Source organism: Dictyobacter alpinus, assembly GCF_003967575.1.
GTDB classification, from domain to species: domain Bacteria; phylum Chloroflexota; class Ktedonobacteria; order Ktedonobacterales; family Ktedonobacteraceae; genus Dictyobacter; species Dictyobacter alpinus.
The window spans coordinates 115,343-346,028 of record NZ_BIFT01000002.1 but is presented as its reverse complement, the minus strand read 5'-3'; the positions used below and the strand labels follow the sequence as shown (position 1 = coordinate 346,028).

The following is a 230,686-nucleotide window of genomic DNA, read 5'->3' as shown; positions in this document are numbered from 1 at the left end:
TCCGTAAGCAAGGAGGTAAAATAATTGGTAGCTTGCTGCAACGAGCCAGGAGCATTGATCGAGAGATGATGCGTTACAAAAGATGCGGGGAATACGTAGCGGCTTGTTACCAGGAGTGTAGAGGGTAATGACCAAAACATTTCGGCGTCCTGAGCTTGATTGTCCAGGTGGTTCGTATCTGGAGTGAGAAGCTCTGCTATCTGTCGGAGCGGAAACGTTGCCTCAACATCATCTAAAACGATCAGTAGAGACGACCTGCTCAGTTTCTGGCGCAACTGGTTTATGAGATGGGCAAGAGACGATGGGAGATCTAATGAGGGGGAGCCATCGTGTGAAAAAGCTGAGGTGGAAACAGACTGTCGGTTTGGGAGATGCGACTCAAAAAGAAACAAAAGGTGCCGGCAAAGAGCCGCCAGTCCTGCCTGGCCGTGATAGCCACGGCAGGAGAAGAAAAGAATCCCATGTGAGAAGGTTCGCTTTAGTTTCTCTTGCGCAATGTGATAAACAAGGGCGGAAACCAGGGTGCTTTTCCCACTACCAGGCAATCCCGTGATGAGATAGAGCCCTCCATGCTGCTCCTGCAAGAGGGCAAGAAGCTGTTCAAGTTTTTCCTCATGTCCTGGTAATAACGTCCTTCGGGGAGGGAGTACCAGCATCTTTTGTCCTGGCTGAGCTATGAGTTGCTGGCGCAAACGCGTTATCTGAACAGTTTCTGATTCTGTCAGATCTGTAAGTTCCGCAACGCGTAGATAGTGGGTGAGCTCCCGAGGAGTATGACAAAGGTAGCGAGCCATTCCCAACACACGTTGACGTACCGCGCCACGAAATGGATGGGCCAGTTGTCCACTTTCCAGTCGAGCCAGAAAGGCTTCTGAAATGCCAGTCAGGCTAGCGTCATGGTACACTTTGGCCGCCAATGCCCGCTGACTGGCGAAGCCACAGGCCCGGCGCCGTTCATGAAACCATTGCCCAAACTGTATGCCATCCATCTTTAAATTCGCGTGATGCGGGGACCCCTCGGTTCACCCATGGGGAGGAGCATCACGCACTCCTTTCGTCTCATATGTATACTCATAGCCGTCTGCCCGATGCAAACGGCGCATATATTTGGGGTGAACGTCGGTTTTACCCAGACGAAACGATGGACGATGGCGGATGGCAATTCGCCCCCAATAGGTGCCCTTCGGGGTAATCGCCTTGACCATATCGCCTGTCCTGTACCCCATGTATGATGACTTGCGCTCTTTATGGTGCTTTGGAAACCCGTCAGCGTCCGTCACACACATTTTTCGCCTACCATGCCCTGTCGCTTTGATCTTCAATGGTTTGATCCCCTTGGTTATCAAAACTACAGGGGTACTCGTTCCGACGTTTGCTGCATCAAGCCAGTGCGTCTTTGGGAGGTTGCGCGTCGTTCGGTTGTACCTGGTCAGACCGCCAGAACCGCATTCTACTGGCAATCCTGTCGCCTTGAGTCGTTCAAAGAGTTTCCATCGTGTACTGTTTACCGCCGTCGCATCCTTGAGCGGCTTTTTTGCCTGGGCCTGGATCTTTTTCAACACCTCTGGTTTCTTCTTGAGGAAAACCGCAATATCCTGCGTTCCTTTCGCTGTGTTGCACTTCTCACAAGCCAGACACAGGTTGCTCACGCGATTGGTTCCTCCTTTTGCTCGTGGATGGATGTGCTCTATTTGTAAGGGAACATCTTTTGCTTCGCAATAGGCACAAGCCCGTTGCCACTTTTCGAGCACGTATTCTCTGATCTCGTAGCCAGCCAGGGAGCCTTGCTGATACTCCACCCCTGACACTTCGGGATTCTCCATCAGTTGCATGTCAAATCGTACCAATTCCATACTGATCGCTGAGATAGGCGCATACCATGAGAGACGGTTGACCCACGTGAGCACATTCGCAAGGCGACTCTCAAGTGACGGTGGGAACCATCCCTGAGCGCGTGTTCGGTTCTGCCATCGAGCTTTGCGATACCGCGTTTTTCGTTGCCGCCTTGATCTGCGAACGGCACGGCGATCATCGAGAGATGCTTTTACCGTCTGTCCACGGTGATCAAGTTCAGCAGCGAAGACCACCTCTGCTGAAGCATCATTGACAAGAGCAATGCCTGTGGTTCGACTACCGGGATCCAGTTTGATGCGCAACGGTTGTACTTCTGGTTCAAGAACTTCGGTCTTCAAGATAATCGTAAACGGATACATACGAAAGACTGACGCTTTTCCCCCATGGAGAAGGATGCGTGCTCTTGCAGGATGGACGGGATCAAGTGGTTGGGAGTTCGTATCAACAACAAAAACCTTGCTCATAAAGAGCCTCTACTTTCGTAGGTAATGTGTTCCTCGTCAATGTTCGTGCGTGGTTTAACGCCAATGATACTGGATTCACCCTGTACTCCTGTTTAATCAGTGGCCGTAGAGGTCGGGGCTGGAAAGCACCCCGACGTACCTATTTCACTCCGAACGGAGTTTCTGTTTCAAAACTGAGACTGGTCAGGTCTGGGCTTACCGGAGCAAGCCCCCGCATTTATGCGTGGGGTTCCTGACATTGCCCTCATTTCTCTGATTCTATTTCCTCCTATAGGATTATACAGAACACTATGCGCATATTCAACGGAAATTCATCGCTACCGGCCCTATTTTCTGCGGCAGCTTTTTTTGTTTTCGGATATCTTCAAGCCAGGTTGTTATTGTGATGTATTTGATGCCTGATGAGAAGGAGCCGTCATGAAAATCTATCCACGTCGTTCCACCCTTTTACGTTTGGGTGGACTGTTTTGTGTTGTGAGTGTACTTTGTTTGAGTGTCTGGATGCTCTTTCAGACAACCCAGGCAAAGGCTAGTGTATCCCAGAAGGAGAAACCTGTGTGTGTTTCTGGTTTTGCCAGCGACCATGACCTGGCACATCAATTTGACTATGACACAAAGGCCCCTATGCAGATGAAAGAAGTGCGTGTTACCCGGCAGGGAAGCGTTAGCATCCACGATATTACGTATGTTTCCCAGGGTGAGGTCGTTTCAGCTTACCTGGTGATGCCTGCTGGTAAGGGACCCTTTGCAGGCGTGCTTTTTTTGCATTGGCTTGATAGTTCCGCGACGGCAAATCGTAGCGAGTTCCTTGAGGAAGCTGTGACGCTGGCGCAGAAAGGAACTGTCTCGCTCTTGCCTCAGGGAAAGTACCCATGGATAGAAGCACCAAAGGATAGTACGCATGATTGCGCAGCAACTATTCGGCAAACGATTGTATTTCGGCGTGGCCTTGATCTTTTGCGCTCCCAGCCGCTGGTGGACCAGCAACGCATTGCGCTCGTTGGCCACGATTATGGAGCTATGTATGCATCAATTATTGCTGGTATTGATCCCCATCTCAAAGCAGTCGTACTGATGGCCCTGACCTATCGCTTTAGTAACTGGAACGTACCATATTTTCTGGATACGCTCTCGCCACGAGAGCGCCTTGCCTATCTGGAGAAGACGGCTTCCCTTGATCCACTGAATTTCGTGGGGCATATAGCGCCAACCCCTCTTCTTTTTCAATGTGCCCGGCAGGATGCTTATATCTCTCTTGCAGATGTAAACAATCTGGTCGAAGTAACGAATCAGCCTTATACGCTTCATCTCTACACGGCTGATCATTCGCTCACCGATGGAACGAGCCAGAAGGATCGCCTCGCCTGGCTAAGTACACAGCTCGGCCTTCAGTAAAATGCGTTGAGCGCATCTGGAGGAAGTGTCAGCTACCCGATGCAATTGTCCTATGTGTGGGGTGGGAACTTTGTGATACGGCAGATTGTTGACTTTGTGTCTATCCAGTTTGGCCGAAGGCGACATCCGCAAACATGCATGTTTGCGGTGTCGCGAGATGCTCTATTCGATGTCGTAGTCGAGGGTGAACGTCGCCTCGTGCTCATCGTGGTGCCACCCACAGTGCCCGCGCAATCCTTGCAATTCGCCTGTGCCGGAACCCGGGACAACGTATCCGAAGGAATCTGTCACGTTGCCAGCCTCTACTGCCCCACCATGTTGAATGACGAAACTCCCTGAGCGGCTTCCGATGCGCCCGACGACTCTCTCTGTGGCAACGTACCCAGCTGAGCCGTTGGCTGCCAGGCACATGAGGAGGACGGCTGTACTCTCAGCTTTGATGTCACCCTGGAAACTTCTCTTCACGTCTGTTTTCAAGAGCTTAGAATCTTCCTTCGGTTCATCGTAAGGGTGTTGATCCCAGGAGATAATCTTGAAATCGGATTTCGTGTGGATACTCATAATGATTTTTTCTTCCCTTTTTCAATAGTGGCTCTTTGTCAGAACTGTTCAGTGTGAACATCTTTGAGTCTACGACCAATGTAGGAAAATTTCGGTCCTCAATTTTGAGGTTCCGCCCAAAACCCAGGATCAGTCAACCCATAGCTTATGGATACATGCGTGCATTGGTGAGGCGTATCCAGTCATCGTTGAGCCAGGCGACGCGCAATGCGGTGACGGAGGTAGCATTGCGGCGTAGCCAACTCATGCCACGCCGCTTCATCCGTCGATTGATGACCACGGCCACCGCCCGTTCAATGATGTTGCTGCCCACCGGATACTCTTGCCGTCTCCACTCCTCGTCATCGCCGATCCAGTCCCGTTGGTTCTTCAGATACATGATGGCTGCTTGCAGGGCTTTTACTTTGGGAGGTCCTCGGCCCTCTTCCAGCCAGCGTTGCAAGAGTTCTTGCAACGCTGGCTAGATCTGCCCTTTCCACAGCCAGATGCGCAGGCGCTCTGACTGGGCTGTAACCCACTTCGCGTCCTCCTCACGTTGCAAACCAACGGCCCATCCCGCTTTTCGGAGAACGGATCGGGGACGATATATTCTGCATCACAATCACTCGTTCCTTTCTTTTAGAAAAGACGACTTCTTGTCCATTTTACGAGGCCGCTTCATCCACTCTAGGAGGTACCCTCCTCAAACGGAGGTGCGCCTGGAAGGCAGGCGCCTGCGCTTTACGTGTGGTGATCCGCGTCACTCGTCCAACGAGCCAGAGAAACCCCAACAATGCGACCCAATTGAGCACTCCCAGGCCGAGCAAGAACGGAAAGGTGGAGAGCCGGAACGCGTTTGCCAGCAAGGAAAGGAAACCCGTGGCTAGAATATTGCCGAGCGTGATTGGAAGCAGCAGGAGCCAGGCAAATTGCATCAGCTGATCAGAACGTAATCGTGGAAGGGTCGCCCGAATCCAGATAAAGACAACGCTCAGAAGATAAACCTTCGTGACAAAGTAGCCCAGGCCAAGAAGATTTCCCAGGACCTGCCAGCCCCAAGCCATATCCGAAGCGGTAAGGTAGCCCACACCTGGTCCTGCCCACCCACCCAAAAAAAGGGAGGTTGCAATAGCTGAGACAACCGTCATATTCCCATATTCGCCCAGAAAAAACATGGCCCAGCGCAAGCCGCTGTATTCCGTCAGGTAGCCCGCAACCAGTTCTGACTCGGCTTCTGGTAAATCGAAAGGCGCACGGTTCGTTTCGGCCAGGCCGCAGATGTAGTAGATGAGTAGCATTAATGGCTGCACCCACAGGAACCAGGTCCAGGGGGTATTGCCCTTGAAGACAAAATCCCAGAAAGCGAGGCCTTTTCCTGGCCAATCGGCTACACTTTGAAAGGAGATGATCTCTTTCACAGAAATGGTCCCAAGTCCGCTTTGCCCCGGATATCCAGGAGTCCCCGCCAGCATACTGGTGAGCATGATCACTCCGATCAGCGAGAGCATGAGCGGAAGCTCATAGGAGATCATTTGCGCGGCAGAACGTAACCCACCAATGAGTGCATATTTATTATTCGAGCCCCAGCCGGCCATCACGACCCCAACAACATCGAGCGAACTCATTGCAACATAGTAGAGAATACCCACCTCGAGAGCGGTTCCGGGCAAACCCAGAAAAGGCGAGAAAGGCAGGACTGCAAAGGTCGCAATCATCGGAGCAACAAACACAGCGGGAGCGAGCAAAAAGACGAGTCTATCACTGGCAGCCGGATGCACATCCTCTTTGAGCAGCATTTTGCCAATATCTGCTAGGAGCTGTAGACTCCCCTTTGGACCAGTGTGAATGGGGCCGACTCGATCCTGCATCCAGGCCATTACTTTGCGCTCAGCGAAATTGAGTACGGCCGCACTGGTCACTGGGAACAGGATCGCAAAGACGAGTGCGACAAGAAACTGGGCAAATTGAAGTGAAAACACCCCACGAAGAAGCTGTGCCCCTCCTGCTTCAGCAAAAACAGATCCAAAAATCATGAACGGTTCCTCCAACCTGAAAGGGATTCGTGATGTTTCCGGCATGAAACCAGAACCACACCATCTACTATAGTCTGTCTGTGCTTTTTGCGCCCCCTCCACTGGGAGGGTTTTTGGGACAAGAAGCATCGAGGGATCACTATGGCTAGAGCAAGTGGATGTCTCGTGCGCGTGCGATCATCTGGATGCGGTTGTGAACCGCAAGTTTGGTTGAGATTTGCTTCAGGTGCCATTTTACGGTACTTACCGCAACCACCAGTTCGTGCGCGATGTGTTGATTGGAAAGTCCAAGGGCTACCAGATGGAGCACCTCGCGTTCACGTGTGGTTAAAAACACTGGCGAGGTGGTGCTTTTCGGATGAGGAGCAGAGGGTTGTGGGGAGAAACGATCTGGCCGTTCTCGCTCGATGAGCGTCAGGAGCGTGTTGACAAACGGGCTTACCTGTGGGAAAACCGAGGGATCGTTGGCATGCTGAGCACGTATAGTACAGAGGAGTGTCCGTATCGGCTCTCCCTGATCGATGAACACACGCAGCCAGCCCTCGGGGGCAGCGAGCACGACTGCACGGAGAAGTGCCTGCTGAGCGTGGATGTCCTCACCCTGGCTCTGGAAGACGCTAGCTTGGCACACGAGAATATCAATGACACTGCGCATCCGTCCCTCTGCTTCTGCGTGGGTAAGCAGTCGCGCGAGCAGCAGAGTTGCATCATCAGGTCGACCAGTGCGTGCCAAAACCTGTGCCAGGATGAGATAGGGGAATTCGTAAAGAAGGTTTAATTCATCATCCACTTGTAAGTGCGATTCCTGCGCCCAACGGGCCGCTTGCTCCATTTTCTCTTCTGCCAGGAAAATCACGGCACGGATCGCCCCGAGATAGGGAAGGAAGCGCGGGAGGTGCTGGTGGAAAATCTGCTTTTCAAGGACGTGAAGGTCATTGAACGCTTCGGTAGTCTTTCCGTGCGCCACGTATATCCTGGTAAGAAATAGTGACCCACGTACCAGAGTCGTCATGGGTTCCCAATGCTGCGCTCCGTGTAACCCACGACGCAGTGAATGCTCGGCGAGATCCAGCTCGTTCCAGTCATAGTGCAGTTCTCCCAACCCCAGATACGCACTACTCAACGCTGCAGGCTGCTGTCCTTCCTCCGTTGCAAGGCGCAAAAGCTGTCGGTAATGTTCTGCTGCCTGGTGCAAGTGTCCCTGTTCCATCAGCAGGTAGGCCTGGGTGCTGGCGCTGGCCAGCGAGAGATGGAAGTGATGAGCGGTATCCCCCATCACTTCAGCGGCTCGAAAGGCTTCGGCGGCCCTGGCCAGGTCGCCAGTGCGCAGATAGGCCATACCGAGGCTCACCGACAGGACGCTTTCCAGATACGCATCGGTTTTTCTGAAGTGGGAACGGGCCTGGTGCGAGAGTTCTATAGCCTGAGCGACATCTCCGCGAAAACCAGCCAGACTCGCGCGGGTGACGGCCAGCGCATCCAGCAGATGCTGAGTCTGAGCAGAAAATTGGCGAGCACGATGCGTGGTGGAGATGGCTGTCTCTTGCTGCTTTACAGCCTCAATAGCCCTTTCGGCATCTCGAAGGTGCCGTTCAGCCTCGTCAAATTGTTCTGTACTCACAAGCGCGCCTGTATAATACAAACTCAGATAGGGTCGTGATTGAATATATTCCTCTGGAAGAGCCTGGAGCCAGCGCAAAAGCGTGGCAGTCTTGCCACTTTTCATTAATTGTTCGCAGAAATGTTCCAGAAGTTGAGCCGCTTCTGGGAAATGGTGCGCGGCAAGGAGGTGATGCAAGGCATCATCAAAAAAGCCGTACTGCTCAGACCAGTGAGCCGCTTTGAGATGCCATGCGGCAACCTGTTTATCACTCCCTCCTTGAGAGAGCAGTGTTATAAATGTTTCTAAGAAATGACGTCAAACGTTGACAAATGGATATTTTTCTGCTACGGTTCTTGCATGAAATTAAGTCAGTATGCAAGACAACAAGGAATTAGCTATCGGGCGGCGTTACGTTGGTTTCGAGCTGGAACGATCCAAGGCTATCAGGCTCCCTCCGGAACGATCATTGTCACTGAGCAAGATCCAGCGCCAGCGGTTCAAAAAACGGCTATTTATACACGCGTCTCTTCCTCCGAGCACCGCGAGCACCTCGAGCGGCAAGCTGAACGCTTGAGTCAGTATTGTACTGTTCGTGGCTATCAGGTGGCTGTGGTCGTCAAAGAGATCGCTTCCGGCGTCAATGATAGCCGCCCGAAATTGCTGAGTCTCTTGAAAGATACCACTATCACACGGGTTGTCGTTGAACATCGTGATCGACTCACCCGCTTTGGCTTCCATTACATTGAGGCCCTTTTCTCTGTTCAGGGGCGTGTCATTGAAGTGGTGAATCCCACACACAACGATACCGAAGAATTGCTGGCTGATCTTACGAGCATCATGTATTCGTTCTGTGCTAGATTGTACGGACAACGGCGTGCCAGGCACAAAACAGAGCGACTCGTGCAAGAGCTACAGACAAAGGAAGACGCTGATGCAGGTCGTGGAACGACATCTTATTCGCAAAGCTGATTCGCGTTTTGCCGCGATTGATCGGGCGGCGTTCGCGTCCAAAAACCTGTACAATCAGGCCAATTATCAGATCAGGCAAGCCTTTATCCACGAGGGGATCTATGTACCGTATGCCGCCATCTTTCACCGTTTGAAGCAGCATGACGCCTATTGTGCGCTCCCTCGCAAGGTGAGTAATTCCATCTTGATTCAGCTTCACAAAAATTGGCTCAGTTTTTTTGAAGCGATGCAAGCCTATCGGGAGGATCCAACCCCGTTCACGGGACGACCAAAATTGCCAGGCTACAAAGACAAGGAAAAAGGCCGTTTTTTGCTCATGTATGACAAGCAGGCGTTGGGCAAACGTGCTTTCAAGAAAACGGGGAAGCTGGTGCCATCGGGATTACCCATCGCAATTGCGACCAAAATCACCGATTGGGAGAAGATTGCTCAGGTGAGGATTGTTCCCCGGTTAGATGGGTATATGGCCGAGGTTGTGTATGAGCAACAAGAGCAACACGCAGATGTTGACCACAGCTTGGTGGCGGCTCTTGACCTAGGGGTCAATGTCCTGGCGGCGCTCACCAGCAACAAATCCGGCTTTGTACCTCGTTTGATAAGTGGGAAGCCACTCAAAAGTGTCAACCAGTATTACAACAAACAACGCGCCCAACATCAGGGCCGCCTCAGCCATGAGAACCGCTTTAGCTCGCGCCAGCTGGATCGAGTGACGACGAAGCGCAATCGCCGTGTTGACAGTTATCTGCACACGGCCAGCCGTCGCATCATTGATCTATTGGTAAGCGAGAGGATCGGTACACTGGTCATTGGCAAAAATCCACTCTGGAAGCAGGAAGCGAATATGGGCCGTAAAAACAATCAGCAGTTTGTGCACATTCCCCACGCTCGTTTTATTGACCAGTTGACGTACAAAGCCAGGCTGGTTGGCATCCAGATCATCATTCAGGAAGAGAGCTATACCAGCAAAGCGAGCTTCCTTGACGGCGACCCCATCCCAACGTATCACGCAAACACTTCTGAGAAGCCTGTGTTCTCAGGCAAGCGCATTGCTCGCAGTTGGTATCGTGCAAAGGATGGAACCATCCTTCACGCTGATATCAACGGTAGTTGGAACATTTTGCGTAAAAGTAGCTCCGACCCTTTGCAAATGGGGCGAGGAGTAGCGGGAGTCGCAGTTCTCCCAAGACGGCTGGCCGTCTGAACGGATGACCGATAGGCATATTTGTCATCACTTTAAGATACTGTGGAAGCATCATCGTGTGTGTGTGTGCGTTCCTCTGGCGCTCTCCCATCGCTTTTTGATGGTGAAAGGCGCTCCAGACGGCTCTTTCGCTTGGAAACCACGGAATGTTGGGGTGGTGGCTTGGGCGGATGTGCTTCACTTGAAGGCAAGTCGCGCAAGGCCGAACAACGCTCAGTGATGGTTTGCGCGACGCTCTCCAGGCGTTGTTCGGTCAGTTCCTCTGATTTGCCGAGATAGGCCTTGACCAGTGAGCCACAAGCTTTACGATATGCATACCAATACCACTTCCCGTGCCGGTTTTCGCGGCGAGCAGTAAAGTGTCCCTGAAACCCAGTAAAGCGAAAAATGCTGGTTTCTTCTCGCTCAAGCTACTCCCACCATTCCGGATCTTCAAGAAAAAGAACCAACTCGTGTGATGACTCTTGGTACGTCAGATGCCGACGAAAAACATGTGGTGTCGTAGTTGCGATAAAAGTCTCACCAAGAATGGGAATGTATCACACGTACCAGATACACCCCGGAAAGTTAGCCATAAACATATGGATGGGTAACTTTCCAGGAGATACCTGTCTTCCCCAGCAAAAGCAAAAGGTGTTTGCACAGAGACCTCCAAGAGCGCAGGGTGAGAGCAGTATTCGGGAAACTGCTTGTCTGATTCTGCTTTTATCTATGGAGGAGTAGACACGACATATGGAGGAGTAGAGAAGGTTGTGTGAAAAGAATGAAAGGAATGCATGGCCAATGTTTGGCGCGTTCTGCGATAGAAGTTTTCGCGGGCAACGGAGAAGTGATCATTACGGACCTGATCTTTCCCTCTCCCTCTCCCGACAGCCAGGAAGTTCTCCTCTATACGGTTGATCATGTCGTAGAGATCCAGCAACTCGAAGTATTTGCATTCTCTTCAATTCGTGAATAAGGACTAGATTAGACACCGATGGGATGCGAAAGCATCCCATCGCAAAGGATGAGTTGGTGGGTTCCCATCTTTCAAAAAGCGTGAGGAGAGGACAGAAGCACTCTCTCCTCCTTGCCCTAGAACTATGTTACCGCAACGACCCTGCAGTATTGCCGATCTTCATAGATGATTCGTCTATCCTCCCTGAGGATAGCGACACCAGATGGGCATGCTCCGGCCATATACGCTTATTGAATGCTCAAGCCGTGGTTTCATGCGGCGTAAATTCAGCGGCATGAAGCTTCACAAAATCGTATACCCGTGTTGGTCTCTCACCAGTGAGCTTGAAGAAGTCATCTGTCATGCGATCGTAACGGCCCTGAGCGTGGAGGTCGGCCACTACCCCCAGATGGTTGACAACATGTGGAGGCATGCCAGCCCCCCGAAGCATATCAATCCATTGAGGGAGCGGTACATCACGCGGGCGGATCGTCCGGCCGAGTGCCTCGGAAAAGATGCGTGCGTACTGGTCAAGATTGGCCGACTCATATCCAGTCAGATTGTACGCCTGGCCGATGTGTGGGATCGGGTCATCAAGGATGACGGATATGGCACGCGCCACATCAAGAGTCGAGATAGGCGAGGTTTTGCCGCTGCCAATCGGCAAAGCTAATTCGTCAGTTTCCCGTACTCTGGTCGCGGCGAAAAGCAGGAAGAAATTTTCGAGGAAGACTGTTGGCCGGACCGTGACGACCGGCAGTCCCGACCATGAGAGTGCTTGTTCCGCCAGCCAGTGCAGCTTTTGTTGTGAGCTATCTGTGGTTTCGGTGATGCTCATTTGCGAGACCGTCATCTGTGATATATTCACGAAAGCCTCAACCCCGTGCTGGCGCGCCACTGCGGCGGTATTAACCGTGGCTTCCAGATATGCCGCAGAGACGGACATGCCGAAGTAGATGCGTGTGCACCCTTCGATCGCGCGGTGCATCGAGGCGAGATCTGTCAGGTCGCCCTGCACAACCTCCGCACCAAGCTGGCGTAACGCTTCGGCGCGCTCATCTTCCTGCCGGACCAGGGCGCGTACCTTCTGCCCCTTAGCGAGCAGCAATGCGGTGAGGTTGCGACCGATAGCACCGAAATTGCCAGCCGCCCCGGTCACAAGGATCGGGTTGTCATGTGTCGATTTCATCGTCAAACTCCTTACTTGATAGTTCACTGATTTTTCCCCGACCATGCTGGATCGGGCGTGGCTGATGGCTAGCTGACTAGAGTATCTCGATGGCCCTTGCCTCCTCGACCGTCGTGCGCCAGTCCTCAGCCTGCGCGTGCGTGCCGCGCTCATGGATGGGTGCGGTAGGTGTCCGATTGATGAGCAGGCTGAGCAGTTCGGGGCGGCTATAGTGACCGCGTGCGTCCATGAGTCTTTTGCGAGAGTCGATCTGAGCGAAGTTAAGATCTGCTATCACTTCACCTTCTCCGACTTTAAGAGGCCCACCAATGATCCGGCCTTCCGGGTTGACAATGGTTGTGAAGCAGCCGCCGGAAATCGGTCCGATAGAGGACCCCGTATCCTTCATGATCTGAGCCTGTTGATCGGCATCGAGCCACGCCGTTGCATTGACGACAAAGCAAGCGGATTCGAGGGCATGCTGGCGGATGTTCACTTCCGTCTGCTCTGCGAACCCCGGGCCGAAGATTGATCCGGGATACATTGCCGAGTGGATCTGCTCACCATCGGCAATGAGCGCGTAACGCGCGAGCGGCTGGTAGTGCTCCCAGCAGGCGAGCTGCCCAATACGCCCAATGGTGCTCTCGACGGCGCGCAGGCCCGAGCCATCACCCTGGCCCCAGACCATCCGTTCATGGTAGGTGGGTAAGATTTTGCGGCGGCGCTGGATCAGCGTCCCGTCAGCATCGAAGAGCAACTGCGTATTATAGATCGAGCCGCCATCGCGCTCATTGACGCCGATCGAAACGACCATGCTCGCCTCCTTTGCGGCCTCGCTGATCGCCTGCGTCTCGGCAGACGGGACCGTGACCGACTCTTCAAGGAGACGCTGATGCTCCTTCCCCACCATCATGTCGTACGGGGATTGTACGAAGGCGAAGTAGGGATAGTAGGGAACGACAGTTTCGGGAAAGGTTGCGAATTGAACTCCCTGCTTGCCCAGCTCATGAATCTTCTTCACGACCTTTTCAACGGTCCCCTGTCGGCTATACAGCACGGGGCTGATCTGCACGGCAGCGGCTTTTACGATAGTGCTCATTGTTTGTTCCTTTCAAAGTTGACATGACAACATTCATTGAGCTGTATGTCGTCCACACAACATTATGAGATGTTTCTATAAAGTAGATGTTACAGAATTCGCTACAGTGTTATGGGTTATCCTAAATTTTTAAAGAGTTCCCAAAGAGGCTCATTGTCTCACCAAGCGTACTGTTTTGTGATGGAAGCGGCGTCGTACGTGCGCCTCTGCCGCCGAACCTTCATGCACATACACCGGCTCTACTTTGTCCTGTAAAGGTTTCACGACTGTCTGTACATGTTTTTTGCGGTCGGTCAGGTATGGCCCGATAACATCTTCTCCTGCCGGGCAGACCGCCATACAATATGCAGCCTTATAGTTTGGTTTGAAGGCTAGGCTTTGCCACAGAGAGAGTGTTTCTGCCGGGGTTACCTGTTCCTGATACGCATCTGCGGATGGGCTATCGGCCACTGTGTCTACCCATTCCTTGAAACCGCCAAGAAATTCGCGATAATTATGCGTAGAACAGGCTTGAAAATCAAACTTCCCTTCCGGGCTGATCGCTCCGACCGGGCACGCGGCAACGCACAATTTGCATTCCAGGCAAGGATTGTAGGCGATGGGATGGTCTTCCGCGCTCACCTCTGCTCCTATGACGATTGTATCCAGCAGGATAAAGTTGCCAAAACGAGGATGAATGACATTACGATGGATGCCCATATGCCCTAGTCCAGCGGCAACCGCTATGGGTTTATGTGAGATGACATAGGGTTTCCGCCCTTCCGCCAGTCTGGTCACTTCCATCGGGAAGCCTACGACTTCATTCATCGCACGTATGCCTTGTTGTTCGAGTTGCGCAGCAATCCTATGGCTGATGGCCGTGAGGTGCTCGTTGACATGATGAAATTCAGCGTTGGCGATAGAGCGCGCTGGTGAACGCACTGGTTCGCGGTTCATACGGCAGACAATACTGATCAAGGTCTGCCCAAAAGGAGCATTCGCCAGTATCTCTGCTCGCTGATCAGCTACTTCTGCTCGGTGCAAAGCAACGAAGCCCACATCGTCTGCTCCAGCTTGTAGACACAGTTCCCGTAGCCAGGTTGCGTCAAGTGACTGCTCGAGATGAGATTGAGAATGATTTTCCGCCTGTCGTTGATACATCTGTATGACGGTTGGATGTGTACGCATCTTCGAAGGCAATTCCTCTGGTTGAGGAAGGCTCTGTATATCCATAGTGTAACCCTTTCTCGCATGGGATATCCCACGGCAAGTACTGTTTCACGTGCGCAGCGTCTTAATCGAGCGCAGTTATCGTTGACTCAAAACTCTCTATCAAGCCATCTTCAGCATCATGCTGAACAGGCGCTACTTTTTGTCCTCGTCCGAGTAGGAGCGCGGACAATATGCCCGTACAGAGCAGAGCAACGCCCGAGACAAGGAATGCTTCGTGTATAGCGTTTGTAAATGCCTGATTCAATAGCGCATGGACCGCTCGCATTGGAATGGGGAATGTCGCAGGAAAATGCAGTTTGTTCGCCTGGGAGCCTGCATTGGCCACAGCAGTAGCGATATTCTGGCTAACCGGCTCGGGCACTCCTCTCGTTGTCAGGCTGCTGGTAATATTTGCAGTGAACTGGTTATTCACCAACGTGCCAAGCAAGGCTATACCCAGGACACTGCCAATCTGCCGACTTGTGGTGACTATCGATGATGCCAGACCTGCGCGCGCAGGCGGTGTTACGGCAAGTACTGCAGTCGTGAGCGGACTCAGCATCAAGCCAAAGCCTCCTCCCAGCATGGCCAATTTCCACCAAATGTCAACATATGCAGTTGTCGGACTAATGCTGGTGAGCAGGAGGAGCGCGATCCCTGCCGAGAAAGCACCAATGGTGACAGGAAGCCGTGGCCCGAAACGAGCGGTAAGTTGACCTGCCAGCGGAGCGGCGAGGAAGATACCAATGGTGTTGGGTAACGTGCGTAAGCCCGAACCAAGGGCGTTATAGCCCTGTATGCCCTGAAAGTATTGGGTCAGAAAAAAGACTGTACCCAACAGGGCGAAACCAACGACTGCAGCTGCACCGTTTGCGGTCGAGAACGTTCTATTGTGAAACAGTGACAGTGGCAGTAATGGCTCACTTGCTTTTGCCTCCACGGCCAGGAAGGCGACAATGAATACGGCTGCGAGTATGAAGAGCGTGAGGATGAGCGTTGACGTCCATCCCTGAGTTTTGCCTTCAATAAAAGCATAGGTTAAAGCCGTCAAGCCGGCGATAATCAGGATTTGGCCCGCGATGTCTGCACGTTGAGCCAGAGGATTCCTCGACTCCGCCAGCACGCGCCACCCCAATACGAAGGCGATAATGCCAATGGGCAGGTTGACAAAAAAGATCGCCGGCCAGCTTGAGAGTTGAATGAGTGATCCCCCGATCAATGGACCAGCGGCCAGCGCGATACCGGATACACCTGACCAGATACCAATCGCTTGAGCACGTTCGCGCTCATCGGGAAACGTGAATGCAAGCACTGAAAGACTGCCAGGAGCGAGGGCTGCGCCACCGATACCCTGTAATATTCTTCCCGCGATCAGCAACCCGAGCGTTGGTGCAAAGCCGCACAGAGCTGAACCAATCGTAAAGATGGCAAGTCCAACGAGAAAGAGACGCTTGCGTCCAAAGCGATCCCCTAGCGTACCGGCAGTGAGTAAAAGAACGGCGAAAGGCAATGTATAGGCATCGACGATCCACTGCAGGTCCGAGATGCCGACATGCAGATCAGCCTGCATGGTTGGCAGTGCGACGGTCACAATTGATACATCGAGTAAGACCATAAAGAAACCAAGGCACGTAATCACGAGCGTCAAAACTTTTTTTGCCCGGTCTATCGCAAACATAACGCAACCTCCAGTTATTTATATTAGTTAGTACTAACTAATATAGAAAGCCATGAGAGAACATAGTGGATGATCATCCTTTCCTCACCCTAAGGTTGAGGCGTAGACATACTGATTTTATTTTTTTGTCCTTCTTTCACCCGACCTCTCCCAACCTTATATTTGTTAGCGGTAACTAACTTAGCATCAATAGCTTACTTCGAAGGCCGGGAGTTGTCAAGTGAGTACATGCCTCTCAAAAAGGGAAACCGCTCATTCAAATGAATGACGATTTTTCCTGATGAATTCCTCGAGGCCCATAGGTTCGTGCCCAGTGATTTGCTCGACCATTTCATTGGTGCCCGAGAAACCACCTGTAGCATAAAATTGTGCGATGGCATAGAAATGCTGTGCCATGAAAGGTGAGCGCATCTTTGACCACTGCTCGCGAAACGCTTCAGCTGAAATTCTTTCGTAGGTGATGTTGCGTCCTAAGAGCTCCGCAATCTCTGCAATTGCCGCAGGAAAGGTGTACTCTTTGGGACCAAACAGAGGATAGGTTTTCCCTGCATGTCCTGCTGGCTGCTCAAGAATGCTCACAATAACACGCGCTATATCCTCTGCCGCGATGGGGGCATGCGTGCCCTCGCCAAACGGCATTTGTACCAGACCTTTTCTGATGCCTTGTGCATAGTAGAGAAACCATTCAGCAAAAAGTGTGGGTTGCAGATGGGTGACGGCAAGACCAGACCAATCAAACACACGTTCCGCTGTCCAATGATCGAACGCGGCATGGCTCTTTGCGTCACGTCTGGCGAAGATTTGCGACATATTTACGATCGTCGTAACACCTGCTTCTTTCGCGGCTTGCGCGAAGTAGGCGGTAGCGTCGATGATACCTGGAGCAATAGTATACACAAAGTAGGCTCCTGACACGCCCTCGAGTGCGGGCCGAAGCGTCGTGAAATCGAGTAGATCCCCGACTACGATCTCCACGCCGCGTTTTTCTAATGCCGCACTCTGCTCATTGGCATGATGCACCAATGCCCGCACCTGATGGCCTCGCTCGAGCAGCATTGTGATGACATTTTTGCCAGTATCGCCTGTTGCTCCTGTAATGAAAAATGGTTTTGAACGCATCATAATCCCTTCTGGTTTGATTTCTGTTTTTGTTACATGCTGTACTACTGGAGTGGATCGGGTGCCACGACGACTTCAATCAGTCCCGTTGTCACGTCATAGACAAGCCCGGATACCGCCCACTCACCTGGTAGCGGGTTTGTCTTGAAGGCAGCGACATCAATGGCAACCGCCGTTCGAGGATCAGTGACCGCTTTCGCTCCTAGTTCTGCTTTGTCAATGTCAAAGTAGTCGGCCAACAGATCGGGTTTTCCGGCGAGGCGGGTGATCCCGCAGTCGGTGTGATGAATAATAATAAGGTTTCCTTTGCCAGGAGTCGCGCCTTGTACCTGGGCGACGTTTTGGAGCAGCGTGATCGCCTGTCGTGTCTCTGGCGTGAACCGACCGCCAATGTTGCGGATCACAAGCGCATCCCCAAACTCGAGGCCCAAAATGTGAGCCGGGTCGGCACGCGGATCGACACAGCTGACGATAATCGGCTTGAATGCAGGAAAAAGGGACATGCTCGCGGTAAACTGATGCGCGGCAAAATCGTGGTTGCGTTGCTTGAGGGTATCAAGCGTAATCATGAAGTTCCTCCTGATAATAGTGATAGTGGCTTGTAGACTCGAGTACATCCGTGTCCCTGTGACTGCTTCAACAACCACAGGGACACGGATGTACAAGGTAACATGAGGCATTCATCCTCTACTCACATGGAACCATTGTGCCAGGAGTAAGCGAAGAATGACTCATTTCATCGCTAACTACTTGCGGATCCCGTCAGATGCCGCCACAATGAGGTCGAACACATCCTTTGGATGGGAAACCGGGGAGGCGTGGCTGGAGGCAGCCTCATGAGTTGTAGCGCCCATACGTTTTGCCATAAAACGCTCGGCATCTGGATTAATTACCCGATCATGTTGGGAGACCAGATACCAGGACGGCACAGTTTTCCAGGTAGGTGTTCCTGATGGGGTCCCGAAACAGACAGGCGCAAGAGGCTTCTCAGCCGCTACAAGCGCGCGGGCCTCTCTATTTTCCACGTCCTGAACAAAATCCTGTGGAAATGCCTGTGGATCGATCCAAATGAATCCACTGCGATACGACGAGGTGAGATCTTTGCCAACAGGTGTTGCTGGAAATTTGTCATTGATACTTTGTACCGTTTCCCCTGCATCCGGTGCATACGCCGAGGCATAGACCAGACCGACAACATTGGAAGCCGCTACATTGCTAATTACAAATCCACCATAGGAATGGCCAACCAGGATGGTGGGTCCGGAGAGTGAGGCAAGTGCCTGGCTTGTTGTCGCGATATCATCTTGCAACGACGTATTTGGATTTTGGACCGCGAGCACATGATATCCCTGACCTTGCAGCAAGGGGATGACCTTGCTCCAACTGGAGGCATCCACAAATGCTCCATGGACAAGCAAAACATTGATCCCTGCTCCAGAGAGATGGTTGTGTCCCTCCTGCGAACTTGCCGCATAAGCAGAGAGCGAACTTTGGCCCAGGATGGCTGTGGTAGCCGCCGCCGCTGCGACACTTTTCACAAATGTACGGCGTGTGCTTATCGTATTCTGTTCAAACATCATTTTTCTCCATGTAACTGTTATGCATATAAGATAATAATGGTAAAAGCGCTGCTTGTTTCTGCTCAGGCATTGACTGTGGCTTGTGCCGCTGTCAGGATCAGTTCAGTGACCACATCGGGATGTGAGATCATTGAGACATGGCTTGAAGCGACCTCTCGTGTGGTTGCCCCGGCACGCTGGGCCATGAACCGTTGGGTTACAGGTGGAACAACCTGATCTTGTTCGGTGACCAGGTACCACGAAGGCAACACTTTCCATGCTGGTTCCCCGAACGGTTCCCCGTCCATAAACTCGCTTGCGGCAATCGGTTTTTGCACAGTGGCTAGCACACGCGCCTGAGTAGGGTTCACATCAGGAGCGAAATACTCGACGAACCCCGCTCGGTCGAGCCAGAGAAAGCCCTCTGTATCAGGACGGATAGCAGCCCCGACGGCTGGTTGTGGTTCTGCCGTAACCAATGCCTTCATTGTTTCCCCTTGATCGGGAGCGAACGCCGAGAGGTAGACCAGACCGACAACATTGGGGGCATCTTTTCCTAGCGCGGTGATAATTGCGCCACCAAAGGAATGGGCAACCAGAACCGTGGGGCCAGTCTGGGCGCTCAACGTCTGCCGAACCCTTGCAACATCACTGCTGAGTGATGCTAAATCAAGCTGGACGGCAGTGACGGTTGAACCTGCTTTCTGGAGACGCTCAATCACTCCGCTCCAACTGGAGCCGTCTGCCCAGACTCCATGTACCAGCACAATATTCTCTACCTGTGGTATATGTCTGTGCTTGAATATACCCATTATGCTTTTTCCTTTCACGTATACAATGAGTTTTGCCTCTGCAAAAAGGAAGCATACTCACTATGGGGTGCCTCAGCTTTATCCCTTTTGTCGCATCTCTGCCAGCCGGATACGTGAAACATATCATTGTACATATGATGTCTGGTCATTCGGCTGGGTATCTGCTATCATAGAGGAAAAAGTCAGAAGAAGGGTCCGGCGTCACTTGATCGTCACCAAGATCCTCCTTCATTCTCGTGGACGCGCATGAAACGTATCCAACAAAAAGAAGTATACAGGGAGAGAACGGGGCAAAGCAGTACCCGCAAGGTTACAGCGCGTGTCCCTTTACGCCTCACTCTGCACACTCCAGCTGGATGCTGAAAGGAACCTGTGTATGAGCCGATCCTTCTACAAGGAGCGTGATTATGCCTTTGGTCAGGCGATGTTGACCCTACGTATGCAGATAGGGGTAACGCAAACAAGCCTGGCAGAACGGTTAAGCATCACACGCAAAGCCATCAACAGATGGGAGGCAGGTGACGCGTATCCCAAGGTTTCTCACCTGAAAGCACTGCTCACGTTTGCGATTGAGCAACAAGCGTTCCCTGCTGGGCACGAAGAAGAGGAGATCCGAGCGTTCTGGCGAGCGGCCCACCAGAAAGTACTGCTGGATGAGCGGTGGCTTCAGGAGGTGTTGTATCAACAGTCCTCTCCACTTTCTTCCCAACACATTGAAGAGACGAGCATGACACGGCAGATTGTGGCCCAGGTTCCGCCGCCCCGGCGGGTGGATTGGAGTGATGCGCTCGTTGTTCCACGTTTCTATGGGCGCACGGAGGAGGTTGCTATGGTGACCCGGTGGATGATCGAGGAGCGCTGTCGCATGGTCAGCATACTGGGGTTGGGTGGGATCGGCAAGTCGGCCCTGGCGGTAAAAGTGATGCATCAGGTGGCGGAGCACTTCGAGGTCGTGATCTGGCGTTCTCTACGCAATGCTCCTGAATTTTCTGTGCTGCTGGATGAGTGCCTGCAGGTAATCGCGCCCCAGGCGCTTCGTGATGTTCTAGCCAGCCCCGAACGGCGCCTGGATATTCTGCTGAAGTATCTGCGAAGTATGCGTGTCCTGCTGGTTTTCGACAACATGGAAACGTTGTTAGAGGAAGGGCAAAACATGGGTCATATGCGTCCCGGCTATGAGGGCTACTCCCATCTGCTACGGCAGATGGCAGAGATGGAACATCAAAGTTGCCTGCTGATTACTTCCCGTGAGAAGTCGATAGATGTGGTGCCACTGGAAGGTGATGGGGCACCTGTACGCACGTTACGCCTGTCTTCGTTGGATATTGATGCATGTAAACAATTGTTAGTAGAAAAAGAGGTTACAGGTGACCCATCTGAACAGATACGGCTGATTGAGGCGTATACGGGCAATCCTCTGGCATTGAAAATCGTCGCACAGACCATCGTGGAACTCTTTGGGGGCACTATCGCTCCCTTCCTTGTGCAAGGTGAGAATGTCTTTGGCGGGGTGCGTGAGTTGTTGAAGGCGCAATTTACCCGTATCTCTACTGCCGAACAGCGTGTTCTCCTCTGGCTGGCAACCCTGCGTGAGTCAGTTACGCTAGAGCAACTGCTGGTCGTGCAGGGAACGCCTCTGCCACGTAGCACAGTACTGGAAGCAGTGGAGGCACTCTACCGCCGCTCGCTCGTCGAGCAAGGGAAAGATCCGGGAAGCTTTACTCTGCAATCTGTAGTGTTAGAGTTTGCGACCGCACAGCTGATCACTGAAACAGGCCACTCAATCCAGCAAGGGCAACTTTCTTCCCTGATCGAGCAAGGTCTGACATTGGCCAGATCTTCCGCTTATGTACGACAAACCCAGGTACGGCTCATTGTGATGCCACTGCTTCTCCAATTACAGAGCGCGTACCCGGAGCGAACGGATCTCGAGGAGCATCTGCTTACTCTCCTGAAACGCTTTAGGGCGCGGGCTAACTACGCGCAGGGCTACGGTCCAGCCAACGTGATTACGCTGTTACGTGAGCAGCGCGGCCATCTGCGTGGCCTGAATCTATCGCAGCTCTCCATTCGAGGTGCTTATCTCCAGGGGGTTGAGATGCAGGATACGACTCTGTCTGGGGCCATTCTGCAGGATTGCGTCTGGACGTCGACCTTTGGCTCCATCTGGGCTGTTGAGATCAGTCACGATGGACGATATTGGGCAGCGGGTAGTAGACAAGGGAAAATAGTGGTATGGGATCAGCAGACACTGTACCGAATCTGGCAAGCCCACTCCGATGTGACCCGGGTGCTCTCTTTTAGTCCGGATGGCCGCCGTCTGGCCAGTGGGAGCTATGATGGGATGGTCAAAGTATGGGACGTGGAGCATGGTGTGCTGCTCTGGTCTGGTTCCCATACAAGTAATATCTCTGGCCTCGCCTATTCCCCTGATGGTACCCTGCTGGCCAGTGGGGGGACGGATGCAACCGTCCGGCTCTGGGATGCAAAGACGGGCAAGCTGCTTGAGACGCTCCCGCATCCTCAAGCGATCTTCACTCTTGCCTGGAGTCCCAATGGGCAGCTCCTCGCCAGTAGTGGACTTGATGGACAGATCAGAATCTGGAAGCGACAGCAGAACAGGCCCACCACCTGTGTCACAATCCTTGCGGGGCACGCCAACTGGGGGATGGGACTGGCCTTTTCACCTGATGGCAGCTTGCTCGCCAGCGCGAACTGGGACAAAACCATCAAAATATGGGATGTCGCCAATGAACATATCCTCCACACGCTGGTCGGACATACCGATCGGGTGCAAACGGTGGTTTGGAGTCCAGACGGGCAGACCCTGGCGAGTGCAGCATTCGATCACACCATCTGGCTCTGGGATGTGAAGAGAAACAGCTATCGAACAGCATTCCATGGGCATACAGACGTGATATTCTCTCTCGCTTTTCTGCCTGACAGCCGGAAGCTGATCAGTGGTAGTGTCGATGGTACTATCCGGGTGTGGGGAACAGAAAATGGGCAGTGTGAGCAGATCATACAAGGCTATGCGGTCTTACTCTATGATATCGCCTGGAATCCTGGTGGCACCCAGCTTGCAAGCAGCGGTAGCGACGGCCTGGTGAGCATTTGGGACGAAAAGGGACACACGCCTCCCATGCTCCTCCAGAGCCATAATTATCTGGCCTTTGGAGTCGGATGGAGTCCTGATGGGAGGTGGTTGGCGAGTAGTGGATGGGACAATACTATCCAGATATGGGACGCAGCCACAAGAACCCGTGTGCGAAGCATGAGAGATCCTGAGTACCCCTACACGTGCTTCTATGGCGTAGAATGGAGTCCCAACGGACAACATCTGGCCTGTGGAAACAACAGGCAGGAGGTGCAAGTGTGGGAAGTGTCCACGGGCATCCGTCGATGGGTTGTTCGTGAGCCGCCAGCTTCTGCGCGCCGGGTGTCCTGGAGTCCAGACGGGATGTTGTTGGCCAGTGGCGGTGATGATGGTATCGTCTCTATGTGGAATGCCTCAGATGGTCTCTTACTCAAACAACTCTCAGGACATCAAGGCAAAGTGAATGATGTCGCCTGGAGTCGTGATGGGAAGTGGCTTGCCTCAGGTGGTGGTAACCAGGGGCAGGAAGAGTTATTCGTGTGGGATATTCACCGCAGGGAGCGCGTTCGAGTCCTCTCGGGGCACCCTGGGATTGTGTATGCAGTGGCCTGGAGTCAGAACGGAGCGATGCTAATTAGCGGTGGTAGCGGCGGGATGCTGTGCTGGTGGGACAGGCAAAACGGAGAATGTGTACGGATATGCCAGGCCCATCAAGGGACAATACAACGACTCCAGATGAGTCCTGATGGCAGCCGGATTGCGAGCTGTGGTGATGATGGAGCCATCCACATCTGGGATTTTGCAAGTGGTGATCGAGTACGCACGCTACGGCGTGATCGCCCCTACGAGCGTCTGAATATCAGTGGGGTGAGGGGGCTTTCCGATGAACAGAAGTCATCATTAAAATTGTTGGGGGCGATTGAAGATGTTTCTGTGTCTGGTATATAGATGGTACGTGGGTTTCGATGCATCTCGTGGGCGTAGGCGAGGATCCTGAAGATGCGCTGCGTAAACTGGCCGTTGTAGAGGGTGAGGCTATCCTCCAACTGGCCAACGAGGCGATGCAGTTGGGCCTCGATGTCCTAGTAGACGGTTTCGTTGCCATGCCACTTCAGGTGAGCCAGCTTGATGTTGGTTTCCGCTGGCTCTAAGATGGCCTGAATGAGCGCATCTTGTCCGGGATTGGTGGTTTGAGAGGACGAGGTGGCATAGGTCTTTTTGCCTGACAAGATCAGAAGATGTTCGGGGGATCCCCAGAATGTCGGCCAGCCGCGCACCCTGGTCCGCTTTTTCCAGCTTGCGAACGCCGCGCTCAATTTTTGCAACATATTCTCGTGTAAATCTCCAGCGTTCTGCCAGTTCGGCCTGTGTCCAGCCGCGTTGGCGCCGATAGGCTCGGACCAGATTGCCAAATGCATTGGCATCAAGCCCATTGGTGTTCGTGCTCATATCGCGTCACTCCTGCTTCATGTTTTCTTCTGACCGAGTGAGTGGGAAAATTTCTGGATGCAGCCAAGTTATTCCGTGAGTGACATATGGATGAGTGTGTGTGGAATGCCGCTGTGTAAGGGGCGGCTCCCGAGACCCAGTGTGTGGAGGGCTGCAGTACAAGCGTCTCTCTGCTCTTCTTTTGTGCTGAAGGTAGGGCGCCTCAGCTTCTAGCTGGCAGTATGGAGTATGGTGTGGATGAGCTCATAGACATGCTGATGGGTCGATGGAGCAGTGATAGACCAGAGCCCTACAAAGATCAGCAGATTGTGCCAGGTACGCAGGTGAGGTTTTTGGGTCTCGTGTGTCTCTTTGCCGTGTGTGTGCGATATGATGGTATTCTCCTTTCGATGTCGGTTAATGTCTGCTTCCAGGAGAGCGTATCTCGTTTTTTGTGCAACGATGCTGTCCGCTCTCTTTTTGCTGCGCCAGCGCGTCACCGAAGTCTGGGAGGGAGATGGTTTCTCCCGTTCCTGTGGATGATTTACTCAAGGGGGAGGAAGGTTTGCAGATGCTCAAGTTACGCTGGAGGGCAGCAAGTGTTGCGTCGGGGAGTGTAGCAAGGTATACGATAAAAATGTCGTTTAGGACGACGATTTTATCGTATACCTTCCTGTTTTGCCATTTTTGTTTCATTCGGAGATATAGTAGAATTCTCAAGAATATCATCATTTTGCACTTTTGCCAGAGCACGGACTTGTTCCTTCCATTAATTTTATGGTGTTGAGCGGCAGCGTACCGGGGGAATAATGCGGTATGAGAGGAGGTGTGCAATGGAGCGGATGAGCAGAGGAAAAAGATCTACCTACCATTGCCTGGAATTTCCTATAGCTGTGAGAACCTACCCCTACCTCTCCCTGCCCTCCCCCCGGGCTACCCCCCTCGTTCCGCTATACTCACTGGTGTTGATTGTCCTTTGTCGGGTATGGTACCGGGAATCAGTTGGCAGGAAGAGGAGGCAGCAGAAGTCGCGATGGCACTTCGGCATCTTGTGATCGTACGACCCTCATCGCAGGGAATGCAGGTAGGAAAAAGCATTCAGGTATGTGTCGACGATGGAGCAGCGATTGGCCCGTGGGTCTCGACCCTGGCGGCCCGACTTGGGTATCCGCTGGTCGATTCCTTTGGTGCCCCGCTCGCCTATCGGTTGCGTTCCGTATCTGGAGAGCAGACGTTGCCCCTCACCGGCCGTTTTGCGGATGTACGCTTTCCTTCTGGAAGCGCCTTTCTGCTTGAGCCAGTGCCGCCGGAGGCGTTGCTCCTCCAAGAACACCGTGAGCAAACGCGGAGCGTCACGCAGGTGCCATCTGCGGCGACGCGATTTTCCCGACGATCTCTGATCAGCATGCTGACAGCCTTCAGTTTGCTTGGCCTGGGATCTGGTATGACAACGGCCTTTGCCCACCGTCTCTTCGCCTCCCATCGTTCTCCTGCTCCATTACCAATGGGAAGCACACCGATTTCCCTGCGCATCCTGTTTGATCACCATCCACAAGCAGTCAGGGCCCTTTCCTGGTCTCCGGATGGACGGTTGCTAGCATCAGGGGACCATGGTGGCCTGTTGTTGGTGTGGAATCTGGATGGAACGGTGCTCTACCAGCATCAGTTTCTGCTCCCGATCCATGCTCTGGCCTGGTCACCCGATGGTGCCCACCTTCTGGCTGCGACGGGTCAGACGGTGTCTTTTTTCCAGGCGCACACAGGCGTTCTGCTGGCTGCAGACGGAGCACACCATACGGCGTCGATTACGTCCCTTGGGTGGACGCAGGAACCTATACCGCGAGCCCTCTCGGCTGGCATCGATACAACCGCTGTTGTGTGGAGCGCTCAGTCGTATCAGCCACTGGCTGTCTTTCGTGGGCACACGTCGTCTATTGAGACCCTGGCGGTCCTGACAACGACGGTGGCGACTGCCTCTGATGGTGGGGTGACGCGTGTGTGGAGTGCGATCAGCGGCCAGGAGATCCATGGATATTATTTCCAGAATGCTCGTCCGTTGCGGGCAGCCGCATTCTCTTCACTGGGCACGCTTGCTGTGGGAGGAGATGATGGGGCGATCTCGCTGTGGGATGATGGCCGAACCTGTCACCGTCAGCGTCACGAGGACTTTGGTCTACAGTGTCTGGATGAAGCAATACATGTGCAGGGACACAGGCACCCGGTCCGAGCGCTCGCTTTTTCGCCCGATGGCTTGTATCTGGCATCGGGCGGGGACGATCAACAGCTCATCATCTGGTCCATGCAGACCAGGCAATCGTTGCTGGTACAACGGCAACAGGAGACACCTGCAGCGCTTTCCTGGTCACCTTCTGGCCACCTCCTTGCGGGAGCCATCGGCAAGCACGTGGCTCTTTGGCAGGTTCGGAAGGACGCAATGACGACATAGGCTGCCCGCAACTTCTGTTGTACTGTGCTCTCTGCCAGAGAGAAAGAAAGAAAGGGAAGAGGTATGACGATGGATTCTCCATACATGCTGCCGGAGTCTGAAGTGACGGATGTTGATGTTGTCTCCCATCAACCGATCCATGACGCCCACAGTGATGCTGGTTTTCAAGAACATCAACCGATCATTGGCATTCCCATCCCGGTCACGCAGGGAAGTCAGGGACCGGTGTTGGTCGCGGATGCGGTGAGTGCCTGGGCTGTTGAGCGGATGCGGGCGAGGATCTTTTTGATTCCATTGTGGCCTTTTCCAACGCATCCGCATCTCTATCAATCGCTCTGGCCATTGATGCAGTCGATGGATGGGTTACTGTTGCCTGCAGGTCTTCAGGGGACTGACTGGTATACCGTGTGGCAAGCCTGTGAGCAGCATCCTGGTCCAGAAAATTGGCCTCTCGCATGGGAGGTGGCCCTTGCACAACTGGCTACCTACATCGGTATGCCTGTGCTTGCCATTGCCGATGGGGCAGAAAAGTGGAATAGCGCCCTGGGAGGGAAGCGAGGGGATGCACCGAGAGCGTTGGAACATACCGCCTCCATGACGCCAGAGACCTGGGACCGGCACACGATCCGTGTCCGCGCTCCAAGCGCTCTTGCCGCCACCCTGCAGCCAGCCCTGCGCCGGCAAGAGGGTGAGGTGAAACCCTGGGAGCTGGCGTTTATGCCCACAGCAAGGGATCGAGCACGTCGCGCCAGGACTACGCTCCTGTGCACAATCCGACGAAGGGGCGGTGGTTGCGTTTGAGCGCAGAGATGGAGCCTTTGGTCTGGGCATCGTGGGAAGACTGGATTGGGGCCTGGATCAGGTCTATGGAACCATCCTCTTTGAGGCGTTTCTGCATGCCTGCCAATCCTTTGATCGCGCCCGGCAACAGCATCATGGCTGGAATGCGGTGCGAGATACGCTGTGTGGGAAGGTAGCTGACCTGGTGAAGCATCAACAACCACTCATTACGGTTCCACACGCATCTCGTCCGGAAAAGCGGAGCTCTTTTTCTGTTTCCGATACCCCTCCCGTCTCCAATAGTGCACCTGGATTCGCTGGACCGCAGGAACGATTGCGCCAACGGTCATCGCATCCGACGAAAGAAGCGCTCAACCGCATGAGAAGGCAGCGATTGAAGGTGGGCATGCGTTAGCCAGTTGCTGATCAGATGACCTGTGCATGGAAAGACATATCCAGGCTTCTATCGTTTTGACTGTCTTTATGAAAACCCGAAAGGCCTCTGGTGAAGAAAATGAGTCCAGACATGAAATGGGTGAGAGGAGTATGTGTCATGATCTTTCTTCTTGGGACGTTTGTCTTGTCAGATTGGCAAGGAATACAGCAGTTGATGGGAAAGGGGGCCCAAATGGTCTCTGTGGCGGTTCAGTTCGATGGTGATGGCCCTCTGGGAATTCGTGTGGTGATTGGATGCCTGGTGATAAGTGTGATCAGTCTGGTGATAGCTGCTGGTACCGCCTGGTATAGCGTCAAGACGTTAGCATCCCTGAAGAAACAAGATCAATCTCCAGGCCGCGGAAAGTGGTGGTTCTCAGGAAGGCGGGAGAAGAAGTCACTGCAAGAGAGCAGTCCAGACGTGTTTGGGCCGTGCAGGCGGCCTGATGGCACCATTCGAGTCACCAGAACCGCCGCTTTGCGTGACGATGCGCGGCCGCTGATGCAGAGCACAAGGGAGAGGAGAGGGCGCAGGCGAACAGGCTGGCATGTGTTGAAACGTACACAGCCAACGGATCGCCTATCGGTGGTTGAAGGGCCATGGCATGGTTTCTCGGACACGCCTTTTTTCTACACCTCCTATCAGGATCGCCTGTATTCCCAGCCGTTTTTTCAAGGAGAAGCGCCGACGAGCGCGAACGATGGCGATGGACCACGGTGGTAAGAAAGCACGCGGCGTGATGAGTATGGATAGGTTGTATTTTTTGCCTTTTTGTCATGAGCATTCTTTTTTTAAAACAAGGTCTCTCGACGTTCAAGACCACAAGGAGGTACCGCAATGATGATCACTGATCTGGTTCTGACACAGAGAACGGAACCATGGCGCCAGCGTGAGCATAGCGCTCTTCGAAGGATCTGGCCGCGCTTTTCTCTCGTACTTCTTCAGAAGAAGGGCATGGTGCGGCTGGGGAGCTATGGCGCATTTCTGCTCATGAGCGTCCTTTCAGCCTCCTTTTATCCGGTCGCCAGCCCGCTTCTTGATCACGTTGATACGGCCACCTTCCTGGCTGCCCAGATGGTTTGGCTCGTGCCGCCTGCCCTCTTGCTTCTCATCTGGTCCCATTGGAACATCAGCGGTCGTGTGCTCCTCTGGGGAGGTGGATTAGGAAGCTGTATGGCTCTTGCATTGCTGTGCCTGACCCTGGCCATGACCTCCACCAGCATCACCGAAACCGCTATGTTTTCTGGGATGAATGGTATTCTTGTTGTCCTCATCTTATGGTTCCTCTTTCGGCAGCGTATTTCTCCGCTGACCTGGTTGGCCTGTGTCTGTTCTATGATTGGTATTGTGATGCTCGTATCCGTGTCAGACATGCATTGGGAGGGGGATGTGCTCGCCTTTCTGGGTGGGCTGCTCCTCACTGGCTATTCTTTTCTCATTGAGAAGATCTCTCCACCGCAACCGACGTTTTCACGGTGTGCCGTCTTTGGCCTGACGTGGCTCACGATGGCGGGAGAGCTGTTTCTCTATGCGTTCCTGTGTGGGGATTGGCATGCCACCCCCATTGTGTTGCAGCAGCATCTGCCAGCCTGTGCCTATGTTGGTCTTGTCACCACACTTGTGCCCATGGCAACCATGATGGTTATGTGCCGGTACGTCAATGGCGTCCTCTTAACCTTTCTTGGTATCCTGGAGCCCGTTGCCGGAGCCGCCTTCGCCTTTTTCTTTGTCCATGAATCCTTCTCTCCGCTTGTTTATATCGGAGGAGCCATCATGCTGGGAAGCCTGGTGCTTCAGGCCATGGCTGACTGGAAACATTCCCCTCGCCCTGAGCCAGTCGTGTCGTTCTTCTATACTGAAGATGGCGATCGCATCCAGGAACCAGCATTACCGCCACATGGGCTTCAGCGTAAACAGATGCAGGCCCTTTTTATGCAGCTCAGGGAAGCATCAGACGGCGTTGATCTCCCAACGCTTCGGTGTCTGACAGGTCTTCCCGCAGCCTCCGTGTGCCGCTCATTACGGTGCTTACAACAGCAAGGCTCTGTCATTTCCTATCGCCATCCTCAGCAGAAAAGGCGGTATCTCTTGCACCCGGCATGCTCTGTTTCTATCACTGGAAACAGAGGAGCTTCCGGAAATGAAAAACATATTTTTGCCTCGCGCATCGCAGCATAATAAAACACTATTTTTCCCTTTTATCCTGTTATGCAATACATATTGATGTGACACGAATGACCTTTGTTTGCGTCTGAGGCAGAACCCCAATCCCTTTTAAGCCCTTTGCAGAAACTCAGCCAGAGCTTCTCTTGTTGTTGGGAAGGTATACACGCTAAAAGATTCGTTTTCTGTCGCCAGAAGTCCTCGCAATGGAGAAGGCAGAGGAGCGCTTGATACTGAACGCCAGTAAGATCGGTCAGTGCGAACGGCTCAGAACGCGCACCGTGTCTTGCACGGTATTGCATTTCACAGGTTATAGGAGTGATCCAACGAGATGTGTATGGAAAAACTTCCTGTGGGAATTCGGCCAACTGAAAGAGGTGTTCAATGATCGTTATAAGGTGCAGAAGTGCCATTCGACTGGTAATCTGATAGCGTTCGATGGCTGTTATCAGAAGGTGAATATGCCTCTGTTGACTGAAGGAGGCGGTCACGTCGAGAATAGCGCAAAGAGCACATGTTGGGTAAGGAGCACCATTGTAAGCGAGGTCTAAGGCTTCGGTGTTCAGCAATCCCTCAAGTAATACCATTGCAACTGCCGAGGGAGTTTCGTCACCCTCGACTTGAGCGATGGCTAAAGAGAGTGCATGGCGGATCACAAAGCTTATTGTTGTACGAAACACCTCCGCTCGTTCTGCATTGGTGAGGGTTTGCAAGAGAGTCAGGGCTTTTATGAGCGCAAATTGGACATATTCATCGGACTCTTGCTTGTACTGTGCTTTCAGACAACCTGGGATATCAACCGTTTCACTCCTACAATATCCAAGGAGAAAGGCGCAGAGCATACGAAGCTCTCTGTTCTTGCTCCCTAAAAGCTCTCTATAGATGGGAATGCCTTCACAGAGCATGCGGTAGAGTGGATTCTTCCGATAGCTCTCTTCGGGGGTAGGGAATTGCTTCCAGCTTTCTCTGATGAGGACACCAAGAAGACCCAGGACATGAATTTTGTCTTTGGTGAGTGCCTGGGGCAAGAACGCAAAAAAATAGGGTACAACAAAGCGAGCCTCTGCATCATAAATATCCCCCTGATGACAGATAGCATCCCCAAGTTCTTCAAGAAGATCACTTTGTGGTCTTCCCGGCTCTTCTACGAGTGTTGCCACAAGTTGAGATACGTCCATTGTACTCCTCAAAATATTTTCTATCGTTTTATTCTTCTCTCCTTATGAATATCTGGTAATGTCATATATCAGATGACGAGAATCGTTTCGAGATAACTTGCAATTTTTGTATGCCTGGCAATCAATGAGAAATATGTAAATTTTGATCTCTTTTTGGTGTATTATGACGGTTATGAAGTATCGGATTGATGGTTGTGCGGGAATGAATAACGAGTGAAATGATGTAAGGATACTCCTATCATTTCACTCGTTTTGCTCCCTCATGTGCTTCCGTTTGCAGATGACCTTCTCTAGAGAGAAGGATCAATTTCAATAGTAGGCATCGTTTTGGGATCGAGCGCATATGTGTTGACGAGCCAACCGGTGCCTCCCATTGGCGCATTGGCTCCCTGGTTTTGTGGCGCTACCCGTACTAATACGACCGCCATATGATGCTGAAGAGGTTTGCCTGTAGCAGGATCACGTTGTATCGTTTCCGTCCGCTTCCCGTTGGCGAGATTGAGCTTGGATTGAAGGAGTTCGAATGGAACATTCACCCAGACAAAGGTGTGTGATTGTCCCTGCACCTGTATCATCTGAAGCTGGGCGAGAGAGGGTTGCACATTGACGACTTGTTGAATGATCTTCTGGTCGTGTATGGTGGTATAGAGCATATTATTGATCATGCGCACGTCGTTGTGCAGGAACCGCTCCTTTCCACCAGGAGTGAGCAGGAACGTTGAGCCGGTGAGCGTGCCACTATGATTGGTTGGCGTCCCAATGTTGCGATAATCATAGCTCATCTCCCGATCGGTAAAGGTGTTGCCTGTTCTCAACGCTTCAAGTGCATCGCCCAGCGTGAGTCCAGCCTGGGTCCATCCGAGTGTGTTCAGTTGTTGGGTCGAAGGTATCATTTCTGATGGCGAGGCGCTGGGTCCTTGTGTGCCTTGTGCTGAATGAGATGGAGCGGTTGATGGTTGTGATGGGGGTTGCTTTGTTGGTGCCTGTTTTTTTGCTGGTGGGTTTGGGGTTGGTTTCGACGCCTTTGCAGGCGTTGTTCCTCTTGCATCGGTTTTATTGGTCGTGTTGACATGCGTTGTATTCGCTGACGGGGTTGATTGAGCAAACACGAATAAGCTGGCACCGATGATTGTGACGAAGACAATGCTCCCAATGAGAAGCAATCTGAGCACGTGAAATGTCCCCCAGCCTTTTTTTGCTGGTGGAGTGGTTGCTGGCGATGGCGATCCTATGGTGCCTTGATGCTGAGCGGCTGTCGCAGGCATCACTGGCATGGCAGCAGAATTTTGAAATGGTACCACAAATGGATCACTCTGATCCACGTGCTCATCTTGTTTACCTCCTGGTGGAACCTGGAAATCAAGGTCGTCTTCCTGGGTATAAAACAATGATGGATTCTGTGCCGGTGCCGCTTTCTGTTCAGGTGGCGGTTGTGGCACATCAAGTAGCGGTGGGAGCGATGTGAATAGCGGGTGATTCTGTACATCTTCTGGTGGTATGTTTGCCATAATCTTCTTTTCCTCCTGGTATGAAGTATCCCAATGAACATTTTTACAAAGAATATGGAGTGCTACACGAATGGATATCTGGCCTCGTGTGTCCTCACTCAAGAGAACAGTTTACTCATTACTAGGGGGAGCCGAGCGGTAGCTATCGTGGAGAGGAGAGGGAGGGTAGAGTAGGGGAGGCAGAGGCAGGTCTGTTGCATGGAAGCGTATCAGCATCTCTGCCTTGTGCAGGCTCAGATCTGTGAATTCTTCTTGCTTTTGGTGGCATGGCGGCAATTGAACATTATATTTTACGCTGGTATCTTTGGCGATCTGGAGTGCTCCCTCTGAACGTTGTTCACTTTCTTGATGATGTCGCTGCCCATATCTTGCTTCGAAAAATCGGGGGCGGATATATATTCATGTATTGATTGTTCCTTGAGCATTTTAATACTCTTCATTATCATAGATTCTCAGAAAGCAGTCAGAAAGGAACGTGAGGCTGCATCAACGTATTGATTTCTTTTGGTAGTAAGAAAAGTTGTGAATATGTTATGATCACACATAGGCAGAACAAAGAGAAAAAAGGAATGTGATGGTGAAAAGGAAGCAACAAAGGGGTCATGCAATTGTTATTGGAGGAGGCATGGCTGGCTTGCTCGCTGCCCGTGTCCTGGCAGATACCTTTCGGCAAGTAACGGTGCTAGAACGCGATGTGTATCCACACGATAGGCCTGACTTTCGACCAGGAGTACCACAAAGTCGGCAACTTCATGTCTTACTCCTACGTGGCCAACATGTTTTGGAACAGCTCTTTCCGCAGTTGCGAAGCCATCTTTTGGAGTTGGGAGCACTGCCGCATGATTATGGTACCCAATCTTTGTATTATTATCGTGCTCGTTGCCATGTGTCCCATCGTCTTGATGGCTGGTTATGCTCTCGTTCACTTTTAGAATGGCAGATACGCCGCGAGCTTTTGGCCTCATATCCGCATATTCACTTTCTAGAAGGGAATGTAGTCACCCATCTTTTGTCTGAACCACATACGCCTGATGTTGTCACGGGCGTTCAGTTTCAAACGCGCAATCATAAGGACGATCTCTCTCTTCAAAGACTCGATGCCGATCTGGTGGTTGATGCGAGTGGTGGCTCTTCTCGAGCACCCCAATGGCTACAAATGCTTGGCAATGGCTATGAAGCGCCGCAAGAAACGGTGGTAGATGCTCAACTGGGATATGCGACTCGTTTCTATGCATCTTCAACGCACGCTCCCTATAAATTCATTTCGATCCAATCACCTGGTGGTCGGCGATCAGGTTCGCTTCTTGAATTAGAGGAAGGAAAATTGGTGGTTGTCTTGGCTGGCAAACATGGAGACTATCCGCCGCAGACAAACGATGGATATCTTGCTTTTGCCAAAGCACTTCCTGACCAGATTCTCTATGACCGAATTTGTGAGCTGGCACCGATTACACCAATCTATGGGTATCGTCGCACAGCTAATCGGTGGCGTCACTTTGAGCAATTGAAAACGGTGCCGCACAATTTTCTGGTCATGGGCGATGCGTTTTGCATGTTTAACCCCGTGTATGGACAAGGCATGACTGTAGCAGCACTGGAAGCACGTGCATTGCATGCTTGTTTGAAGCGTAGGCATGGGAGATCTTTGTCCCGTCGGTTTCATCGTATCAACGCTCGGATTATACGGATGCCCTGGCTTTTAGCGACGATGGTAGATCAAGGGATGCGTTCAGCAGATGCCAGTCCCATTGCTCACAATCATGGCAGCATCATGCGCCGATATATGGATCGGGTTACTATGTGCCTTTCTGCGGATGCGCATGTCCTCCTCTCGTTTGTGAAAGTTGTGCATATGCTGCAATCGCCATTCGCCCTTATGTCTCCCTCAATTCTGTTTCGTGTCCTGTTTTGTCATACGGCAGAGCGGCGCCCTTCTGGTTGAACCTGGTAATATCTCGCGCTATTTGGACGAGACAGGGGTGAAATTGGTTGGCATGTTCTATTACCTGGATGGGATCAATCCATTGAGAATCAGTATATTCTTCGTTGAGTTGAAGCGTTGCTTTTTCTTCAGCCGTTACGTGCACTGCTGTTGTGATGGAAAAGACATGACTTCCGTTTGCCGTTGGCTCCCACGCTCTTGTATCCCAGATCTGATTATAGTAGCCAATGATACTGCTAAGGCGGTCTTCTGGGATATCAAGATGTAATTCCCGCTTCAAATTTCGCCGTAAGGCTTGCTCAATCAGTTCACCTTTGCGCATACGCCCACCGATAACCCACCAGTCGGGGTGAGGTTCCCAGGCGCGTTTGGCAATCAACCACAAACCTTGATGTAAAATAGCAGCATCAGCGCAACAAATCACGAGCGCATCCAGCGCCTGAGCATAGATGGCATCCGTCAGGAACACACCTGGTTTTTGCTGCTCTCCCGTCGCGTATTGGTGGTTGCGATATTCTTTAACAGATTTGCGATCCACGATCTCTCCTTTACGAATTGAGCATTACACCTAAGCGAATGACCTCGATATGTTTCTTATCAAGTTGACTCAGTTGTCCTTGTAATCCAGCGATGCGTGTAATGTGGATACGTGACTTGATCTGTTTCATCCTGAGAAGCGCATCTTGTGCTGGGGTGGCTGCAGCGTCTATCAATCCCAGATCGGTGTATGCTTGCGACCAGAGATAGTCGGTATACGCATTTTGCCGTGTCATATCTCCTTCTTCTGGCACATCCATTCCATCGTTCAGTTCCTGGAGCGCCTCGCGCGGCCAACCTGCTGCGAGCATTGCAGCTGCTTTGGTATTATGGTAGGTCCGCTTGGTAATTCGAATGGCGAACTCTTCCTCAAGGACATCCCTTGTTGTTGCAATTATTTTGCCTCCATCTGTGAGACGAGCGAGCGCAGTTCGTTTCGCCTTCAAATCTCCTTGTGCCAGATGTGCCTGTGCGTATCCCTCATCGAATAGCACCACACCGTGTAACGCCTCGGGAAGCGGTTTGAGATGGCGTATTCTGGTATAGCAGTCAATGGATGCCAGATAGTCAGAGATTGCCTGTTTTCTTTTTTGATTCGCGCCTGTGCTATTTCCTTTTGCTGCCTCTATCTTTGCCTGCGCTTCTGTCACGGTTCCTCTATCGCGCAATACACTGCCAATTCGGAGCAGCGTCACCGTAAGCAAGGGAGCATTCTTTGCCCGTTCAGCTAAAATGGCTGCTTTCTCTAATTCTGCTATTGCTGTATCATATCGGCCTTGGTCGCGCAAGATGTGTGCATGAAGGTGATGATAGCGGCAGAGAACAGCGCGTAGGTCTTTCTCATCATTGCCATTGACGTAGGGCAAGGCCGCTGTGAGTTCTACCATAGTAGCAGCAATGTGCGTCAGACGATCCTGCGCTGTGCCAATATGGTTGCGGTTCCAGAGCGTTTTGAGACGATATTCGTAGACTGCTAGATCAAAGGTTGTTTCTTTTTCTCCTGATAATGTGGCGTGTGGCATGTTGGGTATCGTCTGTTGCCGGAGCAGGATTTCATCAAGGGTAAGAATTCCGAGTGTAGCTGGTGGAATATCAAGAAGCAGGGCTAACACACGACGGCGCGTCATGGAATCCAGCCCGATATTCCTCTTTTCCATGTCTCGTATTGCTTTCTCTGTCATGCTGAGCGCTCTTGCGAGTCCTTTTTGACTGCGTAATGGGTTGTTTTTTTGTTTCATCTTACGATGCTGCCTGATGGTTTGTCCAGGATCGGTTTCATCCGCCAGGGAGGCTAATCCGAGGAGAAGAGGGGGAATAGTGAGCAATCGTGCTAGCCTGCGACGAAGGGAAATCGAATCGAGGCCAACGTCATGACTCTCCAGGTAGCATATCGCCCTTTCCGTCAACCCGAGCTCCTGTGACAGATGCTTCTGAGTCCAGGTGGTATCAGTCAGTTTTTTTTGTTCTCGATACCAGTGTACTGTTTTGCCCGGACGAGGAAATCCATCCATTCCCATCTCGATTGGAGAGGGAAGTCTGAGGCGTACCCAATCAACGCTGTCCATGGCAGCAATCCCCCCTTTCTCTTGTGCGCTTTCTTGTCAAAAGTATACAGAAGATGTTGCATGCTATGCAACTCGAAAAGCACACCTCAAATTTCAGTACGTACCTCACCTGTATTGTGTGCTGATGCTCTTGTGATAGATTTGAACCTGTGACACCGCGCCAGACATGGTTGTCTGCATACAGGAAGTGGCTTAGCGTTTTTTGATGGATACCTTATCGAGGAATGGTATGAACGAAACAAATAATAGTGAAGTAGCACGACTGTTGGAGAACATACGCCTCTCCTATGAATCAGCCTATACGGCCATGCATGGTCCAGCGATCAGTGCCACGCACGAATTTATTTCGAAAAAGCTTGAAAACATACAGTCCTCTCATGTACAACTGCAAACCATTGTTGGAGAGCATGAGGCAATGAAACTTGTCGCAGAAACCTTAGATACGGCCAATGAAGCGAAGCAATAACAAAGGACGGTCACTATGAGGAGTAAGACACAATTTTATCCTTTGTATCCAATCTATCAAATGAGCCAATCGAGCCCAACTATTCCAATTGCACGCGTTCGAATGGAGACACCTCAGCAACGATTCGCGAGATTAAAACAGACGGCGGACGCGACAGGGAGGCGGTTGATCCATGTCTATCTTGAAGATGAAAGAAAGCGGAAGGGCGAACAACATTAACCTCTCTCTGTTGATTGCATGAGCCTACTACAAACCGCCCTTTGTAGGCACCTCTTATGTATTCCAGTTTTGATGATTGGGCTACTCTATTTCAGCCTTTTTATTATCGGTAGAGAGGTGGATACTTTTGAGCAAAAGAAAGAAACGGAAGAAAGGGACATCGCTGCCTCCACACATTTTATTTCCTCTTGAGGCAGTGAAGATGCTGAAAGATGCGCTCAGGTTAGTAGATGAAACCTTTGCGCGCAACACCGAATTGTTGCCTAACCTTGAGCTAGGCCGGGAGACGCTTGCCCACCTGAAAACAAAAGTTGATGCGATGCTTCAGGGGGAGGATTGGAACAAAGAGATGCCATTTGATTACAATGAACTGCATATCCTCTCTGCGGCAATACAGATGTATCTCGTTGAGCTATCACTGTCTGGCAACGCACAGCTCATGCCAACCTGTCTGCGGCTGTGTAAACAGTTCAGTGCTGTGATCGCGTCGTGCCATACCACTATGAGAGATTCTGTATAAAGTGAATCAGGGTTTCAATCCAACGACGACGATGGGCATTGTGAATAAGCTTCCCTCTTTTCTCTGGCAAGCTGGCTTCAAACAAGCGAATATCCATTCATCTGCGATCGATAGCAACTATAGCGGGATCAATCTTTGACTGAAGCAATTCAATGTCCACCTATATCCAGGTACATATGTGCTGTTGTCCTTGAATCAGTATAACCGAATAACGTGTTTTTGTGCAGAGTGAAGGAGGAGCGAAAGAGGAAACATAGATAGATGGTAGGAGTGATGTAGGAGAGCGTTTTGTTATTCTACGTGCAGAGAAATGTGACGAGCATGCTTATTGTGCATAGACCGTTCACCGTTTCTGCTTGTGACAATAGTGTTTTGTTCTTACCTGTTTAGAAAGACGGAGAAAATTTACACATGGAAAACATGACATGGATGGATGCATCTTCTCAAGTTGAGCAACAGGATGCTCACGAGCGCATTGATCTGGACATTCGTATTGTTGAGCATGCTCAGCCTCTCTCAGATGGATTGGTTCATCAAGGATCTGGCTACCTTACCTGCAAGACTGATTCGACGTGTGATGGCTCGGACGCGTGCTGATCACGCTCCTGATCTTTTGTCCCTCTATCAGCAGCGGCTCTTTCGGGTCGCTGCTGGTGCGCTGAGAGAAAAGGAGGAACATACGTGATCCCATATTCCTAGTCCGTATCAGTTGATCCGTCGCTCCGTGAGCGCGTTTTTCAAGTCATCTTGCCGATCGCCGATCAGTTAGCTGATCCCGAAGTTATTACCGAAATGACCCATGACATGGATCCGTTATATTGGACGGACACCTCTCTGATGGCTGGATTTCCAGGTCTGGCCTTGTTTTATCTCTTTCTTGCGCGTGGCACCCGGGAACAGCAGTGGTTGGATGTTGCTTATTGCTACCTTGACCGGGCCGTGAAAGCGACCCATACCCATCCTTTGGTTCTCCCTACTCTCGGGAAAGGGACGGCTGGAATGACATTGTTGCTGTCTCTTTTTGGTGAGCAGGATGAGCGTTTCATCTGGATTCGCCATGATGTGGATCAACGTCTGGCTCAGCAGACGCTTGACTATGATTGGTGGCTCCCGATCGATGGCAACCGGCTGTTCAACTATGATCTTCTTGTTGGTGTTTCAGGCGTCCTCGCCATATTGGTACGTACCGGCGTTCATATGGGGATTATTCAGGAGGCTATTGAGCGGTTACTTCATGTGCTCCTTCAATTTGTGATGGGAGAACAGACGTACCAAGATCACCCATGGGCTGTCCCTGCGACCCTTTTTCCAACCGCGCAACGGCGGTATCGAACCGCGCCAGTGATTAACTGTGGATTGGCCCATGGGATACCGGGTCCTTTAGTGGCTCTTTCTTTGGCCTGGCAGGCCGGGTACCGCATCGATGGACAATGGACTGCCATGCAGACGCTGGCTTCCTGGCTTGCCGAGCAGTATGTGCAGACGGCCTGGGGAATAGACTGGCCGGATGTTGTCCCGATCCAGTTTTCTCACCAGCCAGATCCGTTTCATCCCCCCGCACGATCTGGCTGGTGTTATGGAGCTCCGGGTGTGCTTCGAAGTTTATGGATTGCCGGACATACCTTGTCGGATAGCGCGCTTCAACAGCGTACTCTTCAGGGCCTAGATGCTCTCCTTCAACGTCCTACCGAAACGCGTCAGATTGATCCTGTGACCCTGTGCCATGGTCAGGCTGGACTGTTGCTCATCTTTACCCACTTTTTTCAGGAAACCGGTCGCAGTGATGCGCAAACACAAATCATTCACCTGGTTGAGCAGATCCTTGAGGATGCGCATGGCGATACTCCGCTTGGGTTCAGATATGCATTTCGGCGAGAACAGTCTGTAAATTCTCCTGGTCTTCTGTTGGGCGTCGCTGGCACTTTGCTGGCACTTCTGGCGGCGATCACAGACGTCCCACCAGTATGGGACCGTGCTCTGTTGCTTTCATAGCTGTGAAGGGAGAACAGTAATGTTCCATGATGGAAGAAAAAGGACGGGACAGAAGCAGCAGTGTCTATCAAAGCAGGATGCTTCTCTCTATCACGCTACCGGAACGTTTTTAGTACGCGTGCCAGCGTTTTCTCTTGCCGTGTTTCTTCAACTGACAACTCGGCATATCTTCTGTGAGACCAGTGAAGAAGGCAATGAGGATGAGGCATTTGCCGAGGGAGTGCAGCACGGCTATGAACAGGTGCGTCTGCTCATGATGACTTCCAGCTTTTTTCGTGTGGCGGTATCACTGGCAAGCCAGGATTTGGTGCAAGGGTTCTTTCGTCTCCATCAGGATCCTGTCTCGCCTGCACGAATGAAGCGTGTCTATTCACGACTGATGAGATATCTCGTACGCATGAGTACCCGTGCGACCCCCTTTGGGCTCTTTGCAGGCGTGGCGCTGGGAACAATTACTGATACCACCCAGCTGACCCTTGAGCAACACGCACTTGGTCATGTGCATGTGCGGCCTGATATCGGGTGGTTGTCTGCATTTTTGCGTGAGCGAGAGCAGCAACCACATGCACCGGCGCAGATGTGTTTGATGGTGAACTCGACGGCACAGGTGGTTGGGAATCGTGTGCTTCTTTCTTCTGTCGATGAGGGAGGAAATACTGCAAACGAGACACTTTCTCTGCGTGCCATTCCCCTTGTACGGCGTGTTTTTGAGATTGCTCGTTACCCTCTTTGCTATACTGATCTGGTTACTGCACTTTCACACGCGTTTCCTCGCCTGCCTGAGTCACAGATCCATCTCGTGCTGAAACAACTCTGGGATGCGCATGTCCTCATGAGTACGCTGCATCCACCATTAACCGGTGGCGAGCCACTTACATTTGTGCTACAGCAACTCCAGTCATGGCCACATTCACGCTGGGCGCAACATATGAGGGAAGAGCTTCTGTCATTAGAACCGTTGCTGAATGCGGTTCATCACGCGGATTTGTCCGAGTGCAATGCATTGGAGGACCATCTCTCTGCATTGTCTGCTCGCCAGAATGCCCTGGTGGCTCATTATCCGCATTCTTTGGTACAGGTTGATGCTGCCCTGACAATGAAACACCCATCGTTGCATACCAGTGTCGCTGCCGCTGTGGAGGAGGCGGCAGATGTTTTGCTTCGTCTGGGTATATATCCACGGGGTATTCAGACACTGGAGCGCTATCGTGCCGCATTTGTGCACAAATATGGGATGGCAGAGGTGCCACTGTTGCGCCTGTTAAGTACGGAAAGCGGGCTGGGTGCGCCTACAAACTACACACGACCTCCCCGATCGTATCCATTGCCGGCGCTGGAAATCCCATCGAAGCAAGATCAAACACGCGATCAACAATTGTGCGCTCTGTTGATGCATGCTCTTAAGAGGCAACACATGGAGATTGTCCTTACTGAGGAAATGATTCAGGAGCTCACGCAATGGGCGCCCTCACCGGAGCATCCTGCACCTCCAGAAATTGACGTTTTTTTTCAGGTTCAGGCAACGTCTATGAATGAAGTCGATCAGGGGAGCTGGGAGTCCCTGGTCATTCAAGGACTTGTTCCTGGTGGACGAACGATGGGTCGCTTTGCTCAGGTGCTCGGCGGGTCAGCGGTAACCTCTCTACAAGCTTCTGCGCGTGAGGTTGAGGCATTGTTTCCAAATGTGGTGTTTGCAGACCTCACCTATCTGCCATCTGATGCACGCGGTGCCAATGTTGCGTTGCGCCCACCATTGCATCCCTATGAGATCACAGTGAATACCATGCCATCACGTGCCGAGGAGTTTGTGTTGTCTCTTGATGATCTTGTGGTCGGCGTTCGAGACAATCGGTTGTATGTCCGGTCGCTTCGTTTGGGCAAAGAGGTGAAAGTGTATCAACGGACCATGCTCAATGTCCGTTATGCGCCCAATATTTGCCGATTTTTATTGGAGATTGCTGAGGATGGTTCGCCCCATCCTGAGCCGTTCGATTGGGGGATGATGCGTACGGCTCCTTTTTTACCACGGGTCGTCTATAAAAAAATCGTCTTGAGCCTGGCACAATGGCATGTGCGCTTGAGGGATATTCAGCCAGAGGGAAAAGGGAATGAAGAGGTCCGTTGGTTTATGGGACTTCAGCAGTGGAGGAAGCGTTGGCAGGTTCCTCGCTATGTATATCTGACAACCCTTGATCAGCGACTGCTGTTAGATCTTGAGCATCCTCTCCTGGTTCAGGAATTATGGTCGGAATTGAAGCATGCGCAGCCGGGAACGTCCATCTGTTTACAAGAGATGCTTCCTGATTTTGACCACCTCATCTGTCGGGATGTGCAACAAGCGCCCTATATAGCTGAGATGGTGATGCCTCTTGTGCTTCGGGCTTCTTGCTCTATGACGTCTGGAGCAGCTCAGGTTCAGCATGCTCTGTATCCCTCGGTTGTCTCGACGGAAGAACGAAGCTTTCTTCCTGGTGAGGATTGGATGTATCTGAAAATCTACATTGCTCCCCTTTTTCAAGATGAGTTGATTACAGGTCCATTGCGTGAGATTGTGAAGCATGTCCGTGACGCAAACCTGTGTGATGAATGGTTTTATCTCAGGTATGCTGATCCAGATCCTCACCTGCGCCTGCGTTTTCATGCCAGGATCCCTGATGCCAAGGAAACGGTGTTGAAGCTGGTTCTTTCCTGGGCTCATCAGCTTGTTCATGCTGGCACTGTGACCAATGTGCACGTTGTTCCCTATGAGCGTGAAATTGAGCGGTATGGTGGCCCAGCGTTGATTGGAGATATTGAGCGCTTCTTTTCATCAAATAGTGATATGGTGAGCGAACTTGTGGCATTACAGTACACCAAACATGTGACCTATCACCCTTTGGTGGTGGCAGTCATGACCCTGGATCAGCTTTTTTGTTCCTGGGGATATGATCTTTCTGCGAGACTCAGGCATGCCCAGGCACATACGCACAAGTATGCCTCGAAGGAGGTATTCGCTGCCCATCGTAAGCAACTGAGCACGCTTCTTTTTCCATGGCGTTATGAGGATGAACACAATGAGTCCCTTATGTCCCAGCGGCAGACTATCCTTTCGCTGTGTGCCTTGCAAGCGTCGATGGCTGTGCACCTCATGACACACATCCACATGCTCGCAGCACAGAACGCTCTCTGGAATGATCCTGAGCATATTCTTGGAAGTCTGGCCCATCTGCATCTGAATCGCTTGCTTGGGATTGATCGCAAACAGGAGCAAGTCGTGTATGATCTCTGGCGGCACGTGTTGGAAGCAACCACACGACGCCCGCCTGGGTGATCATCTGTTTGGCTCTTTTGTGCTCGGAGGAGCGCCACAAAGGATTTTTTGTTGTGTTATGATGAGAACATATATTCTAATTATAGCGGCTCTAGCTGACTCTACGGATAGTGTGTTTTGAAGAAGAGGAAAGAGAAAAATATGAGAAGTAGTGCCATTGAGTTTGCCCATTTGCATGTCCATACCGAGTATTCGTTGCTCGACGGTTTGAGTCGTGTCAAGAAGTTGGCAAAACGCTCGAAAGAATTGGGGATGTCCCATCTGGCGATCACTGATCATGGCACGATGTATGGCGTATTAGATTTTTATAAAGTGTGCCGGGCTGAAGGTGTGCATCCAGTGCTTGGGGTTGAAGGCTACCTGGTAGAACATATTCATGAGCATAAACGACTTCCAGCGGGACAACATGATTACTCTCACCTCCTCTTGCTAGCGAAAAATACCACGGGATATCAGAATCTGTTGCGCTTAGTGACTATTGCTAATACTGAGGGACTACGCTCCAATAAACCTCGCATGGATAAAACAGTGTTAGCTCGGTATAGCGAGGGTATTATTGCCACCTCGACTTGTCTCGGTGGTGAGGTGCCGCAGCTCTTATTGAAAGAACGGTATGAAGAGGCCTGTCAGGTTGTGCGGTGGTATCGCGATGTCCTGGGACCAGACAACTATTACTTAGAGCTTCAGGTCCATCAAGGGTATCCCGAGCAGGAACTGGTCAATAAACAACTCTATCGGATGCATAAAGAATTGGGTGTTCCACTCATAGCAACCAATGATTTGCATTACGTTGATGAGCAGGATGCCCATACGCATGAAATTTTGTTGTGTGTGCAGACGCAAAATACGCTCTCGAACCCCAAACATTTTCAGTTTGAAAGCGCCGAATTCTTTTTGCGTAGCCCCCAGCAGATGTTCGAGTTATTTGCAGAACTGCCAGAGGCTCTCTGTAATACGGTTCGTATTGCTGAGCAGTGTGTTGTGGATCCACTGTGTTCGAAAGCGCGCCTGCCGCATTTTTATCCCATTCCACCAGAGTACGCCTCTCCTGATGACTATCTGTATGCCTTATGTTTGCAAGGGGTGAAAGAACAGTTTGGAGAAATGACTGAGCCGGTACAGCGGCAACTCGACTATGAGTTTCGTGTCATTGCTCAGAAAGGCTTTGTCGATTATTTTTTAATTGAATGGGATTTTGTCAATTATGCGCGTTCGCGTGGAATTCGTTGTTCGGCCAGAGGTTCGGCTGCTGGCTGTTTACTTGCCTATGTGCTGAGAATTACCAATGTTGATCCGTTACGTTATCAATTGCCATTTGAACGCTTCTTTACGCCTGAACGCGAAGACATGCCCGATATTGATATGGATTTTCAGGACAATCGCCGCGAGGAGGTGATTGCCTATATGAGTGTGAAATATGGGCCTGAGTGTGTTGCTCAACTGGTAACCTTCAATACCATGGGGGCAAAGAATGCTGTGAAAGATGTCGCACGTGTGCTTGCATTGCAAGAAGTCGGAGATCGGATCAGCCGTTTGATTCCTACTGGACCCAATGTGACCTTGCAGGGAGCCATTGATGAGGTGCCAGAACTACAGCACCTCTCTCAACACCATGAGCAGGCTCAGGAGATCCTCAAGCAGGCGCTAAAATTGGAAGGAAGTGTTCGCTCGACAGGGGTGCATGCTGCTGGCGTCGTGGTTGGGCATGCACCGTTAGAAGCCTTTGTCCCACTTCGTTTGAAGGATACTAAAGATCCTACTCAGGGGCGCGTGGTCCAGTATGAACAGCTTCATTTGGAGGAATTGGGGCTGATCAAATTTGACTTTCTTGGCTTGGTCAACCTGACGATTCTGGACAATACCATTGCCTTTGTGCGAGCTGAACGTCAGGAAGAGGTCGTATTAGAACGCATTCCACTTGAAGAGGTCCCTGGTGACGAGGGGCAAAACACACGTCGAGCCAGGGCGTTTGCCCTGCTTGCGGCCGGGGAGACGACCGGGATCTTTCAACTTGAAGGTGCCAAGATGCGTGAGTATATTAAGCAACTGGTCCCCAACCGGATTGAAGATATTATGGCGATGGTGGCTCTCTATCGTCCCGGACCGATGGAGAGCATCCCGGATTTTATTGATGCGAAACATGGACGCAAGAAGGTCTCTTATCTCGACCCTCGTCTGGCCACCTGGCTTGACGAATCCTATGGCATTATTGTTTATCAGGATCAGGTTTTATTTATTGCCGTGAATATCGCTGGTTTTTCCTGGGGGAAAGCGCATAAGTTTCGCAAGGCCCTGAGCAAGAAGAAGATGGAAGAGGTGGCCGGTTATCGCAGTGATTTTATTTGTGGGTGTATCTCGAATGGGATTCCACCAGATAATGCTGAACGACTCTTTACGCTGATTGAGCCGTTTGGAGGATATGGTTTTAACAAGCCTCATGCAGCCAGTTATGCGGTTGTTGCTTTTTATTGTGCCTATCTCAAAGCCAACTACACAGCTGAATTTATGGCAGCGACCTTGACCGCCGTGTCCGACGACGCCAAAAAGATCGCCAATGCCGTGCTGGAGTGCAAACGGTTAGGGGTTGAGATTTTTGGGCCTGACGTCAATAAAAGTGAAATGGGATTTCGCATTGAGCAGGGGGCAGTACGCTTTGGGATGCTCGCTATCAAAGGCGTTGGGGAAGGCCCGATTCTCGAAATGGTGCGTGCTCGTACAGATGGCGGACCTTTCACCTCTCTTGGGGATTTCTGTACACGGGTTGATCCGCGCTGGGTTGGCAAAGGAGTCATTGAGACACTTATTAAAGCTGGGGCGATGGATGGTTTGGCAGCGAGTAATCGTCCGAAGCTCTTAGGATCGATAGAACGGGCGTTGCTCTTTGGGAAGCATGAACGTATGGCACGACTACAAGGATTAGTCAGCTTGTTTGATACTATCGAGACAGGTACTGAGACCTTTGATTTTCAACTGAGTGAACGTTATCCAGGCATCTCGCGGAAGCACCTGTTGAGCTGGGAGAAGGACGTGTTGGGTGTCTATCTATCTCATCATCCTCTCGCGTATCTGACAGAGATGTTGAACGATGTGGTCACGCATACCTCTGGAGAAATCAGCGCTGAATTAGATCGACACAAGGTTGTCCTGGGTGGCTTGATTAAAGAAGTACGCAAGATTACCACAAAAAAAGGCGATGCGATGTGTGTGGTCCAGTTAGAAGATATGACCGGCTCAATGGGTGTGACCGTCTTTCCACGTGTGTATGCGGAGAGCAGCGCGATATGGGAAGAAAATGCTGTGGTCATCATTCGTGGCGAAGTGCAGATTCGCCACGATGAGCCGAATATCCTTTGCAACACAGTTTCAGAACTCCAGGCAGTCGAAGAAGAGATGAACCGCAAACGTTATCACCTCTGGTTGCATATGCTTTTAAGTGGAGAAGATGAGCTTTCCGTTTCGAATGACCTGATCAAGGTACATAAACTGAAGCACTGTATCCAGCAGCATCCAGGGCGTGATCATTATGACATTATCGTCTCCGACCATGAATGGCAGGCGCTTTTGACGCCAGACAATAACACGCTCGGTTATAGCCAGACGCTCACCGCATCTTTAGAAACGATCCTCGGAAAAGGAATGGTTGAAGTACGAGCAACTGAATTCTAAGCACATCTCCCTCCTTTTTGCGGGATCTTCACAAGAGGCAGCTTCTGATTCAGAAGAGCTGTCTCTTGCTCATATACCCTGATATGGGGAGCAAGGGAGGAGGATGCCCCTTGTTTTCTTCGTCTAACAGGAGGTTGGGGGGAACAATACTGCGTAGTATTTCTGTAGAAAATGTATCTCTACAGAGCATTCAACTGCTATACTATGAGAGAAATGTTTTAGGAAAGAATATATGTTTGTGGGGGAGAATGAGCTATGGCTGAGGTACAGTATGAGATGCAGGAACGCGACAGAACAGGCTCTCCAATAGTACGTATCTGGCTCTATGGTATATGTACGATTGAGTGGATGGATCCTGTGACAGGCGAAGCCCTTTCCAGACCTGATCTATCTCGTGGAGGAAGAGATCATGCAGCAGCGTTCTCGTTGCTCAAATTACTCCTATGTCAGCCACAGCGACGAGCGCATCGAGACTGGATTATGGAGCAATTCTGGCCTGAGGGTGGACGTAATGCCGCAACCCATCGGTTGGAAAATATTTTTTCTGTATTGCGTAAAATGGTTTGCCATCCGGTCACTGGTGAAAGTCTGTTACGTTCTTTCCGTGGAGGGAAAGAGAATGGTATGATCTATCAACTTGCCGAGGCCTCCCAGTTGTGGCTCGATACCGATGCTCAGGCATGGAATGTGGAGCAGGCTGCTCGTATGGAACGGTTTGGAGATGATGCCCAGCCGTTCTGGGAACGTGCCTATGCGCTTGGCAAGCGTGGTTCATTCCTGCCTGATGATCGCTATGTTGATTGGGCTGTGCAGCGGCGGAAGGAGGTTGAGGGCTATTATCGTCAGACAATCCATGCTCTGGCCCGTTTGTATGTCGCTCGGTATGGGACAGCAGGAGCTTCTGAATCACTTCTTGTGCTGCGCACGTATTGGCAGCAATACCCAAAGGATGAAGATGCCTTACGCTTGTTGATGCAAGTACTCAGTCAACAAGAACGATATCAAGAGGCGGTTGAGTATTATGACCAGCTATGTGATTTCTTACAAGAAGATGATGATCAGCCTGACGAACGCACGAAAGATATTGCTGAGTATTGCAGGACCAAACAAATTCAGTATGGGTCAGTGGCCTTTTCAGAGCGGGGTAAACAGAGTCAGCAGCACATATTGGCTTTTCCTTTTCCTCTTGCTGTTCAAGATACCTTAGAGATATCTCATGTTTTAGATGGAGCATTTCCCTTGAATACATCTCGTCGCGCTATGCTTCAACAAATCGTTGGTTGGGTGGGTGCAACTGCTTTTTCTCCCCAGTCCTCCGTGAATATGAATGTATCGTGTAGCTTTTCTCCTTCAACATCTGCAACTGTCAAGCGACATTCTTTACAAAAAATTTCTACAGAGACCTTGAATGATTTTTCACAATTAACTGAGACATGTCGAAGTCTCAGCGAAGGGAATGAATTGAAGACGGCCGAACGTGTGCTGTGGTCGTATCTTCCTCAAGTTGAAACGCTTGCTCAAGTTCAGTCACCCTATCAGAAAATTGCAGCAGCGATTACTTCTCAAGTCTACGTATTAGCTGCGTCATTGGTAGGGCATCATAGTGATCTTCAATCTCGACAGAGTTGTAGTGAAAGAGCAATATGGTACGCAGAATGTGCTCAAGATGTGGAGTTACACGTTGCAGCTCTTCGGCAGCTTGCTGTGACGTTCGATTATTTAGCACTTCCCAAAAACGTTTTACAGACGTATCAACGAGCCCTTCCTCATCTGAAGCATGTTTCTCCGCGTTTGCAAGCATGTATTTATTCAGCATTATCAGGTGTTTATGCACAGTTACAACACGAAGAAGAAGCTCATCAATTTATGGGGCTAGCATATGAAAAATATCCCGAAGATAAACAAAATGAACCTGGATATCTTCGCACAATTAATGCTAGCTATCACACCCTGATTTTATGGGATGGTTTAAATCATCTTGAACTTGGCCAGCCACTGAAGGCACATAATATACTTCAGCAGATCCCAACAATGGGACCTACGGAGCAAATACCTGAGCGAATTCGGGTCGAATTCCTCAATTATCAGGCGAGGGCTTTGATGGCTGTAGGCGATTTAGAGCAAGCATGTGCCTATATTGAGACAGCTGTAGAAGCATCCACAGCAATTGGTAGTCGTAAACGCTTTCAAGAATCCTTTGCTGTTTTTCAGCAGATGAAAGATGTTTGGCCAACAGAGATGCGTATCCATGAGCTAAGAGATCTTTTTCTGCAGCGTATGATCAACCATATGGAGTAATGTTTCAATGGTTTGTCGATGTTCTGGCTGAATATGGGACGCCAAACTGGACACCGTTTCCTGATAGAGATGAATGGCCGCAATTCCTCGTTGTTCGATGGAAAGAGAGGAAGAGGATACGCCCGCTGCTTGCATATAGTACTGTGTCCAGGCTGATTCAAGTCCTATTGCTTCTTGAACTTGCTGAAGATAGTGATCCCCTCTCGCAAGAATTCCCTTTTGCACACCAACAGCTTCCATCACCGTTGGAAGAATATGAACACAGATGCGTTCGACAAGCATAGTTGTATCGCCTCTGTAAATAGCTCCCAATGTTCTGAGAATAACTTCAGATAACTCGGTGAGTAGTCTACTCGCATACACATCTGCATCTGCCTGAAGAGAGCTCCATGCCCAGTGAGAGATTTCTTGCTGGAAGGCATGAAAAACTCCCTCCCTATCAAGCAGAATGTGAGCATCTCGTATAGTTGATAATCGAAAGATAGCCTCCTGTGGAATACGGAGCCACTCTTTATAAATAGAAAGCGGACGACTGGAAAGGTTGAGGAGATAGCCATCATACCAGATGAATTGTTTCTGTTGGCGCCGTTCAGGAGTCTCTCTTGTAATTCTTACAATGTCAATATCACTATACGGAGGCCTCGCATCTCCACGTGCATAACTTCCATGAAGAATGATCGCTGTTACCGTTTCATCGTCGATATCGGCAACAAGTTTTTGCAAGAATGCATCGGATAACTGTGGGGATAAAGAAGTCATTGCTTGTACCCTTCATCGTGGTAATAAGGATTTTCTGTGAATTATTATACATTATGCGATGATGGAATATACCTCTGGATAGATCAGGATCTCCCTTCACCTTTAGTAAAGCATTTGTTATCAGCCCAACTGTACCAGATCTCACGTACGTAGTTGCGGGCATCCTCAATGTGCCACGAGAACAGGTGGATGTTCACCTGATTATGCTTGGGTATGTCAGTTGTTATACAAAGTACCCATGTTCCCGGTCCTAATGGGCTGCTGGGCGGGTATCCTTCCTGTGTAGATGCACAGGGAGTAGAAGTCGTTTTCCCATGAGATGATTCCATTACAAACCACCATCCACATCAACGAAGATGGAAATGTCCTCATAGGAGCAGCTAAGGAGTATGAAATCAGAAGCAGGCTTCTCGGATGGAGTTTAGTCGGAGCGCTGTCTGGTATTCTCAATAGTAATGTGCGTTGGTTGTAATGCACTTAAATTTGTAGTGCTATGAGTTGAGAAGGAAGATTAGTGAGTACGTTTCCTACACCTGAGAGCGAAGTGACACGGTTGCTCAATCAAATCAAAGCTGAATATGAAGCAGCTCAGAATGGTTTGTATGGCTTAGCCTCGGGGACCTCACAGCATGCATTTATTACTGCTCGCATGGAGCATATGAGCCTACTTCATACCGAGCTTCAATCACTGATTGGAGATGCTGCAACTGCCTTAGTGGTTGAGCAGTTGAATGCATCTCCAGAACAGCATTCAGTGGAACATCCGTAATAGATATTGGCAGGTGTGGTGACGTTTCCGCCCCAAGGAGACGTGGAGCTTAATTGGAGACTTTTTGTTCTTTATGAGATGTCACAGCGATCTCTTCTTCTACTTCAATGATCGAAGCATCTTGTAGCCACACCTGTCCTCTCCCTTGCAATAAGAGGCCAAAGGCAATATCCAGGCTCTCTTCTGGTACATCCAAAACGACCTGATACCGTTGCCAATCAACGGTCCCTTGAATCGGGCGATCTTGCATATTATCGTGATCAAGAGAATCGACCTGGGGACCATCAATCCGCATCCAGAGTCCAGACCATCCTTCAATCTCCTCCGCTTTTACTAACGCTGAGAACTGGATGCGTTTTCCTGCATACGGCTCCGCGTCAATTTTCAGCATCAAGGTAGCAAACCCTTCGCCACCTTGTTCATTTGAGCGCAGAAAGACGCTTTTTTTGAGTGGTTGAGTACTCTCCACGGTCACTCCATGGAGATAGTGTTGAGGATGAGATCCTACGAGAAATAATTTGCGCTCAAGCAATTCCAGCGGCGTTGATGTGACTGGGGCCGCGATTCCATCGAGGGAAGAGAAATCCCAGGATCCTCGCTGGAGTGCATCTCGTTCCAACTTTGTCCATCGTTCTTGGAGTGCTGGACTCTTCCCGATCTCATGCATCAAGGCGGTTGATAATATATTTGCTGCGTATGATGCAGCCGGACTGCCATCAAGCGCGACACAGAGATCAAGTGCCTTCCGAATCCGCGGACTCAGACTGAGATAAATACGTGTTGGTGCATTCATAGACCACTCCTCCGTCGAATTGATGCTAATTTGTTACTTATAAGTAACAAATTAGCATCAATTCGACGGTTTGTCAAGGAAGGTATCAGCTTCTTTTCCTGTTTTACGTCACCGTATTATTGCGGAGAGATGGAGATGCGGGCTGTCTTGTTCTCATCTGTTTCTTTTGCTCATTGTATGAGAAGGCTTTTAGAACATGAGAATGTCCTCGCCATATGAATGCAGCACCTGGAGCCATCCTCCTGTGAACAGCGGTGAAAGAATTTTGGCAATAAGAGCAGTTTGCCCCAGAAGTGAAAACTGGGCGAATTGACCATTCTTGGTCAATGTTGGTTGCCAGAGTCAAATCGTGACGCCGATAGCCATAAGGAAACCAGCAATTCCGGCAATAATCGGGGTTTGCCCACGGTTGGAATAGAAAGTTGGAATAGCAAAACAGTTTAAAAGGACTAAGCTTTTCCCAACAAAATATTAGTAAAGCTCCTCAGAAAAAGATGTTAGAGGGCGAAAGGGTCGGTGGTGACATTGAGCCACGCTCTCTAGAAGCACGAAATGATAGGTGCGGTGGACATTGATATGCTGGAAACGACGTGGAGCAAGCCGCTCTACATCCTCTGGCCGAACCTCTTGCCCACTGTTGCGCAGTCCCTCCAACGCATCTTGTACGTACCAGGCGTTCCACAAAACAATCATATTGACCATAAGACCTGGCACACCCAACTGATCCTCCTGACCCTGGTGATAACGTTGACGTAGCTCACCATGCTGACCATGAAAAATATGTTGTGATTCGACAATCTCTTTGTCCTCGCCAGCGGCATATATAATGTCCACCAACCGGCTCTAACCTTGCTCCACATCTCTGGCAAAATAGAGGCAGTTCTCGTTTTGACACATATCTGTGTTTGTGGCGCTTTCTTTGAACCATAAAATGTCTTGTGGTCCACTTCTCGAAAATTCTGCTCATTTTCATAGAAATTGACGGGCTACTGGTCGTAGATATGCGTCAAAACGGACAAGATCCATATCTTGTCCGAGGCGGCTAAAACGTTTGGCAAATCACAAAATATTTTCCACAATAATCACAAGTATTTTTATGAGTAACTTATAACAAGCTGTCCTATATATTATATGGATTTTAGATGTATCTGATTGCATACTTACCATAGGTTATTCAACAACCTATGAATGGCACTCACAAACACGTTCTATGTGTCATATTAGGTGGATGAGTTACCATAAGCATGGACATGTCATGAATGTTTTCACCTTCTCTTGTTTTGTGGGTTATTCTTAGCAAAGAACGTGTATTGTTACAAAGGAGCATTTCATGAAGAACGCGTTTGGTTTCAATTTTTTAGAAGAGATGTCACGTTTTGATGTCACTGGTGGTTATGATGAGGAGCAAGAAATATGGGTGAGCGCTGACGGTGTAAGCGCATTGGGAACTAGCTCTTTCACTGGTTCTGGCACTGGCACTTTCACTAGTTCTGGCACTGGCACTGGCACTAGCACTATGTGTTCTCAGAACGATAGTGATAGTGATAGTGATCCTGATACTGATAGTGATCCTGATACTGATACCGATTCTGATCCTGATTATGACTGATTCTAATGTTTTTTTAAGTATTGACGTTTAGATAAAACAGAAAAAAAGGCAGCCCTGGCTTCATTCAGCTCAAACGCAAGCAATTTGAGTGGTGGAGGTTGTCGGTGGCGGTGACGATGCATCAACTTCTAATGGCTCGTCACCTTGGGGAGTTACCCGATCGTCTCTGGGAAACTACTCGGCGTCCATTGACCTCTCGGCAGGTTCGTCGGAGTATGCCTGCAATTTTGAGGCAGGTAGGAACATAGATTCGGACGTGCCAATCGCAAGGAAATCCGCTTGGATGCACACAGGTATTTCACTCATGGCCTGCTCCACGCTATCCTGCGGTTCTAAAAGGCAAGTGCAAAGTCAAAACAGAGGCTGAGTGGTCAGCGAAAGTGAGCAATGGGAACCGGTTTTCCTTATTGGGTAACGGAGAACACACATGCTCGCAAGCTCTGCTTGTCTAAACTTCAATAAGTAGAAAAATTGGAATCATACGGAGTTTGAGAAGTAGAAACTTTTACTTCTCAAACTCCTTACCTCTACCCTTTAGAACGAGATATGATTTAGATGGTAAATACATTAGTTATATCTTTTTTAACTGGACTCACGTAGATTTGTTGATAGCAACGGGTTCGTCATAAACCAAGGTGTGTTTTTTATATCGAATATGAGTATATTCGGTTTTGAGGCTCGCCATCGTCTGTCAATAATTAGTGATCGTGTTTCCTGTTTAGATTAAAGAAGATATTCAAGATTAGGAGGCAAATAGAAAAAGAAGCTTTTCGTGAAGAAAGTCTTAGCCAGTATTTTTCCTCTTTATCTTTTGTAGAATAGCACAGATTCTTCATTCTTCCTACCTTTTAGGAGATACAAATGAAACAAAACATACTCATTGTGGCAGAAGAGTTCGAGCCTCATACTGATATTTTACTTGGGTATTTGCGCTCGCTTGGGCATAATCCAATACGTTTGCATACAGCTGATTTTCCACTGAATGCCAGTGTTGAAATTAATTTTGACGGACAGTATTGGCATGGATATCTTCAGACAAAGAAAAGGAGAATATTTTTAGAGGAAATTCGCTCGATCTGGTGGCGACGTCCAGGGGCATATGTAGTATCTTCGGAACTACCTCAAGACCAGAAGAGATTTGTACGAGAAGAACTTGATCATGCGCTTAAAGGAGTATGGTATTCACTCGACTGTTACTGGATGAGCTTCCCACCGTCTATTCGATTAGCATCTAATAAGCCCCGTCAACTGAAACAAGCTGCCGAATTAGGTTTGCGAGTGCCACAGACGTTAATTACAATGGACCCGGATCAAGCTCAAGCTTTTTTTGAGGCCTGTAACGAGAGCATCATTTATAAGACACTCGTGAATCCACAACCAAATAGTGACGTACCCAAGTCCATCTATGCAACACCAATTACAAAAGATCATATGACCTTTTTCGAACAAGTTCGGACAACGCCATGCCTTTTCCAAGAGTACATTCCTAAACAAGTTGAATTGCGTGTCACTGTGATTGGTGATGAGGTGTTTACTGCTGAAATTCATTCTCAAGAGAATGAACGAACCAAATATGACTGGCGTCATTACGAGGTACCAACCCGTATTCAAAAACATACACTTCCAGTGGATATTGCTGAAAAATGTATCCATTTAACCAAAAATTACGGGTTAAACTTTAGTACATCAGATCTTATCCTGACCCCAGAAGGTGAGTACGTATTCTTAGAGACAAATCCGAACGGTCAGTGGTTATGGGTTGAGGAAGCCGTTCCTGAACTTAAGATGAAAGAAGCTTTGGCTGAGTGTTTAATTCGTGGAGCTAATGGCTGAGCGTATAAAATCTCTTTCTTCCATTCCCAATGAGAGAGCCATACCTTCTCGACAAATTACTGTCTCAATACATGAGCAGCAGACGACATTGAAGTGGAGACAATTATGCATAGTTTTCAATCAGTAACACGCCATCTTTCTATTATTCGACAGCTCTTTCTCATCCTGTGGCAAGCAAACGCCCTACTTTTTGTCCTGCTGCTTGTTCTATCGCTGGTAACTGGAGCAATACCAGCACTCACGCTAATTGTAAATGCAAAGCTCATTGATGAAATTGTCTCTTTTGCTTTTCAGCAACGTTCCGCTTCCAGTACTTCATTCCCCTTTCCAATACTTATTCTGCTGTTCATTCTGGCTGGTTCTGGTGCCCTCAATCAAGTGATGGCAAGCACGCGTACAACAATCGAAACTTTATATCGTAAACAAGTGACTAACCTCATTTCTCTTAAAATTGCTGAGAAAGCCTCCTCGCTCGATCTATCCTTTTTTGAAAACCCGGTATTGAGCAATCGTCTTACCCTGGCCTTAAATGAGGCCTCATATAGACCAATTACTATTGTCACATTGTTGTTGACATTACTCACGACTAGTATCACTTTAATATCTGTGACCGTTATCATTGCACGCTGGCATTTTTGGATTCTGCTACTTGTCATAAGTATCTCATTCCTACACTATTGGATTATTGCACGAATGGGTCAAGATCGTGTCTCTCTTACTCTTCGCCAAACGCCAGCAATGAGAAAAACGCAATATATAAGCTCGCTTTTGACCACAGATTTCTATGCAAAAGAGATCCGTCTCTTTAATCTTCGTGATTATTTTCTCAAGAGATATCGACGGCTACAGAATGAAGTCTACCAACAAGATCGTCAATTACTGCGGAAGCACCTTTTCCTGACTATGATAGTAGAACCTCTTCTATCTCTGGTACGTCCAGCTCTTTTAGCTTTTGTTATATGGCAAGCAGTTCAGCGACTGGTTACGCTTGGTTCATTTACTTTGTATACACAAGCAATTGGTCAGTTAGATGGTGGGTTCTCTGCACTGATTTTGACCAGCGCACAGTTATATGAAAATACGCTCTTTTTAACAAATCTCTTTGATTTTCTGGCTCTTTCTCCAACAGTAGAGCCTGTTCAAGATGTTACGACCTCGAATCCGTCAACCCTTTCAGCTCCGAGTATTGAATTTCGTGATGTATCATTCGCTTATCCTGATAGTGCAACTCCAGTTTTAAATCATCTCAACTTTTTTATTAAACCTGGAGAAATCATAGCACTTGTAGGGGAGAATGGAGCGGGGAAGACTACAGTAGTGAAGCTTTTAGCTGGTTTATATAAGCCCACCCAAGGGCAAATTCTTCTGGATGGCAAAGATATCGAAACACTTAATCGTGCTGAGTTGCGCAGTTACTTAAGTGTCATTTTCCAGGATTATGCAGTTTATCATCTTGAAGTACTAGAGAATATTGGTGTAGGGAGTGTGTCTGAAATAGAAAATCAATATCAGATTGAACAGGCTGCATATAAAAGTGGTTTCGCTCCGATTGTAGAAGCACTTCCTGAGAAGTATCAAACGTTGCTAGGGCGTTGGATAGAACGCGGGCATGAATTCTCTGGGGGACAACGCCAGCTCTTAGCACTATCACGTGTTATGATGCGAAAAGCTCCTGTACTAGTGTTAGATGAACCAGGTGCTGCACTTGATATTCTGCGCGAGCAGCAATTCTTCAAAAATTTATTAGAAGAGCAGAAGGAAAAGAGACAAACAATCATTTTTATCTCGCATCACTTTTCCACTGTGCGACGAGCTGATCACATTGTGCTACTTGAGCAAGGAACCGTGATTGAGCAGGGATCCCATGAGCAATTAATGGCTCAGCAAGGGCAATATGCTAATCTTTTCCAACTTCAAAGTCAAGAATATGCTTCAATGGAAGAAATACGTAGAGATGAAGATGCCGTCTTTGAAGAAGAGAAGGAGCATACAAATAGAATGAAATCAACGAAGCACTTTACTGAGATTGATGTTTAATAACAGTTTCTTTGTTTTCATAAGGAAAGTTTGTGACACATATGTATAATAGTCAACAAAATACTTCTCCCGAACATCAACACTCTGTCCATTACATACCGACAAGCTTGCTCGATGCTCTAACCAAGATAGAGACGTTACGGGGCAACCAAGTGATTATTTACTTTGGAGAAGATCAGCCCCCTTTCCCCAAAGCATTGAATGATGAAGACGTTGTTATAATGTATGAGTGTCTTCGAAAGAGAGATCGAAATGATCCTCTTGATATTGTTCTCAACACTTATGGGGGAGATGTTGTTGCAAGTCGCAAAATGGTACATCTATTACGGTCATTGTCATCTCATCTATACATGCTTCTTCCATATAAAGCACGATCTGCTGGGACTCTTCTATGCTTAGGGGCCGATTCAATTGTTATGCATCCTCTTGCCGAGTTAAGTCCGATCGATCCTCAGATTATGAGTGCTACTATGTCCGTTTCTAATACCTCTGCTCGACTCTCCTCCGAAGATATTCGTGCATTTCGCCTTATGGCTGAGCAATGGTTCCAAATAGAGAGTAAAGCGGATGGGTTAGAGCTATTACAATTGCTCTGTCAACGCATCTTTCCTCCCTCGCTCGCTGGTTTTTTTCGAGCAGATCAGCTATTAGAACAGGTTGCGCAGGAACTATTGCAGATCCATTTGCCTGCTGCTTCGGAAGAAACGGTGCAACATATCATGCAAACTTTATTGAGGGGATACCATGACCATTCGTATGCGATTACCCGTCAAGATGCCTCTGAATTAGGCTTGAACATTGCTCATGCAACAATACAAGAGGAACAACTGTTGTGGACTATCTGGCAGCAATCTCGAAGCTATCTGGCAGCAGCGCAAACACAACATCTTGCTCCAGGTTCACGTATTGACGCCCTGATTGCAAGTTCTGATTTCTTTGCACACCATGTTGTCATGCCCCAATCAGTCATCGCAGTGAACAAAGGGTCAGAAGAGAACAGAGAGCATACTTCTGTACCTATGCTTCAGTTAGCTCACTGGGATATTCTACGTTCATAACGTTCTTCACCTATAATTCACGATTAGATATATGGAAGAATGTAACTAAAAAAACAGTAATTTCCTGAAAAGTAGTACAAATTAGTAGGTCAATAGTAACCTTTCTATAACGGCTATCTTAAAAATTATTTGGTTGAAAGACCTGCTTTCTATGAAAAATTGACACGGCAGTTGCAATGTAATACAAGTAACATCTGCTGTAAATTGCTAATCAAGCGTAACCTGGGCTCGGTTACGCTCTTTTTGTTGGGCCAGTATCTGTTACTGAACCTGTTCGGGTGTTGAAAGAAAGCGGTTTAACAATGGTAGCTCAAAGCTAATCGTTCAACATTCGTCATAGTCCTCCAATTACAGTCCTTCTATATGCAATAGATTCCCAGAAGATATAAACGCTTTGCTTTTTTAGGCACAAAGGATTTATCAAGAAGCTAGTCGTATGGGTATTTAAATTAATCATTACTAAATACACCTTTCTGCCTAAAGATGATTCTCAACAAGCCTGATTCATCTCTTTTAATCTGCTGAACACTTCTTCGCGCCTCCTCATCTGTTTATCAAGGGTTAACAAATCGGAAACAGGTTATGAACTCTCTCCGTATTCATGGGCATGCTATTCTCCAAACTTTAGCGGTTTCATAAATTGGTTGTTTACGACTAATTGCTTGCTCATTTCATCTAGATGCATTTAGGAAACTTGCTATAGTCGGGGTGCTAGGAGGCTCATTCTCTATACACTTCATAAATTTACCGCTTTGCCCGGTTCAATAAGCGCTCTTGCTCTTTCTACAGTCAAGATGCAAGAATGACTAATAATGTCACTTACTTTATTTTGCAATCGTATAAGCACTATAGCCTTGGACAAGGTGACCTTTAGAGAGATAAGAAAAAATGAGTTGCTTCTCTCGTGCTTAATTAAGAAGACTTTTTATTTTTATTACTCATTTACTTAAAATTGTTTTGTTCGATACTTAATTTATAAAAAATACACCAAAAATAGCAAAATATTTATATATATACTTGAAATTATTGTATATAATGTTTTTGAAATTATAGAGATCTATTCGTTGTATTTATATACTATTTGGATAGGAATTTTGGGACCAGGAAAGAAGCTGAAAGGAGAATTTTTTGTGGTTCACAACAATTCTTTACGCTTTGAAAGAGACCAACGCGGTTGGTCTCAATCTAAAGTTGCTGGGCTTATAGAAACAAGCCCTCTCTCGATTAGTCAATGGGAAAGGGGTATTTTCTTACCTTCACCGCATTTTCGGGAAAAGCTTTGTGCATTATTTGAGAAGGATGCTTATGCTCTTGGAATTCTTCTACAAACAGATTCAGAGCAATCGCATATTTCTGATCCATTTATTCCATCTCAAAGTTTTCCAGCTTTGGGGCTTGTTGGGCGTGACGCACTCCTTAATTTGCTAGCTGACCGTCTCAGTTCGGAAATTTTTTCGTCAACTGTAACTTTATATGGCTTACCTGGTGTGGGTAAGACAGCTCTCGCATTAGCCCTGACCGAGGTTTCATCGGTCCAAGAGATTTTCTCTGGAGGCGTGCTCTGGGCTGGAGTTGGTCTTAACCCTCACCTTTTTGAACAGCTCTTCCATTGGGGAAATCTTCTCCAAATTCCTGAGCAAGAGATGAAAGAGTGTGCCGATCTTCCATCTCTTGCCAAATGTCTACGAGCTCACATCGGTTCTCGTAAACTATTATTTGTCCTAGATGACATCTGGCATTTAGAGGATTTTCAGACTCTTCAAGTTGGCGGGGTCAATTGTACCTATCTTGTTACAACACGCTTGCCTCGCCTCGCCGCTCAACTAGGTGAGCAGAACACTTTCCACGTTCCTGAACTAGAGAAGATCGAGGGGACGACACTTTTGGCTCGTTTTCTTTCCCATCTGGCCGAGTGGAAACCTCAAGCAATTGAGTCTCTAGTGCAAGAGGTGGGTGGTTTACCTCTTGCACTTACTCTTATTGGTAAATCCCTCTTTGCTTCTGATCAATCTGAAGATTTAGAGAGAATACAAGCTTCTCTTCAACGTCTTCAAGACGTTTCAGCACGCTTGCAACTCAGCGAACCGCAGTCGCTTGTTGAACACCATCCAAGTTTGCCACCAGAACGCTTTATCTCTCTTGAAACTATCATTTCCATAAGTGTTCAGCAACTCTCTTCCCAAGCTCGAGAAGCACTGAAGTATCTCGCGATTATACCTGCTAAACCTAATAGCTTTTCACAGGAATTAGTTAACGTTCTGATATCCAATGGTGGGGAGGAATTCAATGAGTTGTTAGACATTGGCTTAATTGAAGTACATGAAAATGGACGATACACTCTTCATCCAGCTATTGCTGACTATGCTCGAAGCACCTTACATCAGGAAGAGCATGAGCAAAAAAACGTTAAGCAATGTTTTATAGATCGTGTTGTATCATGGTTACAAAATAATTCAGAAAACTATGCCCAGATTGAGCAAGAGTACAGCAATCTTTGTATGGCTTTGGAGCTTGCCATTGAACAAGGTCTACAGACAGACAAATATGTGCAGTTGATAACATTCCTAATGCCATTCTGACGAACGCGCGGGTGGTCTCATGAAGCAACACACTTTTTACAACAGGAGCTTTCTATGACCCAAAGTTTGCAGAGTCAAATAGAAGATATTGTAGAACGTCAAGCAGAAACACGGTATCAAAAAAGCCTTCACATAGTGCGGCAAGAAACATAGTATTGAACAAAGTGCCCTTCTTCCCCATAGTCCCAGTACTCCTGAGACTCAGAATATTATCACAGAGAGCAAGATCTTGCCTGCACAAAAGAGGGCCTAAGCACATCTAGCAATGCAACACAAAAAAAGGAAGCCCACCTATAAGGAAAAGGGAATGAAACTTTGCAGAAGAAGACTGCATACCAGAAAAAGGCTGATGTAATGAGGATAGAAAGAGACTATTTCAATGACTCAGATTTCTTCCTTGCGCTTTGAGCGAGAAAAACGTGGATGGTCTCAATCCAAACTTGCTGAACTTCTTGGCACTAGCTCAAAATCTGTCGGTCAGTGGGAGCGAGGCGTTTTTCTGCCTTCTCCCTACTTCCGTGAAAAGCTCTGTGCATTATTTGAGACAAATGCGCAGACCCTTGGATTCCTTGGAGAGACTGATTCTGAGCAACAGTACATTTATGATCCGTTTATTCCTGTTCAAGGACTGCCATCCTCTGGTTTAATCGGACGGGATGCACTGATCAACTCTTTAATCGAACAGTTGGGTATAGGGGAGCATCTTCCAACGTTGACAATCTATGGAATACCAGGTGTGGGTAAAACGGCTTTACTTCAAGCACTTACCCAGATGCCGCCAATCCAGCAATATTTCTCCGATGGCATTCTCTGGGCTGGTTTGGGTCCCCATCCTCACCTTTTTGGGCATCTTTCTCGTTGGGGACATCTCCTTCAAATCCCTGATCAGGAGATGAAAGAGTGTATCGATCTCGCTTCTCTCGCCAAATGTCTGCGTGCTCATATCGGTTCGAGAAAATTTCTAGTTATACTTGATGATGTTTGGGACCTTTCAGATGTTAAGGCAATCCTGGTGGGTGGCAATCAATGTGTGCATTTGGTGACGACCCGCTTTCCTGACCTGGCGAATAATCTCAGCCAATCACATACACTTCATGTACCTGAGTTAGAGATAAACGAAGGTAAAAAGCTCCTTGCTTACTTTCTTCCACATTACACTGAGCAGGAACCTGAGGAAACGAATTTACTTGTGCAAGAAATGGGAATGCTTCCTTTGGCCCTCACGCTTATTGGAAAGTATCTCTCTCCATATGATCTTCTAGGACAATTTCAGAGATTGAGGAACGCCTTCCAAGGCTTTCATGATTCTTCGGCTCGACTTTTCTTGGAACAGTCTCAATCTCCCATAGAATATCATCCAAGTATTCCACCAAAATATCCCCTCTCCCTTGAGAGAATTATTGCTGTCAGCTTTGAGCATCTCTCTCCTGAGGCTCAAAGATTACTTTGTGCTCTCGTACTTGTACCAGCAAAACCAAACACTTTTTCACTGGAATTGGCAACAGCTTTGATGCCTTTTTCACCTAATGGACTCTATGAGCTGGTAGATGCTGGTTTGGTCGAAACCTATGGAAAAGGACGTTACACCCTTCATCAAACAATTTCCGATTATGCTCAAAGTATGGAACAAGCAGCAGATGGTGAGCAGGAAAAAGCAAAGCAGCGCCTGATAGATTATGCGCTTTCCTGGCTAGGACAGCATTCAGAAGACTATGAGCGGATTGAGCAAGAATATACCAATTTGCTTGCGGTATTGGAACTGGTTTCAGCACAAGCGCGGAACACAGAATTGGTCCAACTTGTACTCGCCTGCTTTTCTTTCTGGCAAATTCGTGGATTGTATGAACAGGCGGAACGGTACTTACAACGTGCTTTGCATGCCGTACAAGAGCTTTCAGATAGCCGGAGACATATCATTGTTCTCAAACACTTGAAAACCATTGAAGAACATCAAGGGAGCTACGAGCAAGCAGAGAAGCACTGTCAAGAAGCATTAGTTCTCGCTCAGCAGGAGGGAGAGCAAGAGCAGAGAAGTCTGATCTTAAGCGATCTCGGCATGATAGAGCTGCGTCAAGGAAACTTTGGACAGGCGGAACGCTACTGTCAGGAAGCAGTAGCCCTGGCCCGTCAAACAAAAGATCGTGATCAGATGATTATCGTATTGAAAAACTTTGGTACTCTAATGCATTATCAAGCCAAATATGAGCAGGCTCAACGTTACTACCGAGAGGGATTAGAATTGGCTCGACAACAGGGTCAACAAGAGCAAAGCAATCAAATCCTTTTCCATTTAGGAGTTGTGGCAGAACATCAAGGAAACTATAAGCAAGCCGAGTTCTGGTATCAAGAAGGCTTAGAGCTAGCTCGGCAGCTAGCGCACCGGGAATATATCATCCGCAATTTAAATGGTTTGGGAGTTATTGCGTATCGTCAAGGCAATGATGAGCAGGCTCGTTTCTCTTTTCAAGAAGGGCTAGAACTGGCACGACGATTAGGTCATCGTTCGCTCATCTGCAACCTGCTCAGAAATCTCGCTGGGTCCAGTAGTAGGCGGGGAAACCATCGTCAAGCCGAAATCTATCTTCAAGATGGATTAGAACTGGCTAGGCAGATTGGAAATACTATAGTGGCTGCTGAAATTCTGGTGGATCTGGGAGAATGTCGGCTTTCAGAAAAGCAGATTGATCAAGCCAATGACGCTTTTAAGGAAGCCTTGCTTTGTCTCCCTAAAGAGAGTCAAGAAGTGTATGCATATGCTCATTATGGATTAGCACAAGTGGCAGCATCGCGCAAGCAGTTTGAAGAAGCTTTTAAACATAGTAAGGAGAGCCTCACAATATTTGAGCAGGCAGGACATCATAAGGTAAATGAAGTACGACATTGGGTAGAGCAAATGGAATGCGTACTTCACGAGCAGGACGCTTTAGACATGGAGGCATTATGACACCACACATCTCCTATGAGAAGGATTAAGAACTGGTCTTTCCAAAAGCCGTGGCTGGATTGATGAACGTTTTTAGTTTGCACCTTTACTGTCTAACAAACAGAATGGAGAACCTCCCATTTGTAGCGTATGGAGTATAGCCTTTCTTAAAAAAAGCCTCTTGCTCTAAAGCAAGAGGTCCAACCCAATTCTTGAATCTCTTGTGAGACACTCATTTCTGTTTGGATGATTTTAGTAGATAAGGTGGTTGCCATACCCCTACATACTCCCGATCTTGTGCTGAGCTCAATAGTAGGTATACCAATAGGGAAGGCCTTTTCCACCCGTTATGCATTTTAGGCATCTGGGTTGATGCAGCGTCTATACTGCTGCTGATAGGTGAGATGGACTCTCTGGTACTCCAGTTCTTGCCAACACTGGCATGATGAAAGGGCATAATACTCGATAAATTGGGAAGAGACGAAGAGGCACTGGTGTCTTAAGATGAAGCGCATGAAGGTTAGATTTGCCAGCAGCAGGTCATTCCTTACGAAATGAACAAAGAATATGAAATGAGAGATAGTGTTGTTTGGCTCATATATAAGCCAGATCGGCACATAAGGCTCTGGCAAGAAATGATCATTTAGGTTGGGTTGCCGTGCTCTGGCCTAACCTGCGGGTGAGATCGTCGAGTGTTAGCGCCGGGTGTATATTGAGGCGATGAAAATTGATACATATCCAGGCCACTTGGCCTGGATTGCCAATTTATCTGCCGCAGTGGCTAAGTTATGAGCCAAATGACAGATATACCTACTGCACCTGTACCAAGCCTCCAGCCAAGATTTTTGGATGATGAAGATATTTAGGGATGGTATATGCGTTACTGGGCCTGTAGCGCAATGAAGTAGCCAATTCCTCTATTCTCTCTGGTCGTAAAGAACCATTTCCATAAAAACTTGATGTGCAGTTCAGCCCCCTTTAGGCTACTTTCCTATTTCAACTTCATGTTCCAACTGTGGGCAAATCCCTAACCAGGAAGGGCTGAGCATGCTTTTTGTGTTGTGCCATTGGTATCATTTCTTCTCTTTGCGACCCCATACTGTCATTCCATAGTGTATGGCATGGAAGGTTGGACGAGCAAAATCCAAATGCATTTGATGCAAAAAAGGAGAAATGTACTCGTGTGTGATAATATGGCGCTGTGCCATAAATGGTAAGCGTTGTTGTGCTTGTAAAAGCAGATCCTGTGTCCATCCCTTGTGGATCGGTGTTCCGTAAGAGAAGTTAATGAGGTGAGGGATCAGGACCGTTTCCCAAAAATTCGCAGCCACAAGGGGTTCTAGTTCATAGAGCTGGCTCTGAAGGGCGTGTGAAAAATTCTGTGCTGCACCCTCCATTTGCCCCTCCAACTCATTCCATGTGTTTAAAGTAGGAGCATTTGAGCGAGCATACTCAAATGCTGTCAATCGAATCCACCCACCCTTTTTTAATAGGCGCTTACCTTCTTGGAGGAGATGGATCCATTGCTGATACGATAAGGGCAACTGAGCACAGTGTAGAGAAATAATATCAAAGGATGCATCCTGAAAGAGAGCAAAGTCTGTATAAGATGCGAGGTGAAAGACAGAAAGATGAGGAAGAACTTTACTCCTGATGGCTGCGCAGCGAACCATGGCCTCGCGTGTATCGACACCAACAATGCAAGCGTTCTTATAGGTCTGTGCACATTCTACCATCCATCCTCCCGGGCCACAAGAAACGTCGAGAATGTGCGTTTTACGTTTGTTGATAGCAGGATACACGCGAGATACTCCAGGGAGTACTTCTCCTAAGCACGTCGTGACCAATGGTTGTTTATTGGTTAACCTCGCAATTTCGATTGCATCACCATGTATGTGGATTTCAGATACCATAAGAAGCTCTTGATTCGTTTCTTTATATATCTGCACTACAAACAACTATGCATCTACATGAAATGATATACAAAGTGATTAAGAGCCAATTTAGAGTGGAATACTTCAACTCAAAGATAAAGATAACATTTTTTGTGTTCATTTGTCAACTTTGTACACAAAGATATTTCAGCTGTCTCTATTGCTGTTCTACTATTTCTCTCTATTGATAGATCAGAGCGTATTATTATCTGGATAAAGCATGATTTTCTTGAACAAAGTATTATACTTGTATACAAATTGAAGATACAAAGTTATTATTGTGATACGTTGTTATCTATAAAGGTTGTCAAGAGTTGTCGATGGTTGGCGGTAATGTGGCCGCTGACAGTCATTATCTCTTTCGATAAGGTGGCTATATGCGTGATAACTGGCGAGAGATGTTAAAAACTATAGTTGCTGATGATAAAAGGCACAAGATGTTAGAGGCAGAGCTTAATATAAGCTCAATCACCATTGACCGGTGGATCAGTGGTGAATCAAACCCTCGCATAAATAATATTCGAGCGCTACTCGCAGTTCCTTCCTTAGAGAAGGATTTCAAAAAATGCCTGGCTCAGGCCTATCATGTAGAGGCTACTCCTGAGGCTCAAGATCAATCCACCAGAGAAATCCCTGGCGTTCTGTATGACTCGATATTAAAAGATTTAGCAACGAGGGCTGATACATTAAGAACATGGGGCGTTATTGCTTTGTGCCTCAATGATATGGCCGTACGCCTGGAAGCCCAAACATACCGGGCGCACTATATCATATCTCAGTGTTACTATCAACAAAATAAGCTTATTCTTAAAGAACAATATATATTTTCTTACACGAGCAGAAACACACAACGCATACTTGTTGATAGTTATCTAGATTCTGACACTTTGCCGTTTATTGCAGTAGAGGTTGGACATGATATACTAGGACAGGATGGGCATGTAACGAACCAGATTGGAGCAGGGAATATTCGTTCTTCAGCGGCATTTCCATTCCTTCGTTTTGGAAATGTTGCTGGATGTTTTACGGTGTGTAGCGAAGAAAGCTCTTATGCTTCACTGTTTTATCGACATTTCGAAAAATACAGTGTGCTTTTGTCACTGGCATTTTCAGATAGAGAATTTCTCGCGATTGCTGATCTTTTAGCGCCAAATCCTACAAGGCAGTAAAGAAAGGGGATGTACCGATGGAACGGAACGACTACTTTATTGACCCTGAGTCAGCGGCTGAAATGGCTCGTCTTTTAGAGCAGGACAAACTGATTACCGGTGGAAAACCACTTCCAGAACAAAGCGCGGAAATGCTTGAACACATTATTGATGTGCTTGATATTGCGTGCGGTCCAGGAGGATGGGCGTTGGAATTAAGCCGCCTGGCACCACACATGCATATCACTGGCATTGATATTAGCGAACGCATGATCGCATTTGCCAATCAGTTGGCCAGAGCGGAGTCAGCAAATGCGCATTTTGTGAAGATGGATATCAAAGATCTCTCGTTTGAAGAGGAAACATTTGATCTGATTAACATGCGTTTTATTGGTGGTTTCATGCTCCGTGAATCCTGGATGCCCCTCATCGAAAAATGCAAATCGTTATTGCGGCCTGGAGGTATTTTACGCCTCACTGAGAGCGAGGCTGCCATCACAAACAATGCGGCGCAAACGGAAATGACCAACTATATTGTGCGCAGTATGTATTTGTCGAATCGAGGATTCAATCCAACGACGACGATGGGCATTGTGAACCAGCTTCCCTCTTTTCTCCGGCAAGCGGGATTCCAACAGGTGCATATCCACCCGTCTGCGATCGATATCAGTTATGGTCAGGAACAGGCGCAAGCAGTCCAACAAGATTTTTCGATTGCCTTACAGTTGCTTAAACCCTTTTTGCTTCGTGCCAATATCATCAGTTCCCCACAGGTATTTGATGATGTGCTTGCTCAGATGCGCGATGGATGGTCTCGTCCCGATTATACGGGGATCTGGTTTCTTTTGACTGCCTGGGGCATAAAGTAGGATCCTCTTTTTTGGTAGGCACGCTTTGATGAGGAGGAACGCTATTCTTCCTCATCCCTCGATGGTTTCCAGACGGTGGGCCAGCGGGGTTAGTTGCAGGAGTTCGCCTTCGATGGTCTGACGTACGTTGACTTCAACCTGAGCTAATTCCTGAAGTGATCCATGTTGGACGGACCGTTTATATTCCTCGTTCACACGCTGGCGAAATGTGTTGAAATAGGTATGCTGGATCTGCCATCCTGGGAGCGTGGCGAGGTCAAGATAGGACCTGTCGACAAAGTCCTGCTGAGAGAGGGCGAGGCATACCAGGTCTGCATATCTTTCCAGAAGTCTGAGTTTTTCCTCGGTAAAAAAATGAGGCTGGTTACTGGTTGCAAGGAGTGCACCAGCGATCTTGCCACTCCACATCAGAGGCGCAGCTGCGCAACTCAGCTCCTGTTCTTGACGAGAGAGTGGGAGCGCTATGCCCGGATCCCGTGTATCTGGAACGAGCAGGCTATGTCGTCGCATCACGACGTATCCTGCGAGTGATTCCACCCCAAAGAGCCTTTCTTGCATATGAAAATCCGTTCGCCAGGGCGCTGTCCCTCGCACTCCCAATGCCCTGAGTGATCTGATTTTTCCATGCTCCTTTGGTGGCATACAGCCAGCAATAATCATTTCAAGTCCTGCATCCTCGGTTGTTCTTAATTGGGTGAGCGCATGAAACAACAGCGTTCCACCCAACAACCAGAATGGATTGGGTGCATTACGGGCCAACTGGAGGATCTCTTCGTAGATCTGGAAGGGAATATGCTCAGATGGTCGTTCAGCGGGAAGTGGTGCTTCTAGCAGTTGGAGCGTCGGATCTTCCTGCATGAGGAGACGCAGTTGATTTCTTTCCTGCTCAGGAAGAGCCTTGAGAAGCCGATGGATGTGTGATGGATCGGCCGTATTCTCACCATTTCTCCAGCGCTGGACGGTGGTACGGGAAACGCCAATCTCTGTATACAGACGCTGTTTTTCTGCCGCAGATAGCCGGCGGATGAGATCGTCGAGATAGCGACGCCAGGCAGCTTGCTCTTGTGTCATACGTTCCTCACTGTGTATGATATTTTGTCATGTGTATAGAACATGCTCGTGTTCATCATCAACTTTTTCCTCTTCCTATTGTACCTGAAAATTGCCTGTTTTTTACCAGATGATACGTTTGATGAATGACCTGAAATATGCGCAGTTGCCCCCGATCATGAGCAGCAGCACCATTGATAGGCTAGGAACTGACTCCTGACGCGGATTGTCCCGTAGCGTTTTTGTAAATTCGAATGATCAGCACAAGAATGCGTTACAATATTCACCAGCATCATCCTACACAGAATAAGGACTGAATGTTCAAGAGGAAATGTCACAATCATCCTTTTACAAGGGTGTTATCGTATGCTTCTCTTTCGTTTCTTCTCACGGAGCATATGTAACTCTTGACTATATTCGTTTTTTAGTCTAGAATATATTGGTGAGGAGAAAAAGATGACACGAATGCTTCCAGAGCAGACACGCGAACATATCCTGGACAGAGCCGAACAACGTTTCTGGACCTTTGGCTTTAAGAAAACGACGATTGACGAAATTGCTGCCGATGTCCATGTTGGCAAGGGATCTATTTACCAGTTTTTTGAGAGCAAAGAGGCGATCGTCCTGGCAACTATTGCCCGCCATAAACGTGCGCTACTTCAAGAGCAGATGTGCCTTTGTCAAGATGCTACCCTTTCTCCTGTCGAGAAACTCTGTCGTTGTGTGAAATTGCCTATTCTGGATACGCATCGCCGCTTTGAAGAATATCCACATGGACGAGATATGGTGATCTCCGTTCATAGTTCTTTACCTGACCTTTTGCAGCCTCTAATCGAAGAGGAGATGACGCTACTAGCAAAAATTCTTGAAGAAGGGAGAACTCAGAGGGACTTTGCCTTTGATAATGCTCTCGAAACAGCCTGGGATATTCGCAATATGACCTATGGGTTTTGGCCGCCTTACTCATGCGTCCAAGGAACGGCAGCAGTGAATACCGCCCTCGACCATCTGCTTCATTTTGTCTTACGTGGACTACACACCTGATCCATGCCGTTTTTGATCTTACTGTTTGCTCTCCACATTGTGCGATTGTTTTTTGACTAAAATACGAATATAGTCATTTGTTTGCTTCATAAAGGAGATCGTTTGTATGACTCTGTGTTCATCTGATATTCTCATCATTGGTGCTGGTCCTGTTGGCCTCACCCTTGCCGGGGAACTCTTACGCTATGGCGTCAGTTGTCGTGTGATCGAGAAAAGGGTGGAACCTGCAACCAGCTCACGAGCACTAGGAACTCATGCTCGTACACAGGAAGTCTTTATGGCAATGGGGATCTTTGATGAAATTCGTTCTCATGCCCAGCCGGTACATCGCTTTGATATGTATGAACGGGGCGAGCGACTGGGGTCCTTTGATCTTCCCCTCGAAAGCTTTGGCACTCCTGCCACCTCCAGTTTATTCATCGGGCAAGCCACAACAGAGCGTATTTTGCGTGAGCATGTCCTCTCTCTGGGAGGATGCATTGAAGATGGAGTCGAGCTGGTCAGTTTCACACAACACCCTGATCATGTTTCGGTCACGTTGCGAGATGATCAGGAGCAGGAACAGCATCTCTCTGTTTCTTGGCTTGTTGGCTGTGATGGTGGTCATAGTGCTGTGCGCAAGCACCTTCAGCTTCCATTTGAAGGTGCGGCAGATGAAACATGGCTTGTGGTTGACGCACAGGTTGAGTGGAATCTTCCCAATGATGCCATTCAGATGTTTCGTTCACCCGATGGGGTCGTTATGGCCTTCCCTTTTCCAGAAGCAGGGAAGTGGAGATTGTTAGAAACCAACATTCCAGAGCCATTGAACGAGACGACCGTTGCGCGTGTACTTACCGACAAAATTGGGCGTACCCTGAACCGTCCGATCACTGTCCATGTGCCAAGTTGGATGTCTCGTTTTACTATTCAACAACGCAAAGTTTTGACAATGAGTGTGAGACGATGCTTTTTGGCAGGTGACGCAGCTCATGTGCACAGTCCGGCAAGCGGTCAGGGGCTCAACACTGGTATTCAGGATGCCTATAATCTGGCGTGGAAGCTTGCCCTGGTTGTTCAGGGGAAGGCGAGAGAGTCCCTTTTAGCCTCGTATACATTAGAACGCGAACCGATAGCGGCTCACCTTTTACGTTCGGCGTTACTGAGTACTCGACTGATTAGTCCACGCAATCCTCTGGTGAAATACGCAGGTAGCGTGATGAAACAGGTCTTAAGATTTGAACCGCTTCGTCATGCCATTTCACTGCGGATTACACGAGGAATGACGGCACTTACTATTAGCTATCCTCACAGCCCAATTGTGGGTGAAAACTGGATGAGCAGGTCAGGAAGACGCAGCTTTTTTCTAAATGCCAACCACTATTTCTCACCTGGATTCGCGCCCGGTTCACGTGTTCCAGATATGTTGATAGATAGGGGTGCGGGAACCCATCTTTTCGATTATCTCCAGCGCACGTACTTCACACTGTTGCTCTTCACAGGAAAGAACGCTTCTGATGAGGTGTATGAAGCGTTGAAGGAGATAATTGCAACTATCTCGGAGCGATATGGGGATACGATTGCTGTGCTGGTTGTCAGTTCATCCAAGCTTGTTGTACCGTCTATTTTGGAGCAACAGGCGGAAGTTATAAGAGACCTGGAAGTGACAATGCATCGTCGCTTTGGTATCATGGGCAATGGTGTGTATCTGATTCGTCCCGATGGATATGTTGGCTATCGCGGTCAGCCAGTGGCGTCAGATGCATTGTTCAATTATATAGAAGCATTCCTTGTTCCAGGGACAGCACCACATACAGAGCGATTTATCGAAAATTATTGAAAAAGGAGTATGTTTCCTCCGAAATTGTAAATAGAATGTACTTCAATGCCTCGCTTCTGAGAAAATGCGAATCTTTGGTCTGAATTTATCCCAAGATTGACTCAATCTTGGGTATCCTGCCCAGGAATTACAGGTGCAGTCAACGCAGGTCGATTCATTCAATTCTCCTGCTCACTTAGATAGCCAAATAGATGCGCTCAGGTTGGCTCAAGAGCGTAGACCAGTATCGCGCACGTTCTGCTGCATCTGGTATCTTGCTCCTGGGCCGCGCCTGTTTTTTGATAAGGAATTCCCAATTTTGTGAAGCTGCGAAGCACAGTCACTCCTCACTTACCGTATAAGCCATTCTGCCCTTTCTAAAGCATGGCAAGATACATGCGCTGGTGCTGCGCCGCTCAAGATGAAAATTGAGAGGCTTTTTTCTTTTCCACCGATAGTTCTCAGCTAGATTTACACGCTCGTGATGGAAGAACCAGATGTGGAGTTTTTATCATGCGGTGAAGTATTGTGCTGTTTATGATGTAATAGTTGCTTCCATAGTAATTCATTTACTCACGTCTTCACTTCATTTTTTGTGCTTTCCGGTCACCGGTTTGAGTGCATTTTACGCTACCTTTTGATGCATAGCGTATCAAATTACGTTGACAAATGCATCAATTTCATGGTATAGTGGCTATGGAGCTGAGTGCTTCCACCCGTGTTTGCCAGATATTCTCTGATTGTCGCGATAAACAGAGTGGGCAGGTGACCCTTCCAGAGATAAAGGTTCGTGTTTTGCGTCGATATTAGATCACCTCGTCTCGTATCTTCAAAAAGGAGAAAAATAGTCATGGCCAGTCTTACGCGCAGGGAACGTTATCCAGCAGGATCCAATGCAATGATGCCATTTCGGCTTACCTCTCTTCTCGAACCAGATCATGTCCTGTTTTTTAACCCGAAACTGGGAACGTTATCTCATGTGGCCCCAGGACCAGAGTTTCTTGAAGAACAGCAATTTACGGTCAGCGAATTGTGTTTATTGATTCCGCTCCTGGAAAGCTATCCGCACTACTGCCCCTATGAACAGTTGCTGGCATCCTTTGAAAGGGGGCGGCAGGCCTCCCAGGAGGATATTGAGCGCTCCCGTCTTCGTTTGCAAACAGCTGAATACGAAGGTCTCTGGGATGAGTATATTCGCCCTTTGCGAGGATCCCTCTCACGTGCGCGGCTGAAATTACGGCGTTTTGGCATCGACGTGGTTGCTGTCACGGTGACAGGATATATGCTGAAGCGTTTTCCATACGCGTCCTCACAGGAGGGTGTTGATCAGGGGCGTTTCCATGCTTTCGTATAGAAAAGAGGGAATATGCTGCAGGAAGCTCTCGAAGAAAAGCTGCATGTCATTCATGTTGACCCTCGGGATCAGCTCGCAGGGGTCTTGAAAAGGGTACAGGAGACCCCTTCCGACGTCCCGTTGCTTGTCCTGTCCGGAACCGCATCTCAGCGACATGCTTTTCGCCACATTCATGATTTTCGGATACTCACTACACAGAAGAAGCATATTGCTCTGGTTATTCCTGAGGCGGATAGATTGGCCAGGTACTTGGCAAAGGAACATGGATTTTCTCCTATCTTCTCCTCGCTTGAGGATGCCAGGGACCAGATCACGCTCTTGCAGTCAGAACGTGTTGATACACAACAACGTGATCTGTTTCCTACACGACCACCATCGACGCTACGTGACACAAAGCCACTCCAGCAAAAACGGCCATCGCAAAGGTCAATGAGGTTTCCGCTTGTCGCCTTGAGTATTCTCACTATCTTGACCGCCGTCTTTTTTGTTTTCGTACAGCAGCAGTTGACGCCTTATATGCTCAGCCAATCTCCGCCTCCTGCACCAGTGATTGTTGGTCAGGTCGCGTTTGAAAGTAGCCGCATCTATAACCAGGAAGGGACAAGTGGCGTGAGCGACCAGGTCCATCTTGCGTTGCAGCATGTTCTTCCCCCCAAAAGTGGGAATACGTACTATGCCTGGCTGCTCGGTGACAAAAACGTGAGCGATGGGCGTCCACGTTTGCTCGGAACGCTTTTTCCGCACAACGGGTTTGCAGAGCTCATCTATCGTGATCCAGAACACCACAACCTTCTAGCTACCTATAGTCAGTTTCTGCTGACCGAGGAAAGCCAGAGTAGTGCTCCGCCGATTGTTCCTTCGCCAAATAGTCATGCCAGGCGCTATTCAGGATCAATTGCCCAAATACCCTCCTCCAGTGATAGTCGTCATTTCAGCTTCCTTGACCACCTACGACATCTGCTTGTCCAGGACCCAACCCTGGAACCACTGGGGCTCCACTCAGGACTTGATTACTGGCAGTATAAAAATTGCGGGAAGCTCATCGAGTGGACCCAATCAGCGCGTGATGAATGGGGACACGCTGATGTATCATTGATGCGGCGGCAACTTATTCGTACTCTGGATTATATTGATGGAACGGCGTACGTCTATCAAGATGTGTCTGTAAAGACGCCCTTGCTCGTCGATCCAACCCTGTTACGTATGGGCCTGATCAATGTTTCTCCGACGCAAGCAGTCGAAGGATTCTTCCCCCATATCGCCAGTCACCTGACAAGTGTTGCCACCTCTCCCGGTGTCACAACTCGACAAACACAGATCGCTGCAAGAGCTGTCACTGCGATCAATGGCATCATTCATATGCTTGGGCAGGCCCGGTACGATGCCAAAGCATTGATTGCCATGTCGGACGCGCAGCTCCACCAACCGGCGGCCCAAACGCTGCTGAGCGAGTTAGCGAATGTGACCAATGATGTCTACACCGGGAACACACAGCAGCAAGGTTGTGTGTGGCTTCATCAACAGATCGAGCAGTTGGCGGCCTTTTCTATAGAGCGAGCTGAAGAGCAAAAGGACGGCCCTGGAAAGTAACGACTCACTTTTTTCTCGTATCAAATCGCACCCATAGGCATGCTAAAAGTGCAATATGTTTTTGCGATTTATTTTGTACAGAAAAAATGCATGGGACACGAATAATATCTATAATTGCAATAGACACATTTGTGTATGTCAGTATTCACTAAGGAAGAGATCCCTGTGATTCTTACATGTCCCCAGTTCGTTTTTGTGATCATTGCTTTGATCATATTTGTCTTCTGCTTGCTCGTTCTCGCGTCTTACCAGTTCCATACCTGGCAGGCAATAAGCGCCGTTCCTGCTATCGTTTATCCCGATAGTTAATTGATCGATCGGTGATGACATGTACGTGCCTGCTGCAGAAATTCTCAGCATCTCTCTTAGCAAGAAAGAGGAAATGACATGACCACACGTCCGCGTTTTCTCGTGCTTTTTGCCATAGGAGCTTTCACTATAGTGATGGCAGTGCTCTGCCTGGCTCCGCAGACGCATCTATCCACTGGTATCGCCTCTCCCCATGTCGCCATTCCCTGGTACGCTTTTGCTGATCCGCACATCATCATTTCCTGGTTTGGTTTTGTTTCCGTGCTCCCGCATGTTTCTTTTCCCTGGTATAGCTTGACTTTGCTCCTTGTCGCATCTCACGGGTTTATCATCACGCCAAATGCATTCGTCCCGTGGTTTACGATTCCTGGAAGCACTCCGGCGATATCAGTCCCCTGGTATACGCTTTCCTATATAATCTTCATAGGGTCAGCATGCTTCTACGTTTGTAAGGACAAAAGGAGCTCATGATGAGTTGTTTACGTGATAGGAATAGTATCCTATTTGTTTGTGTCATGATTGTAGCGATCGTCTTCCTGACCGCTTCTACTACGATTTTGGGAAGCCAATCCCAGTAGTTTTTACACTTCATCCATCCAAATGCCTTTTATTCCTACAATTAAGACATTGATATGGTGAGGAGATGCAACACAACGGTGAAACGCGTCACGTCGGATAATAAGGAGAACAGCATGTCCCACTTTGATTAGTGCAGATTTTTTCCCTTCTGTGACTTGCTTGAACCTTTGCACATCCAAGAACTGGGAGTAGGAGAAGCCATCTTTCTACTCGTCTTTAGTGTATAGAGAATAAGAATACTCTAGGGATGTCGTTTTTATGAGCAGGTCAGGAAGATAGGATATATACATGGGTACCAATGAGATTTTTCCCTTTGGAGACCTCCTGAAAAACTATCGGAAGCGGAAGCATATCACACAGCGAAACCTTGCCATACTCCTGGGAGTCCACTACAACACGATTTGGGCATGGGAGCAAGGAGACTATTTACCAGGAACCCGGGGGATCGTTCTAGAACTTGCGAGACTCTTGGACCTGGATACATCTGATACCGGCGCGTTGCTTGAAGCAAGTTTAACCGCTTTACCGCCTTACTGGAATATCCCCTATCAGCGTAATGCGTTCTTTACTGGGAGAGAGGTATATCTGAAAAAGCTCTATCACCTCCTTGGGGCAGAGCAGGAAGTCCATTCCACACAATCTTGTGTCCTGAGCGGCATGAGTGGTATTGGGAAAACGCAAATCGCTCTTGAATATGCCTATCGATACCATCACGAATTTTCAGCGGTGTTCTGGCTTGCTGCCGAAACGCAAGAAAGCCTTATCACGAGTTGTACCTCAATCGCAGCGATTTTAAAGTTAGACGAACAACACCAAAAAGAGCAATACAAGATTCTGTCGGCCGTTAAAGAGTGGCTCACTTTCCATCGCCAATGGCTGGTAATTGTGGATAATGTTGAGCATCTTGAGGTGATTCGTCCGGTGTTGCCCGCTGCTCGGCAGGGTTCACTGCTCTTTACGACGCGCTTGCAGACGCTTGGTTCGCTTGCACCTGTCATTCCAGTTGAACGCATGTCTCACGATGAAAGTAGAACTCTTTTTCTTATTCGTCGTGCGTTCTCTCAGGACCTGCACCCCAGCCCCTCGACGGTGGAAGAACACATGACGGATTCCATCGTTGCTTTGCTCGATGGTCTTCCACTTGCTTTAGATCAGGCAGGAGCCTATATCGCAAAAACTGGTTGTAGCCCCTCCGATTTTTCTACCCTCTTCAATGCCAATCCTTTTCAGTTGTTGGATGAACGGGAGCATCTTGCGACGTATCCCTTCTCTGTGGCGAAAACATTTACTCTCTCTTTCTCCCGAATCCAACAGACGAATCCAGCCGCAGCGGCCTTGTTAGGGATCTGCTCTTTTCTGGCTCCAGATGCTATTCCAGAAGCCTTGATAACAGAGAATATCGGTTGTCTGGATGCACATGTGCGGGAATGGATTTCTACTCCTTTTACCTGGCAAACCCTCTTTGAGGATTTGCTCTCTCATTCCCTTGTGAATCGTCATGCGCACACAAAAACGATCTCACTCCACCGTTTGGTGAAAACGATTCTGACGCAAGCACTCCCAGAAGATGACCGGCGAATTTTTCTGGATCAAGCCCTCTGCCTTGTGAATCAAGCCTTTCCTGCTCTATTTGAACAGATAGAATATTGGTCCTGGTGTGAGCAGGTTGTACCTCATGCCCTAACTGTGCTTCATCATTGTGAGCAAGAAACCCTTTCTTCACTCTATCGAAGTGAACTCTTGACCAAAACGGCAGCATATCTCACAGTGAGAGCGCGCTATAATGAAGCGGAAAAGCTCTATCAACACATGCTTGCACTCCAACAACAGACACTTGGTCGTATACATGCTGAAGTTGCAGGGACCCTCAATCAGCTTGGAAAACTTGCGTATTGGCAGGGGAAGTATGCAGAAGCAGAAACGAACTTTCGGCAATCCCTTGATATCCGAGAGAATGTGTTGGGATCCCTGCATCCTGATGTTGCCGCCTGTCTCAACAACCTGGGAGATCTCTCTCTCAAGCAAGGTCAATATGCAGAGGCAGAACGCCTGTTTCAACGTGCTCTCCTCATACGAGAAAAGGCGCAAGGACCTATGCATTCGGCTGTGGCCCTTCCTCTGAATAATTTGGCTCTTCTGTATTTTATGCAGGAGCGCTATACGGAGGCAGAGCCGTTGTATGATCGGGCATTACAGCTCCGCGAGCAGTCACAAAGCTCTATGCAGTTAGAATTGGCCTTTCCTCTCAACAACCTCGCCATGGTATATGCGGCGCTCAATCGCTATGAAGAGGCTGAAGCCCTCTATCGACGTGCGATACGTATTCGAGAACAAGCACAAGGTTCAGGTCATCCTGATCTGGCCTCGCCTCTGACTAACCTGGCTGATCTTTCTGTGAAACAGGGCAAATACCACGAAGCAGCAGCTCTCTATCAAAGAGCTCTCAAAAATCTGGAAGAAAGCCTTGGATCGGACCATCAAGAGGCATCTTACTGCATTCGTGGATTAGCAGAACTTGCTGCAAAGCAAGGAGAGGAGAAACAAGCTGAAGAAATGTTCCTACGTGCTCTTCAGATCCAGGAACGTGCTCTCGGTCAGCATCATCCCGAACTGCTGGAGTTGTTGTGTGAGCTTGCTCAATTGTATCGTTTTCAACAGCGATATGAGGAAGCGGAACCCCTCTATCAGCGCGCGCTTGCCATAGGAAAAGAGGCTTTTGGTCCTTCTCACAAACGGTTTCGTGTCGTCTTACAGCACTATACTGCTCTACTGTACACCACCCAACGAAACCGAGAGGCGGCCCAACTTGAACACCTGTATGCCAGTTTGTCTGAAGATGTACCTCACATGTGAAATCATAGTCAGGTTGTGATCGTGTGGCAGTATGCTTCTCTTAGAGTCTTTTAAGACTCCTTGAGAATGCAGCATCTTGCAATACACGAACTCCACAGGCCCTATGGTCGAGCATTTTTCGTGGGGAGAAGCACTGTGGAGTTCGTTTCTCAAAACACATAGTACTGCTACGAAGAGGAGAAATTGTCATGAATCTGGTACGATCAGGGAAGAGCGTTTCTAAAAAAGCACTCCTTCTCTGTGGCGTTTTTCTTGCCCTCTCCTGTGCTTTCTTGTCTATGGCTGTTGCAGCCACACCAGCACATGCAGAGACAGCATCAGCACTGACAACGCGTTGCATCTACCCAACGTTTACCTATTATCCAGGGTCAAGTGCTTCCCATCTCAGGTATGGACAAGCACAATTCCATTTTGAGATCTGTTCAGGCACATCCCCATCGTCCTGGGGAGCCACGGCGCGCGTCACGACAAACTCAACTGGGAAGAATCTTGGGATTACGTTTAGTGACGCTGTGATTCGAGGCACCAGTGGAGGAAGCTATTACAAATTCTATACTGGCCAGTTTCATACACAGACCTGTGTGCCACGTGTTGGTTGGCCGTGTTCTCACTCTGGAGAATTTTATGTAAAGTTTTATGCGTACGATGTTTCAGGAAAACCAGCGGTCACAGAAATGTCAACGTCATCACCAACGGGTCTCACTCTCTTCCGAACACCATAGGTGTTTCTCAGATGTCTCGCTGTAGGAGTTTCTTTGACTCGTCAAAAAAGCTTCCTGCTGGTACATAACGAGTACCAGCAGGAAGCTTTAGTCATGTGCACGTCATACGTTATAACCATCGAGTAAGGGAGATGGGATGAGTTGCTCATCGAACAAAGCGTCGTAGAACTGAGCAATTTCGGCGACGTGTAAATCCCAAAATTCTGCGGGAAATTTCTGTATAATTAAGTGGGAGAATCAGAGGGTTTCGATATCCCTTTGGCATCTCGGACATAACGATACAATGTTGAACGAGATATCTCCAGCGTCGAGCAAATCTCTGAAATGGATTGATTTGGATCAGCAAAGAGCTGACGAGCGAGGGCTACTTTCCCGTTGGTCATCAGTTTCTTCGGCCTTCCTCCGACACGTCCCCTCGCTCGCGCAGCGGCGAGCCCTGCATTCGTGCGCTCACGAATGAGGTCGCGTTATTGACTGCTCATATCAATCGTATGTTTTCTGTTTTTTATGATATGAATAATTGAGATACATATATCGTTTGCAATTAGCATGGTGGATTTCTTTGATCCATCTCAGTAAATTATAGCATGAAATTGCTCGGCTTGATTCGCCATTGTGATTGGAGCTTTGTTTGATACAGGAAGGAGGTGGAACAAACTGGGCTTGCGTAGAAATAGCTGTGAACGTGATCACTTTCTCAGCCATATCAATAGTTGTTAGCCCCTTTCCTTTGGGTGAGTCATTGTATGCTTTATTCCAACTTCACAATATCCTTTTACGAAATAGGTTTATTTGTCAAATGTTCCACACTATTCACAACAAAACTGTGGATAAAGGGTAGCTTCAACTAAGGGCATGAGCTACACTCGAAACAGACAAACACGTTCTCATACTCACTCTTGCCAGGTCTCTCATAACAGTTCTTAATATGAGTTTCGCCAGAAAATGGGAATGTGAAGATCTTGACAAATTCTCTCCTTCTTTGTATATTAAAGATGTCCGAACGTTTGGACTCGAATGAAAGAGAAGAAGAGTAACTATGGTTTTAACCGATAGCGAGAAGCATAGCTCCCACAGCCGCACCCTCATTTTGCAATCGGCCCTCCAACTCTTCAGCATACGCGGATATGATGGCACATCGATTGATGATATCCGTCAAATGGCGGGATTTAAGTCGAAGGCCAGCCTGTACACACACTTCAAAAACAAGGAGGAATTGGCATCAGCCCTCCTACGAGATATCCTGATAGAACGGGATCATGTCGTAATGTCGGCATATACTATGGCTGATCCAGAACCCTTACAGAAATTTGTTGCTATCGCCAGGGCTTTTATCATCTGGGGAGTAAGCCATCGACAGGAATATGCCTTTTGCTTTCTGCGCGTGCAGCAAGAGATATTAATTCAGGGAAAAGCGCCTTCTTATGTAGAGGAAGGCTTACAGCCTTCGGATCTTATTCTGCTCAGCCTTCTGCAAGAGTTGCGTAGAGAGTATCCGGTACGCCCGATTGCCGACTATGCTCTGTTCAGCATGATGATCGGTATGATCAGTCGGGTGATCATCGATCAGGCGGCGTTTGGCCCAGCAAATCAAGAAACGAAGGTAGAGCAAATGCTGGAAGCCTGCTTTGGCCTCCTCTTTAGCCAACCTGTACCTGTTCCGACGTAAATGTATGCTTTTTTTTAACTATACAAAAGTCCGAACGTTTGGACTTTAAAATAGAGAGGAATCCTACCATAATGCAACATACTGAAAGCAACGTAAAGTTCATCCCAGTTCCCGGTGGAACGCTGGCCTATGAGATTGCAGGTCAGGGGCCCCCTGTGCTTTGTCTGCCGAGTATGGGAGATACGCGACGCGAGTTTGAGCGCTCCGCTCCCCTGCTTATAGAGGCTGGATACCGTGTCATCACTACTGACCTGCGCGGGATGGGGCAATCTCGTGGAAATTTCGCAGCCTATACCATTCAGGCTCTCTCCGCCGATATAGAGGCTATTTTGGAAGCTGAGCATATTGAGCGTGTCTTTCTAGTGAGTTGTTCAATATCAGCAGCCTCGGCAGGCCTGTTTGCACTCGAACATCCTGATCGTGTACTGGGATTGGTCATGATCAGTCCGATGGTTTATACTGCGCCAAACATGCTGGTACCTATTCTGCTGGCTACTTCGCTCCGCGTTCCCGTTCTAGGCCGGGTGATCTGGGCGAGTTACTTTAAGAGCCTCTATCCCTTGCATCCAGTAGAACCAGACTACCTGGAAGGCTTGCGTACCAATCTCAAACAGCCAGGAAGCATGAAAAGTGTCGCGGGTATGCTCTTGGCCCCTCGCCTGGATGAGCGTCTCGCACAGATGAACGTTCCAACCCTGGCGTACTTTTGTACAAAGGATCCTGACTTTACAAATGAACAAGGAGTACGCGAGACTGCGACTAAGCTTCAGCACCAGATACCTGCTGCCGAGGTGGTTATCCTGGATGATCTGGGACATTATCCACATCGAGAGGCTCCAGAGCGCATAATGCCAAAAATGGTAAGTTGGCTAAGAGCATTGTCTGGTTCACCAGCCGTAAACGAGCCTACGATTTAACACGCGTTTCGTTCTCATCATCGAATCAAAGGAGTCAGACTGTAAAAAAGTTTGACTTCTAGAGATACATCTGGCATATCCTCTCTGCATTTAGCGTTTTTTTTAAGGGGTATCAATGGAACTATCAGAACAGCCGCAGTCTCAGGAGAACGTTAAGCCTAATCCATACAACCAACGTGAGCAGATTGAAACAACCAAGAAGCCATCTGAAGATCGTATTGTGTTGCTTACCGATGGCATTTTTGCGATTGCATTAACGCTCCTGGTCTTAGATATTAGAGTTCCCAAGACAAATAGTCTTGAAGTATTTAATAAGGCATTAAGCGAGGAATTCTTTACAAACACAATATATTACGTCATAACCTTCGCAGTCCTAATCAGTTACTGGCAAGGTCATCGTCGCTTGATGAATATGATCGAACGCATCGATAATACATTCGTTGGAATCAATATTCTTTTCCTGGCCTTCGTCGCATTTTTCCCTGTGACCAATAGTCTTTTAAATAATTCGCAGTTTCCAGTGGCAGTGATCATTTACACTATCGTTCTGGCAGGTTGTGGTTACTCTGCTTCGTTGCTCTGGGCCTATGCTTTAAAAAATCATCGACTTTTTGCGCCAGAGGTAGATATTAAGGAACACACACATCGCATCCTCCTTATTACGTCCTACCCCACTTTTTTCCTGCTTAGTTTAGTCATTTTACTCATTCCCAACTTCCCACCAGGTCGTATCTTTTATATATGGATACTCTTGCCAGTCATCTATGTTCTCGCTTCAAAAGTCATTCAGTCCTATGCCTGGAGGCCAACACAACAAAATTTATAGATGAGTAATGGTAGGTGGCATAGCTCATACACCCTTTTGAAAAAGGAAAGATGCTCAGACACGTAGCGTACTGTAAGAATTGGCTCTGTGTAGACACGCTGCAATTATTGCAACAAATCGGGGTGATTCCCTCCTGAAAGGGGCTCTCACCTCTCTCGGAGAACAGAAAGGCACAACTATGAATGACTATAGACCAACCGTACGCCAGGATCAGCCGCATCCGCGCACATCTGCTGGTACCTACCAGCGAGACCAGGGATTGAGCATCGCTACAGCCATTCTCTTGATCATTGCAGTATTCGAATATTTGGTGCTAGAGGTGATCACTGCCTCAGCGTGGAAGACACCCGTGTATAGCTACGCATCCAACTGGATTAGCGACCTTGGAGTACCCGATTGCAGCACCTTTCAAGGCCGACAAATTTGTTCACCACTCCACAACCTCATGAATACAGGGTTCATCGTCCAGGGAGTGCTGTTCCTCATCGCTAGCATCCTGCTGCTGTGGCTCTTTTCGAAGGCATCGCGAAAGGTCTATCTCCCTCTCGCGCTTATCTATAGCGTCGGCATCACTCTTGTTGGAATATTTCACGGGTCCACGGCCGCAACCGAAAACGGCACCGTCGCCTTCCATTTCCTCGGTGCTTTCATGGCAATTCCTGCAGGAAACACTATCGCAATCGTGACGGGTTTCCAATGGCGCCGCCTCAAGACTCCACGCTGGTTCGGCAGAATAAGCATCGTCCTCGGCTTTATCGGAGTCGTGGGTGTGATCGTTCTCTTTCCCACAATTGGTCGTATTCCGTCCGGCATTCCTGAACGCGCCTCGGTCTACACGATCCTTCTCTGGCAGCTTCTCACTGGCATAGTGCTTCTCGTCGCCTGCGTCAACGCACGCGGTCAAAGATCAAGGAAACACTAGGATGAACCCCTGAGCAGTTGCGCAACGCTGCCTCCTTGCTCAGGCTCACCGTCCTTCAGGGTGAAATGGGTTGTAGCACCGTGGCTAACACCTCGTCGCCCAGGAACGTTCCTATTTCTTTGGCGCCTGAAGGATCTCCATCCTCGTCATCCTGACGCCGCCATCGGCGAGTTCTGAAAGCTTCGCGAACCATGCCTGCACATAGGGCATGTTGTTGTGCGCCTCAAAATCGTCCTGCGTTGCAAATACCTCGTAGAAAATGAGGTGACCAGGATCGGCCCGATCCACCTGAAAGAAGTAGACGAGGTTCTTGGGATCGCTGCGAACAAGGTCTATCAGAGGTAGGGTTGCCGTGCGCAATTCGTCGGCCTTGCCGGGCTTTGCGTGCACCTCGGCGACAACCGAATAGGCTCCCATTGGAACGTGATCGTACCCTTTTCTTGGACCTGACTGCTCATGTGCCATCATTGATCTCCCTTACTCAGCAGTTTTCCGGAGCATCGACTGCTCCAGTCGTTACGAAGGACGAAGGCGTGCTAGGACCCCGCCATCTGTCGCCTCTTTTCCAGCGCACTGGCGAACACCTGCTTCACGGGATCCAGCGCTTGAACAAATTCCAACGCTTCACCCTCTGGCCCGCGTGCATAGATCAAGGCCCAGCCATTCGACCTGCCTTCAGAAATCTTGTTCGACATGGTGGCCAGCGGCGCGTTTCGTCGGCCCTCCTCAGTCGGCATCGCGACAATGCGATTTACGCGGACGTTCGTCATGCCACGCTGGGCGGACTCTGCTTCGAGATCGTGGATGAACTTGTTGAAATCGATGTCATCACGAAGGTAGAAGCACAGATGTAGTGAACGAGGGTAGGCCGGACTCCTGCTCTCGTGCGCTGGCGCCCACGCGGCACCGCTTCCTTCCGGCTCCCCGCTCTCTCGATAGTGCAACAATTCCAGAACCATGTTGTCGAACTGGATGAAGCGCACATCGAGACGCTGCTGGCCACCCCGCAAATCGGGCACTCCGATCGTGGCGGGGTTGATCCTCTTCTCGATGGCCTCGATCTCGTCATTCAGCAGTAGAGTATTATGAATCTTCTCTCCCTGAAAGTCGCCATCGCGCATGATCTCCGTACCCCCCAACACTTCCGTGTAGAACTCGTACGCGCGATTCATGTTCTGCACGGTCATTCCAAAATGCTGGAAGCCGCGAATTCTCTGGCCAAGTGGCCCATCATCACGTGGAGTATTCATTTGTGCTCCTTGTTGGTATATTGTTTGCCGCCATTCAGTTCGCATGTTGCGCCATAACTAGATGTGTCCATTCGTCGCCAGCCATTGCGGAGTGTCTATTCACGCTCCACGAAGCATGGCGAGGTCCTCAATCAATAAAAGAGTACGGACGCTTCCATTCTGCACTTGAGCTGCAATCTCAACACCACCTGTTTCACCTGACCTCTACCTCGCCGCCCCCATCATCCACCACAACCCATCTAACCTATTGTGCTTGTTAATCCTCATCCATTCAGGCGCAAGGTCATGCATCGATCTTGCGCCTGTTTGTTATTACTAGCCGAGGGTCGAAACACACTCGTTGTTTTCGTCAAAAAGCATAGAACTCGACCAGGCAGTGCAAATTTAATCACATTAAATAAAGCTCGAACTTTATGTAATTACTCCTTAACGAAAAAATTATTGCTACTTAATACATGTTGTATAGAATGAACCATAACAGTCTGAAGTACCTGTTCATCCTCATTCTTTCATGACTGTTTTTAGACAAAAATGAGTACATGCTGAAAGGAGTCGTATGTATTTTGCCAATGTAGCGCGTCGCACGCTGTGGCACAACATGGTGCGTTACGCCCTGATTATTTTGTTGGTATTGATAGCAACCATTGTCACCAATTTTGCTGTCCCTTCATCAAAAGCGCACGCTAATTATTATCCTCCTGCCTGTCAGGGTAAAGGGTTCACAGAAGTGGCTCTATCCCAGGACAATGGTTCATCTTTGGGATATCAGGATTCCACGACTGTCCAGCGTCTGAGTGAATGCGATACCATCAAGCTTGCCACTGACCTGCAGACAAAAGGAATCGTTGCTGGCGTGTGTGGGTTTGGGGGTGGTGCGGGTCGGGGATTTCTTGATAAAGAATTTCCCTCCACACGCTATCCTCTGGTTGGCCTTATCGCAGCCTGTGGAGCATATGGTATTGGGGCAACGCTTTTTGTGAATGCACTCAACAACGCAGATAAAGAAGGGGGAAATTGCGGAGTTGTGCTCTACTCTCGTGTCGTTGTCGCCAACAGTAGTACTGGGATAGCTCTTGGTATTCCCACTTCAGGTATCATTGGTGTTCCCTGTTATGTTGGCCAGGGCGAAGCACCTGGATACGCCGATGGCCCCTGTATTCAACAGGTTCATTTTGGGAATTGCAAAACCGCTGATGCCGGTGGTAGTGTTACTGATGTTCCGCCTTCTCCTCTCCCCAATGAGGAGGATCTGCCAGCCGTTGAGAATTGGGACTGGCCTACCCTCTCGGATCCCTACTATACGATAACGGATTGTTCGGCACACAGTATCTCTGTGCTTGATCCCAGTATGGTCGATCCGAGTGGCCTGTGGTATTGGAGTATTTTCGGCGTCGACACGCTGGGCCTGGGTTCGGCATCACTCAATGACGATGGGACCGGTGTCACTTACACACCGCTTGACAATGGCACAGATACACTCACCTTCACGGTTAGGGATGATGCCGGGACGTTTACCACTACTCAGATCAATGTCAGTGTGAGTGGATGTGCTCCTCTCCCACCCAATATCCCGCCACCTGGTAGCAATGGTAGCAATGGTAGCAGTACCACCAGCTACCACTATGGGGATGAGTGTGTGAATGCCACTGTTGTCGAGAATTGGGATTACACAACGAACACTGGCTATCAGGAGGTGTTGACCAATATCGAGTCTGAACCAGCCGCTTATGATCCGACTGTCACGGTGTATGTCTGGGATTATGACAATCAGTGGTGGGATACCAGCTCTCACACGTGGGTCACTCATAGTAGTCACCAGGTCGCCTGTGGCTTTGCCAATACTCCTTCGTGAAGCACCTCATGCCTGAAGGCGGAGGCTTCTCAGAGGTGCGTCTGTATTGTTTTCCAACTTTGACTCTTGCAAGAGTACTTCAGATTGTGAAAGCAAACAACTAGTGAATATATGTCTGTCTGCTTGTTAAAAGCAAGCAGACAGAGTATTTCGCTTTCTAGTCATCAGTCCAGGCCGTTTTTGAGATCAGCATAGAGGTCATGCAATTTCACACGAGTATCATGAGTTGTAAACTGCCAGACGTTTGAAAAAAGAGCAAACAACCTATCGGTTTGCTCTTAGTTTTGCTCTCCTTGCCTCCAGGGCATAAAAAATGAGTGTAATCTTCTACTATGTATATCTATATATATTAAGCAATTAATCACATTCAATGGATAAGGTCACGTCCTCGTTGTATCCAGGACAAATCTAAAAGAAAAACCTCAGGCTCTTGACCTCAAGTACTTGAGGTTTTTTATACTACAGATATGAAGAAGGATAGCCTCTCTTGATCATCAAGAAACCTATACCATTCACGAGGTCGCTCAAAGAAGTAGATTGAGCATTCCTGCTCTCAGATATTACGAAGAGATCGGGTTTGTGCCTGATATGAGCAGTGGGCATTGACGCTATAGTACTGACACGCTCCAGATTCTTGAGTCTCTGGCCAACTTGCCTGCTGCTGGCATGAGCAGAGCGTTATCGCTCAAGAGTACAAGCGTATAGTGAAAAATTGAAGATAATTATGAAAGATGGGAAGCAAATGGCAGAATTTATTACAACGCCGTTCGGTGCAACAACAACCGCGATGGAAGTCATCGAAGGGATCGATTTACATGGAAAACGAGCTATTGTCACCGGTGGCGCAAGTGGAATCGGTGTAGAAACAGCTCGCGCTCTGGCGCAGGCTGGTGCTGAAGTGATGCTCGCCGTCCGTAATATCGATGCAGGTGAACAGATCGCCGCAGACATCAGGCAGACGACAGGCAACCAGCATATTCATGTTGGGCAGCTCGACCTGTCAGACCTGCATTCGGTCCGTGCGTTTGTCAGAAGTTGGGAGGGTACACTTGATATCCTCGTTAATAACGCCGGTGTCATGGCTATTCCACAGCGGGAGGAAAGTCGGCAGGGGCACGAGATGCAATTTGCCACGAACCATCTCGGTCACTTTGCACTGTCGCTTGGTTTGCATGATGCGCTGGCCGCGACGGGTCATGCTCGTATTGTATCGGTCAGCTCAGTGGGCCATATCAATGGTGAGGTGGATTTTGCTGACATCGACTTTCGCACTCGCCCCTATGATACCTGGGTTGCTTACGGACAATCCAAGACGGCCAACATTCTGTTTGCAGTCGAAGCTGCCAAACGTTGGGCCAATGATGGTATCGTTGCCAATGCGCTCAACCCTGGCCGCATCGCCAACACCAATCTTGGACGCTACCTGGCAACTGCAGCAGTGAATCCTGCCCAATCAGGTGCGGCAAGCACAGGGGTGTCAGTGAAGACCATCGAGCAAGGCGCGGCGACCTCTGTTTTGCTGGCTGCCTCACCGCTTGTAGAGGGCGTCACCGGCCGCTACTTTGAAGACTGTAACGAAGCTGAGCCGCATCAGCCCGGTATTCGTCGCGGGGTAGCAGCATTTGCGATCGACCCTGAGAAAGCGGCACGATTGTGGAATCTCTCACAGAACATGCTCAACGAAGCCTGATGACACAGAGTGCCTTTCCTCCTACGACCGAGATGGTAGCGAAATCTCTACCACGCTCGGCATCCACGGCCTGCCAGTAGTCGAGTCGGATAAAGTATAGGAGCGTCTTCAGTTCCTGTATAATGCTCTCTCATGGGTAGAGAGGTTGCGCATGATGCGGTTGCTGAAGCTCCAGAGGTGTCCCTGGAGCTTCAGCAGCACTCTATTGACATGGATAGTCCTACAGTTATAGATAGTGATAGGCCACTTCTCCATTTGCTCAGGAAAGACACAGGGGGCAACCTCATTGCTTGCGAGGCGTTCTCTGGTTTTTTCTTCTCTGTTGATAGAGAACAACCTTTAACATCCATAGCCAGGCAAGCAATTTTGCTGCTATTGTTCTGTTTTTTCTGTTTTTTGTGGCATTGAAGGAATACTAAAAAGAGTCGAGTTGATAAAGCGAAATGCCAGACATTAGATACAGCTCCACCGATTGAGTCATAGTGGAGTGTTAATCTCCCCAAAGTGAACGATACCAATCTGGTCAAGGAAGCGGCCCAGAAGCACTAAGTTCCTGGGAAAAGGTAACAGATTTCCTTTTCCCATTTCCATCTAGATTACGTGACTGACTATCGAGTGAGCTTATAGCGTCTCATCATCTCCTTGTCTTCATGATCCAGTACGTGGCAGTGCCAGATATAGATAGGCTGGCACTGCTGATGGGATAGAAAGGATCATGGGTTCTTAGTAACAAGCTTCCAACGCCATATAGTAAATACCAAAAGTCATTGTCTTTTGATTGATTACTTTCCTTCCTTCAATTGTTATTTATGCCTCTTTTTTTGCTCAAAGCTACGCATCAGTATGCACACGAATAGTCTTTTTCATCTGGACGAGCTGTCCTAGAAGCAATATGTATCTACCCATCTATTCACGGTTCTGAACAGCTCATCGAAATAGCTTTCAGTGAATGCATTGGCTCCCCACTTACTGTCCACTGATAAAGCGATCCTTTCGGCACATATCCAAATATAGCGGGTTGCAACGAAATAAGGAAGGGCAGAGTATTCAGGAGTACTAAGAGGACGCATCTGGTCGTATCCACGAAGATATGCCTCATAAAGAGAAAGGCGGCGTTGTTTCTCTGGATCCTCCAGGCTGATCACTGGTTCGAGTGACCGTCGAAGCGCTGCTAGATCATACACGCGCCATCCATAGCTAACGTAATCCCAATCGATTAATGTTACCTGTTCTTGCTCATCAACCAGCAGGTTCTTCCAATGCAAGTCTCCGTGGCAGATCCCATAATACGGAGGAGTTGTGGGAAGATTCATCTTCTCCAGCTTCAGTTTGATATGCACAACCATCTCAGAAAGGGATCGATACAGCACTGGAAATGGCTCAAGCAAAGGAGCCATAAGCGCGAGCGGATCGTGAAGCAGAAACGCGAGGTTCATGTGATGGCGTTGGTAGGAGCCTGTTTGCCGATCCATACATAGATGCATCTGTGCCACGGTCTTTCCATACAGGTGAGCCTGACCTTCTGTGAGTGTTTCACCAGGAGCGCTCCCAGGAACGAAACGCATGAGCAACGCATAGTGTGATCCCGAAGGCGTATTGAATGCATGTGTATAGAAGCCATCCTTTCGTGAAACTGGCGCTGTTACCGCGATCCCATTGCTATCAAGCATCGCCATAAGCTGTGCTTGAGCTTCCCACTCCTCGCGAGACAAGGAACGAACAGGATAGATCCCTAACACAAATTGACCATTCCCAGTGGTGATCAAGTAAAGAGTATTTGCTCTTTGGGACAAGACCTGACAGGTTATCGGGGGTACCAAATCGTAGTTAACGAGCACATAAGCAGCCAGGAAATCAGTGTGTATCCTGAAAGGATCAGCAGAAAAACGGGAATCACTCATCAAAATCCATCCTAAGCGAACGTGTTTTGGCTTGCCCTGCTTTTCACAAAGCGTGATGAGCGGCCTTCATCTCTTGCTCATTGTACCATTTTACTGGCAGCTTAACTGCTCCTCTGCCTGCTCTGCTCGCAATCACACTGATATTGAGCCATTGCTCTTGAAACTTCTCACCTTTGCAGGCCACATAACAGTTCGTCAACGACCTCAGTGTCCTGTACCAACTCAGATAGTACCGGCCACGCCTCTACACGTGGCCTCATTGGACGAAGCCAGGACGACTCGCGTGCCTGGTTCAAGGTGAAGGTAGATCAGCATGTAATTCCCTGGGCTGTGCTGCGTCACACTCTTTCTCTTCTTTTTCATTTTCGTGGTTGAAGTGTTACCTGTATTCCATTACACGGGCGTAATGTGACAAGAATTTCTGGAATGACAGGATATTCAGGAACAATGCGCACCTCATAGGTTTGAGTTGCCGTAGCGAGAATCAGTTGTGCGTCTCCTGATTGACCCGGTAATACGTTTCTTGACCTCTCTTTTCCGCTTGGACCATCCCGAGTGGCACTACCCATTCATCCTTAGAGTCTGTCAGTCCTGTTGTCTCCGCGTAGCAGGCGCGTCCTTGCTGACTTCGGGGTAGGATGCATCTTTGCTTCAAACCCATTGCAGATTGTGCGCGGTGTCACCGCTCAGGAGACAGATAGCGCGATGAGCTTCTACCAGGTTCTTCGGTCGATCGGCTTTTCCGCAGGAAGCGCGTTGAGTGCAACAGTTCTGACTGCTTTTACCCCCGCCGTACAGGTATTGCCTACTGCTGAGGGGTATAGTGTCGCCGCCCTCGTCAATATTGGTATCCTGCTGGTCGCGCTCGCACTGAGCATAGCGCTTGCCCGGAGAGGAGAAAATTGATGAATTGCCCGCGCTCCCAGGGAACAATTTAGTTGTCCACTGCGTTGGGATTGAGAAGCGCAAATATCCGTTCATCAACAAACTGATTATCGACATATTGACGATCGCGAAGGCGTCCCTCTTCCTGAAAGCCGAGCTTTTCAAGCAAGCGTGCGGAAGCGAGATTGGGATACGCAACCTCAGCTTCAATACGATGTAAGTGAATGTGTTCGAAGCCGAACTGAATAATCGCCGTCAGAGCCTCGGTCATGATCCCTTTCTTCCAGAAGTGTTTTGAGAGAATATAGCTTAAAACTGCATAGTGGTTATCGGTATCCCATGAATATCCACAGTTGCCGATGATATTATTCTCTTCCTTCAATACAATGCCCCAGCGTAGCGCTTCCTGTTCAGCAAAGCGCCTTCGATGACGTTCAATACTCTTTTCCGCTTGTTCGAGTCGTGTCATCGGCGCTGGATCGTAGTAGCGCATATTCTCTTCATCGGACAGAACGAGGAAGGCATCCTGCGCATCCGCCGCTGCGAGTTGCCGTAAGATCAAACGTTCTGTTTCCAGGATCGGAAAAGTGTCCAGGTGGATAGATAAGCCCATGGTGGTTGTCTTCTCCTCAAATATATTTTTTTCTATCAAAACATGCGAATAGTATATATTATGTTAAAACAGCTGTATTGGAATGGTGCGCAGGCGTTCAAAGGCACCGAGGAGTCGCGCCGCATACTCAGGTTCGCCTGGCAGTCCTTGAGCTATTGCCATTTCGTGGTCACGCAATTCCTTGCGTAGTCGCCAACGGATAAAAGGAATGAAGTGTACATACTCTTCACGTGGACAGGGTCCTCCAGCTTCTTGGTAACTCTGAACAAACGCTTTGATGCGATCAGGATGCCAGTTGTCTCCAGCCGAGACCTTGCAGAATTCCCAACTTGACCAGGCGACCTCTTGCATCAGGAAGTTGCAATGAAGGGTATCCCAATCGAGCAATGCAATGAGACGCTCGCCCTGTGTCAGCAGGTTGCGCCGGTAATAATCGCCGTGGATGAGACCTTTGGTCAACGAAGGAGATATCTGCAAAAGGATCTCGTTCCACCTGTCCAGTTCATGATCAACGAGCGCCTGGGAGTCTGAGTGAGTTGGAAGAGGTGGGGGACCAATCAGGAGATCGCGCTCAAAAGGGAGCGTGTCAGGAGTATTACGGAGCAGAGCCAGATGGAGATGTGCAAGAAATGTCGCGGCTTGATGACGGAGCATGGGGTTTTCCCGATCAAATTGCGTTCCGGATATATAAGGAAAGAGAGCAACAGACTGATTTTCATAGCAGAAAAGGGTCCTTCCATCCTGCGCTTGAAGAGGGATAACGACCTGAGGGATGGTCTTATGGAGTCCATACATTATCTGATGTATCCATGTGAGCCGTTCAGGAGAACGCCATGCAGGGCCGAGCCTTACTATGATTGGACCGCGTTGCGTGAGAGCCTGCCAGATGACGTTCTCATCTCCATGCTCGATCCGACGAGGGTGCTTGAGGACGAGCCCATAGCGTTGGACAATAGTCGCCTGAAGCTCGTCTGGCATGGATACTTCTGACATTCGTTCTCATTTCTTTCTTGTATCGCCTCATTTTTCTGTCACAAGTATACCCAATGCCTACGAAAGATACCAGTTCTTGCCCTTCTTGGGGTGCCACTCATTCTCCTTGCCCTATGTCAAACAGCTGTTGTTGACTACTAATGGCTTCCCAATCTTGAATTTTTGAGCATTTGTCTCTCAAACCGTAAACTTAGAAGAGCAAATGCTGGCACCCTCCCTTATTCAAAAACAGCCTAAACAGCTTATACTGGAGAAGCATCTATGATTGTTTTATTGGAGCAGAAACCGTTCAAAAATAAAATAGAATGACGATGATACGTTCATTCTATCCTTCCCGCTCGAATATATATGAAAAACCTTGCTACTTACATTGTAGGAAAGTATACTCGAAGAGATAGACTCCCCTTCAATTGACCTGGAAGCGCGATTTTAACGAAAAAGAACGATACACCATCGCACTAGTACTCTGTCATTGTTCAATTGATGGGTAGAGGCGTTTGAGCTTGATGCGAGCATCCGCGGTGGTGAAACGCCAGTTGATCGTTACGTTTGCCTGGTTGCGTTCACGCTGCCAAGCATCCACCTGAGCGGCAAGCGCCTCTCTGGTTGGAAAGCGATCGGACAAGCATTGACGCGCTAAGATGGACAGTTCGATCTCGGCCATATTCAGCCAACTCCCATGCTTGGGCGTGTAGTGGATTTCCAGTTTCTCGGTCAATCGGCGGGCCTCGGCTGGTTCAAACGTCTCGTAAAACGAAGAGGGAGTATGGGTATTGAGATTGTCCATCACCAAGACGATCTTCTCCGCATGGGGATACTGGACGTCAATGATCTCGCGCAAAAAGAATGCCCAATCCTTTTTCGTGCGCCGCTGGCTCACGCGCACCTGACAAGCCCCGGTTTCCGGTTCCATTGCCACAAACACGCTGCACACTCCTTTCCGTTCGTACTCATAATCGATGCGTTCGGGTTCACCCGCTTCCATCGGGATCGGCTCCCGGGTATGGGCCAATACCTGTTTACTCCCCTCATCCATACAGATCTTTGGGCACTTGGGATCATATGGACGCTGGTACACCTCAAGCACATCTTCCATATGATACACAAACTCCGCATTGGCCTCGGGGGGAATACAATACTGGTTCTTTAGCCACGGTTTGAGTTCATTTTTTTTAAGGTCACCCACACCGTTTGATGACTGATGTGATCGACAAACCCCAGTTGTACCAATTTGTCCGCGAGCAGGCGCATCGTCCAGCGTTTTTGCCCTCCTTCCGTCTGACTACACGCCAGCGTGACCAACTGCGCTTCCAGTTCCCCATTCATTTTCCGTTTCTCGGGTCGTTCCGGTTGGGGACGACGCACGAGCGCATCCAGCAGCCCTCCCTCCACAAAACGTTGCCGAACTCGTCCTACGGTTGCCGTTCCCACTCCCAGGGCTTCGGCAATCTGTTGATCTTCCCAACCCGCTCCTTGCTCTCCCTGATCGGCTTTTAGTAAGATCCTCGCATGGGTCTGGATGCGCGCTGGCGCCTTGCCTCCTGTGAGCAAACTCTCTAACAGCTTGCGTTGTTCTGCGTCTAACTGAATGGTATACTTCTTCATGGATGCCTCCTTGAGCTTGGTTTTTTATTCGTAACTCAAGGATACTCCTTTGGTCTCCATTTATCAAATCAAGGATGACAGAGTACTAGTAAATTTCCCCTCATTTAGCTGTACTGTATCAACAGGAACAAGGAGGATATGAAGCCATGATGGATCGATCAAATGGATATGAAAGTGTCGCAGCAGAGTTTTTGGTCCGCCGTAGCAGTGGACGTTTGACGGGTATTGGCGTGAAAAATGTGCGAAAGTGGGCCCAAATGCTCCCATGCCGGGCTGCTGTTCTTGATCTGGGTTGCGGGCCCGGTTTCCCCATCACCGAGATTCTGGTTGCCGAAGGGCTGACCGTCTTTGGTGTGGATGCAGCCCCCTCTTTCGTCCAGGCTTTCCAACGCAATCTTCCAAACATCCCCGTGGTGTGCGAAGCCGTCCAGGATTCTCACTTTTTTCATCGAACGTTCGATGGTGTCCTCGCATGGGGGCTCATGTTCCTGCTTTCTCCCGAAGATCAACGGCACCTGATACGAAGGATCTCCGACATACTCGTGCCAGGTGGACACCTGCTGTTTACATCGCCTTCGGAACCACTCATGTGGAACGATGTGATGACGGGCCTGGAATCACGCTCCCTCGGAGCTGAAGAGTACCGGAAGCTGCTCTCAACCGTGGGCCTCTCGGTGACGAGCGAGTACGAGGATGAGGGACAAAATCACTATTTTGATGTTCTCAAGGGATAAAGGCAATCATAAATACTTTCAGATCCGACTGTCATATTTGAACAGAACATAGTATAAAAATAATGGATAATATGACGGAACATTTCCGAAAACAGACGGAGTATATGGCAAGAGAAAAAATTTTAGAGCGTACAAGACAACAGCAAGCTCAGAGCACATTGAGCCAAGATTTCCTCCCTGATAAATGGCAGCATTCCAGACAAGCATCTGTCCTGATTTCGCTTGCATTCATAATCATCCTTGGCAGTGTTTTTGCATATTACTACTTTTTCCATTAATAAATTTTTTTTCTATATAATATATATTTATCAACGATAAAAGAGGTGCAGAAGATTTCACATGTTATGTAAAGTGGAGCAGTGGACGCGGGTAGTTTGGATAGCTCAATCAGCCACGTGACTAAGAAGGGAATGGACACGTTTCAGAAGAGGCTTCTATACCTCGAGCTGTTTTCGAACCTCGTTTCTGCGGGGAAAGAAACGAGGTGATGGGAGCAGAGAGGAGAGGAAGACTGGAAGGCGCAGGGTTTGTGAAATTTTGGTAGAGGTAAACGTTCACATGTCCTGCCCAACATTCCAGCCAGGCGCCCCTCTGAAAGGATCAGGTCATGGCTTGTTCTGTCACTCCTCGCAAGAAGGGGATGAACATTAACCAGGTTAACACACCAAAGATGCTGAGAGTAGCCTGCAGGCCAAAGTACTGGCTGAGCAGACCGCCAAGCACTGGACCGAGCGCCGAGCAGCCAATGGCGAACGTACGGTACCCTGCGGTGACACGGCCCTGCAGCTCCGCAGGCACGCTTCGGCCCTGGAGTGCAGCCACTGCGATGGTCCACATAGGACCAACCAGGCCGCCGAAGAACATGCTTGCGCCAATTAACCAGAGATTTGTGGTGAGTCCTGGAGTGGCGAACATCAAGCCATTGCCCAGGATATTGAGACCAATGGCCCAGCGGCGTCCCAGCCAGCGCTGCACAGGGATAGTGAGCGCCGCCCCCAGAACGCTGCCCACGCTGATTACTGCCAGGAGCAGACCGTAGGCAGGAGCAGCCAGATCTAAGGGACCCGGCTTGACTGCATAGAGTGCCATCACAATCAGGTCGCCACTCCAGGCAGCATTAATTACCCCTGCCATGAGGCTAATCGTCAGGATCAGCCGTGTATGCCAGAGGTAGCATAGTCCTTCCAACATCTCTGTGCCAATATGTCGATTGGCAGAGCGCACATTGCGTAACGGTCCCCGTAGACAAAGCAGCGCCGCCAGTGCGATACCCGCGCAGATCCCTCCCCCACTCAACGAGAGCGCTACGCCCACACTCACCAGAAAACCGCCCAGAGGGTCCGCTACCAATCCAAGCACATTTTGCGCGCCCACCAGCAAGGTATTGGCTCGTTCCAGCTTGGCCCGAGGGACAACCATTGGCACTATCGAGGCCAATGCAGGCTCCTCCATTGTCTCTGTCATACCCAGGATCGCGGCCAGCACGTAGAGCAGTGGGAGGGAAATGTGCCAGAAGAGCACCGTTAGGAGCACCAGAGCAAAGGTGGAAACACGTACCGCGGTGGAGAGGAGCAAGATACTGCGTCGATCATAATGATCGCCCAGAGCTCCAGCGCAGAGACCCAGCAACAACGCAGGCAAAAGTTGAGCGAAACCTACTCCTGAAACCAGCAGGGGCAAGCGAGTCAGCCGAATCGCCAGCAGGGGCAAAACCACCTGCATCGCCGCATATCCAATGTAATTAGCACTTGAAACAACCCAGAGCACCAGAAATTGTGCTCGTTTGTCAGTCAGGCGTTGCGCCTCCTTGTACTCAGGGGTAGCATGTTTGGGGCCAGGCGTTTTGGAGGCACAGTAAACCTCCCCTGGCTCTTCAGGAGCAGGGGACTGGTGATAAGATCCTTGTGTAGACATCCAGAATATTCTCCGTTCACTACAAACACAGCACGGAGCCCAAAATCTCCTCAGCTGTGTGCTTCTCTCAGGCGCATATGTAGTGGCGGCACCTCAAACAAAGAGGTACCGCTGAACGAAGAACAAGATCAAGATTCACCGCATCGCCTATTGCTATCCTTTTTCTTGAGATGCAGAGAGTGTAGCACGATGCAGGGATACAGACAAGCCTTTCTACAATGGCAGGCTTTTGATATCCTCCGCGACAAAAGACAGATCATTGTTGAATTGATGATTGCCTTCATCTCGAAGACATACTTTTGCCTCTGGGAGAATATGAGCGTAGAGTGCTAGATGGTCAGACGGCACGATGGCATCGTTACGACAGTGGTATAGGAATAGCTGTCTGCCCATTGCAAGATGGGTAGCTGCATCTTTTGGAAGCATCAATGCCTCATAACCAGGGTAGCGCCAGCCATTCCCACCCCAAAATGGACATGCAAGAAGAAACATGGCTGCAATTGGTTTCTTTGCCCCTATCTCGCTCTTCCACTTGAGAAGAAACGATGCGCCGATTGAATGTCCGACAAGAACAACAGGTCCTTGCATCAAAGCCAGCTCTTGTTCAAGCACATGCTTCCACTCTTCATAAGGGGCATCATCTTCGTGCGGCATAGCTGGATAATGGACCTCGTATTGCGGGCCAAGCGCCTGCGAGAGACTTGGTGCAAGCTCTTTGTCCTCTTCATACGCACCAGCACCAGCGCCTTGCATCAAGAAGATGTGTTTCGCCATAGAAGGTATCCTTTCTATTCCGATTAATGTGGTCAAACGTATGCATGCATAGCGTAAGCACATTGTTTGTTGTGGCTGCTATATTCCCAATCGCCTCTATGCTGAAGCAATTTGGTCTTCCATCATGTTCGCAGCCATCCATCAATTACAGAGAAAACTCGTTATTCTCCCTTCTTCAGCTCGACAATTTGAATAAGGTTGCCATTGGTATCGTCAAAGACAGCTGTCGTTGGTCCGTCCTGGCTTAACGGCTGTTGGGTAAAGGTCACTCCCAATTTCTGCAGGCGCTCGTACTCAGTCTGCACATCATCGACCGCAAACGAGGTAATAGGAATGCCATCTTCCGTTAATGCTTCGCGCAAGGCTTTGATGCCAGGGTAGCTGGCATTTGGCTCCAGCAGGAGCTCTGCACCATCAGGCTCTTCAGGCGAGACCACGGTGATAAAGCGCGCGCCTGGACCCAGTTCGATGTCTCGCTTCTTTTGGAATCCCAGTATGTCCGTATAGAAGGTCAGGGCTTTGTCGTAGTCAGCTATTGGGATGCTCGTAATATAAATCCTCATGTTTCCTCCTTGTTGTTCTCCAGCCAACGCCGCATAATGGCGTGTAATGGCTCTCTATTGATATAGTGGAACTTATAGCGCCCCTGACGTTTGACCGTTACCAGATTGGCGGCCTCCAGGAGTGCCAGGTGTTGCGATATAGCCTGTCTCGTTGATGCGATGTGGTGCCGCATCAACAAGCGTGAACACAATTCGAACAGTGTCTGTCCATCGCGTTCAGTCAGCTCATCAAGAATCGTTCTTCTGGTAGAATCTGCAAGTGCTTTAAAAACGAGATCCATATTCATAGTAAGAGCATATGCAAGTATTTACTTGCATGTCAAGAGTATACCCCTGAGAAGAGAAAAAAACTTCTCGAATCTTGCTCTTTTGGTCATTGTTCAGGCAAACTGTTTGTAGACATCAGTGAGTCCTGAATTTTGTCAACGGTGGCCCCATCACGATGCCAGCAGTACGATACTGCTCATTTATTTTCTGTGAGGAATGAGAGCAACAATCATGTAAAACATTTAAGTTCTTTTAGAGGCTTCTCCAGATTTTTCTTCTACACTCTCTTCTGTGGTCCAGGAAGCAGAGCTTAAATAGGGCACTATCGCTATCCATCGCAAACACGACACGTTATCTGAGCCTCCAATTGGGCATGAGTGTTGTACAGTAGAGATGTGGTGCGATTAAAGCAATGAAACTAAGAAAGGACCAATACGTATGAATGAATCCGAGATCTGCCAGTACCTCACTGGGACATTTGAGGGTGTGGATGTGGTGACCGCTTCGGGCGACAGCTTCTTCTTCTATAATCCGGATAGGAATATACCGCCAGATCACCGCTTTCCGTTTGTGACACTTGTGACCAGCGATATCAATGACTCATTCTCTCACCTCAATCGTCCCTCGGTCTTTCGTTTGGACATAGGCATTGGCAAGCAGACGTTTCACTCACTCTTCGGCGATCCTGCAGCGCTCCCTTCCGTCAGCGCGGCTGACAGCGGCGAGATCTCTGGCGACTACGATTTCGCCGCCCTGAATCAGCTGATGCCCCACCCGGTGTATGGCCGAATGTTGTGGGTGTGTATCCTCAACCCTAGCGATGAGATGTTTGAAACGAACGTGCGACCACTGCTTACTGAGGCCTATGAAATGGCGGTGAACAGGCACAAGAGACGAGCCGCTCGCAATTAGGCTCCAACCAGAGAAGATAAAACTCTATGAGGGAAGTCCATGTATCCTGGACTTCCCTCGGCTATGTACGTTTCTTGGAAGTTACATTACGTGATTGTTCCTCAACAATCAATACGGGAGATCGATACTTTTCCCGCGTGGGATCCGCAATATGCGCATCTTGCCACATGTGAGCCCTGCAGGAGATTCGGGCGGAACTGGAGAGCCACTCCTCTTCGACACGCCAGTCCTGCTGGAAAAGCTCACGGAAGAAATGATATGTGTGCACGTAAGATTTGTGATACAAAGAAAATATCACCTGGTTTCAGCATAGAACTCTGAATGTATTGTAAACGCTTCGAAGAATAGAGCGTCTATTCGGTTCTATTGAGGCTATATCTATAGTAGAAGGAGTTTTGTTGTGACTCATTTGTATGAACAGTATCAACGTGGTTCGTATGTGGAAATTTATGAAGAGTTCGTAAGCATGGGAGCACACGTATATGACGAAGCCTTTTATCCAGAGTCATGGCTTGTTGCAAAAGCTATGATGGAGAGAGTTAAATATAACATTGGTGTATTGGTTTCAAATCTTCATGTATTAAATTATAAATTTAGAGATGGGCTATTTGGAGATATGCCTTCAGATGAAAAAAACTATTTTGATCAAGCTATGCCACTTTACGAATTTCCGACAGAGCAGGTGATGGAAAAAATTAAAGCATTAGAGGATATCGTTGGTTGTCTTCCCATATCATTAAAAGCTTTTTACACTCTAGTGGTAGTGTCAATCTTATAGGAACTTTTCCTGAAGAAGTTGTGCAAAATGTATCTCAAAAGTTTCTTTTGGATCCTCTCTGTATTTTGTCCATAGATATGGCATTAGAAATGGTTACTTTTTATAAAAACAAAGGCGTGTGGGAAAAAGATCCAAAACTCTCTCTTTCTCCAGATAAATTTCATAAGTATGGTTTCAGCGGATCTGGAGCATACTCTGTAGGGTTGCCTTGTAAAGGATTTGATGGTGAACTTCTTTTAGAAGAGCATCATGATAACTTTGTTCCTTATTTACGTCTGTGTTTTCGATGGGGAGGCTTTCCAGGTTTAGAACGATATGGAACGATCTCTAAAAGGAATTTAGCCCTTTTGACTGATAACTTGCTCCCTTTTTAATCATTCTATTCATATTCTGTTTCTCCATAGGCCTTTTGAATAGTTACCTGTGTTGCTGTGGCAGGCATGGTTGAAAGCGTGGGACGAACCACCACCGCTTTAGCGGCGCGGGGAGCTCCAGTAAAACGCGATCGCAAAGCAATTTGTTCTATGTTCGCTTAAGCAAGTTCTCTTCTAAGGTAGCGTGACCTGTTGCATGAGGCAGATGCTGCTGCGTATCGAATGAGCATTCTGGCTCAGTGGTCGGAGAATGTGAGGGCCTCTTCCCGTAGCCGTTGCACATCGCGCATCGGTGGGGTGCCGAAGAGACTTTTGTACTCTCGATTGAAGTGGGAGGCGTCCTGGTAGCCTACACGAGAGGCGGCACCCGCCGCGTCGAGGTCTTCGCTCAGCATCAAACGCCGGGCCTCCTGGAGTCGTAACCGCTTCTGGAATTGCAAGGGGCTCATCGCCGTGACTGCCTTGAAGTGGTGATGGAATCCCGAGAGGCTCATACCGAGTTCTTGTGCGAGTTGCTCAATGCGCAGTGGCTGGTCGAAATCTTGACGGAGTCTCTTGACCGCTGTGGCGATGTGAGGAGTGTAGCCTCTTTCCATGACCAGATGACGGAGTCGAGGGCCTTGCTTTCCCATCAGGAGCCGAGCGATAATTTCTCGTGTCAGCAGTGGCATCAAGGCTGGTACTTCGGCAGGAGCATCCAGGAGCCGGACGAGGCGAACGAAGGCATCGAGCAGATTGCCATCCACCGGGCTGACATCCATGGCTCTCACGTCAGTCCATGCTGTGGGTAAAGAGAGGGCGGCCTCCACCATGACCGAGCTGACCAGGGCAGGGGCAAGTTCCAGGCGAAGAGCGAGGTAGGGCCGAGCCAGCGATGCTTCGAGAACCTGACTCACGCGGGGGAGCTCGACGGTGGTGAGCAGATAGTGGAAAGGGTCGTAACGATAGCGATTCTCACCCAACCATACCTCTTTGCTGCCCTGGGCAATCACGGCCACTGATGACTCGACCACGCTGTGAACCCGCTTGAGAGGTATTGAGGTGCGGGAGAGATGAAGCCCTGGCAGCGGTTGAAGCGTCCCATCCTTGCGGATGATATCACAAATGCGCGCAGCCAGTTCCTCGCGGTTGTCGTACAGGCGTCGTGCCTCGCGTTGTATTTGCTGATCGTTGTTGCTCTCCATAGGAATCTCTTCTTTCGTCATCGCTCATTGGAAAAGTGTGCAGGATTTGCCAAGCATTTTCCACGATTATTCTATCACCCTGTGGGTGTAGGCGGCTATAATACTCTCCAGGCAGTATATCTACTTCTCTGCTTTTGTAAGAATGCTGGATGATTCTTCAAGAGAAATAGACACATACCGCTATTCAGGAGCGGCTGGATGGAGCATGTCAACGATGAACACACTCTTGCTTGAGCGTGTTGGAATAACATTCCGATCTGGACGCAAAGGTAGCAGACAAGACACAGAAAAAGAGGAGGTCCGCATATGCAGAAGCGCATACTTGGAAACAAGAACCTTGAGGTCTCGGCGCTGGGGCTCGGTTGTATGAGAATGAGCCATGATGAAAGCCCGCTCCCCGACAAGCAGGAGATGATTCGACTTCTCCGGTCGGCAGTCGAACGCGGCATTACCTTGTTCGACACCGCCCAGGTCTACGGCCCGTTCACCAATGAAGAACTGGTGGGCGAAGCGCTTGCTCCCGTGCGCGAGCAGGTGGTGATCGCCACCAAATTTGGGTACACATTTGGTCCCAATGGAGAGAACATGGGCCTCTCCAGTCGGCCTCAGCATATCAAACAGATGGTCGAGGGTTCACTTCAGCGGCTCAGGGTTGAGGCCATCGATCTGCTCTATCAACACCGTGTGGACCCGAACGTACCCATCGAGGATGTGGCGGGAGCGGTGAAGGAGCTAATTGAAGAAGGAAAGGTGAAACACTTCGGTCTTTCTGAAGCAGGAGCAGAAACCATCCGTCGCGCTCACGCGGTCCAACCAGTCACGGCAGTTCAGAGCGAATACTCGCTGTGGTGGAGAACTGTTGAGAAGGAAGTGCTGCCTGCATGCGAGCAACTCGGCATCGGCTTCGTTCCATATAGCCCTCTGGGTAGGGGCTATCTCACGGGAAAGATCGACGAACACACGACCTTTGCCAGTGTTGATATCCGCAGCCGCCTTCCTCGCTATACGCCGGAGGCGCGCAAAGCAAACCGGGTGGTCATTGATCTGCTTGCCAGGATCGGAGAACAGAAGAACGCAACACCAGCTCAGATCTCGCTCGCCTGGCTGTTAGCGCGGTCGCCGTGGATCGTTCCTATACCGGGTTCCCGCAAGATCGAGCGCCTGGATGAGAATATCGGCGCACTTGCCGTCAATCTCTCGCCTGACGATCTACAGGAGATCGAGCGTGCCACCTCACAGATTACGATACAAGGGGATCGCTACCCCGAACAACTCGAGCGCATGACCAATCTCTGAACAAAAAAGGAGGAGCATTCTGAAAACTGCAATCGCCTCTGCCGCTATGGATGAGCGCCGCGCAATTCAATTATTTGTTAAAGTAGGAACCATCTAAAAAATAAGAGAGAGAACGGTCGCATGGAATACACGAAGCTTGGAAACACTGGAATGGATGTGTCGCGCATCTGCCTTGGGTGCATGGGGTTTGGTGACGCGACACGGTGGATCCACCAATGGGTACTGGATGAAGAACACAGCAGGCCGATCATCAAGAAAGCGCTTGAGCTGGGGATCAATTTCTTCGATACCGCCAACGTCTACTCCATCGGCGCGAGTGAGGAAATCCTCGGGCGTGCGTTAAAGGACTTCGCCAATCGGGACGAGGTCGTCATTGCCACTAAAGTACATGGCAAAATGCATGAGGGACCCAATGGCTCCGGACTCTCGCGCAAGGCGATCCTCAGTGAGATTGACCACAGCCTCAAGCGGCTTGGGACGGATTATGTGGACCTCTATCAGATTCATCGCTGGGATTACGAAACCCCCATCGAGGAGACGATGGAAGCACTGCATGACGTGGTGAGGGCTGGCAAGGCCCGCTATATCGGAGCCTCCGCCATGTTTGCGTGGCAGTTCCAGAAGGCGCTGTACAGCGCCGAAAAGCATGGGTGGACTCGCTTTGTCTCGATGCAGGATCACCTGAACCTCCTCTACCGCGAAGAGGAGCGGGAGATGCTGCCTCTGTGCCGCGCGGAGAAAATTGGGGTGATTCCGTATAGTCCACTGGCATCTGGCAGATTGACGCGCGATTGGTCGAAGGATCGCACGCTTCGTTCCGAAACCGATCACATCGCGAAAAGCAAGTACGATGCGACAGCCGAAACTGATCAACAGGTGGTTGTGCGGGTCACGGAAATCGCGGAAAAGTATAACGTTCCGCGCGTGCATATCGCGCTTGCCTGGTTGCTACAGAAGAAGCCGGTGACGGCACCAATCATCGGGGCAACGAAGATCACGCACCTGGAAGATGCCATCGGCGCTCTAGGCGTGCACCTGACTCAGGAAGAGGTCGCATACCTGGAAGAGCCGTATGTACCGCATCTCATCGTCGGGCATCAATAAACTGGAAGGGCGAGAGAGCATGCAATCAAGGTTGGTCAATGGGTTGATGATATCGGCTCGGCACTCAATACTGATCTGTCTTTTCTCGCGGAGGATATCAAAAGCCTGTCATTATAGCTGCCAACGTTGCCTCCCCAGCCATGCCGGGGAGGCAACGGGAATATCAATGATTGTTGTTTGTCCGTGAATTAGTCGCCCCCGACAAATAACATGTCGCATCGCTCACGCTCATAATGAGGCAAAAAGCTTCCCTTTTGGGCATATCTCAGATATACTTGCCGATGAGGAAGAAGAGAAGACGCGTTTACCACGGGAACGCATAAGCATGCTGTTGTTTCATCAACAGGAGCGGCAACCAGGCCACAGAGCGCTGCGTAGAGGGATTGGATCAAATGAACAGATTCTCGATCACAGTAGAGTGGCCTACGGATGCGTAGGAGCCACGTAAAGAAGTGAAAGGAGATATCCATGTCTCAGATCGATCACCCTGCCGAAGGGACAGAAACAACAACTGAGGAGCAACTTCAGGCTGTCACCATCGGAGAGCTTGTTCCTCTGTCCGGGCCTATCCTCATCGCCGACTACGATCAAGAGTGGCCGAAGCTCTTTTCGCGTGAAGCTGAGCGAATCCAAGCCACGCTCGGCGACCGGGTTCTCTTGCTTGAACACGTTGGCTCAACCTCGGTGCCAGGGCTGGCTGCCAAACCAATCATTGATATATTACTTGTGATTACCAACTCGACAGACGAGCCAGCCTACGTTCCTGCCTTAGAGGCTGCTGGCTACGTGTTACGCATTCGAGAGCCGGATTGGTACGAGCACCGTCTCTTCAAGCGATTGGACCCTGTAGTCAACCTTCATGTCTTCTCGCCAGGTTGCCCAGAGATCGATCGTATGCTGCTCTTTCGTAACTGGTTACGCAGCAACGCCTCTGATTGTCAGCTCTATGAGTTCACCAAGCGGAAGCTTGCAGGCCAGAATTGGAAGTACACACAAAACTATGCTGATGCCAAGACGACAGTGGTTGAGGAGATCCTTGGGCGAGCAAAGCTGATCGCGCGCCCAGGCCGTAAATCGAGCTCGGCTTTCACAAGAAACCAACGTTCCAGCTCGGCTTGCTCGGTCAAGGCCTGAAAGACACGTTGTGGGGTGGCGTTGATGAAGCGTTCTTTCTCAATTGAGTGGCCTCCAGAATTGTTTTTCTCCATGGTCATTGTCCTATCCTTTCTCTATTGGTCGTGCCTGGTTAATGAACTTGCTGGTTCAGTGAAATGGCTCAAGCAAAGTGAGCGTTTCCTCGATCCGCGCGCGCAAATGCAGATTCCCTCCCATCATGCCCAGGCGCTCAAGAACGTATACCAGTGTTGCACGCGTGCTGCTGGACATGCAGTACTATTCCCAGGTAGAGTCTTTTTTCCGGTAAAAGATTTTCTCTTTTTTGAAGCTGTGTAGTCCATGCCGCTCCTCAATCACTGGACAAGCCGTTCTGCTCTTCTTAATGCATGGCAAGATACATGCGCCAGAGGTGCGCCACTTGACTCTTTGCTGCATCTCCAGGGTGAAGAGAACGCGTGTGTGAAGCCACCGACCGCTGACGATTCCCTGTTGCTTTTTGTGCAAAGATGGATGAAACGCCCATCGCTGTTCCTTGAAAGAACAACGGATACATTTTTGCATGGACCTATACGTATCGCCAGCCAACTTTTTGTTTCACACGTTTTCTGTTTCTTCCATGGGAGATACAAGCATCCAGGTCACCTTATCTGGTTTCTGCACGTCGTTCATGCCTGTGTTTCTTTCCTGATACCATGGTCGACATGATCATGGCGCCAGGAAGTGCAACGAAAAGCGTATATCCTGTATCTAGAGTTATAATTGCTTTAAGCGATGATTGCTATAAAATTTAAAGGAAAAAGGCATTCGTTGCCGTTTGTGCCTCCATCCTCTCAGGGAAAAAAAGAGCATAACACCCAAAAGTGAATTGATACTGGACGTGCTCATACGTAAATCAAGCGCCGCAGTAGCGCGGAGGCGCTTTAGGTCCGCAGAGACTTGGGCTGCTGCATATCTGGAGCATTCAACAAATTTAGTGAACGCAGGCTTCTCACGATGCTCCTGTGTTTTAGCCAGGGTATTTCTTGACGTTTAAACTAATCCGTCCTACCAGAACTTCAAGAGAAGTTCCGTTCAAAGAAAGATGATCGATGTTGGTGCGCACATCTGCATCAGGATGGAACAAGTTGAGGCACTTTCGGCGTCTTGCGAACTGGTGCATACCGCTTCGCCTTGCGTATCGTGGCTCCTTTGATCCGGCCTTTCGCTTTTCCGCGTGCTTGTGGCGATCTGGCAGGGGTACCCAAACATACCAACAATTTGGAAAACCCGCGTCGCACTTGTTGTGGCGTGGGTGGGCGCTGCTTGTTTTCCCATGGGTGCAGATGCGCTTGCACCAAATCTCGACCCACCACCACATGGTTATGCGCCATCGCGACCACCTGGCTCCAGCGTTCAAATTGCTCGGGAGTACGCAAACGCGGTTTCTCCCACAACAATGCCTGTTTGTCAAAGCGATAGCCGTGTTCCTGACCAAAGCGCCGTGCATAGCCCAACGCGATGTCGGCGAGATCTGCATTGGGATCGCCAATCCAGACAAACCAGCTGATGCGCGGATCGCGCTCCTGGTTGGTAGCATGTGGTCGCAGCACACGCATCACACTCAGTTCCAGCCACCGTGCCTCCTTGACATGCAGATGCTTCCACCAGCTGATCTCAACAGGACGACCTTTCAGATCGGTGCATTCCGCCTTTCCATCTGGCTCGCCATGGGTCGCTTCATCTTTGGGTTGCAAGATCGCCCCATCTTTGCACGGCGCTCCTCGCTTTCCCGTTGGTGGGGGCGCCGGTCGATAGAAGCGACGATTGCACTTCAGACGGCCCAGCACACCGACTGGCAAAGTGCTACAGCGGCACCACAGCCAAGTCGAATCATATCCACGATCCAGCGCCGCGATACTGTGAACTGGCAATTGCGGCGCCAATTCCGAAAGTTGCGTGAATGCCAGTTCAATGGCAGTGGTCGAGGAAGCGATGCGTTGCTGGTCCAGCAGGTAGGTCCAGCTGCTGGGTTGCTCAGGCAAGGCTACCACCGTCGAGAACTGCCAACCGTAGGTGATCGCTTGCTTGCTCTTGGGCAGATTGTGCACCGGTTGGGCCGTCCGATCCGCCGAGGTACGAGCCGCTGGTCGAGCGATACTGCTGGCATCAATCCCAATCCAGAGTCGACGGCCCTGCGGGGGCGCGGGCAGATAGCGCACAAAAACCTCTTGCAACCGCTTGCGATCAATGCGCCCATCTTCAAAGGCTTCGTAGACACTCGACCAATGCCGTTGGAAGCGAGGATCTTGCGACAATTCGGGCAACGAACGAGCCTGGGTTTGGGTGATCAGGGCATCCATGGTCGTAAAGAGCGCATCTTTGGCTCGCTCACAACAATCATAGATCTCGTGACGAAAGCGTCTCAATGTGTTAAGGTTCATACAAGTAAAGCTCCGTTTTTGTTTGATTTAGTATCGAAACTTTACTTGATCAGGCCGCCCTCCGCAAGGTTGGGGGCCTTTTGTCTAAATTAGTTTAAACGTCAATTTTTCAAAGGATGTGTATATTCGAAATAAAATAAAGAATAAAAGGTGCCTATTATGTATCTCTATCTTTATATTACTATAAAGATCTTTATTTCTGCAATACGAAGATAGCTACGGATAGAGCTTTTTAATAGGAGTTTTCAAGTGTATGTGTTAAAATGCAAACAAGATCTAACGCACTAAATTGTTCGACCTGCCCGCAGAGATTGAAGCACTTGCCTGGTCTGCAAATGGAGCCTATATATCTTTTGCAGATGACGATACAACCATACGCATCTGGCGTCCCAAACAAGCGCAGGAGATATATGTGTATCACGGTTACACTGGTCGCGTAAAAAATATTGCCTGGGCGCCAGATAATATTCATCTAGCGACAGCCAGTGAAGATCAAACGCTCCAAATACGGAAAATGCCTTAAGGTATTTTTGAGTATAAAAATATATCCTTGCAGTCGAAGCCGTTGCTAAAAGACCATAGAAATCAATCTGGTGTGAGCGCTATGAAGCTTTACTTGGTGAGAGAAATGACGGTATGTATAATGCGTATCAAAAAAAATGTCCTTGGCGTGGTTATCGCCGATGCTGAAAGGTAGGTCTTGTGGCCAATGGGGTATTAGATCGGTATTGGGCCTTTTTTGCGAGCCTGCAAGGCAAGTTAGATGGAGATCTCGCCTATGAGGATGCAGACGCGATCTATCTGCTGGTAGATGGCCTCGCGCTACGAGAGGAGGCGAAGAGCCTGGGACGCTTTTTGTTGGAGGACTTTGTGAACTATGTGCCAACACGCAAGCAAGCCGATACGATGACCCTGTTTCTCATTGATGAGATCTCAACGCTGGACTTGAACGCGACTGGGCTCGGAACGTTTGAGAAGGCTCGCAGCTATGGCGTGTCTGTGATTAGCAGTGCCCAAACCTATGAAGGACTGGGGAAGCACCGTAAACGTATCAGCAGCGCATCTCACCTGATCCTGCTTCATCGTTGCAATGATCCTGATGAAATTGTGCGCCGAGGTGGGGAGCAACACAATATTAGCGCGTCGTGGGGAGTTGATCCAGGAGGAGCAGCAACCGGCCGGGGTAATATGGCACTCCGGACTCAGCTCATTGTTGACCCTAACGAAGTCCGACGACTTCAGGCGGGAGAAGTGTTTGTGATTTGCTCAGGCAATGGGCAAAAGGCCCGCGTTGCTATGCAACCTATGCGGCCGGAGCAGGAAGCCAAGGCCGAGCGTTTTATCCGAGCAGAAGAGAGTCAACGGGCCACTAAAGCCCAGGCGCAGAAACAACCATCACAGCAGCAGGCACAGCGACCAGCCCCCGAAGATCCACAGCCAGGACACGCAGCGGGGCCAGTTTCCCAACCACCATCGGAGATAATATAGTCAAAGGAGAAAAAAGCTGTGTTGAATTATCAAGCGGGTATTATTATATATTGTATCCTGTTTTATGCTAGCGTTGTGCTGGTGGTGATATGGGCCTATCGCAGACGGAAAAGGCGACGGCAGACCGAGATGCACACGCATCTTATGGGAGTCTACCCCCCGCAGCGATCCCAGAGAAAGACGCCTCAGGTCATTTATCAGGAATACGAAGACTTGCACCAGGTCGCATTAGACCATTCGAGCGAGGCTGCTTTACTCTACATGCAAAGTGGCCCCATTCCGGACGCGCTCAATGGGCGTATTGTGTTGGGTGCTCCCATTTATCCTGCTGCATTTGAGCCGCCGGTTGCTCCCTTGCACGCCCAGGTGATGCGGCGCGAGAAAATTGTCCGGATACTTCAGGTTCTTAGCCGGCGTTGACGAGCAGGCCTGCGCTGTCTCGCTTTACGGCATCATGCCCGAAAAGGGACAAGCGCACGCGTCCGAGTTCAGCGAAGTGCATTCAGATTTTCGCGTGTGCCTGCTCATAGCGACTCAGATGGGAACGTTCCCACTCAGGAAGGTATGGACGACCTCCGCTGCCCGTTCGACCTGGTCAAGTTCGGGGAGGCACGGCCAGAGGAGCACTTCGTCCATTCCTACCTCCATGCGTGCTTCAAGGGCGCGTTGCAGCTCTTCCGGCGTCACCAGGATGGAGTGGAGCAGATTCTCCGATCCAAAATAATGCGTGATATAGGGTTGGGCACGCTCACGTGCGTTTGGACCCAGCGCGAAGCAGAGTCCGCCCACAAAGCGTGGTTTGCCCTCTCTCCCTGCCTCTTGCCAGGATGCCTCGACTGTCTGGTAGAGTTTCAACGCCTCCGCCGGGGTGGTAATCCCGGCCAGGTAGCCATCGCCCCACCTTCCAACTCGGCGCACCGCCTTGTGTGTATAGCCGCCAAGCAGGATCTCAGGGCCTGCAGAAGAGACGATTGGCGGACCGAGAGGCCCGATGGACTCGCTCATTGGCTGGCTGAACCAGTTGTGCTTTAACAGTGTGAGTTGCTCTTCAAGGATCTGGGCACGCTGCGTTAGCGGAACCCCTACGGCCTGAAAATCCTCCTCGCGGCCCCCAATGCCCAGCCCCAGGCTCAGGCGACTATTCGAGAGGGCATCAAGGGTAGTGACCATTTTGACCAGCAGGGCCGGGCTGCGCAGCGGTGCCAGCAGGACGCTACTCATCAGGCGAATGCGCTGCGTCGCGGCGGCAACCGCTGCCAGCGTCAGTAATGGCTCATAATTGGTATAGACTAGCCGATCAAACACGCTCAAACAGGAAAAAGGACCTGCCTCAGCTTTCCTGGCCCACTCCAGGATCGTCTGCCCTTCTACGCCAGGGATGGATTCTGGGAGCCCCAGACCAATCTTCATGATACCTCCAAAAGAAACTTCGCTTGCCTTTTCTAAAGAGGGATGCAGGCGCACCGGTGTTTGCCGCTCAACTGAGGCGTTCAAAATCCGTGGTCCAGTTGGTTTCCCACGTTCTGCCGCCATTCGTTGAGAATGCCTGCTCCCAGTGGCATGAGGTCGTCGTGATCTCTGACCAGATAATACGGCACAAAATGCTCCTGCCCTCAAAGAGTTCTTGCGAATAGAATTCGCCACGCCCATCTTTGAACTCACCAATGGCTGGATGGATGTCAAGGCCATTTATACCGTCGGCCAGATAAATGCTCCACTGTTGGGATGTGGGATTGAATAAGCGCAGCGATGTCCCGTACGACGGCCCGGACACACGTTCTAACGTAAACTCCTCGAAATTGCCCAACCCACCCAGGATCTTGTGAGCAACCGTCCTTCCACCAAACTCTTCCCAGGATGTGGACCCTTTTAAACGTTCACGGAGACGTCGATTCCGTACATTCCAGGTTCCCATAAAAAAATCAAAATCCGTGCGGCCATCCTGTTCATGGTTGTTTTGCTGGTTCATCTGTTCTTTTCCTCTTACGCCATATCATACTTATCACAATGGGTGTTATGCCTACAGGCGGAAAATTAATGTCACACCCTAAGCATAACGTCTTATGCGGACAGAATCATACCTAATTGAAGCTTTTCTTGCCAATCTTCAGGATAGTTGGTAGTTTCCCCAAAAGTGTGATAGCCTCTTCCTATTCATGTGAGTGTTAGTCAGGCTTAATATTCATGCTGTATTTTCACGCTCAAAACTTGCTCCCAATCGTGGATTACGATAGCTGCTAAGTACTGATGCTACTAAAGAAGGCAAAATTGTTGGCTTGCGCCAGATCAACGGCAGTTTGTGAGCACAAATGGCTGCTCGGGATCATGATCTGCATCGGCGGTTGGTGGAAGTTGCTTGAAGATCGTTGATGAGCCGACGCCTATGATGTGCCTATCTGGTGTGACAGAGATATCGGCAATGCTCACCGCACTATTAGCTTTTAATTGACCATCAGCCGTGGGCCAGATCGCCAGCTCCCATTCTTTCCCATTCCAGTGCTGCATATAGACATTATCGAGCTGTGTATAGGCGTTCGACAGGCTGCCAGCGGCCCAGATGTCTATTGGGGAGATGGCTGTAATAGACGTCAAGTCATTGGCATCACTTGTAGGTCCAACTAGCGACACATAGTTCCACTGGCGTCCGTCCCAGTGTTCAATCAAACCGGACGCGCCATTTGCTGTTTGCTTTCCGGTATACAGACCTGATCCGACCAAGTCGAACCGTCCCAATGCAGCAAGATCGGTTGATAGACTGCATCTGTATCCTTTCCAGTTTGGCTTGAACCAACAATCCAGGCGTTATCAGGCACGATAACTGCGATATCCGAGAGTGTGATAGCCCCCGATGAGGTTGTCTGTATGGTTGGCGCATTCCACTTTTTGCCATCCCAATGTAACGTCTTTGGGCCTTCCTTATCCTGGCCAATAACCCAGATATCGTCCGTCGCGTGTGCGGTGATAGCTGTCTGCCCAGACATCTTTTGATGATAGTGCCGCCACGCCTTGTAGGGTCAGTGCTGTAGTATGGGGGGTACTCATAGATAGTTGTTTCCAGCCACCAGTGCACGAGTTTGATGTTGTGGTTGTCGGGGTTGGCTGACGCTGACTGGCAGTGGACCTTCCTGGCCCTGCATGAATACTTTGCCATAAAATGGCGAGCGTCCCACCTAACAGGATAATCAGGAGCAGGCCACCACCTATGATAAGCAAGGTCCTTCTACACATGAATTCACCTTTACAACAAAAAGTATATGACTGTTTACTGCAATTATACTATTATTTCTGTTTTGACATATATACCATTTTGCTTAAAGCAAACAACGACATGTTTTAAAACGGATAAACAAAGGCCCGGCGCAGGTAGGCATTTCATTGTTGAGGTGATATACTACGCGTACGGTACGGGTTTTGATCAGTATCTCTCCATGTATGGTGGAGAAAGAGGCAGCCTGGCAGGTCGCAAAATCGCTAGAGCTGCATTTTCTTATGCGTATACGGTCAAAGCTTTGTCGTTTTGCAGATGACAGCTGTCAAAACGCCGAATTTTGAATAGATCAGGTTATTATCAATGACGAAGGTATTGCCAGATGTAACTGTTTATACTGGACCTATGGGTGCTGGTAAAACGACGCGACTCTATGGCAAGATGGGCGAACTGACTCACCTTGGCATTCCTTATGAAGCATATCGGCCGGGTGTGGATGTTCGGGATGTAGTGATAGCTCCTCGTGGCTATGTCGTGAGTGCAAACGCGGCCCTCACGCCAAACTGTACAGCTGTAGAAGCGCTTGGTGATATTCCAGTTGAGGAGCTGGTACGGCGCGGTATCAAGACTATTTTTCTGGAAGAGTGGTTCATGTTTGGCTTTGATCATCAGCGACGACCAATTTCCGGCCTCTATCGTGAAATCATGGGGCGGTGGGCTTTGGCTGGTATTGAGCGTGTGTATGCGGCAGGACTTGATCAAGGCGCGAGCGGTAATCAGTTTGGCCTGGTGGTAGATGCTCGTCGATATGGCGCAAAGGTTGTTGTTTGTACGGCCAAGTGTGCATATCCAGTGAATGGTGAACGTGATCCAAAATGCGGACGTATCGCCCGCAATAGTCAAATATATGATGTCCGTGATAACAAAGCATTTGATATGGAGACCTTACCTGACCTTCTGCCTGAAGGGTTGCGCCCCAATGATCGCTATCGTGCCGTGTGTACGGAGCATCTGCTCTTGCCCGCAAAACAAACAAAGCCATTTGACCCCATGCAGACCGAGTAGACTAGCTGGAGTCTGTTTACATCTCCTGCATATTTCATTTCCCCGCTCCCTCCTGGGGTTCGCGTCGGCACCTGGATGTTGAGCTTTTCTGCTATCCTCTTTCCCGATTGCCCAACCTGGCTATTGATAGGGGCATGGGAAGATATATTGAGTAATTCGCGTCTCCTCTTATGCTGGTCATATTGTATAGCCCTGGGAATACCAGGGCGCCGGGTGTTTGTTGATAGAAGTAAAGCCGGTACGCGAGCATTCTCTTGAGTTTTAAACAGGAGTACATCATCTTCTCAAGGATGGGAGGTTTATTAATGAAAGAGTGATTACGATATGTCCAATCAAACAAGGAGTAAACATCTGTATTCGACGTCTCATGAGACGCTCAGCCAACTTCTTGATACCCTTTCAGATGCCTTCATTATCATCGATGACAGCGGCACCATTATCTATACCAATACCAGCGCATGTATGATGGTAGGAACCACCCCAGAATCATTGATTGGAACCTCCTTTTGGTACAGTGCTTCCCATCTGATGAGCCCTACCCTCTACCAGGCTGTGTATGCAATGAAACAGAGCCAGAAACCGACCGAAGTGGAATATATTGTGCCCGTGACGCAAACCCGGCTTCACGTCCAACTCTCTCCGATTGCTGAAGGGCTCGTGTTGCAATTCCATGAGGTGAGAGAACCCGATCAACCTCCGCAAACAGTTCCCAAACTGGAGCATCTTTCCTTTGATGACCTGAATGGTTTGCATACCAGGATCGGGATTTTAACGCCTGAGGGGATTGTGCTGGACATCAATAATGACGCCTCGTTCGACGAGCCACATTTCCAACGTGAAAAGGTGATTGGCTGGCCACTGGCTGATATTTACTGGTGGGCCTTTTATCCTACCAGTCAACGCCAACTACGCGCTGCTATCACACGCGCCAGCCAGGGAGAAACGGTCCGCTTCGAGACGCTGATTCACCCCAGAAAGGGGCTCGACCTGTATATTGAGGTCATCATTATGCCTCATTGGGACATGCATCAGCATGTCGATTACCTCATCTACGCCGGGACGGATATTACCGCCCGTAAGCGCACCGACGAAGCCATACATACCCTGCTTGATGCGCTCCCTCAGCTGGTCTGGCTCACACACCCCGATGGATCGGTTATCTATAACAATCAACGCTTGATCAACTATTTAGCGCTTACCCTCGAACAGGTCCAGGAGAATGGATGGATGGCGTTCGTGCATCCGGAAGATCTGCAACGGGTGCGGGAGGTGTGGCAGACGGCTCTTCAGACTGGCATGCCCTTTGAAATAGAATATCGCATGCAAGATGGCAACAACGGAGTCTATCACTGGTTTCTGGTCCGAGGCGTGCCACAGCAGAATGAGCAGGGAGCGATCCTCCATTGGGTGGGGACATGTACCAACATCGACGAGCAGAAGCGCATCGAAGAAGCCTTGCGTCAGAGCCAGGAATGCGTAAGCGCCTTGATGAACTCCTGCATTATTGGTATCGTCATTACCGAAGGGGAACTGGTGGTAGACGCGAATGGCACTGCTTTGCGTATGACTGGCTATAGCCGCGAAGACCTGCATGCCAGACGCATAGACTGGATGCAGATGACACCTCCTGAGTATCACACTCGAACCGTACAAGCGCAGCAGGAATTGGCTGCCCAGCACGCGATCGTGCCCTATGAGAAAGAGGTTATCTGCAAGGATGGTAGTCGCCTTCCAGTCATCGTAGGACAAGTCGCATTAAGAACTCATCCGTCTCGGACCATTGGCTTTATCCTGGATAATTCGGCCCGCAAAGAACTCGATCAACGCAAGGATGAATTCATCAATATGGCCAGCCACGAATTGAGGAATCCGCTCATGGCCTTGAAGATGCGAGTTCAGCTGACGCGCAGACGGCAACAAAAGCAATCACATAACGAGGTAGTCACAGCGCTTTCCACCCTGGAGGAGCCCATTAAACAACTTGAGCGCCTGATTGAGGAGCTCCTCGATGTCTCCAAGATTCAGGCGGGCAAGCTGGAATACCGGAAGGAGCGAGTGGATCTTCATGCGCTCCTTCGAGAGGTCACCGACACTCTACAATACAGCTATCCATCCCATCGTATTGTAGTAGGTGCGCCAGCGAGGGCTTGCCTGATCGGGGATCGAGACCGACTGGGACAGGTCCTCACCAACCTGATCAGCAACGCCATCAAATATTCCCCTCAGGCACAGACGGTCGAGGTGAAGATGGACACCACTGAAGATGGGATCACCGTTCGTGTGCGTGATCATGGCCTTGGTATTCCACGAGAACAGTGCGAGAAAATCTTTGAACGCTTCTATCGGGTTGCTACTCCCCAGCAAAAAGGGATCACCGGCCTGGGCATGGGGCTCTATATCGTGGCCAGGATCGTTAAGGATCATGAGGGTATCATCACAGTGGAGAGCGAGGTTGGTAAAGGCTCCACTTTTACCGTCACCCTTCCCCATAGGAGGTGCGCTTGAACCACTTTCGTCAAAGAGTAAAATCTTTGTGCTCATCGGGCGACAAAAGCCCTGTTGTTTATGAATAGCGCGAAATGCTTTCGTATTTTTAGAGCCTCTACAAAAGTGGTTCGAGCGCATTTCGCCAGGAACAGTGTGGTCGGGAAGGTGGGTTCATACTATTTGCCGTTGGCAAGGACTTACGTTTACAATCTTGTTATAAACATTTTCAGATGTGGTGAGCAGGTCAAAGTATAGTATATTTTAACAGTCATGAAACAGGAGCGTAGTATGCAGATACAACTTATTCGTAGTGCGACGTTGCGCATTGTCTATGCAGGACACACCTTTCTTATAGATCCCTATCTAGCGGCTAAGCAAACTCTTCCATCTTACGCTGGTCGCTCTTTGAATCCACTGGTGGATCTGCCCTTGACTCCGCAAGAAATACTGGCAAGGGTAGAAATGGTGCTCATCTCCCATCTGCATAGCGATCATTTTGATCAGGCGGGGCGAACAGCAATGAGCAAGGATCTTCCGCTTTTTTGTCAACCTGCGGATCAGGAGCGGATTGCGGCATATGGTTTTCAGCATGTAATGCCAATTGAGCCATCAGTGGTCTGGAATGGCATAACTATTATGCGCGTACCTGGACAACATGGTAAAGGCGAGGTCCTGGCGGACATGGGAGAGGTTTCAGGCTTTGTTTTTCAACATGAGCAGGAGCCAACATGCTACTGGGCGGGAGACACCATCTGGTACGAAGGGGTACAAGAGACGATTGGGCGCACGCATCCGGCGGTTATTGTGACTCACTCCTGTGGTGCGACCTGGGGGCAAAAAGGCTTTATTGTGATGGACGCGGAACAGACCGTGGCTGTCTGCCAGGCGGCTCCGAATAGTACTGTGGTGGCAACGCATATGGATTCAGTTGACCATGCAACTATTTCGCGCTCCGACCTGCGGGCATATGCCAGAGAGCATGGAATCCGTGATACACACCTGCTGATTCCCCAGGATGGGGAGACGCTTACATTTGCTTGAGTGCTGTGTTGCTAGATCTGGAGAAGAAGCGATTTCTCCAGATCCAGGATGGCGAATTCTGACCATATGCACCAATTATTTCATACCCCCTAAAGCTTATCCCCCCTTTACCACGCCAGGACCGCTCAGGGTCACTTCCAAGCTGTTGCTGCCGCTGTTTTTTGCAACGACATGCGTCCCATCATGATCGCCCTCACATCGACGCGTTGTTCGGTCGCATCAACAGCATCCCGTCCATTCGTTCCAGGCGACACCCTTGAGGTGAAATGGATTGGATCCTGGTTCTTACGCTCATAGGTGTAAGAGGCGCTCCGCGTTGCCATGTGCGATCTTTTCCTTATCGGCGGGACTGACCGGCAACTGTTCCAGAAAGGTATATGCCTGTTCCATCGGGCTATAAGGATAGTCGGCGGCGAACATAGTCCGGTCAACTCCTACTTGCAGCAACACATTAAGAAAGTTTGGAAGAAAGTTGAAACCACTGAACGTGTAGTAGAGGTTCTCGCGCAGATAGGCTCCAAGTGGGCGATCAAGTTTCGTTAATTGTCTGGGTAACTTGAGATCAATTCTAGGGAGCATAAATGGAAGCGCCTCGCCCATATGACCGATGATCAGTTGCAAGCGTGGATAGCGGTCGAAGGCTCCACCAAGGATGATGCGTAGGACGTGGGCCGCCGTTTCGATGTGCCAACCCCAGGCAACGGTTGAGAGGGCGACCGCCACCTCGGGTGCATAGTTTCCTGTGTATGATGTCGCAACTACCTCCTGTGGAGGGCGGGTTGGATGGAGGTAGAGCGGCACTTGCAGTGCTTCGGCACGTTCCAGGATTGGCCAGAAGAATGGATCATCCAGGTAGCGGCCGCGAATATGGCCGTTAATCAGTGCTCCTTTGAAGCCGTAAGTACGCACGGTGCGTTCCAATTCTTCGGCGGCGGCGTCTGGCACTCCGGTTGGCAACGCTGCGAATCCAGCGAAACGGTCTGGATGACGTTTTACTGCCATCGCGAGAAGGTCGTTGGCATCGCGGGCAAGTGCCAATGAGTCATGAGCGTCAAGCTGCTCTGTGCCAGGAGCGGCCAACGAGAGAACCTGCATGTCTATGCAGGCGGCATCCATTTCTGCGATCCTGTGATCATCAAGGTCGTACAGCCGATCGAGCAGTCCTTTCATGCTCGCGGACTCCTGGGAATGGGCTTGAGCAACTTGTGCTTGATCCTTGAGTTGGTGTCCTGGCTCTTGCATGAGGGCTGGTATCGCATAATGTTCTTCCAATGTGATTGTGCGTAACGTTCTGCTGTTTTCTTGTTGTGTCATAATTGTTGCACCTCTTTGTTCAAGATGTCAACAGCCCTGCTTTTCAGTCACCTGCTGCGCCTCTGGATTGCTTCACCTGCTCGATGGCGGCGATGATGTTGGGATAGGCCGCGCAACGGCACAGGTTACCACTCATGAATTCCTGGATTTCGGCGCGGGAACCTGTCTGTCCCTCTTCTACACATGCAATCGCCGACATGATCTGGCCGGCTGTGCAATAACCGCATTGAAAGGCGTCCCGGTCGATAAAGGCCTGCTGCATAGGGTGGAGTGTACCGTCCGCCTCTGCGAGTCCCTCGATTGTGGTAATATCGTGCTCTTGTGCCATCACTGCCAGCATGAGGCAGGACAACATGGGCGTTCCATCGACATAGACGGTACAGGCCCCACACTGCCCATGGTCACATCCCTTTTTCACACCGGTCAGACCAATCTGCTCGCGTAGCGCGTCGAGAACTGTTGTGCGTACATCCGACTCGATCTGGTAGCTTTTTCCGTTCACGCGTACAATATACTGCTGCTGTGGATTGGATGGTGTTACTCCACCTCTTTTTGGCAAGGAGCCGATAGAATAGTCTTGCATCTCTACTTTCCTTTGTGTTCTGTGCGGGACGGTCAGGCCTCGATCAGTTTGTCTAGCGTAATCGGCAGGCTGCGAATCCGCTTGCCTGTCGCGTTGAAGATTGCATTGGTAATCGCGGCGGGAACTCCATTGCAGCCTAACTCACCGACACCATGAGCACCTAGTGCTCCCATGTTGGGATCGGGGATGTTGAGGGACTCGATCATGATCTCTGGTGTATCCGCGCAGCTTGGGAAATGGTAATCGGCAAGATTGCGGACAACGGGGAGACCACTGTGAGGATCGTAAAGCGATTCTTCCATCAATGTGGCGCCCAGGCCGAAGATCATCCCCCCCATCAACTGAGAATGAGCAGTTCTAGGATTGATAATCCGCCCAACGTCATAGACTCCGCACAGTCGCGCGATGCGGATGGCGTTTGTTCTCTCATCGACACGTACCTCGGCGAAGACCGCGCCAAAGGAGAAGAAGGCGAACTGCTTGCGCTCATCTCCCGGTCTGGCGGTACTGCTTGCGACGAGCTGGGAGAGTCCGGCGCGCTGCAGAATCGCGCGATACTCCTCGCCGATTGAGACCTGTTCGCGCAGGTGTAGTCGTCCCTCATGCGCGTCGATTGCATCGAGTGTGGCCCTGAAGAGTGGCGAGGCCGGGTCCTGGATCGCTCTCTTCTTGAGTTCTGTGACGACATTGTGGGCGGCTTCAAGTACAGCTGTTCCGACCGTGGCGGTCGTGACTGATCCATGTGTCGAAGGGGCGGTCGGAAAGTTGGTATCACCCAACTCGAAGCGGACCCGTTCAAAGGGCAGGCCGATCCCATAGGCTGCAATCTGGCGGAAGATTGTGTAGGCACCATTGCCGAGCTCATGGGTGGCGCTACATACCAGCGCGTTCCCATCGGCGAAAATGGTGGCCTGGGCCGATGCCTCTACCCGGTCGGCTGGAAGCATCGCGCTCGCCATGCCATGGCCGATCAGATTGTTGCCAACCCGCGTCGAGCGTGGTGTGGGATTGCGTGCATCCCAGCCGAAGAGCGTCTTGCCGCGCGCGTAACACTCTCGAAGTCTCTTGTTTGAAAAGGGGAGGCCGTTGTTCGGGTTCGTTTCCGCATAATTCCTCAGACGCAATTCAACGGGATCGATCTTTACTTCGCTTGCGAGCTCATCCAGCATACACTCAAGGGCCCAGCCGCCTGGCAGGAAACCTGGTCCGCGCATCACGGTGGGCGAGGGGAGATTGAGATAAGAGAGTTGGTTTGAACAGCCTATGTGTGGAACATCATACATCATGAGCGTCATGCGCGAGACGAACTCGGTATAGCCACTGACCTGTGACGAATGCGTGTGCGAGTCGTGTCTGAGTCCTGAAAGCTTGCCGTCCTGCGTCGCGCCAAGGCTGATGGTCTGTTTGGTTCCGGCGCGATGACCGGCCACCGAGTACATCTGCTGTCGGCGCCATTCAATCTTGACAGGACGCTTCGCTACACGGGCCGCGAGCACGACCAACAAAGGATTGAAGAAGGACCAGGCTTTGGAACCGAATGCTCCTCCAATGTAGTGGGAAATAATTCTGATATTTTTCGCAGGCATGTCGAGAGATTGAGCGAAGACGTCGCGGAGTGTATCCAACGCACGTGTGGTGTCGTATAGTTTGAGGTATTCCTCGCCATCATGCATGTCCCACATGGCGATGGTGGATAACAACTCGATCGGATTGTGGTGACAGATCGCTGATTCATATACTCTCGACATCTGTACTGGTGCCGCCTCGATGGCCTCGCGCGCATCGTCAGTGTTGATCTGTAAGGGCTCATTTCCGAGGAATAACTTTGGGAATACCTGCTGGCTTGCCGTCTCCATAACGAGCTCCGGCGCCTGCTTGTCGTAGGTGACGTGGACAAGCGTTGCGGCATAACGAGCTTGCTCCGATGTATTGGCCACTACCACCGCGATAGATTGAGCACCATAGTAAATAGTCCCATCTTGCAACGGTAGCCGCCTTTCGGCCAGTCCTCCCTCACCAGTGAGGGCGAAACTTCCCCCGTTTTCTGGATAGGGCCGCAGGCGTGGCGCATTTTTGTGCGTGATGACGGCAATCACGCCGGGAGCCGCAAGCGCCTCTGCCGTATCGATCTCGCGGATGGTTCCTCGTGCAATTGCGCTATCGACGACCGCGCCGTACGTCAAATTCGGGACGGCCCATTCCGCGGTAAAGGTTGCGGTACCTGTAACCTTCTCGTAGCCTTCTATACGTGGAAGAGCTTGACCGATGGAGGTAAACATTTGTGTATCGTTCATAACTTTGCCTTCCTTAGAGAAAGAGAGAGGAATTGGTGTTGAGAGGCATGTCATCCTGAGCAACATTCTGGCTCGCGCCTCATAACGGTTCGACAATGCCTGCTATGCCACCAACGCTCGACGCGAACGCTGTGGCTTGCATTCCTTGTAGTGGTTCCAATCCAGCGGTCTCAAGAAGTGTTTGTTGGACCACCATCCGTCCAAGCTCCAGTTTGTAGCTGTTCATGTTGTACGGTTGGGCTCCTTCAAGCGCCCGGGTCGCTGCTCTCTCGAACAGCTCTTTCGTGGGAAGTTGGCCCTTGAGCATTGCTTCGGCCGCGTATGCTCGCCACGGTTTGGCCGCCACGCTCCCGAGCGCGATACGTGCTACCGCAATGCGCTCGTCATCCATGATTAGCGCTACCGCGCACGACACAAGGGCATAGGCATACGAAGCTCGGTCGCGTACCTTAAGATAGTGCGAGTTGCCCTCGAACGCGGGTAACTCGATCGCGACGATCAGGTCGTCCTGGCGCAAATTCGTGTCGATATGTGGCGTCTCACCCGGTAGGCGATAAAGCTGTTCGAAGCCAATTTTTCGCGGACCGTCTGGACCTTCGATGACGATGACCGCCTCATGGGCCGCTAACGCGGTGGTCAGATCGGAGGGGTGCGCGGCGATACAGGTGAGTGGGCTTGAGGCACCATAATCGCTCTGGCCAAAAATGGCGTGCATTCTGTTATAACCGTCAACAGCGGAGCAGCCCGTGCCAGGATCTCGCTTGTTGCAAGGCTGATTGGGATCTCGCAGATAGGGGCAACGAGTGCGCTGAAGCAGATTTCCGGCCATCGAAGCCATATTACGAATCTGATGCGATGCTCCAGCCAGGATCGCTTCACTAATGGCGGGATATGTCGCGGCAATGAGGGGATGTCTGGCGGCAGTCGTGTTCTTGACATTGGCCCCAATGCGCAGGCCACCAGATGGCATTGGCTCAATCTCGACAAGCGGTAGCTGAGAAATGTCGATCAGTCGCGTCGGATGCTGAACATCTTCCTTCATCAAATCGACCTGACTGGTACCGCCCGCGATAAACTGTGCACCAGGATCTTGCGAGATCATCGCTATTGCAGAAGGAATATCCAATGCACGTTGATAATAAAATGTCTTCATTACGGATCCTTTTACCTGCTGTGTGATTTTGTGGATATCAGCCTGGTATGACGGCCTAAGAAGAACAGCTAATTGAGGACCATTTCCATTAAGAGTAAAATACGAATATACTTTTTGTCAAGATAATTACTTCTACAATATAGAATCTAGAAAGAGTATGAGGGAAAGGTGTTTGCTTTCGGGGGGAAGATAAAATGGGATTTATTGGCCTGTATGCTGCGTGCGGACTCAGCAAGGACCCGCAAGTAATATAATGTCATGGCCCATCTTAATAGATGCGTTTGGAGCTGTGCATAACGTGTGGCTGTGTGGCTATGAAGGGACAAGGAATTTTGAGTTCACATCTGTCCGGTCAGGTGATGCTTGAAACAAGGTTAGCCATGTTGGCTTCAATCGTCTCGATAGAGTGTTTGCTCCTGGCTCCCAACGCGTGCCGGGTGGCAAGCCATGCCGCCTCGTTGTAGGTTAACCACACCCTTCCCTCTTGATCTTCCCAGACCAGCGCCTTGATAGGAAGATCTATCCCGGCTGTTTGCTTGTCCTGCATAAGTGGAGTGCCGCCCATGGGGTTGCCGAAGAGAAGTAATTCCGTTGGACGAAGATCTAGCCCAACTTCTTTCGCATTGTTGGCGTGATCGATCCGAGCGAAGACTCGTAAACCCGCTGCGGTAATGACGGCGGTTAAGCGATCAAGCGTCTCACCAACTTTGTACTTACTTGCCACTGTGATCAAGCCATTACTACTCATGTGTTTCCTCGTCGTTCGTGGTATCTGCCTTTAGCATACCATACTTTAACATAGCTGGGAGATACTTCTGCGGATCTCTGTTCATCGTCGTTCGTGGTATCTGCCTTTAGCATACCATACTTTAACATAGCTGGGAGATACTTCTGCGGATCTCTGTTCATCGAGGTGAAGTGGTCAGCATCCTCATCAAGATGCGGGCGAAGAGTGAGCACGTTTCCCAGCCGTACGCTGGGAAACGTGCTCAAGAGGCGTGAGCGTATCCACGACCACTCCCTGCCCTCTTGATTGTATGGCGTGATCCAGCTTCAGATCGCGTTGATCAGGATGCCACCCTCTGCAGCAATCTCAGATCCTACTACAAAGGAGGATTGGTCGGAAGCCAGGAACAAGGCGACATTGGCGATCTCTTCTGGCCGTCCCATACGCTTGATCGGTATACGCTCCGCCAGTGTGTTCTTGATCTGCTGAACGGTTGCCTCTGGCAGCTGCCCATCTCTCTCAATAATAGGAGTCTCGGTAGGGCCTATCGTGATAGTGTTGACGCGAATGCGACGTGGCAACAGTTCAGTGGAGAGCGTACGTGCCAGCGAGTGAACGGCCGCTTTACTCGCTGAATAGAGAGAACCACTGTCCGACCCCATTTTAGCGCTAATTGATCCATTGAGAATGATCGATGCGCCATCGTTTAAGAAAGGCAGGGCCTTCTGAATCGTGAAATATGCACCTTTGAAATTGGTGCTAACCACGCGGTCAAACATTTCCTCTGTCGCGGCTTCTATCTTTCCACCTCCAACTATGCCTGCGTTGACAAACAGGACATCCAGCTTGCCGAAGGCTTCATGTGTACTTGTCATCAGTTTGTCCAGATCACCTGCCCTTGTGACGTCGGCTTGAACTCCCAGTACATCTGCCCCTAAATCATTGGCGACCGCCGCCAGTGTCTCGGGATCACGACCCGAAAAGACGATTTTGGCTCCGTTCTCATGAAATTTTTTGACGGCGGCCAGACCAATTCCACTGTTGCCACCTGTAACCAGGGCAACTTTTCCTTCTAGTACATTCATAGTTGTTACTTCCCTTTTATTGAACCATCAATTGTGTCTATATTCTTGAATCTTCGTTCAAGAATATAGACACAAAAAATTATCCCAACGCCATCAATGCTGTCTCTACAACGTCTTGAAGCGTTTGACGATCAGGATTAGCACGTGAGAGCACGCGGATACCCAGGAGCGTATTGAGCAAAAAGCGAGCCAGCTGGTGGGGATTGGCCTTCCAGGACAGCTCACCTGCGGCTTGCGCTTTGATCAAGACATGGTAGAAAGCCTCCTCTGTTTGATCCAGACCGCCCTGCACTTTTTGCGCGACCTCTGGATCGTGCGGCGCCAGCTCGATGCCAGCATTGACCATGAAGCAGCCATAACGGGTTGGACCCGTGAAGGCCTCTTCGATACGATCCTGAAAAAAGTTCCGTAAAGCGTCGCGGAATGAGTTCTCCTGACCCTGCAGATTGTTGAGCGGTCCTCCGCTTGTTCCCATATAGCGATCAAGGGCGATCAGATACAGTGCGTGCTTGTCACCAAAGGTATCGTAGAGGCTGCCGCGCCCAATGCCTGTGCACTGAACAAGGTCCTCCACGGACGACCCTTCATATCCCTTTTCCCAGAATAGATCCATGGCTTTGTCAATCACCTGGTCGCGATTAAATTCTTTTGGCCGTGCCATCTCGTTGTTCATCCTCCTCATACAAGAGTATAGCAGTTCTGGAATAAAGAGTCAAGAATAGCAGTATAAAAAAAGATGCCGCTATGCTGGCATCATTGGTTTCCAGCGAGAGAATCTACTCTCTCACGACGTTGACAATACTGCTCTCTTCTACTAGTGGTAAAGCAATAGAAATACTCCCTTCCTGCTCACTCCAGAGATATCCTCCATGTTCGTGCAAAATCTTATGATTCAGCGCAGCACAAGCTTCTGACTCGCCCTGTTCAAGTTGCTGTATCAGTGCTTCAAACGCCGTTTCACTTTCGAGTTTGAGTTTGAGTTTTGGCAAATCGCTTCTGAAGCGAAACGTTATTTTCGCTTCCCAACCTATGGAATTTTGAAAGGGCTCAAGATGGATCTCGGTAGGCACACTATCCGTATGTCTTACGATTCTAGGATTGAAGATAGTATGTTCAAAAAGCGCCTGCATCCAGAAAGGATCACACATGATAAACAGCGGTTGAGTGGGCATATATACCTGGAAGACGTTATTGGGACAGAGTAGAGCGCGCGTATCTATGATTAGCCTGATTAAGGCCACGAGGTCAGTTCGGATAAAGTGCAAATAGAGCGGCTTATCTGTTGCCTCAGATGAGAGGTTGCGCAGTTGAACTAGCAAATTATTCAAGAGCCTTTCTCGATCTTGCATCGTTCGCAAATAGCTTAACGCGCGCTCATTTCGAGCTTGCCAGACATGCTGTGTGGGAGGGAAAGGTTCTCGCGCCTGGTCTGAGATGGCCTTCTGTAACAGGTGCCGGTATCCGGAAAGCACAGCCAGTCCATTGCCCACTTCATGATGAATCAGTTTGAGTAGCGCGTAGTTGATCGGAGCGCTTCGAATGAGCTTGACAATGTCGCTTTCACTTGTTGTCATGTTTATTTTCCTATCTGCCCGCACACTATCTCTCTTTTGATGCCCTCTCTTGTCTACACGATAGGGTAAGCTGATTCTGATACATTGCCAAAGGCCTTTTTCGCGTAGCTTTTTGGGCTTGCCTTTTCCATCCCACACAATAAATCTGGCCAGGATAAAGAGGTTGCTTACTATATTTCGCAAGCTGAGCTTCTTTTTCAGGCGCGAAACCATCTTAGACATTGAGTCTAATAACCTGACCAAAAGGAAGGAAGCATAATCGTTGCGTTAATCCAGCTGCGGCAAATGCTTGCTCAATCTCGGGACGTCCCTCAGTTAAGTGTGACCATCCCTCATAATGGATAGGAATGATAGTCGCCTTAGCAAAGAGATTTGCGCATGCAACTCCCGCTTGCCCTGTGAGCGAAAGGGGATCTGAACCAAAGAGATCAACACGAGAGGCTCCAAAGTGCAGGAATGCAGTCCCAACGTGATAACGCTGGCCAATCTCTACAATATCTTCATATAAGACCGTATCCCCTGAAATGTAGAGTGTACCATGTTGCTGGCCTTCCCACTCGAGCATCCACCCGGTGACATCGCCGATGGCCGCCTGTATCGCTGCTGGCCCATGACGTGCGGGCATCGCTGTGATCTGGATATGCAGACCATCGGGCGCGGTAAGCTCGGTTGTTTCCCAGGTCTTCATACCGCGAGCCTGACCCCCCAGATTCTGCGCGCTCTTAGGAGTGGTCAGGATCTGGTTAGCTTGCGGGAGATACGCACGACCTGCATGATCCAGATTATCAAAATGTTGCTCGTGGCTAAGAAGAATGGCATCGATCCGCCCAAGATGAGCAGCAGAGATGGTTGGGTCAGCGGTTTTGACACGTGGGGCCGGTTTACTGTCATAATGAGTTCCAGCCGGATCAAAGGTTGGATCAGTGAGCAGACGGAGTCCGCCAATTTCAAGGAGAACTGTCGGACCACCACTATGGGTGACCTGTACTGGTCTGGCTGCTGATTGTGACATGGTTTTTCCTTTCGTTCATCCTCTGCGCACCCCATCTTCTGGTCAGGCATTGACTGTGTGATGGGTACGCATATGATTGAGAATCAGATTAACCGCCGCCTGTACCCCACCCGCTGTGGCGATGGCGTCTTGCATGTGCTTGACGCGCAGACGAATATCAGGATGATGAGCCACAGCATTGACGGCCTCTCGGAGCGTCTGAGCATGCATCTGCTCAGTATCCAGGGCCATTCCGAGACCGAGTTCCTCGACGCGGCGTGCGGTATGTGTTTGTTCAATCGTTTGGGGAACCACGATCAGCGGAACCCCGGATGAGAATGCCTCCATAGTACTATTCATGCCACCATGCGTGATAAAGATACTTGTGTGAGCCAGAACATCGAGCTGTGGTACAACGGCATGGACAAGGAAGTTCTCGGGAACGGGGTCCAGATCCTCAAGTCGTACCTGTTTCCCAATGGACAACACGACCAGCGAGGGGAAATCAGCAAAGGCGCGGAAGCATTCATTATAGAAATCTGGGCGATTATTAAAAGAGGTCCCAAGTGAAATATAGAGTACCGACTGCTTGTGCAAGCGTTCAAGTGGAAAAGGTGTCGCATCATGGCTTGCTAAGATGCAGGGACCCACAAATTGAAAGCGGCTATCAAAGGTGTCACCGGCATATTGAAAGGCACGTGGAAGCATCATGAGCGTCAACGGTTCAGCTAATGAGAAGATGTGCAAAAAATCGAAAGGCTCAATTGCATAGTCTATGCAGAATTGTCTGACACGTGCATGAAGGGAAGCCCTCCGTTGCGCCAGAATTTCAGCCTCTTCTGGCAAGGCAGATTGTGTAATCACATCCGGGAAAAGTTGAAACTGTTCATTGGTGGCATAAGTAGTACGGATCAAGATCCCAGGAACATGGAGGATCTGTGCCAGCATGCGACCCCAAGGTGCACTTTGTCCATAGATGATCCCGTCTAGCTCTTTTCCCTCCATGTCTTTGAGGACTATGGGCAGCAATTGCTGACAATCCTCAAACAGCATCTCATTGAACCGTAAAAATCGTGCACCGTTCGAGAGACTCCCCTCATTTTGCGTGGTCATATCAGGCCCACTGTTCAGATGGGATAGATAGCCACGGAAGATCGCTCCTGTTTCCTCAATCGGCTGGCGAAATTCTTCGGTGAGGTAGCAAATAGCCCGCTCACCACGCGCCACAAGTTCCTGTACTATGGAGAGCATTGGGTTCAGGTTGCCTTGTTGCGGAATCGTAAAACACAGATAGGTTGACATAGAAAAAAACTTCCTTCACTGAAAAAGCACACTATTTTTCGTCTTCTTAGTTCAAAGAATAGTATAAGGCTGTGTTGCAAACAATGTGGCCAGCCCCATTGCTTCCAAGTAAATCATAGGTCGATTTGCGAAGGAAGAAAAATGAGGGACAATCCTTTTGACTTTATTTTAGCTATGAAGTCAGTTGCGACAGTTTGATCCAGTCGAGATACTCCTTTATATATGTAGGATCACTCCCTGGCACAAATTGTAAGGGTATTGCACATTCTTTTTGTTCTGCCAATATTTCTCGTATATGTTGTTCTAGCCTTGCCTGCACAAAGGTTGATTTGACTTCTCCCACAGGGAATTCGATATCAAATAATGTGATCGTTTCTGGTAAGGAAACAATACGTTCACGAATCTTGTCCCCTTCAAAAGATTGTATGTATTGCCTCACTTCTGTGATATTTTCTGATGACACAGACACAGTCATACAGAAAGATTTCCATGTTCCCTCGACCTTACCTTCACGAAAAACACGCCGTAACCATTTCAGCATTTTTACCTCTTCTTCGGTCAGTTCACGGTCAGAAACTGTCATTTGAAGGGCATGTAACGCCTCAATGGCTTGTAGCAGCTCAAGAGGTAGAGCATCAAAACATTCCTTCAAATCTATACTAGCCAGAGATATGCTTGTGTCTATGTTAATGAGGCGAACAGTTGATGGTTTGCTAAGACAGTTTCGCAACTGCAATTGCTTGAGAAGCCAGCGAATATGTGGAGTGTATGGCGGGCGTATTCAAGTAAGTCTGTATTCACCCAACTGTGCAGTTGACAAGCTACGTCTCCTCTGGTAATGTTCAACCAACTGTACGGTTGAATATGCTTTGATGGTTCTGCGCATCACAAAACCTTGAACAAGCGCAGGAAAGAAGACGGAGATGATATAGGATGGCAGACAAGAACGAGACCACACACAGGAGCGAGAATCGCACGCACGCTCTGATCCTCGCCGCCTCTCACCTTCTTGCCGAGAAGGGATTTGAGGGATTGCGCCTGTGGGAAGTCGCAGAGCAGGTCGGTATTAATCATAGTACGCTGCATCACTACTTTCCCACGAAAGAGGCATTGGTTCAGGCAGTTGTCCTCTATATAACACAACGTCTGGCCGAAACGGCAACCCCCACGGGGGGAACGCCGCCAGACCAGTTACGTGTCCATCTGCATGAACTGTTGCGTCGTACTCAGGCAGAGCCTGAACTCTTCGCTGCCTTACACGAAATTGGACTGCGTGCACAGCGTGATCCCGGCATTCGTGCCACCGCTGAGCTTCGGGAAGAGGAGTGGTACATGTTCCTTGTCAACACCTTGCAAGAAGGGATCAAGCAAGGAATGTGGCCGGAGGATCTCGATGCGCAGGCGGTTGCCTTTGCCATTATGGCTCTGATGAAAAGTATCAGCGTTCTGCCACCGGGAGGCGCGGAGCAAGCCGTCCAACAGCTTGAACGCTGGCTCATGAAAGAGGTAAAGGAAAGCAACGGATGACACACATTCAATTTGGTTTCACGCTCCCCATTAGCAACTCTGGTCTTTCCCAGCAGACGTTTCTTTCCCAGACTCGCGTTGCGCTTGAGACGATTGCAGGGCATTTTGATTCGGTCTGGCTCCCTGATCATCTTCAGTTTGGCAATCGTCCGCTCTTTGAAGGATGGACGATGTTGACCTATTTGGCAGCCCTGCGTCCCGAATTCCGTTATGGACATCTGGTGCTCTGTCAGCTCTTTCGCAACCCCGCGCATCTCGCGAAAATGGCGGTCACCTTTCAGTATCTAAGCCAGGGACGTTTTCTCTTTGGCATCGGTGCAGGCTGGGCGGAGGAAGAGGCAAAGGCATATGGTCTTCCCTTTCCATCATCGGGGCAACGAGTCAGCGAACTGGAAGAGCAGTTGCAGATCATCACGGCACTGTGGCGTGAAGAGAGCGTGACTTTTCTTGGCAGGTACCATCAAGTTCACCAGGCATCTTGTTTGCCCCATCCTGAGCCACTTCCTCCCGTGCTCATTGCAGGTTTTCAGCCGAGAATGATGCGCCTGATTGCCCGCTATGCTGATTGGTGGAATACAGGCGTTGATACACTGGAGAAGGCTAGGAGTCAGGTGAATGCGCTGGACGCCGCTTGTAAAGAGGTGGGAAGAGATCCGAAAACGCTACGTCGCACCGCGATGGTGCAATGTTTTTGCGCTCGGACAGAACAGAAGGCAAAGGAAGCTCTGGCAAAGCAAGGTGGGCCATTTGGACTGAATATTGTGGGGACGCCTGCCCAGATCGTAGAGCAACTCCAACCGTTTATTCATCTCGGTTTCGACTATTTCATGATTGCCGCCAGAGACTTCCCTCATGATCTCACGACGTTAGAGTTACTTTCTCACGAAGTGCTACCTGCACTCAATAAAGGACACTGATAAAGATCGTGTTTCCTTTTCGTCTGCGGTAATTGGGCAAGATAACCGGATCAGTATATCGCAAGGTAGTGGGCATAAGGTAACGTTTTTTTGTTGATGGAAGAGACATTTTGGAAGGAGGGACTATGGATAAGACAAGGTGGATACTGGCCGATCGTTACGGTCCTATCGGTTGGCTAAAGGGAATCAAAAGGAGTAGAGCACCGATGGTAAACACTCAGGATTCGTGATTCAAAGGTTGTTGCTTCCATGTATCTTGCTCTCTTTCGTTCAGATCCTATTTGAAGTTACCGTTTCACAGAAGAAAGAAATTAAAGCCCGATTACGACCTCAATTTACAAGGTATCATCCCTGAGCAAGAGGAAACGCTGACTCTGCTATTGTTTCCTTTAGTGCCTTGACTACAGAGAAAAGATAGCTCAAAAAACGGGCAGAAGCTGCGTCTATAAAGGTAGTACATGTGACAGCAAAGAAGAATGAGCAAGAGAGCCTGTAGGGGGTAAAACGATTGGATACTTTAAACAACATCAATGTCTTGATTAGTATCATCACTGGCTGTATCACCATTATCACGACAGTAGCCAGCGCGTTATCAAAAAGCAAATCAGTTCAAACCCGGCTACAAGATGCATCGATACCAGTGAATGTGCGCATCTCTTTACAAGATCAATGGAGCGGTTGGGGATTATTTGCCAGGATGCTCAATGGCATCATTAGAGGAGGTCTTGCAGCGGTCGTATCAACATTGGTAGCAATTTTCATTGTCAATTTTTTCTTTGTGTTTCAAACGCACATAGCATTGATGAAAGAGTTTTCCAATGCTGCAAATTCACAAGACGCAAGCAATGTTTTTAATGCTGCACTTACAAATTTTCAACAGGTGTTGTCATTTTCCAATCCCGTTGCGATTACGATAGGGCTTATTGTTGGTCTGCTTGTTGGCGTTTCAACGGGCATCTCAACCGTGACAGGTGGTTCGAGAAGAGAACGCATGTACTGGTAGTCATCTTCACCGATTGTTTTTTTCTTCCACTTGCTTACATTGTCATTTTAGATGCATATCCTGCTCATGAAGGACAGCCAGGAGAGATGTTATCTGACCTTTACCTTCCTGACTCTTTGAAAAACGAAATGAGGTGACGTATGCTTGCGCAAATCTCACTACCCGAACCTGTTTGTGATTGGTGTGCATTGATCCTCGTGGGTGGGTGACTGCCTGCTTCTCCACCTCGAGGGAGCCCGTATAGATCCAGACTCTCACCTTCGCGTTGGCCAGATCCTGTTCTCCATAGAACTTCCAAAAAGAGGGGGAGGACGGAGGGTGGAGGACCAGGGGCGCACTGGGTCATCCAGGTAGGGACGGCGCCACCGACCGCGATGCCAACGAGAACTGCATGAGCTTTTTCCGGGCTCATCGCCTGCGTGACTTGCAACCAGGCCACGTTGGCCTGACGCCAGGCTTCGCAGGCGCGCTGAAAGCGTGGAGCATCGGCAGGATGGTGGACGGTGTGTGGCATGATGGTTTCCATTTCGTGGAGAAACGCAGGTCGTTTCATGGTGGTGGTGTGTGCTGAAGGCAGTGTCTGCTCCTTTCGTGAAGGTCCTATCGGTCGGATGAAGGGAATCAAGAGGAGTGTAGCACCAATGGCAAACATAGCCTGGTTGTTTTTTTGCGTCCATGTGTCGTTGCGACGACAGAGGTACGCATGAAGGATGGTGCGCAGGGATTGGTGGTAAATGACCTGAAAAGTTGACACCTATTGACCCGAATGTTGCATTTTTGCCTTGAATGTTGAGCCGCCGTAATGGGCCAGGCGCTTGTACGGTTCCAGAGCCAATCACGATCTTCCATCATTGGAGATTGATCCACCGTTTTTGGCGAGAGCAGTGGTTATGTGCGCCTCTGGTTGATGTAAATGTGATTACTACATGACGGTAAAATGTGAGGCACAAGACACTGATTTAGCTTTATCGGGGAGAGATCTCCGCCTCAGTGTATTCGCCTCCTTCCTGTGGGCGACGAGATACTTGTGCCATCGACCGTCCTCCTTATTTTCTCACACTGTGCGAAACAAGAGAAATCTCAGAAAAATGACTACGGCTCCTCAAGCAGTCGTCTCGCCTCCGCGCGGCTCACCTCTGGTACATCGGAGTTGTCAGCGACCGTCCCCAGAGCTACACGATAGGCGACCCTGAGCGCGTTCGCTGCCGGGGTCGGCATATCTGGCTGGACACCGATCGCCTCCCAGTTGCTCCCAGTCACTGCGTTCACCGGTCGCGCAATCGGAAGCCGCAACTCGATATGTTCTCTTAAAGAGAGGACCAATGAGGCATGGGCTCCCCCCCGTGTTACCTCGCCGACCACTGTCGCCCGTTTCAGTGCTTGCAGGTCGTAGGCGAGCGCCTCGCCACCCGAGAAGGTTTTCGCACTCGTAAGGAGATATACCGGCCGATCAGTGTATCGAGGCCCCGGAACGTAACTCGCCGTCCAGAACTGACGTGTCGCCCCTTGCGAACCACTCTCTATAATATCGCTCAGATGGACCTCTCCATCTGCGAAGAGGAAGCTATTGAAGAAGGCAACGCCATCGGGAGCGCCGCCAAGCATGCTCCGAAGGTCGAGGATGAGGGCGTGTGTATATTGTACGAGCCGCAGTGCTGCTGTGATGCTCTCAGCTGCTGTTGCGGCATCGGGGATGATCGTTATTTCGATGAGGCCAATATTGCCTGGAAGTTGCTCAACGCGGCGGATGCCATTGTTCTCACGTTGGAAGCGCTCGCGTAGCGCGGCGACGAGATGTTCCTCATCTTGACTGGCCTGAGCAGACTCGTGCCAAATAAGCCGCAAATGCTTATCTGCACATGTCTCGAACAGATCAGCGGAGAGTCGATCACAGAGATTGGACTCCACAAAATTCTCGTAGACGCCAGCAGCAAGGTTTGCACGCAGCAGCGTTACCGCCTGCGCGGCGCGTTCTGGAAAAATGTAGCAATTGGTAAGCTTTTCTACAATTGCCTCAACCAAGGTCGATGTTTTAAGGGAAGCGTTCATTTCTCCTCCAAGGGCAATGGAAAACCAAAGGCGAGAATGCGCACAGGCAAGGCATCAGCAGGTACATCCTCAGCATCAGCGCGTCGCAGTGGAGCCAGCAAAACCTCGATATTCTTGCTCACCGCTTCCAGCTCATCAACCGTGAGGCGAAAACCTCGCGACTGGAAAAAAGCAACCTTGTCCCACGCGCCTAGATGTGAACGCGCGGTGAGAAAGCGGTCAAGCGCGTGCGCTTCTCTGCTGAGGAGTTCAGCGAGAAGGTTTCGCTCCTCCATGTCGCCAGCATGGCCTACAGGGATCATCAGCTTGCGCTCCTGGTAGCACCACCAACGCTCACGTTTTCCTTTAGACGGAATTTCCGCTACAAACCCGTAGCGGGCAAGTTGTCGAAGGTGGTAGCTCGTTGCTCCACTCGATTCCCCTAAGCGTTGGCCTAGCAGCGTTGCCGTTGAAGGGCCATCGAAGCGGAGGAGATCGAGCATTTCCAGCCTCAATGGGTGGGCGAGTGCCCGAATCGCCAGCACCTCATTGGCTTTCTCTCGATGGTTTGTTGTATTCATACTTGCAAGTATATCTTTGCAAAGAAACCTTTGTCAAGTGATTTCTGCGTATTTTTAACCCATACATTGAAAAATCGAGGCTTTATTTCCAACGCTCCAATCAAGCGTTTCTTTCAGCAGATGTTTGTATCATTCGCATCAGTGAGAATGCAGGTGTGAAACTATATGGCAATCTCGAGAGATAGACGTGATATATGGAGAGAAGAGCATTAGGAGCCTCCCAGGAGATATTTTACGAGAGGGGCTATTTCAAGGGGCTAGCCTCCGGAGACGTTTTCAACAACGAAGGGGTCTTTTATACTTGCCCTAGTGGGAGAAGAGGTGTTGAGCAGGACGCATGTGCTTGCAAGCGGTGCTGCAGATACATCTTTGATATCCCCACAAAAATTCGTTAGTAAGGAGGAACATTGGTATGAATGAAGACAAGAAGGTGCCATTTACGCAGCCGTTAGAAGATGCCAAAAAAAACTTCTTGGAAGATGAGCTCAATGATCTGGAATTTGAGATCGAAGAGTTGGAGACTCGCTTAGCATTTATGGTACCAACTGATGGGTATGGAGGCGGACATACATGTGGCTGTATATGCTAACCCTCGCTTGAAGGCCCATATGACGGTGTTCACGGAGGATGAAATACACTTCTGAGCACCGGTCACCCACTCCACACAAACAAGAAACGAAAGAATGAGACAGTTTTATGAGCGGATTATCTCAGAGCATCTCTTCGCATCAGCAGGAAGACCATGTGTTTCACTGCATCCGTATTCGAGATGAGTTGATGTACGTGTGCACTCATGGCGTTTACGTCCTTTGCCTCAGTTACGAAAGGGGAGTACGAACCTTCACCAGTTAATGATATTTGGCGAAATCAAAAACTGAGCTTGCGACTGGAGATCATCTCTTTGATGTTTGAGCTAGAGGAGTTCATTCGACAACACTATCTTCTTAATGTAGTTGTACCTGTGTCATTTGGCAAGGAGGAACCTCGTGCAAACCCTTATGGATATTCGCCCCAAAATCCACCAACACGTAGCGTATCTGCTTGATAACGAAGAACTTCTCTTTGTAAGTGATAAGATATCTTTACGTTTCAAGGGGAAGGCTATTATTCGCTGGTTTGAGCGCTTTGGTCCTTATCTCAATGGAGAGTATACGCTGGAGGAAATCTGTCAGGGGTTTAATCCTTCAGCATGTGAGAAAATTGCACAATTTGTGCACATGCTTAGAGAAAAAGGCGTGCTTCATGATGCCTTTCCTGAAGATGCCAGTTTGTTATCCCAGGCTGTCTCTCGTCACTTTCGTTCACAAATTGAGTTGCTTGATCATCTTACGCCAACACCGTTGCAGAGCTTCAAAGCTTTTCGCGAGAGTCGTGTCTTGCTCCTGGGATCGGGCGATGCTTTGATTGCACTGGGCCTTTCATTGCTTCGCAATGGGCTGAAAGCCCTTTCCATTTTGCCGATCGACAAAATGAATGGCCGCCAAAGCTACTTATCAGCATTGACTTCGCAGGTAGAGGGTTTGTCTCAAAATGGGATTGAAACGAATATTTCTCTTATTGAGGAGACGTTCCTGACTTCCTTTGAAGGCCTGAGGGACTACGATCTGGTTGTATACTGCTCAGAGCGGAGCTCCCTCAAATTGCTCTTTGAGTTGAATCAACGTTGTGTTGATGAACACGTCGCATTTTTCCCTTCTTTTTTATATGCAGGCACGTCTTTTATTGGCCCCTTTGTTGCTCCAGATAAGCAGACTCCATGCTGGCTATGTGCTCAGATGCGATTAACGGCCAATGAGACTGAGGAGTACGAGGCAACGTTCTGGCAGGCACTTGCTCTGGGAGATGGGCCCTGGCTTAAAGAGGTATCGATCTCTTTTCCCGTCACACGCATTCTGGGCAATACCCTGGCCTTTGAAATATTTCTATCCCTTTCGGGCGCTCACTCTGCTTATCCTGTTGGGAAGATGATTCTTCAGGACAGTGAAACCTTGGAGGTGAGCAATGAACAACTTGTTCCATATCCTCTCTGTCCTGTCTGCTCGCGCCCTGGTTCTTTCACGCATCCTCAGCAGTTGCTAGATGTCGTTGGTGGGAACTACGATCGCCAGACCACCAGCCAGGAACTGCTTGAGAAGATGAATCAGTTGATTGTTCCTCATTTTGGTATCTTTCAAGCATGGCAAGATGAGCAGGTGGAACAATTACCGCTTAGGTGCGCGACACTTGTGATGGGAGTGCCGTTCTCTTCACCAAGAAGACGGCAAGAGATAACCAGTTATAGTATCGAAGACTTGCGTGAGGCTCGTTGTTCGGCTTTTTTAGAGGCAACACTTCGCTACAGTATGGCTCTTGTTGATACCAGAAGAATGCTTTGTATGAATATGCATGAGCTTATCGATGCTCAGGAAAGAGCCATTGCCGAACAATTTCTGGTAACCTGGTCGGGCACATGCCTTCCTGAAGCTGATGGACGAAGGCAGTGGATGCCAGCATATTCTCTAAGTACAGAGAGCCTCTGTTGCGTACCAGCCGCAGCCGTCTATCTATCCTTAGATCTCAATGGAATGTTTGAGAAGACCTCTGCTGGTTTTGCCATAGGAAAGACATTTCAGGAGGTGCTAACAAAGGGGACGCTTTCTGCTCTGGCGTATGTTCATATCACAGATATTTTTGGAGGTCAGCAGCAACTTATCGAACTGACTGACGATGACCAGCCTTTCCTTGATCCAGATACCCTCTTTTTGCTGCGGAGTGCACAACGTTTCGAACGATCATTTCGCATAGGGGAGGTTGTTCACACCTCTCCAATACATGTTGTCGTAATCCGACTAGACGATGCGACTGCTGAAGAGTGTGGTCTCTCATGGGGGTATGGCCTTTCAGGGAATGACGCCGTCAAGATGGCGCTTAGTAATTTGGTCGCTCGCCTCCAGTCACACACAATGGGCCAAGACTATGATGGTAATTATACAGAACTCTTGCTGGATCCGAAAAATATTGCTTCCACGGATTGTTTGTGGCAAAAACGTGCCGGAAGGATAGGACAACCCCCAATACCCTTTGAGGTTCTGAAAAGCTACTTGCAGGAGCAACAGTATGAATTACTCTTCGTTGATATGACCCCCTCAGACATTCGTGCACAGGATGTGTTGATCAGTGGAAAGGTCTTGTTGGCACGCCAGGAGACACCTCACCTTTAAAGGAAGCACACCTGGCCGGAAGATACAAAGGAGTTTATTGTGTCGTACTTAACTCAGCAGAAAGACATTACCATAGAGGCAAGTCTGAGTACACCCTCGTTTGATGCAACGCTCTCTCTCATCGAGCGGTCTCTGACAGAACAAATCGCGGCCCATCGTCAGCAACTTTTGCTGCCTAAAGAGCAAACAGTCCTGATCGATCTTGCCATACTTGATTTGTCGAAAAGCGGCGACCAGCGAGAGCCCACGAGCAGATGGCAAAATTATGATATGGTCTATCCCATTCGGCTCGATCAAACACGTCTTCTTTTTGGTCCTCTCTATAGACCTGCTCTCGGCGGGCCCTGTCCTCTGTGTTTAGAGCAACGTTGGAAGCTGAATCAAGCCTCCCTGATGTTGGATCAAGGCGATGGTAGTCTTACCTCTGCCCAACGTATGCTTGCCACGGGAAACAGCATCTGCCTTACTTCATTTACCCTGGAACTCGTCTGGCAAATCACGGCAGCGGTGTTCTTGAGACCCACTGTTGAGCACATCGATCATCAACTGTATGCTCTTGAACTAGGATCGTCTACCCTTGCTCAATATCTACTTCTTCCAGACTCGCTCTGTCCCGTTTGTGCAGATGATCTGTCTCGCACAGCACAAGGTCAATTGATTCATCTCGCATCACGTCCCAAACAGAACGTGGCAGATTATCATCCTATGAAAGCATCGGGCTATAATTTGCCCGAAGCTGCTTATATTAATCCTATCTGTGGGGTACTTGGTACCGAATATTATCTGGATGACGATCACACGATTGATGCCCCCGTTATAGGACGGTTTGCTGTCCAGGAAACGCATTCATCCTCTTACAAGGTGCATTGGGGAGGTCATGGGGGAAAATATAGCTTACAGACTGGCATGTTAGAAGGACTGGAGCGTTATTCCTGCGTCCGACGAAGAAGAGAAGAAACAACCATATTTGAGAGTTACAATAATCTCAATTCTCCGGCTTTGCATCCAGCAGAGACGGGTCTCTATCAGCCAGCATTTTATCAAGCCAATGCCGAACATTATACAGCATTTGATATGAGCGCGCCCATCCATTGGGTCTGGGGATATTCCTTCCGAAAGGCGCAACCTCTCCTCGTCGCCGAGCAACTCGTTTTTTCCGCCCGACATAATGAACCCAAATGTGTGAGTACAAACTCAAGCGGTTGTGCGATTGGAGGTTCAGTAGAGGAAGCACTCTTGTTCGGCTTATTCGAGCTGATCGAGCGGGATGGACTGCTCTTGAGTTGGTACACCAAAACAGCTCCTCGCCGTGTGAATCTGTGGCAATGTAAAGATCGCCAGATTCTGCATTTTCTGGATCGGTTTGAAAAAAGTGGCTATGATGTGCATCTCCTTGACACCAGATTTGATCGAACCATTCCTTCCGTGACCGCGATTGCATCCTTACGCACGTTCTCTTCCGAGAACATGAAAATAGCGGTGAGTGTAGGAGGTGGCGCAAACCTCAATCCCGCAAAGGCTGTCCTTGCCGCGCTGGCAGAAGCTGGTTACTGGATCGACAATGTGCATGTGGATGACCACCTTGATGAGATGCGCGAACTGGCTCTTGATTATCATAAAGTGATTTCAGTCGTGGACCATGGACTGGTGTATGGTCTTCCTGAGTCAGCTCCAAAGACGCACTTTCTTTCTCAGAATCCGCAGGTGTGTTCTTTCGAAGAGTATGCGACTGAGTTGCTTGAGCAGTGTCCACAAACGCTTGATCTTCGAGAGGATTTGCTCTACTGCATTCAGAGCATTCTCGCAATGGGCCTGGATGTCATTGCGGTAGAAATACCCGGCTCTGAACATGAACGAGCCGGTTTGAAAGTGTGTAAAGTCATTGTGCCAGGTCTTCTTCCCATTGACTTTGGAGGGATGAACGTTCGTGTGCTTGATCTGCCTCGCTTGAGGACTGCTCCGCGTGTCGCAGGCTATTTGGAGAGAGACTTTGATCCTGCAGACTACAATCGTGATCCTCATCCATTTAGTTGATGAAAGAAGAGGTCTACATGCTTTCTCACGAGAAAGAGATCTGCCGTGACTATGCGGAGGCTGTTTTTGCCAGGTTCAGGCAACCACTTGATGCGTTCCCATTTGAACCTGATTGGCAGGATCAACCCTCCCGTTTTAAACTCTATCAACACGTCACACGTTTCCCCTTGCCCATGGAAAAGCTTGCAGATACACGTACCATCACAAGTATTGTCCCTGGGATAACACAGCAGAGAAGAGAGGTGAACGCGCTTTCGTTTAATGAATTATCTACGCTTTTTCTCCTTGCGCATGGTTTGCTTAATCGACGAATCTCTATTACATGGAATATGTCTGGAAAAACAATACCAGATGCCCTCTATGGTCGAGGGACCGCTTCTGGTGGTGGATTGTATCCTGCAGAAATGTACTGGTGTCACGGGCCTGGTGCTTCAATCCTACCCGGTATCTATCACTATGACCCGGCTCATCATGCGCTGGAACGTTTGCAGCTTGGTGATAGAACTGACCGTATTCGAGCTGCTGTTTTCCACCACCCGGCAGCATTAAACACGAATCAATTTCTTCTCATCACAGCGAACTTCTGGAAAAATGCTTTTAAGTACCGCAATTTTGGCTATCACATAGTAAACCAGGACATCGGCGCACTGATTGGGTCATTAAACATGATTGGCTTGAGTCTGCAGGCAGATCTTCAGACGCTTCTCTGGTTTCAGGATGAAGAGCTAAACCACCTGCTTGGTTTAGAGACAGGTGTTGAGAGTGTTTTCGCGGTTATCCCAATAGTACTTAGTTCACAGGTTTCTCCGTCCTCGACAGCAAAGATAGCATCGAAGGGTTCCTATCAGATGGAATCCATATCAGAAGGTCAAATGCCACTGATCACACGCAAAAGCTGGCAGCGTTCAAAGGTCGTGAAGCGCTTTCCACGTATGGAAGCTGTTCATCGTGCGACGCTTTTGACACATGCGCCACGACCACTTCCGTCCGATACACTCATGCACGAGACGGGGATGGGAGAAGGCCACGGCGAGTTTGTGCCATTGCCCTCGCCTGCTCTGGATAGCCTGGATCGTAGTATAGGTGAGGTTATTCAACAGCGTCACTCTAGTTTTGGACATTTTTCAAGCCAGAGACCACTTTCTCGTTCTGAACTCGGAACGCTCTTATTTTTTGCGGCCATTGCACGTGGGTATGCAACCGACCTTAAGAGTACTGATGGCACTCCTTATTTTACGCAGCTTATGGTATTCATCAATCATGCAGAGGGGATAGAACCTGGCATCTATCACTATGATTGGCGACGCCATGGATTGGTGGTGGTGCGTAAAGGGGACTACACAGCATTCCTTCAACAAAGTTATGCTCTCCACAATTACAATATGAGAGAAATTGCAGTTGTCATCGCCATTATAGGAGACCTCTATCAGATGCTAGAGGTGTATGGTAATCGAGGATATCGATTGTTGAATGTAGAAACTGGCCTCGTTGCCCAGAGTACATATGTCGCTGCAACGACATTGAAACTGGGCTGTGGAGCAGTGCTTGGTTTTGATCATCTCGCGATGAATGAGGCGTTGCAACTCACAAAAGGTTTTCGTTCGCTGCTTTTTCTCCTGGCTGGTCCTGAACGCTTCCATAAAGCTCGTTTTGACGCCCGCTTCCTCTATTAGATATCGTTGCCTGGTGATTGGGAGAATACTTTCGTTTTTTAGGGCGTAACCCCGTTGGGGGCTGTTTCAAGGGGCTAGCCTCCTTAGACGTTTTCAACAACGAAGGAGTCTTTTATACTTGCCCTAGTGGGAGAAGAGGTGTTGAGCAGGACGCATGTGCTTGCAAGTGGTGCTGCAGATACATCTTTGATATCCCCACAAAAATTCGTTAGTAAGGAGGAACATTGGTATGAATGAAGACAAGAAAGTACCATTTGCACAACCGTTAGAAGATGCCAAAAAGAACTTCTTGGAAGATGATCTCAATGACCTGGAATTTGAGATCGAAGAACTGGAGACTCGCCTGGCATTTATGGTACCCACGGATGGTGGTGGTTGTGAAGGATGCTGTGATATGTGCACAAACCCACACTAGGTAAATCTGTGAGCCGCTTGCTCTATTGATGCTTTCGAGTCTTTGTAGAAGAGGTGCTTTTAGAGATGGATCTTCATCTCGGGAGCATCTCTGCTACATTGATACTATTCCTTCAGACATCAGCGCTCAGACTGCATTGATGAGTGGAAACGTCTTGCTTGTCCATCACCAGACACCTCCACCTTATAGTGAAGGGCACGAGCGTATACATAACATAAAGGAGCCTATAGTATGCCATACCTGGCTCAGCAGAAGTCCATTGTCATAGAGACGAGCCTAAGTTCGCTTCCATTCGATAAAACCCTCTCTTCTATTGAGCAGTATTTGAGAGAGCACATTGCAACAAACAAGCAGCAACTGCCGCAACCCAAAGAGAATTCCGTCCTGATAGATCTTGCCATACTCGATCTCTCTAAAAGCGGTGATCAGCGAGAGTCTACCAGCAGATGGCAAAATTATGATATGGTCTATCCCATTCGGCTCGATCATGCACGCCTTCTTTTTGGCCCTCTCTATAGACCTGCTCTCGGTGGGCCCTGTCCTCTGTGTTTAGAGCGACATTGGAGGCTGAATCAAGCCTCCCTGATGTTGGAGCAAAGTGACGTACCGAATAGTCTTACCTCTGCCCGGCATATGCTTGCCACTGGACGCGGTCTCTGCCTTACCCCATTCACCCTGGAACTCGTCTGGCAAATCACGGTAGCGGTGTTCTCGAGATCCTTTGCTGAACACATAGACAATCAACTGTATGCTCTTGAACTAGGGTCGTCTACCCTTGCTCAATATCCACTTCTTCCAAACGCGTTGTGTCCCGTTTGTGCAGATGATCCGTCTCGCACAGCACAAGGTCAATTGATTCATCTCGCATCACGTCCCAAGCAGAACGTTACAAATTATCATCCTACGAAAGCTTCTGGCTATAATTTGCCTGAAGCTGCTTATATTAATCCCATCTGTGGGATACTTGGTAACGAATATTATCTTGCTGAAGATCACACGATTGACGCTCCTATACTCGGTCGCTTTGCTATCCAGGACACACCTTCACCCTCTTACAAGATGCATTGGGGAAGCCATGGAAGAAAATATAGCTTACAGACTGGCATCCTAGAAGGATTAGAGCGCTATGCCTGGGCCCGAACGAGAAGCGAACAAACAACTATATTTGAGAGTTATGATCATTTAGACCATGACGCTTTACATCCAGCAGAAACTGGCCTCTATCAGCCAGCATTTTATCAAACTAATGTTAAGTACTTTACAGAATTCAGTACAAACATGCCGATACATTGGATTTGGGGTTACTCCTTTCGCAAGGCACAACCCCTGCTCGTGCCTGAGCAGCTAGTCTCTCCCGCCCGACATACTGAACCGAGATTTGTGGGCGCAACCTCAAGCGGTTGTGCGATTGGAGGTTCAGTAGAGGAAGCGCTCTTGTTCGGCTTATTCGAACTGGTGGAGCGGGATGGACTGCTCTTGAGTTGGTACACCAAAACAGCTCCCCGCCGTGTGAATTTGTGGCAATGCAAAGATCGCCAGATTCTGCATTTTCTGGATCGGTTTGAAAAAAGTGGCTACGATCTCCATCTCCTTGACACCAGATTTGATCGAACCATTCCTTCCGTGACCGCGATTGCATCCTTACGCACGTTCTCTTCCGAGAACATGAAAATAGCAGTGAGTGTAGGGGGGGGCGCAAGCCTCAATCCCGCAAAGGCTGTCCTTGCCGCGCTGGCAGAAGCCGGTTACTGGATCGGCAATGTGCATGTGGATGATTACCTTGACCAAATGCGAGAACTGGCCCTCAATCCGCACAAAGTGATTTCAGTCATGGATCATGGACTGGTGTATGGTCTTCCTGAGTCAGCTCCAAAGACGCACTTTCTTTCTCAGAATCCGCAGGTGTGTTCTTTCGAAGAGTATGCGACTGAGTTGCTTGAGCAGTGTCCACAAACGCTTGATCTTCGAGAGGATTTGCTCTACTGCATTCAGAGCATTCTCGCAATGGGCCTGGATGTCATTGCGGTAGAAATACCCGGCTCTGAACATGAACGAGCTGGTTTGAAAGTGTGTAAAGTCATTGTGCCAGGTCTTCTTCCCATTGACTTTGGAGGGATGAACGTTCGTGTGCTTGATCTGCCTCGCTTGAGGACTGCTCCGCGTGTCGCAGGCTATTTGGAGAGAGACTTTGATCCTGCAGACTACAATCGTGATCCTCATCCATTTAGTTGATGAAAGAAGAGGTTTCTATGCTTTCTTCAAAAGGTCAAATACCACTGATCGCACACAAAAGTCGACAGCGTTCAAAAGTAGTGAACGCTGTCGACTTTTGAACGCTGGTTGGCCCTGAACGCTACCATAAAGCTTGCTTTGATGCGCGCTTCCTCTACTAGATAGCGTTGCCTGGTGAGTGAGGGAATACTTTCGTTTTTGGGAGAGTAACCCCGTTGGGGGGCTGTTTCAAGGGGCTAGCCTCCGGAGACGTTTTCAACAATGAAGGAGTCTTTTATACTTGTCCTAGTGGGAGAAGAGGTGTTGAGCAGGTATCATCCCAATAATTTGGGGAAAGAAAAACAGAACATCTGACGAACTTTTCAGTTTACCGTTTGAGCGTGATCTGGCCTTGTTGCCTCTTTTCGGCTTCGATCTTAGTCTTCCCTAAAATAAGAACGGTTTTTTGAAGCGAAACGGAGGCGCATCAGCATCAATCAGAGGAATCGACGATTCCCAGCCTAGGGAAACCGTACCTCCTTTGGTATACTTGAACTGAGCAATGAAAGTGAGGTTCCTTCAAACGCGCGTTTCAATCAACAGCAGAGGAGTTCGTCCCTGGCGATGCTTCACTTGTGAAACCTGGGCCAAACGAAGGAAGAGATCGACAAGGAAAAAGCAGCTTGCCCCCAGAGCCAAGAGCCGTTTGGCTTGCTCTTCCTATCATCAGTTGTGATGAGTTGGGTGTCAAGCGACGCTCGAACGAGATCCGAGGGTAGAAGAAAGGATATAAGCAGTGACACGTATTGCGCGTTATCATGTGGAAGCACAGACAGGTGTTGGCTTCCTGCTCAAACAAGAACAGCTTCTCACCATCATTGATCCCCAAGGAGAGCAGAGCGGCGATCTGGTTGCCTTTGGGCAGACCGACAAGACCGAGTGGCTTTCATCAGGGCGCAGCATTGATTACAACGGCACCATTTATTTGACAACAGGACATGTGCTTTACTCGAATCGAAGCACGGCGATGTTTACCATCGTGGAAGATACGGTTGGCAAGCATGATTTTCTTTTCGCTTCGTGCAGCCCAGAGATGTTTCGGCGAGAGTACAGGATCGAGGGATACCATCCCAGTTGCTTTGAAAACTTAGGGAAGAACCTGGCTCCCTTTGGTATCACGGGAGATAGGCTTCCAACCTCTTTCAATTTCTTTATGAATGCATCCGTTCTTCCAACGGGAGCCATCAAGATTGCTCCCCCCCTCTCGCGGCCTGGGGGCTTCGTGCGGTTGCGAGCAGAAATGGATCTGATTGTGGGCATCTCAGCCTGTTCGGCACCAGGGTGTAACAACGGCACCTGTAAGCCTATTGATGTGGAAATCACTGGCTCAATGAGTACGTAAGTTAAGGTGAAAGGAAGAGACCCATGCAGTTCACGGAACGTGTGACCAAGAGGCTGAGAGCGGGAGAGCGTTGGCACGGTCTTCGATGAGTTGGGCGAAACTGGGGAGCATGTTGGTTTGAGTGATGCAGTCATGAAAATACTGGTACATATTCACCCCAAGTTTGTTGGCAGTCCCAACCAGTGTCTGAAAGGTATCCCACGCCCCGATGCCCTCTGTGGTGCGTGCTTGCAGGCTTACATCTCGTTTGCGGACGCACTGTCTGGCACCCAGCTCAGCCGGATTGTTGTGCAAGAGGATTTCGGGATGGGAAAGCACCATCAGCAATGGTTCTTTTTCAATAGTGTTGGGATCGAAGTTTTCTACCATACCTCTAGTATACATTGGCTATCAATTTTTGTCTCACGCTAGGCTACCCCGAATTATTGAGATGATACTTGAGCAGGATGCATTTTCTTGCAAGTGGTGCAGAAGATACATCTTTGATGTTACCACAAAAAATTAGTTAAGAAGGAGTAAAATTGCTATGAATGAAGACAAGAAGGTATCATTTGCGCAGCCGTTAGAAGCTGCTAAAGAGAATTTCCTGGATGACGATCTCAATGACCTGGAATTTGAGGTCGAAGAGTTGGAAACTCGTCTGGCATTTATGGTACCAACTGATGGTGGGTCGCTTTTACAATGCTTGTGCTACGCCCCTCGTTAAATCTGTGAGCTATTTGCTCTGTTGATGCTTTCGAGTCAATGGAGCAGAGACGCTCTAGAAGAGCATCTCTGCTCCATGGGTACGTACAATACATGACATTTAGCGAGGTGGAAGTAGCGCGTAACCTTACAAATGGATTCGTCCAACCAATTGCCAGCATCAGGATAGTGGTGTGGATTGGGAGTACTCTCATGAGCTTTGGTTATTGCATCCTTGATGGTATTCAAGTCTACAATACAATTTCAGAGCTGCATCGATCCATCTTCCTGGATAAATTGATCAAGCCAGAGCTGAACTTCGTTGGCGCGATAATAGCCTATATCAGTAAAGCGTTGCAGACTACTATAAGCATATTCACGGGCTTCCTGGGGCTTTGAGAGGAGCGCATATGCGCGAGCGAGCCCAAAGTAGATTTTCGCTGTTTCTTTTCGTGATCCGTCAGGTACTTCTTTCAGCGCCTGAGAAAAAGTGTTGAGAGCCGCCTGTGGCTCCTGCCGTTTTAAATACAGCTCTCCCATTCCTTGGCGGAAGTTACAGACAAACCATGGATTTCCTACTTCCTGAGCTAACAACAGCCCTTCTTGTAAATAAGTTTCGCCCTCAGTAAGGTTATTTTGTTGTAGTGCTAATTCGCTAAGGCCGAGCAGCACATTGCACATCTGCTCACGATGTTGTATACGTCGTGCCAGTTCCAGTCCTTCCTGTAAATATACCTGTGCCCGTTCATATTTTCTCAATTCTATTGACAATGTACCGAGATTGACTAAGATAACACATATACTCCTACGATCACCGAGGTTACGAGCATATGCAAGCGCTTTTTGCCAGGCTTCATCTGCTTCACTAAAATGACTCTGGTCTGCCTCAACTGCTCCAATATTGATCAAAAATGTAATTGTTTTTGCATCACCTGTTTGTTGAGCAAGCGTAAGCCCCTCTTGAAGATATGCCCGCGCAGCAGTATACTCGCCTCTTTGATAAGTAACGGCTCCAAGACTATAGAGAGTCCGACTTATCTCTTGTGATGTACCTGTCTGATAAGCTAGTTCTAGATTGCGTTTTAAATACTCTTCCGAGGAGGCGTAATGGCCTTGCTTATAGTACAATTCGCCTAGATCATATAACAAGGTAGAGGTTAAGAAAGCATGCTGTAGTTTTTCAGCCAGGGATAAGCCCTCCTGCCATAGCTGTTCGGCTACCTTATACTGACCTAACGAGATAGCATTTTTCCCTTGCTGTTCGAGTAGGCGTGTGATCCAAAGGGTCTGCTGAGTCTGGCGGATCTGTAATGCTATGTCATTGAGAAGGTTTTGTGCTAGCTCATACAGCCCCTGAAAAAATAAAGACTGTGTAAAGGAAAAGATTCCTTGCACAATAGCATCACTCAACTCTTCTGTGAGCGCTATCTGTAATGCTCTAAGCATGGTCGACATTTCTTGCTCAATCCACGCATGATCATTTTGATGGGTTTGAATTGCCTGGCAGAAATAGGTCGTGATACGTTTTTTCGCTTCCGGTTCCTTAAGATACAGGTTAGCATAGTCGGAGACAATTTGGTGCAATTGATAGCGTTCGCCTTCAACCACTTCTAGCAGACCGCTTGCGACAAGATGGTCAAGCGTCTCAAGGGTGCTACTTGTAATAAAGAGTGCTGTTTCTTCTGCAAAGGTATCTGGTTTGGCTGGAAGCAGAGAAAGAGCTGCAAGGGCACACCGAGAGGAGGTATCCAGGATAGTCTCACTTAAATGAATGACTGAATAGATACTTAGCGGTTTATCTATAGGAAGATGCGAGTCTTGTATGAGAGCTGTTTGGGGATGCTCTAATGAGAATCGGCTCTCTGCCTGCTGTAGTTGGGTCAATACCATCTGGACTCGACTACGGCGCTGATGATAGGTTTGAGTCAGCAAATAGGAGCCAATGAGTGAAAGTGCGAGCGGTAAGCCTCCAACGGCCTGTACCAATTGAGCGATAAACGGAGTTTCTTGTTCTATCAACGTTGGCATATAGGAATAAAGGAGTTCCTCTCCTTCATCTTGACTGAGTTCAGGGATGTGCCAGACATGCGTTTCTGCAAAACGGACTGCTAACTCTGGCAGACGCGTCGTCAGGAGATAACTGCAACAGGGACCACCAATCATACATGAGGCAGCATCTTCTAGATTCCATACATCATCTATCACAATAAGCATACGGCGCTGCCCAATCAACTGGCGTAATGCCTGAAGCCATTCGGTATGGGTTCGCAGTGAAGCTCTTTCTTTTTCATGCAGTTTGAGAAGGAGTCCCAGGCGACTCAAATGGGTAAGCACTTGAGGCTTTTGCCCAAGTCCGATCCATAATATACCACCGGCGAAATGCTCTTGTATCTCTTCATCACAGGCGATGGATACGCTGAGAGCAGTTTTGCCAGCACCCGGTAAACCGTGCAGAGCGAGAAATGGGCAATGCTCTTGTATGAGTTGCTTTTTTATCTGATGAGAGAGGGTGTCTCTCCCTATTAATTTACGCATAGCAGATACATGCAGTGGAATAGAAGGATCGAAGAGAGAGAGGTGAGGATCATTGGGATGAGCAAGGGATGGTAGTTCTGGTAGTCCTAACTCTTGACAACTTTTCCCGAAGAGCTCACATAATCGTCCTCGATAAACAGGCCCAGGAGTTGTTACGCCATTTTCCCAGCGACTGACCATAAATGTTTGGGGAGCCTCTATCATGTCTGCAAGCTGTTTTTGGGATAATCCTCTTTCCAAACGGGCCTGTTTCAGTAATGTATTAGGGAAGTACGACTGTGCTTTTCTATCAGGCATAATTAGCGCACCTCGCAGGTGAAAGATGGCTGGTACATCAAACCCCAATGCTGTTGTTTCATCCGCATTTTTTTGTTGAAAGCTCTTTCACACATCGTTTTTATTGCCGCACCTTTATAGTACTACATCTTCGAGATAAGTGAAAGTGATATTCATCTCACCTCCAAATTACTGTACAGTAAATCTAGTACGTAGTACTGCCCCTCAAGGAGAGATATGTTGTTCATTGTCTAGAGATGAAGGATACGTGAAATGAGCCAGGTTCGGAAAAATGTGATGAATCAATTGTTGCGGTCTGAACGTGAAAAGCGTGGTTGGTCAAGGGCCTATGTTGCCGAACAACTCGATCTTGCTGACCCCAAGACGCTGGGGCGCTGGGAACGTGGAGTCTCTTCACCAAGTGTACAGTTTGCAAGGAAGCTCTGCCTGCTTTTTGAGAAGAGCAAGGAGGAATTAGGACTCGTTCCTCTAGAAAAGCAGAGTATGTGTATCAATGTAATGCATTCTCTGTTCTGGAATGTTCCCTACCGACGAAATCCCTTTTTTACGGGTCGGCGAGAGCTCCTTACGCAGATCTCCACTATTTTGCATACACACCATGAAAGGACATCGATCTCAGCCCTGGGGTTAGGGGGAATGGGAGGTATTGGGAAAACGCAGACCGCCGTTGAATATGCATATTGTTTTCGCAATGTCTATCGCATGATTATCTGGATGCAGGCTGATACGCATGCATCGCTTGTGATAGATTGCACCCGTATTGTAAATGCACTACACCTGCGCCAGCGTGGGCAAGAAAGTGTTTGCGATACAGTCAAACAATGGCTCCGAAATCAGGATGAGTGGCTTTTGATCTTAGATAATGTCACGAACTTGAACGTTATTAACAGGATTATTCCAGTTGAAGCGACGGGTCATATCCTTTTGACAACACAACGCTCCTCATTGGGAGGGTTTGCTCAGTACATCATGCTTCATGGCTTCACTCCTGAGGAAGGCGTACTCTTCCTCTTACGCCGCATACAAGGGAGGGCAAGCATCCAGGAATGGTGTCCACATGAGATCAAGGCAGCTCACACTCTTTCCAGGCTCGTTTCCGGCTTACCCCTTGCACTTGATCAGGCGGGAGCCTATATCGAAGAAACAGGCTGCCAGATCACTCGCTATCTCGATGTTTACCAACAGTACCCTGCCATCTTACTCCATAGAAGAGGTGAGAGCAGTCTGGATCATCCAGATTCAGTAGGTACAATGTTGACACTCTTATGCGATAAACTGGAAAAATCCTATCCTGCAACCCGTGAGATCCTCCGTTTCTGTGCATTTCTCCATCCACATACTCTTCCTGAAGAGCTTGTATTGAAGAGCCTTATGAATGTATCTCAAGAGAACGCGAAGAGTCCCCTCCTCTATGAGGAAGCTTTATCAATCCTGCGTCGTTCATCACTGATATGGATCTGTCCTGAGACGCAAATGCTTACGGTTCATCCTCTGGTTCAAATTATTGTGAAAGCATCGATGAATCAACAGGAACAACGGCACTGGATTGAGACAATGATACCCACATCTCTTATCTTGAATGAGCCAAAAGCAGTGAGGGGACCGGGGCTAGCTGATGGGGCTAGCCTTCCAGAGACGTTCTCCCCGGGAGGCACTTTTCTTATACTCTGATTAGGCCCGACTCTTTCCAGAGAAAAACTATTTTGCAGACCGAAATTAATGAGAAGGAAAAAGGCACAGTGAGTGACTTCAACAATGACAACGAAAAATCGACCGACCTCTATTTGACGGGCAGAGAAGAAAAATTATGGCCGCATCCTCAAATACAAAGAGGGCTGGTATATGTTCAAATTTCGCCCCAGCTCTATATCGTGAAGAATGAGACAACTGGTCGTTACTTTCGTTTAAGCGCATCAGTCGTCCGCGTGATGCTTGCTCTTGATGGCATCAAATCGGTAGAAGATATCAGCCTGGAGTTGGCTTTAAACATTACAAAAACCCAGTATGTCGTTGATCAACTTGCACACTTGCGTCTCCTTGCTACTCCCTTATCACCGTTGCAGCACTTCAAATCAAAGCAGGGATATGGTTGGGTAGCTTCTATGCAACGCTTTCTCCTTATACGTAAAGATATCATCACCAGTGATGCATGGATGGATCGTATCTATCAACGATTCGGTTTTCAATACCTTTTTCAGCCCTGGTGTGTGATTTTTTTACTGATTCTCTATGTATGTGCGCTTGTTATCTCTTTGCAAAATTATGCCCTTCTGCAAACGACACTTAATGAAATGACCACTTTGAATGCCCATTTTTGGCTGTACCTTGTCCTGGGATGGATAGTGTTTTGTTTTGTTGGTATCCTTCATGAATTAGCACATGGGTTTGCCTGTAAACATTTTGGTGGACGAGTCCGAGGAATAGGCGTGGCTTTATTCTTCTTCCGTCCCGGCTGGTATTGCGATGTTACTGACGCCTGGATATTTGCCAAGCGCCACCAGCGTCTCGTCACTCATGCTGCGGGCATTGCAATGGACTTCTTCCTGGCCTCTTTTGCCCTTTTATTCCTGCCCTTTACTTCTCATATTCACGGGTGTGTCATCGGTATAACACTTATGCTTCTTGTCGGCTTCATTCGCACCCTGGCAAATTTTAACCCCCTTCTTAAGCTGGATGGCTACTATCTCCTCTCAGACCTGCTCGGTATTGAGAACCTCAGGCGTAAATCCTTTTATCTCCTTTTCTCGTCTATCCGACAGATGAGTTACATGCTAAAGATTACCAAAAGACCACCGGGCAGGCAAACGTTTAGGCATACGCGTTGGGAAAAAATCTTTTTAGGTTGCTACGGTTTTGTTTCGCTTGCTTATTCTTCCTCTCTTATCGCAGCTATAAGCTGGCATTACACTATCATCTTATCAAGCTATATTGGTCTCTGGAGCTATATTCTGTTCTGTTTGGCAATGGCACTTTTTGTGCTCTTTCCACTCTGGCTCTGGTGGTATGACAGTGCGTATAACTATGGGATGCGGAGCTAAAAAGTTTATAAGAAAGTGATGTTTGACGATGTCAAAAAGCCAGAAAATAGCCCCAAAGCGTGCTCAGCAAGCACCTTCTCTCTATACACCAGCGGGCTTTTTTATGATACGAAGCCCTGTTCTTTCTTTCAATGTTTACCGCTCCCTTGTTGCTCCCGCGAATGGTCTTATCCACAGGATGGATGACGAGAAATTCGCGGAGCTGCTAGCAAATGTCGCTCAAGAAACCAATAAAGTGCTCGGAATAGTAGTACAGTGTCCAGAAGTTGCGCAGGCTCTCATGGTTGCGAGCCCTTCTCTCTTTGAAAGTCTGCATTATCTACAACAACCCTTTTCCTCTCGTCGTCAAGAGCGAGTATATGCAAGCCTTTTACGCTACATTGTGCGTATGAGCACTCGTGCGACTCCTTTTGGCTTATTCTCTGGTATTGCTATAGGGATGCTGGCTGACGAGACCACAGCAGAAGTTGCGATGCCACCAGTGCAACAGATTTGTAGCAGCGTGGATATCAGTTGGCTTCTTGAAGTCGTGAAAAGCATGGAGCAGAATGAGGATATTCGCCCACATCTTCATATCATAGTCAACCCATCTGTCTATTGTGTCGGATCAAGAGCGGTTATTCCCTTTACAGATGCCGATAAAGATGGCAATATCCGCATGACAACGTTACAAATAACACCGGTTGTCAGCTCTCTCTTACAGGAGCGAGAATTAACACAAACGATAGGATCACCTCTCTCCTATCATATATTGCTTGGTCGCCTCCTTCTAGCATTTCCGCATATGCCAGAACAGCACGTTGATCGAATATTACGCGTGCTGCTCTATAAAGATTTTCTTCTCACTGACCTGCGCCCTTGCTTACTTGACAAGGATCCTCTCCTTTACGTACTGAAGCGTTTGCAGACTATTCCAGGGGCACAGTCTCTCTCCCAGGTACTTGGTGAGGTCGTCGCATCTACACTGCTTGTCGATCAGCTGAAATTGGAAGATCCTTTGGTGGCGCTCCATCAATTGAGAGAGGCCCAGGAAAAGGTCTATAGGCATACCAGGCCTTCGTATTCTATTGATACCACCATCAACATCAAAGAACCGCTCTTAAATAAGGCAATAGGTGATGCCGCATCTCAAGCGGCGGAAATATTGTTACGTATAGCTCCTCCCTCTTCCTCTTTTCATGCACTCCGTCGGTATCATGAAAAATTTATAGAAACCTATGGTATAGATGCAGAAATCCCGCTCTTAACACTGCTCAGCCCGGAAATAGGACTAGGACTTCCACAGGTATATACGGGAGAAGGGCAACACCATTTCACGCATACTCTCACCTCTGCTCAAGGCCCACAACACGATGCAATGCTTACAGCCTTGTTCGCGGAGGCACTTAACAAGGGCGTACAGGAAATTGAGTTGAACGCGTCCATGCTTGATCAACTTGCATCGTGTACTCCAAAGGTTCATACCCTTCCCTACAGTACTGTAGAACTCTATTTTCAGATTTGCGCGCGCTCACGTGAGGCGTTGGATACTGGAAATTGGCGTCTTGTTGTGGCACATCCACCTGCACTTTTGCCAGGTGGGAGAACTTTTGGACGCTTCCATAAGATGATGGACCAACAACAATTGGATGCCTTAAAACAATACATCAAGGCCGAAGAAGCCCTTTTCCCTGAGGTGATATTTGCTGAGTTGAATTATATTTTTCCCCTGGAGCGCGATATGAATGTTATGCTGCGCCCCCAACTCCGTTCCTATGAAATCGTCATGAATACATGGTCATCGGTCACACCGGAGAATCGTATTTCTCTTGATGATCTTGTCGTTGGAGTTCGCCCTGACCGCTTCTACCTCCGTTCTCTCCGTTTGGGAAAAGAAGTAGTGGTCTGCCAAAGCCATGCCCTTAATACTGAGCGAACACCTCCTCTGTGCCGTTTTCTCCTCGACGCCTCTTCAAGTGGCTATGCTCATCTTTCAGGTTTCGATTGGGGATGTCTACAGTCGGCACCATTTTTACCTCGTCTTCGTTATCAACAGATTGTGCTCTCTCCTGCTCAGTGGAGAGTACGCGTTTTTGATCTCCTCCCAGAGCGCCTGGAGTGTGATGATACTGTCTGGTTCCTTCGTATACAGCGATGGCGCAACCAGTGGTCTATTCCTCGTTTCGTGTATCTTGTTGAGGATGATAATCGTTTTCTTCTTGATCTGGAGCATCCTGGTTTTCTTGCTGAATTACGACGTGCCCTCAGTAAAAGTCCTGCCAATCGTGGTGTTCTTTTGCAAGAAATGTTTCCAGATGCGGAACAACTCTGGCTGCAGAATACACACACTGAGCCCTATGTTGCCGAGATTATCCTTCCGCTCATTCTGCGCCCCCCATTGGCAGAATACGCTGCAACACACTTTTTAGGCAAGCATGTGGAACGCATTGAACCCCATCGGGCTGTACGTCTTGAGGAAAGACGTCAGTTACCAGGGGCTGAATGGACGTCACTGAAGCTTTATACAGCAGCAAAGCGCCAGAACGATGTTATTACTGGTCCACTCAAAGACCTGGTCATCTCTTTGCAAGAACAACAATGTATGGATTACTGGTTTTTTATTCGTTATGCTGATCCAGATCCGCATGTACGCGTACGTTTCCACGCAACTCATTCACAGCATGAGCACCTTCTTCTTGCTGTTCTCGCGTGGAGTCGGAAGCTGATCCATGAGGGACTCATACAGAGTGTCCGTGTAGAGGAGTACAATCGAGAAGTCGAACGTTATGGTGGTCCACTTGCATTTCCCACCATAGAACACATTTTTTGTGCAAGTAGTAATATGGCGAGTGATCTGCTTACGCTGCAATCTGGTAGACACATGGCCTTCGATTCTATTGTTGCTGCGGTATGGAGTCTGGATCACTTCTTCGCTGCCTGGGGGGTGAATACGGAGAAGCGCCTTGTTTTTGTTCAAGAACTTGTGGATAGGTATGAATATGCAGATGTTTTTCGCTTAAGGCGTAAATTGTTACTTGGACTTTTTCTGCCAGAAGAGAATCAATATTTTACGGAAGAAGTAAAGAAGCAGAAAGAAATGTTGCTACAAATGCATGCGTCCAAGAGTGCTCTACTGCAAAAAAGTGCTCAGGTGTTTCATGAGTTGGCATTGCGTAAAGAGCTCTGGCAATCAGAGCATTCTCTCCTGAGAAGCCTCGCTCATATGCATCTCAATCGCCTACAAGGAATTGATCCAGAACAGGAAATGAAGGTCTATGCTTGCTGGAAATACACACTTGAAAGTAGCCAGAAGTATCTTTTTATTGGCGACCTTTGACGTGTCGAGTACCCAGTAAAAGAGACACCATCATAAGGAAATCAAAGGAGCACTGTGCAACTGATGATCATGAGCATAGTGCAAGGGTGAACAATTTCCTAAGCCCTCGTGAGGGCGTAACGTATGGTGAAAATTGATCCATGACTCTGCAGCGCCCAAGAAGTGGCCCAGGGTTTGATACGAGCGGCGTTCAGCTACCGCTCACTTGAAGCGTTTCAACGAACCGCTCGGCATAGCTATTGTCCGTTGGAGTTCCTGCACGACTCATTGATTGCGAAAATCCTTTCTGCAACAGCAGATCTTGGGTGCATTGAGCTTCATATTGTTTGCCTTGATCACTGTGCCAAATGGCTCCAGTAGTGGGAAAGGTCACGGTTTCAATGGCACTGGTCACCAAATCGGCGCGCATATGATAATCAAAAGCCAGTCCGAAAATCTGACGAGTCTGCTTCTCAAGAGCAAAACAGCCACGCATCCGTGATTGATCAGCCAAATGGACCTCAAAAATGTCGGAAAAGATCACGTGTTGCATGTCCTCCTCACTCAGTTCTCGAACCAGGTTGGGAGCCGTTTGCGCTGCCTTGCCCGGGTAGATGTACTTCTTCTTTTACCGTTTATTTTACCAGGTACGTTACATAGCATGACACTGAATGACATACAGCCTCGCAGCACCATTATGCGCGCTTCGAGGCTGTATCAGGAGCGATGGTTTCCTTACCATCAAAAGTAAGGGGAAGATTGTGAAAGAGCGCTGTGTTAGATAAAGAGCATATCGGTCAGATAATAGTAGGGGCCGGGCTCTTCAACATCACTGCCGATGATAGGAAGGATCATGATTGGCGCATCTGCTTGGTGCTGATTATGAGTGAATACAAGTGTGAGATCGTGTTGTCCTGCACGAACAAAGCACTCGCAGTAACTGCCCTCCTCTGGACGATGAAAGGTAGGGAGTGCACTCTCCGAAGCCAGGCTGGTGAAAATGCTCTTCCCATCTATTTGAACCTCGATTGGCATGGGCGCTACAACAATGAACCGTACCATACGGTCGTATGGATTGTCCAGGATGGTACTTGCCTGTATAACTCCTTCGTAGGCTTGCAGTTGTGAAGGCACTACCAGGTTATCGCCTGCGACTAGCGATGGCACACGCATGTTCGGATCTTGTGTGGTAAAGACCCAGTTTTTGGCAGGCACCAGAGCCAGCGGAAAAGTAAGCGTGTTCCAAAGAACACCAGTATATTCTGGTTGCAAGCGCAGCATGACTGCATACGCAGGCTTTATAACGTTATTGGAAGTCACAGGCAGGCTATAGGTTTGTGTGGATAGCGCAGGCAAGGCAACCTCTATCTTCTCCTCAGAGGACCAGCCTTCAGGCACATCCAACTGGAGTGTGCCCCGCCAGACATGATCGCGCCTGTTTGTTAACGTTGTAATCAAGATCTTTGTCTGACTCCGACCGATAGCAGGTTGTTGATCCTGGAACACGACAGAGACTGCAATGCTATCTTCAGTGAGACTATTCTCGGATTGCTGTGGTCTGGTAACGAAAGGTTGGAAGTCTGTAGACGTTGTAGGCAGCAATGCCTGTAATGTATCCGCGCAAGTGTGGTTTTGCCAGAAGGCCTGAACCTCGTGGGCGACGTTGAGGGTTCGCTCGGTCAACTCTTCTAAGGTCCGTGGCGCATGAAGAAAGCGAATTGGTTCACTGAGCACGACCTGGTTGCCTATGGGGTGGCTCAAGTGTTCAGGAATAGCGCTATCACCCATCATGATGCCAAGAATAGCACCAAGAGTGGCTCCGGTACAATCGGTATCATAGCCACAGTTGATAGCGGTCAGGATTGCATGTTCAAAGTTGGTACCATACAACCAGCCAAGGATTGTGAACGCAATATTTTGAGGGGCATCAGTAAAATTCTTATGACCAAAGTGCTTGAGAATGCTTGTGCGTGCCTCCTGCCAGGACATACCTCTCGCATGACAGGCGATAACATGTCTGACGGCTTGCGCGACACGGCAGTGCTCAGGAATATAGTGTAAGCCACAGGAAATCAACTGCTCACGGTCACTTTCCACGAAGGCCTGACTCTCAATAGCCGCAAAAAACATCTCGCCATACATACCTTCACCCCCAGCATGATCCACCAGAGCATCTTGCCAGGCATAATAGGTGGCAATATCGGGGCGTCCTGGTGTCAGCATGGCCCAAAGCTCTGAGCGTATCGATGCTCCCATACAGTCTATGAATGGATTGTTGAACCAGCCAGCTAGCGGTGGCGTCAAACCGCGTCTCAAGTTCGCAAGCGCATAACCATATTCATCAAATGGGAAAAAGACATGCTCCAACCATTCCCGGCCTAATTGTAAGGCTTGTAAGCGTGGACCATACTGTTCCAACGCATGTAAGTTGACTAATTGTAGGTCGAGGTCATCATTGGCGGCGGGAAGTGAAATCGCGTGGTCGTAGCCACTTACGTTGAGGAGGCGCATGTCTCTCTCATATGGCATACCAAGGGTACCACCAATCGATTTACCCAGCCAACCAGCATAAATTTTGCGATACCAGCGCTGCTCTGTTGTTTGTATGTCGTTTGTTGTAGAGGATAGCACGAATACTCTTCTTCTTTCTTTTATGAGTGGAACAATAATAATAGACAGAGATTTGTGTGTCTATAAATGATGCTTATGCAAAACGCAGAGTAAAACGGAAGCGAGCATCATCTTCGTACCACATGGTGAAATTGGTCCCCCAGGTATTATTGTAGCGATTAAAGCTCATACCTCTGGTAAGATCCAGTTGAGCCTGCATCATGCGCAGTACCAATAAATACGTGTCTCTTACAAAGGCATTACCTACGCTCAAAATCGTTGGGTTTCGACAGTATTCCTGTGATAATAGCGATTCTATCAGGAATCTGTACCAAAAGATAGAGCAGAACGATTATTTGAACGAAACAAGATGAAAGAAACGTACATACGATCCTGAAGTGTTCTTCAACTGACCACCAGAGCCGATTCTTGTGGGATCTCGCGCCTGTTCATGCCGGGATAGCAGCGCTGGAAGGTCGCTGGTAAGGTGTCATCTAACACACGCGTTCGGACTTGTGCTAGCAGATGAGCGCCGCGCCTGGTCCAGCGCATTTGCTGCTTTTTGACAAATCGCTTGCTGATGATCTGGTTGACTGAAGATTCGGTGAGAGAGGAGGAGATTTCTAGGGAGGTAAAAAGGTCCGATCGCGCTTCATCGTGCGATGCGTAGATAGTCCTTCCTACACATTCATCTTTTCACGTTCCAAAGAACGATTCTGCCACTGCATTATCCCAACAGTTCCTTTCGCGCGACATACTCGTCTGCATCCCTGATCGTTCAGCCACCTCGCGTAGCGAAGGGGTAGCCAGCAGAGATTCGTCCCTCATGGCAAGTTCATTGCCATATGACCCACTAGTTGCAAAGGAAAGCCTATCCATTGTAGAGTAGTGAAGGTGCCATTACAACGATTGTTTGTTGGATACAAGGATATATTTGATGCGTTATACTTCTACTTCCTATACTGAATCGGGTCATCTGCAGCTCGTAACACCAGCTGCAGAGAGCGACCCCCAGCGCCGGCAGCAACCCACTCTGCTCGTTCTGGGCGCGGGACCTAAGGCGATCGCCATTGCTGCCAAGCGAGCTATGATGGCCAGGTTAGGCTACGCGGTACCGCGCGTTGTGCTGATCGATCGTCTGGGAATCGCGGCCCATTGGTCGGGTGACAACGGTTTTACTGATGGACGTCAGTTGCTCGGAACCCGTCCAGAAAAGGATATTGGATATCCTTATGCCTCCACCTGTTGGGAAAGCGGAGCGTTGAACCGAAAAATCAATAGCGAGATGCTCCTGCTTTCCTGGCACAGTTTCCTGATCGACAGCGGAGGGCGCTATGCCGATTGGGTGGATCGTGGGGGACTGCATCCACCGCATCGCCAATGGTCACATTACCTGCAGTGGGTGGCCTCCAAAATACAGCCCGAACTGGCCGTTGCCGAGGTGCAGAAGATCAGCAGCAGTATGGAACGCTGGCAACTCCAGTGCGCGCCCGCAGATGGGACTACGGAGCCACTTACTCTTGAGGGTGATGGCCTGGTGATCACTGGTCCGGGTACCCCGCTTACCATCGAGGGGCAGCCGTACCAGCATCCGCGTGTCATGGATGGCGGCTCGTTCTGGTTACACGTGGACGAGTTCGCGCGTAGTCGTTTCTCTCTGAAGAAACCGCTCACGATTGGCATTATTGGCATCGGCGAGACTGCTGCGGCTATCATTCTTGCCCTGCTCGATTCCCTCAGAGCACAGGTCTTCATCGAAGTTATCAGTCCTTACGGCGTGCTTTATTCACGCGACGAGGGCTTTGAGGAGAATAATCTCTTCTCCGATCCCGATGGTCGGTCCGCGAACCTCTATGGCATCCATCGGCATCAGGCCAACTGGCTCCTGCTTAGCGAGGAAGACCGGCGTGAATTTGTGCGTCGTACCGATCGAGGAGTCTTCTCTCTGCATGCTATGGAAGAGATTAACCGCGCTGAAAATGTGCGTTCGGTTGTGGGTACTGCGCAGCGTATGGAAGCGACCGAGGATAGGGTCATAGTGGATACCATCTATGGGGGGAAGACGCAGCGCGACGAATATGATTATGTCATCGTCGCGCGTGGCTTTGATGCCCTCTGGTTTACAAAGCTGATGGATGCGCAGACGTATGAACGGTTAGCCGGAGTCACGAGCTCGCTGGATAGGCGTGCAATCGAGCGCTCGATTGGTGTAGATCTCACAGTAGGCCAGTTCGCGCCGCGGCTTCACCTGCCCATGTTGGCGGGTGTTGCGCAGGGTCCCGGTTTTCCCAATCTCAGCTGCCTGGGCCTGCTCTCGGATCGTATTCTCTCCTCTTACGGCCATTCGATCCTCGAATAGCAGGTACGCCAGCTGAGCGCTGTACGTGCTCAATGGAACGGCAGGCGGGTGTTCATTGAGCACGTAGTACGAAGTATTTGCTCGCTTCGCTGTAAAAACAGCTGAATCGAGGCCAACAATCATCCCACCATCGACTCAATACCCCCTGTGGTGCCTACTAACTTGTGTTCTATGGTGCTTTTTCGCGAGGTGGTTCTTTCGCCTGTGAATCTGGTTCGTCGTTCGGCAACGGTTCGTAGGCGAGCTCTTGCTTGCTTATCATATGCTTGTATATTGGCTCGACATTGACAATGCGTGAGGGGGGCAGATTGAACCAGCGGCGCCTCAAGCAGGTGGGTGAGCAAAAACGGAGCTACATAATCTGCCTGGAATGTCTGTTTATAGCTGTGGCACTCAGCACGCCCTCAAGGGATGGCGGCTTCTTCCACTCCTGCATACGCCACTGTTCGAGATAGAGAGTGTTGCTACAACTCACTGAACAGGGGGAATGGACGAGGAATAGTTGAGGGCGCCACTTTGGGATTTCAGGTTGCCCAGGTGCTCAAACACCAGCGCACTCGCCTGATGCTGACGAGCAAAGTGCACAATGCGCGCACTAATCAGGTGCGCGACCTGCTCATCCCCATGACGGGTTTTCTCCCAGAAGGCCATATTATCTCGGGTTGGTTCTCGGCCAGAATACCCGTCTGATGACGGTTGCGGTCGATACGTCCAAGCAGCCGCTTCCTCCTGGTGCGAACTCAACCCCACAGGAAGCACAGATAACACCTGCCTGTCGCTTGTATTGATATTTCCCGCATGCGCAGGACTAATCGAGTATGAGTCCAAAGATGGTTTTGTAGAAGAGACCATCTTTGACTGGTTTCTGCGTGCGGTAGTGTAGGGTCTCTGCATTCGTGACCTTATACGAGACACAAATGGAGGTGAGAGACACATGCGATTGGACAACCAGTTCGACTTCTGCTCCAGGTACGCAGGTTTCGTTGCGCGAACGTGACCTGTCGACGACAAACGTTTGCAGAATCCTTTCCCCTCTTGGTTGCGCCTCGAGCACAGTGTACCTTCTCCGTACAAGACCTGTTGTGCATCATTGGAGATGCGATGGGAGGTGAAGCCGGTGCGCGGCTGAGCCAGCGATTGGAAATGAAGTGCAGCCCCATCGGGAGCCGGTAGGGGGTCAGTGGAGAAGGAGGGTGATGGTGAGGGGGAGGCAGACTGTTGGGTATTGTGAGTGAGGCGTTTGTGCTGGAGGTGACGCGAAATTGTGGATGGACTGTGGCGGGCCGGGTGCGCTGTTGGCTGGACAAACATGCCGCTGCCTGGTCGACTCCTCTATTTCCAGTTCATGAGAGGCATTCATGACAGTATTGGAATGAATTGTCAGTCTCATTCCCACTTCACGCATAGGGTTCAACAGGTCTGCTGGTGTAAAAAGCCCAGGCTCAGATATTGCTTCAGCTGCTTATTCAAATCTGTTTCTCAAGTTGGTGGATGGTGGCTTGGACTAGCATGTCGGTATCGGCCAGTTCTTCAGCGATATCATACATGGCTTGAATTGCGTGTAGGCGACCTGGTTCAATCCGGTCCACCACGAACTTGCCTAGCATCTCATGGGCGTAGGCGAGCATCCTGAAGATGCGCTGCGTAAACTGGCCATCCCTTTGATGTTGGTGTGTCTCTGAACGTGTGCCTGTGAGGATAGTATATCCGAAGATTTCACTACGCTACAAAAGTGGTGAAAGCGCATATTGTACTAGGCGCTGATTTTATAGAATCTTGTAGGTATTAAATACAGATAAGGCATTCCAGATTTTAAATCTGGAATGCCTTATCTGTATTGGTTGGGATGGATCAATTGGAGAGACTGATGTCATCGATATAGCCACGATAGCCACCGGTGTTAAGGGGCTGGTCATAGCCGATATTGATGCGGCTAATAGTTTTGCCCGCAACATTGTCACCAATGTTTGAAAGCACATTGTTCCAGGAATCCAGGGTCAAAGTGTTACATTGATAGGCTGGATGAAGCCTCTTTCCATGTTGGTCAACTGCACCAGAGTCACGCAGGCTGGTGCCATCGGTAAAGATCAGATCAAGCGCGACACAGGTACTATTCTTGCCGCGGGCAAGGTTGTTGGCATTTGAACTTTGTGGGTAGATCCAATAAGAGAGTTTGGTGCTTGCACCAACCTTGATATTCTTGCTGCTCACATCAAACACTTTATCGTACGCATACGAGCCATTACTGCTGTTATCCAGACCAGAGTACATCAAGGCTGCGCTACCAGTGTGAGCGACCTCATTGCGGGTGCCCGCCTCAGGACCCGTCAGGCCACAGCAGATGCCGTTGACATTGGAGATATTCCCACCAGGAAAATTGGTATCAATCGTATTGCTCCAGGTTGGCTGGATATCGCTCCCCTCCAGGCCGGTCGAGAACAAGCTACTTTGACCGCCATTACCGTTCTCGGTGAGTAGCGTCACAGAGAAGGCCGGTAGATTCAGAGTCCCAATATTGTTGACCGTGCTGGTGGTCAGTCCAGCAGCTGAGAATTGGTTCTGCGTAAAGCTATCGCTGGTCGAGGCACCGCCCGTAAAACTACTCGTAACCTGACGAGGATTGGAACTACGATTGATCAGCATATAGGTATAGCCATGCGCGGTTTTGACCGCAAAGGGAACGATCGTATTTTCAGTATCCGTGGTCGTGGCCACACGTGATCCGATACCATAGGTATTCATCAACTGCAAGAATTGTCCACCGGGCCTCAACTGATAGGTGGTAGGGCTGGAATTAGGATCGATCTTACCATAGATCCCATCGGCATCATTCCAGGATTGCAGGACATCGGTACCATTGCGCAAAAAGTAGTTCATGGCCAGCGCATCATAGACGACGCCCTTATAGTTTGTCATACGTACATCGTGGGTCTCATACGTCCAGCTGATATTGTATTCGTCAAACCAGAGTGGAATATGTTTACTCCCACTGGCCGCATCCAGAGCCTGACGCACAGCGACCACATCATTGAGTGAACCCTGATTCGAGACTGGATTGTAGATCCGATTATAGATGTAGGCATCTGAATCTGAGGCACTACCACTGGCATAGCCGTGGATCGAAAGGAAATCAAGCGTGGTTGGATTGCTCTGGTTGACCGTATTGGTAATAAAGTTTTTGACTCCAGCGATCGTATCAGGTCGCTCCAGAGCAGGTCCCCCTACCTGAATGCTCGGATCAACGTTTTTCATGGCCACCACCGCCTTATTATAGAGTGTGGCCAGCTCAGCCATTTTATCCGGGAAGGAGGTGCTATGAGCCTTATTATAATCGGCGATATTCTGGTTATAGGCCTGATCCGTTTCGTTTGGCAACTCAAAATATTTGACGCCTCGATGTTGATCAATGTTCACAATCTGCACCAGTTGAGCGCAGAAGGCCGCATAGGCATCAAATTGATTGCTGGCCAGCAGGCCCGAGGTAACGGTCGCATTGCCATTATTGGGATCAGTAATCTGGTACGTTGAGAGCCAGCCGGGGAAGCCCGGAATATTGATCAGGACCGCTGGTTGGTAGCCCTTACTCTTCCAGCTATCAACCCCATCCAGGATCGTCTTGATATGGGTGGCGTCCCAGGTTTTCGCGCTCGTGTTGACCCAGCCGCGACTATCGGTCGAGGAATCGTTGAGCAGGCCAGCATAATGCAGACGGATACTCCCAGCATTCATACTGGTGATGGCATTGGTATAGCTGGCATCAGACAGAACACTGGGATCAAGGGCAGAAAAGCCATTGGTGCCATAGGCCAATGGAGAGATGGTGCCCTGCGCATTGGACCAATCCACCCGGGTATTCACTGTAGGTTGGGTGATCGAGACATGATCAAAGGTGGCCGTGCTGGTATCGCTATCGTTGCCACTGGTCACCGCCAATCCTACCCAGGCATCAACCGCCAGATTATCAAGGATGTCCGAACCTACCTGGCTCCAATTGTTGCCATCCGCAGAGGCTGAAGCCGTAATGGTATTGCCAGCGCGTACCAGTTTCAACCAATAAGGACTGGCATAGGTGTCCGACAATGAGGTATAGCTGGTATCTCCACCAGCGGTCAGACGGCGTTGAAAGGTAATGGTGCCACTGGCATTCAGTTCCAAAAAGCTATTGACCGCGGGGGGCCAGCCGTTGAGGTCACTGCGGATCATCACACCTGCTTTGGCATTGTTCGTACCACCCGTTAGACCGGTGACATGGGCCACAATGGTACCATCGCCATAGAGTGGTTGGTAGAGATAATGAAATTTATCGTAGGTATATTCTACGATCCCGGACCCGTTCACGGTAAAATTTCCATTGCTATAGCTGGCACTCCCCGCCACGCCAACGGTACCAATATCACCATCTGACCATGGGGATGGTAATGATGATGCGTGGACATCCTGACTGGTGAGGAAGATCGAAGAGCCAAAGAGCGCGCTCAGAAGCAGGAGACAAGAAAAAAAACTGAAGAGCCTGGCATGTCCTGTACGTTTCAATAAGGGAGAGGATTGGATGCTGTCCACCAGGTCAGCCATCCAACGGTGTAAGCAACGAGTTACAGTCATCGTAAACCTCTTTCTTGCTTGGAGGATTGGCAAATAGAATGCACACTCATCCATGAGTGTAAAGGTGAAACACACTGGCCCACTTTCTTATTTTGTTCAAAATATTTCAATGAAATAAAGCGGGCATGATTCAGTGGAAGTCTCAACAAAAGCATAACTGAGAAATATAAATTTGTCAATATATTCCGTAAATACAGTTCTTTCCTGGCTAGTTTAGCGCTGTCTCTTTTTGAAAAGTAGCAGAATAACGAGTTTTTGGGCATGGTAGCTAAAGCACTTGACAAAAGATGGATTGAACACTACCATTTGATTAATGAAATTTATTGAAGACAGGCAAATAGTTCAATGAGCAAATCTGAAAACAAACAGCGACCCACAAAGATCTCACTGCGAGATGTTGCACAACAGGCAGGGGTATCAATTGGTACTGCCTCAAATGTTTTTTCAGGTAAAACCTGGGTAGCACCTGAAACACGTGCACTGGTCATCTCAACGGCAGCGCAAATTGGCTATGTGCCTCGTATCCATCCTGAGGAAGAGCCACCCGTCCAGTCGGAAACAGAAAGGGCCGTCACGCTGGGACTGATTATTCGGAATACACCTATTCCGCTGGTATCAAATCCCTACTATGGCCCAATTCTACATGGGGCCGAGCGCGTCTGTTCTGCTCAGGGTATGAGTTTGATGTATGGAGTTGTCGATGAGCAAGTAAGCAATATCAATGATTTTCCGATCATGATCCAACGCAATCTCATCCAGGGCTTGCTGGTCGTGGATTATTTCAATCCAGCCTTTTTCTCGACCCTGGAAAGATCAGCCATTCCCTTTGTGATGCTTGAGCATAAGCTGGATACCATTGCTACCGATAGTGTCACCATCGATGATGAGTATGGAGGCTATCTGGCAACACATTATTTGTTGCAGATGGGACACCTCACGCCACCGCCAGCAATGATCGCCAGTTCACGCTTACTTTTAAGCGTAACCAGTCGCATCAAAGGATATCATCAGGCGCTATCCGAAGCGGGCGTCGCTCCTATTGGGGAGTATATACGTAATGGCGACCTCAGTGTGGGAGGTGGCTATCGAGAGATGAGTGCCTTACTTGACTTGCCCCAACCACCGAGCGCGGTTTTTTGCTGCAATGACCTGACCGCAGTGGGGGCATTCAACGCCTTACAAGAGCGAGGCGTGAAAGTACCCGAGGAGTGTTCATTGATCGGCTACGACGATATCGAAATGGCCAGTCAACTCACCCCTCCACTCACCACGATCCGCTCAGAAACAGAGCTACTCGGCATGCAAGGAGTCTGGCATTTATTAGAGCGCCTGCAGTATCCCAATCTTGCGCCACGCCATACCTTACTGCGCGTCTCACTGATCGAACGCAATTCAGTAAGAAAAAAGGTCTGATCCTTTCTTTCAAATGTTCTTTTTTTGTTTGGCTGACACGGTTGTCATAACTACGCAACAAGGAGTATTTTCTTTATGAATACATCCAGGTACTCACGCCGAGCCTTTTTGCGCAACACTGCTGTTACCCTTGGATCGGCCGCTGTGGCCGAAAACCTGCTCACCGCATGTACAGTACCGGGGGGTGGAGGTACAGCCGCCGCCAATACCGTGACCATCAACTACTGGGATTGGTTTATCAGTCAGGCCCCCTGGGTAGACAATGAGATCAAACTATTCCAGCAGGCACACCCCAATATTAAAGTCAAGAAGACAACCCAGGCGGTCGATAAATACCCGGATCTCTTTGCATTGGCCGAAAAAGGCAATAGCACCCCGGATGTCTTTATGATTCCTTCCCAGCCTGATTTCGTGACCCAGATCAACAATAAGTGGGTGAGGCCAGTCGACGACATTGTGCCCGCTTCGTTTAAGAGTCGTTTTCCTGATGGCGCGATCCGGGAGGGCAGTAACGTCATCAACGGCAAGCTGTATAGCGCCCCCCTCTCAACAGGTGGACCCTGGGCCCAGCTTTACCTGGATAATCAGAACTTCAAGCAAGCGGGCCTGTCAAATGCCGATGGCACGCCCAGAGCTCCCCAGACCTGGGATGAGATCATCAATGCGGCTGAGACCATCAAGAAGAAGAGCAATGGCGCGGTCAATGGACTCTACATTGGAAACAAAGAAGGCAACCAGCTAGCCTGGGGCTTCCATATGTTTGCCCTGGCAGCTGGCGCTCCGGGGGGCGCCTGGGGCAACGATTATCGCACAGGCAAATTCACCTATGCCAGCAACCGTACCTATCAAGATACCATCGAGTTTTTGCTGGAGTTCAAGAAACGTGGCCTGGTCAACAACAATGCATTGACTCTTGGCGATGAACTGGCACGCGTCAACTTCACGCAACACAAAGGTGGCATGATCATCGGTGGTGTGTGGAACCAGGCCTCCTGGGCCGCGGCAGGCTATAAAGAATATGGGATGACCTCACTGGTTCCTCCCAGCGGAACCCCTAAAGCCTTTTTCTATACATCAACTGGCGGAACATTTGTTGCGGTGAGTGGTAATACCAAACATGCAAAGGAGGCTGGCGCCTGGTTCGACTGGATCTACAGCAAAGAGGCGGGTAAACGCTGGGTACAGATGGGTGAAGACCTTTCGATCTTCGCAGAAAACAATAATCCCTCAATTGTGGCAGACAATAAAACCTTCGCCCAATATGTTCAGGAAATCAAACTGGCCCGCCTGGGACCTGATCCGACGGTACGTAATCCTGATGTCGCCAAAATCAAGGTTCCCAGTTATACACCCAGTATCAACGATCTCCTCACAGGCATCTGGTCTGGCCAGGTGAAAGATATTCATGGGGCACTCTCAGAGCTCGAAGGCAAAGCCAACGCGGCCCTGGCTCAAGGCATCAAAGATGCACAGGGGCAGGGACTCAAAGTGAGCGCTCAGGACTATATCTTCACAGATTGGGATCCGAACAAAGACTATATCACCAAACCAAAAGCGTAAGTATCTTTCCCATCCGTATACGTCATTCAGCCAGAGATCATTGTCTACCTCAGGCGCTGATCTCTGGACATAATGCATGTCATGTTGGGCAGAGATGCCTATGCTCAATGAAGAGAAAGGATACATAATGCACGTACCCTTTAGCGCCAATACCCGACGTCCATCCTCCCGCACTATGTTGAAAAGGGAGCTCATAACCAACCTGTGGGCATATCTTTATCTTGGTCCAATGCTACTCCTTGTCTTTACTTTTACGGTCTATCCCATTTTTGCCTCAGCCTTTTACTCCTTCTATAAATGGGATGGTATCGGGCAACTCTCACAATATGTCGGCTGGTTTAATTTCCAGTCCGTTGCGCGGGATACCTTCTTCTGGACCTCCGTTGTGCACACGATCATTTTTACGGTCTCCGTAGTCTCGATCCAGCTCACCCTGGCTTTAATCCTGGCTTTGATCCTAAACAATCCACGCCTGAAATTCAGCACGTTCTATCGAGCCGTTTATTTTGTACCGGTCGTCACCTCACAGGCCGTGATTGGCATCGTCATTCAACTATTACTCACCACCTCAGGGAGTCAGTTCAGCGATTTTCTCACCAATCTGCATATCACCTCAACGTCCATCGATTGGTTAGGCAATCCTTTCTGGGCCTTTGTGATCCTGATCATCGTCGGCATCTGGAACTACCTTGGCTCCAACATGATCAACTTCATGGCCGCCCTGCAATCCATCCCCGTCGAACTCTACGAGGCCGCACAATTGGATGGCGCCAATGCTCGTCAACGCTTCCTCACAATTACGGTGCCACTGCTCAAAACAGTCGGCGGCGTCATCGCCATCCTGGCATTTCTGGGGGCGCTCGGGACATTTGACCTGATCCAGGTTGTCACCAACGGCGGACCATTCTACGCCACCGAAATGGTGAGCACGTATATTTACCACAAAGCCTTTGGTGGTTTTGGTGCCCCAGGTATTTCTGGTTCCCCGAACATTGGACTCGCCTCAGCGGCTTCATTTATCTTTGGTGTCATGATTCTCGGCTTATCAGCTGGCCAGGTCGTGATAGCCCGCAACGCCGCGCGTATCCGTAAAGAGATCAATGGATAGCTGAGGAAAGAGAGGAAGGAACATACGATGAGTACATTGTTAACCAGGCAGCAGGGCAAACAGGCCGAGACAAACTTTGCTCGCCAACGACCGAAAAAAAGCAGACGGCCCCTGACATGGAGTACCCTGCGCGAGGCCAACCTTGTCACACATGCCATTCTACTAGTTGGAGGATTCTTCTGGGTCTATCCTTTTTTGTGGGCCCTGGGCACCTCCTTGAAGAGCGTGCAGGAATTTACCAGTAGCGGACTGAGCCTCTGGCCTCAGCAGCCGCAATGGGCAAATTATCTGAATGCCTGGAATGACGCCTCATTTGGCCAATATTTTGTGAATACGGTCTTCACAACCATCTTCACCGTGGTTTTTGTCGTCATGTTCACGTCCATGGCAGGCTATGTCCTGGCAAGAGTACGCTTTGTCGGCAAGAAAATCATCTTTGGCATTATTGCCCTCACCCTTTTCCTGCCTCATGGCTATACCATCGTTCCCATCTTCGATATCGTCCAGCGCCTGGGACTGCTCGACACCCTCTGGTCAATTATCCTGGTACAGGTTGCAGGCGGCATGGTCTTTAACACCCTGCTCTTTTCCGGTTACTTTACCACGATCGGAAAAGACATGGAGGAAGCGGCCCGTATTGATGGAGCCAGCTTCCATCAGATCTTCTGGCGTGTCATGTTTCCACTTGCTGCGCCAATGATGGCCACCGTGGCCCTGATGACCTTTATCGCAGCCTGGAACAGCTATTTTATTCCGCTGGTCTTCACCCTTGGCAATCCAGAACTGCGTACCCTACCTGTCGGACTCTACACCTTCTCCGCTGAACATGCGACCAGTTGGACCTTGCTCTGTGCCGGATCTGTAATGTCGCTACTCCCCATCATCATCATTTTCGTCTTCCTACAACGCTACTTCATCCAGGCCGTCGCCGGGGCTATCAAAGGCTAAAAAACAGAATGCACAGAGTATGCAGGCACCTGCTTGCATACTCTGTGAGGAACAATTATTGAGATGAAGATGATTATTTGCGCGGATAATGGAAATAATTTGCATGTCTGATTGCCGCCTCCTTAGTGGAAAGACGCATGTAAAAGATCAGAAGTATTATTTACTTCTGATCTTTTAACGGTGCCGATTGTATTATTCTAGCTTGGGTCATAAAAAACAGAAGAGCTTCTTTCAATTCACATCTCCACGTTCCCCTTTGGCACACCCTGGTCAATGCGACGGCGCACAGCAGGCAGCGACTCGGCCTGGGGCAAGGAGCGCGTTGGCGAACGACCTTTCTGAGGACCAGAGCTTCACCTGCTCTTCATTCGCCACATTGCCGGTGGCTGTCCACAATAACGCTTGAAAGCTCGGCTGAAAGCCGCCTCTGATTCCCATACTACTTTATAAGACGTGGAAGCAGATGAAACAGGCTTGAAGCCTTGATTGTATGTCTTGCCTTCCCATTGTAGCTGATCTCCATCACTGGCCTTGCAGATTGCGATACCAATCTGACCTTAGCCGTGCTCAGTGGAACAACGAAGCCTCCCCCAAAGGGGGGAGGAGAAGACCCCTTCCTCAAGCGATGTAGCGAGCGCGTTTCTCCTGTATTCTTTTGACAAGAACAATGTTACACAACTACAAGATACAGGAGATAAAAATAATGTCTACATCGCTTCTCACAGTCCTCGTGACCAGCGCAATTCTCATCTACCTCATCATTCGCCAGTTCCAGGAAAGAGCCGTGCAGCCTGCTCTACTACTCCTGCTACCTGCGCTCGCGCTCTACATTACTTACGTGCATCTCGTCAGCGCGTTTTCACAGCCAGTGACGAGCATGGCTTTACTGCTAGCGACGTTGGGTATTGGCCTGCTGCTCGGTTGTCTGGTCGGCTTCTACCGGGCGGGAGTGGCACGCATACGGATCGACCGCGCAACCGGTGACGTGCTGGCGAAGGCGAGTAGAGCTGGCATTCTCATCTGGGTGATCCTGCTCGTTGCCAAGCTTACAACCTCAGTGATGATCTACGCTCAGCTGCTGCATGCATCGGCTCCGCTATCGCTTGTCGTCGCCCTGGTCAGCATGCTCTTTCTGGGCAATGTGCTTGCAGGGAACCTTACTCTGTACCTACGCTTCCGTAGGGCGACCCAACTGGCGGTGAGGCAGGGATAAATAATAGCACAGCATGCAGTGAAACAGACAAAATATACAAAGGAAGGAACGTATTCCATGACCAGTTCTTGCATCGCTCTGACGAAGAGCAGCGTTTCAATAGAGCAACCGGTGAGCAGCCTGCGCTACGACTGGTTGGCCGCATTGTTGGGTATTCTTGGCACAATGGGTGCTTATCAAGACCTGTGGGCACATACCCATGTGCCTCAACTGGAAACCTTTTTCACTCCCTGGCACGCCGTGCTCTACGGTGCATTTCTCCTCTACGCCGGATTTCTTGCAGGAACGGCACTGCTCAATCATGCGAAAGGCTACGCCTGGCTGCGCTCTATGCCCAGAGGGTATGAAATCGCGCTCGTGGGCGTCTTCATCTTTGCCGTCAGCGGGGTGGGAGATCTCATCTGGCACCAGCTGTTTGGAATTGAGAAGAATATCGAGGCACTGCTCAGTCCCACCCACCTGGGATTAGGACTCGGTGGCTTTTTGATGAAGCTGGCTCCGCTGCGAGCAGCGTGGTATCGTTCGCGCGAAGAGGAGCTGCTTGGCTGGCGAGCGTTGGGACCGGCGCTGCTCTCTCTGGTCTGCCTGCTGACAGCCTTCACCTTCTTTTCATGGTTTGCCAATCCCTTTGTCTTCCCGGTAGCAGCCATCAAGGCATCCGGTAGCCTGACGATAGATTTTTCCATCCAGGGTCTGGGAGTAGCCAGCATTCTTTTGCAGGTGGCGCTCCTGATGGGTCCACTGCTGCTGGTGGTGAGGCGCTGGCAACTGCCCTTTGGCGCTCTAACGCTCGTCTTTACCTTGATGGGGGTGGCGGCGAGCGTCCCAATGGATACCTACTACCTGTTGCCAGTCCTTCTGCTGGGCGGACTGGGAGCCGATCTCTTGCTGCGTATGCTCAAACCAGCAAGCGATAGAGTGGGTGCGCTGCGCACCTTCGCCTTTCTGGCTCCAATCGTGCTCTACCTGCTCTACTTTATAGAGCTAGCGCTTGTGGCTAGAGTCGCCTGGACAATCCATATGTGGATGGGATCATGCCTGCTGGCGGGGGTAGTCTCGCTACTGCTCAGCTACATGCTGTTTTCACCTGCCAGTCTCAACGGGTATCGCAAACAGTAGCGGTCCTGGGCCTTCCACACGTCATCTATTTGGAGTATGATGGCGTGTGAACTTCTTTTTCAACGATCTCTAGCTTTACGACGGAGAGGGAGGATGCAACAGCATTGTCATCATCAAGCTTTCATGTGAGGATCGGCGTCTCGCTGCAGTTTTTCTTGAGCCATCTTCTGGCTGGTTGTCTGGCCCTGGGATTTTTCTTCCTGCTCTTCTTCTCCGGCCTCCCTCTTGCACTTGCTGTTGCGCTGACGGGGTTGGCAGCAGGAGGGCTTGGCCTGTTGTTCACTGCAAATCTTCAATATAGCCTGTCGCTACTTGAGGTGGCGCTGGTTCGCTTTGTTGAGGGATTACCCATTGAATGTTTTGTCGGGTGGCGCTGGCCGCTCTCTCCGCTCTTCACGTTGCTCGATGCGCTGACCGTACAGACGAAAGCGTTGATCCGCAACGAGGACCTGATGCGTGAGTTTCGTGAGCAATTGCTGCGCCAGGAAAGGGAGGCGGCAGCACTAGAGGAGCGCAATCGCATCGCCCGCGACCTCCACGATTCGATCAAGCAGCAGCTCTTCGGTATTAGCATGAGCGCTGCCGCTGTCAAGACGCACTGGCATAGGAGCACGCAGGATGCGGAGGAGGCATTAGAGGATATCCAGCGCAGTGCGAAGGAGGCACAGGTCGAGATGGTGGCTTTGCTTCAACAGTTGCGCGCCTCTCCTCTTGAAAATACAAACCTTGCCAATGCCCTTCAGACGCAGGCTCAGGCGCTTGGATATCGGACGGGGGCGCAGGTGCAGGTCACTATCGAAGAGTTACCTCCGACTGATCGTTTGCCCGCCACTGCTCAAGAGACGGTCTTCCGCATCGTGCAGGAGGCTTTTGCGAACATCTCGCGGCATGCGCGTGCCAGCACGATCATTCTCTCGCTCTATCAGAAAGACGACGCACTCGTGCTCGATATTGAAGACGATGGGCAAGGCTTTGATCCAGCCAGAGTACAAAAGGGCATGGGACTTTCTAATTTGCGTGAGCGTGCTGTGAGCCTGCATGGTACTTTGCAGATCGAGAGCGCTCCCAGTCGCGGCACCAGCATTCATTTGAGCCTGCCTCTGCTCGATACACTGTCAATGCGGGAGAAGCGTGCGCGCGAGGAGCTTGAGATCAAGAGGGCATCAGAGCAGGCGTCTTGGTATCTGCAACTAGGACAGAACGTTGCCCTGATCACCGTGGTCCTACTCTCTCTAGGCGGCTCTTTTGCAGGCTCCTCCCTTGTGCTGCTCCTTGCTTTTCTCAGTATCGGGATCCTATGCTACGCCTGCCTGAATACGCATTTCACCATCACACGCATCGCATTCTATCGTGGCGAGGATGAGCAAGAGGTGCTTTCTTTGCGTCAAAGGGAGCAAGGGATGTGGCTCTGGCTGCTCGGTCTCCTGTTGGCAGGCTGCTGGAGTACAGGTATCTTTCTGTTATCGCGGCCTCTTCCGTTTTTGTGGGAGATCGAACTGGCCTTGACCCTCGTGCTGCTCTTTTTGTATGGGCTGATGCGTAGGCGGCGCAGTATGTACCTCAATCGCTTCTTTGAGAAGTTACCTGGGCAACGGTTGCGTTGGGAGATGGAGGAGCGCAGGCGTCGCATTGTACGCATGGGACGGGGCTGGCTGGCATTTCTGGCAGTTGATGTGGTCGTCTACCTGCGCACAATGAACTTTTCGCTCCCGCCTCCCACGGCGCGTGACTGGGTCAGCTATGGACTGACAGTCCTGCTCCTGCTCTACGGGGCCCTGATCTTGCTGGATTGGCAGCAGTTGAGGTGCTGGCAGAACCTGCTCACAGCGAGGCTGGTACAGGAGGAAGGAAACAATGGTTGACAGGATCAAAGTGGTACTGGTAGATGACCATCGTATTGTACGGCGCGGCCTTCAAAGCTTTCTGAAAGCCTTTGAGGATATCGAGATGGTGGGGGAGGCATCAAGCGGTGAAGAGGCGCTGGCTCATATCGAAGATTGGCTCCCCGACGTAGTGGTGCTGGATATGCTGATGCCGGGTGGAATTGATGGGATCGAGACCATACGCCGTCTGCGGGCCCTCTCCCCCAATGTCAAAATAGTAGTGCTCACCAGCTCTGCTGACGATGCGCGTGTGATAGCAGCGTTGCGGGCGGGAGCTATCGGCTATGTACGGAAAGAGGCCGATCCAGATCTACTATTGGCCTCCATACGTGCCGCAGCTCGTGGTCAATCACTACTTGATCCTGCAGTTGCCAGGATCGTAATGCAGGAATTGATGCGCAACGAGCCGCACAGCGCCTCGCTCACCCAGCGGGAGCAGGAGGTTCTGCGCCAGCTTGCCCTGGGTCGCACAAATCCAGAGATTGCCACCGCCTTAACGGTTAGTGAGGAGACGGTCAAGACACACGTCGGGAATATCCTGACTAAACTCCAGCTCGCACATCGGACGCAGGCGGTGATCTATGCGCTGAAGAAGGGTATCATATCGCTGGATGAGATTGATTTACCACCCAGCTAGCCTGCTGACGCGAGTTAGCCTACGTTCGCGCGAAAACGTGAAGCTTGGTCCTCACTTTACCTGGATTGTCAAACAACACAGATTTTCATCACATTGTCAGGTATTCACCAGAAAGTTTCATGAGCCGCCAGTACTCCGGCCTTGACAATGTGAGATGGCTCCTTCACCTCGTTTTGCTTGGTATCCTACCCTGTCAACACCTGCGCTATTTCTGCCTAGCTGTACAAGTAGTTATCTTTTGGTACAACAGGAAGTACAATGGTTGAGCAATGGAACGTATCATGAAACACCTCTTGATCAGCGGCCCGCATCCTGGTACCAGTCACGATTGGTTCTCCCGTTCCAAGATTGCGAACGAACATTGGGTGTGCTCCGCTTTTCGGTAACATTTTTATTTGACTTGGCACGGACGTCTAGACCACTAGTTGTACCTTCTATCCCTACAACTGTCCGACCATCTGTGCTAGCTGCGTTGTTTCCCGAACCTCATCGGAAACCGAGACCGGACCGATGACGAGCTCGTCAATGCCCTCATGGAGTATTTCCAGGAGGTGCTCTTTTATCTGGCTTATATTTCCATATACTAGGAGCTTTTCGAGCAGCGTGTCGGCGACCGCATCCACTTCCTGAATCGAGAAACCTGCTTTAACGAGCATTTTGCGGTAGAATGGACTTTTAATATAGAAGCCCAGGCCCTTTCGCCCCGCCTTTAATGCGGCTTCCCGGTTCTCGGTCAGCGCGACTGGTACATGCGCAACAATGGGAGGACGGGTTCGCCCAACGGAGGCTGCCCCTGCGCTGAGAGCTGGAAGGGCTGTATCGAGTAAGTAGGGGATTGGACACAGAAACGGCAGGATGCCATCGGCCATTTCTCCTGCCAGGCGGAACGTCGCAGGGCCGAGCGCTGCTATCAAGACTGGGATGGGGGCAGGAGTCGGGAACGAGAGATCCGCCGAGAAGAAGTGCCCTTGATGATGGATGTCTCCCTGCTGGAGCAAGGGAATAAGTACCTGCAAGTATTCGCGTAGATAGGAGAGTTGCGACTCCATCTCGACTCCGTAGATACTCTTTGCCAACTCGGTCGTTCCAACACCGACGCCTAATCTTAGTCGGTTGGGAGCCAGGCTATAGAGGCTCAGCGCTTGCGTAGCCAGGAGCACCGGATGGCGAGAAAACACCTGGATGATTGCGGTCCCAAAGATCAGGCGTGACGTGCGCTCCGCTGCCGCTGCCAATGTGGTTAGCAGATCAGGATTCCCTGCCCAGCCCACTGGTAACCAGACCTGGCGGACCCCAGCCTCTTCAACGTTCACAAGCGTGTTTACGAGAGATAAGGGATCGGTGGGCCAGATCATCATCCCTATACGTTCCTGGGGAGGACGGGGGTTCGATAGATATTCCATCATAGCTTCTCTTTCTTGTGATACTCCTCTGTCTATCCAGGACTGAGGACACTGAGATCGCGGACGTTTCCATAAAACGCCCGCGATAGGATTACCTAGATCTGTGCCTGCCCACCATCGGCGAACAGTTCAATTCCGGTCACAAAACTACTGTCATCTGAGGCGAGAAACACGACCACTTTCGCAATTTCGTCAGGATCGGCGAGCCGTCCCATTGGAACCGTACTCGCAAGGAAATTCCTCATCTGCTCCGCCTGCTGCTCGTCTGGTGCCAATCCGCTAAGTCCTGGGGTGTTGACTGGACCTGGACTGACGGCGTTGACACGGATATGGCGCGCTTGTAAATCAAGTGTCCAGCTTCGTGCAAATGACCGGACGGCTGCCTTGGTTGCACTGTACACACTAAACGCGGCTCCACCTTTGATCGAGGTGGTGGATGCATTGAGAATGATGGAGCTGCCGTCCCGCAGGAGCGGAAGCGCCTTCTGGACGGTGAAGAGCAGTCCTTTCACATTGCCGTTGAATGTCTTGTCAAAGTGCTCTTCGGAAATAGCTCCTAAAGGAGCGAATTCTCCACCTCCAGCGTTGGCAAAAAGAACGTCGATTTTCTCGTGTTGCTGCTGAATGCGTGAATACAGACGATCAAGGTCTGCGAGATTGGCAACGTCACCCAGAACCCCGGTCACGTTCTTGCCAATCTGTCTGACCGCAGCGTCTAGTTCGCTTTGACGGCGGCCAGTGATGTAGACATATGCGCCCTCAGCAACAAAGCGTTGTGCTGTAGCCAGACCAATACCGGTACTTGCACCTGTGACGAGGGTTACTTTTCCTTCAAGTTTATTCATGTGTTTGTCTCCAATATAACGTTTGAAAGCCCTGAGCAAATGAGCTACGTTGTCATTAAATTTGTAACTGATGCAGTTACAAATATGAGTAAAAAAAAGCGGCAAGGGAGCTCTCCCAGCAAAATTGTAACTGATACAGTTACACCAGCAAGTAAAAAAAGGAACACCTTCCAGAACCAGATTCCGCCTGATACTTGACAAGATCTGGTTGTTCTGCACTCGCTGATCATAGCATTCCCACTCCTTCGGTTGGCCCTTGAGGAGAGAAAGCACGTGTCTCCTCTAACACATCCGCTACCATCACCTGCTCGAGCTGCTATTTCATCGCGGCTTCGGCATCGCTATAGAAGCGTTTGAGTGCGGGTTGAACGCCTCTTCCAACAGGAAAAGACTGATTGGGAAGTGCATGGTGAAGCTCGAAAAGCGGCTCTTGCTCAACGGCATCATAGACAATCTCGCAGGGAGATCTTTTCAGAAGGACGAGCCAGTGTCCACCCGGCACCCGGGCCGCGCTGCGCATTGACCAGTTTCGCTTTGAGAAGTAAACCCGAAATCCGCCGAAGAAAGACGGGATTCGTGTTGACACTATCGGCGATCTGATTGGAATTTAAGATCTCTTGCTGTTGTGATGCTCATGCCATCGAGGTGACAATATGCAGTGCCACTGTGAAACGAGTATTCGCGCTCATCACTTTTCTTTTCCTCTAATGTAACTAGTATAGTTACATTAATAGCTGTTGTCAAGAGAGTAGTAGCTCGTAATGTTTTCTGCTTCTTCCCCGGTTCGCTACACACACACGCCCTTATCCCGGCGCCGCAGGCGCGAGGAGTTATGTGCCTTCCTGGCAGGAGCATCAAGTGGGTAAACTCTTTAGGTGTCAGGTGGACTCTCCTTGCTCCAAGTTTTTCAACAAGTTCCCACTTCGCAAGATAGGATGCTTCCATTGGCTCTGGAGAGCTGGAGAGCTCGACCGTTCAAGGTCATGAGCATGGTTTCTTTTTCTTTGGTAACGTGGATTTTCTCAAGCGTCATTGGTTTTTTTCTTCCATTCCTACCACACATATGGCACAATCTGTGATTCGCCAATCTCTTTGTCCTCGCCAGTGACGCATATGCTGTCCCCTGTCTGGCTCTCATCCTTGCTTGACATCCCTCACACCATCAGGCCGGTCCTCGTTTTGACGCATATGTGTGCATGTGGCGCTTTCTTTGAACCATAAAGTGTCCTGTGGTCCATTTCTCGAATACATGGCTCGTTTCCACAGAAACTGATGGACTACTGGGCGTGGATATGGGTCAAAGCGGACAGGATATGGGTCAAAACTCGTTTTTTGGCCTTTCTTGTGGTACACTTTGTGCAGGCATTTCTACGAGGGAGATGTGACTCATGAAAACGCGCATGGACCAGGCCCAATTTCAGCACTACTGTCGCGAACTGCATTTCACTGAAGAGACTCAGGATCTCCTCGCCCGTTTGCGTCATTCTCCACCAGTACGCCGTGTTCAGGGGCGAAGAGGGAACGTGTCTGGCTTCTTTCCCAGCCGAAAAATGGGCGTGGCGATCCAGTTTGAAAGCTCACTTGAGTTAAGCGCCATCTATCTGATGGAGCAGGATGATGCCGTCCTCGAATTTTACGATCAGCCCCATACCTTTAAGCTCAAGTATCTCGACAAGGCTGGTAAGAAGCTCCAGGGCCATTTTTACACGCCAGATTTCCTGGTTCTGCGGAAAAACGGGGTGTTTCTGGAGGAGTGGAAAATGGAGGAGGATCTCCACCAGCTTGCGACGAAACAGCCCTACCGCTATCAGAGGAACGTGGAAGGGCTGTGGCTCTGTCCACCTGGCGACGAGCTGACGCAGCCGCTCGGTTTTTCCTTTCGCGTCTGTTCATCCGCGCTGCTACCGCGAACCTATGTTGATAACCTTGACTTTCTCACTGACTACTTTATCTCTCAGCCAGTGATTCCTCAAAGACTCACCATCCTCGTGCGCGAGCGTGTGCAAGCAGAGCCAGGCATCACCATCGGGGTGTTGGTCAGCGAAGTAGCTGGCTTGCGGCCTCATGACCTGTATGCCCTCATTGCGCAAGAGCAGATCTTCGCGGATCTGTATCGCTGCCTTCTGCGTGACCATTATCGCACGCCTCTCTTTGCTGACCAGCCAACGGCACTGGCGTATGCCCAGCTTGGCATGCCTGCCTCCCCCGGCACCGGATCAATTGCAGAGCCGGTCACTGCTCCCATTGCCACTAATACTCGCTTGCTTTGGGATGGCCGGATCTGGACGCTGGTGAATTTAGGCGAAACCACGACGACACTGCTGCCGGAGTACGGCGAACCGATTCAACTCTCTTCTGCCTTCTTCCTTCGTCTTCTGGAAGCGCGTACCATTATCATCCCCAAAGGGGAGCGTGATCCGCAGGTGCCAACCGAAGTCCAGGAGCGCATGGCAGCCGCGAGCAAAGCGGATTTTCGCATCGCCAACGAGCGTTTCCGCTGGGTCAGTGTCTATCTGGAAGGAGACAAGGAGCAGGTGCGTCAGGCCCCGGTCTCCCAGCGCACGGTTCGTCGCTGGGCACAGGCATATCAAGCGGCTGTTCTCTCGTACAGGACGGGGTATGTTGGTTTGCTTCCCAAGACCTCCCAACGAGGAAACCGCCACGCCAAGGCTCCAGAGGAAGCGCAAGCATTTCTCCTTTCCTTCATTACCGAGAGCTACGAAACGCCGAGGGAAGCCCCTGCCTGGGAAGTCTATCTGGCGTACCAGCGAGCATGCGAGGAAAAACAGGTCGTTGTGCTCTCCTCCCGGACCTTTTACCGACAGATCAAGCAGCGTGAAGGCTTCGCCCAGACCAAAGCGCGTCAGGGAGCCAAAGCTGCCTATGCCCAAGAACCCTGGATCTTAGAATTGACCTCCACGACACCACGGCATGGCAACCGCCCTTTTGCCATTGTCCATCTTGACCACACGGAGCTGGACGTGATGCTGGTCTCCTCAGTCACGGGCAAGCCACTGGGCAAACCCTGGGTGACGTTCCTGGTGGATGCGTTCTCCCGTCGCATTCTCAGCGCCTACTTGACGTTTGATCCGCCAAGCTATCGTTCGGCCATGATGGCCTTGCGCATCTGTGTGCAACGCTTCGGGCGCATGCCGGGCGCGTTGGTGGTCGATGGCGGGCGTGAGTTTCACAGTACCTATTTTGACGCGCTGTTGTTGCGGTATCATACCGCGAAAAAAGATCGGCCAGGATCAAAGCCACGTTTTGGCTCCGTCATTGAACGCCTCTTTGGCACCACGAATACCGAGTTTGTGCACAATCTCCTGGGCAATACCCAGGCCGCCAAGCGTCCACGCCAGCTCACCAAAGAGGTTGACCCACGCAAACAGGCTGTGTGGCACCTTGCCGATCTCTATGCCTTTTTGTGCGAGTGGGCCTATGAGGTCTACGATCAAATGGATCACCCCGCGTTGTTTCAAAGCCCACGCGATGCCTTTGTGCAAGGTCTGGTGCAGACTGGAGAGCGGGAGCAGCGCGCGATCCCCTACGCTGACGAGTTTCTCATGGCTTCCTCCCCATCGACGCGCAAAGGAACCGCCAAAGTGGAGCGAGGACGCGGCATCAAGATCCACGGGATCTATTACTCCACGCTCCAGTTGCGCTCATCAGAGGTAGAGGGAACGCAGGTCGAGGTCCGGTATGATCCATTTAATATTGGCATTGCCTACGCCTACGTCAAAACGACCTGGGTCCGCTGTGTGTCTCAGTATCACACCTTTCTCCAAGGGCATTCGGAAAAAGAACTCATGCTGGCCTCCAAAGAGATTCGGCGACAGAATCAGCTTCACACCAAAAATCGCACGGTCACGGCACGACGTTTAGCAGACTTTCTCAGCCAGGCGTCCGAGCATGAAGCCATTCGGCAGCAGCGCATTCGCGATCTTGAGGCCAAAGCCATTCTGGAAGCGATTGCTGGCACTGTCGGGCAGGCAGGTGTGGAGACGGTGAGTATCCCTCTGACAACCTCGCACGTTTCGCAGGATCAAGCCAAACCCGTCGATTTTGCTTCCCTGACGGCTTTTGAGGAGTTTGAGTAATGGAGATGCAGCCCACGCCCTTTTTTCGGCCGGGATCACCGGAGGCGACCGCCGCTCTGCAACGCTTCAAAACGTATGCCATGTCTCATACCCTGCTGGCTGAGGTGGACAAGCAGCTCTCGCGTGCAATTCACGAGCCTGCGGGCTTTGCCTTTGTCCTGCTCTATGGCCCAAGCGGAGTCGGCAAAACGACGCTCATTCGCCAATTGGAACATCGTGCAGGGGTGGTCAGAGAACCCACGTTTCCTGGATTGGTCGGCGGATCACGGCATCCCCACCCGTTTGCGCCGGTCCCGCTCTTGCTGTTGGAAACCCGACCCCCGGATGGGGCAACGTTCAATCGCGCCGAGTACTACGAGGTCGCCCTCAAGCAGTTGGGAGAATATCCCTACGACCCTTCCTGGGAGCAGAAAAAAGGGCGAGGAAAAGATGCCAAATTCAATGACTCGGCAAAACTGCGCCAGATCTACGAGGCCGCTCTCCAGCGCCGAGGAGTGCGAACCATTATCTTGGATGAAGCACAACATCTCCTCAAACTCGCAAGTGGCGTCAAGATGATTGACCAGCTTGATTGGCTCAAAAGTATGACCAATACCACTGGTGCCTTGCATATTTTAACGGGTACCTACGAATTGTTGCCCTTGCGCAATCTCAATGGGCAAGCCGCTAGACGGGGCCTGGAAATCCACTTCCCGCGCTATCAATTTCAGCACGAACCCGATCAACTGGCGTTCCAGCGCACGCTGCTGACGTTGCTGCAACAGATCCCTCTCAAGGTCGAGATCAAGCCGCTGGTCGATCAGTGGTCGTATTTCTACGAACGATGTATTGGCTGTATTGGCGTTCTGAAGGATTGGCTCGTGCGGGCGCTGGCGGCAAGCCTTGCTGCTGGACAGAGTGAACTGCTCCTGGGACGTATCCAGGAATGTGCGCTCCCGATTGCCCAATGCGAGAGTATGGCGCTGGAGGCCGCAGCAGGGGAACAAGAACTGCATTACACGGCGAGCCGCCAACAGCATTTGTGGGCGTTGCTGGGGATGAAGATGGGTGAGGACATGACCCGCAAGCCTGTTCAGCCCATCCCAGAAGAACACATGCAACCTCAGCCAGAAGAGGCGACGACCAACCAGAGGTCTCGTGTGGGCGAACAATGGCCCGTCCGCCTTGAGGTGGGAGAACCTCAAGACAAAGGGAATGCGGAGCACTGTCCTTTTTCTGGGACGGTCGTGGAGCTTCAGTCGGTACAGATCCGCGCAACAAATGTGGAAAGACTCCAATGTCCGACGTGCGGAGCAGCAAGGAAGGCGACGGTTCGAGGAGATGAAGTCATCTATTCCCCTCACACGCCGCTGCGCATCGCGCGCGCGAACAAAGGCCCCTTGTGGATCAGGCAAGGAACAACTTGGGCAATACAACGATAGAGCGGGAAGCTATCATTTGTAAATGATCGAATATGAAGCAGAGGTGCGAAAATGAATGACCGAGCAATCGCGGGAGAGTTTGTGACCGAGACGTTCGACTACGACGGTGGGAGGCCCGTGACGGTGTACGTCCCGCCAGATCCGCCCGAGGCAGTCGTCTTCGCCGGTGACGGGAAGATTATCTCGCAGTGGGGCCGGTTCCTCGAGGCAGCCGACGTCCCATCCACGATGATCGTCGGTGTACACGGGCTGACGAACGAGAATCTGCGACTCCAGGAGTACTCACCAGTCTTTGACACGGAACGGTTCGCGGCACATGAGAAGTTCTTCGTCGAAGACGTCCGCCAATGGACAGCGTCGCGGTTTGGAGGAGCGCTGGCAACTTCACGCACCGCAGTGTTCGGTGCCTCGGCGGGTGGCGAGCTGGCGCTGGCCCTAGGGCTTCGGCACCCGAACGTCTACGGTGCGATCTTCTGCGCCTCGCCAGGAGCGGGCTACAAACCGACTGAGGTGATGCCTCCTCGGATTCCGCGCACGTACCTTGTTGCCGGCACGCAAGAGCCGTTCTTCCTTGAGAACGCGACGAGGTGGGCGGACGCGCTGCACGATGCAGGTGCGGACGTTGTCATGAAAGAGCGAGTCGGATCGCACGGCGGCGCGTTCTGGCGAAAAGAGTTCCTGCTCATGGTGGCGTGGGCGTTTGGACGCGAATAGATTCCCTTCTCCGTCTCAAGAATGTGCTGAAGAATGGGGCTTAGTACCTTGCTTTGAGATTTCTAGGGTGTAAATCACGGAATTAAATGCTTTACACTCCAATGAGATTGCAGTTTTTTGTGAGCCTGGACAACTTTATGAAATTGACCCATATTGTGTCCAGGCTATTTTTGACCCATAACATGTCCAGTTAGGTCAAAATTCTTGGCAAACCACACAATCCGGTAATGGACCTTATGTGTGTATGCTTCGTATCCGGCGATTTCCTGATTTAGCATCTTTTCTTCATCGAGGATGCGCAGGGTAAGGAGAGCAATACCAATCAGGAGGACAAATAGTCCCCAGTAGGAACCCAGCGCGAGAGGGATGCCAACCATCATAATAAGCGCGCCCGCATACAAAGGATGACGAACAATGCCATAGAGTCCACTGGAGATGAGTTTCTGCCCGGCTTCGATGGTGATATTCGCGGCAGCGTAGCTGTTCTGGATGACGACACATTGCGCCATGAGAAGACCGAATGCGACCAGGATATCTCCGGGTACAGAGACGACTCCTGGCATTTATGGGCACATGGATACTCCTGTTATCATCTTATGTACGATAGAACTCGGCTGCGGTGACACTGGCGGGAACGCCGAGTTCAGCAGCAACTGCGGTGATCGCGGTGGCACCAACAGCGAGGTCGGCCTGGCCATCGGTAGTGAAATACGGTGCGATGAACGCCTCGTAGTGTGCTCGGACTTCGTCTATGGTGTGCCGACCAAGGAACGTCTGGATGTGTCGCACCGTGGAGTCGGTTTCGTTATGGATTGCCTGTAAGGCTCGCCGATGGGCTCGTACGAGGGCCTGAACTGCCGGATCGTCTGGATGGATATAGGTGGGATCGACGGCCACGCCTACGGTGGGGATCTGGAAGTAGTCACCGATCCAGGCCAGCACCTGCCAGCCGTACTCGGCGGCTATCGCCTCCGGTGCCATGGTGCTGCCAACCAGGGCAGCGTCGATCCTGCCGTTTTGTAGCCAGCGCAGGTCCATGCCGTAGTCGCCGGGCGGACGGACGATGGTGTGGATGTCGCGGTCCGGATCGAGGCCAACCTGGCGCAGCACGATCCGGGCGAAGCACCCTGGTGCGGTGTGGGGGGCGTGTACCGCCAGCCGTCGTCCGGCCAGTTCGGTCAGGGAAGTCAGGCTGGGACGGGCGAGGAACCAGAACAGCGGGCGATGGGTGTTGACATTGAGTGCGACCCAGGGGATGCCATCGGTCAGTCGGGACAGCAGTGCTCGACCGAGACCGATGGTGGCACCGTGGCGCAGCCGTTCCTCGTCCCAGGAGCAGCCGTCGCGCAATGCGACATGGACACCCTCGTCAGCGTAGTAGCCCTGCTGGTCGGCAATGTAGGCGACCAGTTCCTCGTGCAGGCCCCGCCCAACGTAGGTAAGATCGATTGTGGACATGAACGTTTCTCCTTTTTTCTTAATCGTGTCATCGCCATGCGCGTGCCGCTGGCCCTGCTGCTGCGGCCCATTGTGCTTAGGTGACGGTGTGCTGTCCCTGTGTGCGGAGGATAGCGGGGCGTCAGTACATCGACATCCCGCCATTGACCGCGGCCGTGGTGCCAGTCATGAATGCGTTGTCCTCGCTGGCGTAGAAGGCGACCGCCTGGGCAACGTCGCCCGGATGTGCCAGGCGGCCCAAAGGGGTAGCGGCCACCTGCCGCTGCTTATGCTCCTCGTCGAGCACATCCGCCATGCGGGTGTCCTCCACCGGGCCAGGTTCGACGACGTTGACCGTGATGCCCCGAGGGCCCAATTCCTGAGCGAGGTACCGGGCGAACTGCGTTAGTGCGGCCTTGGCTGTACCCAGCGCAATCATGCCCTCCCGAGGCTGGCGGCTGAGGCCGGTACCCAGATAGATGATGCGTCCCCAACCCTGCTTGGTCATGGCAGGCAGGGTGGCTTTGGTGATTACAAACGCCGCACGCATCTCGTCGTCGAGCTTGCCACCCAGTTCTTCCCACGTTATGTCCTGGAACGATTTGATCACATACGGGGTGAGCGCGTTGTGAACGAGCACATCGATGCCGCCCCATACCCCTTGGACCTGCTTGATCATGCTCTCGACCGCCATGGCCTCGCGCACGTCTGCCTGCACAGCCATGGCCTCGCCCCCAGCGGCTTCAATGCCAGCCACTACCTCCTCAGCTGCCGTGCCGCTGTGGAGGTAGTTGACCACCACGCGCATCCCTCGCGTGGCCAGAAGGCGCGCGGTGGCCGCTCCAATTCCGCTGCTGGCCCCTGTCACCAATGCCACCCTACTGGTTGCTTCAGTCATGGACCCACCTCCTGCTCATCATCGTGGGCCGTCGGCATGACTGCCCAGAATTATTCGTTGTCGATGCCGGGATGTCCTGAGCGGATCGCCCTGTAGAGGGCGGTGGCGACGGTCGCTCGCAGCAACGCGAGGTGAGTAGCCGTTCCAACGCGCCGCAGGTGATCTCACTCTGCAGTCTAACACATCTCACTTTAAGCTCCTTTTTGTTGGTAACGCCTATGGGATGCGTAACAAGATGAGATAATCATGAGATAAAAGCCTCTACAGGCTGCTTTACCCATATCTCTTGCATGTTTCTAGTCCGCGTCCAAGAGAGAAGCTGGCACATCGCCCAAACCTCGTCCAGAGCCGTTTTGGTCAGATAGGCATCTCGTTGCACAATCCATAGGATGTTCTTCCTTTCCGTTTTTCATCCAGTTTCTGTAAAAAGCGGAGTTTGCCAGACCAGCATCCCGCCCTCTCAAAGCAACACGATATGTTTCTCGTCATTACACGACTTTGAAAATCTGCAAGATACTCAACCAATAAGAAACCTCCTGCGCGGCTTTGTCGTTGCGTCTTGAAATTGTTTATCTAGTGGGATGTCAGATGAAAATCCACATGACATCTTTATTTGAATCGACACGGGCATAAATAATTCTGCGCGTTTTTGCACAAAGAATGCAAGGCACTCCCAACGCAGTTATCTGCATGTGTGTTGGGAGTGCCTTCATTATCTCACGGTTTGGGGGCAGACATCTGAGGTGCATCTTTTCTCGCGGCCTGCTTGAGCTTGAGGTAGCGAGCACTCATGATACCAACAAACCCCATCGCGCCTGCGCTTACCAGCAAGTGTGTCACCCGAACGAGCCAGTGCCAATCGCCAATGAGAAGCAGAAATTGATTCATCCCAAAGAGAGGTATGATCATCATGTAGATGATGCCCACTGCTCCAGATACCCTCATTCCTCTGGTCAAGAACAATACGATACTTAAGGCAAGCAGAGCTAACGTGACAACAAGACCGAACCATATATGTGCAGAAAGAAAGCTTATATTGGCAAACCAGTGCAAAAATCCCAACACCAGCGCGCCTGCGCCTGCAATGTTACTTATCCAGTGGATGATGCGAACTGTTGTTTTCATCAAAAATCCTTTTCGTTGCTTCTATTGCCAGATGATTTTCTTTGTGACAAACTTCCCATCTTGAAAGGCCAGTGCATCAACGCCCCAGCACCAGGAGGCTTTCGGCGTAATGACTATGTAGGTGCCGGGACCTCGATACCCTTGTTCAAGAGTGACAATCTCAGCCTCCCCATGAACTTTGATCGCACGTGGCTCAAGTGATGGCAGGTCATCAATGATGAGTGAGACCAGGGTGCGTCCGGAGGCGACATTTTTATACTTGCGTGAGCGCTCTCAGGCATAGCCGCTAATGTAGAAGCGCTCCCCATCAAATCCAAAACCTACTGTGTCAATGTCAGGTTGACCATTTACCGCCACAGTTGCAAACCTCGCCAGTGTCTGGCTTCGAAGAAATGCACGGTCCTTTTCCGAAAACATAAACTTCTCTTTCTTTTCAAAAATACACACGATCTATGGTAGTAGCACATCTCTCGAAACGGGCATACATCGACCTATATGCTCTTCCAATGCAGCCATCAGCGCTAAGACGATATCCTCTCTCCAGGAGCGAGCAACCACCTGCACGCCTACTGGCAGGCCTGCGCTGCCCATCTCAACGATACGGGCTACACGCTCAACGCTATCTTTCCCAACGCTGCGCTCGCTCTCCTCACCTGGATACACGCGGGTAACGGGTGCCACGCCGGCAGGCAGACCTAGCAAATTGTAGAGGATGGCATAGCTGCCAGCATTGGTTGGATTTAAGGTGCCACTACTGCCATGTGTCAGGGCTGGAAGCGCATGGGGCGGGCAGAGAAGAGCATCAAGATGGTCAGCATTAAGCTTGGCAAGGAAGCGCTCGCGATACTGATTGCGCTCTTCTATCAGCTGCCAGTACTGATCGACCGACAACGCTCCACGAATAGACTGCAACGAAGACGCCATGTGAGCCTGTCCACTTCGCCTGAGCAGACCTACCAATGGTGCACGAACGATCCCAGGCAGGCTGCTCACCCGCATATTAAAGCTGATGCGGCGATCACGGGGATCTCCTGCGAGATTGCGCTTATAGGTCGCAAAACCATCCGCACCCACTAGTCCAACATAGAGTCGGACCGCTTCTGCCACATTGGGCGGGTTCCAGCTCTCAACGATAGCACCATGTGCGCGCAAGACTTGCGCCGCCTCCTCCACCGCCCGACGTACAGCCGGAGCCACCGAAAAAACGCCATTATCGGTATACATGCCGATACGCAGACCTGCAAGAGAGACGGCGGTGGGATCGGGCCAGGGAACAGGAGGCACTAATGGATCAACAGCGTTCAAGCCAGGAGCCGTTAGAATGTCCATCGCCAGGCGCAGATCCTCAACGCTGCGGGCAATAGGAGCAGGCTGAGCGATAATGCCTTCCTGCCTACCAACATAGGCATGGGAGGCGGTATCGTGATGGGTCAATCTTCTGGCTGTGGGAAGCAAGCTATACAGACCACAGAAATGTGCGGGCACACGAATACTGCCACCGAAATCGCCTCCCAGGCCAAGAGGAGAGCCACCAGCAGCAAGGATGGCGGCCTCGCCCCCACTGCTTCCGCCAGGGGTACGGGCCAGGTTCCAGGGATTATTCGTCCGGCCATAGACCGGGTTATCAGATTCGTGATACATCAGCAGTTGGGAGACATTCGTCTTTCCTAGAATAATAGCTCCGGCCTGACGAAGCCGCTTCACCAGGGGACCTTCCTGCTCCATGAGTTGGGATTTCTGATGCAGAATACCAACCGTTGTTGGAGTTCCAGAGACCATAAATTGCTCTTTGAGGGTGATGGGCACGCCATGGAGAGGGCCAACAAGAGTTCCTTGCGCAAGCAGGCTATCAGCTTTGCGTGCCGAGGCACGCGCCTGTTCAAAGAGTGATACAACGACGGCATTCAGACGTGGATTGACCGCTTCGATACGGCGAATATGCGCTTCAATGACCTCCTGCGAGGAAAGGCGGCCCTCAGCAATATGGCAAGCAAGCTCCGATGCACTCAGACTGGTGAGGATGGCATCTTCATGGGAAGACAGGGTAGAGGAAGAGGGTGTCATAATATATGCTCCTTCGCCGTGCTATCTCTGTCGCGGCGTGTTTTCGTGATCTGTGCTGAGTATAGAGGAGGGCGTGGTTGGGAGGCAGGAGACTAAAGTGGATAATGAGGGTTGGTTTTGTGATAGAGCACAGGCAGGGCTGAGCTGCTGCCTCTACTATACCGTCCCAGCTGCTGTGAGGTTATGCTAGAGGAGGTGGAGTGTTTGAGCGCGAATGACTGCCTGGGTACGGTTTTGCACCCCTAGTTTCCCGGTAATGTTTGAGACGTACTTTTTGACGGTGCCCAGACTCACGACGAGGCGACGAGCAATCTCGCTATTGGAGGCTCCCGAAGCTAAGAGTTGCAACACCTCGCGTTCGCGCCGTGTGAGGGGTTCGGCAAGTTCTCCCAGGTACGGAGGTTGTGAGTCGAGAGCCGTTGCCCCGAAGGAGGAAAGCAACGTGGCAACATAGTCAGGCGCAATGCCACGTGCCTGAGCCTGTCGCAATAAGGTGAGCAGCGGTGTCCCCTCGTCAATGAAGAGGCGAATATAACCCTCTCCTGCGGCCTGTGCAAGGGCACGTCCCAGTGTGGTGAGGGCGCCTGATTGATCTCGCCTTGCATGGAGGGCCAACGCCTTCAGGATGAGAATTTCCAACACACTGCCCATGCGTGCTTTCGCCTCCGCGTCTTCGAGGAGGCGGGAGAGCAAGCGCAGAACATTGCCCAGCAGCGGCCCTGTTGGGTTATTGCGTCCCTCTTCAATGCGGATTCGGGCCAGGATCAGGTATTCCATCTCACGTGGGTAGCTGACCTCGTCTTCGGTAGATAGGCCAGATGCATTCGCCCAGGCAACGGCACGCTCCCGATCGCTCTGTGCTAACAGGAGCTGCGCCCGTACTGCTGTTGCCAGAGCTTTGAGAGGGAATGGGAAGCAATCGTGCTCAGTCAATTGAACCAGCTCTTCTATGGTAGCACGAGCTTGATTGAGCGCTCCTCGTGCCTGCTGTAAGCGGGCCTGTGTTGTGTATCCAAGCAGGGCGGTAATGGGTTCAAGAAAGATTCCCATCCTCATCGCTTCCATCCCTTTTGCCAGGATGCGCTCAGCCGCTTCCAACTGGTTGTGTTCGCGCAGAAGATGACTCCAATTGAGATAATAAAAGGCACTGGCACCTGAGGTGCGAAACTCCTCGGCCACCGGCAGCAGTTGTTCATAGATGGCAAGAGCCTCGCTGAGTCGACCTTGTAGCCCTCTCAAGCGTGCCAGCTGATGCGTGATGCGTAAACGTCCAAGATGACCGATGGTAGGTACCAGCGCCATTGCAGTCAACACAGACTGTTCGTTTGCAGAGGTGACATCTCCGCTGAGTTGATAGGCACGAGCCACGTACATGAGCGCCCCAGCACGCAGAGGAGCCGTCCCTTGCGTCTGTGGCAACAGGGAGAGCGCCCGATGTGCCATTGTGAGGCTGCCCGCCAGATCATTGGAGGAGAGGCTGCTTAGTTCCGTACGACAGTACGCAATCCCACCGAGAATCATCTGCACGTGTTCGTCAGAGTGGTCGAAAGATTGGCTGACTTCAGCATCACGCAGGCACGCCTCAGCCTGCTCAAATTGTCTGTCAAAGATGAGTCCGATCGCACGAATAAGAGAGAGCATTGGGCGCGCACGGACCATCTCTTCGGGAAGTCTCCTCATCCAGTTGAGAACGGTCTGATACTGACCGTTCAGCTCGATAGCTATAGCATCACGTTCAAGCAAGCCAGCCATCCGCTCATCATCGTGAGCAGCCAGCGCATGGTGTACGGCCTCGATCACGAATGCATGCTCCTCGTACCAGATGCTGGCGCGTCGATGCAATTCAGGTACCATATTGGGCATCGCGAGCTTGAGGCGATTGGTGAGGGCCTCGGCAAAGAGGTGATGATAGCGGTACCACTCTCGTTTCTCGTCCAGTGAGACCACAAACAGGTTCGCTCGCTCCAGCGTTTCCAGTATCGCCTGACTTGCAGGCTCACCCGTGACGGCATCACAGAGCGGAGCAGAGAGGCGCTCAAGAATCGCGGTGTGTAGGAGGAACGACTGTATCGAAGCAGGTTGCCGTAAGAGTACTTCTTCGCTGAGATAGTCAAGCACGAAACGATGACTGCCGTTGAAGGCTGAGAGAAAGGCAGAGGGATCAGGATGCCCCGCCAGCGCAAGAGCAGCCAGTTGGAGGCCTGCGATCCATCCCTCGGTGCGGTTCTGAAGGGCCGTAATGGACTCTTCGGAGAGCGAGAGGTCCATCGTGGACTGGAGAAATGAACTGCTTTCTTCCAGGGAGAAGCGAAGGGCAGCAGCACGCACTTCCAGGATATGCCCATGCGCCCGCAGGCGGGAGAGTGGCAAGGGAGGGTCTGATCTCGTAGCAAGTATGAGATGCAGCCTGGTAGGCAGGTGCTCGACGAGCGTGGCAAGGGCACGATGAATGGACGGAGCTTCGATGACGTGGTAATCATCAAGCACAAGGGTAATATCCTCTCTTGCGTAGTGTGTCAGGTCATTGACCAGCAAGGTCATCACTGTTTCTGGTGACAGAGGTTCCCCTGTGTGGAGCAGGGCGAGGGCGTTCGCACCCAGACGCCGATTAACAGTCTGCAAGGCTGCGATCAGGGAGAAGAGGAAACAGGTAGAATCATTGTCTTGCGTCTCCAGGGAAAGCCAGGCGACAGACATGGGTGGGAGATGTTTATGGTCGGAAAGCCATTGGGCAAGCAGGGTCGTTTTGCCGAAGCCAGCGGGGGCAGAAATGAGGGTGAGTCCGCGTTCCCTCCCCTGTTGGAGTTGCTCAACGAGACGGGTGCGCGAGACCAACTGGACTCTTGGACGCGGCACCTGAAGCCTGGTAGAGAACAAGAGCGCGGGCTGTGTGGGCAACGCGGAAGGCAGGAGACGATTGGCCTTCGTTTTCACAGCTTGCATGGGTGATCCATCCACGCTCATGTCGGTTGCCCATAGGTTCTGTTCCCGTTCATCGGAGAGCGTCTCGTCAGAAACGTCATCAGGTGAGAAGGTCACATCACCACTGAGCTGAGCTGCCATCTCCTCTAGATGTATGAGCGTGAGGTCTGCGGTCCGTCCCAGATATCTCTTCATCAGCTTGTGACCGACGCGGCTGTAAGCGTACCAATACCCATGGCCCCATTGCCTGGACTCCTTCCGCACCGTCAGATGTCCCTGCCTCCCGCGAAAGGCGAAGGAGGCAATCGTATCAAGCCAGGTAAACCACCCAGGTTCTCCAGGAGTGATCGTGAGGATGGGGCTCTCTCTCTGGTCGTACAGTTCATAGTTCTCATGTTCGACATGCCAGGTCAGATGGTATGGGGCGGCTTTTGGCATACTTTCCTCATTGGTTTTTGTTACCCAAGGTCTTCTCTTTTCCTAGCAGTATACGTATTGGGTAACAAAAATGCAAGAGATTGTTGCGGCACAAAAAGATCCTTTCTGTCAGAGGAGACAGATAGCTTTTTCGCCCTGTTGAACAACGTGGAGGTGCCCCGTTTTTGGAGGGAACCCTCGTGACCTCACGCTAAACCGGAACCGAAAACATATTCTCTACATCAGCTGAGATAGAATAGCAGCAAGTAAAAACTGTATTTTCTGTGGGTCCATAGCCATTAAGTAGTTGGCGTTGTGGGACACTTTTGATCATCTCAGCAACCCTAGTACTCTGTCATCCTTGATTTGATAAATGGAGACCAAAGGAGTATCCTTGAGTTACGAATAAAAAACCAAGCTCAAGGAGGCATCCATGAAGAAGTATACCATTCAGTTAGACGCAGAACAACGCAAGCTGTTAGAGAGTTTGCTCACAGGAGGCAAGGCGCCAGCGCGCATCCAGACCCATGCGAGGATCTTACTAAAAGCCGATCAGGGAGAGCAAGGAGCGGGTTGGGAAGATCAACAGATTGCCGAAGCCCTGGGAGTGGGAACGGCAACCGTAGGACGAGTTCGGCAACGTTTTGTGGAGGGAGGGCTGCTGGATGCGCTCGTGCGTCGTCCCCAACCGGAACGACCCGAGAAACGGAAAATGAATGGGGAACTGGAAGCGCAGTTGGTCACGCTGGCGTGTAGTCAGACGGAAGGAGGGCAAAAACGCTGGACGATGCGCCTGCTCGCGGACAAATTGGTACAACTGGGGTTTGTCGATCACATCAGTCATCAAACGGTGTGGGTGACCTTAAAAAAAATGAACTCAAACCGTGGCTAAAGAACCAGTATTGTATTCCCCCCGAGGCCAATGCGGAGTTTGTGTATCATATGGAAGATGTGCTTGAGGTGTACCAGCGTCCATATGATCCCAAGTGCCCAAAGATCTGTATGGATGAGGGGAGTAAACAGGTATTGGCCCATACCCGGGAGCCGATCCCGATGGAAGCGGGTGAACCCGAACGCATCGATTATGAGTACGAACGGAAAGGAGTGTGCAGCGTGTTTGTGGCAATGGAACCGGAAACCGGGGCTTGTCAGGTGCGCGTGAGCCAGCGGCGCACGAAAAAGGATTGGGCATTCTTTTTGCGCGAGATCATTGACGTCCAGTATCCCCATGCGGAGAAGATCGTCTTGGTGATGGACAATCTCAATACCCATACTCCCTCTTCGTTTTACGAGACGTTTGAACCAGCCGAGGCCCGCCGATTGACCGAGAAACTGGAAATCCACTACACGCCCAAGCATGGGAGTTGGCTGAATATGGCCGAGATCGAACTGTCCATCTTAGCGCGTCAATGCTTGTCCGATCGCTTTCCAACCAGAGAGGCGCTTGCCGCTCAGGTGGATGCTTGGCAGCGTGAACGCAACCAGGCAAACGTAACGATCAACTGGCGTTTCACCACCGCGGATGCTCGCATCAAGCTCAAACGCCTCTACCCATCAATTGAACAATGACAGAGTACTAGGCAACGACAATATATCTCCGCCAGCCATAATTTGCTTAAGAGCAGGTAAATCTTGAAGGTATCTATCTGCCATTTGGTGAAATAAACCAGCCGTTAACCAGATAGTACTCACGTTATAATCCCTTAATATCGTGTGCAGTTCGTCTAAAGATGGCTGAAAAACTGGACAAATGACCAACTGGGCACCATTGAGCAGAGCAGGCCAAATTTCTAACGTCGAAGCGCCAAATGCCAATGGCGCCATAAACAGAAACTTCTGGTCACGATCGAATCGAACATAATCAGCACTTTTTGTGAGACGAGCAATACCACGCTGTTCTAACATAACTCCCTTAGGAATTCCTGTCGAACCAGAAGTGTAAAGAATATTTGCGATATTATGAGCTTCAATTGCTAGTGCTGGCTTGTTGTCTGGTTGTAACTCAATTACAAATGCGTCAGTTTCAAGATCGATTGCATCAAGTGATAATGAAATATCAAATTTTGCACCTTTTGAGTCAACTTCAAAAGTTGACATTTGCAATCCAGGCAACTGTAAATTTGGTAATGGCGAGTTTTGGAGCGCAAAGATAACCTGCATGTTGTTCTTGGACACGTGTTACCCATGGGATGCGCAACGAGTCGTCATAACTGAGTGGTAATAAATGCCTAAAAAGCGCAAGGTTCCTGTTTCACCCCAAAAGAGGTGTGTTGACCATGCGTCCAAACGCATGATACCTTTGAGCCGCATCGACGGTGAAAATGCGCCCTTTGCACAACACCTCAGTCAATAATGGCTTGAGCCGGTGACTGGCCTTGGAACCATGATCGGACACCGGCTACCCACACGCCCTGTTGCACTGTGCCACGAAACCGCTTCCCCAACTCACGCACCAACTGAGAGACGGCAATGTGTGCTCCCAGATCTCCGTTCGTCAGGCGACGTTGGCAAGTATGGTGCCCTGCAATCCGAAAGAGGTAATGCCAGTGATACTTCTTGCACAGTTCCACCATCGGAAAACACCCAAATGCGCTATCGCCAATGATGGTGCAATCGGCATTTTCCACATGCGGAGCGAGCCGCTTGAACAATTCGTCAATGCAGGTCCAGAACCCTTGATCCTACTTCTGCTGGCCCGACATCACTTTCCAGACCAGTGGTAACACACGCGAATGCGAGAGCAGACCCACATAAATGACTTGCGCATGTTCTTCATAGGACGTGACATCGATGATGATCCGCATCGGCTCTTTGCGAAAAAACGGCATCACCTGTGTCAACAGCTCCACCCATATCTGCTCCACATCGATCCTCGGATTACGCAAAAAGCGCTCCAATCGTCGTTCGATACTGCTGGCTTTCGCCTCACTTTCTGCCAGTAGTGCCTCGGCAACTTGTGGAAACACAATACTCTGCGCTCAGATCGCTCCCAACACAAACCACGCCAGCGCCTTGCTTTGATGATCATGCAAACTGGTGAAAAATTCCTGCACTTGCTTTTGCCAGGCTTCGCATAATAGGCTACTCATGGAGATTATCCTTCTTCAGCTTGTTATTCTGTAACGTACCTATCTAAGTACACATAGTTCGCAAAAGTTTGGGAGAAGCGATCGTTGAAATTTCACGCAACCAGATTATTGGTAAAGAACTTCCACGAAAGCCTTGCATTTTACAGAGAGGTGCTCGGTTTCTCTGGGTGGCAGAACGATGAGATGGAATATGCCTATTTTGAAGAACAACAGCTGGCTCTTTTTGCACGAGGGCGAATGGTTAATATGATCGGAGAAGGAGATCATATGTCCTCATCCCAATGCATCCTTCAATTTGAAGTTGATGAAGTTGATCATACGTTTGACATGCTTCGTAATAAAGGGATCCACTTCATTACTCACCCGACAGACATAACAGAATGGGGCTCACGGGTAGCGCACTTCCGTGATCCAGATGGAAATGTGATTGAGCTTTACCAATCGATAAGAAAGTAGTTCTCGAAGAAGGCCGATACATTTGCAACACATGATTTTACTCCACTTTTCCGTAGAGAAAATCAGTAAACGGACTTAAGCATGAGATGCGTAAATAGTACTTCTTACGCGTCCGTTTTTGCCCGCTCCCTTCATCTCCTATCTTTGATACGCGCGCGAAAACAGTCGAAGGACGATAGGTGCGGATCCAGCATCTTCTCTTATGTTGTTTTGGTGATACAATGGATTATTGATGTTTATAATGTATGTCCCTGGCATGCTCCAGGAAGCAGGGTCCAGACAGAAGACGCGTGTATGGATTAAGCAGGACCACAAAGATGACAAAGGGAGACCAGATGCAGGTTCGTGATTTTGACGTAGCCACGATCATGGGAGGCTTGTATGGAGATGGAATTATTGGGTATCAAGGGGCCTTTTCACGCCAATGGACTCAACAATTGGGAGAAGATATCGATGTTCTTTTTCATCAGGCATTACAACGGCCCGATGGTGCGGTAGGACGTGGACCCAAACGTTACTATGTGGAGATTCACCCGGAAGATATTCGTAGTTTTGTCGATCTGGCCATCCATCCCTGGGTAGTGGCGGTGTGCGAAGCGCTGCTTGGTCCATTCTATAAGATTGTCGAGATTGGTTTCGACGTGCCTTTACCTGGAGCACAAAATCAGCCCTGGCATCGCGACTTTCCTGCTCCACAGGAGACTCTTACGGGCCGTTGCCTGAACTCACTGGCATTCAATCTTACGACCGTTGACGTCTTTGAGGATATGGGTCCATTTGAGGTTGCGCCAGGAACACAGTGGGATCGGCCAGTAGACTTTCAGCACGAGATGTTTCCTCCTAAAATGATGTACCCACGTTACGAAGAGCGTGCCCAGAAAAAAATGCCGAAAATGGGAGATATTTCTGTTCGCTCAGCACTGACCATTCACCGAGGTACAGCTAATCGATCGAGCCAATCGAGGCCGGTGCTCGTTCTCGGCGTCGATGCACCAACTGCCCACAATGCAAATCATCATGATCTGCAAATCACCCGCCGTTTCTTTGAGACACTTCCCAATCAGGTGAGCGATCACCTGACCTATCGGCTGGTCGACACGTTGGAGCCGATTCATCAATTGCACCAGATTGAAACATTAATGATGGGAGAAGCTTAGTGCACTTTCAAGTGACAAATGAGGCTTAGAACAGTGGTCATAGGCACAAATCACCAGATCAAGCATTGGGTGGTGATGCCACTTCCAGGAAGGCCACCCACGAACCACAGCGACATCCAGCCGCGAATGGAGCTCTCGGATTCCTCTTGACCCGGGAACGCACACTCCTGCCTATCCCTTTTCGCCCATTGCGGAGGTGGGTTGTATTGGGTATGCTTTGCATATGTATCGTGATCGGCAAGCAAGCGAAGTGGCCTGGAGTTACTTATGTTCTGGTTACCAGTCTAGATGAATGTTATGAGAGCCCCGAATGAATAACGCATCCGACTATTCCTCCGATTTACCTATGCCGCTGACCGCCTCTTCCAGGCATCATTTGCCTGCGTTATATACCAGTTTCGTGGGACGGGTGCGTGAGTTGCGCGAGATAAAAGATCTGTTGTCCACCACGCGGCTACTGACGCTCACCGGTATTGGTGGGATTGGGAAGACGCGCTGCGCGTTGCAGGTTGCGCATGAACTGGTTCATGAGGATAGGGAGCTTTTCCCTGACTGTAGCTGGTTTGTCTCCCTGTCTCATCTCCGTCTTTCATCTCAAATCGTGCCCGCCATCGCATGGGCATTAGGTCGGCGTGGAGAGGTAACACGGGCGCGGATAGACGATTTCCTGCGCCCCAAAAAGGCGCTCTTGCTTCTGGATGGCTGCGAGCACCTGATAGAAGACTGTGCCCGGCTGCCCGGACTGGTTATCCCACAACTGGCGACCGGGCTTGGCATCTTCTATCTACGTCAGCAGTTTAATAACTTTCCCAGGGAGTTGCTGGACGCAGGCGTGATAGACGGCGCCGGTACCCTGCGCATGCTCTGGAGTATCATCCTCCCGAATATGCGTTCGGTGCTTACCGCCCTGGCGATCATTCTGTTCATCCAGACCTGGAACGAGTATTTCTGGCCGCTCCTGGTATCGGGTGATTTACATAACACGACCATTCAGGTGGGGCTTCAGGTTTTCTTACAGGAGGATAGCAACGCCTGGGGAGCCTTGATGGCCGCCGCCATGTTATCGTTGCTGCCCGTTCTAGTGCTCTACGTGCTGGCTCAGCGACAGATTATCGCGGCTTTTGTGCGTTCGGGTATTCAATGATGAGAGTAGGAGGGAACCTATGCAACAGGTGGAACAATCTAGTTTTACGCCTCGACTTATTCCCCTTTCCTGGGAAGATGGACGGTTAGTCCCACAGATTAGACCAGCCGCTAGCGGTGAAAAAGCGGCGCGGATTACCATTCTGCATACGAACGATCTGCATGCCAGCGTGGATGGGCGGCCGGATGAGAATGGGCAGCAGCGTGGCGGCCTGGCCAGGGTCGCTACCACGGTGCGCCTTGCGCGCGAATCGGGTCCGACACTGGTCTTTGATCTGGGTGATATCGTGTTTGGTGACGGTACCTGGTGGAATATTCAAGGTATCGAGCCAGTAGCCACTCTGCGGGCCAGGGCGGGCTGCGACTTAGGGACGATCGGTAATCATGACCTGGAACATGGTGTGGCCGGACTGCGCGAACTGCTGAAGGGAGGCTATCCAATCGTTTCAGCCAATCTATGCGTCGAGGACCAGATCTATCCGGCCTACCTGATTGAGATTGCCGGTTGGCGTATTGGAGTAACTGGCCTCACCACCCGTTCGACCACTGATCTTATCCCGAGTCGCATCCTGCACGGTATTACGTTGAGTGATCCTGGTGAGGCCGCAGCGCGGGTCGTGTCCGCGCTGGAGCCCCTGGTAGATAGCATCGTTCTGCTTTCGCACCTTGGCTTTTATCAGAGTGGACCAGGCGATCCCGAGCTGGCTATGCGCCTGGCCGGCTCAAAAGTCTCGCTGATTCTCGGTAGTCATACCCACGCCGCGCTTGATCCGCCCTGCGTCATGCACGGCATCACCATCTGTAACGCTGGAGCCTATGGCGCGAATGTAGGCGAGGTGATCCTGAGCCACCATGAGCGGCAGCCGGTCAATGTGCAGGCGCGGCTGATTCCCCAGGATGAGACTGTCCCGGCCGATGCGTCCTGGCTTGCAGCGCGCGTAGCGCTGGCACGCACGTTTAAGCCGTTTCATGAAACCTCGTTTGCTCTTCCTTCTCTCCCCCAACCTGCCAATCTCTCTTCAGGGCCAGAGCGAGACCGAACGCAGGAGTGGATATTGCTGGCTCGGTCTCTCCGTATGACAGGCAACGTACCCGCTTCGGCGATAGTGATGGTGCCTTTGCTCTATGCCCTGGGACACCTGCCAGAGAGAGAACGAGTGACACTGGCTGAGATAATGACTATTTATCCGAGTATTGAGCACCTTGTGAAGGTAGAGCTCTCTGGCAATGTCCTGAAAGATTTGATTGTTCGGCAGGAATCCTTGCTTTACTATCAACAGGCGCGTCCACTGCTGCTCGCTGACGAGAGCGAACTCTTGCCAGTGCAGGTAGAGGAACAACGCCTCTACACGATCGTTACCAGCGAACTGGCTTGTGAAGGTGGCCTGGATTGGGGGATCAATCTCACTGCATCAAGCAAGAGTCTGAATATATCCTGCTCGCAGGTTGTGCGTGCGTATCTTACATCTTATCAGGAGCGTCTGTGATGGAGCAATCAATAAATAATAAGGATGAATTATATCAGCGTCGTCTCACCTGGGAAGGTTGCTATAACGCGCGCGATATCGGGGGATATGCTACTCTGGATGGCCACACTACCCGCTGGAAAACAGTGTTGCGGGCCGATAGCCCCAACGAACTTACGTCGGCCGGTCAGCGTCTACTACTGGCTTATCCTGTGCGAACCATCATTGATCTGCGCCGCACAACTGAACTGCGCAGGGCTCCCAGTATTTTCGTCGATGGAAGGGGGGTCCGCTATCTTAATATCTCGTTGCTTGAAGATGAGCGCAAGGCCAGAGAGGCACAGTCGCTCCAGCGACTCTACTCCCTCACACTTGAGACATGCCAGGAGCCGATCAAACAGGTTCTACAGTTCATGGCGACCGAAGATATCTTTCCTTGTATCGTGCACTGTACGATTGGCAAGGATCGCACCGGGCTGATGATCGCTTTGCTGCTAAGCATCGCCAACGTTCCCATGGATACTATCGCCACGGATTACGCCCTGAGCGAACAGTATCTCGTGCCGCTACTCACCGCTATGCGAGCCAGGCTGGCTGAGGAGGGGCAAGACGTGAGCCGGTTTGAATGGCTGATGCCCGCCCATGCAGAAACCATGTATGCCACCCTCACGTACCTGGCCCAGCGCTATGGGAGTGTGAAAGATTATCTGCTCCACATCGGTCTTACTCAGGCCCAGTTGGATCGACTTCACACCATCCTGGTTGAATAGCACCGCTGGTCGCAGGAGCATGAGCCATCCCAGGTTTGATACCATTGGGATGACTCGTGCGAGACTGTTTAGCGTGTCTTATTTGTGTTATTGTTTTTCATGGCGCTCTTAGAAGGGCTTGCGATACCTCGGCATGCGTTTCACTACTTGGTAGCCGATGCTTTCATAGAGATGGACTGCTTTACCTGGATTTTCCGCTGTTGCCCCGATATCTGCCTGTTGAATGCCGCGCTCCTGACAGCGTTGGAGCATACGCGTCATTAACGCTTTGCCCAAACCGCGCCGTCGCCAGGATTGTTGTACTCCAACCCAGGGTGTATGCGCGCCTTCTTCATCGCTGGTACTGATGACATGCCCCACGATCTGATCTCCATCCCAGGCCACCACCCACAGACTGGTATCCAGGTCAGGTCCTCCCAGGTCGCTCAACCAGGTTTCATAGCTTTCGAGGCTGTCGTGGTTCTCAGAGAACGCTTCTACATTCGCTGCGTACACGGCAGGCAACTGTTCATGCGAAACCTGGCGGATTTCCAATCTATGAGGAAGTGGTGCGAGCTGGATGGGTTCGGTAGGAATCTGGTAAGTCATCCATACGAAGGTAAATGCCACCGTGTATCCCATATTCAAGAGCAACGCTCGGTTCCCAGGCTGGGTCTCGTCTGCATTGCCCCCGAAAACACAGGGTTTCGTCGTAGGATGTTGCCGGGCAATCTGGCGCAACCTTTGCTCTTGCCAGCGTAAGAGTGCACGTCCAATGCCTTTGCGTCTCCACTCCGGCACAAGCCCGCCAAGAGGAAGAAACAGCTCAACATCGGGCTCTGACCACCAAACAAGCCAGGCATAGCCAATCGCCCGACCATCCACCTCGACGATCAAGCAATCATCCAAAGGGTTGCACACTGGATCGGAATCGGTATCTGGGCCGGGGAGCCAGACTTCTCCATCGACGGTCTGCACCTTCTTGCGCACTGCCTTGATTGCAGGAAAATCAGCTTCCCCCTGAAACAAGCGGAATGCCAAGCCAGGGATGACGGGCGCGTCGGGAAGCGTGAGATACGATTTTGTTTGACTCATCAGTTTATTCGTTCCTTTCTGGATTGACGTTCGAGAAGATATTTAGAGAACGTCAATCACATGGGGAGAGTGTGTACGCTCTGATTCTGGGCAGTAAAAGAACACGAGGTGGCTCGTGATTTAAGTGGGAGGGTGAATGTGAAAAACGCCACAGAAAACCACGAGTCGTCAGTGCGTCTCGTGGTGCAATTTTTCTAGAAAAATCGAAAAATCTGCCCTTTTGAGGACGCACTCATAGGTAGGTAGGCGGGGATGCCAATTTTTGTGCCTACGCCCACTTGATTCGGCCATATCGTAAACGGGTGAGCCAATATAAAACCATCGTGTGCGTCTCTTTCTGAGAGATAATAGTTGGGCTATTGATCTAAGAATACCATAGATTTTGTCCTGATACCAGCGCTGGGGAAAAGGGTGATTGTTACGTCATACGTTTTTCGATCTGTTGTTCTTTCACCGGTTCCACCGTTTCCCTCTCAATTTATCCCTGGGGAGCAGCGTATCCGAGTAGCCTTGAGAGAACAAAGAAAATTTCATCAGGCTCTACTGGTTGTGGTGCGACGTTTGGCGTGCGCCAGGCGATAAAGCCATCGGGTCGCACCAGGACTGCACCTGAGTCGCTTATCCCATAACTTGCCAGAAAGCTGCCATCGCCATCACTATATGGCTGATCTTGCCCAATCCTGTGCAGATCCATAGATAATCCCAACCTATTTGTTGCCTGCGCAAACAGTTCTTGCCAACTCTGTCCATCGAACCCTGCCAGCAAGACAAACTTGCTTCCATAGAGATCGAGGATGGAAATCTGCCTGCCATTATGGCTTAACCAGACATGGGGAGCCCGCGTCCCAGTGCGTCCCGACGGCTCATTTTCAAAAAGAACATCATCATCATTCTCATAATAAACCGCTCCAGAACGATATCGATAGCCATACATCACGCTGAAGGCTGTCGGTTGAGGCACATCAGGGCGTTTGCGGACGCGCATCAGCATCTCCTCAGCGCTACGAGTAATGGCTTCTCTCTGCTCATGATGTGGTAGACGATAGGCATATAAACCGGTGGAAACGCTTACAGCGAGATCCGCGGCAGGTTGTCGTTCCTGACCGTAGGTTGCCAGGAGATTTTCGTGAGCCTTTTTTTTGAGGACGAGAGACAGCTTCCAGGCCAGATTATGCGCATCGGCAATACCAGTATTGGCTCCAAATGCTCCCATCGTTGTCATTACATGCGTAGCATCACCAACCAGAAAAGCACGTTTCTGTTGATATTGTTTTGCAACACGTGACGCGATTTCCCAGGGAAGTGTGCTTATAATCTTCACAGGCTGGTCAGCGATGCCAATTGCCGAACGTACAAGGGCAAGACAATATGCTTCTGATGGTGCGTCGAGACGTTCACCTGGCCTGGGTTTGAGATTGGCAAACAGCGCCCAGCGCTCTCTTGATGCTCCAGATTGCCCCAAAATGCCATCGACTGTCGTGTTATTGACAAAACAGAGTGTCACCTTTCGTCCCTGAAGTGCCTCACTGAGATCCGTTTGAAACAGGATACTGACCCATTGCCCCAGCGTCCCATAGCCATAGGAGTGTATGCCAAGCTGTTGCCGAATTGTACTTCTATTGCCATCCGCTGCCACCAGATAGTGGGCACGGATACGGTACTCTTGTCCGGTGGCTCGTTCACGAAGCAGAGCATTGACACCTTCAGCCAGTTGTTCAAAATGCACGAGTTCCGTGCCAAAGCGGATATCACTGCCCATCTCACTTGCCTGTTTCCGTAATATTGGCTCCAGCTTATCCTGCCCAATCATTGCTGTTCGCGTGGGACCCGCAAATGGATCGATGATACTGGCTGAACGCTGCGCCCACGACTCCGTATGATCGAGCACCTTTCCCATCAGGCTTTCTACGCGCAATCCCATTTCGCCGAGTTGCTCCGACGGTGTTTCTTGCTGAAAAATGGCAGATTCAATTCCGACCTGGCGGAAGAGTTCCATTGTCCGTGCGTTGAAGCCACTAGCTCTGACATGGATTGATGTCGTGGTGTGCCGCTCAACGAGAAGCGAGTGAACGCCCTGCCTTGCCAGAAAAAGCGCCATTGAGAGACCAACAACGCTCCCCCCAACAATCAGGACTGGTACCTCTTGGTCGTGCCTTTGTAAAGAAAATTGACTCATTATGTTACCTCCAAACACTGGTGATACTTTGTCTGGATGGCAGTATAGATCGCGGAAGGGTGAAAGCGCATCACCTTATCTCATGATTTGGAAAAGACGAAGCGTTGAGCCCACTCTGACCGTTTGTTGAGGACAGGTGAAGCTGTTGAGCAACCGCTCGCGCTTCTCGACGGCTATGCACGTTGAGCTTGCGATAGATGCTATTCACTTGCGTTTTCACGGTATTGATGGAGACGACCAGCTCACGCGCAATTTCCAGGTAGGAAAGTTCAACCACAAGAAGGCGCAGCACCCGTTGTTCCTGGCTCGAAAGCGACTCCACATTCGCTATCACACGTTGTGGAGCATCTCGGTTCAGCCCGAAAGTCTGGAAGAGAGGTTGGAGAGAGGTGAATAGTTCTGGACGAGTAGAGAAGCGTGCCTGGAGCGCGGTGAGACGTTGCTGGACAATCGTCCTGGGTTCCCGTAGAAACCAGATTTGTACCAGTGTGAACGTTGAGCGTAGCAACAATTCCTGATTTCGCCATTGTTCGCTCGCGTTCCAGGCTTCCTGCGCGACCTGTTCCGCGGTTTCTAGATCGTTCTGTTTGTAGGCAACCTGTGCGAGTCCGAGCAAGGCAGGGATAAGATCCTCACGATCTCCAAGTTCCCTGGCTTCCTGGATCACACGACGATAACAGGGTGTCGCATGCTGGAACACTTCTTGCTCGCAATAGACGGTGGCCAATAACAGCAAACAATTCCGTGTCCCATGGGGATGACGCAGATTTGTCCAGATAGTGAGCGCCTCTTGTAAGAATGCCGTGGCCTGGGTGAGTTGTCCACACGATAGTGCTCGTGACCCCAGAAGGCTGAGACAAACTCCGCGCCACTGCTGGGACTCCAGTGGAAGCCATTGTAATGCTTGACTGGCATAGGCAACAGCCTGTTCTTGCATCCCCTGCCGCATCGTGAGGAAAGCACGAAAGGCATAGACTTCACCGAGTCGAGCAAGATTCCTTTCAGTACGCCACCATGTATCAGCCATCTGCAACAATGTCTCTATCTGCTCAAGCGTACTGGCTGACGGCTGCCCTGGTTCAGCACTCACCGAGAGTATCTGTGCATAGTGAAGGCAGATCAGTGGATAGTGAGAGAGAATGTCCACGGGCAGTTGTTCCAGCCAGTTCCGCAAGGTGGAGAGATCATGTAGAGCGCCAAAGCCTCGCTCGATCAAATAGTGGTCGATCAGAGCGGCGGCGTGTTCCGCGTCCTGTGCTTGCAATGTCTTCTCAATGGCTTTGGTGAACATTTTCTCCCGTTCATGCCAGGTACTTGCTGCAACACATGTTTGTGCCTTCTGAAATGCGCTTCCGATCTCTTCTAAGCGCGTTGTCCATAATTCGGCGCTGCGACCCATGTAGCGCTTAACGATACGTGTCCCTTGCCGTTGATAGGCATACCAGTATCCTTCGCCGCTCTTGTTCCTTGTTTCTTTGAGCAGATTGAAGTGACCATTTCTTCCACGGAAAGAAAAGGAGCTATGGGCGGTCAGCCAGATAAACCAGGAGGCGCTATCGGCTTCAAACAAAAGATGGCCGTATTCGTGAAGCTGATAAAGCTTGTGTTGTGCCGACCAGAAAAGTGTGAAGCGAGCTGTCTTTGGCATTGCTCCTCTCGATCTCTTTTTGTTCCCCAAAGCTGTCCTTGTGGAAGTATATATGCTGCTAGCTAGAAAGGCAAGAGCGCATCATATTTCCTGCATAATTCTTTTTATGATGTTTGGGGAACAGATTGGAAAATATAAGTGGATCGCATTCGTCAGTATGGCTGTTATGATTGTTGGGGCGGTGACCTTGCTAGAACTCAAGATTGGCTCAATCAGCATGGATTTGGATATCGATATGGCTATATTTGGTCCTGGTCCTGGCTTTAGTGTATCTTTATGGACTGGGAATACCTTTCAAAACGTGCTTCAGCCAGCGCTATCGAATCGGAATCCCAACGTTTTGAGAGAAGGGAAAACGCACCTACTCAAAGGATCAGGAGAGCCCAGGTGTGACGAACATATGGACTATGCCGAATAGTCGTCACACCTGCGAGTACGTCATTTACACATAGAGTTGTCGAATTTTTTCTCTTTCAATACCTTCCATATCCGTGTTATCGCTCCACTGATTGATGTTTCCAATAAGCCCCTGTGCTGCAATGTGTCGTACTGCTGGATCTGTAATCTGTTCGATAAGAGCTCGAGTGAACACTTCTCCGTGAATGACGGGGAACGGACGATCATAAAAGAGAGAAACGGTTGTGGGCAGGGTTCGGCTCACTTGCAACGCGTTTTGTATGCGGGCGAGTACCTCATAGGAGCGGGCGAGTGCCTTAGTGCGTTCCTTCCAGGTGCTCGCCTGCTGGACACGCCAGAGGAGAGGCGGACGAGCGAACTCTGAGCATTTCAATGCAATGGGAACATGAGTTGTTGATATCCAGATTTTGCAATGGTAATCTCTTGTATCTGGGTGCTGCCCTCAATAACTTCCATGACCTTTGCATCGCGTAGGTAGCGTTGGATTGCATAGTAAGGTTCGCTAAAACCATTGGCCCCATGGATCTGTAAAGTGTTATTCGCAGCCCTGGTGGCGGCGGTTGAGGCAAAGTATTTGGCGATCCATGTTTCCATAACTGTGCGTGGATCTCCACTATCTTTCAAATAGCCCGCTTGTAAGCACAGCAGGCGAGCCGCTTTCACATCTGTAATCATCTGTGTGATCATTTGTTGGATAAGTTGATGATCTTTGAGATATACGCCTGACTGTTTACGCTCATTTGTATAGTGTAAGGAAGCGTCCAGGCAGGACTGGATTATGCCAACGCAACCCCATGCTACGGTATAGCGTCCAATATCTAGCGCTGAAGTTGCGACTGAGGCCAGTCCAAACCCGATGCCACCCAGCACCTGCGCTTTAGGCACAAAGCAGTCCTGCAGATGAAGTTCCGCGAGCATAGAGGCTCGTGTGCCAAAGATGCCGTGGAGTGGCTGACTTGAAAAACCAGTTGTGTCGCGATCAACGAGAAACGCAGTAATATTGCCTTTGCATTGGGCAAAGATCAAGAATAGATCAGCAATTTGTCCATAGGTTGTCCACTTTTTTTGTCCTTGCAATACATACCCCTTATCAACTGGGAGAGCCTGTGTCTCAATGCTTTTAGCATCACTACCTACATTGGGCTCGCTCAGGCCAAAGGCACCAATCAGGTTGCCGCAGGCCAGTTGGGGTAAATAGCGGCTCTTTTGTTCCCTGGTGCCCCAGCGTAGGATTGCGAATGCCACCATATTATGGACTGTTAGCAGGCTACGGAGCGAAGAACAGCCGCGTCCCACCTCCTCACAGAGTAACCCAAGCGTAGTAGTGTCCAGGCCCATTCCACCATATTCGCCTGGTGTTATCGCACCTAGATAACCAGCCTGAGCAACTTTTTTAATAAGTTCACGTGGAGTATATGCCTCCCTATCATACTGATCCGCAATAGGTATAACTTCCTGTTGCACAAAGGCTCGGAAGGCTGTTTGATCCTGGTGTTGTTGATCCGTCAGGGCTATTTTCATATGGACCTCTTTATTGTATATTCCAGTTGACCACAAACATCAAAGTTCCAGGTAACCGGAGGTAAGATACTGCCGTACGTGTTCTGCCAGCGACTCAACGTCAGGTTTCTTCAGCATTGAATAGTGATTGCCCGGGCTGACATGTGTCGTGATGTGTTGACCAACCATTCTTTGCCATGCGCGAACCCTCTGCTCCTGTTTCTGCTCTTCACTAGACTCTGCTAAAAAGAGCGTAGCTGGACCCGCATAGGCCTGTGGTTGATAATGGAGTATTGCTTCAACGTTGTGGCGATAGGTTGCAAACATTGCCATCAGGTGTTCGAGCTCTAAATCAGGCGGGATACTATCTACCAGACGGGCATAGGTATAGAGTTGAGCGAGCTGTTCATTGAGGGAAAGGTCTTGCAACTGAGTATAATCGATCAAAGGTGTCTGGCTAAAGACTCCTTCCAGGTCTTCTGCGAAATGTTGGATCAGCAGATTGGTATTAAATTGTTGCGCAGTTGGTACCTCACTATCGAAGAGCAGCAGCGTCGCAATCCGCTGGCCTTGTTGAGTTAGTTGCCGGGCCATTTCAAAGGCGATGACTCCACCCATGGACCAGCCTCCAAGCATATAGGGGCCCGCTGGTTGTATGCTTTGCAATGCTTCAATGTATGTGCTGGCCAGTGCCTCGATGCTTTGCCCGTGCTGACGCGCCTGTTCAGACATTTGCAGCCCATACAAAGGTTGTTCTGGACCAAGCTGACGGGCAAGGTCTGCGTAACAGAAGACTTCACCACCAATCGGGTGCACACAGAAGAAAGGCGTTCGCGTACCGTTGGCTTGAATAGTAACTAAGGTCGGATGTTCCTCGGACCAGTGGCGACGTAGCAATTCTTTGGCCATTTGCTCAGGTGTGGTTTTCTGAATCAGGACCGCGAGGGGTAGCTCTTGCTGAAATTCACGCTGGATTTTTGACATTAAGAGCACTCCAACCAGTGAGTTCCCCCCCAGATCAAAGAAGTCGCCATCGGCATCTACCTCACTGACTTGCAATAGTTCTCCCCAGATCTGCCGTAGTTTCATTTCGATTTCACTCTGGGTCAGATTCTGTTCAGTAAGCTGTTTTTTTCGTTTCTCGGGTCGTGCCACTTTCTGTATGGGTGTCTGCTCGGGTACGATGTGCGGTTGTGTTTCTGGTGCATCACTCACGGGTGCTGGTGTGTGGTCAGGCAGCGCGCGTGAGCTATGGGTATATGAATTAGTAACGGTTGTTAACTGCCATGTTTGCTGCTCCCGATGTTTGAGCAGGGATTCTGATGCGGTTGAGCTAAATGGTACGTCCCAGATGTTTACATCAGCTTGTACGAGGACGGTTGCCAGCAAGTTGTGAAAGCTTTGCGCGAAACTCACGATGGTCGACTCATTAAAAAGATCAGTGTTGTACAGAAATTCGGCCAGCAGGAGCGGCCTCTCTTCGGTCTCACGTACACTTATGCGCAATGAGAGATCAAACTTCGCAGCGGCATTTTTTTCGTCGAGTGCCTCAACGATGAGACCAGAAGGCTGAATCGCTTGTATTTCTTCAAGTGCCTCTTCCGTAAATTCAAGGTGTCCACCTGTTCTGGCGGATAGGTTCTGGTAGTGGAACATCACCTGGAAGAGCGGTGCATAGGCAAATGTCGCGTCCCGCTCCGGGCGTACATCATAGAGGACCTGTTCAAACGGAATATCCTGATAATTGTAAGCCTCCAGCGCCATCGCTCGCACCCGCTGTAGAAGGGTACGGAAGGTTGGATTGCCTTGCATATTGGTGCGGAACACGATGGTGTTGACAAAGCAGCCCACCAGTTTTTCAAAATCGGCTTTAGTACGGCTGGCAATAGGTGTGCCCACCAGGATATCGTCCTGCCCACTCAAGCGACAGAGTAGCAGCTGATAGACCGCAAAGAAGGTCATGAACAGGGTTGCCCCTTCTTGCTGTCCCAGATGCTGGAGCTTGGAGATCAGCGAGGGAGGCATGGACAGGTGATAAATCTTGCCATTGAAGGTCTGTCTGGTTGGACGTGGATTATCGGCGGGCAGCATTAGTGGACTGGAGAGCTGAGATAACTGCTGTCGCCAGTAGGCCAGCTGTTTTTCCCACAAGGGAGCCTGAGACCGGCGTCGCTGCCAAAGTACATAATCAACATAGCGAATTGGCAGGTCCGCGAGCGGTGAAGGAATTCCCTGCGAGAAAGCATCATAGAGTATACCAAGCTCATCTTTAAAGACACGAATAGACCAGCCATCAGACGCGATATGATGCAGGGTAACCATCAAGATGTGTACCGTGTCCTCTAATTGAACGATCCTGGCATGCACCTGCAGGCCCTGACTTATATCAAAATTTATTAATGGGTCTTTCAAAAGGAAATGCCGTAATTGCAGATTTCTTTGTTCCAGACTCATGGCGCGTAGATCGACAGTTGAGACGGGAAAGTTTGAGGGTGGACAGATTTTTTGCATGGGGACGCCATCAACCTTCAAGAAGGATGTGCGTAGCGATTCATGGCGTTTGACAACCTCATGAATAGCCTGGATCAACGCCTCCACATTAAGATTTCCAGTTATTCTTGAAGCAAAGAAAATATTATAGGCTGGCGTTCCCGGATCAAGCTGGTCGATAATCCAATAGCGCTGTTGGGAGAAGGAAAGTGGAAAGAGTTCCTCTCCTGTATCCGTTCCAACGGGCATGATGGTTGCTTCGGGCTCTTTTTTGAGCAGCTTTTTGAGCAGTTCTTTCTTGCCAACGGATAGTTTGAGCGCTTTGGTGTATTTTGTCTGTGTGGCTTGTGGCTGTTTGGACTCCCTGTTCACATATGGATCAGGCAAGGACTTGCGATCGATTTTTCCGTTGCTGGTCTTTGGTAGGGCTGGAAGAAAAACGAAGAAGGTAGGCAGCATGTAATCGGGCAAAAACCGTTTGAGGAAGGCCTGCAGGTCTTCTTCTAGTTGCTTCTGTGGCGCTGTGGCAACAACATAGGCGACCAGGATTGTGTGCTGATTTTCCGCCTCTGGTTTTCTGGCGACTACCGCGCCTTCTTGTATTTGTGGATGCTGGAGCAACACACTCTCGATCTCGCCTAATTCGACGCGATAGCCACGAATCTTGACCTGCTGATCGATGCGTCCTAAGAACTCCAACTGACCATCAGCACGATAGCGAGCGAGGTCTCCGGTGCGATAGAGCCTGGCCTGTGGCTGCTTGCTAAATGCATCGGGTAGGAAGCGCTGCTCTGTCAATTCTGGTCGCTGCCAGTAGCCACGTGTCACGCCGGCTCCGCCGAGGTAGATTTCGCCAATGACGCCGAGTGGGACCTGTTGCTTGTATTGATCGAGCAGATAGACCTGACTATTATCAAGTGGCTGACCGATAGGCACATTTTCGCCATGCTCATCGGGATCAAGCAAGGACCAGGTCGAGTAGGTGGTATCCTCGGTTGGCCCATAGAGATTATAGATACGTTGGATACCGGGCAGTTTGTAGAGCCGTTCGACGAGTGGACGAGGCAGCGTTTCTCCACAGAAGGTGATGACGCGTATAGAATCCGGGATCGTGGTCGTTCTGGCCAGTTCTGCCATGACCGAGGGCACCATATTGAGGAGTGTGACCTGTTCGCGTGCGGCTCCTTCAGGTAGATGTAGTCCATTCTCCACCAGATAAACGGTGCCACCGCAACACCAGGGCACAAAGATCTCAAAAACGGAGAGATCAAAGCAGATCGATGTGCCCGCCACCATACCGCGCAGATCGTCTAAGCTGAACATGCGCAGACTCCAGTGGATTAATGCCATGGTGTTGCGGTGCGCGATACAAACGCCCTTGGGGTGACCGGTGGAGCCGGAGGTATAGATGACATAGGCCAGGTTATCCTCATGCACATTGCAGGCCAGATTCGTATATTCATCTGGATTTGCTTCCTCTTTATCGAGCTGATCCAGATAGAGCCGCTTGACCTCAATCTCTTGCCAGAGTTCTTTAAGGGTAGACGTCGTCAGCAGCAGCTGCGCCTGCGCATCCTGAATCTGGAAGCGCAGTCGATCGACCGGATAAGCAGGATCCAGCGGCACATAGGCCCCTCCGGCCTTGAGGATGGCTAACAGCGCGATCAGCAGTTCTGCTGTGCGTGGCAGACACAGTCCCACCAGGACATCTGGACCTACTCCCATCCGCCGTAACCGATGCGCCAGTTGATTGGCTCGACTATTCAGTTGCGCATAGCTCAGCGTTTCTTCTTTAACGACGAGCGCTGGCGCATCGGGTGTTCGTGCTACCTGTTCCTCGATAAATTGATGAATGCATTTACCCTGATGCTGTGGTGCCAGTTCCCGTCGCGTCGCGTTAGCCCGTGCCAGCAGTTCATATTCTTGCTCCGGCACCAGTGGGATCTGCCAGATCTGTTCATGTGGCTGCTGTACAATAGCTGTGAGTAAGCGGATAAAGCGCCGGGCAAAACGGCTGATGGTGTTTGGCGCGAAAAGGTGTGTATTGTAGTGAAAGCGTACCTCCCAATGATCCGCTTGCTCGCTCTCCTGGTTGATGATGGTCATGCTTAGATTGCTGGTTGTGGCGGGCTTTTCTGCGCTGTGCCTGGCAGTGCCCTCATGTTCAGCCGTCAGTTGAAAGAGAGCGTGAGCCAGTGGTGACGCATCCTGAACCTGTTGTCGCGGTATATCCTGGCAGTGATAGGCCTGTATGGTTACGTCGCGAACATGTTGTAGCGCTTTAATAAAAGTTAGATTGCCAATCAGGCTGCTGCGCAGGATGAGCATATTCCTGAACGGGTCTGTAGCCTCGCCAGTGGTCATTGCGTCTGGCATCGGTGTACCAATCAGCATATCATCCTGATGGTTGCTATGGCGGCACAGCCAGATCTGGAACGCGCTCAGCAGAACCATAAAGAAGGTTGCATCCTGCCTTTGTCCGAGCTGCTTAAGCTCGCTGACCAATGAGGAAGGCAATGGACAGGCATAGCTAGCTTCGTTGAAGATCGGTTGGACTGACGGTGGATAGTCCGCGGGCAGGATAAGGGCAGCTGGCAGATTGGAAAGCTGTTGTTTCCAATATCTGCCCTGCTGCTCTGCTGTCAGCTGTGATTCGCGTTGGTGAGGCCAGAGTATATCTTCTCGGGTATCGAGACTCTTCATCGTTACATATGCTCCTTTATGCTGATCAAGAAAAAAAGCATGCTCTCCGTTATTCCGCTACTTCGGCAAAAGCAGTATTCTGTAGCATGTCCTCAACGTCTTCCTCGGACAGATCGGTGACCGAGAGCAGCAGGTCAATAGTGCGCTCGATCGTTGTCTTGTTGTTCTCATCCTTCATGAGTTCGGTGCTAAATGTAGCGATGGTGGGTGAATCAAAGACGAGTTGCAGCGAGATGTCGATATTGAGGACCTCTTGCACCTGTACTAATAACTGCGTTGCCAGCAGCGAATGCCCGCCGATCTGAAAAAAGTTGTCGTGTATGCCGACCGTCTCCAGCCCCAGGACCTGTTTCCAGATTTCCACCAGAATCTCCTCTAAAGGCGTGCGGGGCGCTGTCTCTTCGTCCTCAAACGCATCCTCTTCGTGGGCGACCAGCGCTGCCTGGGCCGTCTGCTCCTGAAGCCGAGCCGTGTTCCAGGACGCGATCGTCGCGCGCTCCCGCTCTGAGAGGGATGGTAGGGCTGAGAGTGGGGAGGTAATATCGTCTGTCAACCGGGCCAGCAACGTCAGGAAGTGATCTTTGATGTCTTCAACGGTGGTCGCATTGAAGAGTTCAGCTGGATAAAAAATCTCGCCTGGCAGTTCTTGTCCATTGTCCCAGAGTCTCATCACGAGATCAAATTGTGAGACATCGGCTTCCAGATCCCGGGCCGATATACTGGCCTTGGATGGTTCGGCGGAGGCTTGCTGATAATTCTGGAAATCCAGCATGACCTGGAAGAATGGATTGCGATTCTTGTCACGTTTCGGTGCCAGATCGGCCACCAGGATTTCAAAGGGGATATCCTGATTGGCATAGGCACTCACGGCCGTCGTGCGTACACGTTGTAGCACTTCTTTGATGCTTGGATCGTCTGTGAAGTGTGTGCGTAGCACCAGCATATTGATAAAGCAGCCGATCAGTGGTTCAAGCTCTGGTCGAGTGCGGCTAGAGATGGGCGTGCCAACGATAATGTCTTCTTGTTCGCTATATTGAAACAAGAGGATCTGGAAGGTGGCCAGCAGGAGCATGAATAAGGTTAAGCCCTCCTGGGTGCTCATGTCTTTGAGCTTTCTGGTGATTGGGGCCGGCACGGTGAATGAGACACTTGCTCGGGATGTCTCTTGCAGTGCCTGCCGTGGATGATCACCGTAGAGTAAGGGCTGGTCCGAAGTATTCTCCAGCGTTTGGCGCCAGTAGTTACGTTGTCTGGCCCATATTTCGCCACGAGCACGCTGCTGCTCCCAATAGGAAAAATCAGCATATTGCAGCGGCAACTCGGACAGTGGTGAGGGTTGTCCAGCCTGAAAGGCCAGATACAGCGTTTGTAGTTCCCGCTCAAAAATATCCAGGCCCCAGCCGTCACAGAGACTATGGTGCAGGACACTGATAAAGATCGTGTCCATCTCACCCATTTTGATCAGTGTCGTGCGCCAGAGCAGTCCTTGGGACAGATCGAATGGACGTTTGATGGTGGCCAGGATCGCCTCCTGAGCGGCCTGCTCGCGTTCGGCTTCGGGCGTCCGGGTAAGGTCACAGACAAAAATTGAGGCATCGGCGGCCGTCTCTTCATAGGGCCGTACGATCTGCTGGAGTTGTCCATCGTTGAAGGCGAAGGTGGTGCGCATGATTTCGTGCCGCCTCATGATTTCTAAGAGGGCACGTTCAACGATCGCCAGATCTAACGCGGTATTTGTGCGCAGGGTTCGTATCTCATTGTGGGCGGTATTATCCGGCTTTAGTTGATGGATGAACCAGAAGCGTTGCTGGGCAAAGGAAGCCGGTATCGGCTCATCAGCAGGATGGTGAGGAATGATTTCTATTCTCTCGGCAATCGCAGCGATTTTTTGTTTGCGCTTCTCTAGTAATACCTGTCTGGCCACATCTAAACCAGATCTGCGTTTCTCAAGTTCTTCCTTGTTTGGCATTAGGGTCCTCCACTGGATATTCACTCGATACGGCCGTCGTTAGAAAACAGGTGCAGGCTTTACGGTTGGAACTTCTATGTTGAGGCCGATGACTTTCAATTTTTTTGTTAGTGAGGCCTGACCATAGCGCTGGGTGAGCCAGGGATCTTCGCGCCTGGCGAGTAAGGTGGGCAGTTCAGAGGCATCTGGTGCCAGGGCCCCAAGTGCCGCTGGCGCATAGCGCTGAATGGCGGCCTGAATGACCTCTCCATAGGCAGGATCTTGTTGGAGCATATCGCGTAAGAATTTGACGCCAAATAGTACATGGCGTGATTCGTCACGGGCCACGGCCGTGAAGCCGCCGCGGAAAGCTGGGAAGAGATCTTTCTGGCGGAAATACTCCAGTAGCTTGCGCTGTCCCGCCACGCCCATCGTACCTTCAGTAATGATATGGTATAAGACGACAGCTTCGACCAGCAGCTTGCCATTCTTTGGCTCACGCTGTAAGCGTTGTGTGATGTCAGCCAGGGAATCGATCAGAATAAAGCGCATCGCCGGACTCATGAATTCTCTGGCTAACAGTAAGCGCTCCTCGATATGTTCATCGTCCACATTTAAGACTTCTGTGAAGAAGCGATCAAAAAAGATTGTATGGCGCGCCTCATCGACCAGTTGGGTCGTGACGAAGAAACGCATCTCCTCATCAGGCATGGCCATCACATATGGGGCCAGCGCATCGGTAACACTGGCTTCTCCCTGGAAGAACGAGGCGGTGATCGTGATGATTTCGCTGATATCCGCATCACTCATCTGATCCAGTTGTTGGATATCTACCGTGAAATCGATCTCATGTGCCTGCCAATGCTGGCGCTCCCAGCGATAATAGAGCTCTCTGTATGTGGGTAACTGAGCCAGGCCGTGATCGATGATTTTTAGTACATTATCAATCGGGGTCTGTTGAAGTTGCTGTATGGAGGCCGTTTCGGCCGCTAAATCGAGGGACATACATACTCCTAACATAGCTTAGCTATTCCAGGCCTTTAGTACATCATGTAAAAAAGCTTTTTTGCAGGCATGTCGTTGCAGTTTGCCGCTGGATGTTTTGAGTATTCCACCCGGTTTGAGCAGGAGAATGTGATGCGCGCGCACATCGTGTTGTTCCGCGACCGCCTGGCGTATACTCTCAACGAGTTCCTGCGTATTGAATGAATACTCTTCCGTTCCAGCCGAGAAAGTGCTCTCGGGACGATAGTGGCGATTTATTTCAGCCAGGATAATCACGTGCTCTTCCCCTTCCAGGGCATCTGAAAAGGCTACGCAATGGCCAGCACGAATAGCTGGATGGGATTGCTCGACTGTCAACTCAAGATCCTGGGGATAGAGATTACGGCCATTGATAATGATTAAGTCTTTGATACGTCCGGTAATGAAGAGATTTTGATCCTGATAGACGCCAAGATCGCCGGTGCGCATAAAGGGACCTTCCCCGGTGGCCAGATGGGCTTGAAAGATCTCCGCCGTCTCTTCCGGGCGTCTCCAATAGCCATGGGTTACACTTGGACCAGCGAGCCAGACTTCGCCGACTTGCGTACTTTCGCAGCGCTCACGTGTCTCAGGATTAACAATCAGTATTGACTGATCCTGGATGGAACGTCCACAACTTACTATGTGGTAGCTTTCCTGCTCGGGCGTGGTCGGCTCTGCCAGGTAGCCTTCTTCCAGTGTCTGCTTGCTAATGGTCTTGATCACAAGTGGATCTCCGTGTTCGCGACTACTCACCAGCAGGGTTGCCTCCGCCAGACCATACGCTGGCCGTACCGCCGCGAGGGAAAATCCACTGACGGCAAAGTAGCGTGCAAAGCGCGTAATGGTGTCACTGCGCACAGTTTCAGCGGCGTTGGCTGTGCCTTGCCAGCAACTCAGATCAAGCTGGGCCCGATCTTCGGGCGCAATCCGGCGTAAACAGAGCTCATAGGCGAAATTTGGTGCGCCACTAAATGTGCCTCGATAGTCTGAGATCGCCTGTAGCCAGCGTATCGGACGCTGCAAAAAATCGGCCGGGGCCATGAAGTAGAGTGGATAGCCACTATAGAGTGGCGCCAGGATACCCATAATCAGGCCCATATCATGGAAGATAGGCAACCAGTAGACAGCGACCGGATTTCTGACCCCCTCGACATTCCAGCTTGCATGGATCGCTGCCAGATTGTGCATCAGATTGCCGTGACTGACCATCACGCCTTTGGGTGTGGTCGTTGAGCCAGAGGTATATTGGAGAAAGGCAAGTGATGTGCTATCAATAGCATGATCCTGCCAAAGGCTCTCTTCACGATAATCAAGGCTATCAGTGGTAAGCCAGCTCAACTGTGCCAGATCAGGTGTCTTGTGGATCCAGCGCTCCACGCGTGCATAATCCTCTATTGTGGTCAACACGATGTCGGCTTGCGTATCTGTAATGATGGTCTGGATACGTGGCAGATCGCGAGCAGAGTGTGGTGCATAAGCTGGGACCGCAATGGCCCCGGCATAGAGGCAACCAAAATAGGCGGCAATATAGGCTAATCCTGGCGAGAAAAAGAGCAGGACTGGTTTGCCACTGGCTCCCCTTATGCGTAAAGCTGCGCCAATACAGCGTGCATGGAGTTCTAGTTCTCTATAGGTTAAGCTCGTATTGCCTATCTCACCATAGCGTAGAAAGGTGTATGCGACCTGTTCTGGCTGTTCCAATGCACGCTTATGTAAAAGGTGCACCAGCGTGTCTGCATGTGCAGGTGATGTTAAAGTGTCGCTCATGCCAAATGTCTTTCTTCATCCTTAGCACTATTAGCCGCCCTGGCCGAAAATACCAGAGACAGAGAACAATCTTGTCTCATTTATACAATGAGACAAGCATGAGAAACCATTGTTTCTCAAGTTGAACTTTTATCACCCTGGTGCATGATCTTTTCACAATCTTCTAATTGGAGCGTGACATAAGGTGGAACCGGAGCAATGTTGGTCAGATCGTTTTCGAAAATGAGCATCTCCCCCTGCTGATCTATCTGGCGAAAGCCTCCCAGTTTATAGGTGATCAGCATCATGCGATTTTTGTTGTTGGGAATAAATTCGGCGCGTAAGGGTACACCAGCCTGTTTCGCCATACGCATAATATGCCCAACCAGTACATTGCCGACGCCACGCGACATCACGCGACAGGACATAAGTAAGAGTTTGAGGGTCCAAAACTCTGCTCCGCAGTGAATCAATGCCACACCGATCTTGCCATACATGCCATAGGTATCTTCCAGGCCCGCGATCAGGAGCTGATAGTCTGGGGAAAGACGAAAGGCATTGAGTTCTTCATAGGAGTAGGTATAGCCAGTTGTATTGAGCTGGTGCGTACGGACCGTGAGCTCCTCAGCACGCTGGAGGTCTTCTTCGCGGGCCGCGGTGATGGTAAATACCATCTGCAGGGTGGCCAGAAATTCTTCCGTGGGGCCAACATACTCTTTTTCTGCCTGATTACGTTGAATATCACTCAGATACATCTGCCGCCGTTTGCTTGAATCGTCAGTAATAAAACGTGGCTTCAGTTCGGGCATATCCAGCATGTGTTCAAGATCAGTGATATCCAGGCACAGAACCTCGGGATGAATATGGGCCACTTCATCGCGCTCGAAGCCCTGGTCATCGACAAAGGCCAATGTGTCATTGCCAATGTTAATTGAGGCTGCAATGGTAGCAATTGCCGTGGATTTAGCGTTCCAGCTGATCTGGGGATAGAGGAAATACTTCTCTATCCCTAGCTCGGCCAGCTTCTTGATAGCCAGCTGGTGATCATTTTTGCTGGCAATAGAATGCAGGATACCGCGTGCATCCAGAATTTTAATGATCTCAACGACCCGCGTACGCAGATACACCTGTTCATCCTCTATCAGTGTGCCATCCCAGAGCGTATTATCCAGGTCCCAGACAACACACTTGATAGATCTCGTCAACTCTTCATTTTTAATGACCGCCTGTTGTGTCATAACCTGACCTGCCTCTTCCTATCTTTTTATCTGATCAATAAATGCGTATCCATAGATTTAGCCCTGGCGGCTGCCCTGGTTCACGTATGACCAGGCACAAGCCATGTTTTGCCATGCTCGCCTCAACACGACTACGTGTCTCAAGGACATATCGTACGTGAACTGGGGCAGGGACAAGCCCAGCCGTTACGCTGGGTCTCTCCCGTCGTACGTCTATTGGAGCCTGGGTCCTGACAATGCATCAGGCTTGCTTGCGCTCAACCAGGGCTGCAATGGCATTGATCGTGCTGAAATTATCGATATCCAGCTCTTCATTGTCGACTTCGATGTGAAACTCTTTCTCTACAAAGAGGACCAACTGCATGGCAAAAAGCGAATTGATAAAGCCCAGGGCAAAGATGTTCTCATCATCGGCCAACGTATAGTTCTGGATATAGCGAGCAATGAAGGCTCGAATACTCGTCTTTGTCTCTGTTCCTAGCTGTTCCATGTGATATCTTCTCCTTCTCTGTGTTATCAACTGCACGTTGTCTAATAATGTCCCAGGGATCCACGTACTTTGTCTAATAATGTCCCAGGGATCCACGTACTTTGGCGATGCGTTCTCCCCATTTAAAAATCAGGATGCCAATTACCAGGTAGCAAAACGAGTTGACGCACAGCCAGACCAGGCTGCCGTCCAGCCATGTCTGGCCTAACGATTTTTGTTGTAACGCGATATTGCGCAGGACAATGATGCCCTGGGTGATTGGGAGTGACTGGGCGATCATGGTCAGCCAGAAAGGAAAATGGCTGACAGGTGCCAGGGTACCCGTTAAGAACAGTAAGAGGTTTTGAATGAGATCCGCTAGCGCGGCGATCTGCTTCACGATCAGCGCCACACCACTGAGGGCCAGGGTAAAGCCGAACAGGCCCGTAATGGTGATGATCAGTGCGAGTCCCTCTTCCCAGCGTAGTGGTACTTGGATCTTGAGGAGCAGTGCCAGCAGGATCATCGGGATGGCTACAATGACGGTGGTTGAGAGCAGCAAGGCGACGAGTCGGCCAAAGAGCAGGAGCCCGGCCGATACCGGGCTCATATAGATTTGTTCCAGGGTGCCTGACTGCATATCTCGCACCAGGTCTTCGCTGCTGCTCATAATGACAATGCGTGCATAAAACCAGATGAGATAGCCCAGTAGGAGTGAAGGTAAGGCCTTTGAATCGTTCTTGCCATCCTGCAGAAAAAAGCTGACGCCGATGAAAATAAATCCCACAGTAAAGACCTGTGTCAGCAGGTTGGTTTTGTAGGTCCATAAGATGCGCAGGCGTTTAGAGATTTCGTTACCGATGATAAGCAAGGTCATGTACATGCTGCTCATTTTCCTTATCTTTTGCAATGATGGTCACAAATACTTCTTCTAAATTTGGTTCGGCTTGATTGACGGAGTGGATCGGGCGTTCCCATGCGCAGAGTAATGCCAGGATCTGTTGTAGCTGCTCCTGATTTGTTACTGTGCCTTTAAGTAGCGTCTTCCCTTCTTGGTAAGAGGCTTCCCAACCTGGTAGCTGCTGCTGCTGGGTCGTCGATAGTTCGCCGTGGACTTTGACCTGATACCAATCTTTCTCGAACAGATACAAGAGTTCGCTCAAGGGTTTGTTGGCCAGGATCTGGCCCTTGCGCATAATGGTCACATGTTCACAGAGGTCCTGGGCGAGGTCCAGCTGGTGCGTGGTTAAAATAATCGTTTTACCTTCTTCGCGAGCCAGTCTGGCAATCCAGGCTTTGACGGTCAGGGCGGCCTCGATATCCAGGCCTAACGTTGGCTCATCGAGCAGCACGATGGGCGGATCGGCGATCAGCGCCACGGCCACAGCAACTTTTTGCTGCATGCCGCGTGAAAAATTGCGGATCTGGCTATCGCGGCGTTCCCAGAGATCTAACTCACGTAGCAGGCGTTCGCCCCTCTCCACTAACTTTTTGCCTGTGCAGCCTTTCAGGCGGCCAAAGTACATCAAATTATCCCAGGCGGTCAGGCGCCAGTAGATATTGCGTGTTCCTTCGAGGACCGCTCCTATCTGCCGTGCGGCCTGACTGCGCTGTCTGGTGACATCGTGGCCATTCAAGCGCACGGTACCCGAAGTAGGGGTGATAAGCCCACACATCATCTTGATGGTGGTGGTTTTTCCGGCCCCATTGGCTCCCAGAATACCAAAGACCTGGCTCCCTCCAATTGAAAGCGACAGGTTCTCAACTGCCGTAATGGTCGTTTTTTGCGGACCCTTATAGAGCTTGCTGAGATTTTCTAATTCTATACTTGCTGGCTTTGCCGTTATGTTCATGCCTTCAGTTACTCTCTTTCCTGGAACTGTCTTTTTCAACTAATAGGTATAAAAGCCCTGGCCTGATTTCACGCCGCAGATACCGGCATCGACCATCTTCTGGAGTAGCGGGCAGCAGCGGAACTTTGGATCCTGATAGCTTTGATACAACACATCCAGCGTCTGTACCACGGTATCGAGTCCAATCAGATCGGCTGTTTGCAGTGGTCCCATCGCGTGTCCATAGCACTTGATAAAAATATCATCAACATCTTTGGCCGTCGCGACCTGATCTTGCACCACAAAGGCGGCTTCATTCATGAAAAGATGGGAGATACGATTAGAGACAAAACCGGGATAGTCATTGACGATCACCCATTGCTTTTGCATTGTTGTCAGGATGCCTTGCGCGATGGCGATGGTCTGGTCCGAGGTATGAAAGCCAAGAATGACCTCGACCACGGGCTTCAGGGGCACTGGATTCATAAAATGTATGCCCAGGATCTGCTCGGGCCGCTTCGTGTTTGCCGCCAGGCGTGTAATGGAGATGGCTGAGGTATTGATGGCGAAAACAGTGTGCGCGGGACAGATGGCGTCGAGTTGCGTAATGACCTTTTGTTTGATCTCCCACTTCTCACTGACATTTTCAACCACAAAATCAGCATCAGCGAAAGGCTCATAACTGGTTGTAAAGGTAATCTGCTCCAGTATTTCTGCGGCACTCATCGTTGTTTGCACTTTATGCAACATGCGCTGCATACGTATATTCTTTTGAATCTCTGACCGGGCCTGCTGTAGAATGTCTTCCGTAAGGTCTAGTAGGATCACCTTATGGCCGGTCTGGGCTAGATTCTGGGTCACTCCTCGCCCCATCACTCCGGCCCCGACCACTCCGACAATTGTTGTTGGCATGTGTCTCTCCTTTTTTGTTATCTGCCTTGTCAATGGCATTAGGCATTGGCAGGTTGTTCGATCTCATCAATAAGAGCCAGTTCTATGGCGATAGCCAGTTCAGCTACGGTAGCTGATTCGAAGATCAGTTCCAGTGACAGGTTTAGTTGGAAAATCTGGCGCAGGCGTACAATCAGCTGTGAGCCCAGTAGCGAATGGCCGCCCATTTCAAAGAAGTTGTCATGCAGGCCGATCTGCTCAATGCCGAGTAGTTCGCTCCAGACCTGGGCGATATGCTGCTCAAACTCGCTCTCGGGAGCAACATAGGGTGTACTCAGCAGTGGTCTGGGATAGGTTGTGGTGTGGATCTTGCGCAGTTCCGCGACGGCCCCAAGGATTGTGTCGATGGAAAAGGTTTTGCTGCCCTCGACCATGCGTGCGAAATCCTGGGTCGCGACAACCACATGCGTCAGGCGTCGGAGCATAATCCGCGTTAATGCATCCATGCCCTCCTCAAAGGAGATACCATAATCCCGTCGTTTCTCAATGAAGTAGCGCTGTACCTCAGGGGGAAACCCCTCAAGTCCGGCGGACCAGGCGTCCCATTGCCATTCGCCCCAATCAATGGCGATCGTCATCCCATGCTCCTCGCTATGCTTATGGGCAAAGGCATCCAGGAAAGCATTGGCTGAACAATAGTCCACCTGGCCGGGTCCACCACCGGTACTGGAGCTCATAGAGGAGAACAGGACCAGGAAATCCAGTGGATAGTCTTTGAGCAGGCGATGCAGGATCAGGGTGCCCTGAACCTTGGGGGCCAGTACTTCAGCTACCTGCTCCGGCGTTTTCAACTGCATGAGTCCGGAGGGTGGGACTGCCGCAGCCTGGAATATGCCATGCAGTACGCCAAAGCGCGCTAACGTCTGCTCAATGACTGCCTGCATCTGGGTTTCATGGGCCACATCGGCGGTTGCGAGCAGTACCTGTGCGCCCAGCGCTTCAATTTGTTGTACCTGCTGGATACGCCGTCCCGTACTACTTTCCTCCCCTTGCTGGTGCAGTACCTCTTCCCACTCACTCCGTGGTGGTAGCGCGGTTCGTCCAACCAGGACGAGCCGGGCCTGGACCGTCTGTGCCAGGTGGGTGGCCAGTCCCAGACCAATGCCGCCCAGTCCTCCAAGGATCAGATAGACGCCTTTGGAGCGGAATGGGATTTCCGCTGGCGGTTGCTTCTCAAGCCTGAAAGGCTTATATGTTTGTACCCAGCGGCGCTTGCCACGTAAGGCTACCGAGGTATCGACCAGGGATGCATGGAGTTCTTTGCAGAGCGCATCACTGGACTGCGTCACAAAATCGCTCACGACAATATCAATGTGTCGGCAGGTAATGTGGGTATACTCCTGCTGAATGACTTTGCCGGGTCCAATCAGTAGTGACTTCTCTGGCTGCAGGTTCTCACTGCCAGTAACATCCTGCACATTATTGGAAATAACCTCCAACTGGAAGTGGGTCGTACCCATATTGCCGAGGGCTTGAGCCAGAGCCAGTAGCGCAGACATGCCATAGGTAAGATCTGTCGGCTCATCAGCATGCTGATCCTCGCTGGTGACGGACCAGAGGTGGACACAGCGCTCTGGCATGATGCCTTGTTTACTCAATGTACTCAAAAGCGTCTGGTAGTCGTGGCGTTCAGTTGGACGCAAACAGAACGACGTTATGTCCAGGCGGGCATAGTGATCGCTGGCATAGACGGTGATTACCCGCTCGCCCAGGTTTTGTAATTGTTCAAGCAGTTGTTCCCCTACACCACAGGTATCCATGAACAGGAGCCAGCTTTTGCTGCCAGCCTCTGCCTTTGGCCATGGCATCTGGGTCCAGGTTGGCAAGAAGAACCAATCGGCCAGTTCCTCAATTTTTGGTAGCTCGTTCGTAACCTCCTGTTCTGCCGTCATTGCAGTTGTACGGCGTTTGCCGCGCACGTCCAGCCAGTAGCGTTGACGTTCAAAGGGATAAGTAGGCAAAGGGACGCGCCGCCGCTGTTCGTGGCTCGAAATCCGCGACCAGTCCAGCTGAGCACCCTGTATCCAGAGCTGTCCCAGTGACCTCAGGAGCGCCTCCTGAGCTGAGCGGTGTTCATATATCGATGGCAGGGTCGAGATCACGTTGCCAGCGCGCTCATGATCAGCATGTTGTTTGACCGCGCCACTAAGCATTTGTCCAATGCCGACTTCAAGCAGCAGCCACCTGGGATCAAGCAGCAGCTGGCTGACGCACGCGCTGAAGCGCACAGGTTCGCAGAGATGCCGCGCCCAGTAGCCAGCATCCTGTATCTGTTCGGCCGTGATCCAATCGCCAGTGACATTTGAGAGATAGGGGAGTGCAGGTACATGTCGTGGGATGGCCGCCAGCAGCCGGGTGAGCTGTTCCCGAATAGGGATCATGTGACTTGAATGGAAGGCATGCTCGCTCTCAACAAACCTGTTGACAATCCCGGCCTCGTTCACGCGCAAGCTTACCCTCTCAAGGGCTGGCCGTGAGCCTGATAGTACACACATATTGGGTCCAGTGAAGATCGCGATACTCACGCCCTCGTCTGGAACCAAGAAGGACTCTACCTGTGTTGCCGCTGCGAAAACTGCTAACATTGCACCGGGCGCCAGCGTTGCCACCAGCTGGGCTCGCTGAACGACCAGGCTCAGCGCATCTTCTAGTTCAAATACACCGGCCACGGTGGCCGCTATATATTCGCCCAGGCTATAGCCCAGGACGGCCTGTGGTTGTACTCCCCAGGAAGAGAGCAGTTGCGTCAGGGCATATTCCAGGATAAAGGTGCCACATTGTGCCTGGATGGGATCGCTCACACGGTTTGCGCGTGTCCCACTGGACTCACGTCCAACCATTGCCCGTAGATTGAGCTTTGGGGTTGTTTCAGGTATGGGATCAGCGTTGACAAAGAGCGGAAGTAGCTCTATCTGGAAGCGTTGTTGGATAATAGTGCAGCAGCGCTCCACACACGCACGAAAGATCGGCTCTTGCTGATAGAGATCACCGGCCATGCCTGGATATTGTTCGCCTACGCCGGAAAAGAGCAGGGCCACCGGGCGGTCGCTGCGTTTTTCGTGATGAGCTGGTAGGGCTATGCTCAACTGCCTCAAAGCATCTTCGCGATCCTGGCAGACCAGCATGGTACGTTGCTCCATCTGTTTGCGTCCAACCTGTAAGGTATAGGCAATATCTGGCAATGGGAGCTCTGGCTGGATCATGAGTTGCTCATGCAGGCGTTGCCGTGTTGCCTCTAAGGCTTGTGGCGTGCGGGCCGAGAGCAGCAATAGCTGATAGGGACGTGAGGGACCCGAAGGTGGCGTGACTGGCGCCTCCTCTACAATCATATGCACATTGGTTCCCCCCATCCCTAGAGAGTTCACACCGGCTCGCCGGGGGACCTCTCCACGTGGCCAGGCTGTCAGGCTGGTATTGACATAGAAGGGGCTTGAGGCAAAATCGATCTCAGGATTGGGTACCTCAAAATTGAGACTTGGAGGTAGCTCATTGTGTTTGAGCGACTCGACCACTTTAATCAGTCCCGAGACACCGGCTGCGCGATCCATATGGCCGACATTCGGCTTGACCGAACCGAGTGCACAGAAATGGGTATTTGGGGTTTGGCTACGAAAGGCTTTAGTCAGTGAGGCTACCTCGATCGGATCGCCCATTTCCGTGGCCGTGCCATGTGCCTCCACATAACTGATCTGTTCCGGTGAAAGATTGGCGTGGGCAAGCGCTTGCATCACCACCTCGGCCTGTCCATTAACGCTGGGTGCGGTATAGCTGACCTTGAGCGAGCCATCGTTATTCATGGCGGACCCTTTAATGACGGCATGAATGGTATCGCCATCTGCCAGGGCATCCTCTAAGCGTTTGAGGACCACCACGCCTGCACCATCACCAAAGGTGCTGCCCGTGGCGCGTGCATCAAATGTATAGCAATGGCCATCGACCGATTCCTGTCCTCCAAGTTGATACAGGTAGCCACTTTGGGAAGGAATCCGCAGCGAGACGCCACCGGCCATTGCCAGATCGCATTCGCCATTGATGAGATTCTGGCAGGCCAGATGGGTCGCGACCAGCGAGGTCGAACAAAACGTCTGCACCGTCAGGCTAGGTCCGCGTAGGTTCATCTTATAGGAGACGCTGGTCGCTAATGAGTCCTTATCGTTGCCAATGACAATCTGATAATCCTCTACGCCCTCCAGTTGTTCTGGATGCTCGGTGATTTTGAGGATATAGCTACTGATATTGGTGCCGCCAAATAGAGCGATCATACCTGGGTAGCGCTCGGCATCATAGCCGGCGTGCTCTAATGCCTCCCAGCAACATTCCAGGAACAAACGGTGCTGTGGATCGGTCAGTTCGGCTTCGCGTGGGCTGTAACCGAAAAAGGCTGCATCGAAGGTCTCAACCTCCTCGATTTTGAGGATCGGGCGTGCGCGTACATAGGCTGGATTGTTGATCAACTCTAGCTCGATGCCTGCCTCCAGTAATTCTTCTTCGCTGAAGAAGGTAAGGGACTCCACCCCATTTCTGAGATTTTGCCAGTATTGTTCGACCGTGCTGGCCCCTGGGAAACGGCCCGACATGCCAATAATCGCGATATCGACTCGCTGGCTGCGCTGGCGGGCCTGACTGCGCCGTTGCGCCAGGATCTCTTGTTCCTGGGGCTCTTTGTGCGCAGGTTGTAGATAGCGTGCCATCGCACTGATACTGGGAGCCTCAAACAGTGCTACCGCCGGAAGCTGGACCTGAAGTGTCTTACGGATGCGTGACACAAGTTGGAGCGCGGTCAGCGAATTGCCACCCAGGTCAAAGAAGTTGTCCGTCAGGCCTACCTGTTCTAAGCCCAGCGTCTGCCGCCAGATCTCTTCCAGGATCTGCTCATAGTCAGCCGGAGCTGGCGCCGTCCTGGCTATTTCCTGGGGCTGCTCCGTGTGTGTTCCTGCCAGTGATTCCAGATAAATCCACTGTTTGACTCGTGCCTGCAGATCTCCGGTCGAGTTTACCAGGTGCGTCTCACCCGAGATGAGGGCACGGGTAAAGGCGTCCGTCCCTTCTTCTAGTGTCATGGTAAAGGCGGCAATGGTTTTGCCTAAATCACCATGTGGATTCTCTTTGACTTGCCAGGAATCCCAATTGACACATAACCAGGGTGAACTGGCCTGGCGATTATAGGCGGCGGCAAAGGTATCCATAAAGCGATTGGCCGCCGTATAGGCAGAGAGACCGAGACCACCTAGAATCGTTGAAAGGGAAGAAAACAGGATACAGAAGTCAGGCTGGTAGTCCTGAATGGCCTCTGTCAGCGCGTAGAGCCCATGCACTTTGGGACCAAAATGCCACGCATAGGCCTCCTGTCCCAGGTCCTGTACTGAGCCAAAGGCCTGTGAATCAGAGATGCCGGCTGCATGAATTACGCCATGCAGGCCAGCATATGTCGTCACAACCTGCTCAACAACCTCCCGCATCCGCTGTTTATCGGCGACATCCGCCTGCAAGACCATGACCTTGCTGCCCAGGGCCTCAATCGCCTGCAACTGTCGTATCTGCTGGCTGGTCCGATCATCCTGTTCATGTGTAAGTAACCAGTCAGACCACAACGTGCGCTCTGGAAACGGCGAGCGACTGACCAGTGCGAGTTGTGCCTGGACCTGCTGGGCCAGATAGGTTGCCAGCAATAATCCTACTCCACCCAGGCCACCAGTAATCAGATAGGTACCCTGTGGGCGAAATGGGAGCGCGTCAGGCACAGCCAGCGTCAGCGCAGCATAGGTTTCGATCCAGCGTTGCCCCTGGCGATAGGCAATGGTGCGTTGCCTATCATCTGACAGTATTTCGGTGAGTAGCTGCTCGTAGCCCGGCTCTATGCCTGTCTCCAGATCAATACTGCGACAGAGCACATCCGGATTCTCCTGGGAGGCCACTTTACAGAGGCCCAACACAGGGCTTTTTTCTGGACATAACGCATCATCAGGCTTAACCTGTTGGAGTTGATTGGTCAGCAGCGTCACCTTGAGGGGCGCCCCCACCGTTTGCTTTTCATAGGCCTGCAGCAAGAAGAGCAGGCTATACAGGCCAAGTTCCTGCATGGTCTGGAAACCAGCCTCGCCTGCCGCCACCTGATCCGGGAGCGTCAATAATGCGCAATGCAGGATATGCGCGGGTAGCGTTTCCAGTTCAGCTAACCGTGTAAAGAGTTGCTGATACGCGCTGGATCGGGTCCGGTCGAGATGGAAGATCAGGCCATCCTTTTCCTCTGAAAAAGAGGTGGATGCTGCTTCTGGATAGACACGAATAACTCGGGCTCCGCGACTTTCTAGCCGTTGTGCCAGATGTTCTCCGATCGCCTGGGTATCCAGGAAGATCAGGTAGGTCTGGTCTACGGCTGGATCTGCCAGTGACGTGAGCTCAATCGCTTGCCAGGTAGGACGGTAGAACCAGTGATCTCGATCTTCCTTCCCAATTGCATATGAATCACTGGAGGTTGGAGCCGTGGTTGCCAGTATCTTGCGGACAAATTCATGATCGACCCAGATGCGTTGACGCTCAAAGGGATAGGTTGGGAGTGGCATGCGCAGGCGTTGCTCTTGCGCGGAAAAAGCTTTCCAGTCAATGGGCACGCCCCGCTCCCATAAGCGGCCCAGTATGTGCAGGAGTGCCTCTTGTCCTGCCTGCGCATGGGTGGTGGATACAAAGGCTACCGTGTGCAGCGTCTCTGTCTGGTGTTGCGTCCAACGTGAGCCGTCGCCTACTTCTAGCAGTACCATTTCAGAGGCTTGTAGCAGGTGAGGCAACTCCTGTATGTAGGTGCACACCTGGCATGCCAGTATGTCCGCATCCTGGATGTCCTGCTCGGTTAGCCAATCGCTAGTGAGCGTTGATACGTATGGGATCAACGCTCCATGGCGCTGGCAGTCTTTTAGCAGCGAGGCGAGTGTGTGTTGCGTAGCGTCCTGGGCCTGGGCACGCGCCAGCCGTAATCCATCCTCTAGTGAAAGGATGCCCGCGACAACCATTGCCACGATAGCACCAATCCCTTCACCCAGCACGGCTGAGAACTCGACGCCCCAGTTTTGCAGGACCTGCGTCATTCCATATGACCACAGCACATAGCCACAATACGTCCGTTCGAGCTGCTGCGCGTCGTTGAATAGCTCGCTCATGGCACACTGCAAGTGCCGTCGAATAAAGCCCGCACTCGGCGCGAGTGCCGCTTTAAAGTGTGCTTCCTGGGAAACAAGTTCCCAGCCGATCGAGGCCGCCTCTGGATTATCCGGAAAGAGCAAGGCTACCGGGCGGCGCGTATTATTCTGTTGTACAGCACCCTCTTGCAGCGAGGCCGCTTGCAGCAAGGTGATGGCTTCCTCTGTGTTCCGGCAGACCAGCGCCTGGCGTGAAAGAAACGGCGTACGACCAACCTGTAAGGTATAGGCGACATCACGCAGGTCCGCATTCTGGTGCTCCGTCAGGTAGGTAGCCAGATTGGCCGCCATCTGTGCCAGGGCTTTCTGGCTGCGTGCCGCCAGCGGCAGCAGTTGCCAGGCGCGTCCATGCTGGCCTGTCTGGCGCAGTGGGGCTTCCTCCAATACCACGTGGGCATTGGTGCCACCCAGGCCAAAGGAATTGACGCCAGCGCGCCGGACGCCTGCCTCCCCTGGTAGCCATGGCTGCAACCGGGTATTGACAAAGAACGGGCTCTCTTCTAGTTGAATATCACTACTCGTTTGCTCAAAGTTCAAACTGGGTGGAAGTTGCTTATGCTGCAGTGCCAGCGCGGTTTTGATCAGACCAGTGACGCCTGACGCGCGGTCCAGATGGCCAATGTTCGGCTTGACTGAACCAAGCGCACAGAACTGTCGTTGGGTGGTATGTGGGCGAAAGGACTTGAGCAGGGCCGCCAGTTCAATGGCATCGCCCAGTTTGGTGCCGGTTCCATGAGCCTCAATATAGCTAATACTTTCAAAGGGCACACCACTATGGGTAATTGCATCCGCAATCACCGCACTCTGCCCATTGAGTCCAGGGGCGGTATAGCCAACACGGACACTGCCATCATTATTGGTGGCCGAGCCACGAATAATGGCATAGATGTGATCGCCATCCTCGATAGCTTCTTTCAGACGCTTAATCGCCACCACTCCCACGCCATTGCCGATGACACTGCCCTGGGACTGGCCATCAAAAGTTCGACACTGACCATCGGGCGAAAAGATCCCGCCTTCTTCATAGAGATAGCCAGAAGGCTGAGGCAGTTTTAAGACCGCCCCGCCCGCTAAGGCAATATCACAATCATAGGTCAGCAGACTTTGACATGCCATGTGGGTCGCCACCAGCGATGTAGAGCAGAACGTTTGTACCGCCACGCCAGGCCCCTTCAAGTTCAGCTTATACGAAACCATGGAGGCCAGGGCATCACAATCATTGCTAATGGAGATCTGAAGATTCCCCACGATGTCCTGCAGATTGGGATAAAGGGTGAGATTTTGTTCCCGATAATCGGATGTATGCGAGCCCGCAAACACCCCGATCAAGCCATCATAGCCATCAGGTGGATAGCCTGCCTGCTCCAACGCTTCCCAGGAACACTCCAGGAAGAGGCGATGCTGCGGATCCAGACATTGGGCCTCGCGTGGCGTAAAGCCAAAGAACGAGGCATCGAAATCTGTGATCCCCTTGATGGTGGTACCGGCCTTAACGTACTGAGGATCCTGGATAAGTTCAGGCGACAGGCCTGCATCCAGTAGTTCTTGTTCTGAAAAAGACTGGATAGACATGACGCCATCGGCCAGGTTCTGCCAGAAACGTTCCAGGTCGTTGGCCCCCGGAAAACGGCCCGACATGCCAACAATTGCCAGCGCGGTATCATATGCAGTATCCTGCAAGATAGTATCGTTGTCAGTCATATACAACATCCTTTTATCTGGCAGCACGCTCACGCATACGCAACTTTAAATTCTCACGCCGTTTATCGCTGCGTTCCTGGCGTTGCTCTTGTTGTTCCTCAACCGGAGCCTCCTCATTTGCCAGGAAGGCGGCCATCGTTTCCACTGTGGGTGCCTCATACAACACATAAGAAGGCAGCGTTTGCATCTTCAGGACTTTGCGCACCTGGGTAATCAGCTCAATACCGACCAGTGAATTACCGCCAAGATCGAAGAAATTGTCTTTACTGCCAATGCCATCGATGCCCAGAATTTCCTCCCAGATTGAGGTTAATGTACGTTCCAGATCCGTCTGGGGGGCTGTATATTCATTGCCCATGGGTGGTCGTTCATGGCGTTTGAGACTGCTACGCGCCTGATGGAACTGCTCCAGGGCCGTGGCCGCTGTATGTGTCCGACTAAGCTGTGAGAGCACCCCAAAGTCCTGGGTCGAGACCACAACTTCCGAGAATGGCTGGCTCAGAATACGCTGTAAGGCTTCGGCCCCCTCGGTAAAACTGATGCCAAAGGCCAGGCGGTTAGCGCGGAAGAAGGCCTGGGTCTCCTCGTCATAGCCGGAGAGGCCCGCCTCCCAGGCATTCCATTGCCACTCACCCCAGTTAATCGCGATGGTCCGACAGTTACCATGCGCATGTTGAATGGCATAGGCATCCAGAAAGGCATTAGCTGCACAGTAGTCAATCTGGCCAGGGCCGCCACCTGTTGAAGAGGTGATAGAAGAGAAGAGCACCAGAAAATCCAATGGACAGGCACGCAGCGCCTGGTCAAGCGCGATGGTGCCGTTCAATTTAGGCGACATCACACTGGCGGCTTGCGCGGCTGTTTTATTCTGCATCAGGCCGACCCCTGGTAAGCCTGCCGCATGAATGACCCCATGCAGAGCGCCAAAGGTCTGCGTCGTCTGCTGGATGACCATTTCCATCTGGACTACCTGCGAAACATCTGCCGCCAGAGGCAGGACGGTAGATCCGAGTTCCTCTAGCGCCAGCACCTGACTGATCTGGCGTCCGACGCCCTTCTCACTGCCCTTTTCTTGCAGGATGTCGGCCCACTGGGCGCGGTCAGGCAGGCCACTACGAGAGATCAGGACCAGATTGGCCTGGACGCTGCGGGCCAGATAGTTGGCCATACCCAGACCAATACCTCCCAGACCACCGGTGATCAG

Annotated in this window: 180 protein-coding genes and 4 pseudogenes (2 of these 184 cut by a window edge); 88 read left to right on the top strand and 96 right to left on the bottom strand. The window is 50.4% G+C overall.

The features are described from left to right. Together EL633_RS23590 and iscB are read right to left on the bottom strand one after the other, a co-directional pair. A protein-coding gene (locus tag EL633_RS23590) for an AAA family ATPase (RefSeq protein ID WP_126629750.1) crosses the window boundary here: on the bottom strand, positions 1-989 show its beginning. Its footprint begins 1,561 nt before the window's first position; only the first 989 of its 2,550 coding nucleotides appear in the window; its start codon is at positions 987-989; its stop codon lies beyond the left edge, outside the window. Between the two features lie 33 nt (positions 990-1,022). Next, the gene (gene iscB / locus EL633_RS23585; RefSeq protein ID WP_126629135.1) at positions 1,023-2,318 is read right to left on the bottom strand and encodes an RNA-guided endonuclease IscB; all 1,296 of its coding nucleotides are present in this window, start codon (positions 2,316-2,318) and stop codon (positions 1,023-1,025) included. A 417-nt stretch (positions 2,319-2,735) separates the two neighbouring features. Here iscB and EL633_RS23580 point away from each other — a divergent pair, with 417 nt between their 5' ends. Beyond that, positions 2,736-3,713, top strand: a complete 978-nt coding sequence (locus tag EL633_RS23580; protein ID WP_126629749.1) for an alpha/beta hydrolase family protein — start codon at positions 2,736-2,738, stop codon at positions 3,711-3,713. 162 nt (positions 3,714-3,875) lie between these two features. Here EL633_RS23580 and EL633_RS38265 read toward each other — a convergent pair whose 3' ends face one another. The 4 genes from EL633_RS38265 to EL633_RS23560 form a co-directional block, all read right to left on the bottom strand. Continuing rightward, a complete protein-coding gene (locus tag EL633_RS38265; protein WP_126629748.1) occupies positions 3,876-4,274 on the bottom strand; it encodes a DUF3224 domain-containing protein in 399 nt (132 codons plus the stop codon). 145 nt (positions 4,275-4,419) lie between these two features. Next, complete coding sequence (locus EL633_RS23570) at positions 4,420-4,728, bottom strand: hypothetical protein (protein ID WP_126629747.1); 309 nt, start codon at positions 4,726-4,728, stop codon at positions 4,420-4,422. A gap of 190 nt (positions 4,729-4,918) precedes the next feature. Continuing rightward, on the bottom strand, positions 4,919-6,286 hold the full coding sequence (locus EL633_RS23565) for a complex I subunit 1/NuoH family protein (RefSeq protein ID WP_126629746.1): 1,368 nt from the start codon (positions 6,284-6,286) through the stop codon (positions 4,919-4,921). 145 nt (positions 6,287-6,431) lie between these two features. Beyond that, positions 6,432-8,084, bottom strand: a complete 1,653-nt coding sequence (locus tag EL633_RS23560) for a LuxR C-terminal-related transcriptional regulator (protein WP_126629745.1) — start codon at positions 8,082-8,084, stop codon at positions 6,432-6,434. Between the two features lie 162 nt (positions 8,085-8,246). On the opposite strand from EL633_RS23560, the gene EL633_RS23555 reads away from it, so the two are divergent. From EL633_RS23555 to EL633_RS23545, 3 genes are all read left to right on the top strand, one after another. Beyond that, complete coding sequence (locus EL633_RS23555) at positions 8,247-8,858, top strand: IS607 family transposase (RefSeq protein ID WP_126629744.1); 612 nt, start codon at positions 8,247-8,249, stop codon at positions 8,856-8,858. Beyond that, positions 8,821-10,059 carry an RNA-guided endonuclease InsQ/TnpB family protein gene (locus tag EL633_RS23550; protein ID WP_126629743.1) on the top strand — a complete coding sequence of 413 codons (1,239 nt, stop codon included), beginning with the start codon at positions 8,821-8,823 and terminating at the stop codon, positions 10,057-10,059. Before EL633_RS23555 ends, EL633_RS23550 begins: the two co-directional genes overlap by 38 nt. A gap of 763 nt (positions 10,060-10,822) precedes the next feature. Continuing rightward, positions 10,823-11,017, top strand: coding sequence for a GH32 C-terminal domain-containing protein (locus EL633_RS23545; RefSeq protein WP_246039330.1), 195 nt, complete (start codon positions 10,823-10,825; stop codon positions 11,015-11,017). Between the two features lie 238 nt (positions 11,018-11,255). On the opposite strand, the gene EL633_RS23540 is transcribed toward EL633_RS23545, so the two are convergent. The 8 genes from EL633_RS23540 to EL633_RS23505 all read right to left on the bottom strand — a co-directional run bounded on the left by EL633_RS23540 (position 11,256) and on the right by EL633_RS23505 (position 19,622). Continuing rightward, positions 11,256-12,185, bottom strand: a complete 930-nt coding sequence (locus tag EL633_RS23540) for an SDR family NAD(P)-dependent oxidoreductase (RefSeq protein ID WP_126629741.1) — start codon at positions 12,183-12,185, stop codon at positions 11,256-11,258. A 76-nt stretch (positions 12,186-12,261) separates the two neighbouring features. Then, positions 12,262-13,263, bottom strand: coding sequence for a nitrilase-related carbon-nitrogen hydrolase (locus tag EL633_RS23535; RefSeq protein ID WP_126629740.1), 1,002 nt, complete (start codon positions 13,261-13,263; stop codon positions 12,262-12,264). Positions 13,264-13,413: 150 nt separating this feature from the next. Beyond that, on the bottom strand, positions 13,414-14,475 hold the full coding sequence (locus tag EL633_RS23530) for a 4Fe-4S ferredoxin (RefSeq protein WP_126629739.1): 1,062 nt from the start codon (positions 14,473-14,475) through the stop codon (positions 13,414-13,416). 61 nt (positions 14,476-14,536) lie between these two features. Next, a complete protein-coding gene (locus EL633_RS23525) occupies positions 14,537-16,132 on the bottom strand; it encodes an MFS transporter (protein WP_126629738.1) in 1,596 nt (531 codons plus the stop codon). A 252-nt stretch (positions 16,133-16,384) separates the two neighbouring features. Then, a complete protein-coding gene (locus tag EL633_RS23520; RefSeq protein WP_246039239.1) occupies positions 16,385-17,254 on the bottom strand; it encodes an NmrA family NAD(P)-binding protein in 870 nt (289 codons plus the stop codon). 41 nt (positions 17,255-17,295) lie between these two features. Beyond that, entirely contained in the window at positions 17,296-17,931 is a 636-nt protein-coding gene (locus EL633_RS23515; RefSeq protein WP_218027565.1) for a carbonic anhydrase, read from the bottom strand. 66 nt (positions 17,932-17,997) lie between these two features. Further along, a complete protein-coding gene (locus EL633_RS23510; protein WP_218027564.1) occupies positions 17,998-18,831 on the bottom strand; it encodes an alpha/beta hydrolase in 834 nt (277 codons plus the stop codon). Between the two features lie 62 nt (positions 18,832-18,893). Continuing rightward, positions 18,894-19,622, bottom strand: a complete 729-nt coding sequence (locus EL633_RS23505) for an alpha/beta fold hydrolase (RefSeq protein ID WP_126629737.1) — start codon at positions 19,620-19,622, stop codon at positions 18,894-18,896. Between the two features lie 376 nt (positions 19,623-19,998). On the opposite strand from EL633_RS23505, the gene EL633_RS23500 reads away from it, so the two are divergent. Next, the gene (locus tag EL633_RS23500; RefSeq protein WP_126629736.1) at positions 19,999-23,667 is read left to right on the top strand and encodes a WD40 domain-containing protein; all 3,669 of its coding nucleotides are present in this window, start codon (positions 19,999-20,001) and stop codon (positions 23,665-23,667) included. Positions 23,668-23,754: 87 nt separating this feature from the next. Here the strand turns inward: EL633_RS23500 and EL633_RS23495 are convergent, their stop codons facing one another. After that, a complete protein-coding gene (locus tag EL633_RS23495; RefSeq protein WP_126629735.1) occupies positions 23,755-24,168 on the bottom strand; it encodes a helix-turn-helix domain-containing protein in 414 nt (137 codons plus the stop codon). 1,012 nt (positions 24,169-25,180) lie between these two features. On the opposite strand from EL633_RS23495, the gene EL633_RS23490 reads away from it, so the two are divergent. From EL633_RS23490 to EL633_RS23470, 5 genes are all read left to right on the top strand, one after another. Beyond that, positions 25,181-26,593 carry a WD40 repeat domain-containing protein gene (locus tag EL633_RS23490; protein ID WP_161982373.1) on the top strand — a complete coding sequence of 471 codons (1,413 nt, stop codon included), beginning with the start codon at positions 25,181-25,183 and terminating at the stop codon, positions 26,591-26,593. A gap of 63 nt (positions 26,594-26,656) precedes the next feature. Further along, a complete protein-coding gene (locus EL633_RS23485) occupies positions 26,657-27,394 on the top strand; it encodes a gamma-glutamyl-gamma-aminobutyrate hydrolase family protein (protein WP_126629733.1) in 738 nt (245 codons plus the stop codon). Continuing rightward, a complete protein-coding gene (locus EL633_RS23480) occupies positions 27,381-27,788 on the top strand; it encodes a hypothetical protein (RefSeq protein WP_126629732.1) in 408 nt (135 codons plus the stop codon). The genes EL633_RS23485 and EL633_RS23480 overlap by 14 nt, the downstream gene beginning before the upstream one ends. A gap of 138 nt (positions 27,789-27,926) precedes the next feature. After that, complete coding sequence (locus EL633_RS23475; RefSeq protein ID WP_126629731.1) at positions 27,927-28,532, top strand: hypothetical protein; 606 nt, start codon at positions 27,927-27,929, stop codon at positions 28,530-28,532. A gap of 114 nt (positions 28,533-28,646) precedes the next feature. Beyond that, complete coding sequence (locus EL633_RS23470; protein ID WP_126629730.1) at positions 28,647-29,987, top strand: DMT family transporter; 1,341 nt, start codon at positions 28,647-28,649, stop codon at positions 29,985-29,987. A gap of 20 nt (positions 29,988-30,007) precedes the next feature. Here the strand turns inward: EL633_RS23470 and EL633_RS23465 are convergent, their stop codons facing one another. Together EL633_RS23465 and EL633_RS23460 are read right to left on the bottom strand one after the other, a co-directional pair. Continuing rightward, positions 30,008-31,150, bottom strand: a complete 1,143-nt coding sequence (locus tag EL633_RS23465) for a hypothetical protein (protein ID WP_126629729.1) — start codon at positions 31,148-31,150, stop codon at positions 30,008-30,010. Positions 31,151-31,440: 290 nt separating this feature from the next. Beyond that, on the bottom strand, positions 31,441-32,658 hold the full coding sequence (locus EL633_RS23460) for a hypothetical protein (RefSeq protein ID WP_126629728.1): 1,218 nt from the start codon (positions 32,656-32,658) through the stop codon (positions 31,441-31,443). A gap of 574 nt (positions 32,659-33,232) precedes the next feature. Here EL633_RS23460 and EL633_RS23455 point away from each other — a divergent pair. Next, positions 33,233-34,600, top strand: a complete 1,368-nt coding sequence (locus tag EL633_RS23455) for an FAD-dependent oxidoreductase (RefSeq protein ID WP_126629727.1) — start codon at positions 33,233-33,235, stop codon at positions 34,598-34,600. Here EL633_RS23455 and EL633_RS23450 read toward each other — a convergent pair. Further along, positions 34,533-35,138, bottom strand: coding sequence for an NUDIX domain-containing protein (locus EL633_RS23450; protein ID WP_161982372.1), 606 nt, complete (start codon positions 35,136-35,138; stop codon positions 34,533-34,535). The genes EL633_RS23455 and EL633_RS23450 overlap by 68 nt on opposite strands. 10 nt (positions 35,139-35,148) lie before the next feature. Next, positions 35,149-36,702 (bottom strand): tetratricopeptide repeat protein, encoded by a 1,554-nt coding sequence (locus tag EL633_RS23445; protein WP_126629725.1) that lies wholly within the window; start codon positions 36,700-36,702, stop codon positions 35,149-35,151. A gap of 229 nt (positions 36,703-36,931) precedes the next feature. On the opposite strand from EL633_RS23445, the gene EL633_RS23440 reads away from it, so the two are divergent. From EL633_RS23440 to EL633_RS23410, 8 genes are all read left to right on the top strand, one after another. Beyond that, positions 36,932-37,168: a hypothetical protein gene (locus EL633_RS23440; protein WP_126629724.1), complete on the top strand. Its 237-nt coding sequence runs from the start codon at positions 36,932-36,934 to the stop codon at positions 37,166-37,168. Between the two features lie 421 nt (positions 37,169-37,589). Then, positions 37,590-37,907, top strand: coding sequence for a hypothetical protein (locus tag EL633_RS23435; RefSeq protein WP_126629723.1), 318 nt, complete (start codon positions 37,590-37,592; stop codon positions 37,905-37,907). A 1-nt stretch (position 37,908) separates the two neighbouring features. Beyond that, positions 37,909-38,046 (top strand): hypothetical protein, encoded by a 138-nt coding sequence (locus tag EL633_RS36710; RefSeq protein WP_161982371.1) that lies wholly within the window; start codon positions 37,909-37,911, stop codon positions 38,044-38,046. A 272-nt stretch (positions 38,047-38,318) separates the two neighbouring features. Then, positions 38,319-38,504 (top strand): hypothetical protein, encoded by a 186-nt coding sequence (locus EL633_RS23430; protein WP_126629722.1) that lies wholly within the window; start codon positions 38,319-38,321, stop codon positions 38,502-38,504. 195 nt (positions 38,505-38,699) lie between these two features. After that, on the top strand, positions 38,700-39,899 hold the full coding sequence (locus tag EL633_RS23425; RefSeq protein ID WP_307720628.1) for a lanthionine synthetase C family protein: 1,200 nt from the start codon (positions 38,700-38,702) through the stop codon (positions 39,897-39,899). Between the two features lie 19 nt (positions 39,900-39,918). Continuing rightward, positions 39,919-43,209, top strand: coding sequence for a lantibiotic dehydratase (locus EL633_RS23420; RefSeq protein ID WP_126629720.1), 3,291 nt, complete (start codon positions 39,919-39,921; stop codon positions 43,207-43,209). 141 nt (positions 43,210-43,350) lie between these two features. Further along, positions 43,351-46,875, top strand: coding sequence for a DNA polymerase III subunit alpha (gene dnaE, locus EL633_RS23415; RefSeq protein ID WP_126629719.1), 3,525 nt, complete (start codon positions 43,351-43,353; stop codon positions 46,873-46,875). Between the two features lie 624 nt (positions 46,876-47,499). Continuing rightward, positions 47,500-49,173, top strand: coding sequence for a bacterial transcriptional activator domain-containing protein (locus tag EL633_RS23410; protein ID WP_161982369.1), 1,674 nt, complete (start codon positions 47,500-47,502; stop codon positions 49,171-49,173). Here the strand turns inward: EL633_RS23410 and EL633_RS23405 are convergent. Next, positions 49,129-49,932 carry a nucleotidyltransferase domain-containing protein gene (locus tag EL633_RS23405; RefSeq protein WP_126629717.1) on the bottom strand — a complete coding sequence of 268 codons (804 nt, stop codon included), beginning with the start codon at positions 49,930-49,932 and terminating at the stop codon, positions 49,129-49,131. The genes EL633_RS23410 and EL633_RS23405 overlap by 45 nt on opposite strands. Positions 49,933-50,446: 514 nt before the next feature. Between EL633_RS23405 and EL633_RS23400 the strand changes: the two genes are divergently transcribed. After that, a complete protein-coding gene (locus EL633_RS23400) occupies positions 50,447-50,701 on the top strand; it encodes a hypothetical protein (RefSeq protein ID WP_126629716.1) in 255 nt (84 codons plus the stop codon). 49 nt (positions 50,702-50,750) lie between these two features. Here EL633_RS23400 and EL633_RS23395 read toward each other — a convergent pair whose 3' ends face one another. Beyond that, entirely contained in the window at positions 50,751-51,494 is a 744-nt protein-coding gene (locus tag EL633_RS23395; RefSeq protein ID WP_126629715.1) for a hypothetical protein, read from the bottom strand. A 471-nt stretch (positions 51,495-51,965) separates the two neighbouring features. After that, complete coding sequence (locus EL633_RS23390) at positions 51,966-52,328, bottom strand: Tn3 family transposase (protein WP_161982368.1); 363 nt, start codon at positions 52,326-52,328, stop codon at positions 51,966-51,968. A gap of 496 nt (positions 52,329-52,824) precedes the next feature. On the opposite strand from EL633_RS23390, the gene EL633_RS37130 reads away from it, so the two are divergent. From EL633_RS37130 to EL633_RS23360, 6 genes are all read left to right on the top strand, one after another. Next, positions 52,825-53,103, top strand: coding sequence for a hypothetical protein (locus tag EL633_RS37130; protein WP_174845180.1), 279 nt, complete (start codon positions 52,825-52,827; stop codon positions 53,101-53,103). An 861-nt stretch (positions 53,104-53,964) separates the two neighbouring features. After that, a complete protein-coding gene (locus EL633_RS23380) occupies positions 53,965-54,936 on the top strand; it encodes an MvdC/MvdD family ATP grasp protein (RefSeq protein WP_126629713.1) in 972 nt (323 codons plus the stop codon). Positions 54,937-55,041: 105 nt separating this feature from the next. Beyond that, complete coding sequence (locus EL633_RS23375; protein WP_126629712.1) at positions 55,042-56,973, top strand: ABC transporter ATP-binding protein; 1,932 nt, start codon at positions 55,042-55,044, stop codon at positions 56,971-56,973. A gap of 41 nt (positions 56,974-57,014) precedes the next feature. Beyond that, entirely contained in the window at positions 57,015-58,031 is a 1,017-nt protein-coding gene (locus EL633_RS23370) for an SDH family Clp fold serine proteinase (RefSeq protein ID WP_126629711.1), read from the top strand. 1,130 nt (positions 58,032-59,161) lie between these two features. Beyond that, the gene (locus tag EL633_RS23365) at positions 59,162-60,610 is read left to right on the top strand and encodes a helix-turn-helix domain-containing protein (RefSeq protein ID WP_126629710.1); all 1,449 of its coding nucleotides are present in this window, start codon (positions 59,162-59,164) and stop codon (positions 60,608-60,610) included. Positions 60,611-61,007: 397 nt separating this feature from the next. Further along, the gene (locus EL633_RS23360; protein ID WP_161982367.1) at positions 61,008-63,554 is read left to right on the top strand and encodes a tetratricopeptide repeat protein; all 2,547 of its coding nucleotides are present in this window, start codon (positions 61,008-61,010) and stop codon (positions 63,552-63,554) included. Between the two features lie 1,052 nt (positions 63,555-64,606). Here EL633_RS23360 and EL633_RS23355 read toward each other — a convergent pair. Further along, complete coding sequence (locus EL633_RS23355) at positions 64,607-65,446, bottom strand: class I SAM-dependent methyltransferase (protein ID WP_126629708.1); 840 nt, start codon at positions 65,444-65,446, stop codon at positions 64,607-64,609. A 398-nt stretch (positions 65,447-65,844) separates the two neighbouring features. On the opposite strand from EL633_RS23355, the gene EL633_RS23350 reads away from it, so the two are divergent. Both EL633_RS23350 and EL633_RS23345 read left to right on the top strand, forming a co-directional pair. Beyond that, a complete protein-coding gene (locus tag EL633_RS23350) occupies positions 65,845-66,636 on the top strand; it encodes a hypothetical protein (RefSeq protein ID WP_126629707.1) in 792 nt (263 codons plus the stop codon). 17 nt (positions 66,637-66,653) lie between these two features. Further along, positions 66,654-67,484 carry a methyltransferase domain-containing protein gene (locus EL633_RS23345; RefSeq protein ID WP_126629706.1) on the top strand — a complete coding sequence of 277 codons (831 nt, stop codon included), beginning with the start codon at positions 66,654-66,656 and terminating at the stop codon, positions 67,482-67,484. A gap of 51 nt (positions 67,485-67,535) precedes the next feature. Here the strand turns inward: EL633_RS23345 and EL633_RS23340 are convergent, their stop codons facing one another. Next, on the bottom strand, positions 67,536-68,555 hold the full coding sequence (locus EL633_RS23340) for a GAF domain-containing protein (RefSeq protein ID WP_126629705.1): 1,020 nt from the start codon (positions 68,553-68,555) through the stop codon (positions 67,536-67,538). Between the two features lie 435 nt (positions 68,556-68,990). Here EL633_RS23340 and EL633_RS23335 point away from each other — a divergent pair, with 435 nt between their 5' ends. From EL633_RS23335 to EL633_RS23310, 6 genes are all read left to right on the top strand, one after another. Further along, positions 68,991-69,578, top strand: coding sequence for a TetR/AcrR family transcriptional regulator (locus tag EL633_RS23335; protein WP_126629704.1), 588 nt, complete (start codon positions 68,991-68,993; stop codon positions 69,576-69,578). A gap of 106 nt (positions 69,579-69,684) precedes the next feature. Continuing rightward, positions 69,685-71,397 (top strand): FAD-dependent monooxygenase, encoded by a 1,713-nt coding sequence (locus EL633_RS23330; RefSeq protein WP_126629703.1) that lies wholly within the window; start codon positions 69,685-69,687, stop codon positions 71,395-71,397. An 829-nt stretch (positions 71,398-72,226) separates the two neighbouring features. Beyond that, complete coding sequence (locus EL633_RS23325) at positions 72,227-72,730, top strand: hypothetical protein (RefSeq protein WP_126629702.1); 504 nt, start codon at positions 72,227-72,229, stop codon at positions 72,728-72,730. Between the two features lie 12 nt (positions 72,731-72,742). Beyond that, positions 72,743-74,320: a hypothetical protein gene (locus EL633_RS23320; protein WP_126629701.1), complete on the top strand. Its 1,578-nt coding sequence runs from the start codon at positions 72,743-72,745 to the stop codon at positions 74,318-74,320. Between the two features lie 1,176 nt (positions 74,321-75,496). Then, positions 75,497-78,061 carry an FxSxx-COOH system tetratricopeptide repeat protein gene (fxsT, locus tag EL633_RS23315; RefSeq protein WP_126629700.1) on the top strand — a complete coding sequence of 855 codons (2,565 nt, stop codon included), beginning with the start codon at positions 75,497-75,499 and terminating at the stop codon, positions 78,059-78,061. A 188-nt stretch (positions 78,062-78,249) separates the two neighbouring features. Continuing rightward, complete coding sequence (locus EL633_RS23310; protein ID WP_126629699.1) at positions 78,250-78,783, top strand: hypothetical protein; 534 nt, start codon at positions 78,250-78,252, stop codon at positions 78,781-78,783. 224 nt (positions 78,784-79,007) lie between these two features. Here the strand turns inward: EL633_RS23310 and EL633_RS23305 are convergent, their stop codons facing one another. Further along, on the bottom strand, positions 79,008-79,241 hold the full coding sequence (locus EL633_RS23305) for a helix-turn-helix domain-containing protein (protein WP_281275977.1): 234 nt from the start codon (positions 79,239-79,241) through the stop codon (positions 79,008-79,010). Between the two features lie 581 nt (positions 79,242-79,822). On the opposite strand from EL633_RS23305, the gene EL633_RS23300 reads away from it, so the two are divergent. The 4 genes from EL633_RS23300 to EL633_RS23285 all read left to right on the top strand — a co-directional run bounded on the left by EL633_RS23300 (position 79,823) and on the right by EL633_RS23285 (position 83,117). After that, positions 79,823-80,452: a TetR/AcrR family transcriptional regulator gene (locus EL633_RS23300; protein ID WP_126629698.1), complete on the top strand. Its 630-nt coding sequence runs from the start codon at positions 79,823-79,825 to the stop codon at positions 80,450-80,452. A gap of 71 nt (positions 80,453-80,523) precedes the next feature. Next, positions 80,524-81,369, top strand: coding sequence for an alpha/beta fold hydrolase (locus EL633_RS23295; protein WP_126629697.1), 846 nt, complete (start codon positions 80,524-80,526; stop codon positions 81,367-81,369). Between the two features lie 115 nt (positions 81,370-81,484). Further along, the gene (locus EL633_RS23290) at positions 81,485-82,195 is read left to right on the top strand and encodes a TMEM175 family protein (protein WP_126629696.1); all 711 of its coding nucleotides are present in this window, start codon (positions 81,485-81,487) and stop codon (positions 82,193-82,195) included. Positions 82,196-82,373: 178 nt separating this feature from the next. Continuing rightward, a complete protein-coding gene (locus EL633_RS23285) occupies positions 82,374-83,117 on the top strand; it encodes a DUF998 domain-containing protein (RefSeq protein ID WP_126629695.1) in 744 nt (247 codons plus the stop codon). Positions 83,118-83,228: 111 nt separating this feature from the next. Here the strand turns inward: EL633_RS23285 and EL633_RS23280 are convergent, their stop codons facing one another. Together EL633_RS23280 and EL633_RS23275 are read right to left on the bottom strand one after the other, a co-directional pair. Next, a complete protein-coding gene (locus EL633_RS23280; protein WP_126629694.1) occupies positions 83,229-83,585 on the bottom strand; it encodes a putative quinol monooxygenase in 357 nt (118 codons plus the stop codon). Between the two features lie 68 nt (positions 83,586-83,653). Continuing rightward, entirely contained in the window at positions 83,654-84,367 is a 714-nt protein-coding gene (locus EL633_RS23275; RefSeq protein ID WP_126629693.1) for a VOC family protein, read from the bottom strand. 556 nt (positions 84,368-84,923) lie between these two features. Between EL633_RS23275 and EL633_RS23270 the strand changes: the two genes are divergently transcribed. From EL633_RS23270 to EL633_RS23260, 3 genes are all read left to right on the top strand, one after another. Then, a complete protein-coding gene (locus EL633_RS23270) occupies positions 84,924-86,219 on the top strand; it encodes an Ig-like domain-containing protein (protein WP_126629692.1) in 1,296 nt (431 codons plus the stop codon). Between the two features lie 477 nt (positions 86,220-86,696). Beyond that, on the top strand, positions 86,697-86,825 hold the full coding sequence (locus EL633_RS38260; RefSeq protein WP_126631862.1) for a MerR family DNA-binding transcriptional regulator: 129 nt from the start codon (positions 86,697-86,699) through the stop codon (positions 86,823-86,825). A gap of 136 nt (positions 86,826-86,961) precedes the next feature. Beyond that, positions 86,962-87,909: an SDR family NAD(P)-dependent oxidoreductase gene (locus EL633_RS23260; protein WP_126629691.1), complete on the top strand. Its 948-nt coding sequence runs from the start codon at positions 86,962-86,964 to the stop codon at positions 87,907-87,909. An 881-nt stretch (positions 87,910-88,790) separates the two neighbouring features. On the opposite strand, the gene EL633_RS23250 is transcribed toward EL633_RS23260, so the two are convergent. After that, complete coding sequence (locus tag EL633_RS23250; RefSeq protein ID WP_126629690.1) at positions 88,791-89,810, bottom strand: phosphotransferase; 1,020 nt, start codon at positions 89,808-89,810, stop codon at positions 88,791-88,793. Positions 89,811-90,404: 594 nt separating this feature from the next. On the opposite strand from EL633_RS23250, the gene EL633_RS23245 reads away from it, so the two are divergent. Next, positions 90,405-90,716: an MFS transporter gene (locus EL633_RS23245; protein WP_126629689.1), complete on the top strand. Its 312-nt coding sequence runs from the start codon at positions 90,405-90,407 to the stop codon at positions 90,714-90,716. A gap of 28 nt (positions 90,717-90,744) precedes the next feature. Here the strand turns inward: EL633_RS23245 and EL633_RS23240 are convergent, their stop codons facing one another. The 3 genes from EL633_RS23240 to EL633_RS23230 form a co-directional block, all read right to left on the bottom strand. Next, entirely contained in the window at positions 90,745-91,308 is a 564-nt protein-coding gene (locus tag EL633_RS23240; protein WP_126629688.1) for a GNAT family N-acetyltransferase, read from the bottom strand. A 63-nt stretch (positions 91,309-91,371) separates the two neighbouring features. Continuing rightward, positions 91,372-92,301 carry a phosphotransferase enzyme family protein gene (locus EL633_RS23235; RefSeq protein ID WP_126629687.1) on the bottom strand — a complete coding sequence of 310 codons (930 nt, stop codon included), beginning with the start codon at positions 92,299-92,301 and terminating at the stop codon, positions 91,372-91,374. Between the two features lie 469 nt (positions 92,302-92,770). Beyond that, positions 92,771-93,906 (bottom strand): IS630 family transposase gene (locus tag EL633_RS23230; protein ID WP_126627759.1). Its coding sequence is split into 2 segments (ribosomal slippage): positions 92,771-93,486 and positions 93,486-93,906, totalling 1,137 coding nucleotides; the frame shifts between segments, so codons are not numbered across the junction. 146 nt (positions 93,907-94,052) lie between these two features. Between EL633_RS23230 and EL633_RS23225 the strand changes: the two genes are divergently transcribed. Continuing rightward, positions 94,053-94,640, top strand: a complete 588-nt coding sequence (locus EL633_RS23225; RefSeq protein ID WP_126629686.1) for a class I SAM-dependent methyltransferase — start codon at positions 94,053-94,055, stop codon at positions 94,638-94,640. 600 nt (positions 94,641-95,240) lie between these two features. Here EL633_RS23225 and EL633_RS23220 read toward each other — a convergent pair. The 4 genes from EL633_RS23220 to EL633_RS23205 all read right to left on the bottom strand — a co-directional run bounded on the left by EL633_RS23220 (position 95,241) and on the right by EL633_RS23205 (position 98,178). Continuing rightward, on the bottom strand, positions 95,241-96,554 hold the full coding sequence (locus tag EL633_RS23220) for an MFS transporter (RefSeq protein ID WP_126629685.1): 1,314 nt from the start codon (positions 96,552-96,554) through the stop codon (positions 95,241-95,243). 213 nt (positions 96,555-96,767) lie between these two features. After that, on the bottom strand, positions 96,768-97,328 hold the full coding sequence (locus EL633_RS23215; protein ID WP_161982366.1) for an alpha/beta fold hydrolase: 561 nt from the start codon (positions 97,326-97,328) through the stop codon (positions 96,768-96,770). Positions 97,329-97,489: 161 nt separating this feature from the next. Beyond that, complete coding sequence (locus EL633_RS23210; protein ID WP_126629683.1) at positions 97,490-97,891, bottom strand: VOC family protein; 402 nt, start codon at positions 97,889-97,891, stop codon at positions 97,490-97,492. After that, entirely contained in the window at positions 97,888-98,178 is a 291-nt protein-coding gene (locus EL633_RS23205) for an ArsR/SmtB family transcription factor (RefSeq protein WP_218027563.1), read from the bottom strand. Before EL633_RS23205 ends, EL633_RS23210 begins: the two co-directional genes overlap by 4 nt. Positions 98,179-98,596: 418 nt before the next feature. On the opposite strand from EL633_RS23205, the gene EL633_RS23200 reads away from it, so the two are divergent. From EL633_RS23200 to EL633_RS23190, 3 genes are all read left to right on the top strand, one after another. After that, positions 98,597-99,070, top strand: coding sequence for a DUF6194 family protein (locus EL633_RS23200; protein WP_126629682.1), 474 nt, complete (start codon positions 98,597-98,599; stop codon positions 99,068-99,070). Between the two features lie 400 nt (positions 99,071-99,470). Then, positions 99,471-99,848: a hypothetical protein gene (locus tag EL633_RS23195; protein WP_126629681.1), complete on the top strand. Its 378-nt coding sequence runs from the start codon at positions 99,471-99,473 to the stop codon at positions 99,846-99,848. After that, a complete protein-coding gene (locus EL633_RS23190; RefSeq protein WP_161982365.1) occupies positions 99,791-100,222 on the top strand; it encodes a hypothetical protein in 432 nt (143 codons plus the stop codon). Before EL633_RS23195 ends, EL633_RS23190 begins: the two co-directional genes overlap by 58 nt. Positions 100,223-100,458: 236 nt before the next feature. On the opposite strand, the gene EL633_RS23185 is transcribed toward EL633_RS23190, so the two are convergent. After that, the gene (locus EL633_RS23185; RefSeq protein WP_126629679.1) at positions 100,459-101,406 is read right to left on the bottom strand and encodes an AraC family transcriptional regulator; all 948 of its coding nucleotides are present in this window, start codon (positions 101,404-101,406) and stop codon (positions 100,459-100,461) included. 306 nt (positions 101,407-101,712) lie between these two features. Here EL633_RS23185 and EL633_RS23180 point away from each other — a divergent pair, with 306 nt between their 5' ends. From EL633_RS23180 to EL633_RS23170, 3 genes are all read left to right on the top strand, one after another. Then, on the top strand, positions 101,713-102,702 hold the full coding sequence (locus EL633_RS23180; protein WP_126629678.1) for an aldo/keto reductase: 990 nt from the start codon (positions 101,713-101,715) through the stop codon (positions 102,700-102,702). A 120-nt stretch (positions 102,703-102,822) separates the two neighbouring features. Then, positions 102,823-103,806, top strand: coding sequence for an aldo/keto reductase (locus tag EL633_RS23175; protein WP_126629677.1), 984 nt, complete (start codon positions 102,823-102,825; stop codon positions 103,804-103,806). Between the two features lie 468 nt (positions 103,807-104,274). Further along, positions 104,275-104,940: a GrpB family protein gene (locus tag EL633_RS23170; protein WP_126629676.1), complete on the top strand. Its 666-nt coding sequence runs from the start codon at positions 104,275-104,277 to the stop codon at positions 104,938-104,940. Here the strand turns inward: EL633_RS23170 and EL633_RS37625 are convergent. Next, positions 104,901-105,014, bottom strand: a pseudogene (locus EL633_RS37625) (SRPBCC family protein); the annotation flags it as partial. The gene EL633_RS23170 and the pseudogene EL633_RS37625 sit on opposite strands and share 40 nt — an antisense overlap. Positions 105,015-106,031: 1,017 nt before the next feature. Further along, the gene (locus EL633_RS23165; protein ID WP_126627163.1) at positions 106,032-107,342 is read right to left on the bottom strand and encodes an NF041680 family putative transposase; all 1,311 of its coding nucleotides are present in this window, start codon (positions 107,340-107,342) and stop codon (positions 106,032-106,034) included. Between the two features lie 289 nt (positions 107,343-107,631). Between EL633_RS23165 and EL633_RS38255 the strand changes: the two genes are divergently transcribed. From EL633_RS38255 to EL633_RS23150, 3 genes are all read left to right on the top strand, one after another. Next, complete coding sequence (locus tag EL633_RS38255; RefSeq protein ID WP_126629675.1) at positions 107,632-107,865, top strand: WD40 repeat domain-containing protein; 234 nt, start codon at positions 107,632-107,634, stop codon at positions 107,863-107,865. A gap of 179 nt (positions 107,866-108,044) precedes the next feature. Further along, entirely contained in the window at positions 108,045-108,830 is a 786-nt protein-coding gene (locus EL633_RS23155) for a type IV secretory system conjugative DNA transfer family protein (protein WP_126629674.1), read from the top strand. An 18-nt stretch (positions 108,831-108,848) separates the two neighbouring features. Further along, positions 108,849-109,250: a hypothetical protein gene (locus EL633_RS23150; RefSeq protein WP_126629673.1), complete on the top strand. Its 402-nt coding sequence runs from the start codon at positions 108,849-108,851 to the stop codon at positions 109,248-109,250. 114 nt (positions 109,251-109,364) lie between these two features. On the opposite strand, the gene EL633_RS23145 is transcribed toward EL633_RS23150, so the two are convergent. The 5 genes from EL633_RS23145 to EL633_RS23125 all read right to left on the bottom strand — a co-directional run bounded on the left by EL633_RS23145 (position 109,365) and on the right by EL633_RS23125 (position 112,058). Then, positions 109,365-110,363, bottom strand: coding sequence for an LLM class flavin-dependent oxidoreductase (locus EL633_RS23145; RefSeq protein ID WP_126629672.1), 999 nt, complete (start codon positions 110,361-110,363; stop codon positions 109,365-109,367). Further along, the gene (locus EL633_RS23140; protein ID WP_126629671.1) at positions 110,308-110,799 is read right to left on the bottom strand and encodes a hypothetical protein; all 492 of its coding nucleotides are present in this window, start codon (positions 110,797-110,799) and stop codon (positions 110,308-110,310) included. Before EL633_RS23140 ends, EL633_RS23145 begins: the two co-directional genes overlap by 56 nt. Before the next feature lie 317 nt (positions 110,800-111,116). Beyond that, entirely contained in the window at positions 111,117-111,494 is a 378-nt protein-coding gene (locus EL633_RS23135; RefSeq protein WP_126629670.1) for a hypothetical protein, read from the bottom strand. After that, entirely contained in the window at positions 111,491-111,811 is a 321-nt protein-coding gene (locus tag EL633_RS23130; RefSeq protein ID WP_126629669.1) for a hypothetical protein, read from the bottom strand. Before EL633_RS23130 ends, EL633_RS23135 begins: the two co-directional genes overlap by 4 nt. After that, a complete protein-coding gene (locus EL633_RS23125; RefSeq protein ID WP_126629668.1) occupies positions 111,747-112,058 on the bottom strand; it encodes a hypothetical protein in 312 nt (103 codons plus the stop codon). The genes EL633_RS23130 and EL633_RS23125 overlap by 65 nt, the downstream gene beginning before the upstream one ends. A gap of 343 nt (positions 112,059-112,401) precedes the next feature. Between EL633_RS23125 and EL633_RS23120 the strand changes: the two genes are divergently transcribed. The 3 genes from EL633_RS23120 (at position 112,402) to EL633_RS23110 (ending at position 116,631) form a co-directional block, all read left to right on the top strand. Next, positions 112,402-113,103: a thymidine kinase gene (locus EL633_RS23120; protein ID WP_126629667.1), complete on the top strand. Its 702-nt coding sequence runs from the start codon at positions 112,402-112,404 to the stop codon at positions 113,101-113,103. A gap of 324 nt (positions 113,104-113,427) precedes the next feature. After that, positions 113,428-115,608, top strand: coding sequence for a PAS domain S-box protein (locus tag EL633_RS23115; protein WP_126629666.1), 2,181 nt, complete (start codon positions 113,428-113,430; stop codon positions 115,606-115,608). 270 nt (positions 115,609-115,878) lie between these two features. Further along, positions 115,879-116,631, top strand: coding sequence for an MBL fold metallo-hydrolase (locus tag EL633_RS23110; protein ID WP_126629665.1), 753 nt, complete (start codon positions 115,879-115,881; stop codon positions 116,629-116,631). Positions 116,632-116,762: 131 nt separating this feature from the next. Here the strand turns inward: EL633_RS23110 and EL633_RS23105 are convergent, their stop codons facing one another. From EL633_RS23105 to EL633_RS23050, 12 genes are all read right to left on the bottom strand, one after another. After that, on the bottom strand, positions 116,763-116,954 hold the full coding sequence (locus EL633_RS23105; RefSeq protein WP_126629664.1) for a hypothetical protein: 192 nt from the start codon (positions 116,952-116,954) through the stop codon (positions 116,763-116,765). Then, positions 116,923-117,945, bottom strand: a complete 1,023-nt coding sequence (locus tag EL633_RS23100; RefSeq protein ID WP_126629663.1) for an amidohydrolase family protein — start codon at positions 117,943-117,945, stop codon at positions 116,923-116,925. Before EL633_RS23100 ends, EL633_RS23105 begins: the two co-directional genes overlap by 32 nt. A 43-nt stretch (positions 117,946-117,988) precedes the next feature. After that, positions 117,989-118,528 carry a (2Fe-2S)-binding protein gene (locus EL633_RS23095; protein WP_126629662.1) on the bottom strand — a complete coding sequence of 180 codons (540 nt, stop codon included), beginning with the start codon at positions 118,526-118,528 and terminating at the stop codon, positions 117,989-117,991. A gap of 32 nt (positions 118,529-118,560) precedes the next feature. After that, positions 118,561-120,822: a xanthine dehydrogenase family protein molybdopterin-binding subunit gene (locus EL633_RS23090; protein ID WP_161982364.1), complete on the bottom strand. Its 2,262-nt coding sequence runs from the start codon at positions 120,820-120,822 to the stop codon at positions 118,561-118,563. 79 nt (positions 120,823-120,901) lie between these two features. Further along, a complete protein-coding gene (locus EL633_RS23085; RefSeq protein WP_126629660.1) occupies positions 120,902-121,975 on the bottom strand; it encodes an FAD binding domain-containing protein in 1,074 nt (357 codons plus the stop codon). 352 nt (positions 121,976-122,327) lie between these two features. Beyond that, on the bottom strand, positions 122,328-122,699 hold the full coding sequence (locus EL633_RS23080) for a DUF302 domain-containing protein (protein ID WP_218027562.1): 372 nt from the start codon (positions 122,697-122,699) through the stop codon (positions 122,328-122,330). A 329-nt stretch (positions 122,700-123,028) separates the two neighbouring features. After that, positions 123,029-123,787 carry an SDR family oxidoreductase gene (locus tag EL633_RS23075; protein ID WP_126629658.1) on the bottom strand — a complete coding sequence of 253 codons (759 nt, stop codon included), beginning with the start codon at positions 123,785-123,787 and terminating at the stop codon, positions 123,029-123,031. 79 nt (positions 123,788-123,866) lie between these two features. After that, positions 123,867-124,448, bottom strand: coding sequence for a TetR/AcrR family transcriptional regulator (locus EL633_RS23070; RefSeq protein ID WP_126629657.1), 582 nt, complete (start codon positions 124,446-124,448; stop codon positions 123,867-123,869). Positions 124,449-124,563: 115 nt separating this feature from the next. Continuing rightward, positions 124,564-125,361, bottom strand: coding sequence for a HAMP domain-containing histidine kinase (locus EL633_RS23065; protein ID WP_126629656.1), 798 nt, complete (start codon positions 125,359-125,361; stop codon positions 124,564-124,566). Positions 125,362-125,575: 214 nt separating this feature from the next. Continuing rightward, on the bottom strand, positions 125,576-126,373 hold the full coding sequence (locus tag EL633_RS23060) for an MBL fold metallo-hydrolase (protein WP_126629655.1): 798 nt from the start codon (positions 126,371-126,373) through the stop codon (positions 125,576-125,578). A gap of 42 nt (positions 126,374-126,415) precedes the next feature. Then, complete coding sequence (locus EL633_RS23055) at positions 126,416-127,654, bottom strand: macrolide family glycosyltransferase (protein ID WP_126629654.1); 1,239 nt, start codon at positions 127,652-127,654, stop codon at positions 126,416-126,418. Between the two features lie 172 nt (positions 127,655-127,826). Beyond that, a complete protein-coding gene (locus EL633_RS23050; RefSeq protein ID WP_126629653.1) occupies positions 127,827-128,384 on the bottom strand; it encodes a hypothetical protein in 558 nt (185 codons plus the stop codon). A gap of 203 nt (positions 128,385-128,587) precedes the next feature. Between EL633_RS23050 and EL633_RS23045 the strand changes: the two genes are divergently transcribed. The 3 genes from EL633_RS23045 (at position 128,588) to EL633_RS23035 (ending at position 131,101) form a co-directional block, all read left to right on the top strand. Continuing rightward, positions 128,588-129,181 (top strand): TetR/AcrR family transcriptional regulator, encoded by a 594-nt coding sequence (locus tag EL633_RS23045; RefSeq protein WP_126629652.1) that lies wholly within the window; start codon positions 128,588-128,590, stop codon positions 129,179-129,181. Continuing rightward, positions 129,178-130,098, top strand: a complete 921-nt coding sequence (locus EL633_RS23040; protein WP_126629651.1) for an LLM class flavin-dependent oxidoreductase — start codon at positions 129,178-129,180, stop codon at positions 130,096-130,098. Before EL633_RS23045 ends, EL633_RS23040 begins: the two co-directional genes overlap by 4 nt. Positions 130,099-130,606: 508 nt before the next feature. Continuing rightward, entirely contained in the window at positions 130,607-131,101 is a 495-nt protein-coding gene (locus tag EL633_RS23035) for a hypothetical protein (protein ID WP_126629650.1), read from the top strand. A gap of 100 nt (positions 131,102-131,201) precedes the next feature. Here the strand turns inward: EL633_RS23035 and EL633_RS23030 are convergent, their stop codons facing one another. The 3 genes from EL633_RS23030 to EL633_RS23020 all read right to left on the bottom strand — a co-directional run bounded on the left by EL633_RS23030 (position 131,202) and on the right by EL633_RS23020 (position 133,710). Next, the gene (locus tag EL633_RS23030) at positions 131,202-131,855 is read right to left on the bottom strand and encodes a hypothetical protein (protein WP_126629649.1); all 654 of its coding nucleotides are present in this window, start codon (positions 131,853-131,855) and stop codon (positions 131,202-131,204) included. A gap of 338 nt (positions 131,856-132,193) precedes the next feature. After that, positions 132,194-133,150 carry a S41 family peptidase gene (locus tag EL633_RS23025; protein WP_126629648.1) on the bottom strand — a complete coding sequence of 319 codons (957 nt, stop codon included), beginning with the start codon at positions 133,148-133,150 and terminating at the stop codon, positions 132,194-132,196. Beyond that, positions 133,147-133,710, bottom strand: coding sequence for a winged helix-turn-helix domain-containing protein (locus EL633_RS23020; RefSeq protein WP_126629647.1), 564 nt, complete (start codon positions 133,708-133,710; stop codon positions 133,147-133,149). Before EL633_RS23020 ends, EL633_RS23025 begins: the two co-directional genes overlap by 4 nt. Before the next feature lie 412 nt (positions 133,711-134,122). Here EL633_RS23020 and EL633_RS36705 point away from each other — a divergent pair, with 412 nt between their 5' ends. From EL633_RS36705 to EL633_RS22990, 7 genes are all read left to right on the top strand, one after another. Next, positions 134,123-134,299 (top strand): hypothetical protein, encoded by a 177-nt coding sequence (locus EL633_RS36705; RefSeq protein ID WP_161982363.1) that lies wholly within the window; start codon positions 134,123-134,125, stop codon positions 134,297-134,299. A gap of 397 nt (positions 134,300-134,696) precedes the next feature. Next, positions 134,697-136,910, top strand: a complete 2,214-nt coding sequence (locus tag EL633_RS23015) for a TOMM precursor leader peptide-binding protein (protein ID WP_126629646.1) — start codon at positions 134,697-134,699, stop codon at positions 136,908-136,910. 39 nt (positions 136,911-136,949) lie between these two features. Next, positions 136,950-138,944, top strand: coding sequence for a TOMM precursor leader peptide-binding protein (locus EL633_RS23010; RefSeq protein WP_126629645.1), 1,995 nt, complete (start codon positions 136,950-136,952; stop codon positions 138,942-138,944). Positions 138,945-138,961: 17 nt separating this feature from the next. Further along, positions 138,962-140,617, top strand: a complete 1,656-nt coding sequence (locus EL633_RS23005) for a SagB/ThcOx family dehydrogenase (protein WP_161982362.1) — start codon at positions 138,962-138,964, stop codon at positions 140,615-140,617. A 229-nt stretch (positions 140,618-140,846) separates the two neighbouring features. After that, the gene (locus tag EL633_RS23000) at positions 140,847-141,032 is read left to right on the top strand and encodes a hypothetical protein (protein WP_126629643.1); all 186 of its coding nucleotides are present in this window, start codon (positions 140,847-140,849) and stop codon (positions 141,030-141,032) included. 231 nt (positions 141,033-141,263) lie between these two features. Then, complete coding sequence (locus EL633_RS22995; RefSeq protein WP_126629642.1) at positions 141,264-143,264, top strand: TOMM precursor leader peptide-binding protein; 2,001 nt, start codon at positions 141,264-141,266, stop codon at positions 143,262-143,264. 775 nt (positions 143,265-144,039) lie between these two features. Next, positions 144,040-144,645 carry a DUF1989 domain-containing protein gene (locus tag EL633_RS22990; RefSeq protein ID WP_126629641.1) on the top strand — a complete coding sequence of 202 codons (606 nt, stop codon included), beginning with the start codon at positions 144,040-144,042 and terminating at the stop codon, positions 144,643-144,645. 30 nt (positions 144,646-144,675) lie between these two features. On the opposite strand, the gene EL633_RS22985 is transcribed toward EL633_RS22990, so the two are convergent. Then, complete coding sequence (locus EL633_RS22985) at positions 144,676-145,014, bottom strand: hypothetical protein (protein ID WP_126629640.1); 339 nt, start codon at positions 145,012-145,014, stop codon at positions 144,676-144,678. A 157-nt stretch (positions 145,015-145,171) separates the two neighbouring features. Here EL633_RS22985 and EL633_RS22980 point away from each other — a divergent pair, with 157 nt between their 5' ends. Further along, positions 145,172-145,351 carry a hypothetical protein gene (locus EL633_RS22980; RefSeq protein WP_126629639.1) on the top strand — a complete coding sequence of 60 codons (180 nt, stop codon included), beginning with the start codon at positions 145,172-145,174 and terminating at the stop codon, positions 145,349-145,351. 242 nt (positions 145,352-145,593) lie between these two features. Here EL633_RS22980 and EL633_RS22975 read toward each other — a convergent pair whose 3' ends face one another. After that, a complete protein-coding gene (locus EL633_RS22975; RefSeq protein ID WP_126629638.1) occupies positions 145,594-148,161 on the bottom strand; it encodes a tetratricopeptide repeat protein in 2,568 nt (855 codons plus the stop codon). A 252-nt stretch (positions 148,162-148,413) separates the two neighbouring features. Between EL633_RS22975 and EL633_RS22970 the strand changes: the two genes are divergently transcribed. The 3 genes from EL633_RS22970 (at position 148,414) to EL633_RS22960 (ending at position 154,515) form a co-directional block, all read left to right on the top strand. Beyond that, on the top strand, positions 148,414-149,832 hold the full coding sequence (locus EL633_RS22970) for a helix-turn-helix domain-containing protein (RefSeq protein ID WP_126629637.1): 1,419 nt from the start codon (positions 148,414-148,416) through the stop codon (positions 149,830-149,832). Positions 149,833-149,864: 32 nt separating this feature from the next. Further along, positions 149,865-151,199, top strand: coding sequence for a zinc metalloprotease (locus EL633_RS22965; RefSeq protein WP_126629636.1), 1,335 nt, complete (start codon positions 149,865-149,867; stop codon positions 151,197-151,199). A 178-nt stretch (positions 151,200-151,377) separates the two neighbouring features. Continuing rightward, the gene (locus tag EL633_RS22960) at positions 151,378-154,515 is read left to right on the top strand and encodes a lantibiotic dehydratase (RefSeq protein WP_161982361.1); all 3,138 of its coding nucleotides are present in this window, start codon (positions 151,378-151,380) and stop codon (positions 154,513-154,515) included. 190 nt (positions 154,516-154,705) lie between these two features. On the opposite strand, the gene EL633_RS22955 is transcribed toward EL633_RS22960, so the two are convergent. From EL633_RS22955 to EL633_RS36700, 4 genes and pseudogenes are all read right to left on the bottom strand, one after another. Further along, positions 154,706-155,047 (bottom strand): DDE-type integrase/transposase/recombinase, encoded by a 342-nt coding sequence (locus tag EL633_RS22955; protein WP_126629634.1) that lies wholly within the window; start codon positions 155,045-155,047, stop codon positions 154,706-154,708. Between the two features lie 224 nt (positions 155,048-155,271). Continuing rightward, complete coding sequence (locus tag EL633_RS22950) at positions 155,272-157,125, bottom strand: ADP-ribosylglycohydrolase family protein (protein ID WP_126629633.1); 1,854 nt, start codon at positions 157,123-157,125, stop codon at positions 155,272-155,274. Positions 157,126-157,198: 73 nt separating this feature from the next. Then, positions 157,199-157,327: a hypothetical protein gene (locus tag EL633_RS37885; RefSeq protein ID WP_281275922.1), complete on the bottom strand. Its 129-nt coding sequence runs from the start codon at positions 157,325-157,327 to the stop codon at positions 157,199-157,201. A gap of 182 nt (positions 157,328-157,509) precedes the next feature. Beyond that, positions 157,510-157,725, bottom strand: a pseudogene (locus tag EL633_RS36700) (hypothetical protein); the annotation flags it as partial. Positions 157,726-158,041: 316 nt separating this feature from the next. Between EL633_RS36700 and EL633_RS22945 the strand changes: the two are divergent. Beyond that, positions 158,042-159,463 (top strand): SidA/IucD/PvdA family monooxygenase, encoded by a 1,422-nt coding sequence (locus tag EL633_RS22945; RefSeq protein WP_126629632.1) that lies wholly within the window; start codon positions 158,042-158,044, stop codon positions 159,461-159,463. A gap of 489 nt (positions 159,464-159,952) precedes the next feature. Here the strand turns inward: EL633_RS22945 and EL633_RS22940 are convergent. The 4 genes and pseudogenes from EL633_RS22940 to EL633_RS22930 all read right to left on the bottom strand — a co-directional run. Beyond that, positions 159,953-160,191, bottom strand: a pseudogene (locus EL633_RS22940) (RNA-guided endonuclease TnpB family protein); the annotation flags it as partial. Positions 160,192-160,271: 80 nt separating this feature from the next. Then, complete coding sequence (locus EL633_RS22935; RefSeq protein ID WP_126629630.1) at positions 160,272-160,517, bottom strand: hypothetical protein; 246 nt, start codon at positions 160,515-160,517, stop codon at positions 160,272-160,274. A 412-nt stretch (positions 160,518-160,929) separates the two neighbouring features. Continuing rightward, positions 160,930-161,052, bottom strand: a complete 123-nt coding sequence (locus tag EL633_RS37880) for a hypothetical protein (RefSeq protein WP_281275920.1) — start codon at positions 161,050-161,052, stop codon at positions 160,930-160,932. A gap of 262 nt (positions 161,053-161,314) precedes the next feature. Beyond that, entirely contained in the window at positions 161,315-164,065 is a 2,751-nt protein-coding gene (locus tag EL633_RS22930; RefSeq protein WP_161982359.1) for a GH39 family glycosyl hydrolase, read from the bottom strand. 345 nt (positions 164,066-164,410) lie between these two features. Between EL633_RS22930 and EL633_RS22925 the strand changes: the two genes are divergently transcribed. From EL633_RS22925 to EL633_RS22890, 8 genes are all read left to right on the top strand, one after another. Then, positions 164,411-165,478 carry a LacI family DNA-binding transcriptional regulator gene (locus tag EL633_RS22925; RefSeq protein ID WP_126629628.1) on the top strand — a complete coding sequence of 356 codons (1,068 nt, stop codon included), beginning with the start codon at positions 164,411-164,413 and terminating at the stop codon, positions 165,476-165,478. Between the two features lie 75 nt (positions 165,479-165,553). Then, a complete protein-coding gene (locus EL633_RS22920; RefSeq protein WP_126629627.1) occupies positions 165,554-167,038 on the top strand; it encodes an ABC transporter substrate-binding protein in 1,485 nt (494 codons plus the stop codon). A gap of 127 nt (positions 167,039-167,165) precedes the next feature. Beyond that, positions 167,166-168,146 (top strand): carbohydrate ABC transporter permease, encoded by a 981-nt coding sequence (locus tag EL633_RS22915; protein ID WP_126629626.1) that lies wholly within the window; start codon positions 167,166-167,168, stop codon positions 168,144-168,146. Between the two features lie 27 nt (positions 168,147-168,173). Then, positions 168,174-169,094 carry a carbohydrate ABC transporter permease gene (locus EL633_RS22910; protein WP_126629625.1) on the top strand — a complete coding sequence of 307 codons (921 nt, stop codon included), beginning with the start codon at positions 168,174-168,176 and terminating at the stop codon, positions 169,092-169,094. 703 nt (positions 169,095-169,797) lie between these two features. Then, complete coding sequence (locus tag EL633_RS22905; RefSeq protein WP_161982358.1) at positions 169,798-170,307, top strand: DUF1453 family protein; 510 nt, start codon at positions 169,798-169,800, stop codon at positions 170,305-170,307. A 57-nt stretch (positions 170,308-170,364) separates the two neighbouring features. Further along, positions 170,365-171,426 carry a hypothetical protein gene (locus EL633_RS22900; protein WP_126629623.1) on the top strand — a complete coding sequence of 354 codons (1,062 nt, stop codon included), beginning with the start codon at positions 170,365-170,367 and terminating at the stop codon, positions 171,424-171,426. A 104-nt stretch (positions 171,427-171,530) separates the two neighbouring features. Continuing rightward, entirely contained in the window at positions 171,531-173,288 is a 1,758-nt protein-coding gene (locus EL633_RS22895; RefSeq protein ID WP_126629622.1) for a sensor histidine kinase, read from the top strand. Further along, entirely contained in the window at positions 173,281-173,946 is a 666-nt protein-coding gene (locus EL633_RS22890; RefSeq protein WP_126629621.1) for a response regulator, read from the top strand. Before EL633_RS22895 ends, EL633_RS22890 begins: the two co-directional genes overlap by 8 nt. Positions 173,947-174,386: 440 nt before the next feature. On the opposite strand, the gene EL633_RS22885 is transcribed toward EL633_RS22890, so the two are convergent. The 4 genes from EL633_RS22885 to EL633_RS38250 form a co-directional block, all read right to left on the bottom strand. Beyond that, positions 174,387-175,352: an LLM class flavin-dependent oxidoreductase gene (locus EL633_RS22885; protein WP_246039236.1), complete on the bottom strand. Its 966-nt coding sequence runs from the start codon at positions 175,350-175,352 to the stop codon at positions 174,387-174,389. 92 nt (positions 175,353-175,444) lie between these two features. Further along, entirely contained in the window at positions 175,445-176,194 is a 750-nt protein-coding gene (locus EL633_RS22880) for an SDR family NAD(P)-dependent oxidoreductase (protein WP_126629620.1), read from the bottom strand. A 316-nt stretch (positions 176,195-176,510) separates the two neighbouring features. Next, entirely contained in the window at positions 176,511-176,714 is a 204-nt protein-coding gene (locus EL633_RS37335; protein ID WP_218027561.1) for a hypothetical protein, read from the bottom strand. Beyond that, entirely contained in the window at positions 176,638-176,808 is a 171-nt protein-coding gene (locus EL633_RS38250) for an Rrf2 family transcriptional regulator (protein ID WP_218027651.1), read from the bottom strand. The genes EL633_RS37335 and EL633_RS38250 overlap by 77 nt, the downstream gene beginning before the upstream one ends. Before the next feature lie 774 nt (positions 176,809-177,582). Here EL633_RS38250 and EL633_RS22870 point away from each other — a divergent pair. From EL633_RS22870 to EL633_RS22860, 3 genes are read left to right on the top strand one after another with little or no spacing between them, the layout of a single operon-like run. Next, positions 177,583-180,291, top strand: coding sequence for a TnsB C-terminal domain-containing protein (locus EL633_RS22870; protein ID WP_126629619.1), 2,709 nt, complete (start codon positions 177,583-177,585; stop codon positions 180,289-180,291). Next, positions 180,291-181,712 carry an ATP-binding protein gene (locus tag EL633_RS22865; RefSeq protein WP_218027560.1) on the top strand — a complete coding sequence of 474 codons (1,422 nt, stop codon included), beginning with the start codon at positions 180,291-180,293 and terminating at the stop codon, positions 181,710-181,712. Before EL633_RS22870 ends, EL633_RS22865 begins: the two co-directional genes overlap by 1 nt. A gap of 51 nt (positions 181,713-181,763) precedes the next feature. Next, positions 181,764-182,426 carry an alpha/beta hydrolase gene (locus EL633_RS22860; protein WP_126629618.1) on the top strand — a complete coding sequence of 221 codons (663 nt, stop codon included), beginning with the start codon at positions 181,764-181,766 and terminating at the stop codon, positions 182,424-182,426. 164 nt (positions 182,427-182,590) lie between these two features. Here the strand turns inward: EL633_RS22860 and EL633_RS22855 are convergent. The 6 genes and pseudogenes from EL633_RS22855 to EL633_RS22825 all read right to left on the bottom strand — a co-directional run. Beyond that, a pseudogene (locus EL633_RS22855) lies at positions 182,591-182,974 on the bottom strand (methyltransferase family protein); the annotation flags it as partial. A gap of 46 nt (positions 182,975-183,020) precedes the next feature. Further along, positions 183,021-183,884 (bottom strand): ABC transporter substrate-binding protein, encoded by an 864-nt coding sequence (locus EL633_RS22850; protein WP_126629616.1) that lies wholly within the window; start codon positions 183,882-183,884, stop codon positions 183,021-183,023. Between the two features lie 121 nt (positions 183,885-184,005). After that, a complete protein-coding gene (locus EL633_RS22845) occupies positions 184,006-184,761 on the bottom strand; it encodes an SDR family NAD(P)-dependent oxidoreductase (RefSeq protein ID WP_126629615.1) in 756 nt (251 codons plus the stop codon). 717 nt (positions 184,762-185,478) lie between these two features. Then, a complete protein-coding gene (locus tag EL633_RS22840) occupies positions 185,479-185,886 on the bottom strand; it encodes a hypothetical protein (RefSeq protein ID WP_126629614.1) in 408 nt (135 codons plus the stop codon). 450 nt (positions 185,887-186,336) lie between these two features. Continuing rightward, positions 186,337-187,950, bottom strand: coding sequence for an amidase (locus EL633_RS22830; protein WP_126629613.1), 1,614 nt, complete (start codon positions 187,948-187,950; stop codon positions 186,337-186,339). Positions 187,951-188,136: 186 nt separating this feature from the next. Further along, positions 188,137-191,310: a winged helix-turn-helix domain-containing protein gene (locus tag EL633_RS22825; protein ID WP_126629612.1), complete on the bottom strand. Its 3,174-nt coding sequence runs from the start codon at positions 191,308-191,310 to the stop codon at positions 188,137-188,139. A gap of 412 nt (positions 191,311-191,722) precedes the next feature. On the opposite strand from EL633_RS22825, the gene EL633_RS22820 reads away from it, so the two are divergent. Next, a protein-coding gene (locus EL633_RS22820; protein WP_126627759.1) for an IS630 family transposase occupies positions 191,723-192,858 on the top strand; the annotation gives its coding sequence in 2 pieces (ribosomal slippage) (positions 191,723-192,143 and positions 192,143-192,858; 1,137 coding nt in all). Here EL633_RS22820 and EL633_RS22815 read toward each other — a convergent pair. Both EL633_RS22815 and EL633_RS37615 read right to left on the bottom strand, forming a co-directional pair. Continuing rightward, the gene (locus EL633_RS22815) at positions 192,844-193,449 is read right to left on the bottom strand and encodes an AMP-binding protein (protein WP_126629611.1); all 606 of its coding nucleotides are present in this window, start codon (positions 193,447-193,449) and stop codon (positions 192,844-192,846) included. The two genes, EL633_RS22820 and EL633_RS22815, sit on opposite strands and share 15 nt — an antisense overlap. Before the next feature lie 521 nt (positions 193,450-193,970). Continuing rightward, positions 193,971-194,255 carry a hypothetical protein gene (locus EL633_RS37615; protein WP_126629610.1) on the bottom strand — a complete coding sequence of 95 codons (285 nt, stop codon included), beginning with the start codon at positions 194,253-194,255 and terminating at the stop codon, positions 193,971-193,973. A 207-nt stretch (positions 194,256-194,462) separates the two neighbouring features. Between EL633_RS37615 and EL633_RS22805 the strand changes: the two genes are divergently transcribed. The 5 genes from EL633_RS22805 (at position 194,463) to EL633_RS22785 (ending at position 199,370) form a co-directional block, all read left to right on the top strand. After that, positions 194,463-194,834, top strand: a complete 372-nt coding sequence (locus EL633_RS22805; protein ID WP_218027559.1) for a VOC family protein — start codon at positions 194,463-194,465, stop codon at positions 194,832-194,834. 317 nt (positions 194,835-195,151) lie between these two features. Continuing rightward, entirely contained in the window at positions 195,152-195,991 is an 840-nt protein-coding gene (locus EL633_RS22800; RefSeq protein WP_126629609.1) for a phytanoyl-CoA dioxygenase family protein, read from the top strand. Between the two features lie 310 nt (positions 195,992-196,301). Continuing rightward, on the top strand, positions 196,302-197,135 hold the full coding sequence (locus tag EL633_RS22795) for a carbohydrate ABC transporter permease (RefSeq protein ID WP_126629608.1): 834 nt from the start codon (positions 196,302-196,304) through the stop codon (positions 197,133-197,135). A 19-nt stretch (positions 197,136-197,154) separates the two neighbouring features. Continuing rightward, a complete protein-coding gene (locus tag EL633_RS22790; RefSeq protein WP_126629607.1) occupies positions 197,155-198,621 on the top strand; it encodes a bifunctional metallophosphatase/5'-nucleotidase in 1,467 nt (488 codons plus the stop codon). Next, positions 198,621-199,370: a tyrosine-protein phosphatase gene (locus EL633_RS22785; RefSeq protein ID WP_126629606.1), complete on the top strand. Its 750-nt coding sequence runs from the start codon at positions 198,621-198,623 to the stop codon at positions 199,368-199,370. Before EL633_RS22790 ends, EL633_RS22785 begins: the two co-directional genes overlap by 1 nt. 108 nt (positions 199,371-199,478) lie before the next feature. Here the strand turns inward: EL633_RS22785 and EL633_RS22780 are convergent, their stop codons facing one another. The 3 genes from EL633_RS22780 to EL633_RS22770 form a co-directional block, all read right to left on the bottom strand. Then, positions 199,479-200,444 (bottom strand): GNAT family N-acetyltransferase, encoded by a 966-nt coding sequence (locus EL633_RS22780; RefSeq protein WP_126629605.1) that lies wholly within the window; start codon positions 200,442-200,444, stop codon positions 199,479-199,481. Positions 200,445-200,922: 478 nt separating this feature from the next. Next, positions 200,923-202,620: an FAD-dependent monooxygenase gene (locus EL633_RS22775; RefSeq protein WP_126629604.1), complete on the bottom strand. Its 1,698-nt coding sequence runs from the start codon at positions 202,618-202,620 to the stop codon at positions 200,923-200,925. 70 nt (positions 202,621-202,690) lie between these two features. After that, a complete protein-coding gene (locus EL633_RS22770) occupies positions 202,691-204,268 on the bottom strand; it encodes a tetratricopeptide repeat protein (RefSeq protein WP_126629603.1) in 1,578 nt (525 codons plus the stop codon). A 157-nt stretch (positions 204,269-204,425) separates the two neighbouring features. On the opposite strand from EL633_RS22770, the gene EL633_RS22765 reads away from it, so the two are divergent. Then, positions 204,426-204,686, top strand: a complete 261-nt coding sequence (locus tag EL633_RS22765; protein WP_126629602.1) for a hypothetical protein — start codon at positions 204,426-204,428, stop codon at positions 204,684-204,686. A gap of 24 nt (positions 204,687-204,710) precedes the next feature. Here EL633_RS22765 and EL633_RS22760 read toward each other — a convergent pair whose 3' ends face one another. The 13 genes from EL633_RS22760 to EL633_RS22700 all read right to left on the bottom strand — a co-directional run. Continuing rightward, positions 204,711-205,058: a hypothetical protein gene (locus EL633_RS22760; protein WP_126629601.1), complete on the bottom strand. Its 348-nt coding sequence runs from the start codon at positions 205,056-205,058 to the stop codon at positions 204,711-204,713. Then, complete coding sequence (locus EL633_RS22755; RefSeq protein ID WP_126629600.1) at positions 205,055-206,206, bottom strand: acyl-CoA dehydrogenase family protein; 1,152 nt, start codon at positions 206,204-206,206, stop codon at positions 205,055-205,057. The genes EL633_RS22760 and EL633_RS22755 overlap by 4 nt, the downstream gene beginning before the upstream one ends. A 39-nt stretch (positions 206,207-206,245) precedes the next feature. Beyond that, on the bottom strand, positions 206,246-211,378 hold the full coding sequence (locus EL633_RS22750; protein ID WP_126629599.1) for a non-ribosomal peptide synthetase: 5,133 nt from the start codon (positions 211,376-211,378) through the stop codon (positions 206,246-206,248). Between the two features lie 49 nt (positions 211,379-211,427). Then, positions 211,428-213,347, bottom strand: coding sequence for a condensation domain-containing protein (locus EL633_RS22745; protein ID WP_126629598.1), 1,920 nt, complete (start codon positions 213,345-213,347; stop codon positions 211,428-211,430). Positions 213,348-213,386: 39 nt separating this feature from the next. After that, a complete protein-coding gene (locus tag EL633_RS22740; protein ID WP_161982357.1) occupies positions 213,387-214,331 on the bottom strand; it encodes a ribonucleotide-diphosphate reductase subunit beta in 945 nt (314 codons plus the stop codon). An 18-nt stretch (positions 214,332-214,349) separates the two neighbouring features. After that, entirely contained in the window at positions 214,350-216,119 is a 1,770-nt protein-coding gene (locus EL633_RS22735; RefSeq protein WP_126629596.1) for a fatty acyl-AMP ligase, read from the bottom strand. 116 nt (positions 216,120-216,235) lie between these two features. After that, a complete protein-coding gene (locus tag EL633_RS22730) occupies positions 216,236-217,336 on the bottom strand; it encodes an HAD-IIIC family phosphatase (RefSeq protein WP_126629595.1) in 1,101 nt (366 codons plus the stop codon). A 241-nt stretch (positions 217,337-217,577) separates the two neighbouring features. Beyond that, the gene (locus EL633_RS22725) at positions 217,578-217,826 is read right to left on the bottom strand and encodes an acyl carrier protein (RefSeq protein ID WP_126629594.1); all 249 of its coding nucleotides are present in this window, start codon (positions 217,824-217,826) and stop codon (positions 217,578-217,580) included. Positions 217,827-217,899: 73 nt separating this feature from the next. Further along, positions 217,900-218,688 (bottom strand): ABC transporter permease, encoded by a 789-nt coding sequence (locus EL633_RS22720; protein WP_161982356.1) that lies wholly within the window; start codon positions 218,686-218,688, stop codon positions 217,900-217,902. Next, positions 218,660-219,658, bottom strand: coding sequence for an ABC transporter ATP-binding protein (locus EL633_RS22715; RefSeq protein ID WP_126629592.1), 999 nt, complete (start codon positions 219,656-219,658; stop codon positions 218,660-218,662). The genes EL633_RS22720 and EL633_RS22715 overlap by 29 nt, the downstream gene beginning before the upstream one ends. A 39-nt stretch (positions 219,659-219,697) precedes the next feature. After that, positions 219,698-220,549: a 3-hydroxyacyl-CoA dehydrogenase family protein gene (locus EL633_RS22710; protein ID WP_126629591.1), complete on the bottom strand. Its 852-nt coding sequence runs from the start codon at positions 220,547-220,549 to the stop codon at positions 219,698-219,700. Positions 220,550-220,587: 38 nt separating this feature from the next. Then, positions 220,588-229,482 carry a type I polyketide synthase gene (locus tag EL633_RS22705; RefSeq protein WP_126629590.1) on the bottom strand — a complete coding sequence of 2,965 codons (8,895 nt, stop codon included), beginning with the start codon at positions 229,480-229,482 and terminating at the stop codon, positions 220,588-220,590. Positions 229,483-229,495: 13 nt separating this feature from the next. Beyond that, positions 229,496-230,686, bottom strand: partial view of a type I polyketide synthase gene (locus EL633_RS22700; RefSeq protein WP_126629589.1) — the 3' end only. 7,884 nt of this gene lie beyond the right edge of the window; the window shows 1,191 of its 9,075 coding nt (coding positions 7,885-9,075); its start codon lies beyond the right edge, outside the window; it ends in the stop codon at positions 229,496-229,498.

Bases quoted from the DNA above. Each gene is read 5' to 3' on its own strand.
- EL633_RS23535 (WP_126629740.1), bottom strand. From the start codon at position 13,263: ATGAGCACTATCGTAAAAGCCGCTGCCGTGCAGATCAGCCCCGTGCTG.
- EL633_RS23290 (WP_126629696.1), top strand. From the start codon at position 81,485: ATGGAACTATCAGAACAGCCGCAGTCTCAGGAGAACGTTAAGCCTAAT.
- EL633_RS22815 (WP_126629611.1), bottom strand. From the start codon at position 193,449: ATGCAGGTTATCTTTGCGCTCCAAAACTCGCCATTACCAAATTTACAG.
- EL633_RS23215 (WP_161982366.1), bottom strand. From the start codon at position 97,328: ATGGCGAAACACATCTTCTTGATGCAAGGCGCTGGTGCTGGTGCGTAT.
- fxsT (WP_126629700.1), top strand. From the start codon at position 75,497: ATGGGTACCAATGAGATTTTTCCCTTTGGAGACCTCCTGAAAAACTAT.
- EL633_RS23495 (WP_126629735.1), bottom strand. From the start codon at position 24,168: ATGAGCACGAACACCAATGGGCTTGATGCCAATGCATTTGGCAATCTG.
- EL633_RS23280 (WP_126629694.1), bottom strand. From the start codon at position 83,585: ATGATGGCACATGAGCAGTCAGGTCCAAGAAAAGGGTACGATCACGTT.
- EL633_RS22920 (WP_126629627.1), top strand. From the start codon at position 165,554: ATGAATACATCCAGGTACTCACGCCGAGCCTTTTTGCGCAACACTGCT.
- EL633_RS23430 (WP_126629722.1), top strand. From the start codon at position 38,319: ATGGAAAACATGACATGGATGGATGCATCTTCTCAAGTTGAGCAACAG.
- EL633_RS23565 (WP_126629746.1), bottom strand. From the start codon at position 6,286: ATGATTTTTGGATCTGTTTTTGCTGAAGCAGGAGGGGCACAGCTTCTT.
- EL633_RS23090 (WP_161982364.1), bottom strand. From the start codon at position 120,822: ATGAACGATACACAAATGTTTACCTCCATCGGTCAAGCTCTTCCACGT.
- dnaE (WP_126629719.1), top strand. From the start codon at position 43,351: ATGAGAAGTAGTGCCATTGAGTTTGCCCATTTGCATGTCCATACCGAG.
- EL633_RS22930 (WP_161982359.1), bottom strand. From the start codon at position 164,065: ATGACTGTAACTCGTTGCTTACACCGTTGGATGGCTGACCTGGTGGAC.
- EL633_RS23325 (WP_126629702.1), top strand. From the start codon at position 72,227: ATGGCCAGTCTTACGCGCAGGGAACGTTATCCAGCAGGATCCAATGCA.
- EL633_RS23320 (WP_126629701.1), top strand. From the start codon at position 72,743: ATGCTGCAGGAAGCTCTCGAAGAAAAGCTGCATGTCATTCATGTTGAC.
- EL633_RS22715 (WP_126629592.1), bottom strand. From the start codon at position 219,658: ATGAACATAACGGCAAAGCCAGCAAGTATAGAATTAGAAAATCTCAGC.
- EL633_RS23525 (WP_126629738.1), bottom strand. From the start codon at position 16,132: ATGTTTGCGATAGACCGGGCAAAAAAAGTTTTGACGCTCGTGATTACG.
- EL633_RS22710 (WP_126629591.1), bottom strand. From the start codon at position 220,549: ATGCCAACAACAATTGTCGGAGTGGTCGGGGCCGGAGTGATGGGGCGA.
- EL633_RS23185 (WP_126629679.1), bottom strand. From the start codon at position 101,406: ATGGAGAGCAACAACGATCAGCAAATACAACGCGAGGCACGACGCCTG.
- EL633_RS22915 (WP_126629626.1), top strand. From the start codon at position 167,166: ATGCACGTACCCTTTAGCGCCAATACCCGACGTCCATCCTCCCGCACT.
- EL633_RS23200 (WP_126629682.1), top strand. From the start codon at position 98,597: ATGAATGAATCCGAGATCTGCCAGTACCTCACTGGGACATTTGAGGGT.
- EL633_RS23045 (WP_126629652.1), top strand. From the start codon at position 128,588: ATGGCAGACAAGAACGAGACCACACACAGGAGCGAGAATCGCACGCAC.
- EL633_RS23170 (WP_126629676.1), top strand. From the start codon at position 104,275: ATGTCTCAGATCGATCACCCTGCCGAAGGGACAGAAACAACAACTGAG.
- EL633_RS22775 (WP_126629604.1), bottom strand. From the start codon at position 202,620: ATGAGTCAATTTTCTTTACAAAGGCACGACCAAGAGGTACCAGTCCTG.
- EL633_RS37335 (WP_218027561.1), bottom strand. From the start codon at position 176,714: ATGCGCAGCGCGGCCCGGGTGCCGGGTGGACACTGGCTCGTCCTTCTG.
- EL633_RS23555 (WP_126629744.1), top strand. From the start codon at position 8,247: ATGAAATTAAGTCAGTATGCAAGACAACAAGGAATTAGCTATCGGGCG.
- EL633_RS23165 (WP_126627163.1), bottom strand. From the start codon at position 107,342: ATGAACCTTAACACATTGAGACGCTTTCGTCACGAGATCTATGATTGT.
- EL633_RS22765 (WP_126629602.1), top strand. From the start codon at position 204,426: ATGGCTGTTATGATTGTTGGGGCGGTGACCTTGCTAGAACTCAAGATT.
- EL633_RS22925 (WP_126629628.1), top strand. From the start codon at position 164,411: ATGAGCAAATCTGAAAACAAACAGCGACCCACAAAGATCTCACTGCGA.
- EL633_RS22780 (WP_126629605.1), bottom strand. From the start codon at position 200,444: ATGAGTCAAACAAAATCGTATCTCACGCTTCCCGACGCGCCCGTCATC.
- EL633_RS23330 (WP_126629703.1), top strand. From the start codon at position 69,685: ATGACTCTGTGTTCATCTGATATTCTCATCATTGGTGCTGGTCCTGTT.
- EL633_RS23075 (WP_126629658.1), bottom strand. From the start codon at position 123,787: ATGAATGTACTAGAAGGAAAAGTTGCCCTGGTTACAGGTGGCAACAGT.
- EL633_RS23005 (WP_161982362.1), top strand. From the start codon at position 138,962: ATGCTTTCTCACGAGAAAGAGATCTGCCGTGACTATGCGGAGGCTGTT.
- EL633_RS22870 (WP_126629619.1), top strand. From the start codon at position 177,583: ATGAAAACGCGCATGGACCAGGCCCAATTTCAGCACTACTGTCGCGAA.
- EL633_RS23105 (WP_126629664.1), bottom strand. From the start codon at position 116,954: ATGGCAACGCGGAGCGCCTCTTACACCTATGAGCGTAAGAACCAGGAT.
- EL633_RS23295 (WP_126629697.1), top strand. From the start codon at position 80,524: ATGCAACATACTGAAAGCAACGTAAAGTTCATCCCAGTTCCCGGTGGA.
- EL633_RS23355 (WP_126629708.1), bottom strand. From the start codon at position 65,446: ATGGTATCTGAAATCCACATACATGGTGATGCAATCGAAATTGCGAGG.
- EL633_RS23115 (WP_126629666.1), top strand. From the start codon at position 113,428: ATGTCCAATCAAACAAGGAGTAAACATCTGTATTCGACGTCTCATGAG.
- EL633_RS22840 (WP_126629614.1), bottom strand. From the start codon at position 185,886: ATGAAAACAACAGTTCGCATCATCCACTGGATAAGTAACATTGCAGGC.
- EL633_RS23335 (WP_126629704.1), top strand. From the start codon at position 68,991: ATGACACGAATGCTTCCAGAGCAGACACGCGAACATATCCTGGACAGA.
- EL633_RS23095 (WP_126629662.1), bottom strand. From the start codon at position 118,528: ATGCAAGACTATTCTATCGGCTCCTTGCCAAAAAGAGGTGGAGTAACA.
- EL633_RS23210 (WP_126629683.1), bottom strand. From the start codon at position 97,891: ATGAGGATTTATATTACGAGCATCCCAATAGCTGACTACGACAAAGCC.
- EL633_RS23465 (WP_126629729.1), bottom strand. From the start codon at position 31,150: ATGGACGTATCTCAACTTGTGGCAACACTCGTAGAAGAGCCGGGAAGA.
- EL633_RS22790 (WP_126629607.1), top strand. From the start codon at position 197,155: ATGCAACAGGTGGAACAATCTAGTTTTACGCCTCGACTTATTCCCCTT.
- EL633_RS22865 (WP_218027560.1), top strand. From the start codon at position 180,291: ATGGAGATGCAGCCCACGCCCTTTTTTCGGCCGGGATCACCGGAGGCG.
- EL633_RS23460 (WP_126629728.1), bottom strand. From the start codon at position 32,658: ATGGCAAACATACCACCAGAAGATGTACAGAATCACCCGCTATTCACA.
- EL633_RS23175 (WP_126629677.1), top strand. From the start codon at position 102,823: ATGGAATACACGAAGCTTGGAAACACTGGAATGGATGTGTCGCGCATC.
- EL633_RS22975 (WP_126629638.1), bottom strand. From the start codon at position 148,161: ATGCCTGATAGAAAAGCACAGTCGTACTTCCCTAATACATTACTGAAA.
- EL633_RS22970 (WP_126629637.1), top strand. From the start codon at position 148,414: ATGAGCCAGGTTCGGAAAAATGTGATGAATCAATTGTTGCGGTCTGAA.
- EL633_RS23225 (WP_126629686.1), top strand. From the start codon at position 94,053: ATGATGGATCGATCAAATGGATATGAAAGTGTCGCAGCAGAGTTTTTG.
- EL633_RS23270 (WP_126629692.1), top strand. From the start codon at position 84,924: ATGTATTTTGCCAATGTAGCGCGTCGCACGCTGTGGCACAACATGGTG.
- EL633_RS22750 (WP_126629599.1), bottom strand. From the start codon at position 211,378: ATGAAGAGTCTCGATACCCGAGAAGATATACTCTGGCCTCACCAACGC.
- EL633_RS23055 (WP_126629654.1), bottom strand. From the start codon at position 127,654: ATGTCAACCTATCTGTGTTTTACGATTCCGCAACAAGGCAACCTGAAC.
- EL633_RS22960 (WP_161982361.1), top strand. From the start codon at position 151,378: ATGGATGACGAGAAATTCGCGGAGCTGCTAGCAAATGTCGCTCAAGAA.
- EL633_RS23020 (WP_126629647.1), bottom strand. From the start codon at position 133,710: ATGAATACAACAAACCATCGAGAGAAAGCCAATGAGGTGCTGGCGATT.
- EL633_RS23340 (WP_126629705.1), bottom strand. From the start codon at position 68,555: ATGACACAAGAGCAAGCTGCCTGGCGTCGCTATCTCGACGATCTCATC.
- EL633_RS23475 (WP_126629731.1), top strand. From the start codon at position 27,927: ATGATCTTTCTTCTTGGGACGTTTGTCTTGTCAGATTGGCAAGGAATA.
- EL633_RS22725 (WP_126629594.1), bottom strand. From the start codon at position 217,826: ATGGAACAGCTAGGAACAGAGACAAAGACGAGTATTCGAGCCTTCATT.
- EL633_RS36705 (WP_161982363.1), top strand. From the start codon at position 134,123: ATGAATGAAGACAAGAAGGTGCCATTTACGCAGCCGTTAGAAGATGCC.
- EL633_RS22980 (WP_126629639.1), top strand. From the start codon at position 145,172: ATGAATGAAGACAAGAAGGTATCATTTGCGCAGCCGTTAGAAGCTGCT.
- EL633_RS23410 (WP_161982369.1), top strand. From the start codon at position 47,500: ATGATCTATCAACTTGCCGAGGCCTCCCAGTTGTGGCTCGATACCGAT.
- EL633_RS23530 (WP_126629739.1), bottom strand. From the start codon at position 14,475: ATGGATATACAGAGCCTTCCTCAACCAGAGGAATTGCCTTCGAAGATG.
- EL633_RS23085 (WP_126629660.1), bottom strand. From the start codon at position 121,975: ATGAAGACATTTTATTATCAACGTGCATTGGATATTCCTTCTGCAATA.
- EL633_RS23470 (WP_126629730.1), top strand. From the start codon at position 28,647: ATGATGATCACTGATCTGGTTCTGACACAGAGAACGGAACCATGGCGC.
- EL633_RS23350 (WP_126629707.1), top strand. From the start codon at position 65,845: ATGCGTGATAACTGGCGAGAGATGTTAAAAACTATAGTTGCTGATGAT.
- EL633_RS22740 (WP_161982357.1), bottom strand. From the start codon at position 214,331: ATGTCCCTCGATTTAGCGGCCGAAACGGCCTCCATACAGCAACTTCAA.
- EL633_RS23345 (WP_126629706.1), top strand. From the start codon at position 66,654: ATGGAACGGAACGACTACTTTATTGACCCTGAGTCAGCGGCTGAAATG.
- EL633_RS23140 (WP_126629671.1), bottom strand. From the start codon at position 110,799: ATGAACCAGCAAAACAACCATGAACAGGATGGCCGCACGGATTTTGAT.
- EL633_RS23130 (WP_126629669.1), bottom strand. From the start codon at position 111,811: ATGTCTGGGCAGACAGCTATCACCGCACACGCGACGGACGATATCTGG.
- EL633_RS23220 (WP_126629685.1), bottom strand. From the start codon at position 96,554: ATGTCTACACAAGGATCTTATCACCAGTCCCCTGCTCCTGAAGAGCCA.
- EL633_RS22825 (WP_126629612.1), bottom strand. From the start codon at position 191,310: ATGCCAAAAGCCGCCCCATACCATCTGACCTGGCATGTCGAACATGAG.
- EL633_RS23250 (WP_126629690.1), bottom strand. From the start codon at position 89,810: ATGAGTGATTCCCGTTTTTCTGCTGATCCTTTCAGGATACACACTGAT.
- iscB (WP_126629135.1), bottom strand. From the start codon at position 2,318: ATGAGCAAGGTTTTTGTTGTTGATACGAACTCCCAACCACTTGATCCC.
- EL633_RS23275 (WP_126629693.1), bottom strand. From the start codon at position 84,367: ATGAATACTCCACGTGATGATGGGCCACTTGGCCAGAGAATTCGCGGC.
- EL633_RS22720 (WP_161982356.1), bottom strand. From the start codon at position 218,688: ATGTACATGACCTTGCTTATCATCGGTAACGAAATCTCTAAACGCCTG.
- EL633_RS23395 (WP_126629715.1), bottom strand. From the start codon at position 51,494: ATGAATGCACCAACACGTATTTATCTCAGTCTGAGTCCGCGGATTCGG.
- EL633_RS23435 (WP_126629723.1), top strand. From the start codon at position 37,590: ATGCTGAAAGATGCGCTCAGGTTAGTAGATGAAACCTTTGCGCGCAAC.
- EL633_RS22985 (WP_126629640.1), bottom strand. From the start codon at position 145,014: ATGGTAGAAAACTTCGATCCCAACACTATTGAAAAAGAACCATTGCTG.
- EL633_RS23240 (WP_126629688.1), bottom strand. From the start codon at position 91,308: ATGGGCTTATCTATCCACCTGGACACTTTTCCGATCCTGGAAACAGAA.
- EL633_RS23060 (WP_126629655.1), bottom strand. From the start codon at position 126,373: ATGTCACAATCAGCAGCCAGACCAGTACAGGTCACCCATAGTGGTGGT.
- EL633_RS22910 (WP_126629625.1), top strand. From the start codon at position 168,174: ATGAGTACATTGTTAACCAGGCAGCAGGGCAAACAGGCCGAGACAAAC.
- EL633_RS23510 (WP_218027564.1), bottom strand. From the start codon at position 18,831: ATGATGTTTGAACAGAATACGATAAGCACACGCCGTACATTTGTGAAA.
- EL633_RS23550 (WP_126629743.1), top strand. From the start codon at position 8,821: ATGCAGGTCGTGGAACGACATCTTATTCGCAAAGCTGATTCGCGTTTT.
- EL633_RS23125 (WP_126629668.1), bottom strand. From the start codon at position 112,058: ATGTGTAGAAGGACCTTGCTTATCATAGGTGGTGGCCTGCTCCTGATT.
- EL633_RS23065 (WP_126629656.1), bottom strand. From the start codon at position 125,361: ATGACAACAAGTGAAAGCGACATTGTCAAGCTCATTCGAAGCGCTCCG.
- EL633_RS38265 (WP_126629748.1), bottom strand. From the start codon at position 4,274: ATGAGTATCCACACGAAATCCGATTTCAAGATTATCTCCTGGGATCAA.
- EL633_RS22890 (WP_126629621.1), top strand. From the start codon at position 173,281: ATGGTTGACAGGATCAAAGTGGTACTGGTAGATGACCATCGTATTGTA.
- EL633_RS23545 (WP_246039330.1), top strand. From the start codon at position 10,823: ATGAAAGGAATGCATGGCCAATGTTTGGCGCGTTCTGCGATAGAAGTT.
- EL633_RS23070 (WP_126629657.1), bottom strand. From the start codon at position 124,448: ATGGCACGGCCAAAAGAATTTAATCGCGACCAGGTGATTGACAAAGCC.
- EL633_RS23100 (WP_126629663.1), bottom strand. From the start codon at position 117,945: ATGACACAACAAGAAAACAGCAGAACGTTACGCACAATCACATTGGAA.
- EL633_RS23445 (WP_126629725.1), bottom strand. From the start codon at position 36,702: ATGGACAGCGTTGATTGGGTACGCCTCAGACTTCCCTCTCCAATCGAG.
- EL633_RS22850 (WP_126629616.1), bottom strand. From the start codon at position 183,884: ATGTCCACAATCGATCTTACCTACGTTGGGCGGGGCCTGCACGAGGAA.
- EL633_RS23120 (WP_126629667.1), top strand. From the start codon at position 112,402: ATGACGAAGGTATTGCCAGATGTAACTGTTTATACTGGACCTATGGGT.
- EL633_RS23000 (WP_126629643.1), top strand. From the start codon at position 140,847: ATGAATGAAGACAAGAAAGTACCATTTGCACAACCGTTAGAAGATGCC.
- EL633_RS22995 (WP_126629642.1), top strand. From the start codon at position 141,264: ATGCCATACCTGGCTCAGCAGAAGTCCATTGTCATAGAGACGAGCCTA.
- EL633_RS22795 (WP_126629608.1), top strand. From the start codon at position 196,302: ATGAATAACGCATCCGACTATTCCTCCGATTTACCTATGCCGCTGACC.
- EL633_RS22845 (WP_126629615.1), bottom strand. From the start codon at position 184,761: ATGACTGAAGCAACCAGTAGGGTGGCATTGGTGACAGGGGCCAGCAGC.
- EL633_RS23515 (WP_218027565.1), bottom strand. From the start codon at position 17,931: ATGCCTCATGTTACCTTGTACATCCGTGTCCCTGTGGTTGTTGAAGCA.
- EL633_RS22955 (WP_126629634.1), bottom strand. From the start codon at position 155,047: ATGCAACACGTGATCTTTTCCGACATTTTTGAGGTCCATTTGGCTGAT.
- EL633_RS23500 (WP_126629736.1), top strand. From the start codon at position 19,999: ATGAGCCGATCCTTCTACAAGGAGCGTGATTATGCCTTTGGTCAGGCG.
- EL633_RS23485 (WP_126629733.1), top strand. From the start codon at position 26,657: ATGACGATGGATTCTCCATACATGCTGCCGGAGTCTGAAGTGACGGAT.
- EL633_RS22800 (WP_126629609.1), top strand. From the start codon at position 195,152: ATGACAAAGGGAGACCAGATGCAGGTTCGTGATTTTGACGTAGCCACG.
- EL633_RS23300 (WP_126629698.1), top strand. From the start codon at position 79,823: ATGGTTTTAACCGATAGCGAGAAGCATAGCTCCCACAGCCGCACCCTC.
- EL633_RS23420 (WP_126629720.1), top strand. From the start codon at position 39,919: ATGTTCCATGATGGAAGAAAAAGGACGGGACAGAAGCAGCAGTGTCTA.
- EL633_RS23025 (WP_126629648.1), bottom strand. From the start codon at position 133,150: ATGAACGCTTCCCTTAAAACATCGACCTTGGTTGAGGCAATTGTAGAA.
- EL633_RS23455 (WP_126629727.1), top strand. From the start codon at position 33,233: ATGGTGAAAAGGAAGCAACAAAGGGGTCATGCAATTGTTATTGGAGGA.
- EL633_RS23505 (WP_126629737.1), bottom strand. From the start codon at position 19,622: ATGGGTATATTCAAGCACAGACATATACCACAGGTAGAGAATATTGTG.
- EL633_RS23380 (WP_126629713.1), top strand. From the start codon at position 53,965: ATGAAACAAAACATACTCATTGTGGCAGAAGAGTTCGAGCCTCATACT.
- EL633_RS22785 (WP_126629606.1), top strand. From the start codon at position 198,621: ATGGAGCAATCAATAAATAATAAGGATGAATTATATCAGCGTCGTCTC.
- EL633_RS23370 (WP_126629711.1), top strand. From the start codon at position 57,015: ATGTATAATAGTCAACAAAATACTTCTCCCGAACATCAACACTCTGTC.
- EL633_RS37130 (WP_174845180.1), top strand. From the start codon at position 52,825: ATGAAGAACGCGTTTGGTTTCAATTTTTTAGAAGAGATGTCACGTTTT.
- EL633_RS23285 (WP_126629695.1), top strand. From the start codon at position 82,374: ATGAATGACTATAGACCAACCGTACGCCAGGATCAGCCGCATCCGCGC.
- EL633_RS22730 (WP_126629595.1), bottom strand. From the start codon at position 217,336: ATGACACAACAGGCGGTCATTAAAAATGAAGAGTTGACGAGATCTATC.
- EL633_RS22755 (WP_126629600.1), bottom strand. From the start codon at position 206,206: ATGAAAATAGCCCTGACGGATCAACAACACCAGGATCAAACAGCCTTC.
- EL633_RS23145 (WP_126629672.1), bottom strand. From the start codon at position 110,363: ATGGCGGCAGAACGTGGGAAACCAACTGGACCACGGATTTTGAACGCC.
- EL633_RS23180 (WP_126629678.1), top strand. From the start codon at position 101,713: ATGCAGAAGCGCATACTTGGAAACAAGAACCTTGAGGTCTCGGCGCTG.
- EL633_RS23580 (WP_126629749.1), top strand. From the start codon at position 2,736: ATGAAAATCTATCCACGTCGTTCCACCCTTTTACGTTTGGGTGGACTG.
- EL633_RS23260 (WP_126629691.1), top strand. From the start codon at position 86,962: ATGGCAGAATTTATTACAACGCCGTTCGGTGCAACAACAACCGCGATG.
- EL633_RS22885 (WP_246039236.1), bottom strand. From the start codon at position 175,352: ATGATGGAATATCTATCGAACCCCCGTCCTCCCCAGGAACGTATAGGG.
- EL633_RS23205 (WP_218027563.1), bottom strand. From the start codon at position 98,178: ATGAATATGGATCTCGTTTTTAAAGCACTTGCAGATTCTACCAGAAGA.
- EL633_RS23520 (WP_246039239.1), bottom strand. From the start codon at position 17,254: ATGATGCGTTCAAAACCATTTTTCATTACAGGAGCAACAGGCGATACT.
- EL633_RS22735 (WP_126629596.1), bottom strand. From the start codon at position 216,119: ATGAGCGACACTTTAACATCACCTGCACATGCAGACACGCTGGTGCAC.
- EL633_RS23490 (WP_161982373.1), top strand. From the start codon at position 25,181: ATGGCACTTCGGCATCTTGTGATCGTACGACCCTCATCGCAGGGAATG.
- EL633_RS23540 (WP_126629741.1), bottom strand. From the start codon at position 12,185: ATGAAATCGACACATGACAACCCGATCCTTGTGACCGGGGCGGCTGGC.
- EL633_RS23310 (WP_126629699.1), top strand. From the start codon at position 78,250: ATGAATCTGGTACGATCAGGGAAGAGCGTTTCTAAAAAAGCACTCCTT.
- EL633_RS22860 (WP_126629618.1), top strand. From the start codon at position 181,764: ATGAATGACCGAGCAATCGCGGGAGAGTTTGTGACCGAGACGTTCGAC.
- EL633_RS23440 (WP_126629724.1), top strand. From the start codon at position 36,932: ATGAACGAAACAAATAATAGTGAAGTAGCACGACTGTTGGAGAACATA.
- EL633_RS22880 (WP_126629620.1), bottom strand. From the start codon at position 176,194: ATGAATAAACTTGAAGGAAAAGTAACCCTCGTCACAGGTGCAAGTACC.
- EL633_RS22945 (WP_126629632.1), top strand. From the start codon at position 158,042: ATGCGTTATACTTCTACTTCCTATACTGAATCGGGTCATCTGCAGCTC.
- EL633_RS23110 (WP_126629665.1), top strand. From the start codon at position 115,879: ATGCAGATACAACTTATTCGTAGTGCGACGTTGCGCATTGTCTATGCA.
- EL633_RS22830 (WP_126629613.1), bottom strand. From the start codon at position 187,950: ATGACACCCTCTTCCTCTACCCTGTCTTCCCATGAAGATGCCATCCTC.
- EL633_RS37885 (WP_281275922.1), bottom strand. From the start codon at position 157,327: ATGATGCAGGCTCAACTGGATCTTACCAGAGGTATGAGCTTTAATCGC.
- EL633_RS22705 (WP_126629590.1), bottom strand. From the start codon at position 229,482: ATGACTGACAACGATACTATCTTGCAGGATACTGCATATGATACCGCG.
- EL633_RS23425 (WP_307720628.1), top strand. From the start codon at position 38,700: ATGACCCATGACATGGATCCGTTATATTGGACGGACACCTCTCTGATG.
- EL633_RS23375 (WP_126629712.1), top strand. From the start codon at position 55,042: ATGCATAGTTTTCAATCAGTAACACGCCATCTTTCTATTATTCGACAG.
- EL633_RS22770 (WP_126629603.1), bottom strand. From the start codon at position 204,268: ATGCCAAAGACAGCTCGCTTCACACTTTTCTGGTCGGCACAACACAAG.
- EL633_RS23040 (WP_126629651.1), top strand. From the start codon at position 129,178: ATGACACACATTCAATTTGGTTTCACGCTCCCCATTAGCAACTCTGGT.
- EL633_RS23235 (WP_126629687.1), bottom strand. From the start codon at position 92,301: ATGTCAGAAGTATCCATGCCAGACGAGCTTCAGGCGACTATTGTCCAA.
- EL633_RS22900 (WP_126629623.1), top strand. From the start codon at position 170,365: ATGACCAGTTCTTGCATCGCTCTGACGAAGAGCAGCGTTTCAATAGAG.
- EL633_RS22745 (WP_126629598.1), bottom strand. From the start codon at position 213,347: ATGCCAAACAAGGAAGAACTTGAGAAACGCAGATCTGGTTTAGATGTG.
- EL633_RS23405 (WP_126629717.1), bottom strand. From the start codon at position 49,932: ATGACTTCTTTATCCCCACAGTTATCCGATGCATTCTTGCAAAAACTT.
- EL633_RS22905 (WP_161982358.1), top strand. From the start codon at position 169,798: ATGTCTACATCGCTTCTCACAGTCCTCGTGACCAGCGCAATTCTCATC.